Source organism: Agrobacterium sp. M50-1, from assembly GCF_049843495.1.
Classification (GTDB): Bacteria; Pseudomonadota; Alphaproteobacteria; order Rhizobiales; family Rhizobiaceae; genus Agrobacterium; species Agrobacterium radiobacter.
Map to the genome: position 1 here is coordinate 1 of NZ_JBBHZH010000006.1, position 230,686 is coordinate 230,686.

At 59.2% G+C, this 230,686-nt stretch carries 202 protein-coding genes and 3 riboswitches (1 of these 205 cut by a window edge); of the genes, 118 read left to right on the forward strand and 84 right to left on the reverse strand.

Translation table 11 applies throughout. The annotated features are described in order from the left end of the window. Positions 1 to 224 precede the first annotated feature (224 nt). The 3 genes from hrpB to WDZ78_RS15180 all read left to right on the forward strand — a co-directional run bounded on the left by hrpB (position 225) and on the right by WDZ78_RS15180 (position 4,688). Positions 225 to 2,690, forward strand: coding sequence for an ATP-dependent helicase HrpB (gene hrpB / locus WDZ78_RS15170; protein ID WP_020010661.1), 2,466 nt, complete (start codon positions 225 to 227; stop codon positions 2,688 to 2,690). A 29-nt stretch (positions 2,691 to 2,719) separates the two neighbouring features. Beyond that, a complete protein-coding gene (actS, locus tag WDZ78_RS15175; RefSeq protein ID WP_081629558.1) occupies positions 2,720 to 4,027 on the forward strand; it encodes a two-component system sensor histidine kinase ActS in 1,308 nt (435 codons plus the stop codon). Between the two features lie 73 nt (positions 4,028 to 4,100). After that, a complete protein-coding gene (locus WDZ78_RS15180) occupies positions 4,101 to 4,688 on the forward strand; it encodes an ActR/PrrA/RegA family redox response regulator transcription factor (protein WP_020010663.1) in 588 nt (195 codons plus the stop codon). Between the two features lie 5 nt (positions 4,689 to 4,693). On the opposite strand, the gene WDZ78_RS15185 is transcribed toward WDZ78_RS15180, so the two are convergent. Further along, entirely contained in the window at positions 4,694 to 5,179 is a 486-nt protein-coding gene (locus tag WDZ78_RS15185) for an MmcB family DNA repair protein (protein ID WP_020010664.1), read from the reverse strand. Positions 5,180 to 5,362: 183 nt separating this feature from the next. Here WDZ78_RS15185 and WDZ78_RS15190 point away from each other — a divergent pair, with 183 nt between their 5' ends. Next, the gene (locus WDZ78_RS15190) at positions 5,363 to 6,076 is read left to right on the forward strand and encodes a L,D-transpeptidase (RefSeq protein ID WP_020010665.1); all 714 of its coding nucleotides are present in this window, start codon (positions 5,363 to 5,365) and stop codon (positions 6,074 to 6,076) included. A gap of 78 nt (positions 6,077 to 6,154) precedes the next feature. Here WDZ78_RS15190 and WDZ78_RS15195 read toward each other — a convergent pair whose 3' ends face one another. The 4 genes from WDZ78_RS15195 to hslV all read right to left on the reverse strand — a co-directional run bounded on the left by WDZ78_RS15195 (position 6,155) and on the right by hslV (position 11,515). Further along, positions 6,155 to 8,323, reverse strand: coding sequence for a malate synthase G (locus tag WDZ78_RS15195; protein WP_425673485.1), 2,169 nt, complete (start codon positions 8,321 to 8,323; stop codon positions 6,155 to 6,157). A gap of 119 nt (positions 8,324 to 8,442) precedes the next feature. After that, a complete protein-coding gene (locus WDZ78_RS15200) occupies positions 8,443 to 9,408 on the reverse strand; it encodes a DUF1402 family protein (protein WP_425673486.1) in 966 nt (321 codons plus the stop codon). A 199-nt stretch (positions 9,409 to 9,607) separates the two neighbouring features. Further along, positions 9,608 to 10,915 carry an ATP-dependent protease ATPase subunit HslU gene (hslU, locus tag WDZ78_RS15205; protein ID WP_425673487.1) on the reverse strand — a complete coding sequence of 436 codons (1,308 nt, stop codon included), beginning with the start codon at positions 10,913 to 10,915 and terminating at the stop codon, positions 9,608 to 9,610. Positions 10,916 to 10,990: 75 nt separating this feature from the next. Beyond that, entirely contained in the window at positions 10,991 to 11,515 is a 525-nt protein-coding gene (gene hslV, locus WDZ78_RS15210) for an ATP-dependent protease subunit HslV (protein ID WP_003505389.1), read from the reverse strand. Positions 11,516 to 11,715: 200 nt separating this feature from the next. Between hslV and hisB the strand changes: the two genes are divergently transcribed. The 7 genes from hisB to coaA are packed head-to-tail and all read left to right on the forward strand — an operon-like array spanning position 11,716 to position 16,336. Then, the gene (gene hisB / locus WDZ78_RS15215) at positions 11,716 to 12,312 is read left to right on the forward strand and encodes an imidazoleglycerol-phosphate dehydratase HisB (protein WP_020010670.1); all 597 of its coding nucleotides are present in this window, start codon (positions 11,716 to 11,718) and stop codon (positions 12,310 to 12,312) included. Between the two features lie 22 nt (positions 12,313 to 12,334). Beyond that, positions 12,335 to 12,829, forward strand: coding sequence for a DUF2628 domain-containing protein (locus WDZ78_RS15220; protein WP_425673488.1), 495 nt, complete (start codon positions 12,335 to 12,337; stop codon positions 12,827 to 12,829). Position 12,830: 1 nt separating this feature from the next. Continuing rightward, positions 12,831 to 13,481: an imidazole glycerol phosphate synthase subunit HisH gene (gene hisH, locus WDZ78_RS15225; RefSeq protein ID WP_425673489.1), complete on the forward strand. Its 651-nt coding sequence runs from the start codon at positions 12,831 to 12,833 to the stop codon at positions 13,479 to 13,481. Position 13,482: 1 nt separating this feature from the next. After that, positions 13,483 to 14,226: a 1-(5-phosphoribosyl)-5-[(5-phosphoribosylamino)methylideneamino]imidazole-4-carboxamide isomerase gene (gene hisA / locus WDZ78_RS15230; protein ID WP_425673490.1), complete on the forward strand. Its 744-nt coding sequence runs from the start codon at positions 13,483 to 13,485 to the stop codon at positions 14,224 to 14,226. Beyond that, entirely contained in the window at positions 14,223 to 14,999 is a 777-nt protein-coding gene (gene hisF, locus WDZ78_RS15235) for an imidazole glycerol phosphate synthase subunit HisF (RefSeq protein ID WP_425673491.1), read from the forward strand. The genes hisA and hisF overlap by 4 nt, the downstream gene beginning before the upstream one ends. A gap of 15 nt (positions 15,000 to 15,014) precedes the next feature. Then, positions 15,015 to 15,338, forward strand: a complete 324-nt coding sequence (locus WDZ78_RS15240) for a phosphoribosyl-ATP diphosphatase (protein ID WP_425673492.1) — start codon at positions 15,015 to 15,017, stop codon at positions 15,336 to 15,338. Next, positions 15,335 to 16,336 (forward strand): type I pantothenate kinase, encoded by a 1,002-nt coding sequence (gene coaA, locus WDZ78_RS15245; protein WP_020010676.1) that lies wholly within the window; start codon positions 15,335 to 15,337, stop codon positions 16,334 to 16,336. Before WDZ78_RS15240 ends, coaA begins: the two co-directional genes overlap by 4 nt. A gap of 49 nt (positions 16,337 to 16,385) precedes the next feature. Here the strand turns inward: coaA and lysM are convergent, their stop codons facing one another. The 3 genes from lysM to WDZ78_RS15260 form a co-directional block, all read right to left on the reverse strand. Further along, positions 16,386 to 16,835 (reverse strand): peptidoglycan-binding protein LysM, encoded by a 450-nt coding sequence (lysM, locus tag WDZ78_RS15250; RefSeq protein ID WP_020010677.1) that lies wholly within the window; start codon positions 16,833 to 16,835, stop codon positions 16,386 to 16,388. A gap of 75 nt (positions 16,836 to 16,910) precedes the next feature. Further along, the gene (gene arfB / locus WDZ78_RS15255) at positions 16,911 to 17,345 is read right to left on the reverse strand and encodes an alternative ribosome rescue aminoacyl-tRNA hydrolase ArfB (protein WP_020808742.1); all 435 of its coding nucleotides are present in this window, start codon (positions 17,343 to 17,345) and stop codon (positions 16,911 to 16,913) included. 112 nt (positions 17,346 to 17,457) lie between these two features. Further along, the gene (locus tag WDZ78_RS15260; protein ID WP_425673493.1) at positions 17,458 to 19,068 is read right to left on the reverse strand and encodes a phosphoenolpyruvate carboxykinase; all 1,611 of its coding nucleotides are present in this window, start codon (positions 19,066 to 19,068) and stop codon (positions 17,458 to 17,460) included. 339 nt (positions 19,069 to 19,407) lie between these two features. On the opposite strand from WDZ78_RS15260, the gene chvI reads away from it, so the two are divergent. The 12 genes from chvI (at position 19,408) to trxA (ending at position 36,957) form a co-directional block, all read left to right on the forward strand. Further along, on the forward strand, positions 19,408 to 20,133 hold the full coding sequence (gene chvI, locus WDZ78_RS15265; protein ID WP_003505377.1) for a two-component system response regulator ChvI: 726 nt from the start codon (positions 19,408 to 19,410) through the stop codon (positions 20,131 to 20,133). 56 nt (positions 20,134 to 20,189) lie between these two features. Beyond that, entirely contained in the window at positions 20,190 to 21,980 is a 1,791-nt protein-coding gene (gene chvG / locus WDZ78_RS15270) for a two-component system sensor histidine kinase ChvG (protein ID WP_026363717.1), read from the forward strand. After that, on the forward strand, positions 21,970 to 22,434 hold the full coding sequence (locus WDZ78_RS15275; protein ID WP_020010682.1) for an HPr kinase/phosphorylase: 465 nt from the start codon (positions 21,970 to 21,972) through the stop codon (positions 22,432 to 22,434). The genes chvG and WDZ78_RS15275 overlap by 11 nt, the downstream gene beginning before the upstream one ends. Positions 22,435 to 22,559: 125 nt before the next feature. After that, positions 22,560 to 22,961 carry a PTS sugar transporter subunit IIA gene (locus tag WDZ78_RS15280; protein WP_003505374.1) on the forward strand — a complete coding sequence of 134 codons (402 nt, stop codon included), beginning with the start codon at positions 22,560 to 22,562 and terminating at the stop codon, positions 22,959 to 22,961. Positions 22,962 to 22,972: 11 nt separating this feature from the next. Beyond that, positions 22,973 to 23,248, forward strand: coding sequence for an HPr family phosphocarrier protein (locus WDZ78_RS15285; RefSeq protein WP_020010683.1), 276 nt, complete (start codon positions 22,973 to 22,975; stop codon positions 23,246 to 23,248). A 128-nt stretch (positions 23,249 to 23,376) separates the two neighbouring features. Continuing rightward, positions 23,377 to 24,777: an adenosylhomocysteinase gene (gene ahcY, locus WDZ78_RS15290; RefSeq protein WP_020010684.1), complete on the forward strand. Its 1,401-nt coding sequence runs from the start codon at positions 23,377 to 23,379 to the stop codon at positions 24,775 to 24,777. 208 nt (positions 24,778 to 24,985) lie between these two features. After that, positions 24,986 to 27,568 carry an ATP-binding protein gene (locus WDZ78_RS15295; protein WP_425673494.1) on the forward strand — a complete coding sequence of 861 codons (2,583 nt, stop codon included), beginning with the start codon at positions 24,986 to 24,988 and terminating at the stop codon, positions 27,566 to 27,568. Beyond that, the gene (gene tsaE, locus WDZ78_RS15300; RefSeq protein ID WP_425673495.1) at positions 27,565 to 29,076 is read left to right on the forward strand and encodes a tRNA (adenosine(37)-N6)-threonylcarbamoyltransferase complex ATPase subunit type 1 TsaE; all 1,512 of its coding nucleotides are present in this window, start codon (positions 27,565 to 27,567) and stop codon (positions 29,074 to 29,076) included. Before WDZ78_RS15295 ends, tsaE begins: the two co-directional genes overlap by 4 nt. Positions 29,077 to 29,092: 16 nt before the next feature. After that, positions 29,093 to 29,830, forward strand: a complete 738-nt coding sequence (locus tag WDZ78_RS15305) for a nucleotidyltransferase family protein (protein WP_020010687.1) — start codon at positions 29,093 to 29,095, stop codon at positions 29,828 to 29,830. Beyond that, a complete protein-coding gene (gene addB / locus WDZ78_RS15310) occupies positions 29,827 to 33,012 on the forward strand; it encodes a double-strand break repair protein AddB (RefSeq protein ID WP_425673496.1) in 3,186 nt (1,061 codons plus the stop codon). Before WDZ78_RS15305 ends, addB begins: the two co-directional genes overlap by 4 nt. Continuing rightward, positions 33,002 to 36,559, forward strand: coding sequence for a double-strand break repair helicase AddA (addA, locus tag WDZ78_RS15315; protein WP_425673497.1), 3,558 nt, complete (start codon positions 33,002 to 33,004; stop codon positions 36,557 to 36,559). The genes addB and addA overlap by 11 nt, the downstream gene beginning before the upstream one ends. Positions 36,560 to 36,636: 77 nt before the next feature. Then, the gene (gene trxA, locus WDZ78_RS15320; RefSeq protein WP_003505361.1) at positions 36,637 to 36,957 is read left to right on the forward strand and encodes a thioredoxin; all 321 of its coding nucleotides are present in this window, start codon (positions 36,637 to 36,639) and stop codon (positions 36,955 to 36,957) included. A gap of 47 nt (positions 36,958 to 37,004) precedes the next feature. On the opposite strand, the gene WDZ78_RS15325 is transcribed toward trxA, so the two are convergent. The 8 genes from WDZ78_RS15325 to WDZ78_RS15360 form a co-directional block, all read right to left on the reverse strand. Then, positions 37,005 to 38,384 (reverse strand): bifunctional folylpolyglutamate synthase/dihydrofolate synthase, encoded by a 1,380-nt coding sequence (locus tag WDZ78_RS15325; protein ID WP_425673498.1) that lies wholly within the window; start codon positions 38,382 to 38,384, stop codon positions 37,005 to 37,007. Positions 38,385 to 38,471: 87 nt separating this feature from the next. Next, positions 38,472 to 39,368, reverse strand: coding sequence for an acetyl-CoA carboxylase, carboxyltransferase subunit beta (gene accD, locus WDZ78_RS15330; RefSeq protein ID WP_425673499.1), 897 nt, complete (start codon positions 39,366 to 39,368; stop codon positions 38,472 to 38,474). A gap of 27 nt (positions 39,369 to 39,395) precedes the next feature. Next, complete coding sequence (trpA, locus tag WDZ78_RS15335) at positions 39,396 to 40,235, reverse strand: tryptophan synthase subunit alpha (RefSeq protein ID WP_425673500.1); 840 nt, start codon at positions 40,233 to 40,235, stop codon at positions 39,396 to 39,398. A 4-nt stretch (positions 40,236 to 40,239) separates the two neighbouring features. Beyond that, the gene (trpB, locus tag WDZ78_RS15340; RefSeq protein ID WP_425673501.1) at positions 40,240 to 41,460 is read right to left on the reverse strand and encodes a tryptophan synthase subunit beta; all 1,221 of its coding nucleotides are present in this window, start codon (positions 41,458 to 41,460) and stop codon (positions 40,240 to 40,242) included. A gap of 1 nt (position 41,461) precedes the next feature. Continuing rightward, entirely contained in the window at positions 41,462 to 42,124 is a 663-nt protein-coding gene (locus WDZ78_RS15345; protein ID WP_003505352.1) for a phosphoribosylanthranilate isomerase, read from the reverse strand. A 102-nt stretch (positions 42,125 to 42,226) separates the two neighbouring features. Next, positions 42,227 to 42,994 (reverse strand): M48 family metallopeptidase, encoded by a 768-nt coding sequence (locus WDZ78_RS15350; RefSeq protein ID WP_003505351.1) that lies wholly within the window; start codon positions 42,992 to 42,994, stop codon positions 42,227 to 42,229. Between the two features lie 68 nt (positions 42,995 to 43,062). Continuing rightward, positions 43,063 to 44,295 (reverse strand): polyhydroxyalkanoate depolymerase, encoded by a 1,233-nt coding sequence (locus WDZ78_RS15355; protein WP_425673656.1) that lies wholly within the window; start codon positions 44,293 to 44,295, stop codon positions 43,063 to 43,065. Between the two features lie 124 nt (positions 44,296 to 44,419). Next, entirely contained in the window at positions 44,420 to 45,262 is an 843-nt protein-coding gene (locus WDZ78_RS15360; protein WP_020010697.1) for a fumarylacetoacetate hydrolase family protein, read from the reverse strand. A 128-nt stretch (positions 45,263 to 45,390) separates the two neighbouring features. Between WDZ78_RS15360 and WDZ78_RS15365 the strand changes: the two genes are divergently transcribed. Beyond that, the gene (locus tag WDZ78_RS15365; RefSeq protein WP_020010698.1) at positions 45,391 to 45,993 is read left to right on the forward strand and encodes a nitroreductase family protein; all 603 of its coding nucleotides are present in this window, start codon (positions 45,391 to 45,393) and stop codon (positions 45,991 to 45,993) included. A gap of 105 nt (positions 45,994 to 46,098) precedes the next feature. Here WDZ78_RS15365 and gyrB read toward each other — a convergent pair whose 3' ends face one another. The 5 genes from gyrB to WDZ78_RS15390 form a co-directional block, all read right to left on the reverse strand. Further along, entirely contained in the window at positions 46,099 to 48,534 is a 2,436-nt protein-coding gene (gene gyrB / locus WDZ78_RS15370) for a DNA topoisomerase (ATP-hydrolyzing) subunit B (RefSeq protein ID WP_020010699.1), read from the reverse strand. A 156-nt stretch (positions 48,535 to 48,690) separates the two neighbouring features. Further along, positions 48,691 to 49,056: a helix-turn-helix domain-containing protein gene (locus WDZ78_RS15375; RefSeq protein WP_060725292.1), complete on the reverse strand. Its 366-nt coding sequence runs from the start codon at positions 49,054 to 49,056 to the stop codon at positions 48,691 to 48,693. Further along, a complete protein-coding gene (locus tag WDZ78_RS15380) occupies positions 49,053 to 49,622 on the reverse strand; it encodes a Smr/MutS family protein (protein ID WP_003505344.1) in 570 nt (189 codons plus the stop codon). The genes WDZ78_RS15375 and WDZ78_RS15380 overlap by 4 nt, the downstream gene beginning before the upstream one ends. Beyond that, positions 49,622 to 50,731 (reverse strand): murein transglycosylase A, encoded by a 1,110-nt coding sequence (mltA, locus tag WDZ78_RS15385; RefSeq protein ID WP_425673502.1) that lies wholly within the window; start codon positions 50,729 to 50,731, stop codon positions 49,622 to 49,624. Before mltA ends, WDZ78_RS15380 begins: the two co-directional genes overlap by 1 nt. Continuing rightward, complete coding sequence (locus WDZ78_RS15390) at positions 50,728 to 51,426, reverse strand: Tim44/TimA family putative adaptor protein (RefSeq protein WP_425673503.1); 699 nt, start codon at positions 51,424 to 51,426, stop codon at positions 50,728 to 50,730. Before WDZ78_RS15390 ends, mltA begins: the two co-directional genes overlap by 4 nt. Before the next feature lie 140 nt (positions 51,427 to 51,566). On the opposite strand from WDZ78_RS15390, the gene WDZ78_RS15395 reads away from it, so the two are divergent. Together WDZ78_RS15395 and secB are read left to right on the forward strand one after the other, a co-directional pair. After that, entirely contained in the window at positions 51,567 to 52,115 is a 549-nt protein-coding gene (locus WDZ78_RS15395) for an FxsA family protein (protein WP_020010702.1), read from the forward strand. Between the two features lie 102 nt (positions 52,116 to 52,217). Next, positions 52,218 to 52,700 (forward strand): protein-export chaperone SecB, encoded by a 483-nt coding sequence (gene secB / locus WDZ78_RS15400; protein WP_004444254.1) that lies wholly within the window; start codon positions 52,218 to 52,220, stop codon positions 52,698 to 52,700. 98 nt (positions 52,701 to 52,798) lie between these two features. On the opposite strand, the gene dnaQ is transcribed toward secB, so the two are convergent. Genes dnaQ through WDZ78_RS15425 form a run of 5 tightly spaced genes read right to left on the reverse strand, consistent with a single transcriptional unit; the run spans position 52,799 to position 56,403 of the window. Beyond that, a complete protein-coding gene (gene dnaQ / locus WDZ78_RS15405; protein WP_020010703.1) occupies positions 52,799 to 53,497 on the reverse strand; it encodes a DNA polymerase III subunit epsilon in 699 nt (232 codons plus the stop codon). Continuing rightward, positions 53,490 to 54,098, reverse strand: a complete 609-nt coding sequence (gene coaE / locus WDZ78_RS15410; protein WP_425673504.1) for a dephospho-CoA kinase — start codon at positions 54,096 to 54,098, stop codon at positions 53,490 to 53,492. Before coaE ends, dnaQ begins: the two co-directional genes overlap by 8 nt. Continuing rightward, positions 54,098 to 54,958: a shikimate dehydrogenase gene (locus WDZ78_RS15415; protein WP_425673505.1), complete on the reverse strand. Its 861-nt coding sequence runs from the start codon at positions 54,956 to 54,958 to the stop codon at positions 54,098 to 54,100. Before WDZ78_RS15415 ends, coaE begins: the two co-directional genes overlap by 1 nt. After that, positions 54,951 to 55,550, reverse strand: a complete 600-nt coding sequence (locus WDZ78_RS15420) for a Maf-like protein (RefSeq protein WP_425673506.1) — start codon at positions 55,548 to 55,550, stop codon at positions 54,951 to 54,953. The genes WDZ78_RS15415 and WDZ78_RS15420 overlap by 8 nt, the downstream gene beginning before the upstream one ends. A gap of 31 nt (positions 55,551 to 55,581) precedes the next feature. Continuing rightward, a complete protein-coding gene (locus tag WDZ78_RS15425; protein ID WP_425673507.1) occupies positions 55,582 to 56,403 on the reverse strand; it encodes a pyruvate, water dikinase regulatory protein in 822 nt (273 codons plus the stop codon). Positions 56,404 to 56,812: 409 nt separating this feature from the next. Here WDZ78_RS15425 and hemE point away from each other — a divergent pair, with 409 nt between their 5' ends. The 8 genes from hemE to WDZ78_RS15465 all read left to right on the forward strand — a co-directional run bounded on the left by hemE (position 56,813) and on the right by WDZ78_RS15465 (position 65,561). Beyond that, positions 56,813 to 57,847: a uroporphyrinogen decarboxylase gene (hemE, locus tag WDZ78_RS15430; RefSeq protein WP_425673508.1), complete on the forward strand. Its 1,035-nt coding sequence runs from the start codon at positions 56,813 to 56,815 to the stop codon at positions 57,845 to 57,847. Beyond that, entirely contained in the window at positions 57,844 to 58,389 is a 546-nt protein-coding gene (gene hemJ, locus WDZ78_RS15435) for a protoporphyrinogen oxidase HemJ (protein ID WP_425673509.1), read from the forward strand. The genes hemE and hemJ overlap by 4 nt, the downstream gene beginning before the upstream one ends. A gap of 185 nt (positions 58,390 to 58,574) precedes the next feature. Continuing rightward, positions 58,575 to 59,840, forward strand: a complete 1,266-nt coding sequence (gene rho, locus WDZ78_RS15440) for a transcription termination factor Rho (protein WP_425673510.1) — start codon at positions 58,575 to 58,577, stop codon at positions 59,838 to 59,840. 87 nt (positions 59,841 to 59,927) lie between these two features. Next, positions 59,928 to 61,259 carry a tRNA uridine-5-carboxymethylaminomethyl(34) synthesis GTPase MnmE gene (gene mnmE, locus WDZ78_RS15445; RefSeq protein ID WP_425673511.1) on the forward strand — a complete coding sequence of 444 codons (1,332 nt, stop codon included), beginning with the start codon at positions 59,928 to 59,930 and terminating at the stop codon, positions 61,257 to 61,259. A 63-nt stretch (positions 61,260 to 61,322) separates the two neighbouring features. After that, positions 61,323 to 63,206 (forward strand): tRNA uridine-5-carboxymethylaminomethyl(34) synthesis enzyme MnmG, encoded by a 1,884-nt coding sequence (mnmG, locus tag WDZ78_RS15450; RefSeq protein ID WP_425673512.1) that lies wholly within the window; start codon positions 61,323 to 61,325, stop codon positions 63,204 to 63,206. An 11-nt stretch (positions 63,207 to 63,217) separates the two neighbouring features. Then, positions 63,218 to 63,835: a 16S rRNA (guanine(527)-N(7))-methyltransferase RsmG gene (rsmG, locus tag WDZ78_RS15455; protein ID WP_425673513.1), complete on the forward strand. Its 618-nt coding sequence runs from the start codon at positions 63,218 to 63,220 to the stop codon at positions 63,833 to 63,835. Positions 63,836 to 63,854: 19 nt separating this feature from the next. Beyond that, positions 63,855 to 64,649 carry a ParA family protein gene (locus tag WDZ78_RS15460; RefSeq protein WP_003505322.1) on the forward strand — a complete coding sequence of 265 codons (795 nt, stop codon included), beginning with the start codon at positions 63,855 to 63,857 and terminating at the stop codon, positions 64,647 to 64,649. Between the two features lie 30 nt (positions 64,650 to 64,679). After that, positions 64,680 to 65,561, forward strand: coding sequence for a ParB/RepB/Spo0J family partition protein (locus tag WDZ78_RS15465; protein ID WP_003505321.1), 882 nt, complete (start codon positions 64,680 to 64,682; stop codon positions 65,559 to 65,561). A 58-nt stretch (positions 65,562 to 65,619) separates the two neighbouring features. Here WDZ78_RS15465 and WDZ78_RS15470 read toward each other — a convergent pair whose 3' ends face one another. Then, positions 65,620 to 65,832 carry a DUF1674 domain-containing protein gene (locus WDZ78_RS15470; protein ID WP_425673514.1) on the reverse strand — a complete coding sequence of 71 codons (213 nt, stop codon included), beginning with the start codon at positions 65,830 to 65,832 and terminating at the stop codon, positions 65,620 to 65,622. A 116-nt stretch (positions 65,833 to 65,948) separates the two neighbouring features. Here WDZ78_RS15470 and htpX point away from each other — a divergent pair, with 116 nt between their 5' ends. From htpX to purH, 4 genes are all read left to right on the forward strand, one after another. Then, positions 65,949 to 66,914: a zinc metalloprotease HtpX gene (gene htpX / locus WDZ78_RS15475; RefSeq protein ID WP_425673515.1), complete on the forward strand. Its 966-nt coding sequence runs from the start codon at positions 65,949 to 65,951 to the stop codon at positions 66,912 to 66,914. Further along, complete coding sequence (locus WDZ78_RS15480) at positions 66,911 to 68,296, forward strand: RsmB/NOP family class I SAM-dependent RNA methyltransferase (protein ID WP_425673516.1); 1,386 nt, start codon at positions 66,911 to 66,913, stop codon at positions 68,294 to 68,296. The genes htpX and WDZ78_RS15480 overlap by 4 nt, the downstream gene beginning before the upstream one ends. Before the next feature lie 125 nt (positions 68,297 to 68,421). After that, a complete protein-coding gene (locus WDZ78_RS15485) occupies positions 68,422 to 70,089 on the forward strand; it encodes a heparinase II/III family protein (RefSeq protein WP_425673657.1) in 1,668 nt (555 codons plus the stop codon). Between the two features lie 152 nt (positions 70,090 to 70,241). Next, entirely contained in the window at positions 70,242 to 71,858 is a 1,617-nt protein-coding gene (gene purH / locus WDZ78_RS15490) for a bifunctional phosphoribosylaminoimidazolecarboxamide formyltransferase/IMP cyclohydrolase (RefSeq protein ID WP_020010716.1), read from the forward strand. 87 nt (positions 71,859 to 71,945) lie between these two features. Here the strand turns inward: purH and WDZ78_RS15495 are convergent, their stop codons facing one another. Beyond that, complete coding sequence (locus WDZ78_RS15495; protein ID WP_425673517.1) at positions 71,946 to 73,478, reverse strand: UxaA family hydrolase; 1,533 nt, start codon at positions 73,476 to 73,478, stop codon at positions 71,946 to 71,948. 44 nt (positions 73,479 to 73,522) lie between these two features. Beyond that, on the reverse strand, positions 73,523 to 74,215 hold the full coding sequence (locus WDZ78_RS15500) for a FadR/GntR family transcriptional regulator (RefSeq protein ID WP_003505313.1): 693 nt from the start codon (positions 74,213 to 74,215) through the stop codon (positions 73,523 to 73,525). A gap of 255 nt (positions 74,216 to 74,470) precedes the next feature. Between WDZ78_RS15500 and WDZ78_RS15505 the strand changes: the two genes are divergently transcribed. From WDZ78_RS15505 to WDZ78_RS15545, 9 genes are all read left to right on the forward strand, one after another. Next, the gene (locus tag WDZ78_RS15505; protein WP_020010718.1) at positions 74,471 to 76,036 is read left to right on the forward strand and encodes a sugar ABC transporter ATP-binding protein; all 1,566 of its coding nucleotides are present in this window, start codon (positions 74,471 to 74,473) and stop codon (positions 76,034 to 76,036) included. Between the two features lie 8 nt (positions 76,037 to 76,044). Beyond that, positions 76,045 to 77,067, forward strand: coding sequence for an ABC transporter permease (locus WDZ78_RS15510; RefSeq protein ID WP_003505311.1), 1,023 nt, complete (start codon positions 76,045 to 76,047; stop codon positions 77,065 to 77,067). 75 nt (positions 77,068 to 77,142) lie between these two features. After that, a complete protein-coding gene (locus WDZ78_RS15515) occupies positions 77,143 to 78,084 on the forward strand; it encodes an ABC transporter substrate-binding protein (RefSeq protein WP_425673518.1) in 942 nt (313 codons plus the stop codon). A gap of 97 nt (positions 78,085 to 78,181) precedes the next feature. After that, entirely contained in the window at positions 78,182 to 79,195 is a 1,014-nt protein-coding gene (locus WDZ78_RS15520; protein WP_020010721.1) for an aldo/keto reductase, read from the forward strand. Between the two features lie 3 nt (positions 79,196 to 79,198). After that, positions 79,199 to 80,020, forward strand: a complete 822-nt coding sequence (locus WDZ78_RS15525; protein WP_425673519.1) for an amidohydrolase family protein — start codon at positions 79,199 to 79,201, stop codon at positions 80,018 to 80,020. Between the two features lie 3 nt (positions 80,021 to 80,023). Then, the gene (locus WDZ78_RS15530; protein ID WP_425673520.1) at positions 80,024 to 81,034 is read left to right on the forward strand and encodes a zinc-binding alcohol dehydrogenase family protein; all 1,011 of its coding nucleotides are present in this window, start codon (positions 80,024 to 80,026) and stop codon (positions 81,032 to 81,034) included. Then, positions 81,031 to 82,164, forward strand: coding sequence for a mannitol dehydrogenase family protein (locus tag WDZ78_RS15535; protein ID WP_020010724.1), 1,134 nt, complete (start codon positions 81,031 to 81,033; stop codon positions 82,162 to 82,164). The genes WDZ78_RS15530 and WDZ78_RS15535 overlap by 4 nt, the downstream gene beginning before the upstream one ends. 11 nt (positions 82,165 to 82,175) lie before the next feature. Continuing rightward, positions 82,176 to 82,505 carry an L-rhamnose mutarotase gene (locus WDZ78_RS15540; protein WP_034501189.1) on the forward strand — a complete coding sequence of 110 codons (330 nt, stop codon included), beginning with the start codon at positions 82,176 to 82,178 and terminating at the stop codon, positions 82,503 to 82,505. Positions 82,506 to 82,541: 36 nt separating this feature from the next. Next, positions 82,542 to 83,819: an L-fuconate dehydratase gene (locus tag WDZ78_RS15545; RefSeq protein ID WP_020010726.1), complete on the forward strand. Its 1,278-nt coding sequence runs from the start codon at positions 82,542 to 82,544 to the stop codon at positions 83,817 to 83,819. On the opposite strand, the gene cobD is transcribed toward WDZ78_RS15545, so the two are convergent. Then, positions 83,801 to 84,847, reverse strand: coding sequence for a threonine-phosphate decarboxylase CobD (gene cobD, locus WDZ78_RS15550; protein ID WP_020010727.1), 1,047 nt, complete (start codon positions 84,845 to 84,847; stop codon positions 83,801 to 83,803). The two genes, WDZ78_RS15545 and cobD, sit on opposite strands and share 19 nt — an antisense overlap. Between cobD and cbiB the strand changes: the two genes are divergently transcribed. Then, on the forward strand, positions 84,846 to 85,811 hold the full coding sequence (cbiB, locus tag WDZ78_RS15555) for an adenosylcobinamide-phosphate synthase CbiB (protein WP_020010728.1): 966 nt from the start codon (positions 84,846 to 84,848) through the stop codon (positions 85,809 to 85,811). The two genes, cobD and cbiB, sit on opposite strands and share 2 nt — an antisense overlap. Here the strand turns inward: cbiB and WDZ78_RS15560 are convergent. Both WDZ78_RS15560 and cobO read right to left on the reverse strand, forming a co-directional pair. Further along, positions 85,798 to 87,255, reverse strand: coding sequence for a cobyric acid synthase (locus WDZ78_RS15560; RefSeq protein ID WP_425673521.1), 1,458 nt, complete (start codon positions 87,253 to 87,255; stop codon positions 85,798 to 85,800). The two genes, cbiB and WDZ78_RS15560, sit on opposite strands and share 14 nt — an antisense overlap. A 1-nt stretch (position 87,256) precedes the next feature. Next, positions 87,257 to 87,874 carry a cob(I)yrinic acid a,c-diamide adenosyltransferase gene (gene cobO / locus WDZ78_RS15565; protein ID WP_425673522.1) on the reverse strand — a complete coding sequence of 206 codons (618 nt, stop codon included), beginning with the start codon at positions 87,872 to 87,874 and terminating at the stop codon, positions 87,257 to 87,259. A 135-nt stretch (positions 87,875 to 88,009) separates the two neighbouring features. Next, positions 88,010 to 88,225: riboswitch (cobalamin riboswitch) on the forward strand. A 158-nt stretch (positions 88,226 to 88,383) separates the two neighbouring features. Between cobO and WDZ78_RS15570 the strand changes: the two genes are divergently transcribed. The 7 genes from WDZ78_RS15570 to WDZ78_RS15600 are packed head-to-tail and all read left to right on the forward strand — an operon-like array spanning position 88,384 to position 96,663. Further along, positions 88,384 to 88,770, forward strand: coding sequence for a DUF1636 family protein (locus WDZ78_RS15570; RefSeq protein WP_425673523.1), 387 nt, complete (start codon positions 88,384 to 88,386; stop codon positions 88,768 to 88,770). After that, positions 88,767 to 89,804, forward strand: a complete 1,038-nt coding sequence (gene cobW, locus WDZ78_RS15575; RefSeq protein WP_425673524.1) for a cobalamin biosynthesis protein CobW — start codon at positions 88,767 to 88,769, stop codon at positions 89,802 to 89,804. The genes WDZ78_RS15570 and cobW overlap by 4 nt, the downstream gene beginning before the upstream one ends. Before the next feature lie 2 nt (positions 89,805 to 89,806). Then, a complete protein-coding gene (gene cobN / locus WDZ78_RS15580) occupies positions 89,807 to 93,157 on the forward strand; it encodes a cobaltochelatase subunit CobN (protein ID WP_425673525.1) in 3,351 nt (1,116 codons plus the stop codon). Next, positions 93,157 to 94,512 (forward strand): precorrin-3B synthase, encoded by a 1,356-nt coding sequence (cobG, locus tag WDZ78_RS15585; protein ID WP_425673526.1) that lies wholly within the window; start codon positions 93,157 to 93,159, stop codon positions 94,510 to 94,512. Before cobN ends, cobG begins: the two co-directional genes overlap by 1 nt. Next, positions 94,509 to 95,141 (forward strand): precorrin-8X methylmutase, encoded by a 633-nt coding sequence (locus WDZ78_RS15590; RefSeq protein ID WP_425673527.1) that lies wholly within the window; start codon positions 94,509 to 94,511, stop codon positions 95,139 to 95,141. The genes cobG and WDZ78_RS15590 overlap by 4 nt, the downstream gene beginning before the upstream one ends. Continuing rightward, on the forward strand, positions 95,138 to 95,905 hold the full coding sequence (locus WDZ78_RS15595; protein ID WP_425673528.1) for a precorrin-2 C(20)-methyltransferase: 768 nt from the start codon (positions 95,138 to 95,140) through the stop codon (positions 95,903 to 95,905). The genes WDZ78_RS15590 and WDZ78_RS15595 overlap by 4 nt, the downstream gene beginning before the upstream one ends. Next, positions 95,902 to 96,663, forward strand: a complete 762-nt coding sequence (locus tag WDZ78_RS15600) for a precorrin-3B C(17)-methyltransferase (RefSeq protein ID WP_425673529.1) — start codon at positions 95,902 to 95,904, stop codon at positions 96,661 to 96,663. Before WDZ78_RS15595 ends, WDZ78_RS15600 begins: the two co-directional genes overlap by 4 nt. Here WDZ78_RS15600 and WDZ78_RS15605 read toward each other — a convergent pair. Continuing rightward, on the reverse strand, positions 96,630 to 97,412 hold the full coding sequence (locus WDZ78_RS15605; RefSeq protein ID WP_111780614.1) for a cobalt-precorrin-6A reductase: 783 nt from the start codon (positions 97,410 to 97,412) through the stop codon (positions 96,630 to 96,632). The two genes, WDZ78_RS15600 and WDZ78_RS15605, sit on opposite strands and share 34 nt — an antisense overlap. Here WDZ78_RS15605 and cbiE point away from each other — a divergent pair. Genes cbiE through cobM form a run of 3 tightly spaced genes read left to right on the forward strand, consistent with a single transcriptional unit; the run spans position 97,411 to position 99,853 of the window. Further along, positions 97,411 to 98,670, forward strand: coding sequence for a precorrin-6y C5,15-methyltransferase (decarboxylating) subunit CbiE (gene cbiE / locus WDZ78_RS15610; protein ID WP_425673530.1), 1,260 nt, complete (start codon positions 97,411 to 97,413; stop codon positions 98,668 to 98,670). The two genes, WDZ78_RS15605 and cbiE, sit on opposite strands and share 2 nt — an antisense overlap. Next, positions 98,664 to 99,077 (forward strand): cobalamin biosynthesis protein, encoded by a 414-nt coding sequence (locus tag WDZ78_RS15615; RefSeq protein WP_425673658.1) that lies wholly within the window; start codon positions 98,664 to 98,666, stop codon positions 99,075 to 99,077. Before cbiE ends, WDZ78_RS15615 begins: the two co-directional genes overlap by 7 nt. A 2-nt stretch (positions 99,078 to 99,079) precedes the next feature. Next, positions 99,080 to 99,853, forward strand: a complete 774-nt coding sequence (gene cobM, locus WDZ78_RS15620; protein WP_425673531.1) for a precorrin-4 C(11)-methyltransferase — start codon at positions 99,080 to 99,082, stop codon at positions 99,851 to 99,853. Here the strand turns inward: cobM and WDZ78_RS15625 are convergent. Next, positions 99,808 to 100,938 carry a cobalt-precorrin-5B (C(1))-methyltransferase gene (locus tag WDZ78_RS15625; RefSeq protein WP_425673532.1) on the reverse strand — a complete coding sequence of 377 codons (1,131 nt, stop codon included), beginning with the start codon at positions 100,936 to 100,938 and terminating at the stop codon, positions 99,808 to 99,810. The two genes, cobM and WDZ78_RS15625, sit on opposite strands and share 46 nt — an antisense overlap. A 58-nt stretch (positions 100,939 to 100,996) precedes the next feature. On the opposite strand from WDZ78_RS15625, the gene cobA reads away from it, so the two are divergent. The 3 genes from cobA to WDZ78_RS15640 all read left to right on the forward strand — a co-directional run bounded on the left by cobA (position 100,997) and on the right by WDZ78_RS15640 (position 104,566). Continuing rightward, the gene (cobA, locus tag WDZ78_RS15630) at positions 100,997 to 101,785 is read left to right on the forward strand and encodes a uroporphyrinogen-III C-methyltransferase (protein WP_425673533.1); all 789 of its coding nucleotides are present in this window, start codon (positions 100,997 to 100,999) and stop codon (positions 101,783 to 101,785) included. After that, the gene (locus tag WDZ78_RS15635; protein WP_111791638.1) at positions 101,782 to 103,098 is read left to right on the forward strand and encodes a cobyrinate a,c-diamide synthase; all 1,317 of its coding nucleotides are present in this window, start codon (positions 101,782 to 101,784) and stop codon (positions 103,096 to 103,098) included. The genes cobA and WDZ78_RS15635 overlap by 4 nt, the downstream gene beginning before the upstream one ends. Positions 103,099 to 103,321: 223 nt before the next feature. Then, entirely contained in the window at positions 103,322 to 104,566 is a 1,245-nt protein-coding gene (locus tag WDZ78_RS15640) for a cytochrome-c peroxidase (RefSeq protein ID WP_425673534.1), read from the forward strand. On the opposite strand, the gene leuB is transcribed toward WDZ78_RS15640, so the two are convergent. From leuB to WDZ78_RS15655, 3 genes are all read right to left on the reverse strand, one after another. After that, positions 104,547 to 105,659: a 3-isopropylmalate dehydrogenase gene (gene leuB, locus WDZ78_RS15645; RefSeq protein WP_107677657.1), complete on the reverse strand. Its 1,113-nt coding sequence runs from the start codon at positions 105,657 to 105,659 to the stop codon at positions 104,547 to 104,549. The genes WDZ78_RS15640 and leuB overlap by 20 nt on opposite strands. A gap of 222 nt (positions 105,660 to 105,881) precedes the next feature. Continuing rightward, positions 105,882 to 106,487, reverse strand: a complete 606-nt coding sequence (leuD, locus tag WDZ78_RS15650; RefSeq protein WP_425673535.1) for a 3-isopropylmalate dehydratase small subunit — start codon at positions 106,485 to 106,487, stop codon at positions 105,882 to 105,884. A 164-nt stretch (positions 106,488 to 106,651) separates the two neighbouring features. Beyond that, positions 106,652 to 106,882 (reverse strand): hypothetical protein, encoded by a 231-nt coding sequence (locus WDZ78_RS15655; RefSeq protein ID WP_425673536.1) that lies wholly within the window; start codon positions 106,880 to 106,882, stop codon positions 106,652 to 106,654. Between the two features lie 110 nt (positions 106,883 to 106,992). Here WDZ78_RS15655 and WDZ78_RS15660 point away from each other — a divergent pair, with 110 nt between their 5' ends. After that, positions 106,993 to 107,904: an HpcH/HpaI aldolase/citrate lyase family protein gene (locus WDZ78_RS15660; protein WP_425673537.1), complete on the forward strand. Its 912-nt coding sequence runs from the start codon at positions 106,993 to 106,995 to the stop codon at positions 107,902 to 107,904. Next, complete coding sequence (locus tag WDZ78_RS15665) at positions 107,901 to 108,107, forward strand: DUF1737 domain-containing protein (RefSeq protein WP_003505258.1); 207 nt, start codon at positions 107,901 to 107,903, stop codon at positions 108,105 to 108,107. Before WDZ78_RS15660 ends, WDZ78_RS15665 begins: the two co-directional genes overlap by 4 nt. A gap of 19 nt (positions 108,108 to 108,126) precedes the next feature. Here the strand turns inward: WDZ78_RS15665 and WDZ78_RS15670 are convergent, their stop codons facing one another. Then, the gene (locus WDZ78_RS15670) at positions 108,127 to 108,567 is read right to left on the reverse strand and encodes a metallopeptidase family protein (RefSeq protein WP_003505257.1); all 441 of its coding nucleotides are present in this window, start codon (positions 108,565 to 108,567) and stop codon (positions 108,127 to 108,129) included. Positions 108,568 to 108,899: 332 nt separating this feature from the next. On the opposite strand from WDZ78_RS15670, the gene rplU reads away from it, so the two are divergent. From rplU to WDZ78_RS15740, 14 genes are all read left to right on the forward strand, one after another. Continuing rightward, positions 108,900 to 109,214 carry a 50S ribosomal protein L21 gene (gene rplU, locus WDZ78_RS15675; protein ID WP_003492690.1) on the forward strand — a complete coding sequence of 105 codons (315 nt, stop codon included), beginning with the start codon at positions 108,900 to 108,902 and terminating at the stop codon, positions 109,212 to 109,214. A gap of 40 nt (positions 109,215 to 109,254) precedes the next feature. After that, positions 109,255 to 109,524: a 50S ribosomal protein L27 gene (gene rpmA, locus WDZ78_RS15680; RefSeq protein WP_003492686.1), complete on the forward strand. Its 270-nt coding sequence runs from the start codon at positions 109,255 to 109,257 to the stop codon at positions 109,522 to 109,524. Between the two features lie 131 nt (positions 109,525 to 109,655). Then, a complete protein-coding gene (locus tag WDZ78_RS15685) occupies positions 109,656 to 110,288 on the forward strand; it encodes a GNAT family N-acetyltransferase (RefSeq protein WP_003505256.1) in 633 nt (210 codons plus the stop codon). After that, positions 110,285 to 110,875, forward strand: coding sequence for a GNAT family N-acetyltransferase (locus WDZ78_RS15690; RefSeq protein WP_425673538.1), 591 nt, complete (start codon positions 110,285 to 110,287; stop codon positions 110,873 to 110,875). The genes WDZ78_RS15685 and WDZ78_RS15690 overlap by 4 nt, the downstream gene beginning before the upstream one ends. A 169-nt stretch (positions 110,876 to 111,044) precedes the next feature. Then, positions 111,045 to 112,115 (forward strand): GTPase ObgE, encoded by a 1,071-nt coding sequence (obgE, locus tag WDZ78_RS15695; protein ID WP_020010753.1) that lies wholly within the window; start codon positions 111,045 to 111,047, stop codon positions 112,113 to 112,115. Continuing rightward, positions 112,112 to 113,281, forward strand: a complete 1,170-nt coding sequence (gene proB / locus WDZ78_RS15700) for a glutamate 5-kinase (protein ID WP_020010754.1) — start codon at positions 112,112 to 112,114, stop codon at positions 113,279 to 113,281. Before obgE ends, proB begins: the two co-directional genes overlap by 4 nt. Continuing rightward, positions 113,274 to 114,560 (forward strand): glutamate-5-semialdehyde dehydrogenase, encoded by a 1,287-nt coding sequence (locus tag WDZ78_RS15705; protein ID WP_425673539.1) that lies wholly within the window; start codon positions 113,274 to 113,276, stop codon positions 114,558 to 114,560. Before proB ends, WDZ78_RS15705 begins: the two co-directional genes overlap by 8 nt. Positions 114,561 to 114,602: 42 nt before the next feature. Beyond that, on the forward strand, positions 114,603 to 115,187 hold the full coding sequence (locus WDZ78_RS15710; protein ID WP_020010756.1) for a nicotinate-nucleotide adenylyltransferase: 585 nt from the start codon (positions 114,603 to 114,605) through the stop codon (positions 115,185 to 115,187). Positions 115,188 to 115,256: 69 nt separating this feature from the next. Next, a complete protein-coding gene (gene rsfS, locus WDZ78_RS15715; protein ID WP_081629552.1) occupies positions 115,257 to 115,745 on the forward strand; it encodes a ribosome silencing factor in 489 nt (162 codons plus the stop codon). Between the two features lie 159 nt (positions 115,746 to 115,904). Beyond that, positions 115,905 to 116,387, forward strand: coding sequence for a 23S rRNA (pseudouridine(1915)-N(3))-methyltransferase RlmH (rlmH, locus tag WDZ78_RS15720; RefSeq protein ID WP_026363732.1), 483 nt, complete (start codon positions 115,905 to 115,907; stop codon positions 116,385 to 116,387). Positions 116,388 to 116,546: 159 nt separating this feature from the next. Continuing rightward, the gene (locus WDZ78_RS15725; RefSeq protein WP_425673540.1) at positions 116,547 to 117,944 is read left to right on the forward strand and encodes a murein hydrolase activator EnvC family protein; all 1,398 of its coding nucleotides are present in this window, start codon (positions 116,547 to 116,549) and stop codon (positions 117,942 to 117,944) included. Next, positions 117,934 to 119,262, forward strand: coding sequence for a S41 family peptidase (locus tag WDZ78_RS15730; protein ID WP_003505242.1), 1,329 nt, complete (start codon positions 117,934 to 117,936; stop codon positions 119,260 to 119,262). The genes WDZ78_RS15725 and WDZ78_RS15730 overlap by 11 nt, the downstream gene beginning before the upstream one ends. Positions 119,263 to 119,324: 62 nt before the next feature. After that, entirely contained in the window at positions 119,325 to 120,524 is a 1,200-nt protein-coding gene (locus tag WDZ78_RS15735; RefSeq protein WP_425673541.1) for a divergent polysaccharide deacetylase family protein, read from the forward strand. A 46-nt stretch (positions 120,525 to 120,570) separates the two neighbouring features. Then, positions 120,571 to 121,083 carry an RNA pyrophosphohydrolase gene (locus tag WDZ78_RS15740; protein ID WP_026363735.1) on the forward strand — a complete coding sequence of 171 codons (513 nt, stop codon included), beginning with the start codon at positions 120,571 to 120,573 and terminating at the stop codon, positions 121,081 to 121,083. 42 nt (positions 121,084 to 121,125) lie between these two features. Here WDZ78_RS15740 and bfr read toward each other — a convergent pair whose 3' ends face one another. The 4 genes from bfr to WDZ78_RS15760 form a co-directional block, all read right to left on the reverse strand. Further along, the gene (gene bfr, locus WDZ78_RS15745; RefSeq protein WP_003505236.1) at positions 121,126 to 121,611 is read right to left on the reverse strand and encodes a bacterioferritin; all 486 of its coding nucleotides are present in this window, start codon (positions 121,609 to 121,611) and stop codon (positions 121,126 to 121,128) included. Next, positions 121,577 to 121,888 (reverse strand): (2Fe-2S)-binding protein, encoded by a 312-nt coding sequence (locus WDZ78_RS15750; protein ID WP_003505234.1) that lies wholly within the window; start codon positions 121,886 to 121,888, stop codon positions 121,577 to 121,579. Before WDZ78_RS15750 ends, bfr begins: the two co-directional genes overlap by 35 nt. A 264-nt stretch (positions 121,889 to 122,152) precedes the next feature. Next, the gene (phbB, locus tag WDZ78_RS15755; RefSeq protein ID WP_425673542.1) at positions 122,153 to 122,878 is read right to left on the reverse strand and encodes an acetoacetyl-CoA reductase; all 726 of its coding nucleotides are present in this window, start codon (positions 122,876 to 122,878) and stop codon (positions 122,153 to 122,155) included. Positions 122,879 to 123,049: 171 nt separating this feature from the next. After that, positions 123,050 to 124,231 carry an acetyl-CoA C-acetyltransferase gene (locus tag WDZ78_RS15760; protein ID WP_425673543.1) on the reverse strand — a complete coding sequence of 394 codons (1,182 nt, stop codon included), beginning with the start codon at positions 124,229 to 124,231 and terminating at the stop codon, positions 123,050 to 123,052. A 243-nt stretch (positions 124,232 to 124,474) separates the two neighbouring features. Here WDZ78_RS15760 and phaR point away from each other — a divergent pair, with 243 nt between their 5' ends. Next, positions 124,475 to 125,050, forward strand: a complete 576-nt coding sequence (phaR, locus tag WDZ78_RS15765) for a polyhydroxyalkanoate synthesis repressor PhaR (RefSeq protein WP_003520279.1) — start codon at positions 124,475 to 124,477, stop codon at positions 125,048 to 125,050. Between the two features lie 60 nt (positions 125,051 to 125,110). On the opposite strand, the gene WDZ78_RS15770 is transcribed toward phaR, so the two are convergent. Together WDZ78_RS15770 and WDZ78_RS15775 are read right to left on the reverse strand one after the other, a co-directional pair. Further along, positions 125,111 to 126,487, reverse strand: coding sequence for an MFS transporter (locus WDZ78_RS15770; protein ID WP_425673544.1), 1,377 nt, complete (start codon positions 126,485 to 126,487; stop codon positions 125,111 to 125,113). A gap of 108 nt (positions 126,488 to 126,595) precedes the next feature. Further along, positions 126,596 to 131,356, reverse strand: coding sequence for an NAD-glutamate dehydrogenase (locus tag WDZ78_RS15775; protein ID WP_425673545.1), 4,761 nt, complete (start codon positions 131,354 to 131,356; stop codon positions 126,596 to 126,598). Positions 131,357 to 131,898: 542 nt separating this feature from the next. Between WDZ78_RS15775 and WDZ78_RS15780 the strand changes: the two genes are divergently transcribed. Beyond that, positions 131,899 to 132,468 carry a CarD family transcriptional regulator gene (locus WDZ78_RS15780; RefSeq protein ID WP_003505223.1) on the forward strand — a complete coding sequence of 190 codons (570 nt, stop codon included), beginning with the start codon at positions 131,899 to 131,901 and terminating at the stop codon, positions 132,466 to 132,468. 72 nt (positions 132,469 to 132,540) lie between these two features. Here the strand turns inward: WDZ78_RS15780 and WDZ78_RS15785 are convergent, their stop codons facing one another. Continuing rightward, entirely contained in the window at positions 132,541 to 133,044 is a 504-nt protein-coding gene (locus WDZ78_RS15785) for a L,D-transpeptidase family protein (protein WP_026363737.1), read from the reverse strand. Positions 133,045 to 133,330: 286 nt separating this feature from the next. Between WDZ78_RS15785 and WDZ78_RS15790 the strand changes: the two genes are divergently transcribed. Next, positions 133,331 to 134,014: a response regulator transcription factor gene (locus WDZ78_RS15790; protein ID WP_003505216.1), complete on the forward strand. Its 684-nt coding sequence runs from the start codon at positions 133,331 to 133,333 to the stop codon at positions 134,012 to 134,014. 146 nt (positions 134,015 to 134,160) lie between these two features. Then, positions 134,161 to 134,616: a cyclic nucleotide-binding domain-containing protein gene (locus WDZ78_RS15795; protein ID WP_026363738.1), complete on the forward strand. Its 456-nt coding sequence runs from the start codon at positions 134,161 to 134,163 to the stop codon at positions 134,614 to 134,616. Between the two features lie 21 nt (positions 134,617 to 134,637). On the opposite strand, the gene WDZ78_RS15800 is transcribed toward WDZ78_RS15795, so the two are convergent. The 6 genes from WDZ78_RS15800 to tesB all read right to left on the reverse strand — a co-directional run bounded on the left by WDZ78_RS15800 (position 134,638) and on the right by tesB (position 142,087). Further along, complete coding sequence (locus WDZ78_RS15800; protein WP_003505210.1) at positions 134,638 to 135,441, reverse strand: exodeoxyribonuclease III; 804 nt, start codon at positions 135,439 to 135,441, stop codon at positions 134,638 to 134,640. A gap of 162 nt (positions 135,442 to 135,603) precedes the next feature. Next, the gene (locus WDZ78_RS15805) at positions 135,604 to 136,329 is read right to left on the reverse strand and encodes an outer membrane lipoprotein carrier protein LolA (RefSeq protein ID WP_020010771.1); all 726 of its coding nucleotides are present in this window, start codon (positions 136,327 to 136,329) and stop codon (positions 135,604 to 135,606) included. Positions 136,330 to 136,379: 50 nt separating this feature from the next. Continuing rightward, a complete protein-coding gene (locus WDZ78_RS15810; protein ID WP_425673546.1) occupies positions 136,380 to 139,046 on the reverse strand; it encodes a DNA translocase FtsK in 2,667 nt (888 codons plus the stop codon). Between the two features lie 217 nt (positions 139,047 to 139,263). Beyond that, complete coding sequence (locus WDZ78_RS15815; RefSeq protein WP_020010773.1) at positions 139,264 to 140,610, reverse strand: ammonium transporter; 1,347 nt, start codon at positions 140,608 to 140,610, stop codon at positions 139,264 to 139,266. A 29-nt stretch (positions 140,611 to 140,639) separates the two neighbouring features. Continuing rightward, positions 140,640 to 140,990 (reverse strand): P-II family nitrogen regulator, encoded by a 351-nt coding sequence (locus WDZ78_RS15820; protein ID WP_004444057.1) that lies wholly within the window; start codon positions 140,988 to 140,990, stop codon positions 140,640 to 140,642. Between the two features lie 212 nt (positions 140,991 to 141,202). Then, positions 141,203 to 142,087, reverse strand: a complete 885-nt coding sequence (gene tesB, locus WDZ78_RS15825) for an acyl-CoA thioesterase II (protein WP_026363740.1) — start codon at positions 142,085 to 142,087, stop codon at positions 141,203 to 141,205. Between tesB and WDZ78_RS15830 the strand changes: the two genes are divergently transcribed. Further along, positions 142,063 to 143,388 (forward strand): ubiquinone biosynthesis hydroxylase, encoded by a 1,326-nt coding sequence (locus WDZ78_RS15830; protein ID WP_371258479.1) that lies wholly within the window; start codon positions 142,063 to 142,065, stop codon positions 143,386 to 143,388. The genes tesB and WDZ78_RS15830 overlap by 25 nt on opposite strands. Positions 143,389 to 143,500: 112 nt before the next feature. Here WDZ78_RS15830 and WDZ78_RS15835 read toward each other — a convergent pair whose 3' ends face one another. Continuing rightward, a complete protein-coding gene (locus tag WDZ78_RS15835; protein ID WP_026363741.1) occupies positions 143,501 to 143,848 on the reverse strand; it encodes a hypothetical protein in 348 nt (115 codons plus the stop codon). Between WDZ78_RS15835 and WDZ78_RS15840 the strand changes: the two genes are divergently transcribed. The 3 genes from WDZ78_RS15840 to fdxA all read left to right on the forward strand — a co-directional run bounded on the left by WDZ78_RS15840 (position 143,847) and on the right by fdxA (position 147,845). Continuing rightward, positions 143,847 to 146,927, forward strand: a complete 3,081-nt coding sequence (locus WDZ78_RS15840) for a helicase-related protein (protein ID WP_020010777.1) — start codon at positions 143,847 to 143,849, stop codon at positions 146,925 to 146,927. The two genes, WDZ78_RS15835 and WDZ78_RS15840, sit on opposite strands and share 2 nt — an antisense overlap. A 4-nt stretch (positions 146,928 to 146,931) precedes the next feature. Then, a complete protein-coding gene (locus tag WDZ78_RS15845; RefSeq protein ID WP_020010778.1) occupies positions 146,932 to 147,348 on the forward strand; it encodes an RNA-binding S4 domain-containing protein in 417 nt (138 codons plus the stop codon). 158 nt (positions 147,349 to 147,506) lie between these two features. Further along, positions 147,507 to 147,845 (forward strand): ferredoxin FdxA, encoded by a 339-nt coding sequence (gene fdxA / locus WDZ78_RS15850; protein ID WP_026363742.1) that lies wholly within the window; start codon positions 147,507 to 147,509, stop codon positions 147,843 to 147,845. 71 nt (positions 147,846 to 147,916) lie between these two features. On the opposite strand, the gene holA is transcribed toward fdxA, so the two are convergent. From holA to leuS, 3 genes are read right to left on the reverse strand one after another with little or no spacing between them, the layout of a single operon-like run. Continuing rightward, positions 147,917 to 148,954, reverse strand: coding sequence for a DNA polymerase III subunit delta (gene holA / locus WDZ78_RS15855; protein ID WP_020010780.1), 1,038 nt, complete (start codon positions 148,952 to 148,954; stop codon positions 147,917 to 147,919). 11 nt (positions 148,955 to 148,965) lie between these two features. Beyond that, positions 148,966 to 149,511, reverse strand: coding sequence for an LPS assembly lipoprotein LptE (gene lptE, locus WDZ78_RS15860; RefSeq protein ID WP_051091641.1), 546 nt, complete (start codon positions 149,509 to 149,511; stop codon positions 148,966 to 148,968). Continuing rightward, complete coding sequence (gene leuS, locus WDZ78_RS15865) at positions 149,504 to 152,134, reverse strand: leucine--tRNA ligase (RefSeq protein WP_425673547.1); 2,631 nt, start codon at positions 152,132 to 152,134, stop codon at positions 149,504 to 149,506. Before leuS ends, lptE begins: the two co-directional genes overlap by 8 nt. 193 nt (positions 152,135 to 152,327) lie before the next feature. Here leuS and WDZ78_RS15870 point away from each other — a divergent pair, with 193 nt between their 5' ends. Beyond that, the gene (locus WDZ78_RS15870; protein WP_020010783.1) at positions 152,328 to 152,987 is read left to right on the forward strand and encodes a YggS family pyridoxal phosphate-dependent enzyme; all 660 of its coding nucleotides are present in this window, start codon (positions 152,328 to 152,330) and stop codon (positions 152,985 to 152,987) included. A gap of 57 nt (positions 152,988 to 153,044) precedes the next feature. Here the strand turns inward: WDZ78_RS15870 and WDZ78_RS15875 are convergent, their stop codons facing one another. Then, positions 153,045 to 153,746: a DUF1013 domain-containing protein gene (locus WDZ78_RS15875; RefSeq protein WP_026363744.1), complete on the reverse strand. Its 702-nt coding sequence runs from the start codon at positions 153,744 to 153,746 to the stop codon at positions 153,045 to 153,047. 229 nt (positions 153,747 to 153,975) lie between these two features. On the opposite strand from WDZ78_RS15875, the gene acs reads away from it, so the two are divergent. After that, on the forward strand, positions 153,976 to 155,928 hold the full coding sequence (acs, locus tag WDZ78_RS15880) for an acetate--CoA ligase (protein WP_004444026.1): 1,953 nt from the start codon (positions 153,976 to 153,978) through the stop codon (positions 155,926 to 155,928). Between the two features lie 107 nt (positions 155,929 to 156,035). Here acs and WDZ78_RS15885 read toward each other — a convergent pair whose 3' ends face one another. From WDZ78_RS15885 to WDZ78_RS15910, 6 genes are all read right to left on the reverse strand, one after another. Beyond that, the gene (locus WDZ78_RS15885) at positions 156,036 to 157,043 is read right to left on the reverse strand and encodes a TRAP transporter substrate-binding protein (RefSeq protein ID WP_425673548.1); all 1,008 of its coding nucleotides are present in this window, start codon (positions 157,041 to 157,043) and stop codon (positions 156,036 to 156,038) included. Between the two features lie 41 nt (positions 157,044 to 157,084). Beyond that, positions 157,085 to 158,362, reverse strand: coding sequence for a TRAP transporter large permease (locus WDZ78_RS15890; RefSeq protein WP_020010786.1), 1,278 nt, complete (start codon positions 158,360 to 158,362; stop codon positions 157,085 to 157,087). A 4-nt stretch (positions 158,363 to 158,366) separates the two neighbouring features. Further along, positions 158,367 to 158,897 carry a TRAP transporter small permease gene (locus WDZ78_RS15895; protein WP_003492593.1) on the reverse strand — a complete coding sequence of 177 codons (531 nt, stop codon included), beginning with the start codon at positions 158,895 to 158,897 and terminating at the stop codon, positions 158,367 to 158,369. Between the two features lie 21 nt (positions 158,898 to 158,918). Further along, on the reverse strand, positions 158,919 to 160,079 hold the full coding sequence (locus WDZ78_RS15900; protein ID WP_425673549.1) for a fumarylacetoacetate hydrolase family protein: 1,161 nt from the start codon (positions 160,077 to 160,079) through the stop codon (positions 158,919 to 158,921). Between the two features lie 201 nt (positions 160,080 to 160,280). Further along, positions 160,281 to 160,997 (reverse strand): FadR/GntR family transcriptional regulator, encoded by a 717-nt coding sequence (locus WDZ78_RS15905; RefSeq protein WP_425673550.1) that lies wholly within the window; start codon positions 160,995 to 160,997, stop codon positions 160,281 to 160,283. 117 nt (positions 160,998 to 161,114) lie between these two features. Next, a complete protein-coding gene (locus WDZ78_RS15910; protein ID WP_425673551.1) occupies positions 161,115 to 162,560 on the reverse strand; it encodes an FAD-binding oxidoreductase in 1,446 nt (481 codons plus the stop codon). 199 nt (positions 162,561 to 162,759) lie between these two features. Here WDZ78_RS15910 and denD point away from each other — a divergent pair, with 199 nt between their 5' ends. The 4 genes from denD to WDZ78_RS15930 all read left to right on the forward strand — a co-directional run bounded on the left by denD (position 162,760) and on the right by WDZ78_RS15930 (position 167,539). Continuing rightward, positions 162,760 to 163,746, forward strand: coding sequence for a D-erythronate dehydrogenase (gene denD, locus WDZ78_RS15915; RefSeq protein WP_425673552.1), 987 nt, complete (start codon positions 162,760 to 162,762; stop codon positions 163,744 to 163,746). Continuing rightward, positions 163,743 to 164,645, forward strand: coding sequence for an NAD(P)-dependent oxidoreductase (locus tag WDZ78_RS15920; protein ID WP_425673553.1), 903 nt, complete (start codon positions 163,743 to 163,745; stop codon positions 164,643 to 164,645). Before denD ends, WDZ78_RS15920 begins: the two co-directional genes overlap by 4 nt. A 9-nt stretch (positions 164,646 to 164,654) precedes the next feature. Further along, positions 164,655 to 166,439: an IlvD/Edd family dehydratase gene (locus tag WDZ78_RS15925; protein WP_425673554.1), complete on the forward strand. Its 1,785-nt coding sequence runs from the start codon at positions 164,655 to 164,657 to the stop codon at positions 166,437 to 166,439. 125 nt (positions 166,440 to 166,564) lie between these two features. Further along, entirely contained in the window at positions 166,565 to 167,539 is a 975-nt protein-coding gene (locus tag WDZ78_RS15930; RefSeq protein WP_425673555.1) for a threonine ammonia-lyase, read from the forward strand. Positions 167,540 to 167,551: 12 nt separating this feature from the next. Here WDZ78_RS15930 and WDZ78_RS15935 read toward each other — a convergent pair whose 3' ends face one another. Beyond that, entirely contained in the window at positions 167,552 to 168,655 is a 1,104-nt protein-coding gene (locus WDZ78_RS15935; RefSeq protein WP_425673556.1) for an NAD(P)/FAD-dependent oxidoreductase, read from the reverse strand. A gap of 448 nt (positions 168,656 to 169,103) precedes the next feature. Further along, on the reverse strand, positions 169,104 to 170,282 hold the full coding sequence (locus WDZ78_RS15940) for a M20 aminoacylase family protein (protein WP_425673557.1): 1,179 nt from the start codon (positions 170,280 to 170,282) through the stop codon (positions 169,104 to 169,106). A 576-nt stretch (positions 170,283 to 170,858) separates the two neighbouring features. Here WDZ78_RS15940 and WDZ78_RS15945 point away from each other — a divergent pair. Together WDZ78_RS15945 and WDZ78_RS15950 are read left to right on the forward strand one after the other, a co-directional pair. Next, positions 170,859 to 179,354: a GH36-type glycosyl hydrolase domain-containing protein gene (locus WDZ78_RS15945; protein WP_425673558.1), complete on the forward strand. Its 8,496-nt coding sequence runs from the start codon at positions 170,859 to 170,861 to the stop codon at positions 179,352 to 179,354. A 386-nt stretch (positions 179,355 to 179,740) separates the two neighbouring features. Continuing rightward, positions 179,741 to 179,986 (forward strand): hypothetical protein, encoded by a 246-nt coding sequence (locus tag WDZ78_RS15950; RefSeq protein ID WP_425673559.1) that lies wholly within the window; start codon positions 179,741 to 179,743, stop codon positions 179,984 to 179,986. A 95-nt stretch (positions 179,987 to 180,081) separates the two neighbouring features. On the opposite strand, the gene WDZ78_RS15955 is transcribed toward WDZ78_RS15950, so the two are convergent. Then, positions 180,082 to 181,848, reverse strand: coding sequence for a glucan ABC transporter ATP-binding protein/ permease (locus tag WDZ78_RS15955; RefSeq protein WP_425673560.1), 1,767 nt, complete (start codon positions 181,846 to 181,848; stop codon positions 180,082 to 180,084). Between the two features lie 336 nt (positions 181,849 to 182,184). Here WDZ78_RS15955 and WDZ78_RS15960 point away from each other — a divergent pair, with 336 nt between their 5' ends. From WDZ78_RS15960 to WDZ78_RS15985, 6 genes are all read left to right on the forward strand, one after another. Beyond that, the gene (locus WDZ78_RS15960; protein WP_020010801.1) at positions 182,185 to 182,922 is read left to right on the forward strand and encodes a helix-turn-helix transcriptional regulator; all 738 of its coding nucleotides are present in this window, start codon (positions 182,185 to 182,187) and stop codon (positions 182,920 to 182,922) included. Positions 182,923 to 183,028: 106 nt separating this feature from the next. Then, positions 183,029 to 186,490 (forward strand): pyruvate carboxylase, encoded by a 3,462-nt coding sequence (pyc, locus tag WDZ78_RS15965; protein WP_020010802.1) that lies wholly within the window; start codon positions 183,029 to 183,031, stop codon positions 186,488 to 186,490. 128 nt (positions 186,491 to 186,618) lie between these two features. After that, positions 186,619 to 187,419: a DeoR/GlpR family DNA-binding transcription regulator gene (locus WDZ78_RS15970; protein WP_425673561.1), complete on the forward strand. Its 801-nt coding sequence runs from the start codon at positions 186,619 to 186,621 to the stop codon at positions 187,417 to 187,419. Positions 187,420 to 187,431: 12 nt separating this feature from the next. Then, positions 187,432 to 188,622, forward strand: a complete 1,191-nt coding sequence (locus tag WDZ78_RS15975) for an MFS transporter (RefSeq protein WP_425673562.1) — start codon at positions 187,432 to 187,434, stop codon at positions 188,620 to 188,622. 120 nt (positions 188,623 to 188,742) lie between these two features. Then, the gene (gene ispG / locus WDZ78_RS15980) at positions 188,743 to 189,993 is read left to right on the forward strand and encodes a flavodoxin-dependent (E)-4-hydroxy-3-methylbut-2-enyl-diphosphate synthase (protein WP_020010805.1); all 1,251 of its coding nucleotides are present in this window, start codon (positions 188,743 to 188,745) and stop codon (positions 189,991 to 189,993) included. Between the two features lie 66 nt (positions 189,994 to 190,059). Continuing rightward, on the forward strand, positions 190,060 to 190,722 hold the full coding sequence (locus WDZ78_RS15985; RefSeq protein ID WP_003505133.1) for an OmpA family protein: 663 nt from the start codon (positions 190,060 to 190,062) through the stop codon (positions 190,720 to 190,722). A 32-nt stretch (positions 190,723 to 190,754) separates the two neighbouring features. On the opposite strand, the gene WDZ78_RS15990 is transcribed toward WDZ78_RS15985, so the two are convergent. Next, positions 190,755 to 191,669 (reverse strand): polyprenyl synthetase family protein, encoded by a 915-nt coding sequence (locus tag WDZ78_RS15990; RefSeq protein ID WP_425673563.1) that lies wholly within the window; start codon positions 191,667 to 191,669, stop codon positions 190,755 to 190,757. Positions 191,670 to 191,806: 137 nt separating this feature from the next. On the opposite strand from WDZ78_RS15990, the gene mtgA reads away from it, so the two are divergent. Then, positions 191,807 to 192,553 carry a monofunctional biosynthetic peptidoglycan transglycosylase gene (gene mtgA, locus WDZ78_RS15995; protein ID WP_020010807.1) on the forward strand — a complete coding sequence of 249 codons (747 nt, stop codon included), beginning with the start codon at positions 191,807 to 191,809 and terminating at the stop codon, positions 192,551 to 192,553. Positions 192,554 to 192,568: 15 nt separating this feature from the next. Here the strand turns inward: mtgA and WDZ78_RS16000 are convergent, their stop codons facing one another. Together WDZ78_RS16000 and metA are read right to left on the reverse strand one after the other, a co-directional pair. Beyond that, positions 192,569 to 193,588, reverse strand: coding sequence for an aldose epimerase family protein (locus WDZ78_RS16000; RefSeq protein WP_425673564.1), 1,020 nt, complete (start codon positions 193,586 to 193,588; stop codon positions 192,569 to 192,571). Between the two features lie 75 nt (positions 193,589 to 193,663). Next, the gene (gene metA / locus WDZ78_RS16005) at positions 193,664 to 194,590 is read right to left on the reverse strand and encodes a homoserine O-acetyltransferase MetA (protein WP_425673565.1); all 927 of its coding nucleotides are present in this window, start codon (positions 194,588 to 194,590) and stop codon (positions 193,664 to 193,666) included. Between the two features lie 83 nt (positions 194,591 to 194,673). Continuing rightward, a riboswitch (SAM riboswitch) is annotated at positions 194,674 to 194,750 on the reverse strand. Positions 194,751 to 194,840: 90 nt separating this feature from the next. Between metA and WDZ78_RS16010 the strand changes: the two genes are divergently transcribed. From WDZ78_RS16010 to WDZ78_RS16040, 7 genes are all read left to right on the forward strand, one after another. Further along, positions 194,841 to 195,494: a thiamine diphosphokinase gene (locus WDZ78_RS16010; RefSeq protein WP_020010809.1), complete on the forward strand. Its 654-nt coding sequence runs from the start codon at positions 194,841 to 194,843 to the stop codon at positions 195,492 to 195,494. A gap of 4 nt (positions 195,495 to 195,498) precedes the next feature. Then, positions 195,499 to 197,325, forward strand: coding sequence for an ABC-F family ATP-binding cassette domain-containing protein (locus WDZ78_RS16015; protein WP_026363751.1), 1,827 nt, complete (start codon positions 195,499 to 195,501; stop codon positions 197,323 to 197,325). 96 nt (positions 197,326 to 197,421) lie between these two features. Further along, positions 197,422 to 197,814 carry a VOC family protein gene (locus WDZ78_RS16020; RefSeq protein ID WP_026363752.1) on the forward strand — a complete coding sequence of 131 codons (393 nt, stop codon included), beginning with the start codon at positions 197,422 to 197,424 and terminating at the stop codon, positions 197,812 to 197,814. Between the two features lie 45 nt (positions 197,815 to 197,859). Further along, positions 197,860 to 197,970, forward strand: a riboswitch (TPP riboswitch). A 37-nt stretch (positions 197,971 to 198,007) separates the two neighbouring features. Beyond that, positions 198,008 to 199,021 carry a thiamine ABC transporter substrate binding subunit gene (thiB, locus tag WDZ78_RS16025; RefSeq protein WP_425673566.1) on the forward strand — a complete coding sequence of 338 codons (1,014 nt, stop codon included), beginning with the start codon at positions 198,008 to 198,010 and terminating at the stop codon, positions 199,019 to 199,021. Positions 199,022 to 199,040: 19 nt separating this feature from the next. Beyond that, a complete protein-coding gene (thiP, locus tag WDZ78_RS16030) occupies positions 199,041 to 200,666 on the forward strand; it encodes a thiamine/thiamine pyrophosphate ABC transporter permease ThiP (protein ID WP_425673567.1) in 1,626 nt (541 codons plus the stop codon). Beyond that, positions 200,663 to 201,379 (forward strand): ATP-binding cassette domain-containing protein, encoded by a 717-nt coding sequence (locus WDZ78_RS16035; protein WP_425673568.1) that lies wholly within the window; start codon positions 200,663 to 200,665, stop codon positions 201,377 to 201,379. The genes thiP and WDZ78_RS16035 overlap by 4 nt, the downstream gene beginning before the upstream one ends. Positions 201,380 to 201,686: 307 nt before the next feature. Next, positions 201,687 to 203,147 (forward strand): M48 family metalloprotease, encoded by a 1,461-nt coding sequence (locus WDZ78_RS16040; RefSeq protein WP_020010815.1) that lies wholly within the window; start codon positions 201,687 to 201,689, stop codon positions 203,145 to 203,147. Between the two features lie 12 nt (positions 203,148 to 203,159). Here WDZ78_RS16040 and WDZ78_RS16045 read toward each other — a convergent pair whose 3' ends face one another. Continuing rightward, positions 203,160 to 203,756 (reverse strand): TetR/AcrR family transcriptional regulator, encoded by a 597-nt coding sequence (locus WDZ78_RS16045; protein ID WP_425673659.1) that lies wholly within the window; start codon positions 203,754 to 203,756, stop codon positions 203,160 to 203,162. A gap of 97 nt (positions 203,757 to 203,853) precedes the next feature. Between WDZ78_RS16045 and WDZ78_RS16050 the strand changes: the two genes are divergently transcribed. Next, positions 203,854 to 204,360, forward strand: coding sequence for a DinB family protein (locus WDZ78_RS16050; RefSeq protein ID WP_425673569.1), 507 nt, complete (start codon positions 203,854 to 203,856; stop codon positions 204,358 to 204,360). A gap of 60 nt (positions 204,361 to 204,420) precedes the next feature. On the opposite strand, the gene leuC is transcribed toward WDZ78_RS16050, so the two are convergent. Continuing rightward, positions 204,421 to 205,830, reverse strand: coding sequence for a 3-isopropylmalate dehydratase large subunit (gene leuC / locus WDZ78_RS16055; RefSeq protein WP_020010818.1), 1,410 nt, complete (start codon positions 205,828 to 205,830; stop codon positions 204,421 to 204,423). Positions 205,831 to 206,255: 425 nt separating this feature from the next. Between leuC and WDZ78_RS16060 the strand changes: the two genes are divergently transcribed. Further along, on the forward strand, positions 206,256 to 207,533 hold the full coding sequence (locus WDZ78_RS16060; RefSeq protein WP_113083181.1) for an MFS transporter: 1,278 nt from the start codon (positions 206,256 to 206,258) through the stop codon (positions 207,531 to 207,533). Positions 207,534 to 207,655: 122 nt separating this feature from the next. On the opposite strand, the gene WDZ78_RS16065 is transcribed toward WDZ78_RS16060, so the two are convergent. From WDZ78_RS16065 to rplS, 4 genes are all read right to left on the reverse strand, one after another. Next, positions 207,656 to 208,618: a rhizobiocin gene (locus WDZ78_RS16065; RefSeq protein WP_425673570.1), complete on the reverse strand. Its 963-nt coding sequence runs from the start codon at positions 208,616 to 208,618 to the stop codon at positions 207,656 to 207,658. Between the two features lie 180 nt (positions 208,619 to 208,798). After that, a complete protein-coding gene (locus WDZ78_RS16070) occupies positions 208,799 to 210,112 on the reverse strand; it encodes an HlyD family type I secretion periplasmic adaptor subunit (protein WP_425673571.1) in 1,314 nt (437 codons plus the stop codon). After that, complete coding sequence (locus tag WDZ78_RS16075; RefSeq protein ID WP_425673572.1) at positions 210,105 to 211,838, reverse strand: type I secretion system permease/ATPase; 1,734 nt, start codon at positions 211,836 to 211,838, stop codon at positions 210,105 to 210,107. The genes WDZ78_RS16070 and WDZ78_RS16075 overlap by 8 nt, the downstream gene beginning before the upstream one ends. 336 nt (positions 211,839 to 212,174) lie before the next feature. Continuing rightward, the gene (rplS, locus tag WDZ78_RS16080) at positions 212,175 to 212,714 is read right to left on the reverse strand and encodes a 50S ribosomal protein L19 (protein ID WP_003505101.1); all 540 of its coding nucleotides are present in this window, start codon (positions 212,712 to 212,714) and stop codon (positions 212,175 to 212,177) included. 268 nt (positions 212,715 to 212,982) lie between these two features. Between rplS and WDZ78_RS16085 the strand changes: the two genes are divergently transcribed. Next, the gene (locus WDZ78_RS16085) at positions 212,983 to 213,729 is read left to right on the forward strand and encodes a sulfite exporter TauE/SafE family protein (RefSeq protein ID WP_425673573.1); all 747 of its coding nucleotides are present in this window, start codon (positions 212,983 to 212,985) and stop codon (positions 213,727 to 213,729) included. Here WDZ78_RS16085 and trmD read toward each other — a convergent pair. The 5 genes from trmD to ffh form a co-directional block, all read right to left on the reverse strand. Then, positions 213,711 to 214,409, reverse strand: coding sequence for a tRNA (guanosine(37)-N1)-methyltransferase TrmD (gene trmD, locus WDZ78_RS16090; protein ID WP_425673574.1), 699 nt, complete (start codon positions 214,407 to 214,409; stop codon positions 213,711 to 213,713). The genes WDZ78_RS16085 and trmD overlap by 19 nt on opposite strands. A gap of 3 nt (positions 214,410 to 214,412) precedes the next feature. After that, entirely contained in the window at positions 214,413 to 214,979 is a 567-nt protein-coding gene (rimM, locus tag WDZ78_RS16095) for a ribosome maturation factor RimM (protein WP_425673575.1), read from the reverse strand. Between the two features lie 120 nt (positions 214,980 to 215,099). Next, positions 215,100 to 215,477, reverse strand: a complete 378-nt coding sequence (rpsP, locus tag WDZ78_RS16100; RefSeq protein WP_003505093.1) for a 30S ribosomal protein S16 — start codon at positions 215,475 to 215,477, stop codon at positions 215,100 to 215,102. Positions 215,478 to 215,510: 33 nt separating this feature from the next. Next, complete coding sequence (locus WDZ78_RS16105) at positions 215,511 to 215,828, reverse strand: chorismate mutase (protein WP_003520511.1); 318 nt, start codon at positions 215,826 to 215,828, stop codon at positions 215,511 to 215,513. A gap of 11 nt (positions 215,829 to 215,839) precedes the next feature. Then, positions 215,840 to 217,408 (reverse strand): signal recognition particle protein, encoded by a 1,569-nt coding sequence (gene ffh, locus WDZ78_RS16110; protein WP_425673576.1) that lies wholly within the window; start codon positions 217,406 to 217,408, stop codon positions 215,840 to 215,842. 327 nt (positions 217,409 to 217,735) lie between these two features. Here ffh and WDZ78_RS16115 point away from each other — a divergent pair, with 327 nt between their 5' ends. The 7 genes from WDZ78_RS16115 to WDZ78_RS16145 all read left to right on the forward strand — a co-directional run bounded on the left by WDZ78_RS16115 (position 217,736) and on the right by WDZ78_RS16145 (position 225,114). Beyond that, on the forward strand, positions 217,736 to 218,806 hold the full coding sequence (locus WDZ78_RS16115; protein WP_425673577.1) for an MBL fold metallo-hydrolase: 1,071 nt from the start codon (positions 217,736 to 217,738) through the stop codon (positions 218,804 to 218,806). Positions 218,807 to 218,928: 122 nt separating this feature from the next. Next, the gene (dapF, locus tag WDZ78_RS16120) at positions 218,929 to 219,828 is read left to right on the forward strand and encodes a diaminopimelate epimerase (RefSeq protein WP_425673578.1); all 900 of its coding nucleotides are present in this window, start codon (positions 218,929 to 218,931) and stop codon (positions 219,826 to 219,828) included. Continuing rightward, positions 219,825 to 221,099, forward strand: coding sequence for a tRNA (N(6)-L-threonylcarbamoyladenosine(37)-C(2))-methylthiotransferase MtaB (gene mtaB, locus WDZ78_RS16125; RefSeq protein ID WP_425673579.1), 1,275 nt, complete (start codon positions 219,825 to 219,827; stop codon positions 221,097 to 221,099). The genes dapF and mtaB overlap by 4 nt, the downstream gene beginning before the upstream one ends. Before the next feature lie 32 nt (positions 221,100 to 221,131). Next, positions 221,132 to 222,568: a signal recognition particle-docking protein FtsY gene (gene ftsY, locus WDZ78_RS16130; RefSeq protein ID WP_425673580.1), complete on the forward strand. Its 1,437-nt coding sequence runs from the start codon at positions 221,132 to 221,134 to the stop codon at positions 222,566 to 222,568. A gap of 2 nt (positions 222,569 to 222,570) precedes the next feature. Then, positions 222,571 to 223,221 carry a septation protein A gene (locus tag WDZ78_RS16135; RefSeq protein ID WP_003505077.1) on the forward strand — a complete coding sequence of 217 codons (651 nt, stop codon included), beginning with the start codon at positions 222,571 to 222,573 and terminating at the stop codon, positions 223,219 to 223,221. Beyond that, entirely contained in the window at positions 223,218 to 223,814 is a 597-nt protein-coding gene (locus WDZ78_RS16140; RefSeq protein WP_425673581.1) for a DUF2585 domain-containing protein, read from the forward strand. Before WDZ78_RS16135 ends, WDZ78_RS16140 begins: the two co-directional genes overlap by 4 nt. Positions 223,815 to 223,932: 118 nt before the next feature. Next, positions 223,933 to 225,114 (forward strand): diguanylate cyclase, encoded by a 1,182-nt coding sequence (locus tag WDZ78_RS16145; RefSeq protein WP_425673582.1) that lies wholly within the window; start codon positions 223,933 to 223,935, stop codon positions 225,112 to 225,114. Positions 225,115 to 225,130: 16 nt separating this feature from the next. Here WDZ78_RS16145 and WDZ78_RS16150 read toward each other — a convergent pair whose 3' ends face one another. The 5 genes from WDZ78_RS16150 to ccmA form a co-directional block, all read right to left on the reverse strand. Continuing rightward, positions 225,131 to 225,733, reverse strand: coding sequence for a DsbE family thiol:disulfide interchange protein (locus tag WDZ78_RS16150; RefSeq protein WP_020010834.1), 603 nt, complete (start codon positions 225,731 to 225,733; stop codon positions 225,131 to 225,133). Beyond that, a complete protein-coding gene (gene ccmD, locus WDZ78_RS16155) occupies positions 225,730 to 225,903 on the reverse strand; it encodes a heme exporter protein CcmD (RefSeq protein ID WP_020010835.1) in 174 nt (57 codons plus the stop codon). The genes WDZ78_RS16150 and ccmD overlap by 4 nt, the downstream gene beginning before the upstream one ends. Before the next feature lie 4 nt (positions 225,904 to 225,907). Next, positions 225,908 to 226,669 carry a heme ABC transporter permease gene (locus tag WDZ78_RS16160; RefSeq protein ID WP_020010836.1) on the reverse strand — a complete coding sequence of 254 codons (762 nt, stop codon included), beginning with the start codon at positions 226,667 to 226,669 and terminating at the stop codon, positions 225,908 to 225,910. 60 nt (positions 226,670 to 226,729) lie between these two features. Continuing rightward, a complete protein-coding gene (ccmB, locus tag WDZ78_RS16165; RefSeq protein ID WP_020010837.1) occupies positions 226,730 to 227,389 on the reverse strand; it encodes a heme exporter protein CcmB in 660 nt (219 codons plus the stop codon). Positions 227,390 to 227,591: 202 nt separating this feature from the next. Next, complete coding sequence (gene ccmA / locus WDZ78_RS16170) at positions 227,592 to 228,233, reverse strand: heme ABC exporter ATP-binding protein CcmA (RefSeq protein ID WP_425673583.1); 642 nt, start codon at positions 228,231 to 228,233, stop codon at positions 227,592 to 227,594. Positions 228,234 to 228,501: 268 nt separating this feature from the next. Here ccmA and acnA point away from each other — a divergent pair, with 268 nt between their 5' ends. Next, a protein-coding gene (gene acnA / locus WDZ78_RS16175) for an aconitate hydratase AcnA (RefSeq protein WP_425673584.1) crosses the window boundary here: on the forward strand, positions 228,502 to 230,686 show its 5' portion. The gene runs 509 nt beyond the window's last position; the window shows 2,185 of its 2,694 coding nt (coding positions 1–2,185); its start codon is at positions 228,502 to 228,504; its stop codon lies off the right edge, out of view.

The following is a 230,686-nucleotide window of genomic DNA, read 5'->3' on the forward strand; positions in this document are numbered from 1 at the left end:
GGGGAAAGGGGCGGAATCTTCAGACGTTTCACCACAGGCCGGATGTCTCCCCTCCATGCCTCATTGCAAATAGCGCGCCGGGAACCGCAATTTTGCCGGCGGAGCATTTGCCTTATCCTTACATACGGCTGTCAAAGCGCAGGGTCGTGCATTAGAAACGGCATATAAGACACTTACCCCCAAATCGCCGCAGGCCTGTTTGCATGACCAGAACGTCCGTCCCTATGAAGACTGAATTGCCCGAACTTCCCGTCAGAGCCGTTCTGGGCGATATCGCCGAGGCCCTGGCCGGGGCGAAGCGCGCAGTTCTTTCAGCCCCTCCGGGCGCGGGTAAAACGACGCTGGTGCCGCTTCATCTTTTGCAGCAGGACTGGCGGGGTGACGGCAAGATCATTCTTCTCGAACCGCGCCGGCTTGCCGCCCGGGCCGCGGCCGGGCGCATGGCCGAGCTGCTTCACGAAGAAGTCGGGCAAACTGTCGGCTACCGCATGCGGCTCGACAATCGCATCTCCTCAAAAACCCGGATAGAGGTGGTGACCGAAGGCGTGTTTGCCCGCATGGTTCTGGACGATCCGGAACTTGCCGGCGTTTCGACAGTGATTTTCGACGAGTTTCATGAACGTTCGCTCGATGGCGATTTCGGGCTGGCGCTTGCACTCGACGTGCAGGATGGATTGCGAGACGATCTGCGCATCCTCGTCATGTCCGCCACTCTCGATGTCGAACGCATCAGCGCGCTCATGGCAGACGCCCCGGTCATTCAGAGCCTTGGGCGAACGTTTTGGATCGACGTCCGCTATGAGGATCGTTGGCAGGGCGCACCGATTGAAGAGAAAGTCACCAGGGCGATCACCGAAGCCCATACATCGGAAACCGGCTCCATCCTTGCCTTTCTGCCGGGACAGGCGGAAATTACCCGAACGGCCGCACGGCTGGAGGGGCGTTTTCCCAATGATACGGATATCATCCCGCTTTACGGCAATCTTTCGCAGAAGGAGCAGGACGCAGCGATAAAGCCGGCGCCGGCAGGACGGCGCAAGATCGTGCTGGCCACCTCGATTGCCGAAACATCCATTACCATCGATGGCGTGCGTGTCGTGATCGACAGCGGATTGCAGCGACTGTCCGTCTTCGAACCGGCAACCGGAATCACGAGGCTCGAAACGGTGCGGGTGTCGCGCGCTTCCGCCGACCAGCGGGCGGGCCGCGCCGGGCGAACGGAACCCGGTGTTGCGATCCGCCTGTGGCATCAGGGACAGACGGCGGCGCTCAACGCCTTTACGCCACCGCAAATTCTGGCGAGCGATCTTGCCGGTCTTGCGCTCGATCTCGCCCATTGGGGTGTTCAGGACCCGTCTTCTCTTGCCTTTCTGGATACGCCCCCCGAAGCCGCACTTAAAGAATCGGTGGCGCTTCTCAAAAATCTGGGCGCCCTCGACAAAGGCGGCGCGCTGACGCAGCGCGGTCGTCTGATGCGCGGCCTTTCGCTGCCGCCGCGGCTGGCAGCCATGGTGATTGCGGCGGCGAGCGAGGGTGCAGGGAAAAAGGCGGCGATGCTCGCCGTCATGCTGACGGAACAGGGGCTCGGCGGAAACGACATCGATCTCGATGAACGGCTGCGACGCTTTCTTTCCGACAGAAGCGAAAGGGCGCAGGCGGCGCGCAAGCTGGCATCGAGGCTGTTCGATGCGATCGGCGATAAAACCGCGACAGCCGAGTTGCCGGGTGAGGCCGGTGCGCTCCTGCTGCATGCCTATCCGGACAGGATCGCGCTCCAGCGTGGCGCGCGCGGACGTTATGTGATGGCCAATGGGCGGGGCGGGGAGCTTGCCGAGACCGAGCGTCTGGCGGCGAACAAGATGCTTGTCGTGGCCGATATTACCGGACGGGCGGCGCAACCGCGCATCCTTGCGGCGGCGGGCATCGAGAGGGTCGATATAGAAGAGCGGATGCCGCACCTCATCGTTCAGCAGGACCAGCTGCTTTTCGACAGGGCGAGCGGCCAGGCGCGCGCGCGAAGGGTGACGCGGCTTGGCGCCATCATCCTCGACGAAACACCCCTGCCCCGCCCCGAGGGTGAACAGGCGGCACAGGCGCTCGCCAATGGTATCAGGGAATTCGGCATCGACATTCTTCCTTTTTCGAAAGAGACGCTGCAGCTGCGCGACAGAATCGGCTTTCTGAACGCCAGTATCGGCGACCCCTGGCCTGATGTCAGCGACGAGGCTTTGCTTTCGCGGCTGGACGAATGGTTCGTCCCTTTTCAGAACGGCGCGCGCAGCCTGCAGGACATTCGGTCTGGTAGTCTCTCCGAAGGAATCCTGTCTCTGGTGCCGCGTGAGGTGGCGCGCGACCTCGGCAGGCTGGCACCCACGCATTTCGAAGCACCGACCGGCCAGCGGCACCCTATCCGTTACGATGCCAGCGAACCCACGCTTTCCATCCGTGTACAGGAGCTTTTTGGGCTGAGAGCCCACCCGTCCATTGCGCAGGGGCGGTTGCCGCTGCTCTTGGAATTGACCTCGCCGGCACACAGGCCGATACAGACGACGCGCGATCTTCCCGGCTTCTGGGCGGGGTCCTGGAAGGATGTGAGGGCGGACATGCGCGGGCGTTATCCACGCCATCCATGGCCGGAAGACCCGGCGTCGGCGCTGCCGACCAGCCGTGCAAAACCGCGCGGGACGTGATGACGCTGAATAGGGTAAAGGAGACAAAAGTGGCTGGCCATTCGATCGAAACCACGAGGCTTGGCCGCGCCAGCCGCAGGATAAGGCTGCAGACCATTGTCTGGCTGCGCTGGCTGGCGGTTGCCGGACAGACGGCGACAATCCTGCTTGTTGCCTTCGGGCTCAATTTCCCCCTGCCGCTTCTGGCCTGCGGCCTATTGATTGCGGCACTGGCGCTCGCCAACCTGTTTCTCACCGCCCGTTTTCCCTCAACTTATCGGCTGGAGCCCTGGGAAGCGACATTGCTGCTGGCCTTCGACCTGCTGCAATTGACGGCGCTTATCTACATCACGGGTGGTCTCTCCAATCCGTTCGCGCCGCTGATCTGCGTGCAGGTCATCATAGCGTTTGCCTCACAGCCGCTTCGGCACTCGCTTATTCTTCTCGCCTTTGCCGTCATCTGCTCGACAGCGATCGCTTTTTCTCCCTTTCCGGTTCCGTGGTATCCCGGCGAGGTTTTGCCGATCCAGCTTCTGCTGCATGTCGGCACCTGGGTCGCGATCATCGCCACGACCTCGTTTGCGGCCTTTTACGCCTATCGCGTTTCGCATGAGGCAAACCAGCTGGCGGATGCGCTGGCTGCAACCGAACTGGTGCTGGAGCGGGAAAAACATCTCTCACAGCTGGATGGGTTGGCGGCGGCCGCGGCACATGAGCTTGGCACGCCGCTCGCAACAATCAGCGTCGTCGCGAAGGAGATGGAGCGGGAACTTGGGCATGACGAAAAATTTGGCGAAGATATAGCGCTGCTGCGCAGCCAGAGCGAAAGATGCCGCGATATTCTGCGCCGGCTCACCTCTCTTTCCACCGACAACGAAGAACATATGCGCCGCCTGCCGCTCTCCTCGCTGATCGAGGAGGTGATGGCGCCGCACCGGGAATTCGGCATCCGCCTCGAACTCGTTGACAAGAACAATCGCGCCGACGAGCCGGTCGGTATCCGCAATGCCGGTATCATCTACGGTCTTGGCAACCTCATTGAAAACGGCGTGGATTATGCGCGGGAAAAGGTCACCGTAACGGTGGATTACGATCAGCAGAACGTCGCCGTCATCATTGAAGACGACGGGCCGGGTTATGCCCATGATGTGCTTGCCCGCATCGGCGAGCCCTATGTGACCGAACGTCACAACGACACACGGGCGGGCGGGCTCGGGCTCGGGCTTTTCATCGCCAAGACCCTGCTGGAGCGCTCCGGCGCCAGTGTCACTTTTGAAAATCGTGGCACAAGCGAAAAGGGAGCAAGGGTCACAATCGTCTGGCCTCGAGCACTTATGGACGATAAAAGAAACCGTTGACTTTACCATCCACGTTGAAGCGGCGATAAGAAGAAGAAAACAAAGCCGACGAAGTTGCCGGAAGGCCGCAAACATGAAGACAGAAGACGAGAACAACTCCATCAGCGCGCCAACGGACGACGGCGATCCGATCGGACCCGACAGGTCGTTGCTGATTGTCGATGATGACGGCCCGTTTTTGCGCCGGCTTGCCCGGGCAATGGAAACACGGGGCTTTGCCGTCGATACGGCCGAGACGGTGAGTGACGGTATTGCCCGCTCCAGGGCTGCGCCGCCGAAGTACGCGGTGGTCGATCTGAGGCTTGCGGATGGCAATGGTCTGGAAGTCATCGAGGCGATCAGGCAGAACCGGGACGATACGCAGATCGTCGTTCTGACCGGCTATGGCAATATTGCAACCGCCGTTACCGCCGTGAAACTTGGGGCGCTGGACTATCTGGCAAAGCCCGCCGATGCGGATGATGTCTTCAATGCGCTGACGCAGCGCAAGGGTGAAAAGACCGAAGTTCCCGAAAACCCCATGTCGGCAGACCGGGTTCGGTGGGAGCATATTCAGCGCGTTTACGAAATGTGCGAGCGCAACGTTTCGGAAACGGCGCGCCGGCTCAATATGCACCGGCGCACCCTGCAGCGCATTCTCGCGAAACGCGCCCCAAAGTAACGGTATTATTCGCCGAAGCTGCGCCCGGTTGTCCATTCCGCCAGCATCAGCCGGGTCGCAGCGGTTCTTGAAAAATCCAGCATCACCGATTTGCGGGTCGCCGGCGGCAATTTATGTTCCGGCGCATCGCGCAGCATGTGGGCACCATACCCATCCGACAGGATCAGCCCGCATTCCTCCGGGAATATATCGGTCGGAACCTCCGAATGGGTGGCGAAGAACAGCCGGTCGCAATGCAGGCGATATTCAGGCCATTTGCGATCGACACGGAAATCCTCGATGGAGGATTTGATTTCGATGATCCAGATTTCACCCTTGACCGACAGACTGATGAGATCGGCCCGTCGCCCGCTTGCAAGCGGCAACTCCGGCAACACCGAATGGCGCATTTCGTGCAGAAGCACCTGAACGCCGCGGCGCACCAGCATCGCCTTGTCCGACTGGCGTCCGTCGATTAACGGATTATTGTTGGTAACGGAAAGAATAGTCATGGATAAAGGCTGCTGAAGCGTTTGGCCTATTGTTGCAAAAAGGCAATCAACCGGCAATTTTAAAGGCGCAACCGCCTCCCGGCGGCGCAACGGCTTGCCAAGAGCGGCTTAATGGAAAATAACCGATTTATCCAATTAAGCCTACTCCTTCGCACAATTTGGCGAATTTTCCGCGAGAACGACATGCGCATCCGCACTCCATTGACCTTACTCGGTCTGACGGCAGCACTGGCTCTGGCCGGCTGCGCCGAAACTACCTCCCAATCCTCCGTTCCGACATCCGGCAAGATCGCAGCGTCAGTACCGGTTGCTGACCCCGTTCCGGCGAAGGTTGAGACCGTCCAGATCTTCAACGATGTTTACGGTCCCGTGACCGATGCGGGCTATGCGCTGCCGGCCATTCCGATCAACCGCGTTAACGAGAAGTACCGCCGTCAGATCGTCGAATTCCAGACATCCGAGCGCGCCGGCACCATCATCGTCAACACGCGCGAGCGTTACCTCTATTACATCCTCTCCGGCAACCGTGCGGTTCGTTACGGCATCGGCGTCGGCAAGGCGGGCTTCGCCTGGGCCGGTGAAGCCTATGTCGCCTGGAAGCAGGAATGGCCGATGTGGCATCCGCCGAAGGAAATGGCGGACCGCAAGCCGGAAGTGGCCAAGTATGTCGAGGCCGGCATGGGCCCGGGCCTTTCCAACCCGCTCGGCGCGCGCGCCATGTATCTCTTCAACGAAAAGGGACAGGATACGCTGTTCCGCATCCATGGTTCGCCCGAATGGGCCTCGATCGGCACCGCCGCCTCCTCCGGCTGCATCCGCATGATCAACCAGGACGTCATCGACCTCTACAGCCGCGTCCGCCCTGGCCGCAGCACGAAAGTCGTCGTGATCCAGTAAGGATCAGATAACGGATAAGAAAAGGCCGCCGTGGATATCCCCCGGCGGCTTTTTTGTTTCTCAGGACTGCTGACGGTTTCAGGCCGCCTGTTTGGCCTTCAGTTCCAGACGACGACGGTGCAGAACCGGTTCGGTGTAACCATTCGGCTGTTCGCGGCCCTTCAGCACCAGTTCGACAGCCGCCTGAAATGCCACCGATCCGTCGAAATCGGATGCCATCGGCAGATAGGCCGGATCACCCGCATTCTGTGTATCGACCACGGCGGCCATGCGCTTCATGGTCTCGACGATCTGTTCCTCTGTCACCACGCCATGGCGCAGCCAGTTCGCCATGTGCTGCGCGGAAATGCGAAGCGTGGCGCGGTCCTCCATCAGCCCGATATTGTTGATATCGGGCACCTTGGAGCAGCCGACGCCCTGATCGACCCAGCGCACGACATATCCGAGAATACCCTGCGCATTGTTGTCGAGTTCACGCTGGATTTCTTCCGGCGTCCAGTTGGGACGCGGCGCGACCGGCACCGACAGAATATCGGAAAGCTTTGCACGGCCGCGGCTTTTCAATCCTTCCTGCACCGAAGCGACATCGACCTTGTGATAATGCGTGGCATGCAGCGTCGCCGCCGTCGGCGAAGGCACCCAGGCCGTGTTGGCGCCAGCCTTGGGGTGCGCGATCTTCTGCTCCAGCATCGCCGCCATCAGATCCGGCATGGCCCACATGCCCTTGCCGATCTGCGCATGACCGGAAAGGCCACATTCGAGGCCGATATCAACGTTCCAGTTCTCGTAAGCAGCGATCCACGCCGCCTGCTTCATATCGCCCTTGCGGATCATCGGACCTGCTTCCATCGAGGTGTGGATTTCGTCGCCCGTGCGGTCGAGGAAGCCAGTATTGATGAAAACGACGCGATCCTTCGCAGCGCGAATGCTCTCCTTGAGGTTGATCGTGGTACGGCGCTCCTCATCCATGATGCCCATTTTCATGGTGTTCGGCGTCATGCCTACAAGCTTTTCGACCTGACTGAAGGTTTCATTGGCGAAGGCCACTTCCTCCGGCCCGTGCATCTTCGGCTTGACCACATACATCGAACCGGCACGGGAATTCTGACGACGCCCGGACGGGCCAACATCATAAAGAGCGATCAGCGCCGTGACGACGGCATCCATGATGCCCTCAGGCACCTCGCGGCCGTCCCTGTCGAGGATCGCCGGATTGGTCATGAGATGACCGACATTGCGCACCAGCATCAGGGAACGGCCCGGCAGCGTCAGCGCCGCGCCATTGGGAGCCGTGTAATAGCGATCCGGATTGAGGCTGCGGGTGAAGGTCTTGCCGCCCTTCGAAACCTCCTCCGTCAGGTCGCCGCGCATCAGGCCAAGCCAGTTGCCATAAACCAGCACCTTATCCTCGGCGTCGACGGCAGCAACCGAATCCTCACAATCCATGATGGTCGTCAGCGCCGATTCAAGAATGACATCGGAGATGCCCGCCTTGTCGCCCTTGCCGATTTCGGTCGAGGGATCGATGACGATTTCGGTGTGCAAACCGTTCTTGCCAAGCAGGATCGTTGCAGGCTTTACCGCCTCGCCGCTGAAACCCTTGAACTGGGCTGCATCCGTGAGGCCAGTCTTGGCGTCGCCGGTGGCGAGCTGCAACAGGCCATCCTCGATCTTGAAACCGGTCACATCGGACCAGCTTCCCGTCTCCAGCGGCGCGGATTCATCGAGGAAGTTGCGAGCCCAGGCGATGACCTTCTCGCCGCGCCTTGGGTTATAGCCCCTGCCCTTTTCTGCATCGTCAGCATCGGAAATGGCGTCCGTGCCATAAAGCGCATCGTAAAGTGAACCCCAGCGGGCATTCGCGGCATTCAGTGCATAACGTGCATTCATAACGGGAACGACGAGCTGCGGGCCGGCAACGGCAGCAATTTCAGGGTCGACATTGCTGGTTTCCACCTTGAAGTCTGGGCCTTCCGGCAGCAGATAGCCGATTTCCTTCAGAAAGCTCTCATAGGCGTCAAAATCTACCGGAGCACCATTCTGCCGATACCAACCATCCAGTTTTTCCTGCAGGGCGTCGCGTTTTGCCAACAATTCACGGTTCTTCGGAGAAAGCTCGTGAACAATGGTCGAAAAACCTTCGAAGAACGCCTCACTGTCCAGACCCCTGCCCGGCAGGACGTCGTCAGTCAAAAAGGCATAAAGCCTGTCATCGATGGAAAGACCGAATTTATTCGTGCGGCTCACATGCGCCTCCTCTATTCTGGAAGCACAGATTGGACGCGGAGACGGGCGCTCGTCAATTGCGGCAGGCAGCCAAATATTATTTCCGTTTTGGAAATAATGCGGGTGATAGTCGCCTTTTTCTATAAAAGAGCCTGCAGGTCCTTGATGCGGTCGTTCACCAGCCAGCCGTAATAATTTTCCTCTGGCAACAGGGGCTGCTCCCCGCCCGAGGCGCGCTGGCGGTTCTTCTGGGCAAGCGCGGCAGCACGCTGCTGCGACCCGCCGACATTATAAAGCGTGGAGGTCACGCCCGGATTTTTCGAAATATCCATATCGGCAATCGACCGGTAATCATCGATAGACTTGCGGATGGAGGCGGCCATGAAGGCGAGTGACCGGTCCGGGTCCATGATCGCCGTATAGACCGCTGTGGCGTCGTTTTCATCCAGCTTCTCGTAACCGGAGGTTCTCGACACCATGTCGGACAACATCAGCGCCGTCAGCGGATTGATCTGGCCGAGGCCAAAGGTCTGGCCGGCATAAAAGGGCTGGAAGAATACGGCGCTGAAACGGTTGTTCGGATAGGCAACGCCATCAACGGTCTTGCCACGGAAACTATCGTCCCAGACGTCTTCACGGCAATTCCAGAGGCCGTAGGAATCCTTTTTCGACTGGCATTTGGCAAATTGCGAATGCGTCAGAAACTGCGCGATGGTTTCGTCCTTGTAGCCGAAACGGAAGCTGCCGCCGGCATAGGAGGCGGCCTTGACGTAATAGGACTGCAGCCGGTCATAAGCGTCGACATTATAGGTATGCTCGCCTACGATCGCGCCGATCATATGGATCGGATCGATGCCATAGCGCCCGGCCGTCGACTTGATCTTGGTAATCAGGGCCTTGTCGGAGGACAAAAGCTCGATGACCTTCTGGTATTTGCGCTCGAAAGAGGTGTTAGACGCCTTGGTTCTTTTTGCGGAAGCACCGGGCACGCCCGGCTGTTCGGCATTGCGATTGCCCGGCGGAACGACCGTCGCGGCTTCGACGTAAGAAGACGCGGCGACGGTAAACGTCAAAGCAGCGGCAAATGCCAGAAGAGTTTTGCGCACGAGCGAATGCCTTTTCTCAAGCCTGCGGCTTCTGCCAGCGAAATACGCTGGAAAAACCGGATCATTCCACTAAAGCGGTTCCAACCGGAATGCAGCCCTTCCCATAAACAAAATGCGGGCTGAATGCGAGACAAGGCGGATAAAATAAAAGAGTGCGGCAAATATGGCCGCACTCTTCTTTCTCGGATCCCCGAAGTCTTCAGAGAATGTAGCGCGACAAATCCGTGTCGGCGGCGAGATCGCCCACATGTTTTTTGACATATTCCTGGTCGATCTTGATGGCGGAGCCGCCGCGATCCGGCGCGTTGAAGGAAATCTCGTCCAGAACGCGCTCCATCACCGTCTGCAGGCGACGCGCACCGATGTTCTCGACCGACGAATTGAGATGAACGGCCACATCGGCCAGAGCATCGATTGCGTCATCGGTGAAATCGAGATTCAGTTCTTCCGTCGCCATCAGCGCCTTGTACTGGCGGATAAGGCTTGCTTCCGTTTCCGTCAGGATACGGCGGAAATCCTCCTTCGTCAGCGGCTTCAGCTCGACGCGGATCGGCAGGCGACCCTGAAGTTCCGGCAGAAGATCCGAAGGCTTCGCCACATGGAACGCGCCCGATGCGATGAACAGGACGTGGTCGGTTTTGACAGGGCCATATTTCGTCGAGACTGTGGTGCCTTCGACCAGCGGCAGCAGGTCGCGCTGCACGCCTTCACGCGAGACGCCCGCGCCCATGCCGCCATCGCGGGCGGCGATCTTGTCGATCTCGTCGAGGAAAACGATGCCGTCATTTTCGACCGATTTCACCGCTTCGCGCTGGATCATTTCATTGTCGAGCAGCTTGTCGGATTCGTCGCGGATGAGATCGGCATAGGATTTTGATACCGTCGTGCGCACCTTCTTGGTGCGTCCGCCCATGGCCTTGCCGAACATTTCCGACAGGTTGAGAACGCCGATATTGGCGCCCGGCATGCCAGGAATTTCGAAACCGGGCATGCCCGAGCCGCTATCCGCCACCTCGATGTCGATTTCCTTGTCGTCCAGCTCGCCATCACGCAACTTCTTGCGGAAGCTTTCACGCGTGCCGGGCGATGCCGTGGATCCCACCAGCGCATCGAGCACCCGTTCCTCGGCGCTCTGATGCGCCTTGGCCTGCACTTCTGCGCGTTTCTTTTCACGCACGAGGCCAATGCCGATCTCGACCAGATCGCGGATGATCTGTTCGACATCGCGGCCAACATAGCCGACTTCGGTGAACTTCGTGGCTTCGACCTTGATAAAGGGGGCGCCGGCAAGCTTGGCGAGACGGCGCGAAATCTCCGTCTTGCCGACACCTGTCGGTCCGATCATCAGAATATTCTTGGGCATGACTTCGTCGCGCAGGCTCTCATCGAGCTGCTGGCGGCGCCAGCGATTACGCAGCGCAATCGCGACCGCACGCTTGGCTTCATGCTGGCCGATGATGAAGCGGTCGAGTTCCGAGACGATTTCCCGGGGAGAAAAAGTTGTCATTCTATCCTCTCGGCTTTCCTGCTCCGGCCGGCCATCCAGGCCCGGCCCACAGGACCCATTGGTGAGAAATTGAGCTTACTCAGCGTCGAGGGTTTCGACGACGAGATTGTGGTTAGTATAAACGCAGATATCGGCTGCAATATCGAGCGACTGGCGCGCCACCTCTTCGGCGGACTTGTCTGTGTCCATCATGGCGCGGGCCGCCGCAAAGGCGTAATTGCCGCCGGAACCGATGGCGATCGCGCCGTGTTCCGGTTCCAGCACATCGCCATTACCGGTGATGGCAAGCGTGGTGGTTTTATCGGCCACCAGCATCATCGCTTCAAGATTGCGCAGATATTTATCCGTGCGCCAGTCCTTCGCGAGCTCGACGGCGGCGCGCATGAGCTGGCCCGGATATTGCTCGAGTTTCTTCTCAAGACGGTCGAGCAGCGTGAAGGCATCCGCCGTCGCACCGGCAAAACCGGCAATCACTTCACCTTTGCCGATACGGCGAACCTTACGGGCATTGCCCTTCATGACCGTCTGGCCAAGGCTCACCTGGCCATCGCCAGCCATGACGACCTTGCCGCCCTTTCTGACTGTAATAATTGTTGTCATCAAACACCTGTCTGCCCTGCCGGGCCTGGGGTTAACGGGCCGGATGCGGCCCTTCTCGGTTTCTATGTAAGTTTGCTTTTCACGATTGCAATCTTCGCGGCGACGCACCGTTTTCGGCGTGTCATGCAAGACGATGGAACAACTGGATATTTGTGTCCCGTGCTGATAAGGAACGGCAACATTTTCACGGAGCGGCCAAAATGGCAGAACGTAAAGGCGAGATTATCCGCAAGACCAACGAAACCGCGGTTTCGGTGCGCGTGGATATCGACGGCACCGGCAAGTCGACAATTTCCACCGGTGTGGGATTTTTCGACCATATGCTGGACCAGCTGAGCCGCCATTCCCTGATAGACATGGAGATCGAGGTCAAGGGCGACCTGCATATCGATGACCACCACACCGTGGAAGATACCGGTATTGCCATCGGCCAGGCGATTGCCAAGGCGCTGGGCGACCGGCGCGGCATTACCCGTTATGCCTCGCTCGATCTTGCCATGGACGAGACGATGACCAAGGCCGCCGTCGATATTTCCGGCCGGCCCTTTCTCGTCTGGAACGTCAATTTTTCCGCACCGAAGATCGGCACCTTCGATACCGAGCTGGTGCGCGAATTCTTTCAGGCGCTCGCCCAGAATGCCGGCATCACGCTGCATATCCTGAACCATTACGGCGCCAACAACCATCATATCGCCGAAACATGCTTTAAGGCCGTTGCCCGCGTTCTTCGCACGGCAACCGAGATCGACCCCCGGCAGGCAGGCCGCGTTCCCTCGACAAAGGGCATGCTGGCCTGACGCCAAAGCTGTCAGGAAGCCCATGACAAGCTATCTCGTTCTGGAAGCCCCCAACGGGCCGGACAGGGACCACAAGACGACCCGCTTCATTGCCGACCGTTTCGTCTGGCTGGCCCTGATTGCGCCCTGGCTTTGGCTCGCCATCAACCGGCTCTGGCTGGCGACGGCCGTCGTCATCATCGCGCTCATCCTGGCCGGCCAGATCTCGATATTAGCCGGATTCGAACCAGTTGGCCTTCTCTGCGGTTTCGCTATCGGGATCATCACGGCGCTGGAGGGACGCAATTTTCTCGTCCGGCACCTGATCCGCAAAGGCTGGAAGCTGACGTCAGTCGTTTCCGCCCCTGATCTTTCGAGCGCCGAAGACATATATTTCTCCGGTCTCTCCGAAGACGCCGAAACGGCGGAACAGCTGTCCCAGCCGGTCTGGTCTCCTTCGCCGCAAAAGAGCGGCGACAAAAATTTCGTCAACGATCCCGCAGGATCGTTTCTTTTCGACTTGAATGGAAGGCGCTGACATGCGCGTCGCGATCATCGACTACGGTTCGGGCAATCTGCGTTCGGCCACCAAAGCTTTCGAGCGTGCCGCCCGCGAAGCCGGCATCAATGCAACAATCGACCTGACCGACAAGCCGGATCACGTCGCCTCGGCGGACCGCATCGTCCTGCCGGGTGTCGGCGCCTATGCGGATTGCCGCGCGGGCCTCGACGCCGTGCCCGACATGCATGACGCACTCATCGAAGCCGTCGAGAAAAAAGCGCACCCCTTCCTCGGCATCTGCGTCGGCATGCAGCTCATGTCCTCGCGCGGGCTGGAAAAGACTGTCAGCACCGGGCTCGGCTGGATTGAGGGCGATGTCGTTGAAATGACGCCGTCCGATCCCAGCCTGAAGATCCCGCAGATCGGTTGGAACACGCTGGAAATTCGCCACGCTCACCCGCTTTTCGACGGTATCAAGACCGGCGCGGACGGCCTGCACGCCTATTTCGTGCATTCCTATCATTTGTCGGCCAAGCACTCGACGGATGTCATCGCCACCACCAATTATGGTGGCGCGATGACGGCTTTCGTCGGTCGTGACAATATGGCGGGCGCGCAGTTCCATCCGGAAAAAAGCCAGACGCTCGGCCTCGCCCTGATTTCCAATTTCCTGCGCTGGAAGCCCTGACATGATTCTTTTCCCCGCAATCGATCTTAAAGACGGCCAATGCGTTCGCCTGAAACTCGGCGATATGGAGCAGGCCACCGTCTACAATACGGACCCCGGCGCACAGGCGAAGGCCTTCGAGGATCAGGGTTTCGAATGGCTGCATGTCGTCGATCTCAACGGCGCTTTCGCCGGTGAGACCGTCAATGGCGAGGCGGTCGACGCCATTCTGAAAGCCACGAAAAACCCGGTGCAGCTCGGCGGCGGCATCCGCACGCTCGATCATATCGAAGCGTGGCTGAGCCGTGGGCTTGCGCGCGTCATTCTCGGCACCGTGGCGGTGCGTGATCCGGTTCTCGTTCTGGAAGCCTGTAAGCGTTTTCCCGGGCAGGTCGCCGTCGGCATCGACGCCAAGGGCGGTAAGGTTGCCGTGGAAGGCTGGGCGGAAGCCTCCGAACTCGGCGTCATCGAACTCGCCAAACGTTTCGAAGGCGCAGGTGTGGCGGCCATCATCTATACCGATATCGATCGTGACGGCATTCTGGCAGGCATCAACTGGGCCTCGACGCTGGAACTGGCGGATGCCGTGTCGATCCCGGTCATCGCCTCCGGCGGCCTTGCCTCTATCGAAGACATCAAACGCATGTTGCAGCCGGATGCCGCAAAGCTCGAGGGTGCGATTTCGGGCCGCGCGCTTTATGATGGGCGCATCGATCCTGCCGAGGCGCTTGCCCTCATCAAGGCCGCTAAGGAGGTAAACGCATGACCCTCAAAGCCCGTGTTATTCCCTGCCTTGATGTGAAAGACGGCCGTGTCGTCAAGGGCGTGAACTTCATCGACCTGATCGATGCCGGTGACCCCGTCGAGGCGGCGAAAGCCTATGATGCGGCGGGAGCGGACGAACTCTGCTTTCTAGACATTACCGCCTCCTCAGACAATCGCGACACGATCTTTGACGTGGTATCGCGCACGGCCGATCATTGCTTCATGCCGCTGACTGTCGGCGGTGGTGTCCGCGCCGTGGCTGACATCCGCAAGCTGCTTCTCTGCGGTGCCGACAAGGTCTCGATCAATTCCGCAGCGGTGAAGGATCCTGATTTCGTCGCGCAGGCCGCCGACAAGTTCGGAAACCAGTGCATCGTCGTCTCCATCGACGCCAAGCGGGTTTCGAAGGACGGGGAAGCCGGCCGCTGGGAAATCTTTACCCATGGCGGGCGCCAGCCGACCGGTATCGACGCCGTTGAATTCGCCATCAAAATGGTCGAACGCGGCGCGGGTGAATTGCTCGTCACCTCGATGGACCGTGACGGCACCAAAAGCGGGTATGATATTGGTCTGACCCGCAGCATTGCCGATCAGGTTCGCGTCCCCGTCATCGCCTCTGGCGGCGTCGGAACGCTTGATGATCTGGTGGCAGGCGTTCGGGATGGCCATGCGACCGCAGTGCTTGCCGCTTCCATTTTCCATTTCGGCACCTATTCGATCGGCGAAGCCAAGAGCTACATGGCCGAGCATGGCATCGCCATGCGTCTCGACTGATTGCAGGAACTTCTCATGAGCGCATTTTCCCTCTCCGATCTGGAACGCATCGTCGCGACCCGTGCCGCTGCCTCTCCTGACGAATCCTGGACGGCCAAGCTGGTTGCTGCCGGCCAGGAACGTGCGGCGAAAAAACTCGGCGAAGAGGCGGTGGAAGCCGTCATCGCAGCCATCGCGAAAGACCACGACGGGCTGAAGAACGAAGCCGCCGATCTGCTTTACCATCTGCTGGTGGTACTGAAGATCGCCGACATTCCTTTAAGCGACGTTTTTGCCGAGCTGGAGCGCCGGACCGGACAAACCGGCCTTGCGGAAAAGGCGGCGAGGCCGACACCATGAATGTCGAGGCAGGCAGCGGGGAGAGAGGCATGCCGAGCACACTCGATCATTTCCGGCCGGATGAATATTCACCCTACCATTTCTACAGTTCGGAAGAATGGGCGAAGTTTCGCGCCGACACGCCACTGACGCTTTCCGCCGACGAGGTCAAACGGCTGCGTTCGCTGGACGACCCTATCGATTTGGACGAAGTGCGGCGCATCTATCTGTCGCTGTCGCGCCTTTTATCCTCGCATGTTGAGGCGTCACAGCTGCTGTTCGAACAGCGCAACCGCTTTCTCAATATGGCTGACGTCAACAAGACGCCCTTTGTCATCGGCATTGCCGGCTCTGTGGCGGTTGGCAAATCGACGACGGCGCGTATCCTGAAGGAGCTTCTGGCGCGCTGGCCTTCCAGCCCGAAGGTTGATCTCATCACGACAGACGGATTTCTTTATCCGAATGAGGTTCTGCGGCGCGAAAACCTGATGGAGCGCAAGGGCTTTCCCGAAAGCTACGATATCGGCGCGCTCCTGCGTTTCCTGTCGGCGATCAAGGCGGGCCAACCGAATGTGAAAGCACCGCGCTATTCACACCTGACCTATGACGTTCTGCCGAACGAGTTCACTGTCATCGACCAGCCGGATATTCTGATCTTCGAAGGCATCAATGTGCTGCAATCGCGCGACCTGCCGGCGGGCGGGCGGATTGTGCCGATCGTTTCCGACTTTTTCGATTTCTCGATCTATATCGACGCGGATGAGGATCTCATTCACAACTGGTATGTGAACCGATTCATGAATCTGCGAAAAACCGCCTTCCGCGATCCCAATTCGTTCTTCAACCGTTATGCGTCCATCAGTGAAGAAGCGGCGCTCAGCATTGCCGAAGGCCTCTGGCAGAACATCAACCTGAAAAACCTGCGCCAGAACATCGTGCCGACGCGCCCGCGCGCCGACCTTATCCTACGCAAAGGCAAGAACCACCTGATCGATACGGTGGCGCTTCGCAAATTGTGAAAGATGCCGCACAAGGCGGCATCTCCATTGCGACGGTTAAAAACCGTTATTACGCAAGGTCGGGAATACGCAGGACCTGGCCGGGATAAATCTTGTCGGGATGGGTCAGCATCGGCTTGTTGGCTTCGAAGATGATGTTGTTCTTCGCGCCATTGGCCTTGCCATATTGCGCCTCCGCGATCTTCCAGAGATTGTCGCCCTTCTTGACGGTGTAGAAGACGGGTTCTTTCGCCGGCGCTTCGGCCACTTTCAGCTCGCCGGCCTCGACCTTGGAAATGCCGAGCGTATTGCCGACCGCGATGACCGCCTTCTCAAAAACCGACTGATCGGCCACTTCGCCCTTCAGAACGACCTTGTCGTCCACCACTTCGACCTGAACCTTGTCCGTGCCGAGATCGTGGGAAGCGAGTTCCTTTTTGACCGCTTCGACATCGGGCGCATCATCGCCGCCGATACCGAGCTTCTTTCCCGCTTCCTTGATGAAATTGAACAGACCCATAGCACCCTCCTTGGTTGTAGGGAGGCTTACCAGACGATATTTGAAGCTCTATGACAAGCGCGAAACATTTGGCCCCTATTCGCCCGAGGGCTTGCCGCGCATTTTCTTGATATCGGAGCGGCCGGACTTCGCCTTCAGGCGGCGCTCGACCGAGCCCTTGGTCGGCTTGGTGGCCTTACGCACCGGCGGCGGCGGGGCGGCGGCTTCGAGGATCAGCTCCTTCAGCCGTTCGCGCGCATCTTCGCGATTGCGCTCCTGGCTGCGAAACCGGCTCGCCTCGATCATCAGCACGCCTTCTTTCGACACACGCCTGCCACCGAGGCGCAGGGCATTCACCTTCACCCGCTCCGACAGGGAGGGCGAATTGGCAATGTCGAAAAACAGCTGAACCGCCGTCGAGACCTTGTTGACGTTCTGGCCGCCCGGCCCGCCGGCCAGCACAAATTGCTCCGTCAGCTCCCAGCCGGCGATGGTGATACGGTTGCTGATGTAAAGCGGGTCGCTGGCCATGATCTTTCTCCGCGCCGGTGATGCCACAGATCGCAAAAAATGAAAACAGCGGAGAAAACGAAAGAACCCGGCACAAGGCCGGGTCCCCTCCTCCTCACGAATGAGGCTCTATTTATTCAGCCGCAAGCAGCAGGCCCGGTGCAGCATCGCGAACCTTGCTATCGACGTGATCTTCGAACTTGGTGAAGTTCGTGACGAACATGGAGACCAGCTTCTTCGCCTGCGCGTCATAGGCTGCGCCATCGGCCCAGGTCGAACGCGGATCGAGGATCGCGCTATCGACGCCATCAAGCGACAGCGGCACCGCGAAACCGAAATTCGCGTCCGTGCGGAATTCCGCATTCTTCAGGTCGCCGGTCAGCGCTGCCGTCAGAAGCGCGCGGGTCGCCTTGATGGGCATGCGCTTGCCGATGCCGTAGGCACCGCCGGTCCAGCCGGTATTGACCAGCCAGCAATCCACGCCGTGCTTGCCGATGAGCTCGCGCAGCAGGTTGCCATATTCCGCCGGGTGGCGTGGCATGAAGGGTGCGCCGAAGCAGGTTGAGAACGTCGCTTCCGGCTCCGTCACGCCCTTTTCCGTGCCTGCAACCTTCGCAGTGTAACCGGAGAGGAAGTGGTACATGGCCTGTTCCGGCGTCAGACGGGCGATCGGCGGCAACACGCCGAAGGCATCCGCCGTCAGCATGATGATCGTCTTCGGATGGTCGGCAATGCCCGTTTCCGATGCATTCGGAATGAAGTGCAGCGGATAGGCGCTGCGGGTGTTTTCCGTCAGCGAGTTATCGTTGAAATCAGGAACCCGGTTTTCGTCCAGCACTACGTTTTCGAGAACCGTGCCGAAACGGCGGGTCGCGGCGTAGATTTCCGGCTCGGCTTCAGCCGAAAGCTTGATCGCCTTGGCGTAGCAGCCACCTTCGAAGTTGAAGATGCCGTGCTCGCCCCAGCCATGCTCGTCATCGCCGATCAGCGTGCGCGACGGATCAGCCGACAGCGTGGTCTTGCCGGTGCCGGAAAGGCCGAAGAACACGGCAGAATCGCCTTCTGGACCAACATTGGCCGAGCAATGCATGGGCATGACGCCCTTGGCCGGCAGCAGATAGTTCAGCACCGTGAAGACCGACTTCTTGTTTTCACCGGCATAGGAGGTGCCGCCGATGAGGACGAGACCGTTGGTGAGATCGCAGGCGATGACGGTTTCCGAACGCACGCCGTGACGGGCGGGATCGGCCTTGAAGCTCGGCAGGTTGATGATGGTGAGCTTCTGTTTGAAGCCCGAAAGCTTTTCCTGCTTCGGACGGATCAGCAGATTGCGGATGAACAGCGAATGCCAGGCAAGCTCTGTGACGACACGGGTCGGCAGAGCGTTTTCCTCATCGGCGCCGCCGATCAGGTCCTGAACATAGAGGGTCTTTCCAGCGGCATGGGCCAGCATGTCCTGGCGCAGCAGCTCGAAGTTTTCCGGCGACAGCGGCTTGTTGTTATCCCACCAGATGGTGTCTTCGGTGGAGGCGTCGCGGACCACGAACTTGTCCTTCGGCGAACGGCCCGTATGCTGGCCGGTGACGGCGCGAAGCGCACCATCGATGGTCAGTTCGGCCTCACCGTTGCGGATCGCCTCTTCGTATAATTCGCTCTCATTGAGGTTATAAAAGACGCGGGAGGCCTCGCCCAGTCCGAGTTCTGCAACTCCATTGGCAGGATTATGAACCCCAAGCTCGTTCATGACGCGTTCCTTGTTAATGACGATAAGGCCGTTGAAATTTCCACGGAAAATACGTGGCGGTTTTTGGAAACGCAAGAGCCAGACTTTAAAAAACTTAGTGATTTCAATATATTAATCGATTTAAAAGATTTTATTTCTTTTTAAATCGGTTGAAGACGCATTAAAATCCAACGGCGGCCTTTCCGCAAAATCCCCTCACTCCTGCCGGGCGATTTGGCAGCGAGTTTTCCTTTGCCACAATTTGTTCCACCTTTATACTCAAGAGAGTGGCTCGCGGCGCGCAACCTTGGCTGGGTGAATGTCGGGAGTTACGAGAAAATGACGATGGAGACCAACTACATGCAGACGATCGCGCTTGTCGACGACGACCGGAATATTCTGACTTCGGTATCGATCGCGCTCGAAGCCGAAGGCTACCGGGTCGAAACGTATACCGACGGCGCCTCCGCGCTCGACGGGTTGATCGCCCGTCCGCCGCAGCTCGCCATTTTCGATATAAAGATGCCACGCATGGACGGTATGGAGCTTTTGCGGCGCCTTCGCCAGAAGTCGGATCTGCCGGTTATCTTCCTCACCTCCAAGGATGAAGAGATAGACGAACTGTTCGGCCTGAAGATGGGTGCGGACGACTTCATCACCAAGCCCTTCTCGCAACGCCTTCTGGTGGAACGCGTGAAAGCCATCCTGCGCCGCGCCAGCAGCCGCGAGGCTTCCGCCGCAACCGGCAGCGTGCTGAAGCCGACCGCCGACCAGCAAGCACGCACGCTGGAGCGCGGGCAGCTCGCCATGGATCAGGAACGCCACACCTGCACCTGGAAGGGTGAGCCGGTGACGCTGACCGTCACCGAATTCCTCATCCTGCATTCGCTGGCGCAGCGGCCCGGCGTGGTGAAAAGCCGCGACGCGCTGATGGATGCCGCCTATGACGAACAGGTCTATGTGGACGACCGCACCATCGACAGCCACATCAAGCGCCTTCGCAAGAAGTTCAAACTGGTCGATGGCGACTTCGATATGATTGAAACGCTTTATGGCGTAGGATATCGCTTCCGCGAAGCGGCCTGAACCGGCGCGCAAATCGGAAGAGACCACCCGAAGAGTGGTGGCGAGGACTAGAATACGTGTTGAAGAAAACGCCGGAAACCGTCTCGGATAGTGACGATGCCGAAGAACGCGGCAGCGAGCGCCGCCATCGTATCCATCCGCTGACGATCATCCGGCGCATTTTCGGTAATGCGGTGTTTTCCAGCCTCACGCGCCGCATTCTTTTCTTCAACGTTGCGGCAACGGTTGTTCTGGTCGGCGGTATTCTCTATCTCAACCAGTTCCGCGAAGGGCTGATCGACGCGCGCGTGGAGAGCCTGTTGACGCAGGGCGAAATCATCGCCGGTGCGGTCTCGGCTTCCGCCTCGGTTGACACCAACTCGATCACCATCAATCCGGAAAAGCTGCTCGAATTGCAGGCGGGGCAGAGCATTACCCCTGCCCCCAATGACGAGGACTTAAGTTTCCCGATCAATCCGGAACGGGTGGCGCCGGTGCTGCGGCGGCTGATTTCACCGACACGCACCCGCGCACGGCTGTTCGATGCCGATGCCAACCTGCTGCTCGATTCCCGCCATCTTTATTCGCGCGGCCAGGTGCTGCGCTTCGATCTGCCGCCGGTGACGCCGGAAACCCAGACCTGGGGCGACTGGTTTACCAGCATGTTCAACCGCATGCTGCAGCCGAGCAGCCTGCCGCAATACAAAGAAGCGCCGGGCGGTGACGGCTCGATCTATCCGGAAGTGATGAATGCGTTGACCGGCGTGCGTGGTGCCGTTGTGCGCGTGACCGAAAAGGGCGAGCTGATCGTTTCTGTGGCTGTGCCGGTACAGCGCTTCCGGGCCGTGCTCGGCGTTCTGCTTCTGTCGACGCAGGCGGGCGATATCGACAAGATCGTGCATGCGGAGCGCCTCGCGATCATGCGCGTCTTCGGCATTGCCACACTCGTCAATATCGTGCTGTCGCTGCTCCTGTCCTCCACCATCGCCACGCCCCTGCGGCGCCTTTCGGCCGCCGCGATCCGCGTGCGCCGTGGGGCAAGGACCCGTGAGGAGATACCGGATTTCTCGGCGCGCCAGGATGAGATCGGCAATCTCTCGATTGCGCTGCGTGAAATGACGACGGCGCTCTACGACCGTATCGATGCCATCGAAAGTTTCGCCGCCGATGTCAGCCATGAACTCAAGAACCCGCTGACCTCTCTGCGCAGCGCCGTTGAAACCCTGCCGCGCGCCAAGACCGAAGAGTCCAAGCAGCGCCTGACCGAAATCATCTTCCACGATGTGCGCCGTCTCGACCGCCTGATCAGCGACATTTCGGATGCCTCGCGGCTCGATGCCGAGCTGGCGCGTGCTGACGCCTCGCCGCTTGATCTCGATGTGCTGATGAAGGGTCTGGTGGACATATCCCGCCAGATCAGCACCAAAAAGAAAAGCGTGACGATTGACTATTCTGTCGACCGGAAAGCGGGCGCAAAGACCTCGTTCGTGGTGAACGGTCACGATCTCCGCATCGGCCAGATCGTCACCAACCTCATCGAGAATGCGCGCTCCTTCGTTGCCGAGGAAAGTGGCCGCATCACCGTGCGCCTTTCCCGTCACAAGGATCGCTGCATCGTGCAGGTGGAGGACAACGGGCCCGGCATTCAGGCGGAAGATATCGACCGGATCTTCGAGCGCTTTTACACCGACCGGCCGGCGAGCGAAGGGTTCGGCCAGAATTCCGGCCTTGGCCTTTCCATCAGCCGCCAGATCGCCGAAGCCCATGGCGGCAGTCTCCGGGCGGAAAATGTCGTTGATAAATATGGCGTGATTTCCGGCGCGCGCTTCACCCTGTCGCTGCCGGCGGCCGAAACCCATGAACGCTGACCGCTTCAACCTGCATGCGACCGCCATCGTCGTTCAAAACACCGGCATCCTCTTTACCGGACCGTCGGGCAGCGGCAAAAGCGAGCTTGCCTTCAGCTTCCTGACGGAGGCTGAACGCTGCGGATTGCAGGCGGCTCTGATCGCGGACGATCAGATTTTCGTGTATCGCGATGGCGAAACCATCATCGCCGAGCGGCCGGAAACAATCGCCGGGCTGCTGGAATTGCGCGGCAGCGGCATTGTTTCGTTGAAAAGCATTGCGCGCGCGCCACTACATTTCGCCGTCACGACAGTTCTTTCACCCGAAAACCCAAGACTTCCAGAAGATGACGAGGTGTTGTTGCTGCCCTGCGGCGGGCATCTTCCGCTCTTACGTATTCCGCTTTCCAGTCTTACGCCCTATGGAAAATTTGCTGCACTTGCTCAGAATCTTTTTAAAACGAATGTGAAGTGACCATGATTCAGGCGATTTTAGGCTTGCGATTCGCATTTTCCTCATCAAGATGAAATCCCACCGATGGACAGGATTGCCGCGTTGCGATAGTCGGCAATGAGAGTGCGTGTGCAAGGGAGCATTTCATGATCGGACTAGTGCTTGTCACCCATGGCAAGCTGGCTGAGGAGTTTCGCCATGCGTTGGAGCATGTCGTCGGTCCCCAGAAATTGATCGAGACGGTCTGTATCGGTCCCGAAGACGACATGGATCAGCGCCGGCAGGATATCATCGACGCCGTTGCGCGCGCCAATGACGGCAATGGCGTCATCATCCTGACTGATATGTTCGGCGGCACGCCCTCCAATCTCGCGATTTCCGTCATGAATAATGGCAATGTCGAAGTCATCGCAGGGGTCAATCTTCCCATGCTGATCAAGCTTGCCGGCGTTCGCAGCGAAGATAATATGGACAAGGCCCTTCAGGATGCATCCGATGCCGGCCGCAAATATATCAACGTCGCCAGCCGCGTTTTAAGCGGCAAGTGAGAAGTCAGCCCATGTCGCCATTCACCCGGGAACTACCGATCATCAATAAACGCGGTCTCCACGCCCGGGCATCCGCCAAATTCGTGCAGATGGTCGAAGGGTTCGACGCGACGATCACGGTTTCCAAGGATGGTATGACCGTTGGCGGCACCTCCATCATGGGTCTCATGATGCTGGCCGCAAGCCCCGGATGCAGCGTCTATGTCGAGGCAAGCGGCAATCAGGCGAAAGAAGCGCTCGAGGCGCTAGAGGCGCTGGTCGCCGACCGCTTCGGCGAAGAAGCCTGAATCAGCACCATATAAAGACATAAAGACTTCTTTATATCATCATTGCCAGATCGTTCGTGGCCTGCTAAACCGCAGCTACGTTTAAAAGCCGGGCCGCAAGGCGCGGCGTTTCTGATCTGGAGAACTTCATGAGCCTTGAGAAGGACTACATCGTCGCCGATATCAACCTTGCCGCATTCGGCCGCAAGGAGCTGGACATTGCCGAAACCGAAATGCCGGGCCTGATGTCCTGCCGCAAGGAATTCGGCGAAAGCAAGCCCCTGAAGGGCGCTCGTATCACCGGCTCTCTTCACATGACGATCCAGACCGGCGTTCTCATCGAGACGCTGAAGGAACTGGGCGCGGATGTTCGCTGGGCCTCCTGCAACATCTTCTCGACGCAGGATCATGCGGCGGCGGCAATTGCAGCAGCCGGCATTCCGGTCTTCGCCGTCAAGGGTGAAAGCCTGACGGAATATTGGGAATATACCGACAGGATCTTCCAGTGGGCCGATGGCGGCCTCTCCAACATGATCCTTGACGATGGCGGCGACGCCACCATGTACATCCTGCTCGGCGCACGCGCTGAAGCCGGCGAGGACGTTCTGTCCAATCCCGGTTCGGAAGAAGAGGAAATCCTCTTCGCGCAGATCAACAAGCGCCTCAAGGCTTCCCCTGGCTGGTTCACCAAGCAGCGCGACGCGCTGAAGGGTGTCACCGAAGAAACGACGACAGGCGTTCACCGTCTTTACGACCTCAGCAAGAAGGGCCTGCTGCCCTTCCCGGCGATCAACGTCAACGACAGCGTCACCAAGTCGAAGTTCGACAACAAATACGGCTGCAAGGAATCGCTGGTGGACGGCATTCGCCGCGCAACCGACGTGATGATGGCCGGCAAGGTTGCCGTGGTCTGCGGTTACGGCGACGTGGGCAAGGGTTCGGCCGCTTCCCTGCAGGGCGCCGGCGCCCGCGTGAAGGTCACCGAAATCGACCCGATCTGCGCGCTTCAGGCCGCCATGGACGGTTTCGAAGTCGTTCGTCTGGAAGATGTCATCTCTTCCGCTGATATCTTCATCACCACCACCGGCAACAAGGACGTGATCCGCATCGAGCATATGCGCGAGATGAAGGACATGGCCATCGTCGGCAATATCGGCCATTTCGATAATGAAATTCAGGTCGCATCACTGCGTAACCTCAAGTGGACGAACATCAAGCCGCAGGTCGACATGATCGAGTTCCCGAAGGGCAATCGCATCATCCTTCTGTCCGAAGGCCGCCTGCTGAACCTCGGTAACGCCACCGGTCACCCGTCCTTCGTGATGTCGGCTTCCTTCACCAATCAGGTGCTGGGCCAGATCGAGCTCTTCACCAAGCAGGGCGAATACAAGAACGAGGTTTACGTGCTGCCGAAGCACCTCGACGAGAAGGTTGCGCGCCTTCATCTCGAGAAGCTTGGCGTGCGCCTGACCGAACTTTCCGACCTTCAGGCAGATTATATCGGCATCTCGAAGGAAGGTCCGTTCAAGGCGGAACACTACAGATATTAATTTCATAGTTAATATCCACTGAAATTACACAATATCTAGATGCCGTGCGCTTGACAAAGCGCACGGCATCTTTTTTGCGCGCTCCCTTCCCGCAGATTTATGAAGACGGTATTGTCATCAGACTTGATTCGGACACGCCAAAGGGCGGCGGGGACGAAATGGGATGTCTTGTCGAAGATGCGGCACATAGGACGGAGACAGACCGGGGATGACGGTTCACAATTCGGATCTGCGCAAGCAGACAGTTCAACGCGTTGAAAACACGCATGCGGGCGTGGCATTGAGCGCGGCTCTTGCGCGTTGCCGGCTGGTATTCAGTGCGGTTCGGACAGGCTTTGCGAGGCTTCCCGTTCTGATGTCGGGCACGTTTCTGGCCGGCTCGGCAAGCATGGCGCTGGCGCAGGACGGGCTTGTGGCAAAGACCGGCGCACGGCTGTTTTCATCCGGAGAAACCATCACCTATTCGCTTTTCGTCGGCATGCTTTCGGCAACGCTGTTTTCCGTTGTCTGGCTGGTGCGCCAGCGCGGCAATATCGAGGCGGAGAGCAGCGAATACCGTCAGGCGCTTGCCCAGTCCCACCACAAGATCGCGAAATACGAGGCGCTGATTTCCGACAAGAGCCGCCGCATCGTTATCTGGGACGGCGCAGACAAGCGGCCCGAATTTCTGGGGCAGCTGCCGGCCGAAACGGGTGTGCCGCAGGCGGATCACGATTTTCTGGCCTTTGGCCGCTGGCTGAAACCGGCATCCGCGAGCCAGCTTGAAAAATCCATCGAAAAACTCCGCAGCCACGCGCAGAGTTTCGATCTGACCATTGAAACGCAGCGCGGCGAAGTCATTGAAGTTCAAGGCCGGGTTTCCGGCGGCAATGCCTTTGCGCGTTTCATCGCGCTCAACAATCTGCGCGCGGAACTGGCTGAATTGCAGGTGGAGCGCGAGCGCCTGATCGCTTCGGTTTCCACATTTCAGGAGCTTCTGGATTCCATCGAACAACCCGTCTGGCGGCGCAATGGCGAAGGCGAACTCACCTGGGTCAACCACGCTTATGCGCATGCCGTGGATGCACGTGACGCCGACCAGGCCGTTCATGAAAAACGCGAGCTGCTGAACACGGTTACCCGGCAGAAGATACGCGCGGCCGCAACACCCGAATCACCCTATCACGACCGTATTTCGACGGTTGTTTCCGGAAACCGCACCTTCTTTGACGTCGTTGACATCAAGACAGCTGGCGGCTCGGCTGGCATCGCTATCGACGCAACGGAAGCCGAAACCATCAGCGAGGAACTCAAGCGGGTTCTCAAAAGCCACGCTGAAACGCTCGATCATCTGGCAACACCCGTCGCCATTTTCGACGGCCGGCAGCGGCTGCAATTCTACAATCAGGCTTTCGCGGCTCTCTGGGGTTTCGACCTCGTTTTCCTCGAATCCAGTCCTGATAATTCCGAGCTTCTGGACAGGCTGCGCACCGCCGGCAAATTGCCGGAACAGCTGAACTGGAAGAACTGGAAGGAGACAGCGCTCTCCGTCTATCGTTCGCTGGATACCAAGACCGATCTCTGGCACCTGCCGAACGGCCAGACCCTGCGGGTTATCGCAACCGCCCATCCGCAGGGCGGCGCGACCTGGGTTTTCGAGAACCTGACCGAGCAGGTCGACCTGCAGATGCGTTACAACACATTGGTGAAGGTGCAGGGCGAAACCATCGACCATCTGGCCGAAGGTGTCGCCGTATTCGGTGCGGATGGACGCATTCGCCTCTCCAACCCGGCATTCCGGGCGCTCTGGGGCGTGACCGCGGAACAGGCCGAGACCGGCACCCATATCCGCGCTATCGAAACCGCCTGCGCGCCATCCTATGACAGGCCGGACGGCTGGCGCGCCTTCAGCCAGTTCATCACCAGCTTCGATGATGAGCGGCCCTCGCGGCAGGGGACGCTGGAACTGCTTTCAGGCCTTGTGCTCGATTATGCCATCATCCCGCTGCCGGATGCACAAACCATGCTGACCTTCGTCAATATGACCGACAGCGTGCGGGCCGAGCGGGCGCTCAAGGAAAAGAACGACGCGCTTTTGAAGGCCGACGAGCTGAAGAACGATTTCGTGCAGCATGTTTCCTACGAGCTGCGCTCGCCGCTGACGAACATCATCGGCTTCACCGATCTACTGAAAACACCGGGCATCGGACAATTGACGGACCGGCAGGCGGAGTATCTCGATCATATCTCCACCTCATCCTCCGTACTACTGACCATCGTCAACGACATTCTCGATCTCGCGACCGTGGATGCCGGCATCATGCAGCTTAATTATTCGGACAATGATCTGAACGAATTGCTTGAAGACGTTTCTGTACAGATCGCCGACCGGCTGCAGGAGAGCGGCATTTCGCTCGAGATCATCGCGCCGACCCATCTCGGCAGTCTCGTGGCTGATCACCAGCGCCTGAAGCAGATACTCATCAAGCTGCTGACCAACGCGATCAATTTCGCCCCGGAAGGGTCTTCGGTTCAGCTCTCCTGCCAGCGCAGCGAAGGTGACTTCGTGTTCTCGGTGGCGGACAAGGGTCCCGGCATTCCTGAAGACATGTTGAAGAGCGTGTTCGACCGCTTCGCGACGCGCGGTAATGGCGGGCGGCGAACCGGTGCGGGGCTTGGCCTCTCCATCGTGGAAAGCTTTGTCAGCCTGCACCATGGCACGGTCAGCATCGACAGCCGGCCCGGCAACGGCACCATCGTCACCTGCCGCATTCCTTCCGGCACACGGCCGCATTCCATCGCCGCAGAATGAGCGAAGACATCTTGCCGATCACCATTCCTCTCGAGGGAGAAAAGGACACCATCAGGCTCGGTGAAGACCTCGCACTGGCTTTGAAACCCGGCGATTGCCTCGCACTCATCGGTGATCTCGGCGCCGGCAAATCGACGCTCGCCCGAGCCTTCATCCGCGCGATGGCGGATGAGCCCGATCTCGAAGTGCCGAGCCCCACCTTCACGATCATCCAGACTTATGACGCCCGCATTCCGGTCGCCCATCTTGATCTTTATCGGCTTTCGGATGTTTCCGAGCTGGACGAACTCGGCATCGATGAGATGCTGGAGGACGGCATCTGCCTGATCGAGTGGCCGGATATCGCCGCCGAGATTCTACCGCCGGAACAGACCGTAACACTTACGCTGACACATTCCGGCGAAGGGCGGCTCGCCTCCATCGAGGCTCCGGCAAAACTGAAAGCACGGCTTGAACGCGTTTTCGCCATCCGCGCATTTCTCGCAAAAACGGGCAGGGGCGACGCGGCCCGGCGCTTTCTGAGCGGTGACGCCTCTACACGCGCCTATGAGACCGTTTCAACTGGTGGCCGGCATCTTATCCTGATGGACTGGCGACGCCCCATGCGGGGAGCGATCGTCGCTGATGGCAAAACCTATGCGGAAATCGCCCATCTTGCCCAGGATGCTCGTTCCTTCGTGGCTATTGGCAATTATCTGAGAAATAGCGGCTTTTGCGCGCCGGAGATTCTGGCGGCGGATACCGATCAGGGCATTCTCCTGCTGGAAAACCTCGGGCAGGAGGGCGTGCTGGCGCCTGACGGGACGCCGATAGAGGACCGCTATCTGCAAAGCGTCGCCTGTCTCGCGGCGCTTCACCAGACCCCGCGGCCCGACCTGCTGCCAGTGGGTGACGGCAGCGCCTATGAGGTCCCCCTCTTCGACCGGCAGGCGATGAAGATCGAGGTTTCGCTGCTGGCGGAATGGTATCTGCCGCATAAACGCGGCAAACCCCTCACCGATAGTGAAAAAAGCGACTATTACGCTTTATGGGACCGGCTGGTCGACCAGCTAGCCGACTGTGAGACGGGACTTGTGCTGCGCGATTTCCATTCACCCAACCTTATTTGGCAGCCGCAGAACAGCGGCATACGGCAAGTCGGCCTGATCGATTTTCAGGATGCGATGATCGGCCCGACTGCCTATGATGTCGCTTCCATCGTGCAGGATGCCCGCGTTACCATCGAACCCGGGCTGCAAGCGCGCCTGCTTTCGCACTATATCGAGAGCAGAAGAAACACGGCTTCTTTCGATGAGGCCGCTTTCCTCAAGGCTTTCGCCATCATGTCGGCACAGCGCAACTGCAAGCTTGCCGGTATCTGGGTGAGGCTGTTGGAACGGGATCGAAAACCCGGTTATATGAAACATATGCCGAGAACGTTCCGCTATCTCAGTGCAGCGCTTTCGCATCCGCAACTTGGACTTCTCCGAGACTGGTGCCTGCGCATGGGCATGGAATTTAACGACTGAAAGACGGTTGACCACGATGACGATCAAAAACGCGATGGTGCTGGCCGCCGGGCTTGGCACGCGGATGCGCCCGATCACGGATACAATCCCGAAGCCGCTCGTGAAAATCGCCGGCAAGCCGATGATCGACTATGCGCTCGATGCCCTTGTCGAAGCCGGTGTCGAGACAATCGTCGTCAATGTGCATCACCACGCCGAACAGATGATTGCCCATCTCGAAAACCGCACCGACGCCAAAATGCTGATTTCCGACGAGCAGTCGCAGCTGATGAATTCCGGTGGCGGGCTTGCCAAGGGCCTGAAGTTTCTGGAACCTGGGCCGGTCTTCGTCATGAATGCCGATCTTTTCTGGATCGGCGAGCAGCTGAATGCGGTCAGCAACTTGCGCAAGCTTGCGCAATTCTTCGATCCCGCCCGCATGGATATGGCCCTGCTCTGCGTCGACATGGATCGCACCACCGGACACAATGGGAAGAGGGATTTCAACCTGGCGGATGACGGGAAACTGTCGCGTTATCGCGACGGTGATCCGACCCCGGTGGTTTATGCCGGCGCCATCGCCATGGATTCGCGCCTGCTGGACGATGCGCCGACGGATGCCTTCAATCTCAATATCTATTTCGATCGCGCCATCGAAAAGGACCGGCTTTTCGGGCTTTCTCTGGATGGCCACTGGATTACCGTCGGCACGCCTGACGCAATAGAAGACGCCGAAAGCATTATACGGCAATTCAGGGAAAAACGCTCTGCATGACCCTTACTCACCACGCAAAGCGCGTCCTGACGATCGCTGCGGGAACACCGTTCCTCAAGACGCTCGCGGAAACGCTGTGTGATGGGACACTGACATCAGGCTATAAATACGATCCGGCCGATCCGCTATCGCTCGCCAAGGTGACAATCTATGTGCCGACGCGGCGCTCCGCCCGCGTGCTGCGCTCCGAATTCGTCGATCTTCTGGGCGGCCGATCCGCCATTCTACCGCTGATCCGGCCTCTGGGTGAGACGGATGACGATAGCGGCTTCTTCGAGATCGAAAACCCTGAGATCATGGATCTGGCGCCGCCGATTTCCGGCACCGGCCGGCTCATCGAACTGGCGCGTCTCATTCTCGCCTGGCGCAACAGCCTGCCGGACGCTATCCGGGCCATCCATTCCGATTCGCCGCTTGTCGCCCCCGCCAGCCCCGCCGACGCCATATGGCTGGCGCGTGCGCTTGGCGAGGTGATCGATGCCATGGATACGGAAGAAAAGGACTGGGAAGCGCTTCAGCATCTCGATACCGGCGATCACGCGCAATGGTGGCAACTGACCGCGGATTTCCTGCGGATCGCCAGCGTCTTCTGGCCAGCGCGGCTTGCCGAACTCAACCGTTCGTCCGCCGGCCGGCATCGCAACGCCATTCTGCGGGCGGAAGCTAACCGGCTTGCCGATCTGCCGGATACGGGACCGATCATCGTCGCAGGGTCGACCGGCTCCATTCCTGCGGCAGCCGATCTCATCGCCGCCGTTGCCGCCCTGCCGCAGGGCACCGTTGTGCTTCCGGGCCTCGACCTCGCCATGCCGGAGGAACAATGGCACGCGATTGCCGAGGACCCGACCGATCCTTCGAGCCGCACCCATTCGCAATACGGGCTTTATATGCTGCTGCAGAAGCTTGGCATCCTGCGCGATGACGTGGATCAGATTGGCGCCATTGACGGCGATCTGGAAAAGCGCGCAGCGGTGTTTTCGGCCGCACTCGCACCGGCCAAATCCACCAGCGACTGGAATCGCTGGCGCGAAGACAGGCAACCCGGCTTTTTCGACGATGCTTTCGCAGCCGCCACGCTTATTGAAGCCGCCAATGAGCGCGAGGAGGCAACGGCCATCGCAGTGGCTTTGCGGCTGGCCCTTGAAGCGCCGGGGGCTGGTCGCCCGTCGCAAGCGGCCCTGATTACACCGGACCGCGGACTGGCGCGACGCGTGGCGACGGAGTTACAGCGCTTCGGCATCGAAGCCGACGATTCGGCCGGCACGCCGCTTTCCGCCACCCCGCAAGCCGGGCTGACGCAGCTGGCGCTAGAAGCCATTCTGAGGCCCGGCGACCCGGTGCCGATTATTTCCCTTCTGAAACACCCGCTCAGCCGTTTCGGGCTTTCCGACGAAGCTTTCGCGAAAGCCTCGAAAGCGCTGGAACTGATCGCGCTGCGCGGCGGCCGTGTCGAAACCGAAATCGGCAATCTGAAAGCGGTTCTGGATGCGCAGCTTGCGGCGCAGCGCGATGACCGGCACCCGCCCGCCTGGCGGCTGGCGCTGCCGGAGGCAAGCGCGGAGGCCGCGCGCGATCTGGCACGTCGGATTGACATTGCGACAGAACCGCTCGGATCTGCCTTTGTCCGCAAAGATAGATCCGGCCGCGCCTTCACCGATAAATTGCCGCTGTCCGTCTGGGCGGAGCGGACGGGCCGCGTGGTCGAAGCCATCTGTGCGGATGAAAACAACGATCTTGCTGCGCTCTGGTCCGGTGAAGCGGGAGACAAGCTTTCCGAACTGTTCGGCGAACTGATGGAAAGCGGCGAAATCCTCGATGCTGACGGGCCGCAATGGATCGATATTTTTGCGGCACTGGTGGCCGGTGAATCGATCAAGCCACGATCGATGCGCCATCCACGCATTTTCATCTTCGGCGCGCTCGAGGCACGGCTGCAAAGTGTCGACACCGTCGTCATCGGCGGCCTCAATGAAGGGCTCTGGCCCGGCCAGACGGCGAATAATCCGTTTCTGTCCCGCACCATGAAGACCGCGATTGGGCTGGAGCCGCCGGAACGGCGCATCGGCCAGCTGGCCCATGATTTCGAGATGGCAAATGGCACCCGGCAGATTTTTTACACCCGCGCGCTGAGGCAGGGCTCGACACCCGCCGTCGCCTCACGCTGGCTGCAGCGTCTACTGGCGCTGGGCGGCGAGAAATTTGCCGGCAGCCTGAAGAAGCGGGGCGAGACCTATCGCCATTGGGCGGGATTGATGGATGAAAGCATCGATCAGGAAGCAGCAAAGCGCCCTGCCCCGAAGCCGCCGGCCGAGTTGCAGCCGACGCGCTATTCCTTCAGCGAAGTCGGCCGCCTGCGCCGGGACCCCTATTCGATCTATGCGCGACGCATCTTGAAACTGGACCCGCTTGCCCCCTTCAACCGTGACCCGAACGCCGCCGATCGCGGCACGCTCTATCACGCGATCATCGAGCGTTATTCCCGCGAAGGGCATATTCCCGGCACGCCGGCCTCGCTTTCGGCCATGCAGCGCATTCTCGATGCGTGTTTCGATGCGGAAAACCTGCCTCCCCATGTGGATGTCATCTGGCGGCCGCGTTTTGCAGCGGTGGCGCGCGCCTTTATCGAGTGGGAAAAAGAAAGGTATCCATCCATCCGCCACAGCTTTTTCGAGGCACGCGCCGGGCAGGAAATCGCCGAGGCGGGCATAAGGCTGACCGGGATCGCAGACCGCATCGACATCAAGACAAACGGCCACGCGGATATTATCGATTACAAGACAGGGCTTGCGCCGTCCGTCAATCAGGCGCGCGCGCTGCTTGATCCGCAGCTTGCGCTGGAAGCGGCGGCGCTGATGCGCGGCGCCTTCCGCGAAGCCGGTTCGCCCACGCCTGACAATCTCATTTATGTTCGCCTGCGGCCGGGCGAGCGCTTCTTTGCCGATCAGGTCAATAACGAACATTCCAGCCGAAGCGGCAAAAGACCGCCGAAATCGGCGATTGAGCTTGCGACGGATTCAATCGAACAGCTCACCAAATTCGTTCATTCTCTGCGCGAAGGCGAAAACGGCTTCGCCTCCCGCCTCGTGCCGGAAGAGCAACAATCCTATGGTGGGGAATATGACCACCTCGCCCGCGTTTCGGAATGGTCGACGACAGAACCGGGAGACGGCGATGACGATTGATCCCTTCGATGCCGGCCCCGCCGCCGACACGCCTGAAAGCTGGATTGACTGGACCAGCGCCCGGCAGCGGCTTGCCTCCGATCCCGCCAGTTCCGCATGGGTGTCGGCCAATGCCGGCTCAGGCAAGACCCATGTCCTGACCCAGCGCGTCATCCGCCTGCTTCTGGCCGGCTGCCGGCCCTCGGCGATTTTGTGCCTCACCTATACCAAGGCCGCGGCATCTGAAATGTCGAGCCGTGTTTTCGACCGCCTGGCGGAATGGGCTACTTTGCCGGATTCCGATCTTAAGGATCGCATCGCCGTCATCGAAGGCAGGGTGCCGGATCGCATCAAGCTTGCCGAAGCGCGCAGGCTGTTTGCCAAGGCGCTGGAAACACCGGGCGGGCTGAAAATCCAGACGATCCACGCATTCTGCGAGGCATTGCTGCACCAGTTTCCGCTGGAAGCCAATGTCGCCGGCCATTTCTCCGTTCTCGATGACCGCGCAGCGACCACGTTACTGGCCGAGGCGCGCCGCTCACTTCTGACGGCGGTTTCAACGGAGCGCGACGCGGAACTGGCGCAGGCGCTAGCCTATGTGCTCGATCTCGCCGATGAAAGCGGGCTGGAAGCGCTGCTCTCCGCCATCATCGCCAATCGCAGCGCCCTTCGTGGTTTTCTGCTCGACGCCAAACAATTTGGCGGCATCGATGCCCGGTTGCGGCACGCGATGCAGATCGCAGATGGGGAAACCGAAGAAACCGCGGCAGCCGCCTTCTGGCCTCTGCCCGGCCTCTCCGGCCTCGCGCTCGATACCTATCTGGCCCTTGCCGACGAGGTAGGCGGATCACGCGTCATCGATGTCGCTTATGCGCTCAGGGAGGCAAAACGCCACCCGGACCCCGTCCAGCGGATGCAATTCATCGAAGCGGCGCTGCTGACAGCCAAGGGGGAAAAGAAATCGGATGCCTATGTCATCAACAAGGGCATGCAGAAATCCGCCCCCGAACTTCTCGATGCCCTGACGCTGGCGCGTGACCATGCTGTTTCCTGCCGCAACCGTTATCGTCTGGTGCGGATGCTGGCGGCGACAAAATGCGCCCTTGTTCTGGCCGAAAGGCTGATCGGCGATTTTGAAGACCTGAAGAAACAGCGAAGCCAGCTCGATTTTGAAGACCTGATCGAGCGCGCGGCCAACCTTCTCAACCGCGATACGGCGGGCGCCTGGGTACACTACAAGCTGGATCAGGGCATCGACCACATTCTCGTTGACGAGGCGCAGGATACGAGCCCGGTGCAATGGTCGATCATCCAGTCGCTGGCGGCGGATTTCTTCACGGGCGAGAGCGCCCGCCTGGGGCGGCGCACGCTGTTTGCCGTGGGGGATGAAAAACAGTCGATCTATTCATTCCAGGGCGCCCGGCCGGAACGGTTTTCGCAGGAGCGCGAAGAGACCAAAAGGCGCGTCGATTCTGTGGAGCAGGCCTTTCACCGCATCCGCCTGCCGCTATCCTTCCGGTCCACGCAGGATGTGCTGGCCGCTGTCGACCAGGTGTTTTCAGACCCGAATAACGCCAGCGGTCTCAGCGCCGATAACGAACCGGTGGAACACCGATCCAACCGGGCCGGCCATCCGGGCACCGTGGAGGTTTGGGACATGGTGGCGCCGGAAACCACTGAAGACGAAGAGGATTGGACGGCCCCCTTCGATGCGCTGCGGGAAAGCGCGCCAGCCACCATCGTTGCCCGCCGTATCGCGGCGCGTATCGCCGACATGATCGGAAGCGAGACCATCATCGAAAAAGGCGTCGCGCGCACCGTCGAGCCCGGTGATATTCTGGTGCTTGTCAGAAAACGCCATGCCTTCGTCAATGCGCTGACCCGGGAGTTGAAACGGCGCAAGAACATTCCCGTTGCCGGTGCCGACCGCCTTCGCCTGACCGACCACATTGCCGTGCAGGACCTTCTGGCGCTCGGCCATTTCGTTGTCCTGCCCGAAGATGACCTTTCACTCGCTGCACTTTTGAAAAGCCCGCTCTTCAACCTGACGGAAGATGACGTTTTCGACATTGCAGCCACGCGATCGGAAACGGAGAGCGTCTGGAAACGGCTGCAAATCCTTTCGAAGGAAGAGAATAGCCATCTTTCCATCGTTGCCGCCAAGCTGGAAGGCTTCATCGCGCTTTCGAAAACGGCCACGGTGCATGATTTCTTTGCAGCGGTCCTCACCCTGCATGACGGACGCAAGAAATTCCTCGGCCGGCTTGGCAACGAGGCGAGCGACGTTCTGGATGAGTTCCTCTCCTTCGCGCTGGATCACGAGAGAACCGGCCTGCCAGGCCTGCAGGCCTTTTTGTCCGTTCTGGAAACCGATTCTCCTGAAGTGAAGCGCGAGCAGGACAAGGATCGCGGCGAAGTGCGCATCATGACCGTGCACGCCTCCAAGGGCCTGGAAGCGCCGGTCGTTTTTGTCGTCGATGGCGGTTCGAAGGCCTTCAACCACAGCCATGTGCCGAAACTGCGCTTCGTCGAAGCGGGTGAGGACGCCTTCCCGGTGTGGCTGCCCGGCAGCGGTTTTTCCAATCATCTCATCCGCTCGGACGAAGAACGACTGAAGACGGCCGCCGAGGACGAATATCGACGGCTGCTTTATGTGGCGATGACGCGCGCTGCCGATCACCTTGTCGTCTGCGGTTATCGCGGCCAGAAGGAAAATCCCGAATGCTGGCATGCCATCGTCAAGGCGGCGCTTGCCAACAATGAAGACCATTGCAAACCGCAGCTTTTCATGGCGGATGGCGAGGAATGGCAGGGGCTTGTCTGGCGCAAATCCGAGGCTCGCACGACATCCGTCCCGCAAAAACTACCGGAAACGCAGCAGCAGGAAGATTACGCCCTTCCGGCCGGGCTTCTCGCTCCCTTGCCGGTGCTGCCCTCCTTGCCGAGGCCGCTCAGCCCATCCGGTGCGGGCACCATCATTGATGATGGTGCGGATGATCTCGCCGTGCGTTCGCCGCTTTTCGGCGAGAAAACCGATGCCTCCTCGCTGGCGCTGCAGCGCGGCCGGCTAGTGCATCGCATGCTGCAAGCCCTGCCGGATTTTACAGAGTTGGAGCGGGAAGCAGCTGCCCGCCGTTATGCGGAGCGTGCGGCCCGTTTCTGGCCTGCCGCCGAGCGCGAACATTTGATAAAGGCGGTTCTGCGCGTTATGTCCGAGCCGGCGGTGCAACCGGCCTTCTCAGCTAACAGCCGCGCGGAAGTGTCGATCATGGGCACGATGACGATTGGCAGGCAGCAATACGCCGTCTCCGGCCGCGTCGACCGGCTGGCGGTTGAAGGGGATCGCGTCATTCTGGTCGATTACAAGACCAACCGCGTGCCGCCGCGCGAAGCGCGTGAAATACCTTTCTCCCACACGGCGCAGCTTGCCATCTATCGCGAAATTCTAGCACCGCTCTACCCCGGCAAAGAATTTGTCTGCGCGCTGATCTATACGGAAAATGCTGCCTTTATAGCGGTTGGTGACGATGCGATGAGAGAGGCTCTTGCCGCAATAAAGACAAAGTGAGATACCGGGGCATTGAAATTCCGACGCGCCCGCATCACATCGATAGCGGAAAAGATTAGCTGAAAGGAGAGCCAGATATGGCTACCGTAAAAGTCGATGCCGCCAACTTCCAGTCCGAAGTCCTGGAATCCGCCGAACCAGTCGTGGTGGATTTCTGGGCCGAATGGTGCGGCCCGTGCAAGATGATCGCGCCAAGCCTTGAGGAAATTTCGTCCGAGCTGGCCGGCAAGGTCAAGGTCGCAAAGCTGAACATCGACGAAAACCCGGAACTGGCGGCCCAGTTCGGCGTGCGCTCAATCCCGACCCTTGCCATGTTCAAGGGCGGCGAAGTGGCTGATATCAAGGTTGGCGCTGCTCCCAAGACAGCGCTTTCCGCCTGGATTTCCGGCGCCGCATAAAAATATCAATGGAATGAAAAAAGGCCCGGCAGAGATGCCGGGCTTTTTTATTGGGGAACCGTGCCGTTCAGGGCAAGCGCATTGCCCGCAAGGTAAAGCGAGCCGCCGATCAGGATGCGCGGCGCTGGTCCCTCGGGATCGAAGCGGCGCGACAGCTCCTCCAAGGCATGCGTGAGAGACGATGTTGGCGCTGCCACGAGGCCAGCATCGAAGGCGGCATGGGCAAGTACCACGGGGTCGATCGCCGCATCCGTGCCGCCAATCGGCACGGTGAAGACATATTCGGCGATATCTGCGAAGGCCTTGAAGTAACCTACCGGATCCTTGGTGTTGATCATACCTGCAATGATGAACAGCGGGCGTGCCGTCTTTTCCTCAAAGCCAGCCATGGCCTCGGCGATGACCTCGCCCGCACCGGGGTTATGACCGCCGTCGACCCAGATTTCCGCATCTTTCGGGGCCATTTCAGCAATTTTGCCGGACAGGATACGCTGCAGACGACCTGGCCATTCCACCGTGGTCATGGCCTTTTCGATCATCCGTTCCGTCACCTCGAAACCGGCGGCCTTGACGGCGCGGATCGCGGCGGCGGCATTGGCAAGCTGGTGACGGCCGGGAAGCCGCGGCAGCGGCGCATCGGCCAGACCGAATTCATCCTGATAGACCATGCGGCCGAATTCTTCATGGGCGGAAAAATCCTGCCCGTAGACGGATACCGGGCAACCGAGCCGTTCCGCCGTGGCGACCAGCGTTTCGAGCGCCGCATCATATTCCTGATGACCGATGACGACGGGCGAACCCTTTTTCATGATGCCGGCCTTTTCGGCGGCGATCAGCTCCACGCGGTCACCGAGATAGGCCTCGTGATCGAGCGATATCGGCATGATGACAGAGACAGCAGGATTGTTGATCACATTGGTTGCATCGAAGCGCCCACCCAGACCAACCTCCACGATCGCCGCATCGGCTGGATGTTCCGAAAAAAGAAGGAACATCACTGCCGTCAGAATTTCGAAAACGGTGATCTTTTGGCCTTCATTGGCGATTTCGATGCGACGCAGCGCGTCCGCGAAAACAGCGTCGTCAACGAAGCGGCCTCTCTCACCGGCGACGCCGATGCGATAGCGTTCATGCCAGTTCACTAGGTGCGGCTTTGTATGGACATGAACAGGAAGTCCTGCCGATTCGAGCAAGGCCCGGCAAAAGGCGCTGACAGAGCCCTTGCCATTGGTGCCGGCCACATGGATCACCGGCGGCATTCTGTTCTGGGGATTGCCGAGTTTTTCAAGAAGACGGGAAATTCTGTCGAGTGAAAGATCAAACCCCTTGGGGTGGAGCTGCATCAGCTCTTCAATGATCTTTTCGGCCTCACCGATCGCGGGCTTCGTCATGTCTTCCGTTCGCCTTTCAGGCGTTTTGCTTGCCATTTGTCCGCCGCACCAAAAAATGAAATCATGCAACGTATAGCATCATCCCGAAGGCAGTTTATGCCTCCGGGCGACATATTTTTTTCCTCAGGCCGAAGCGGCCAGCAGTACGACAGCGTTTGCGTTGTCAGCGGGCGCCTTGGTCATGATCTTGAGCAGATTGGCCAAGGTGTCCGGGATTTCGCGGCGGTCGACGACCATATCCACCATGCCGTGTTCCAGCAGGTATTCCGAGGTCTGGAAGCCTTCCGGCAGCTTTTCACGGATGGTCTGCTCGATGACACGCTTGCCTGCAAAGCAGATTTCGGCGCCCGGCTCGGCAATATGCACGTCACCCAGCATGGCATAGGACGCCGTAACACCGCCCGTCGTCGGGTTCGTCAGAACCACGATGTAGGGCATGCCGGCCTCTTTCAGCATGTTCACTGCAACGGTGGTGCGCGGCAGCTGCATCAGCGAAAGAATGCCTTCCTGCATGCGCGCGCCGCCGGAGGCCGGGAACATGACGAGCGGGCAACGCTCGGAAATCGCACGCTCGAAGGCCTTGACGATGGCTTCGCCGGCAGCAATGCCGAGCGAACCGCCCATGAACTGGAATTCATGCACGACGGCAACGATCTTCAGGCCCTTCAAGTGGCCGACACCTGCAAGGATCGTGTCTTCCTGCTCGGTCTTCGTGCGGCTGTCACGCAAACGGTCGGTGTATTTCTTGGAATCGCGGAATTTCAGAGGGTCCTGCGCCACCTTCGGCTGCGGAAGCGCCTCGTAGACGCCGCCGTCGAAAAGATCGGCAAGGCGCGCCTTGGCCGGCATCTTCATATGGTAACCCGAAGCCGGGATGACCCACTTGTTGTCTTCCAGATCCTTGTGGAAGACCATTTCGCCCGTTTCCGGGCACTTGATCCACAGGTTCTCCGGAACCTCCGGGCGGCGGCCAAGCATGGAATTGATCCGCGGCCGAACGTAATTAGTGATCCAGTTCAACTGTCTACTCCTGACTGGGCCGCGCGCTTATTCCGCAGCGGCAAGGCGCGACGCACGCACGCCCGTTGAAAGTCCTTTTACCAGCGTCGTAACGGCCGGCACGGTATCGGCGGTCGCCTGCCCGTCCCTGGTCAGGCTGCCCGCAATCTGGTTGACAATGGCCGAACCGACCACGACGCCATCTGCCACCGCACCGATCGCTTTTGCATGATCGGCCGTCTTGACACCAAAACCGACACAGACCGGCAGTTCCGTATGCGCCTTGATACGACCGACAGCGCCGGAGATCAACGAGGGATCGGGAAGCGCCGAACCGGTAATGCCGTTCATCGAGACGTAATAAACGAAACCTGAGGTATTTTTAAGGACAGTCGGCAGACGCTTGCCATCCGTAGTCGGCGTCGCCAGACGGATGAAGTTGATGCCGCGCGCAAGCGCCGGTATGCAGAGTTCATCGTCCATTTCCGGCGGAAGATCGACCACGATCAGGCCATCAATGCCAGCCGCCAGCGCGTCTTCCAGAAACTTTTCGACGCCATAGATATAGATCGGATTATAATAGCCCATCATCACGATCGGCGTTGCATCGTCTTGCCTGCGGAACTCGCGGGCGAGATCGAGCGTGGTCTTCAGGGTCTGGCCACCCTTCAGCGCGCGCTGGCCTGCCAGCTGGATCGCCGGACCATCCGCCATTGGGTCAGAAAAAGGCATGCCGAGTTCGATGATGTCAGCACCGGCTTCCGGCAGCGCTTTCATGATGCCGAGCGAGGTCTGGAAATCCGGGTCGCCGCCCATGAAATAGGTAATCAGGGCCGGGCGATTTTCAGCGCGCAGATCGGCGAAGCGCTTGTCCATACGTGCAGTCATGATCTTATACATCCATTCCAAGGAACTTGCTGACGGTGTGGACATCCTTGTCGCCACGGCCGGAAAGGTTCATCAGGATGATTTCATCCTTGCCCATCTCCGGGGCGCGCTTGATGACCTCGGCCAAAGCATGGCTCGGCTCCAGAGCCGGAATGATGCCTTCAAGGCGGGTGAGCATCTGGAAGGCGTCCAGCGCCTCATGGTCCATGATCGGCACATATTCCACGCGGCCGATATCGTTCAGCCAGGAATGTTCAGGCCCGATGCCGGGATAGTCGAGACCTGCGGAAATGGAATGGCCTTCCTTGATCTGGCCGTCGTCATCCTGCAGCAGATAGGTGCGGTTGCCGTGCAGCACGCCCGGCGAACCGGCGGTGATGGAAGCGCAATGCTCGTCACCCGAAAGACCCTTGCCGCCGGCTTCAACACCGACGATGCGGACATTCTTGTCATCGAGGAAAGGATGGAAGATGCCGATGGCGTTCGATCCACCGCCCACGGCCGCCACGACCAGATCCGGCAGACGGCCTTCCGCCTCCAGCATCTGCGCCTTGGCTTCCTCACCGATGACCGCCTGAAAATCGCGAACCATTTCCGGATAGGGATGCGGGCCAGCCGCGGTGCCGATCAGATAATAGGTATCCTCGACATTGGTGACCCAGTCACGCAGAGCCTCGTTCATGGCGTCCTTGAGCGTGCCATGACCGGCCGTGACCGGCTTCACCTCAGCGCCCAGAAGCTTCATGCGGAAGACGTTTGGGGCCTGACGGGCAACATCCGTCGCGCCCATGTAAACGACGCAGGGCAGGCCGAAGCGCGCAGCAACCGTGGCGGAGGCAACGCCGTGCTGGCCGGCGCCGGTTTCCGCGATGATACGGGTCTTACCCATGCGCTTGGCAAGCAGAATCTGGCCGAGACAATTGTTGATCTTGTGCGAGCCGGTGTGGTTCAGCTCTTCGCGCTTGAAATAGATCTTCGCGCCACCGAGTTCCGCCGTCAGGCGCTCGGCGAAATAAAGCGGGCTCGGGCGACCGGTATAGTGCGCGCCGAGATGCTTGAGTTCCGCCTGAAACGCGGGATCGGTCTTGGCCTTGTCCCATTCCGCCTGCAAATCCAGAATGAGTGGCATCAGCGTTTCGGCAACGAAGCGACCTCCGTAAATGCCGAAACGGCCGTCCTCATCGGGACCAGCACGAAAAGAATTGGGTGTTGGCGCGTCGTTCACTTCAAGCTCCCTTTGGGCCTTTCGACCAATCATTCACCACATCAAAAAATGCATCGATCATGGACAGATCCTTGATGCCCGGCGCGCTTTCGACACCGGACGACAAATCTAGTCCGCTTGCCTTGGTTTCCGCCAGAGCCTCAGCGACATTGTCCTTGTTCAACCCTCCGGAAAGCATGTAATCGATGCTTCCGTCAAGTGATCGCAGGATGGTCCAGTCGAACGAGACGCCATTACCACCCGGCAGGTCGGAGCCCGCCGGCGCCTTGGCATCCAGCAGAAAACGATCGGCTATTCCAATATAAGGGTCGATTTTGGCAAGATCAGCGGCGTCGCGAATGGAAATCGCCTTCATGACGGGCAGGCCATAAAGCGCCTTGATGTTCAGCAACCGTTCCGGGCTTTCATTGCCATGCAGCTGCAGGATATCCGGTTTTACGAGATCAACGATTTCATCGAGATAATCATTATCGGCATCGACGGTGACCGCGACCACCTTGGCGGCGCCACGGGCGGCTTCCGCCAGCCTGCCGGCAATATCGGGCTCGATGTTGCGCGGGCTTTTTTCAAAGAAAATAAAACCGACATGGGACGCACCGCGCCTGACGGCACGCTCCAGCGCTTCCGGTGTCTTCAATCCGCAAATCTTGATATCCGGTTTCATACCCGCGACCTGACATGAAATGCGACAAGAGTCGAGCCAAATCGCACCCATTCCCGATGGAATGTTTCACGTGAATCCAGATGGCGATCCGTGCCGCAGGTTTCAATCGAAATCGATGGCGTGAAGTTTGGAGCCGTGGCGTTTCAGCCAGTCCTTGGCCTCATTGGTGTGCGGGCACAGCTTTTCACACAAGGCCCAGAATTTCGGACCGTGGTTCATTTCGCTCAGATGCGCGACCTCATGGGCGGCAAGATAATCGATGACCTTTTCCGGGGCCATGACGATACGCCAGGAAAAGCTCAAGTTTCCATCATGGGAACAGGAGCCCCAGCGGCTGCGTGTATCCTTCATGCTGATGGACCGCACCGGCCGGCCGGCAGCGCTGGCATGAACGGCGACGAGCCGTTCCAGATCGGCCTTCGCTTCCTTTTTCAGGAATGTCGCGATCCGTCGTCTCAGATGTTCCGGCGCGCCGCTGACTTTCAGAACGTCGACGCCATCGGCGTCTTTCGCGATATGTGTCAGCCCTCGCAGGCTGCCGGTATGGTCAATGCGGTGGGATATGCCTCTGATATCGATGGTAGCGCCCGGACGCAAACCGTCATCGAGGCTGAATTTCAGAAGCTTGCCTTCCAGCCAGCCCTGATGCCTCTCGAGAAAATCATCCACCTGGCGGTGATGCAGGCCCATGGGGATCGTCAGTTTCAGCGCCCGACCGCCCGGTTCGATGCGCAAGGTGATGCGCGTGGCCCGCGGATTTTCCCTGACCGTGATCGGCACCTGCCGGCCCGCCACTGCGACGGTGCGCTGGCTCGGAGCAACCTTCTTTGGCGCCGGTGACTTCAGGGATTTTCTGAGGAGCGAAAACATGAACCCTTCATAGCCGATTCGTCCGTCCGTTGGCCACGCAAATGCGCGGCACCACCCGCCATCTTACCCTAGGCAGTCTGATGCTTGCGGATGAAATCCAGCATGCGCGGCACGATTTCCTTGCGGAAACGCGAACCGTTGAAGACGCCATAGTGGCCAACATCCGGCTGCATGTAGTGGGCGCGCTTGCTTTCGGAGAGGTTACTGCAGAGATCATGGGCGGCCTTTGTCTGGCCGACGCCCGAAATATCGTCATTCTCCCCTTCCACAGTGAACAATGCAACATTGCGAATGGCGGCGGGATCGACCGCCCTGCCCCGATGCTGCATCTTTCCTGTCGGGAGCGCATGGTCGATGAAGACCGTTTCCACCGTCTGCAGATAGAACTCCGCCGTCAGATCCATGACAGCAAGATATTCATCGTAAAATTCGCGGTGCTTTTCGGCGGAATCGCCGTCATTCTTGACGAGGTTGAGGTAAAAATCCTTATGCGCCGTCATGTGCTTGTCGAGGTTCATCGACATGAAACCGGAGAGTTGCAGAAAGCCGGGATAGACATTGCGGCCGAAGGCGGGCTGCGGCCACGGCACCTGCATGACGACATTGTCGCGGAACCATTCGATTGGCTTCGCCGTGGCGAGACCATTGACGGCTGTGGGATTGATGCGCGTATCGATCGGACCGCCCATCAGCGTCATGGATGCCGGTGCAAATTTATCGCCATCGGCCTCCATAAGCGAAACGGCGGCCAGAACAGGCACGGACGGTTGACAGACGGCGACCACATGCGCCCCCGGACCTATCTCGCGCAGCATCTCGGTGACATAACTGATGTAATCGTCGAGATCGAAGGTCCCATCACTCACCGGCACCATGCGGGCATCGACCCAATCGGTAATGTAAATATCTGCCGAAGGCAGCAAGGCCTCCACGGTGCCGCGCAGCAATGTGGCATAATGGCCGGACATCGGCGCAACCAGCAGCACCTTCGGCTCGGGCCGGCGGGCAGGATCGATTTCTTTTTTGAAATGAACGAGATTGCAGAACGGACGCGACCAGACGGTCTCTGCGGCAACGGCGACGGTCTCGCCATCGACAATAGTCGTGGCAAGGCCGAATTCCGGCTTGACATAACGGCGCGTCAGGCGTTCGAAAACCTCGAAGCTGGCATCGAGGCTTCTTCCGAAAGCCGTGCTGGAAAGCGGGTTCATAGGATTGTTGCAGGCCTGGCGCATCATATCGGCACCGGCACGCAGCGGCGCCATGGCCGCATGGTTCATTTCATAGAGGTGGTAGAACACTGATGACGCCTCCCTCGCGATCACGCTCTTTTTTTCAACCATAGCAGCTTTTCGCAGGTGCACAAAATCGAAGGCGCCGGCGGTTTCCCGCCAGCGCCTCACTTTCCGTTGAACGCTGTGGCGATCAGATGTCGGCGACGAAGGTCTGCTTCTGGGAACCGAGACCCTCGATACCGAGTTCCACGACATCACCAGCCTTCAGGTAACGCGGCGGCTTCAGGCCCATGCCGACGCCGGGAGGGGTGCCGGTGGAAATGACATCGCCGGGATGCAGCGACATGAACTGGCTGAGATAGGAGACAACGTGGGCAACGCCGTACACCATGGTCTTGCTGGAGCCGTTCTGCATGGTCTGGCCGTTCACCTTCAGCCACATGCCGAGGTTCTGCGGGTCAGTAATTTCCTCTTTCGTTACCAGCCAGGGGCCGATGGGGCCAAAGGTGTCGCAGGACTTGCCCTTGGTCCACTGGCCGGCACGCTCCGTCTGGAAGGCGCGTTCGGAAACATCGTGCGAAACGCAATAGCCGGCAACGTAGTCGAGAGCATCGGCTTCCGAGACATATTTGGCGGTCTTGCCGATAACAACGCCGAGCTCGACTTCCCAGTCGGTCTTTTCAGAACCGCGCGGAATAGTGACGTTGTCATTCGGACCGACGATGGCCGAGGTCGCCTTCATGAAAATGACCGGTTCCGGCGGTACGGTGGCACCCGTTTCGGCGGCATGGTCGGAGAAATTGAGACCGATGCAGATGAATTTTCCGGTTCCCGCAACGCAGGCGCCGATGCGATCTTCATTCAGGACCGGAAGCGTGCTCAGATCGATCGCGGCGATCTTTTTGAGGCCCTCGGGAGAAATGGCGTCGCCGCCGATATCTTTCACATGGGCGGACAGATCGCGGACTTTTCCTTCCGCGTCGAGGATTGCAGGTTTTTCCTGGCCGGGCTGGCCAACACGCATCAATTTCATGGAACTCTCTCCCGGTTGTCAGACAAGGTGATGCATATATGAACGATGCATTCATACTTGTCACCCCTTGACTACGCCAAGTTTCGAAAAATACCTTTTCCCTCCCGGCAATCAAAAGGACATAGCCCGTGACGAACAGCAATTCCCGGCAATCCGAATATCCCGTCGATCCCCTCTTTCTCGATCGCTGGTCTCCGCGCGCCTTCGACGGCGGCGCCATGCCGCATGAGCATCTGCTAACCATTCTGGATGCGGCGCACTGGGCGCCTTCCGCCTCCAACTATCAGCCATGGCGGTTTGTCTATGCGCACAAGGACAGCGAAGACTGGCCGCTTTTCGTGGAACTGCTGGTGGAGGGAAACCAGCGCTGGGCTAAAAACGCCTCTGTGCTGCTCTTCGTCATTTCCCGCGACCATAACATCTCGCGCGACGGTGAGAAAAAACCATCCGCGACCCATTCCTTCGATGCCGGTGCGGCCTGGTTTTCGCTTGCCATGCAGGCGCATCTGCTCGGTTACCACGCTCACGGCATGGCCGGCATCTTGAAAGACCAGATCGTTGAGAGGTTGAATATTCCAGAAGGCTACAAGGTGGAGGCCGGGGTCGCCATCGGCACGTTGACCGACAAGTCCGTTCTTCCTGACGATCTGGCGGAACGGGAAGTACCGAGCAAGCGTCTGCCGCTTTCAGACGTGGCTTTTGAAGGACGCTTCACGGGCAAGACCGACTGATTTCAGCTTGTCCGCACAGAACAAAAGGCCCGGCGGTCAATTTCCGCCGGGCCTTTTGTTAAAGTTTCGTTTCACGTGAATCGTTACGCGAAACGCTCCACAAGGTTAAATGTCGAGGTTTGCAACGCTCAGCGCATTTTCCTGGATAAAGTCGCGGCGCGGCTCCACTTCGTCACCCATCAGGCGGGCAAACAGGCCGTCGGCATCGGTCGCATCGTTGACCTTGACCTGCAGAAGCGAGCGGACGTTGGCATCAAGCGTCGTTTCCCAAAGCTGCTCGGCATTCATTTCGCCGAGGCCCTTGTAACGCTGCATGGAAAGACCCTTGCGGCCGGCGGCGAAAATCGCATCCAGAAGCGCACGGGGGCCTGGCAGTTCCATGGTGCCGTCCTTGCGTTGCAGAACCGGCGGCGTCACGTAGATGTCGCGCGTGCGGGCTGCGAGCTGATCGATATGACGGGCATCGGCCGAACCGATGAGACCCATATCCAGCGTCGAAACTTCCTTGACGCCGCGAACCATACGCTCGAAGCGCAGGCCGCCATCATCCAGCACCGTGCCGGACCAGCCGCGTTCGGTCTCTTCCGCAATCATGTCGAGACGCCGCGCCACTTCGGCAACGGTTTCTTCAGCCCGGGCGGCATTGGCCGAAAGCTCGGGGTTCAGCGCGCCGGCAATGGCGGCCTGTTCCACGATCGAGCGGCTGTAACGCGAATGCAGCCCGTCGATCAGGGAGCGCATGCGCACCGCATCCAGAATGACTTCGCGAAGATCGGCGCCGACACGCACTTCGCCAGAGCCGAGGGTCAGCGATGCTTCCTCGATACCCATGGAGATGAGGTACTCTTCCAGCGCCTTTTCATCCTTGAGGTACTGCACGGATTTGCCACGCGTGACCTTATAAAGCGGCGGCTGGGCGATATAGAGATGGCCGCGCTCGATCAGTTCCGGCATCTGGCGGAAGAAGAAGGTCAACAGCAGGGTACGGATGTGAGCGCCGTCGACGTCAGCATCCGTCATGATGATGATCTTGTGGTAACGCAGCTTGTCGGCGTTGAACTCGTCCTTGCCGATGGACGTGCCAAGTGCCGTGATCAGCGTGCCGATTTCCTGGCTGGACAGCATCTTGTCAAAACGGGCGCGTTCGACATTGAGGATCTTGCCTCGCAGCGGCAGGATCGCCTGCGTTTCGCGCGAGCGGCCCTGCTTGGCCGAACCGCCAGCGGAGTCACCCTCAACGAGGAAAAGTTCGGATTTCGCCGGATCGCGCTCGGAGCAGTCGGCAAGCTTGCCGGGCAGAGAGGCAATATCGAGCGCACCCTTGCGGCGCGTCAGTTCCCGCGCCTTGCGGGCGGCTTCGCGGGCAACCGCCGCTTCCACAACCTTGCCGACGAGGATTCTCGCGTCGGACGGATGTTCTTCCAGCCAGGTGGAGAGCGCTTCGTTGACGAGGCTTTCCACGACCGGACGCACTTCGGACGAAACGAGCTTGTCCTTCGTCTGCGATGAAAACTTGGGGTCGGGAACCTTGACGGAAAGAATGGCCGTCAGACCTTCGCGGCAGTCCTCACCCTGCAGGCTTACCTTTTCCTTTTTCAGGATGCCGGAGGTTTCGGCATAGGAGGTCACCTGACGGGTCAGCGCCGCGCGGAAACCGGCCATATGGGTGCCGCCGTCGCGCTGGGGAATGTTGTTGGTAAAGCAGAGCACGTTCTCGTGGTAGCTGTCGTTCCACCAGAGCGCGACCTCAACCGTAATGCCATCCTTTTCGCCCTTGATGGCGACAGGCTTGTCCACCAGCGGCTTCTTGGCACGGTCGAGATAACGGACGAAGGCTTCGAGGCCGCCATCATACAGCAGCTCTTCCTGCTTGATATCAGAATGGCGCTTGTCGGTGAGCAGGATGCGCACGCCGGAATTCAGGAATGCGAGCTCGCGCAGGCGATGCTCCAGCGTTCCATAATCATAGTCCGTCATGGTGAAGGTTTGCGGGCTTGCAAGGAATGTGACTTCCGTGCCCGAACGGCCTTCATATTCGCCAATGACGGAAAGCGGCGCATCAGCAACGCCATGGGTGAAGCCGATTTCATGCAGCTTGCCATTGCGGCGGATTCTGAGCTTCAGCCAGACCGAGAGCGCATTGACCACCGACACGCCCACGCCATGCAGGCCGCCGGACACCTTGTAGGAATTCTGGTCGAATTTACCGCCAGCATGCAGCTGGGTCATGATGACTTCGGCGGCGGAAACGCCTTCGGAAGAATGGATGTCGGTCGGAATGCCGCGTCCGTTATCCGTCACCGTCACGGAGCCATCGGCGTTCAGCGTCACCGTCACCAGATCGGCATGACCGGCGAGAGCCTCATCGATGGCGTTGTCGACGACTTCATAGACCATGTGATGCAGGCCGGAACCGTCATCGGTATCGCCGATATACATGCCGGGCCGTTTGCGCACGGCATCAAGGCCCTTGAGAACCTTGATCGAATCGGCTCCATATTCCGCATTCGCGCCGACTTCGCTTGACGATGTTTCGGTCATAAGTACTCTTTCCAAAGTTTTCCTGGCCAGGTTTCCAGTGAGAAGGCCTGAAGCCAGCGAATCACTCAAATCCGACATGCGACTATAGAAATTCTACACCCAATCCCAAAGGCCGCATGCTTCAGGATGCTGAATAAAGCAGGGGATAGAGGGGTTTCAATCGCAAGAACGGCTTTTTTGCAGCAAGGCTGACAGTTCCTCTACCACACTCGGCGGCAGCTTGCGAATATCCCGTGCGAGACGGTTGGCGAAAGCCGTATATTGCGGCGGCAGGCCGATGGTGTCGATCACCACTTTCGGGTCGGACGAGCCGGCCAGAAAGAACAATTCCTCCGCCTCATCCCAGATGATGTTGAAATATCCGGCGATACGCTGCAGCAGATCGAAGCTCGGCTTTCCACGCTTGCCATGCTCGAGCGCCGAAAGATAAGCCGGCGACACGCCGATAGCGGCGGCCATTTGTTTCTGCGTCACGCCCTTGCGTTCACGAAGCTGCCGCACTGCCTCCGCAAAGGGCGTCATGACTTTTCACCCCGCCGACGCGCCAGTCGCACATAAAGAGCGCCGTCGCCGCCGTGATTGGCGGATGCATCCTCATAGGATGAAATCAGGTGGCGGTATTCCGGTTTGGAAAACCACATGGGCACCGCCCTTTTCAACGCACCATCGCTGCCAATGGAACGCCCCTTGCCCGTTATGACGAGCACATGCCTGAGACCACGTTCATGCGCGCGCAACAGAAAATCAAGCAGCACCGCATGGGCTTCGCTCTGGAACATACCGTGCAGATCGATCCGCCCTTCCAGCGGTAGCCGGCCACGGGTGAGCTTGCGCTTGACGGGTTTTTCCATCGGCTGATGAATTTTCGGCTTTTTGTCCGGAGCCGCTGATGGCGGCTCGGCCGGCTCCGCAAGCATGCGCGGAAAGCTGCTTTTGCCGGTCTGGGAAACCTCGGGTTCAACCAGAGGCTCCTCCATGTCCTCGAAAGCCAGCAAATCTTCCAGTCTGCCGGAGATCGGCCGCGTGGTTTTTGCGACCTTTCCCCATAGAATGCGTTCTTCCTTGCCGAGCTTGCGACTGCTCTTCATCACCGATACCTCTCCGCAGCAACCCGCGGTATCAGTATATAAAAGTCGGCCTCGTTGCGCACCGTACCGGCAAGCTCTCCTGCTTCGAAACCGGAGCCGGTGAAGATGTCGCCACGGGCCGGGCCGACAATGGCTGAACCCGTATCCAGCGCCAGCATAAGCCGCGCAAAAGGTTTTCCGTCATCGAGATGAGTTAGCGACGGTGAATGGATGAAGAAGGGAAGCCCGAACGTGTGGATGAGCCTGTCCACCGCAAGCGCGCGCCCGGCGACAAGCGGCACCTTTGCGGCGGCGATCGGCCCCATATCCTGATCAGCGACATCCGCCTCCCGGAAAAAAATATAGGAGCGGTTATGCCATAGCACCCCATCCACCTTGTCGGGATGGTCAGCGAGCCATTTGCGGATCGTCTGCATTGACACGGTTTTCGGATCAAGTTCTCCGCGATCGAGAAGCAGACGGCCAATCGGGGAAAACGCATGCCCGGCCTTGGCCGCATAGGTAATGCGCTTTACCGCGCCGTCAGGAAAAACCAGACGTGCCGCACCCTGCACATGGACGAAAAACAGGTCGACCTTCGATCTCGCCCAGGCAATCTCAAGGCCCCTGCCCTCCAGATGCCCTTCATCGATCGCCTGGCGGTCGGGATAATAGGAGATACCGTCCTTACCCGCCCTGCCGAAAGCATAGGAAGGATCGAAACCGGCAGGCCGATTGGTATCGTCGATATCCACCAGTTCGGGCGGCCGGCGGTAAATCGGATAACGCCAAATGTCGTCGTGTTCAGATGACACTTCCAGTTCGGGTTCGTAAAAGGCGGTTACGAAACCGCTTTTTCCCGGAGCCGAAGAAATCCTGAAAGGCACGCAATTGGTTTCGAAAAACCGGCGCGCCTGCTCCGGACTGTTTGCTGGGTTTTTCTCAGCACTATCCAGAAGCGAAACCAGTTCCGCTGCCGTGATCCCGAGCGCGCCGGTCCTGTAGGGTTTTGCGTTCCTAAGGTGCGACAGGATTGTCGCCATCGCCGGAAAAAGCTTGCCCGGATCGTCTTGCCGCCATCCGGGCAGGTCGCTGAAAGAAACTTCCTCGATCGAAAAAGGTGCGGTCATTGCTCGGATTCGGTGGCGATCAGCTTCCAGTTCGGATCACGCGAGCGGATATCGCGCGAGAAGGTCCAGATATCATCCACCTCCGCTACCGCATCCGGATCGCCATCCACCAGCTTGCCATCCTTGTCATAGGTCGCCGAAATCAGCTGGCTGATGATCCTCAAGGTGATCTGCACTTCGGAATCGCGCACACCGGCCTGGGTAATATCTGCTTTCTCGATGCCCACGAAGGTGGACTTCACCACCTCGCCACGACCTTCCCGCTCGGAAATCGCCGCTTCGAAACCATCGAAAACCTCCTTCGACAGAAGGTTCTTGAGCGTCTTTCGATCGCCATCGGCAAAACCCATGACGATCATTTCATAAGCCATGCGAGCGCCGTTCAGGAATTCCTTGGGACCGAAAGACGGGTCCCTGGTCATCACCTCACGCAATGATGCGTTGAGCGGCGTATCGACGGGCGCTAGCGCATCCGCCTCGGCGAAGCGGTTCTCATCCTCTGCCTCGCTGCGTTTCGGCAAGGTCACGACCTTGTTATCGTCTGCAACGGGCCCCTTTGCCACATCTCGCGGGCTATAGGGGTCGAATGGCGGCTTCTCATTGCCCGTGCGGCGGCCAAGGACACTGCGCAACTGAAAGAAGATCAGCACCGCTGCAACGAGAAAAAACAATGTGATAAAGTCGCTAAAGCCCATCTTTTACCAAAACCGCCATTTAAATTCGAAAACCTCACCATCATATAGTCTGCATCTTATCATCATTCAAATGTGCAGATTCAATCATCGGTGTCCCGGGAACCGGCAATCTGCCAGAGATGCACACGCAAGGCTAGAAGATGCGTTTTTCCTTTCTCCCCATCGTCATCCTGATGATGCCCATTCTCGAAATTGCCGGCTTCATTATCGTCGGTAAAGCGATCGGCTTGTGGCTGACATTGGCGCTTGTCCTGTTCACGTCGTTTCTGGGGCTCCTGATCCTGCGTCTCGGCGGCATCGGCATGGTGAGAAACCTTCAGGATGCGGGCCGTACCGGCGCGCAGCCGGCGGATGAGCTGGTGAATGGAGCCATGCGCGTCGTTGCCGGGATCCTGCTTATCATTCCCGGCTTCATTACCGACATTCTCGGCCTTCTGCTTCTGTCGCCGGTCGTACGGCGTTTTTTCTGGAAAGCCTTCGGACCGCGGGTCGTCGTTGCGGGTTCGTTTAGGCGGCCCGGCCAGCAAGCCGGTCCTCAGCCCGGTGATTTTTCCGGCTTTCGCAATGGTCCGGGACATGCGGGCAATTCGAAGGTGGTGGATCTTGATGAAGAGGAGTTTCACCGCGAGGAGCCAAAGGGTTCCCCATGGTCGCGCAAACCTGATGATCGCGACCTGCCCAAACCCTGATCCCGGGCGGAATGGATCACCATGACCCGATCACGAAGGGTTGTAAGCCCCCGGTCGAAATGATAGACCGCCTTCCACGAATTCACGCCGTGAGGAAACGTAATGACCGCTGAAAATGGTGCACAGGGCGCAGTAAGTCCTTCCCTCAACATTCTTGCCCAGTACATCAAGGATCTTTCCTTCGAAAATCCGGGTGCTCCCCGTTCGCTTCAGGCCCGTGAGAATGCGCCTTCGATCAACATCAATGTCAACGTCAACGCAAACCCGATCTCCGGCTCGGATTTCGACGTTGTCCTGACACTGAATGCGGAAGCCAAGGATGGCGACAAGGTCCTGTTTGCGGCCGAGCTGGTTTATGGCGGCGTGTTCCGCATTGCCGGCTTCCCGCAGGAACATATGCTGCCGGTACTCTTCATCGAGTGCCCGCGCCTGCTGTTCCCCTTCGCCCGCCAGATCATCGCCGACGTCACCCGCAATGGCGGCTTCCCGCCGCTGATGATCGACCCGATCGATTTCGCGCAGATGTTTGCGCAGCGCGTTGCCGAAGAACAGGCCAAGGCCCAGGTTCAGGCTGTACCGAACTAAGCGGCGCCCACCGCGCGGCATTGCAGATAAAACAAAACCCGGGTTCTTCGCCCGGGTTTTTCTTTGGCCAGAGTACCATTTCAACGCCTCAGCAGGCGTCAATTCTGGTAGCGGTTCCAGATTGCCTTGTCGCCCATGCCGAGAACGAGCTTGCCATGGGCCGCGACCGTTTCCGCATCCAGTCTTGAGGGCAAGGGGCTCGGCCGTTGCAGCGGCTCAAGCGGCACATCGTCCTCGATGACAATAGTTTCCTGCTTGGCGGCGGAACCGAAACCGAGCGCCGTCTGACGCCCGCCGATCATCTCAATATAGACTTCGGCCAGCAGTTCGGAGTCGAGAAGCGCGCCGTGCTTGGTACGGTGGGAATTATCGATACCGTAACGCCGGCAAAGCGCATCCAGCGAGTTCGGCCCCATAGGATGCTTGCGGCGGGCAAGCGAAAGCGTGTCCGTCACCAGCTCGGCGGACACCGGTTCGATGCCGAGGCGTGCGAATTCCGCGTTGATGAAGCCCATGTCGAATGTGGCATTGTGCGCCACCCAGCGCGCACCATCGAAGAAGTCGCGAATCTGGTCGACGACTTCGGCGAATTTCGGTTTGTCTTTCAGAAACTCGTCGGTAATGCCGTGAACGGCAAGCGCGTCGGGATGAACCTTGCGATCTTCCGGGCTGATATAAAGATGCAGCGTGCGGCCGGTAGGAAAGTGGTTGATTAGCTCGATACCGCCGATTTCAATCACACGGTCCAGCTTCGATTCAAGGCCCGTGGTTTCCGTATCGAAAATGATCTCACGCATTCATCTCTCCGCGGCGCGACTCAGCGGCCAGTTTCTGCAATATCTCTCTTACCTGATCCCGTGCTGCTTCGACACCACTTCCGGAATCGACGATAAAATCGGCGCGCCGGCGCTTCTCCGCATCGGGCGTCTGTCGCGCGAGTATCATTTCGAATTTCTCTTCCGTCATGCCGGGTCGGGACAAAACCCGCTCTCGCTGAATCTCCGGCGCACAACTTACCACCACGACTTTATTGACGCGGCTTTCCGCACCGGTTTCGAACAGCAGGGGAATATCGAGGAGGGCGAATTGCCGATCGTCTTTCCTTGCCGCAGCCAGAAAAGCGTCCTGCCTCTTGCGCACCAGCGGATGCACGATTTCCTCTAACCTGCCAAAATTAGCCGGATTCTTCCGTAAGACATCGCCGAGTTTCTGCCTGTCCACCACACCGGAAACGGTGGTACCGGGAAAGGCTGCCTCGATCAGCGGAACTGCTTCGGTCCGGTATAGCCCATGCACGACCTCATCCGAATCGAGAACTGGGACCCCTTCCCCGGCAAACAGCTTGGCGGTCGTCGTTTTTCCCATTCCAATCGAGCCGGTAAGACCGATGACGATCATCAATGTTTCTCCATGTCCTCGATGATGAGAGAACGCAGGGTTTCATCGACCTCAGGCATTTTGCCGAACCATCGCCTGAAACCGGGTTTTGCCTGATGAAGCAACATGCCTAATCCGTCGACTGTCGCAATGCCCTGCTCTTGCGCCATTTTCAGGATCGGGGTCTTTAAAGGCACATAGACGATATCGGTCACGACGGCCTGGGCGGCCAGCGGCGAAAAATCGAGATGCGGCGCTTCTGTTCCATCCATGCCGAGCGATGTCGTGTTCACGAAAAGCCCGGCGCCCTGCATGACCTCATGAAGCGCTGCCTGGGGGTGGGAAAAGACCCGCGGCCCAAAACGGTCAGCCAGTTCGCGCGCACGCTCGACGGTACGGTTCAGGACATGGATCTCGGCAATACCACGATCACGCAGGGACTGAATAACCGCCCGGCTTGCGCCACCGGCACCCAAAATCACGGCCCGCTCGGTCTTGTCCCAGCCCGGGTGCCGCTCATCGAGATTGGCGACGAAACCGTAACCATCCGTATTGGTGGCGCGAAGACTGCCCTCCTCCATCCAGACAGTGTTGGCGGCGCCGAGTTCTTCCGCCAGAGCGTCGGGTTTATCTGCCAGCCGATAGGCCGCTTCCTTATGGGGAATAGTGACATTGCCGCCTACAGGCGTGCCCGGTTTGCCTTCCTTCAGCGCTGCAATGAAATTTGCGAAATCATCGGGAGAGACTTCAACGGCCTTATAGGAACCGGCAATCCCGAATTTCTTCAACCAGTAAGAATGGATGATAGGTGATCGGGAATGCTTGATGGGGTAACCGACAACGAAGGCGTTTATGGTTAATGTTTCACGTGAATCAGCCATCGATGACATCCATGTCGCGCAGTTTCGATAAAAGCGGCAGAAGCGGCAGGCCGAGAATGGTAAAATAATCACCGTCGATCGAGGTGAATAGCTGGATTCCCTCGCCCTCGAGCTGATAAGCACCGACACTGCTCAAGGCCTTGTCGCCCACCCGTTGAAGATGACGGGCGACAAATTCCGCGCTTAATGTTCGGACGGCTAGCTCGGCGCTGGAAATGGTCTGCCACACCACCTCCCCATGTCGGACAAGAACGGCAGCGCTGTTAAGGCGATGCACCTTGCCGGATAATGAGAGCAGATGCGCCTTGGCCTCCGTCATGGTTTTTGGCTTGTGATAGACACGGGCACCAAGCGCCATGGTCTGGTCGCAGCCGAGAACCAGTGCTTCCGGATGGAGCGCGCCGACCGCAAGAGCCTTGGCCTTGGCAAGTTCCAGTGCAACCTCTTCCGGGCTGGCGCCGTCTCGTTCCAGCTGTTCATCGAGCGCACGCTCGTCAATATCGGCCGGAATTGCCGAAAATGTCAGCCCCGCATTGCGCATCAGCATCTGACGGGATGCGCTGGACGAGGCGAGGATCAACTCTTGTTTCATCGACTGTCTGCTCCGAATGGTGCGATCCGGATTATCGCGTCCTCGAGCGGAGTGCAAGGATCGCGGCGGCCGTTTCCTCGATGGAGCGGCGTGTGACATCGATCAGCGGCCAATTATTGCGGGCGCAGAGCGCGCGCGCATATTTCAGCTCTTCCATGATGGTGGCGCGATCCGTGTAACGCCCGCTGTCAAATCCGCCCGTCGCGCCCAGCTCCCGATTTTCACGCACCTGCGATATGCGATCCGATGTCGCGACCAGGCCCACAATCAGCGGCCGGGTGGCGGCATAGAGGCTTTCGGGCAGCGGTACATTGGGAACAACAGGAATATTGGCGGTCTTTATTCCCCTGTTGGCGAGATAGATGCTGGTTGGTGTTTTCGATGTGCGGCTGATGCCGATGATGACAATATCAGCCTCGTCATAGGTCTCCGGCATTTGCCCATCATCATGATCCATGGCGAAATTAAGCGCCTCGATCCGGGCAAAATAGTCCGCGTTCAACGCGTGCTGCGCGCCAACGCGCCGTCTGGAGGGCGCACCGAGATAGGTCTGGAAGATGCCTATGATCGGTTCCAGGACATTGACGCACGGCACACCGATCGTATGGCACCGCAGATCCAGAAACTCCGCCAGTTGTTGATCGACGATTGTGTAGAGAACGATGCCCGGTTCCTTGTCGATGAGGTCGACCACCTGCGCGAGCTGTTTCTGGTTGCGGATCATCGGATAAACATGTTCCACCGGCATTGAGGCGTGGAACTGGGCCGAAACGGCGCGACCGGCCGACATCAGAGTCTCTCCCGTTGAGTCCGAAATCAGGTGCAGATGGAAGAAGCTTTTTTTGTTCTCCACGCTGTTTTTCTCCCGCTGTTGATAAACCGGGACAAATCCCCGAATTGCCCTGCGGGCCGAACCGCGCCGTGAATAAAGTGGTGTTTTTCCACAATCCGCAAGTGGCTTCAATCATCGCCGGCGCACCTGTGAATTATTTGAAGAATGTGGAGTTGTTCAATAACTCTCCCCAGATTATCCACAGACATGCGGTTTTCTGTCTCAGCTATAACTAAATGAAACAATTCAATAAATTTTGGTTTTCCGGATTATTTTAAAACCATCACATCGACGATATCCTCAGTAATCAGACAGACACTGCGACTGCGGCATTTCGACTGGAATGATTTTAATCCTTGCTACCCACAGACTCTAAGAAATAGAAAATCTTTTAAATCTCTTTGATTTTATTTTTTAGAAGCTGGGTGTGATGAGCGAACGCAAGGTTATGACAGTGTTGAACGGGCAGACGGTCACACCGCCGCCCATTTGGCTGATGCGACAGGCAGGGCGCTATCTTCCCGAGTATCGGGAAACGCGGAAGAGTGCCGGAAGTTTTCTCGATCTCTGTTATAATCCCGAGTTGGCGACGGAGGTTACTCTCCAGCCCATTCGCCGGTTCGGGCTGGATGCCGCAATTCTCTTTTCCGATATTCTGGTGATACCCGACGCGCTTCACCGCAACGTCTCCTTCAGCGAAGGCAAAGGTCCTGCCATGGACCCAATCGATGTCAGTGGTATCGAGAAGCTGGATGCCGCAAATGTCATGGCGCATCTTTCGCCTGTTTTCGAAACCGTCTCCCGTTTGCGTAAGACCTTGCCGGAGGAAACGACGCTTCTCGGCTTTTGCGGCGCGCCCTGGACGGTTGCGACCTACATGATCGCGGGACATGGAACACCGGATCAGGCTCCGGCGCGGCTGTTCGGTTATCAGGAGCCGGCCGCTATGGAAAAGCTGCTGGCTTTTCTTGCCGATGTTTCCGCCGATTATCTGGTGGCGCAGATCGACGCCGGCGCCGATGCGGTTCAGATTTTCGATTCCTGGGCCGGTGTGCTCGGTGAAAAGGAATTCGAGGACTATGCGATAAAGCCGGTCGCCCGCATTATCGCATCGGTGCGCGCCCGCCGGCCCTCGGCAAAGATCATCGCCTTCGCCAAAGGAGCTGGTTATCTTCTCAAAGATTATCGCCGCAAGACGGGCGCCGACGCCATCGGGCTCGATTGGTCTGTGCCGCTCGGTTTCGCCAGAGACTTGCAGAAGGAAGGCCCTGTGCAGGGCAATCTGGACCCCATGCTGATGGTGGCCGGCGGCAAGGCCTTGCAGGATGGCATCGATGCCGTGCTGCAGGCGCTGGGACAGGGTCCGCTGATCTTCAATCTGGGCCATGGCATTACCCCCCAGGCCGACCCGGAAAACGTGACCCGGCTGGTGCAGCGCGTGCGCGGCGGCGGAGCCGGGGCATGAGCGACGAAAAACAAACCTCCGCCCCTTCCGGCAACCGGGCGGCTGCGCGCGCCGGCATCGCGCTTGGCGTCTTTGCCGCTTTCGTCGCCCTGTTATTTTATGCCGATCCGGCCGATCTTTATCTCTGGATCAAGGCGCTGCATATCATCGCCGTGATTTCCTGGATGGCGGCAATTTTTTACCTGCCGCGGCTTTTCATCTACCACACCGATGCGCCCGCCGGTTCGCAGCAATCCGAAACCTTCAAGGTCATGGAGCAGCGGCTGATCAAGGTCATCATGAACCCGGCAATGATGATATCCTGGACGTTGGGGCTTTATCTCGCATGGTCGGTTTATGGTTTTTCCGGCGGCTGGCTGCATGCGAAAATCGGGCTGGTGGTGCTTTTGACCGCGACGCATGTTTATTTCACCCGCAGCGCGAAGCGTTTTGCGCGGGATGAAAATACAAGACCTGCCCGTCACTGGCGGTTGATGAACGAAGTTCCGACCGTACTGATGATCCTGATTGTCATACTTGTGGTTGTGAAACCCTTCGGTTAAGACGATGCGACGATAAATTTCGCGGAATTCGTGCTTTCCTCTTGCAGCGGCCGTGTTCAATCGCTATTTTCGGACCACTCATCTTCGTGGCATGTGAATTATTCAGTCATCTGCGGTATCTCCCACAGCATCTGATTCGCGAACACGCCCTCCCCCAAATTACATTATCAAACGGTCTTTCCTTCATGGCTGAAATGAAGCTTCAGGAACTTAAGAGCAAATCGCCTACCGACTTGCTGACTTTTGCTGAATCCCTGGAAGTTGAAAATGCGAGCACCATGCGCAAGCAGGAGCTTATGTTCGCAATCCTCAGGGTTCTCGCGAGCCAGGACATCGAAATAATCGGCGAAGGCGTCGTTGAAGTCCTGCAGGACGGTTTCGGGTTCCTGCGGTCCGCAAATGCAAACTATCTGCCCGGTCCGGACGATATCTATATTTCGCCTTCGCAGATCCGCCGGTTCTCGCTGAAGACCGGTGATACCGTCGAAGGCCCGATCCGCGGCCCCAAGGAAGGCGAGCGTTATTTCGCACTTCTCAAGGTCAACACGATCAATTTCGACGATCCCGAAAAGATCCGCCACAAGGTTCACTTCGACAATCTGACGCCGCTCTACCCGAATGAGCGCTTCAAGATGGAACTGGATGTTCCGACCTCCAAGGACCTATCGTCGCGTGTGATCGACCTCGTCGCACCGCTCGGCAAGGGCCAGCGCGGCTTGATCGTGGCGCCGCCGCGCACGGGTAAGACTGTTCTGCTGCAGAACATCGCCCATTCCATCACGGCAAACCATCCGGAATGCTATCTGATCGTTCTCCTGATCGATGAGCGTCCGGAAGAAGTGACCGACATGCAGCGTTCCGTGAAGGGTGAGGTTGTTTCCTCCACCTTTGACGAGCCGGCAGTCCGTCACGTCCAAGTCGCTGAGATGGTCATCGAAAAGGCGAAGCGTCTGGTCGAACACGGCCGCGACGTTGTCATCCTGCTCGATTCCATCACCCGTCTTGGCCGGGCCTACAACACGGTCGTTCCCTCCTCCGGCAAGGTCCTGACCGGTGGTGTGGACGCCAATGCCCTGCAGCGCCCGAAGCGTTTCTTCGGTGCTGCCCGTAATATCGAGGAAGGCGGCTCGCTGACGATTATAGCCACGGCGCTGATCGATACCGGTAGCCGTATGGACGAAGTCATCTTCGAAGAATTCAAGGGTACCGGTAACTCGGAAATCGTGCTAGACCGCAAGGTTGCCGACAAGCGTATCTTCCCGGCGCTGGATATTCTCAAATCCGGTACGCGTAAGGAAGACCTGCTGGTGCCGCGCCAGGATCTGCAGAAGATTTTCGTTCTTCGCCGTATTCTCGCGCCGATGGGAACGATGGACGCCATCGAATTCCTGATCGACAAGCTGAAGCAGACAAAGACCAATTCCGATTTCTTCGAATCGATGAATACCTGATCCGAACTTTTAGCCGGATTCATCACAAAATCTGTAGAGCCGTATCCGTTCACTCGGATGCGGCTTGACTGTTTTAGACAGAGGTAAATGATGGCAGCTTCCGCCGATACGATCTATGCGCTTTCCAGCGGTGCCTTGCCGGCTGGCGTCGCTGTTCTCAGGATCAGCGGGCCAGGGGCTTTTGATGCCTTGAAAATGCTGACGGGTCGGGAGCTTCCATCACCACGAAAGGCCACCCTCTGCTCGATTCGGAATCGAAATAATGAGGTGATCGACCAGGCGCTGGTAATCACCTTTCCAGCGCCTAATTCTTTTACCAGCGAGGATTGCGTCGAAATTCATAGCCACGGCAGTCGCGCGGTTATGGCTTCGATTTTTACCGAACTCGAAAACCTTGAGGGATTTCGAACTGCCGACGCTGGCGAATTTTCCCGTAGAGCCCTCGATAACGGGAAGATGGACCTCCTTGAGGTCGAAGGTCTGGCAGACCTGTTGCAGGCCGAGACGGAAATGCAGCGGCGGCTGGCGGTGGAACAGAGCACCGGTAAATTATCGGCGCTCTATGATGGCTGGGCCAGTCGCCTGACACGGGCTCGCGCCCTTATAGAAGCGGAACTGGACTTTGCAGACGAAGAGGATGTTCCGGATTCGGTGGCTGCACAGGTCTGGGACGCAGTGGCGCAGTTGCGCGGGGAAATCCAGGATCATCTCCAGGGAGGCGGAAGTGGCGAAATCATTCGTGACGGGTTCAAGGTTGCGCTCGTTGGCGAACCGAACGCGGGCAAATCCACCCTCTTGAATGCCCTCAGCGGCCGAGACGTTGCGATCGTCACCGACATTGCCGGCACGACGAGAGATGTCTTGAGTGTCGACATCAATCTGGAAGGTTATCTGGTCCGGATCTTCGATACGGCAGGAATACGGGAAACACAGGATGTCGTGGAACTGGAAGGCGTTCGGCGTGCGGTTCTGACGGCGGAAACGGCGGATCTTATTCTACTGCTGCAGGATAATGATTCGACCCCGAAACAATCTCTCGAATCATTCAAAAATCGGAGCTATCTCCGGGTTAGAACAAAAGCCGCACTTCATCCCACTACATTGGACGATCAATATGATTTGTCTATCTCAGCCAAAGAAGGAATAGGCCTGAACGAATTGCGTTCGGTGCTCAAGCAGGAGATAGAAAAGCGTGTCGGCGCCGGCCAGACTTTGGTTCCCGCCCGTGCCCGTCATAAAAAACGACTTGAAGAGACGCTGAACTATGTTAGTGATGCGCTCGATTCCGCGACCCCTGACCTTGCTATAAGGTCGGAATATTTAAGGCTCGCCGCGACATCGCTCGGACGGATCACTGGCTGTGTTGATGTGGAAGATTTGCTGGGCGTGATCTTCTCGGAATTCTGCATAGGAAAATGATTCACGTGAAACATCGGCGGCTGAGACCGTGATGTTGATGCTGACGGAACAGGGCGCAAGGATATGCACCAGTCATTCGATGTCATTGTAATTGGTGGTGGTCACGCGGGCAGCGAAGCCGCAGCCGCGGCTGCGAGGCATGGCGCGAAAACCGCCCTTGTGACCCACAAGCGCGAGACGATTGGCGTGATGTCCTGTAACCCCGCTATTGGCGGCCTCGGCAAGGGGCATCTCGTCCGTGAGATCGATGCGCTGGATGGTTTAATGGGCCGCGTTGCCGACGCGGCAGGTATTCAGTTCCGCATGCTCAATCGCAAGAAAGGTCCCGCTGTTCGCGGGCCGCGTACACAGGCCGATCGACGGCTTTATCGCGAGGCGATGCAGCGTGAGATCGATGCGATTGGAAATCTGACCGTTATTGAGGGCGATGCTTTCGATATTGAAATGGCCGATGATCGGGTCGCAGCGGTCATCATGAAAAACGGTAGCCGGATTCCCTGCGGCGCCGTTGTGCTCACGAGTGGCACCTTCCTACGTGGTCTCATTCATATCGGTTCCGAAAAGATTCCGGCGGGCCGCGTAGGAGAAATGCCGTCTCTAGGTCTCTCGGACACGCTCTCGCGGCTCGGTCTTGTTATGGGTCGTCTGAAAACAGGGACCCCTGCCCGACTGGACGGGCGTACGATTGACTGGAATGCGGTGGATCGTCAGGCGGCTGATGAGGATCCTGTCCCGTTTTCCTTCATGACCGATCATATTGTTAATCCCCAGATCGAATGTGGCGTCACTCGCACCACGCCTGCAGGTCACAAGATCATTCAGGAGAATATTCATCTATCGGCGATGTATTCCGGACAGATCGAAGGGGTTGGTCCACGTTATTGCCCATCAATCGAGGACAAAATCACCCGTTTCGGTGAGCGGGACGGTCACCAGATATTTCTTGAGCCGGAAGGTCTCGATGACCATACGATCTATCCCAACGGCATATCGACTTCCCTGCCCGCTTCCGTGCAGAAGCAATTTATCCGGACGATACCTGGGCTTGAACAGGTTACGATTCTCCAGCCGGGTTATGCGATCGAATATGACTATGTCGATCCGCGCGAGCTGAAGCCATCTCTGGAATGCCGCAAGATTCCGGGGCTGTTTCTTGCTGGCCAGATCAACGGCACGACGGGTTATGAAGAGGCGGGTGCTCAAGGTCTTGTGGCCGGTCTGAATGCTTCGCTTTATGCGGGCGATACCGATCCGGTTTATTTCAGCCGCACCGAGTCCTATATCGGTGTCATGATCGATGATCTGACCTCGAAGGGCGTCAGTGAACCATACCGCATGTTTACATCAAGAGCGGAGTATCGCCTTTCTCTGCGCGTGGACAATGCGGATCTGCGACTTACACCGGTCGGCCAGATGGCGGGTATCATTGGTCTTGAGCGGCGGGAACGCTTCGCGAAGTTCATTTCCGATCTGGATCGTGGTCGGGAATTGATGAAGGCAATCTCCATCAGCCCCTCTCAAGCGGCAAAACAGGGTTTGAAACTCAATCAGGATGGCCAGCGCCGTTCCGTTTATGAATTGCTCGCCTATCCCGATATGACGTTGGAGGCCCTCACCGAACATTGGCCGGAATTAGGAGCGCTGGACAGAAAAGTTGCCGATGTCTTGCACATCGAGGCGAGCTATGCGGTCTATATGCAGAGGCAGAGCGCTGACATCGTTGATATAAAACGGGATGAAGATAGAAAAATACCCGATGACTTCGACTTCAAGGATCTCTCCGGCCTCTCCAATGAGCTTAAACAAAAGCTGGAAAAAGCCCGTCCTGAGAATATTGCGCAGGCCGCTCGTGTTGACGGCATGACACCGGCTGCGATATCGCTGCTGCTCGCACTTTTGCGGAAGGACTCCGCAACGCGAAATGAAAAAATACGCATGCACCAATAGCGAGTCGGATTATGAAGATAAACGGCCAGAGTGTTTCACGTGAAACACAGGAAAGACTCGAACATTTTGTCGAGTTTTTTAAGAAGTGGAACAGAACCACAAATCTGGTCGCGCCCTCTACTCTCACCGAGCTCTGGAGCCGGCATGTCGCCGATAGCGCGCAGATATTTCAGCTCTCCCCTCACCCGAAAAACTGGATCGATCTTGGAAGCGGCGGCGGATTCCCAGGCATCGTCACTGCAATTTTCCTAGCTGAGCTTGGCGATGGCTGGGTCGATCTCGTTGAAAGCAACAATAAAAAAGCGGCATTCCTGCGAATTGCACTGAAGGAAACCGGCGCAAGAGGTGCGGTACATCCGGTCCGAATCGAAACGGCGCCTGAAGTCATCGAGAATTGCGACGCCGTTTCAGCGCGTGCGCTCGCCGAACTGGATCTGCTTTTCGACTATATTCATCCCTGGGCGCAGAATAATCCAAATCTCAAGGCCTATTTTAATAAAGGCCGGGATTATGATTCCGAAGTGCAGAAAGCACATGGTCGCTGGGAGTTTGATCTGGTAAAACATCAGAGTGCCATTGAGGCAGATTCTGTTGTTCTTGAAATCAGCAACCTCACTTTGAGGCGCTGACGAACTGGCCAGGTGCGGTATGACTTTTGAAAAAAACCGGATTATCGCAGTTGCTAACCAGAAAGGTGGCGTTGGTAAAACAACCACCGCCATCAATCTGGCTACCGCGCTGGCGGCTATTGGTGAGCGGGTGCTGATCGTAGATCTGGACCCGCAGGGGAATGCGAGTACCGGCCTTGGAATCGATCGCAAGGAGCGCAAGCTTTCGTCCTATGATCTTCTGGTGGGGGATCATGGCGTTGCGGAAGTCGCTGTTCCCACGGCGGTTCCTAATCTCGATATAGTGCCTTCCACGATGGATTTGCTCGGTTTCGAGATGCAGGTCGCGAATGTTTCCAACCGCGTTTTTCTATTGCGCGCAGCCATGGAAACACAGGAAGCCAGAGGTTACTCCTATATTCTCGTTGACTGCCCCCCTTCTTTCAATCTTCTGACCATGAATGCCATGACGGCGGCGCATTCTGTATTAGTGCCGTTGCAATGCGAGTTCTTCGCGCTGGAAGGCCTTAGCCAGCTGCTGGACACGGTCAGTCAGATTCGCGGGTCGGTCAACCCGCAGCTCGATATACAGGGCATCGTTCTGACGATGTTCGACGCGCGAAACAATCTTGCACAACAGGTTGTGTCCGATGTGCGTACGCATCTCGGAGAAAAGGTTTACCACACGCTCATTCCACGCAACGTGCGTGTTTCCGAGGCGCCTTCTTATGGTAAACCGGCAATTCTTTACGATCTGAAATGCGCCGGTAGCCAGGCCTATTTGCAGCTGGCGTCCGAAGTGATCCAGAGAGAGCGTCTGCGTAAAGCCGCCTGACGTTTGCCGGAATGTATGGAGTAATATCTTATGAGTGATGATCTTTCCAAGCGTCGGCTAGGGCGCGGTCTTGCTGCATTGATCGGAGAAATGGATCAACCAGTGCCGGTGGGTGAGCCTCAGCGCGCTGTTAATGCTGACCGTACCATTCCGATCGAATTCATCGCTCGCAGCCAAAGAAACCCCCGTCGTCATTTCGATGAGAATGAGTTGCAGGACCTTGCAGCTTCGATTCGGCAGCACGGAATCGTTCAGCCTGTGGTCGTGAGAACGGTTGGAGTCAACCGTTACGAGATTATTGCGGGTGAAAGACGCTGGCGCGCAGCGCAGCTGGCAGGCTTTACCGACGTTCCCGTCATTGTTCGTGATGTGGATGACCGCACGGCGCTGGAACTGGCGATTGTCGAAAACGTACAGCGTTCAGACCTTAATCCGCTCGAAGAAGCGATGGGATATGAACAGCTGATCGCCGAACACGGCTATACGCAGAATGATCTCGGCGAAATTATCGGCAAGAGCAGAAGCCACGTTGCCAACAGCCTTAGGCTTCTCAAGCTTCCCGATCCGGTACGTGATATGCTGGCGGATGGTTCGCTTTCCGCAGGTCACGCGCGTGCGCTTGTTTCCACATCCGATCCGGCGACGCTTGCGAAAACAATCGTGTCCAAGGGACTTTCGGTGCGTGATGCCGAGCGCCTGGCGCAGAATGATATCAAGTCGCAGGGTGATGTCGCGGAGAAGCGACCTGCTGCGGAAAAGGATTCCGACACGATCGCGCTTGAACGCAGCTTATCCGATGCTCTCGGACTCGATGTGAAGATCAGCCACAAAGGTGGATCCGGGCAGATCCGTATCGGTTACCGGACATTGGAACAGCTTGAAGCGGTATGCCGTCTTCTTGAGCAAAAGTAGTAACTAATTGTTTTAATTATAAAATACCCGCCTTTGGCGGGTATTTTTGTTTGTGGTCTCAAAAATCGATGGCCCGGCCCTTTATTTCGTAATCACCGAAACGTACGGGTTCAGCGCCGCCGCGACCGCCGGTTTCCGGCGGCAACTGGAGATCCGCCTGTTGTCTGCGGCGTTCTTCCGCTTCCTTCAAAGCCCGTTGAGCCGCCGGCGACAGCTGCTTGGCCCTTTCCAGGCTGCCGTCCGTGGCATTGTCATTGTCCGCATTTTGCATGAAATCCTCCCTATGACGGGATATTGAAATACGTTTTCCGCTTACCAGATTATATAATCTGATTGGCTTTATAAACCCCGGAATATTCCCGGTGAGTGAGAAGGAGAGTTTAACGGATGAACATGATGCGCACGGCAATGCTTCTGGCCTTCATGACCGCATTGTTCATGGGTGTCGGTTTTCTGATTGGCGGCAAGGGCGGCATGATGATTGCGCTGCTTATTGCGGCCGGTATGAATCTTTTCTCCTACTGGAATTCTGACAAAATGGTCCTCTCCGCCTATCATGCGCGGGAGATTGATGAGGCCAATGCGCCCGAGTTTTTTCATATGATCCGCGATCTGTCGCAGAATGCCGGCCTGCCAATGCCGAAGGTCTATATCTACGACAGCCCGCAGCCCAACGCCTTCGCGACTGGACGAAATCCGCAGAACGCCGCTGTTGCGGCTTCCACCGGGTTGCTGGAGCGTCTGACCCCTGAGGAAGTGGCCGGTGTCATGGCGCATGAACTCGCGCATGTGCAGAACCGGGATACGCTGACAATGACAATCACCGCCACGCTGGCTGGCGCGATCTCCATGCTCGGCAATTTTGCCTTCTTCTTTGGCGGTAATCGGGAGAACAACAACAATCCACTGGGATTTATCGGTGTGCTGGTTGCGATGATCGTCGCGCCGCTGGCGGCAATGCTGGTGCAGATGGCGATCAGTCGCACGCGGGAATATTCCGCAGACCGACGCGGCGCGGAAATCTGTGGTAACCCGCTCTGGCTTGCCTCCGCCCTGCAGAAGATTTCGGGCATGGCGCAGCGCATTCACAATGACGATGCGGAGCGTAACCCGGCAACGGCGCATATGTTCATCATCAATCCGCTTTCCGGCGAGCGTATGGACAATCTCTTTTCCACGCATCCGAACACGGAAAACCGCGTGGCGGCGCTGCAGGCCATGGCGCAGGAGTTTTCTCCGCGAGGATCGACGCCGCAGCCCTCGGGTGATAGACCTCTGCGCAAATCAGGCTCTGTTCCCAAAACAGGCTGGGGACAAGCCAATGAAAACGAGCGCAAGGGGCCGTGGTCTTGACATCCGATATTCAGAATAAGCCGGCGCGGTCCAGAAAACCGAGACCGGCAAATGGGAGGGGCCGTGAAGACGGCCCTTCGTCTTTCCAGGATAAGCCGGGCCTTGCCGCGCGCATTGCCGCCACCCGCATTCTGGCGGCCGTTCTGGAAAAGAAGACCTCGCTGGATGGGATGCTTGATAGCGAGAACGGCAATCCCGTCTATCGAGCCCTATCGCTTGCCGACCGGGCGCTGGTAAGGGCCATCGTCAACAGCGCGCTTCGCCACCTGCCCCGGATTGAAACGGCATTATCGATATTGCTCGATGGGCCGCTGCCGCAGGGCGCGCGATCGCTGCATCACGTCCTTGTCGTCGGTGCGGCCCAGATACTTTACCTCGACGTGCCTGATCATTCCGCTGTCGATCTCGCCGTGGAGCAAGCTCACCGCGATCCGCGTAACCGGCGTTTCGTGAAGCTGGTGAATGCCGTTCTCAGAAGGCTCGGTCGTGAAAAAGCGGAGATCGAAAAGGCTGTCGCCGATGTTCCCGTGCTGCCGGACTGGTTCTACGCGCGGCTGGTTTCGGCTTACGGGAATGAGGTAGCTCAAAGGATTTCCCAGGCGCAGCTGACGCCCTCCTCCATTGATCTCACGATCAAGGCGTATCCCGCTCTTTGGGCGGAGAAACTGGGCGGTACGCTGATGCCGAATGGCAGCGTGCGACTAGGTGAATTTGAGGGGCAGATTCCATCGCTCGAAGGTTTCGCCGAGGGTGCATGGTGGGTTCAGGATCTTGCGGCGAGCATGCCTGTCAGGCTGCTGGGCGATATCTCAGGCAAGCGTGTCGCCGATCTGTGCGCGGCCCCGGGCGGCAAGACTGCCCAGCTTGCGCTGGCGGGCGCCAGGGTGACGGCGCTGGATCAGTCCGGCAACCGTCTTCGTCGCCTTAGGGAAAATCTCGATCGACTTGGCTTAAATGCCGAGACGGTGGAGGCGAATATGCTGAAGTATCAGCCAGAACAGCTATTTGACGCGGTTCTCCTTGATGCGCCCTGTTCTTCCACCGGGACACTTCGCAAACATCCTGATGTCTGCTGGACCAAGGATGAGAACGATATCGCCAAATTGGCCGCTCTTCAGGGCCAGATGCTGCGGCAGGCGTTGACCCTTGTTGTTCCCGGCGGTCTCGTGGTCTTCTCCAATTGCTCCCTTGATCCTTCCGAAGGGGAGGAGATGATTGCTCAGGTTCTGGCGGAAAATCCCGGCGTGGAGCGCGTTGCCGTGCGCCGCGAGGATTGGCCCGGAATGGAAGCGGCTATCAACGCCGATGGCGATCTTCGCACGACGCCTGATATGTTCGGCGGCGTCGATGGGTTTTTTAGCAGTGTCTTGCGTAAGAAGTAGAAAAAAGCCAAGCTCTCGCGAATCATTAGATATTTATCGAAAACGTTCCGGTCGTCGCGGTTCACTGATAAAAACAAAACATGTGAAACGGGAAACACAGCTTGTTAGGGTCCTTTGCAGGCAGCATGAATGCCGCCGGTCTTCTGTCGCGGATGGCGTATCGTCATCTGTGTGTCGGCCTTACGCCTTTGCGCCTGCATGTGTCGCGATTTGCCAATCGTGTACCCGACGGTCTGGTGGCGGCGCCGACCGATCTCAGAGCCATCGATCCCTATTTCGCCGAGGAATTGTTGCGGGGCCGTATCGCGCTGGCCGGGCGTGTCGTCGAAACCGGCGGCGCTTCGCCTTTTCAAGTGGACTACCCTTCGGCAGTTTTTGAAGAACGGCTGCATGCATTCACCTGGCTGCGGCATATTCGTTCCGATAAATCGAGCGAGGCGTGCAAGCGGGCTCGCCGCATCGTCGCCGAATGGATGGTGCTTCATGGCAAACGGCTTGCGGGTATCGCCTGGTCGCCGGAAATCGCGGCGCAGAGGCTGATAGCCTGGCTCTCGCACTCTCCGGTGGTTTTATACGAGGCCGATGCCGGTTTTTATCGCCGTTTCCTGAAAAGCCTTGCCTTTCATGTGCGGTATCTCGAAAGAATCGTCAAACATGCGCCTGACGGTGAAGCGCGGTTGAGGATAAGAATCGCGCTTGCCATGGCCTCCATCGCCATGCCTACGCGCCAGTCGCGGATTACCCGGAACGGAATGAAGCTGGCTCAGGAAATGGAACGCCAGATTCTGCCCGATGGCGGGCATGTTTCCCGCAACCCACGGGTCATGCTGGATTTGCTGCTCGATCTCCTGCCGCTGCGACAAAGTTATATCAATCTCGGCCATGATCTGCCCTCAGGTCTGGTGCCGGCGATAGACCGCATGTTTCCGGCGATCCGGTTCTTCCGGCATCAGGGCGGCGATCTCGCGCTGTTCAACGGCGCCACAGCCACACTGGCCAATGAGCTTGTTTCCGTGCTGCGCTATGATGAAACCGCCGGCCGGCCTTCCAAAGTCCTGCCGGATGTGAACTACCACCGGCTTGCGACGGACGATACGGTCATCATCGTCGATACGGGGTATCCCGCTTCTGCGGAGCTTTCACGTAATGCCCATTCGGGTTGCCTGTCTTTTGAAATGTCCTGCGGCAAGAACCGCTTCATCGTCAATTCAGGCTTTCCGCGAAATGCCGCGCCGGAATATCAGCGGGCCAGCCGTTCCACGGCCGCGCATTCCGCCGTCACGCTTGCGGATACATCATCCTGCAGACTGTCGCGCTCGCGGCTGCTTGGTCCGATCATGGTATCTGGCGTCAGCCATGTCGACAGCCGGCGTGGAACGGATGCAAATGGCAATGACATCCTGTGGGCGTCTCATGACGGTTATTTGCAGAATTTCGGCTGCTATCACGAGCGGAAAATAGAATTGAATGCGGCCGGTACCAAGATAAAGGGACGGGATCTGCTTCGGGCTGATGAGAACGCGGCAAAAACGCAATTGCAGTCGATCTCGGCTGTTTCGCGTTTCCACATTCATCCTCACATTCAGCTGCATCAGCGGGACGAAGAGGCGGTCTACCTGGAGGCGGCGGATGGAACCGTCTGGCTGTTTTCGGCGCCCGGGCTGGAGCTTTTTGTCACCGAGGATGTCTTCATGGCCGATGCGTCCGGCATGCGGCCGTCGCAGCAGATCGAGCTCCCCTTCAATCTTGCGAATACGCGGGAAATCCGCTGGCTGATCGAACGCCAGGCCTAGGAAATTTCCAGCGGTGCGGGGCAAAAACCGCCATAGTTTACGCCGTTCGGCATCCCCGCTGTTTATTAATCCGGTAAGCTGTGTTAACGCGGCGGCAATTGCTGGATCAATCCCATTCCAGCCTGTCCTCCCTGTTAAACGGAGTATGCCTGATGGCCGTCGTGTCCAAAAAAATCCCCGCCCCCGATAAGGTCAAAATCCGCACGGCGCTTCTTTCCGTGTCCGACAAGACTGACATTATCGAGCTGGCGACGGTTCTGTCGAAGCTTGGCGTCAAGCTCCTGTCGACCGGTGGTACGGCGAAAGCCATTGCGGAAGCAGGCCTGCCGGTAACGGATGTCTCCGACGTGACGAATTTTCCTGAGATCATGGATGGCCGCGTCAAGACGCTGCACCCCAATGTCCATGGCGGCCTGTTGGCCATTCGCGATGACGCGGAGCATATTGAAGCGATGAAGGCGCACGGTATAGAGGCGATCGATCTCTCGGTCATCAATCTCTATCCCTTCGAGGAAGTTCGCGCCAAGGGCGGCGATTATCCGACGACGGTCGAAAACATCGATATTGGTGGTCCGGCGATGATCCGGGCTTCCGCCAAGAACCATGCCTATGTCACTGTTGTCACCGATCCGTCCGACTACCCTGACCTGGTTGAAGCCTTGCAGGCTGATGACGGCCAGACATCCTATGCGCTGCGCCAGCGTTTCGCCGCCAAGGCCTATGCCCGCACTGCTGCCTATGATGCGGTGATTTCCAACTGGTTCGCTGAGGCGCTCGCGATCGAGACGCCGGATTACCGCGCCATCGGCGGCGTGCTGAAGGAAAAGATGCGCTATGGCGAAAACCCGCATCAGAGCGCCGGTTTCTACCTGACGGGCGAAAAGCGCCCTGGCGTGGCGACCGCCACTCTGCTTCAGGGCAAGCAGCTTTCCTACAACAACATCAATGATACGGACGCAGCTTACGAGCTCGTGGCGGAATTCCTGCCGGAAAACGCGCCGGCCGTGGCCATCATCAAGCACGCCAATCCCTGTGGTGTGGCGACGGGCCCGACACTTGCCGAAGCCTATCGGCGCGCGCTGGCATGTGATTCCGTGTCAGCCTTTGGCGGCGTCATCGCCTTGAACCGCACGCTGGATGCGGAAACGGCAGAAGAGATCGTCAAGCTTTTCACGGAAGTCATCATCGCACCCGACGTGACGGAAGAAGCCAAGTCCATCGTCGCCCGCAAGCCCAACCTGCGCCTGCTGACCGCCGGCGGCCTGCCTGATCCGCGCGCAGCCGGGATTACGGCCAAGACCGTTTCGGGCGGCCTTCTGGTGCAGAGCCGTGACAATGGCATGGTTGAAGATCTGGACCTTCAGGTCGTTACCAAGCGTGCGCCGACGCCGCAGGAACTTGAAGATATGAAATTTGCCTTCAAGATCGCCAAGCATGTGAAGTCTAATGCCGTCATTTACGCCAAGGACGGGCAGACCGCGGGTATCGGCGCAGGCCAGATGAGCCGTGTGGATTCCGCCCGTATCGCTGCCCAGAAGGCGGAAGATGCCGCCAAGGCTCTTGGCCTTGCCGAACCGTTGACACGCGGCTCCGCCGTCGCTTCGGAGGCATTTTATCCCTTTGCCGACGGCTTGCTCGCTGCGATTGCCGCAGGCGCCACCGCTGTCATCCAGCCGGGCGGCTCCATGCGCGATCAGGAAGTGATCGACGCCGCGAATGAGCATAATGTGGCGATGGTCTTTACCGGCATGCGCCACTTCCGCCACTAAGCGCGGAAACAACCAGGAATAACGAAGGCCCGGAAACTGATTTCCGGGCCTTTTGTTTCACGTGGGACAATCTTGGCGCCACAGGGTTCAGGTCACGGCCCCAACCTGCCACGGCACAAATTCATTGTCGCCGTAGTCGTAGATCTCGCTGACGGTCTTGTCGCCGGAAGCCACCGCCAGAATATGCTCAAAAATTCGTTTGCCGGATTCTTCGATGGTTTCAGCGCCGGTAACGATCTCGCCGCAATTGATATCCATGTCTTCCTTCATGTGTTCATACATTTCGGAGTTGGTGGCGATCTTGATGCAGGGAGCCGGCTTGAAGCCCGAAACCGAGCCGCGGCCGGTGGTGAAACAGATGACGTTGCAGCCGCCGGCAACCTGGCCGGTGACGGCAACGGGATCGTAGCCTGGCGTATCCATGAAGACGAAACCCTGCTCCGTCACGGTCTCGGCGAATTCATAAACAGCCTTCAGCGGCATGGAGCCGCCCTTGGCGACTGCGCCCAGCGATTTTTCGAGAATGGTGGTCAGGCCGCCGAGCTTGTTGCCGTGGGAGGGGTTGTTGTTGAGTTCATCGCCGTTACGGGCGGTATAATCCCGCCACCAGTCGATACGCTGCAAGAGCTTCTCGGCGACGGCAGGGGTGACGGCGCGCTTCGTTAACAGGTGTTCGGCGCCGTAAATCTCTGGCGTTTCGGAGAGGACTGTGGTGCCGCCGTTACGGACGATGAGGTCGGAGGCATAACCCAGGGCCGGGTTGGCGGAAATGCCGGAATAACCATCCGAACCACCGCATTCCAGCGCCACCTTCAGCTTGGAGAGTGGCTGCTCGGTGCGGCTGGCGGCGTTGACCATCGGCAGCATGGCCTTGATCTCTGCAATCGCGGCGTCGATCGTCTTGCGGGTGCCGCCATGCTGCTGGATCGTCATGGTGCGCAGTCGCTCACCCTCTTCCATCTTGTAATGTTCGAGGATGGGGGCGATCTGGTTGGTTTCACAGCCGAGGCCGATCAGCAGAATGCCGCCGAAGTTGGGATGACGGGCATAACCCTGAATGGTGCGGATCAGCAGGCGATAACCTTCCGATTTCGTATTCAGCGCACAGCCGCCGCCATGGGTCAGCGCCACGACGCCATCGACATTGTCGAAACCATCTAGGCCGCCCTGCTTGTTAAAATAATCGGCGATGTAACGCGACACCGTGGCGGAACAGTTCACCGAAGCGATGACGCCGATATAGTTTCGTGTTCCGACGCCGCCGAGGCCGCGGTCAAACCCCTTGAAGGTCCGGCGCTCGGCTTCCGGCAGCATACCCTTTTCTTCAATGTCGACACTGAACTGATGCGCGTGCTCGGAAGGCACCATGGCGAGATTGTGCAGGTGAACATGTCGGCCGGGCTCGATATCCTGCGTGGCGATACCGATCACCTGTCCGTATTTCAGCACCTCGTCTCCGGATTTGATGAGTTTGAGGGCGACCTTGTGCCCGCGCCCGATCAGCTCGAGCGCCGCCAGATCTCCCCTGCCCGTTGCGCCGCCGGCCGGAATGGACCGACGCGCCACCGCGACATTGTCATTGGCGTTCAGCAAAATGGTCGCCTCGGAATTCTCACTCACGGGTTATCCTCCTCCCGGTATATATTGCCTGCTATGTTTCAAAATCAGCTTTCCACCCAGCGCCTCTTCGAACCTTCCAGATGGGTATGCATGGCCGCCTGCGCCAGCAGCGGGTCTTTAAGCTCAAGCGCCGCCAGAATGGCTTCATGTTCCTGAAGCGCATGTGTCCAGGTATCGCGGTCTTCAAATTTTACGCGAAGCTGGGCCGAAATGGGGCTGTGGCGTTCATCGAAGAGGTTCGCCACCATTCGGGCCAGAACGCTGTTACCGGATTGTTCGGCTATGGTGACGTGAAATAGCCGGTCCTGATCTAGAGGTTTGCGACCGGCCTCGATTTCCCTTTGCATGGTGTTGAGTATCTGGCGGAGGGTAGCGATCGTCTCATCGGTCATCCGGCTTGCCGCCAGCACGATGGTCGCGCCCTCCAGCGCGGCCCGTGCCTGCATCAGTTCGGAGGGGCTGTCGCCAAGGGATTTTGTATGATGGGTTGTCTGCAGAGCTTCCGCCGATACATAGACGCCGGACCCCATGCGAATTTCGACGGTGTTGTCGATTTCAAGCGCAATCAGCGCCTCGCGCAACGAAGGCCTTGATACGCCGAGCTTCTGGGCCAGTTCCCGTTCGGCGGGAAGCCGCGTACCGGGTAGGAATTCACCCATATCGATGAGTTCACGTATCTGGTCCGCAATCTGCTGATAAAGCCTGCGCGGTTCCGCTATTTTGGCCTGACCACTCATGTGTTTTCCGACGAGCCCTCTCTTCAATCCGTATTTGGCCTTACCGTAACGCCAAGCGTATCAATGCGCAAGGAATTACTTAATTATATGAAAATAAATGACTATTATCGATATAGTTTCGATATGCTGTTTCCGTTTCGAATGTGGGTTCGCAAATTTTGGCCTAATTGGCTTGACCATTCTGAAAAACCGGCCTAACCATTTGACCTGTTCATGAACCCCGGTGGAGCGGGGATACGGGTGGGAGGTTTCCAGATGTCGCAGGGCGCATCGACAGTTCGGGGCGATTTTTCGCCTGAGGAGATGGCGCGCGCGGAGCGTTCGACCCTTCTGCGTCTCGACAATATCAGCAAGGAATTTCCGGGCGTCAAAGCGCTGTCCAACGTGCATTTTGATTTGCGCGGCGGTGAAGTGCATGCCGTCTGCGGTGAGAATGGTGCGGGAAAATCGACGCTGATGAAAATCATCAGCGGCGTTTATCAGCCGAGCGACGGCACGATCCTGCACAAGGGCGTGAAGGTGCAATATGCATCGCCGCTCGAATCCGAAGCCGCCGGCATCGCCATCATTCACCAGGAACTCAACCTCGTTCCGCATCTTTCCGTCGCCGAGAACATCTATCTTGCGCGCGAACCGCGTCGCGGTTTCCTCGTTGACCGCAAGAAGCTGCGTCTCGATGCCAAGCGCTGTCTCGACCGGCTGGGTGTTGATATCAACCCCGACCAGATCGTCCGCGGCCTTTCGGTCGCCCAATGTCAGATGGTGGAGATTGCCAAGGCGCTGTCGCTCGATGCGGAAGTGCTCATCATGGATGAGCCGACCTCTTCGCTGACCGAGCAGGAAACCCGCCTTCTCTTCAAGGTTATCCGGGACCTGAAGGCCTCCGGCGTCGGCATCGTTTACATTTCCCATCGTCTCGATGAAATGGCCGAGATCGTCGACCGTGTGACGGTGCTGCGTGACGGACGTTATATTTCGACCGACGATTTCGCCTCGATTACCGTCGATGACATCGTCACCCGCATGGTCGGGCGTTCGCTGGAAGATAAATTCCCCGAGCGCACCTCGCGCCCAACGGAAGACATCATCTTCTCCGTTGAAGGTCTGACCCGCAATGGCGTGTTCAGCGATGTGAGCTTTTCGCTGCGACGTGGTGAAATCCTCGGTTTTGCCGGACTTATGGGCGCGGGACGAACGGAAGTCGCGCGGGCGATCTTCGGGGCCGATTCGCTTGATGCCGGCAAGATCACCTTCAATGGGCGCGAGCTTTCGATCAGCTCGCCGCAGGACGCAATCGAAGAAGGTATTGCCTATCTCTCGGAAGACCGCAAAAGCGATGGGCTTGCCATCAAGATGTCGGTGGCGGCCAATACGACGCTTGCCAATCTCGGCGAGGTTTCCAACCGTTTCGGGCTGATCGACTTCAAGAAGCACGACGATGTCGCCAGGCGCTACGTCGACCTTCTGAATATCCGCACCCCTTCGATCGCGCAGACGGTGCGGCTGCTTTCGGGCGGCAATCAGCAGAAAATCATCATCGGCAAATGGCTGTTTCGCCAGTCGCGCGTGCTGTTCTTCGATGAGCCGACACGCGGCATCGATGTCGGCGCCAAATTCGCGATCTACAAGATCATGGACGAGCTGGCCGCACAGGGCATCGGCGTTGTTCTCATCAGTTCGGAACTGCCGGAAATTCTGGGGCTGACGGATCGCATCGCGGTCTTCCATCAGGGCCGCATCACGGGCGTACTCGAAACCGCCAAGACCAATCAGGAAGAAATCATGCGGTATGCGTCCGGTTACGGCCGGGCCGCGCAGTGAGGAACGACATGGCCAATATTGCAGAACCCAAGAAGAGCTTTGCTGTCAGCGACCGCCAGAAGGACATCATCCAGAAGTTTGCTGCGCTCGGCAGCCTGTTCGCTCTCGTCGCGGTCTTCTCCGCCACCAGCAGCGCCTTCTTCACCGTCAATAACGGCATGACGATTGCGTTGCAGGTCACCTCCATTGCTCTGCTCGGCATTGGTGCAACCTGTGTTATCATCACCGGTGGCATCGATCTTTCGGTCGGTTCGGTGCTGGCGCTCGCCGGTGTGGTCGCCGCCCTTGCGGTGAAGGAACTCGGCATGCCGGTGCCGATCGGCATGCTGCTCGGCATTCTGACGGGATCGCTCTGTGGTTTCATCAACGGGCTGCTGGTCACGCGTTTCAAGCTACCGCCCTTCATCGCCACCCTCGGCATGATGCTGATCGCCCGTGGCGTGGCGCTGCAGATCACCGGTGCGCGCGCCGTTTCAGGCCTTGGCGAATCCTTCGGCGAACTTGGCAACGGCGCCCTCTTCCGCATCGTTAATATCGGTGACGACGGCTTTCCGAATGTCGTTTTCCCCGGCATTCCTTATCCCGTCATCCTGATGGTTGTGATTGCGCTTGCGGTTTCCTTCATGCTCAACCGCTCGATCCTCGGCCGCCACATCTATGCCGTGGGCTCCAATGCGGATGCTGCACGCCTTTCCGGTGTCAACGTCGCCCGCGTTACCAATTTCACCTACATTCTGTCCGGCACGCTCGCCGGGTTGACGGGCTGCGTGCTGATGTCTCGCCTCGTCACCGCCCAGCCGAATGAGGGCGTGATGTATGAGCTGGATGCGATTGCCAGCGCCGTTATCGGCGGCACATCGCTGATCGGCGGCGTGGGCACGATTTCCGGTACGGCCATCGGCGCCTTCGTCATCGGCATCCTGCGCAATGGTCTCAATATGAATGGCGTTTCCGCCTTCACGCAACAGATCATCATCGGCCTCGTCATTCTGGTCACCGTCTGGATCGACCAGCTGCGCAACCGCCGCTGATCAAAGGGCTGCGGACCCTTTCCGCAAAAAAGATCGGCAGGGGAGGCCCGGTATGCCGACATCACGGAGGAAGAAATGAAGAAAATTGCGACTGCCCTTCTGACATCCGCAATCGCGCTGTGGAGCGTTTCCACCGTGCAGGCCGGTGAAATCGCCGTCATCGTCAAGACCGTCAACTCCACCTTCTGGCAGAACGTCCAGAAGGGCGCCGACGCGGCGATGAAGAACTCTTCCGGCAATACCATGACCTTCCAGGGTCCGGCTGCTGAATCGGCGATTGCCGACCAGGTCAACATGGTGGAAAACGCTATCAACCGTAAGGTTGCGGGCATTGTTCTGGCACCTTCCGATCCGGATGCGCTGGTGCCTGCCGTCAAGAAGGCCTGGGAAGCCCGTATTCCCGTCGTCCTGATCGACTCGCAGCTCGCCAAGGGCTCGGAGCAATATTACCAGTCGTTCCTGGCGACCGATAACAAGAAAGCCGGCGAACTGGCAGCGCAGGCCTTGATCGACAAGGTGGGCAAAGAAGGCAAGATCGCCGTCATGTCCTATGTCGCCGGCGCCGGTTCCGAAATCGGCCGTGTCGGCGGTTTCACCGACTATATCCAGATGAACTCCAATCTGAAGATTGTCGGACCGTTCTACTCGCAGTCGCAGATGGCCACCGCGCTGAACCAGACGACCGACGTTCTGGCCGCCAATTCCGACCTCAAGGGTATTTTCGGCGCTAACGAGCCGACGGCAATCGGCGTTGGCCGCGCTCTCGCCCAGAGCGGCAAGGCCGGCAAGGTCGTCGCCATCGGCTTCGACGGCAATCAAGACCTTCAGAGCTTCGTCAAGGATGGCACGCTGGCCGGTATCGTGGTGCAGGGTTCCTATCAGATGGGTGAAAAGGGCGTAGAGACCATTTCCAAGCTCATCAACAAGGAGAAGGTTGAGAAGTTCGTCGATACCGGCGTCGTTGTTGTCACCAAGGACAATATCGAAAAGCCGGAAGCCAAGAACGTTCTTTACTGATGCATGACGGCGCGCCGCCCAGTGGCGGCGCGCCTCACCTGTTTGAGATGCGGTTTTCAACATCCCGCTCTAGCTAAAAATTCAGGAAGTCCCTACGATGAAAGTCTCCGATACACGTAAATTGCCGCGCCGCGCCGTAGACGTCACGGTCATGGGCCTTGGTTGCGCCCAGATGGGTAATCTCTACCGCGTCACGCCCTATGAAGAGTCCAAGGGTGCGTTCGACAAGGCATGGGAAAGCGGCATGCGTTATTTCGATACCGCGCCGTTTTATGGCTATACGCGGTCGGAGCGTCGCCTGGGCACCATGGTGACGGAGCATGACCGGAGCGAATATACGCTCAGCACCAAGGTCGGCCGTGTGATGGTTCCTGACGAGACCGTCGGTCCGGAGGCGGATGCCTATATTGCGCCCCTGCCGTTCCGCCCGGTCTATGATTATTCCTATGACGGTATCCTGCGCTCTTTTGAGGCAAGCCAGCAGCGGCTGGGGGTTCTGAAGCCGGATATTCTTTATGTTCATGATATCGGTTCCTACACCCATGGCGAAAAGCATCAGCATTATTGGGAGCAGCTGACCACGGGCGGCGGCTTCCGGGCGCTTGGAAAGTTGCGCGAGGAAGGATCGACCGGGGCCATCGGCCTTGGCGTAAACGAGTGGGAAATTGTCAGTGACGCGATGGATGTCTTCGACATCGACGTCGCCATGCTCGCCGGCCGTTATACGCTGCTGGAGCAACAGAGCCTTGCTTTCATGAACCGCTGCGCTGAAAGCGGCGTTGGCATCGTTGTCGCTGGTGCATTCAATTCAGGCATTCTGGCTGGCAACCGCAAATTCAATTATGCTGACGCGCCTGCCGATATTCTCACGCGTGTCGATGCGCTGCAGGATGTTTGCGAGGAACTCGGCGTATCGCTGCAGGCCGCCGCATTGCAGTTTCCGCTTGCCCATCCGGCTTCCGTCACTGTTGTTTCGGGTGCGCGCAATGCGCAGCAGCTCGCTTCGAATATTGAATGGTTCGAACAGTCGATCCCGGATGAATTCTGGTCCGAGCTGCACAGGCGTGGCCTGATTGCCGAAGGTGCGCCTACGCCTGTCGGGAAGGCTTGAGGTATGATTATCGACGCCCACCAGCATTTCTGGCTGATGAAGGATCGTGCCGGGCAATGGCCGCCGCCGTCGCTCGCCGCCATCTACCGGGATTTTCTCCCCGCCGATCTGTCGTCTTTGCTAGCTGCTGCCGGAGTTTCGGGCACCGTGCTGGTTCAGACGATGGAGACGGCGGCCGACACGGATTTCATGCTGGAACTGGCGGAAAAGACCGATTTCATCAAGGGCGTGGTCGGCTGGGTGGACATGAAGTCCGCCGACGCGGCGAGCGAAATCGCTCGCCGGGCAAAACATCCGGCGTTCAAAGCTGTGCGTCCGATGTTGCAGGGCATGGAGGATGTTGCCTGGATTGATGACCCGGCGCTCGATCCCGCTGTGGCGGCTTTGGTAAAGCACGGTCTGGCGTTCGATGCGCTGGTCCTGCCGCCCAATCTGCCGCATCTGCTGTCCTTCGCCCGTCGCCATCCGCAGTTGCCCATCGTCATCGACCATGGCGCGAAGCCGCTGATTGCTACCGGTCACTACAGCGACTGGCGTAAGGATATGGCCGCTCTGGCGGCTCTTCCCAATGTCCATTGCAAGCTCTCCGGTCTGCTGACCGAGCGCGGTGAGCAGCGGCCGGAAGCTGTGCGGCCTTATGCCGAGACCATTCTTGAACTCTTTGGTGGCAACCGCGTGATTTTCGGCAGTGACTGGCCGGTGTTGCGGCTGGCCGGCGATTATCAGGCATGGCTGGATTTCTGCCGCGATATCGTGCCGGCAGAGGACCATGCGGCAGTCTTTGGCGGTAACGCCATTCGTTTTTATTCCCTTTCCCACAGGTGATGCATGCTGGCGATTTTCTGCGAAACCCCAGGTCAACTCGTCCCCAAGGAACTGCCGAAACCAGCGCGTGGCGAAGGTGAAGTTCTAGTGCGCATTCGCCGCATTGGTGTTTGCGGCACAGATCTGCACATCTTCACGGGCAACCAGCCTTATCTTTCCTATCCGCGTATCATGGGTCATGAGCTTTCCGGCACAGTGGAAGAGGCGCCGCAAGGCAGCCATCTGTCCGCGGGCGATGTGGTCACCGTCATTCCCTATATCTCGTGCGGCAAATGCAGCGCCTGCCTGAAGGGCAAGAGCAATTGCTGCCGCGATATCGGTGTGCTCGGCGTTCATCGTGATGGCGGCATGGTCGAATATCTAAGCGTGCCGCAGCAATTCGTGCTGAAGGCGGAGGGGCTGAGCCTCGACCAGGCGGCGATGACCGAATTTCTGGCTATCGGTGCGCATGCGGTGCGCCGGGGGGCAGTCGAGAAGGGGCAGAAGGTCCTGATCGTCGGCGCCGGGCCGATCGGCATGGCCGTTGCGGTTTTCGCCGTTCTCGATGGCGGCGAAGTGACGATGATCGATGGACGTACCGACCGATTGGATTTCTGCAAGGAGCATCTTGGCGTTGCGCATACGGTGACACTTGGCGACGATGACAAGGATCGTCTTTCCGAAATCACCGACGGCGATTTCTTCGATGTGGTCTTTGATGCGACCGGCAATCCGAAAGCCATGGAGCGCGGCTTTTCCTTTGTCGGCCATGGTGGTTCCTATGTGCTGGTCTCCATCGTCGCCAGCGATATCAGCTTCAACGATCCGGAGTTCCACAAGCGTGAGACGACACTGCTCGGCAGCCGCAATGCCACGCCTCAGGATTTCGAGCGCGTCCTGCGGGCGCTGCGGGAAGGCAAGGTGCCGGAGGCACTGATCACCCATCGCATGACGCTTGCCGATGTGCCCTCCAGATTCGCCGACCTGACCGATCCGAAGGCCGGAGTGATCAAAGGCATGGTGGAGGTCGCATGACGTCCGATACGCCCATCCTGCAATTCGGCACCAGCCGCTTTCTCCTGGCGCATGCGGATCTCTTTGTTTCGCAGGCGCTGGACAAGGGTGAAGCGCTCGGGCGCATCGCGATTGTCCAGACGACCGGCAATGCGGAGAGCCTGAAGCGTGTTGCGGCGCTGAACAGCGGCGCGCCCTACCCCGTGCGTATTCGCGGTATCCGTGATGGGCACGAAGTGGATGAGGAAATTCAAGGCAGGGCTGTCGCGCGGGCGCTGACCGCTGCGACCGACTGGGCCGATGTGCGCCGTCTTGCCTGCGGGGCCGATGTCATTCTGTCCAATACGGGCGATCGCGGTTATGAGTTGGATTCAGCCGATAATGCCCGGCTTGCTGGCGATTTCACGATCGTACCGAAAAGCTTTCCGGCGAAACTCTGCATGTTGCTGCTGGAGCGTTTTCAGAGCAATCCGGAAGCGCCTGTGTCCATCTTCCCCTGTGAGCTTGTACCGCGTAACGGCGAAAGGCTGAAAGAGGTTATTCGCCGGCTTGCCGACGAATGGCAATTGCCGGCAGGTTTTGCCTTTTATCTGAATGAGAAGTGCCGTTTCGCCAATAGTCTGGTGGACCGCATCGTCTCCGAGCCCATCGACCCGGTCGGCGCTGTGGCGGAACCCTATGCGCTCTGGGCGATAGAGAGCCAGGATGGTCTTGTCCTCCCCTGCACTCACCCTGCCGTGGTGCTGACCGACGATCTCGATCACTATGAAAAGCTGAAGCTTTTCCTGCTCAATCTCGGCCATTCCTATCTGGCGGAACGCTGGACGCAGGATGCGCGCGGGAAGGATGAGACGGTGCGTCAGGCAATGGCCGACGATGCTCTCGTTGCAGATCTGGAGACGCTATGGCGGGACGAGGTTCTGCCGGTTTTTGCAGCCGAAGGCATGGGAGACGAAGCGCAGACCTATATCGGTCAATTGCGGGAACGTTTGCGCAATCCCTTTCTCGCGCATCGGCTGGCTGATATCGCCGGCAACCACGACGAAAAGAGGCGTCGCCGCTTCGCTCCGGTCATTGCCGCGGCGGAACGGCTGGGACTAGGCCTGCCGCAGACAAAGCTGCGCGCTGCGCTCGCCACCATCAAGCAATAACGGAGTTTTTCATGCAGCGTATGGGCATGGTCATAGGCGTCAAACCTGACATGATCGCGGAATATAAAAGGCTGCACGCCGCCGTCTGGCCTGAAATTCTGGCGCTCATCAGCGATTGCAATATCCGCAATTATACGATCTTCCTGCGCGAGCCGGAAAATCTGCTCTTCGGCTATTGGGAATATTACGGCACCGATATCAGCGCCGACATGGCGAAGATGGCTGCAAGCCCCAAGAACCAGGAATGGTGGTCCTTCACGATTCCCTGCCAGCAACCACTCGATAGCCGCAAGGAAGGCGAGTGGTGGGCGATGATGGAAGAGACCTTCCACCACGATTGAACGATTTCCTTTGACACTGATCGCGAGTGAACGGCCATGACCAAAATTACTGATCTGCGTGTTTTCGACCTGCGTTTTCCGACGTCCCAAAGTCTCGACGGTTCGGATGCGATGAACCCCGACCCGGATTATTCGGCGGCTTATGTTATTCTCGATACCGATGAGGCGGGTCTCAAAGGCCACGGGCTGACCTTCACCATCGGCCGCGGCAATGACATCTGCTGCATGGCCATCGAAGCGATGCGTCATCTGGTGGTCGGCACCGATCTTGCCACCGTCACCGAGAACCCCGGCAAATATTGGCGGCATCTGACCAGCGACAGCCAGCTGCGCTGGATCGGCCCGGACAAGGGCGCGATGCATCTCGCCACCGGCGCCGTTGTCAACGCGGTTTGGGATTTGCTGGCCAAGAAGGCGGGCAAGCCAGTGTGGCAGCTTGTCGCCGATATGAGCCCGGAAGAAATCGCCGATATCGTCGATTACCGCTATCTGACCGACGTGCTGACCCGTGATGATGCGCTCGCGATCCTCAAAAAAGCCGAAAGCGGCAAGAAGGAACGTATCGAGACGCTGAAGAACGAAGGTTACGCCTGCTATACCACGTCGGCCGGCTGGCTTGGCTATGACGACGCCAAGCTACGCCGTCTTTGCCAGGAAGCCATCGATGCCGGTTTCAACCATGTGAAGATGAAGGTCGGCCGCGATCTGGAGGACGATATCCGTCGTCTCACTATTGCTCGTGAGGTGATCGGGCCCGACCGTTACCTGATGATCGATGCCAATCAGGTGTGGGAAGTTGATCAGGCAATCGAGTGGGTGAATAAGCTCGCCTTTTCCAAGCCCTTCTTCATCGAAGAACCGACCAGCCCGGATGATGTTGCCGGCCATCGCAAGATCCGCGCTGCCATCGGCTCGGTGAAGGTGGCGACGGGCGAAATGTGCCAGAACCGCATCATGTTCAAGCAGTTCATCGCCGGAGGCGCAATTGACGTGGTGCAGATCGACAGCTGCCGCATGGGCGGCCTGAACGAGGTGCTGGCGGTTCTCCTGATTGCCGCCAAATACAATTTGCCGGTCTGGCCTCATGCCGGCGGCGTCGGCCTTTGCGAGTATGTGCAGCATCTGTCGATGATCGACTATCTGGCGGTATCAGGCACGAAGGAAGGTCGTGTGATCGAGTATGTCGACCACCTGCACGAGCACTTCATCGAACCCTGCGATATCAGAAACGCCGCTTACATGCCGCCGAAACTACCGGGCTTCTCCATCGAAATGAAGCCGGAGTCGATTGAGACCTACACCTTCGAGGAATAACCGGGGGATGACAGCGCCTCCTTAAGGCGCTGCCACTCCGTTTCGCTCCCGGGAAGGCCGAAACGCACGTCGTTCGGCCTTTCATCAAAAATGCGGACCAGAATGCCGTGTTGGCCAAGATGGCTGAACAGTTCGGTGGCGCGGGGGGTGCGCACCAGAGTAAAAAGGGACGTGCCGCCGGCAATCGCCAGTCCTGCTTTTTCCAGCAGGTCATTCATGCGCCGGGAGTCTTCGGCAAGGCGCAGACGCATGGAAGATTGCCATTTCTTATCCGCCAGAGCCTGCGTCGCGATATGAAGCGCCGGGCCGGAAACCGCCCAGGGGCCGAGCCTTGCTTCAAGTTCAGCGGCGATATCGGGCTGTGCAATGGCGAAACCCAGCCGAACGCCCGCCATGCCGTAAAATTTGCCGAAAGAGCGCAGGACCACCAGCGCTTCCTGACCGGTGGCATTCGCGAGGCTTTCGGCAAGTCCCGTCTCGATGAAGGCTTCGTCCACGACGAGCAATCCGTCCTTGAGGCGCATGGCTTCGGCTAGCGAGAGCAACGCCGCGCGATCCGTGATGCGGCCATCGGGATTATTGGGATTGATCACCACGGCATAATCGTGAGCCGATAGCTCCCGGGTGTTTTCCACCTCGGTCACGGCAAGTCCGGCCATGCGTGCGGTCCGGGCATGTTCCGCATAAGCGGGTGAAAGCACGGCGCCGCTCCTGGCCCCACGGGCGATAGCGATCTGAGCCAGCAATGGCATCAGCATCTGGGTGCCGGGTGAAAGCACCACATGCCGGGCGGAAGGCGCGTCGAAATGGGCTGCAGCCAGCTGTTTCAATTCTTCGGCGGCATCCGGTTCCGGCAGGCGGGCGAATGCGCTGGCGGGGATCGGGGAATGCGGGTAGGAGTGCGGATTGATCCCGGTCGATAGGTCGATCCACGGTTCCGGCGCTTCAGGAAACATCAGACGCGCCCTGCCGAGATTGCCGCCGTGACGGATCGCAGCCTGCGCCTTTTCTGGTACTGTTTCGCCCATGTTCTTTGCTCTCGCTTTCCTGTCGCTCTTGATCGAACGCCTGACCGGCTATCCGGACTGGCTGTTCAAACGCATCGGCCATCCCGTTACCTGGATCGGTTCGCTTATCGCGCTGCTGGACAAAAAATGGAACCGGGAGAACGCGTCATTTTCACAGCGCAAGGCGGCAGGTGTGGCGGCTCTGGCCGGTTTCGTCGGGCTGACGCTGCTTGTTGCGTGGTTTGCGCAATCCGCCCTGCTTTTTCTGCCCTTCGGCATTTTGCTGGTTGCCGTGCTGGGCGCCTCGCTTCCGGCGCAGAAAAGTCTTGAGCAGCATGTGGAGGCTGTCGCCATTGCTCTGGAGCGCGAGGGTGTGGAAGGCGGCCGCAAGGCGGTATCGATGATCGTCGGACGCGATCCGCAAAAGCTGGACGAAGCGGCGATCTGCCGGGCGGCGGTTGAAAGCCTGGCCGAGAATTTTTCCGACGGCATCGTCGCTCCTGCCCTCTGGCTTGGGCTATTGGGCCTGCCGGGCGGCGCGGCCTACAAGGCGATCAACACGGCTGACAGCATGATCGGCCATCGCTCACCCCGCCATGAGGCCTTCGGCTGGGCCTCGGCCCGGCTGGACGATCTGGTCAATCTGCCGGCGTCGAGACTGAGCGGCGGTCTTTTCGTAATGTCTGCGTTCTTCGTGAAAGGCGCATCACCCGGCGGGGCCATTGCCGCGATACGTCGCGATGCCCGTCATCACCGTTCCCCCAACGCCGGTTGGCCGGAGGCGGCGCTGGCCGGCGCTCTGGGCTTCGCGCTTGCAGGCCCACGCTCCTATGGCGGGCAGATGATCGAGGCGCGCTTCATGGGTGAAGGCGGGAGGGCGACGCTTGTTGCGGAGGATATTCGCAGGGCGCTGCGACTGGCGCGGGTGGCCGATCTGCTGTTGATCGGCCTGTTCGGACTTCTGGCGATCCTTATCGCGCTATAGCCAGCAGACGGTCGAGGTCGAGGTGCTGCTCCATATGGACCGCAAGATGATCGAGGACAGTCTCCACCTGCGCATCATAGTTCAGACCCGCGGCCTGCCCGCCGAGACGCTCCAGCCACGCGCCGCGTTGGCGATCATCCGCGAAAAGACCGTGAATATAGGTGCCAAAGACGCGGCCAGAGGGCGAGACGGCGCCATCATTGTGCCCATCGAGCGTCGAGAACGGCAGATAGGCCGTTGTGGCTGTGGTTTCGCCGACATGCATTTCGTAGCCGGATAAATCAACGCCGTCGAAACTCGTGCCGCGAACGGAAATCAGCCGCTTGTCACCTGTCAGAACTGTGCCGACATCCAGCAGGCCCATTCCCTCGACCGTCGCTGGCGGTCCTTCGATACCGTCGGGATCGGCAACTGTTTTTCCAAGCATCTGGTATCCGCCGCAGAGACCCAGAACATAGCCGCCGCGTCTCACATGCGCCTTGATATCAATGTCCAGGCCGGCATTCTTCAGAACGGCGAGGTCGGCGATGGTGGATTTCGAGCCGCAAAGCAATACCAGCCGGCAATCGGTTGGAATTGTTTCGCCCGGACGCACTCGGATCAGTTCGACATCCGGTTCCATGTCCAGGGGATCAAGATCATCGAAATTGGAAATATGCGGCAGGATCGGCACTGCGATGCGGATTTTCGCACCCGGCTTTCGCTCAGCCGGGCCGGAAAGCCCGAGAGCATCCTCCGCCGGCAATTTTGCGGCGCTGGCAAAATGCGGCAGAAGCCCGATGGAGGCCCAGCCGGTCTTTTCCGCAATTATCCACATGCCGTCGGAAAACAGGGCCGGATCACCGCGAAAGCGGTTGACGATAAAACCTTCGATCATCGCCGCGTCTTCAGCTTCGAGTACGGCTTTGGTGCCGACGAGGCTGGCGATGACGCCGCCCCGGTCGATATCGCCGATAAGGATCACAGGCGCGTCCGCAGCTCTCGCAAATCCCATATTGGCGATGTCATTGGCGCGCAGGTTGATTTCGGAGGCACTGCCTGCCCCTTCCACCAGCACCAGATCGGCCTGCTGTTTCAGGTGCTCGAAACTTTCCAGCACGCGCGGCATCAGTCCGGCCTTCATGTGCTGGTAATCGGCCGCTTTGGCATTGCCGGCGATCTTGCCCTGCACCACCACCTGTGCGCCGGTTTCGCTCTGCGGCTTCAGGAGCACTGGGTTCATGTGCACGGAAAGCGGCACGCCCGCCGCCCGCGCCTGCAGCGCCTGTGCGCGGCCGATCTCGCCGCCATCGGCGGTCACGGCTGCATTGTTCGACATGTTCTGCGGCTTGAACGGCATGACGGACAGGCCGCGCCTGACGAACGCCCGGGCAAGGCCGGCCACCATCAGCGATTTGCCGACATCCGAGCCGGTTCCCTGAAACATCAGCACGCGTGCAGCCATGTCAGAATTCTATCCCCGCCTGCGCCTTCACGCCCGCCTTGAAGTGATGTTTGACGAGCGTCATTTCCGTCACCATGTCGGCGGCGTCAATGAGCGGTTGCTTGGCGTTGCGGCCGGTAACGATGACATGCAGATCGGGCCTGCGGCTGGAAAGCGTTTCGACCACCTCCTCCAGCGGCAGGTAATCGTAACGGAGCGCGATGTTCAGCTCATCGAGGATCAGCAGGCCGATGGTGTCGTCGGTCATCAGGACCTTGGCTTCTTCCCAGGCCTTTGCCGCCGCTGCGACATCGCGTTTCAGATCCTGCGTGTCCCAGGTAAACCCCTCGCCCATAGTGCGCCACACGACCTTGTCGCCGAAGAGCGTCAGCGCCTGCTGTTCGCCCGTCGACCATGCACCCTTGATGAATTGCACCACGCCGACCCTGCGCCCGGTACCGAGCATGCGCAGGGCAAGGCCGAAAGCGGCCGTGGATTTGCCCTTGCCGGGGCCGGTATTGATCATCAGCAAACCTTTTTCTATGGTCTTTTCCGCAACTTCGGCATCCTGCACCGTTTTGCGGTTGACCATTTTCTGCCGGTGGCGCTCGGCTTCGCTGTCGCTGATGTCGCGTGTCATTGCAGTTTCCTTTTCATCCAGCTGTGCGGGATCCGGTGCCCCCGCCATTCGGAGCGGCGACTATACCCAATTTGCCGCACCCGGCAATGTGCCGGCCGCAGGGCCCGCAGCATTGACCCTCACGCCCGTTCAGCCTAAGGGTAACGGACTGACGGTCTTTCCCCGGCAACGGGAAAAGCTAAGAGGGAACACGGTTCCAACCCGATTATCGGGTCATTCCGTGGCTGCCCCCGCAACTGTAAGCGGTAAGCCCGCACCGTAAAGCCACTGGACCTTTGAAGATGGTTCGGGAAGGCGGTGTCAGGGTGCAAAGCCGCGAGCCAGGAGACCTGCCGTTTCAGGAAAAACGTCTGCCGGGCGGGGTGCTCCGGTCAGTCGGTTAGATCGAACATCCGGTTTGCGCCTGTCCGCATGCCGTTTTCGACATCCGCACCCCGAGATTTTTTGCAAGGCGCGGGAAACGATACGGTTTGGATATTTCAGCGACATCTTCTTCTACGGGTGGAAACATGCAGGACGAAACGGCGTCCGGCGTGACCGTCTTCATTTGCAGAAGCTGTCGCGATGAAGCCGATCCTAATGCCGAACCGCGCCCCGGTTCGCGTCTTGCCGATGCCGTCATGGCAAAAGCGGAGGAAACGGGTGTTACTGTTCGTTCCGTCAATTGCCTTGCCAATTGCAAGCGCGGCCTCAGCGCCGTGCTGCGCAGCGCCAATGGCTGGTCCTATGTATTCGGCGGGCTGACGACCGGTGATGCCGAAGATTTGTTGACCGGCGCGCGGCTGCTGGCCGCCGCCCCCGATGGCCTGATGCCCTGGCGCGGCCGCCCCGAACCATTAAAGCGCGGCATGGTGGCGCGCATTCCCCCATTCGATTTTACCGAGGAGAGATCATGAGCACCCTTCTGGACCGCGTTCCCTGCACCATCGTTACCGGTTTTCTGGGGGCCGGCAAAACCACGCTGCTGCGCGGTCTTCTCGAAAAGCTTGACGGCAAGCGGCTGGCGATCATCGTCAATGAATTCGGCGATATCGGCATCGACGGCGAGATTCTGAAAGGCTGCGGTATTGAAAGCTGCCCGGAAGAAAACATCGTCGAACTGGCCAATGGCTGCATCTGCTGCACGGTGGCGGATGATTTCCAGCCCGCCATCGAACAGATTCTGAGCCGCCAGCCGAAGGTGGAGCATATCCTCATCGAGACCTCGGGCCTTGCCTTGCCGAAGCCCCTTGTGCAGGCCTTCCAGTGGCCGGCCATCAAGAGCCGTGTGACGGTAGATGCCGTCGTGGCCGTGGTGGATGGCGCTGCCCTTGCCGAGGGGCAGGTGGCGCACGACATGGAAGCGCTGGCCGCCCAGCGGGCCAATGACGAGGCGCTCGATCATGATGACCCGGTCGAAGAGGTTTTCGAGGATCAGGTCGCCTGCGCCGATCTTATCGTGCTGACCAAGGCCGATCTTCTTGACGATGCCGGCCTGGGCAAAGCCAAGGCGCATATTCTCGAACATCTGCCAAAGGCGGCAAAGATAGTCGTGGCCTCCAATGGCGCTATCGATCCCGCCGTGCTGATCGGTCTTGGCCTTGCGGTGGAAGAGGATATCGAAAACCGCCGCACCCACCATGATGGCGAGCTTGATCACGAGCACGATGATTTCGACAGCTTCGTCATCGATCTGCCGGCCGTCACCGACCCGGAAGCGCTGGCGATCCGTATCGCCGAGACGGCTGCTGCGGAAAATGTCCTGCGGATCAAGGGCTTCATCGAAGTTTCCGCAAAGCCGATGCGCTTGCAGGTGCAGGCCGTCGGTAGCCGCGTCAACCACTATTACGATCGGCCCTGGGCCGCAGGTGAGGAGCGCCGCAGCCGCCTCGTCGTCATCGGCGAAAAGGGCCTGAACCGCGAAAAGATCGAACAGATGCTGGCCGCCTGACGATGCACATCCTCGCCACCACATCCTCGTCTCTGGACGACCTGATCGAGCCGGTTGATCTTAACCAGCCCCGGTCCGATGTGGTGATGCTGTCTTTTTCGGCAAGCGATCTGGCCGGGCTGGAACAGGCCTGGCGGCGAACGGAGGGTGCACCACACTCCCTGTCAGCCGCCAACCTGTCCGAGCTTCGGCACCCCATGTCGGTCGATCTGTGGATCGAAAAGACGGCGGAACATGCCAGCGTTATTATTATCCGGATTCTCGGCGGTGCGGAACGATGGCGCTACGGTGTCGATCAGCTTTCCGTTTTGGCGCGCAGGCGCGGCATAAGGCTGCTGCTCCTGCCGGGAGAATGCAGCGACCGAGATGAAAAGCTCGAGGCGGCATCAACCGTCGACCGGCGGACTTTGGCCTCCGCCCTCTCCTTCTTCCGTGAAGGTGGGCAGGAAAATATGGGCCGGCTTGCCGTTGGTCTAACCGCTCTTGCAAAGGGTGAGGCATGGCCGGATACCGAGGCCGAACCGCTGCCGAAAGCCGGTTTCTACCGACCCGGCAGGGGCGTCGTGGATTGGACGGAAGCCTGCGCGGGTTTTCCAGCCGGTGCGCCCCTTTTGCCCATCCTCTTCTACCGTTCCATGCTTCTGGCGGCAGACGCCGCACCCGTGGATACGCTTTTCGAGGCGCTTTCGCAGCGCGGTTTTGCACCCCTGCCGATTTTTGTCAGCGGCCTGAAGGATGGTGAGGCGATCCGCTTCCTCGAAACCGTGCTGCCCGATCTCAAGGCCGCCGCCATCATTGCTGCCACCGCCTTCGCCAGCCAGATGGATGATGAGGGCACAACCCTGTTCGACCGGCTCGGCGTGCCGGTGTTTCAGGTGGTGATGGCGACGACGCGACGGGACGGCTGGGCGGAAAATGCGCGCGGTCTCAATCCTTCCGATCTTGCCATGCATGTCGTTCTGCCGGAACTGGATGGCCGGATTCTTGCCGGTGCGATTTCGTTCAAACAGGCGCGAATGGATGGTGGCGCGAGCTTGTTCAATGTGCCCGAGGCCGATCGCGTCGAGCAGGTGGCAAATCGCATCGCCGCTTTTCTGCGGCTGCGGAATGCCGCTCCACGGGATCGCCGGATCGTCATTCTGATGCCGGATTATCCCGGTGCGGCACCCGGGCGAACCGGTTATGCCGTCGGTCTCGATGTGCCGCAAAGCGTTCTCGAAATGCTGCGCGATCTCGCTGGTGCCGGTTATATGGTCGAGGATATTCCCGACACCGCGCGGGCGCTGCTCGACCGCATCGAACAGCAGGAAGCGATAATTGAACTTCCTACCTATGAGGCTTTTTTTTCCGCCTTACCACCGGTGGCTGCCGCCTCTGTAAATGTGACATGGGGTGCGGCAACTGATGACGACGCATTGGTTGATGGTGCGTTCCGGTTCCGCGTCGCCCGTTTCGGAGAGGTTTTCGTGGCACTAGCGCCCGATCGCGGCCGCAACGAGGATCGCCGGGTGGATTACCACGACCCTGCCCTGCCGCCGCGTCATGCGTTAGTCGCTTTCGGTGCGTGGATGCAGCGGGTCGCAGATGCGCATGCCATCGTGCATGTGGGCGCGCATGGAACGCTGGAATGGCTGCCGGGCAAAACGGTCGCGCTTTCCCGTGATTGTTTTCCCGAAATCGTCACCGGCTCGCTGCCCGTAGTCTATCCGTTCATCGTTTCTAATCCAGGGGAAGCGGCGGTCGCCAAGCGGCGTATCGCGGCCGTGACCATCGGCCATGTTCCACCGGTGCTGGTCAATGCCGGGCTTTCGCCGGAACAGTCAGCGCTGGAACAGCTCGTTGATGAATATGCACAGGCGGATGGGCTGGATCGCCGCCGGCGTGACCGGCTGGCGAAACTGATTGTCGAAAAGGCGCTGGAGACCGGTCTTGCAGCTGAGGCGGGCGTGGGTGTGAAGGATGATGCCGATGCGGCCCTGTCGCGCATCGACGCGTTTCTCTGCGACCTCAAGGATTTCGCCATTAAGGACGGCCAGCATGTTTTTGGCCGCTGCGCCGAAGGCGAGACCGATCTTCTGAGGCTTGAAAGCGCAAAATCGGAAAAAGCTGCTCTGCTGGCTGCGCTTGATGGCCGGCATATCCCCCCCGGCCCTTCCGGCGCACCTGCGCGCGGACGGCTCGATGTGCTGCCCACGGGTCGTAATCTCTATGCCGCAGATCCGCGCACCATGCCGACGCCGACGGCGTTCGAGCTTGGTCGCATGGCGGGCGAAGAGGTGCTGCGCCATCATCTGCAGTCCCACGGCGACTGGCCGAAACATCTGGTTTTCGATCTGTGGGGCAGCGCCAGCCTGCGCAATGGCGGTGAGGATGTGGCCCAGGCGTTGCACCTGATGGGGGCGAGACCGATCCACGATCCCGCCACCGGCCGGGTCACTGGCATTGAGGTTTTGCCGCCGGCGAGCCTGGGGCGGCCACGTGTCGACGTTACCTTTCGCATATCCGGCCTGTTCCGCGATATGTTTCCGGCGCTGATCGCGCTTCTCGACGCTGCCGCCAAGGCCGTTGCGCGACGGGAGGAAGCGCCGGGCGACAATCCTCTCGCGGAAGAGGCCGCCGCGCTTGGGCATATTCCGGCGCGCATTTTCGGCTCCGCGCCCGGCACCTATGGTGCGGGCATCGAAGAAAAGCTTGCGAGCGGGAAATGGGACGAACGCGAGGAGTTGGGGCAGGCTTATCTCGAGGCGGCGAGCCACGCTTTCGGCGGTGCGGACGGATTGGAGATTTTCGAAGATACCGGTTTTGTGGAACTCGTCAGGCGGGCCGACCTTCTGGTCCATACCGGTGACGATCCGGGCCGCGACCTCCTCGATGGTTCTTCCGATGTCGCCTTTATCGGCGGCTTCTCCGCTGCTAAGGATGTACTGGGCGGGGTCGCTGACATTGTTGCGCTGGATACGACCGATCCGGCGCGCCCGCGTGCTAGGTCGATGACGCAGGCGCTGACGCGGGTAGTGCGCGCGCGCGCCGTCAACCCACGCTTCATTGCCGGCCAGATGCGGCATGGTCCGCGCGGGGCGGCGGAGTTCGCCGAGACCGTGGACCGGCTGGTCGGCTTTGCCGAAACCACCCATGCGGTGTCCTCCTCCTTGATCGAGGCGCTCTACGACGCTTATTTCGGCAATGAGGACGTGCGCGATTTCATCCTGCGGGAAAATCCGAAAGCGGCGCAGGTGATGGCCGAACGCTTTTTATCCGCCCGCCGTCGCGGGCTGTGGCACAGCCGCCGCAACGCGGTGGATGCGGAACTTGAAATGCTGATCCTGCCGCGCGCCCAAAGGGTGGAGGCGTGATGATGGCCGCTGCCGATCCCGTTCAGCCCTTTGGCCGCCGTGGCCTCTGCCCGGCCCTCTCCGCTCCCATGCGCACCGGCGACGGTTTTTTGTCGCGGATCGCTATCGAGGCGGATATTGCCCCGCATGACATGGCGGCGCTTTGCCATTTTGCCGAGCTGCATGGCAACGGATTGATCGACATTACCGCACGCGGCAGCCTGCAATTTCGCGGCCTGACGCCGGAAAGTGCCCGCGCCCTGGAAAAAGATGTTCTTGCGCTGGATTTGCCGCTGCGTCAGGGGCTGGCAGTTGAGACCTCGCCTCTCGCCGGTCGGGACGACGCGGAAATTGCCGATGGCCGCCCTCTCGCGGCGGAGATTCGAAAAGAGGCTGACAGGCTCGTTCTCCATGAGAAACTTGCCGCTAAAATGTCTGTGATCATTGATGGCGGCGGGCGCCTCGCCATGGGAGATTTACTGGCCGATATCCGCCTGAAGGCAATGTCGCTTGATGGTCGGACTTTCTGGCGATTGCTCGTTGGCGGGCCGGAAAGCAGGGCGCTGAATGCGGGACTGGTCGAGACCGGCGCGGCGGCGGACATCGTCGTGTTGCTGCTCGCCTTTCTGGCCGGCAAGGGACCGCTTGCCCGTGGCCGCGATCTGGACCACTCGACGATAAAGGCGGTCTGTGGTGATCGCCTGCTGGATCGGATGGTTGTGGACGATGCCAAGGCGGCTTCTGCGCCTCTCGGACTGATGAGGATGGGAAAGGATTGCTTCGCAGTTGCTGTCGCGCCTGCTTTCGGGCAAATCCGGGCCTGCAATTTGTCGTATCTCTGCGAACGGGCCGGTACGCTAGACATCAAGGCTTTACGGCCATCCCCAAACCATAGCCTGCTATTTTTTGGATCGTCATCCGCTTGCAACGCCCTGCTTGAGATTGCAGGGGCGTCCGGTTTCATAACGACAGCAGGTGACGCGCGCTCTTCCATCGCCGTCTGTCCCGGCGCGCCGGGCTGCGCTTCGGCTTTTCTTCCCACCCGTGAATTGGCCGCCTTTGCGTCGGAGGAATGCGCTTCGTTACTAGATGGCTCCTTCACGCTGCATATTTCCGGCTGTGGCAAGGGTTGCGCACACCCAGTGCCGTCGCTTCTCACTTTTTCCGGCACCGACGATGGCCTGGCCTTTTCTATTGCAGGTCGCGCCGGCGACGTGCCGGATGGCATTTTACCTTTCCCGCATCAGAGGACGGCGCTTTCGCGGCTTGCCCGTCTTTACGAAAAAGAACATAAGCCCGGGGAAACCGCCGCTACCCTGTTTGCCCGGCTGGGCAAACGGGCGATCGGTGCGGCGCTTCGACAGGATGACCGATGACTGACTATGACTATATTCGCGATGGCAATGCGATCTATGAGCGCTCCTTCGCCATCATTCGCGAGGAAGCGGATTTATCCGCCTTTACCGAAGAGCAGGCGGATATCGCCATTCGCATGATCCACGCCTGCGGGCAGGTGGAGGCGGCCAGCCATTTCCGGTTTTCGCCTGAATTCGTCGCTGCTGCACGCGGTGCCCTGTTTGCCGGTAAGCCCGTTCTCTGTGATGCTGAAATGGTGGCCCACGGCGTGACGCGCGCCCGTCTCCCGGCTGATAATGATGTGATCTGCACCCTTCGCGATCCGCGCACGCCGGAGATAGCGCAAAAGATCGGCAATACCCGTTCCGCCGCCGCACTTGATCTCTGGGCCGAGAAGCTGGATGGCGCGCTGGTCGCCATCGGCAATGCGCCGACGGCCCTGTTCTATCTTCTGGAAATGCTGGAAAAAGGCGCGGCGAGCCCCGCCGCCATCATAGGCATGCCCGTTGGTTTTGTCGGTGCGGCGGAATCGAAAGACGCGCTGGAGGCAAGTTCGCTCGGCATTCCCTATGCCATCGTCAAGGGACGCATGGGGGGCTCGGCGATGACGGCTGCCGCAATCAACGCGGTTGCGAGGGCCGGCCTGTGAGCGCTGCTCTTTTTGAAAATCCCAGGGGTAAACTCGTTGGCGTCGGTACTGGCCCCGGCGATCCCGAGCTCCTTACGCTGAAAGCCGTACGCGCCATCGAAAATGCCGATGTGCTCGCCTTCTTCTGCAAAAAGGGTGGCAGCGGCAATGGTCGCGGCATTGTCGAAGCCTTCATCCGCCCCGGTACGCTGGAAATGCCGCTGGTCTATCCGGTAACCGTCGAAAGCGACAAAAACGGCAGCGATTACCGTGATGCGATCGCCGCCTTTTTTGATCAGTCGGCGAAGGATATTGCTGTGCATCTCGAAGCTGGGCGCAATGTTGCCGTGCTGTCGGAAGGTGATCCGCTGTTTTACGGTTCCTACATGCACCTTCATTTGCGGCTTGCCCCGTCCTACCCGGCGGAGGTTGTTGCTGGCGTCACGGCCATGTCCGGCTGCTGGTCCATGGCCGGTCTGCCGCTGGTGCAAGGCGATGATATCTTGAGCGTCCTTCCCGGCACGCTTGGCGAAGATGTTCTGACGGAACGTCTGTCCGGCACGGACGGTGCGGTGATCATGAAGGTGGGGCGCAACCTGCTAAAGATTCGCCGGGCGCTGGAAAAGGCCGGTAAGCTTGAAGAAGCGCTTTATGTCGAGCGCGGCACGATGGCCAACAGTCATGCGGTGCGGCTCATCGAACGTGATGCATCGCCTGCGCCCTATTTTTCACTGGTTCTGGTGCCGGGCTGGAAAACGAGGCCCTCCGCAGGTGAAAAGCCATGACCGGCAGGCTCGTCGTTGTCGGCCTCGGCCCCGGCAGTGCGGCGCAGGTGACGCCGGAGGCGCTTGCCGCTGTCGAGGCCTCGGAGGATTTCTTCGGTTATATTCCCTATCTCGACCGCCTGTCGCTTGGGCCGCACCAGCGTCGCCATGCGTCCGACAATCGCGAGGAGATTTCCCGCGCTGAGCAGGCTTTGCGGCTTGCGGCTTCCGGCGGCAAGGTCTGCGTGGTGTCCGGCGGTGATCCCGGCGTTTTCGCCATGGCGGCGGCAGTTTGCGAGGCGATCGAAAGCGGTCCTTCCGAGTGGCGCGAGATCGATTTTTCCGTCGTGCCCGGCGTGACCGCCATGCTGGCGGTCGCTGCGAGGGCCGGCGCGCCGCTTGGCCATGATTTCTGCGCCATTTCGCTGTCGGACAATCTGAAGCCCTGGAGCATCATTGAAAAACGGCTGATTGCGGCGGCGGAAGCAGGGTTTGTCATGGCTTTCTACAATCCCGTCAGCAAGGCGCGTCCGCACCAGCTCGGTACCGCTTTTGATCTGTTGCGGGCGCATTTGCCCGGTTCTGTGCCGGTGATCTTCGGTCGGGCAGCAGGCCGGGCGGATGAGTGTATCCGGGTGGTACCTCTTTCGGAAGCCTCGAGCGACATGGCTGACATGGCCACCTGCATCATCGTCGGTTCGGTTGAAACCCGATTGATTGAACGATCCGGCATAGAACCGCTGGTTTATTCGCCGCGTTTTTCGAGAAGAGAGAGCTGATGTTGGATGGCGGTGAGCGCAGCTGCAATATCCGGCACCGTCACATCATTCATGGACGCGTCGTTTCGCTTTCGCGGCCGCTCGATCATGATGACCGGCAGGCGGAGCCGTCTTGCGGCCTCGATCTTTCCATAGCTGGCGCTGCCACCGGAATTTTTCGAGACCAATGTCTCGATGCGGTTTTCTTCCAGCATGCGGATTTCATCATCCAGCGCAAAAGGACCACGCGCGGTGATGTAGCGCGCATGCGGCAGTTTCAGTGGCGGCTCCACGGGGTCAACGCTGCGGATGAGATAGCTGTGCTGGGGCGCGGCTTCGAAAGGAAGCAGCTCCTGCCGTCCCAAAGCCAGAAACACGCTCCGGCCTTCGCTGCCGAGCGCAATAACAGCCTGCTCGACGCTGTCGACACCATGCCATGTGTCATCCGGCTGGCGCTGCCAGGCGGAACGCGAAAGCGCCACAAGCGGGACCTTGGCAAGCCGCGCCGCCTCAACGGCATTGGTGGAAATCTTCGCCGCATAGGGATGCGTGGCGTCCACCAGAATATCGAAACCCCCGGTGCGAATGAAATCCGCAAGACCTACGGCACCGCCAAAACCGCCACTGCGCATCGGCACCGGCTGTTCGACCGGCGAGAGTGTGCGACCGGCCATGGAAAGCAGAATTCGGTAGCCGGAGTCTTCTGCCAGCCTGCCGGCCAGAATGCGGGCATCCGCCGTGCCGCCAAGGATGAGTATGGAGCGTGTCATGGCGTCTGAATATTCCGGAACGGGCGATGCTTCCACAGAAAAGAAAGAGAAGCCGTGGCTTTCCATCGTCGGTATTGGCGAAGATGGGCTCGAGGGGCTGGGCCGGAACGCGATCAAGGCGATAGAGGCGGCCGAGATCGTTTTCGGCGGTAAGCGCCATCTGGAACTGGCGGCTGCGGCCATTCGTGGTGAAGCACGGCGCTGGCCGGTGCCGTTCGACACGGATATGAGTGATGTCCTGGCGCTGCGTGGCAAGCGGGTTTGTGTGCTCGCCTCCGGCGATCCGTTCTTTTATGGCGTCGGCGTCACGCTTCTGCGGCATGTCGAGGCCGATGAGACGGTTTGTCATCCCTCGCCTTCCGCCTTTTCCCTGGCGGCGGCGCGGCTTGGCTGGGGGCTGCAATCGGTCGAATGCGTTTCGCTACACGGCCGTTCCATCGATCTCTTGCGGCCGTATCTCCATGCCGGTGCGCGCATCATTGCGCTTACCTCGGATGCTCACGCCCCGGCTTTGATTGCGGAATTGTTGTCCGATTTGGATTTCGGTCAGTCGGAATTCGTTTTGCTCGAAGCCCTAGGCGGAGAGCGGGAACAGCAGCGGCAGGTCAGGGCGGCTGATTTCGCCTTTGAAGACATCGACCCGCTGAATGTGGTGGCGATTGATGTCGTCGCGGCTGAGGGCGCCCGTATCCTGCCTTTTGCACAGGGACTGGATGACAGCCTGTTCGAACATGACGGGCAGATCACCAAACGCGAGATCCGCGCCGTGACACTGTCTTCTCTTGCCCCACGGCGGGGCGAATTGTTGTGGGATATCGGTGCCGGTTCGGGTTCGATCGGTATCGAATGGATGCTGTCGCACTCTTCGCTTCGCGCCATCGCCATAGAGCAGCATCCAGAAAGGGCGGAGCGTATCGCCCGCAATGCCGAAGCTTTCGGTGTACCGGGGCTTGAGGTCATGATCGGCGCGGCTCCCGCAGCTTTTGAAGGCTTGCCTCCGCCGGATGTGATTTTCATTGGCGGCGGCGGCAGTGAAACGGGCGTGCTGGAGGGGGCCATGGAGGTCCTGAAACCGGGTGGGCGGCTGGTCGCCAATGCGGTGACGCTGGAAATGGAGGCGGTACTGCTTGCCGCCCATGCGCGGCTTGGCGGTTCGATGATCCGTCTGGATGTGTCGCGGGTGGTGGCTGTCGGCTCCATGTCGGGCTGGCGTCCGGCAATGCCGGTGACGCAGTGGAACTGGGTCAAGCCATGGTGACAGTGGCTGGCATAGGCTGTCGCAAGGGCGCGGGTCCGGATGCTGTCATGGCCGCCGTGCGTGCTGCAGAACATGCTTTTGGCATGACCGCAGAATGCCTGGCGACTGCGCCGCTCAAAGCCGGTGAAGCCGGTCTTGCGGCAGCGGCAAAAAGCCTGTCGCTGTCGTTGGAAATCGTATCGCAGGAGCGGCTCGATGCGGTCGCTTCGAAAACAATGACATTTTCACAGGCAAGCCTTGATCATGCCGGCTCGCCAAGTGTCAGTGAAGCGGCGGCGCTTGCCGCCGCCGGAGAGAATGCAAGGCTGGTCGCGCCGCGTCTTGTGGTTGGCGATGTGACGGTGGCCATCGCAACGACTGACGATGCCCCACGAGATAGCGGCTGCGCCATCGAACATGGAGAATAACAATGACGGTTCATTTTATCGGCGCCGGTCCGGGTGCCGCCGATCTCATTACGGTGCGCGGGCGCGATCTTATCGCCGCCTGCCCCGTGTGCCTTTATGCGGGTTCACTGGTTCCGAAGGCGCTCATCGATTATTGTCCGCCCGGCGCACGCATCGTTGATACGGCAGCGCTTTCGCTTGATGAGATCGAGGCGGAATTTGTGGCCGCAGCGGAGGCCGGCAAGGATGTGGCGCGGCTGCATTCCGGCGACCTTTCCGTCTGGAGCGCCATGGGCGAACAGGTTCGCCGTCTGGAGCGACTGGGTCTCGATTATACAGTCACGCCCGGCGTGCCCTCCTTTGCCGCTGCTGCCGCCACTTTGCAGCGGGAACTGACGGTGCCGGAAGTGGCGCAGAGCCTTGTACTGACCCGCATTTCCGGTCGCGCATCGAAGATGCCTGACGGTGAGACGCTGAAGGCTTTCGGTGCGACGGGTACGACGCTCGCCATCCATCTCGCCATTCATGCCATCGGCAAGGTGGTGGAAGAGCTGACGCCGCTTTACGGCTCCGATTGCCCGGTTGCCATCGTGGTTCGCGCCTCCTGGCCGGATGAGCGGGTTATCAGGGGAACGCTGTTCGACATTGAAAGAAAGCTCGCAGCCGAACCGGTGGAGCGGACGGCCCTGATCTTCGTCGGACGTGGACTTGCCTCGACGGATTTTCGTGAAAGCGCGCTTTATAGCACCGACTATGTCCGGCGGTTCCGATCTCCGAAAGAAGATGCGAAGGGCTGATGCGACGGCGTGGAGGCGGTGCGCCCCTTGAGCGTGCCCTGACGATCGAACACCAGAATATCAAGCGCAATGGCGGGCGTCTTCAGCGCCGCCGCTGCGGTCACCCAGGCTTTTTCCGCCACGATCGCACCGAGGTCTATCCCTGCGCGTTCGGCCAGCTCAAAGGCGTGGGCCACCATGTTGGCCTGACGGATCGCAATGGCGAGGCTTTCGTCTCCCCCCGCTTCCGTCGCCAATGCCGCCAGCGCATCAAGATCGGCCAGTCCCTTCTTGGAGTGCACGTCGAGCATTCCCTGCGCGAGCTTGGTCATCTTGGCGACGCCACCGGCGATCGTCACCCGCTCGACCGGATGGCTGCGCAGGTATTTCAGCATGCCGCCGATAAAATCGCCCATGTCGATCAGCGCGGTTTCCGGCAGATCGTAAAGCGCCTGTCCGGCTTTTTCGGAGGTGTTGCCGGTCGCGCCCAGCACATGGGCGCAGCCGGTCGCGCGCGCCACGTCAATGCCGCGCCAGATGGAGTGGATCCAGGCGGAGCAGGAAAAGGGAATAACGATGCCTGTTGTGCCGAGGATGGAAATACCGCCAACGATGCCGAGCCTGCCGTTCAGGGTTTTCTCCGCCAGTTTCTCGCCGTCGCGGACGGAAATCTCGACTTCGAAATCGGCACTTTCCCCGGCCACCTCTCGAATCGCTGTTTCGATCATCTTGCGCGGTATGGGGTTGATGGCGGGTTCTCCCGGCGGCAGGGGCAGGCCTGGCCTTGTGATGATGCCTACGCCCTTGCCGGCCTTGAAAATGATACCGCTTCCCGGTTGACCTCGTCGCACCGTGCTTTCGATCAGCGCGCCGTGGGTGACGTCGGGATCGTCACCCGCATCCTTGACGACACCGGCGCGGGCGAAATTTTCACCCTTTTCCTCGGTGGCGAGGGAAAATGCCGGCCTCGCGCCGCTTGGAAGTTCGACCTCGACAGGGTAAGGAAATTCGCCGGTCAAAAGGGCAGCGCAGGCCGCCTTCGTGGCGGCCGCCGCGCAGGTGCCCGTGGTCCAGCCGCGGCGAAGGGTCTTTCCATCCGTATCCATATGAATTTCTATAGCCGGGACGGCTTTTTCCGTCATCGTTAAAAAGCAGCCAAGAAGAATGTCGATACCGCAGATTTTGAACAGCATCGCCGCAAAAGGTCCGGTCTTCGAGGCCGGTCACGTCTGGCTCGCAGGGGCCGGGCCGGGCGACGTGCGTTATCTGACGCTGGAAGTGGCGCTGGCGCTGTCTCAGGCCGATGTCATCGTGCGCGATGCTTTGGTGAGCGACGATGTTGTTGCTCTGGGTCCGCAGGCAGAGATTGTTTTTGCGGGCAAAAGGGGCGGCAAGCCCTCCGCAACGCAGGATGACATCACCGCTTCGCTGATCGATTTTGCCGGCCAAGGCAAAAAGGTGTTGCGGCTGAAGGGCGGTGATCCCTTTATTTTCGGGCGTGGCGGGGAAGAGGCCGAGGCGCTTGTCCATGCCGGCATTCCGTTTCGCATATTGCCTGGCATGACCTCGTCGTTCACCGCGCTTGCTTCAGCCCGCATTCCCGCCACCATGCGCGGCATCAGCCGCGCCGTGACTCTCGCCACGGGCCACGCAGCGGGCACGGAAGAGGATATTGACTGGCTGGCGCTGGCGAAAACACGGGAACCCATCGTCGTTTACATGGGACTGAAGAATATTGGCACGATCGCCGGTCTTCTGATGCAGGGCGGTCGCTCCGGCGAAACGCCCGTCGCCGTCATCATGTCGGCAACGACTGCGCAGGAGCGGATTTTCATCAGTAGGTTGAAAAGCATAGCTGACGATGCAATCAGGGAAAATTTCGAAGCGCCGGCTTTGATCGTTATCGGCGAGATTGTTTCGATGCGCGCGCGTCTTGGAGTTTCCGGTTCATGACGGTGCGGGCGATCATCATTGGCGCGCCACGCTCGGGCTCCGGCAAGACCAGCGTGACCATCGGCCTGCTCCGGGCCTTTGCCCGACGCGGTATCAAGGTGCGCGGCATCAAGACGGGGCCGGATTACATCGATCCCGGTTTCCACACCTTCGCCGCGGGTACACCGGGTCTTAATCTGGATAGCTGGGCCATGCGGCCGGACTTGCTGCGGCATCTATTTTCGCAACAGACCGATGGCGCGGAGCTTGTTCTGATCGAAAGCGCGATGGGCCTGTTCGACGGCATTCCGGTTGCGGAAAATCGCACGGGTTCGGCGGCGGATCTGGCGCGGCTGTTCGGCATTCCCGTGCTGCTGGTGCTGGATGTGTCCGGCCAGTCGCAGACGGCCGCTGCCGTCGCCCATGGTTTTGCTCACTACGATCCGGCCGTTACCATGGCGGCCGTTGTGCTGAACCGGGCGGGCAGCGAAAGACACCGGACGCTGTGCACGGAAGCGATCGAAAAAATCGGCCTTCCCGTTGCCGGCTGTGTGCTGCGTGATCCTTCGCTCATCCTGCCCGAAAGGCATCTCGGGCTGGTGCAGGCCAGCGAACATCCGGAGATCGATGCGCATATAGAACGGCTGGCCGATGCGATGGAAAAATCCATCGATCTCGATGCCCTTCTTTCACTCGCCACGCCGGTGGAGGTGCCTCCAGGCTCGGTGGATGCGGCGATTGCACCGCCCGGTCAGCGTATCGCGCTGGCGCAGGATGCGGCGTTCACCTTCCTGTACCCGCATCTTAGGAAACATTGGCAGGCGGCCGGGGCCGAGATCGTGCCGTTCTCACCGCTCGCGGATGAGGCGCCCGACGACAGCTGTGATATATGCTGGCTGCCCGGCGGGTATCCCGAGCTTTTTGCCGGGAAGCTTGCGGATGCGGCTGGTTTCAAGGCAGGCATTGCCCGCTTTGCCACGACAAAGCCTGTTCATGGCGAGTGCGGCGGCTACATGGTGCTCGGCGAGGCATTGGAAGATGCGGATGGGGTGACCCATGCAATGACCGGGCTTCTGTCGCACGCCACCAGCTTTGCGACGCGCAAGATGAATCTCGGCTACCGGCAGGCAACAATTGCGGCAAGCGGCCCGCTCGGCACGGCGGGGGATGTTCTGCGCGGCCATGAATTCCATTATGCGCGGGTTACTGATGCCGGCAGCGATGAGCCCTTTGCCCAGATTGCTGACGGGCAGGGTCGTCCGCTGGGGCCATCGGGCGGCAGGAGAGGATTTGTCTCAGGCACCTTTTTCCATGCCATCGCCAGAGGCGGTTGACCGTTAAGGGCTTTGGTCCATGAGACCTGCGGCAAAGTGGAGCAAGCTGCGAAAGTTTGTAGGCTTGGATCACGGGAAAGTGCTATAGATCATTTTATAGGGCATGGAAGAGCGGAGTTGTCTGCCGTGATCCATGTTCGGTGAAGCGCAGCCGGACCGAAAGCCGCTTCATATTGCCCGGTCCGAACCTGCCCTCGCGCATTTATATCGAGCGTGCCTACCGATGATGAAACCCGGATTTTTTGTCTCTGCCGCTCTCGCTGCGACCATTTTGATGGCCCCTTTGGGCACAAACGGCGCGGCTGCCCATGGCGGTGAAGATTACGCAACGCTGGAAAAGCTCGGCGCGGCGCTGTTCGACGATCCCAACCTTTCGATGAACCGCACCATGGCCTGTTCCACCTGCCATATGCAGGCTGCCGGTTTTTCCGATGCTCGGGAGAGCGAAAAGGTCGGGCGGGACGTCTCTCTCGGCGACGATGGGATTTCGCTGGGCGACCGCAACGCGCCGACTGCAGCTTATGCCCGTTTCACGCCGCCTTTCGGCAGGAATGCGGCGGGAGAGTATGTCGGCGGGCAATTCTGGGATGGCCGCGCCTCTCTGCTCGAAGATCAGGCGGGCGGTCCGCCGCTTAATCCCCTCGAAATGGGCATGCCGGACAAGGCGTCGGTCGTCAAACGGCTCAGGGAAAACCCGGACTATGTCGCGGCTTTCGGCACGCAGTTCGGCAAGGATGTTTTTGCGAGCGACGACACTGCCTATGCAGCGATGACGAAGGCGCTGGCGAGCTTCGAGCGCTCCGATGAATTTTCCACCTTCGATTCCAAATATGATCGTTTCCTGCGCGGTGAGGAGAAGCTGACCGATCAGGAAGAGCTGGGTCGGGTCCTGATCTCCTCGACGCAATTTACCAATTGCAATACCTGCCACGAAATCCGCGGCGCCAAGGGGCTGGAAGACGGCCTCTTCACCAACCACAAATATTTCAACATCGGCGTTCCAGCCAACACGGCGGTGAGAGCCGCCAACGGCTCGAAGCCGGATGCGGTCGATCTCGGGCTCGCGCAGAATCCTGTTGTGGCCGGCGATCCCGCTGAGCGCGGCAAGTTCAAGGTGCCGACATTGCGCAACGTCGCCGTTACCGGTCCCTACATGCACAACGGGGTGTTCAGAGACCTGCGCACGGTGGTGCTGTTTTATGCAAAATACAAAAGCAAGAAGCCCAGCCGGCAGATCAATCCGGAAACAGGCAAGACATGGGATGCACCGGAAGTGCCTGAAAATATCGCCATGACGGAACTGACATCCGCGCCGGCGCTGGACGACAAGCGTGTGGACGCCATTGTCGCCTTTCTGAAGACGCTGACTGACAAAAGATATGAGCATCTTCTGCCAAAGGAAGATGGGCAGGTGAACGTGCCGCCTGCCCAACCGGTTTCGTCAGGCGTTACGCCGAAAGCGCCTTGAATTCGGCGAGAACCGCATCGCCCATTTCGGAGGTGCCGACCTGGCGGCTGCCCTCGGCCATGATGTCGGCGGTGCGGATGCCCTTGTCGAGCACGTTTGCGATTGCGGTTTCGAGCTTTGTCGCCTCATCCACCATGTTGAACGAATAACGCAGGCACATGGCGAATGACGCGATCATGGCGATGGGGTTGGCGATGCCCTTGCCGGCAATATCAGGGGCCGAACCGTGGACCGGCTCATACATGGCCTTGCGCTTGCCGGTCTTGGCGTCAGGTGCGCCGAGAGAGGCCGACGGCAGCATGCCGAGCGAACCGGTCAGCATGGCGGCGACGTCGGAGAGCATGTCGCCGAAGAGGTTGTCGGTGACGATCACGTCGAACTGCTTGGGCTTGCGCACCAGCTGCATGCCGCCGGCATCAGCCAGCATATGTTCCAGCTGAACATCCCTAAACTTGGCGGCGTGGGTTTCGGTGACGACCTGGTTCCACAAAACGCCTGATTTCATGACGTTGCGCTTTTCCATCGAGCAGACGCGGTTGTCACGGGTGCGGGCCAGTTCGAAAGCGACGCTGGCAATGCGCTCGATTTCGAACGTATCGTAGATCTGCGTGTCGATGCCGCGCTTCTGGCCGTTGCCGAGATCGATGATTTGCTTCGGTTCGCCGAAATAAACGCCGCCCGTCAGTTCACGGACGATGAGGATATCGAGACCTTCGACCAGCTCCGGCTTCAGCGAGGAGGCGGCGGCGAGCGCCGGATAGCAGATGGCGGGACGCAGATTTGCGAAAAGTTCGAGATCCTTGCGCAGGCGCAGCAAGCCGGCTTCCGGGCGGTGCTCGTAGGGCACGCCATCCCATTTCGGGCCGCCGACGGCGCCGAACAGGATCGCATCGGCGGCAAGCGCCTTTTCCATATCCGCATCGGAAATAGCGACGCCATGGGCGTCATAGGCAGAGCCGCCGACGAGGCCTTCCGAGACAGTGAAGCCGGCATTGTGCGCGCTGTTCATATAATCGATCAGCTTGCGGACCTCGGCCATGGCTTCGGGGCCGATACCGTCACCGGGCAGCAGGAAAAGCGAACGGACTGTCATGAGAACCCTCCTTGGGCGGCGCGCCGGAAAACATCACGAAGGGTTTTCGGTTGCGGCGAGCGCGGCGTCAAACTCGTTTCCGTCCTGCAGATGCAAAGTCTTGTCACAGCCGGACGGGATCGGGGGCTTCATATCTCCGCCTCAACGGCTTTTCAAGCAAAGCAAAAGCCGATCCGGTACTGTTTGGTACGGGATCGGCTTTTTTGAAGAGCGGAAATGTGGTCAGGCCCAGGGACGGGCCGAGGCGTTCGCCTTTTCAAACGTGTCGATGGCGCCGGAATGTTCCAGCGTCAGGCCGATATCATCAAGCCCGTTCAGCATGCAGTGACGCTTGAACTCATCGATCTCGAAGGTAATCGTGCCGCCATCGGGGCCGCTGATTTCCTGACGCTCCAGATCGATCGAAAGAACGGCGTTCGATCCGCGCGACGCATCGTCCAGCAGCTTTTCGAGGTTCTCGGGGCTGACGACGACAGGCAGAATGCCGTTCTTGAAACAGTTATTGTAGAAGATGTCGGCGAAGCTGGTGGAGATCACGCAGCGGATGCCGAAATCGAGAAGCGCCCATGGCGCATGTTCGCGCGAGGAGCCGCAACCGAAATTGTCGCCGGCGACAAGGATCTGGGCGTTCTGGTAGGCGGGTTTGTTCAGCACGAAATCCGGATTGGGCGAGCCATCCTCGAGATAACGAGACTCTGCAAAGAGGCCCTTGCCGAGGCCGGTGCGCTTGATGGTCTTCAGATAGTCTTTCGGAATGATCATATCGGTGTCGATATTGACAACCGGCATGGGCGCGGCGACGCCCGTCAGCTTCGTGAACTTTTCCATCTGTCGCTTCCCGTTTTCCCTTCAACAAAATCCGGCGCGGGGCAAAGCTCGCCGGATGTGTTCTGCCGGGAAATACTGCAAAACGGATCGCTTTAGAAGCGCAAACCCGCGTTCTTCGGTACGCCTTCTGCGGCGTCCTCGTATTTTGACCGGATTAAACGATCTCAGAGATCGATAATCGTGCCCTTGCCGTCGTTCCAGACGCGCATATCGCGCTGGTTACGCGGCTTGACCGGAATGGGGGCCGGCTTCAAACGCTCAGAAAGCAGGCGGGCAGCGCTGAGAACCGCGAGCACGCCGATGAAAGCGACCGTAAGCGACGCCGTGAAAAGGGCGACTATCGCCAGAACTGCAATGCCGGATGCGGCAATGAAAAACGAACGTATGCCTTGCATGATCCAAACCTTTCTATCCAGACGAATGTGGGCCTTCTTCTTCCGGCTTGCAAGAGGATTCAGTGGATTGTCAGCTTGCAGATGTCACAAAAGCTTGACACAAGTGCGGCATGGTCAACTTTTCCGAAAATATTCTTGTGAGGCCGCGCCGTTCGCTGCTGTCGGTTCCGGCCATCAATGTCAGGGCACTGGAAAAAATCCGCGATCTCGATTGTGACGGGGTGATTCTCGATCTGGAGGATTCCGTCGCACCCGATATGAAGGGCAAGGCGCGGGACAATCTGGAAAAACTGTTTTTGGGGCAGTCTTTCAGCGGGCGGGAAACCGTTATCCGCATCAATCCGCTCTCGACGCCAGATGGAAAGGCGGATCTGCAGCTCGTGCTTTCCTGCCGGCCGGATGCGGTTCTTTTGCCGAAGGTGGAACAGCCGGCCGATATCAATGAAGTGGCCGATCTTCTGGCTGAGGCGGATGCGCCGGAGCGCCTGAAAATCTGGGCGATGATCGAAACGCCGCTTGGTGTGCTGAATGCCGCCTCGATTGCTGACGCGGCCCATACGCCGGATGCGCGGCTTGAGGCTTTCGTCATCGGGCTCAACGACCTGCGCAAGGAAACGCGGGTTCCGGCCCTCCCAGGACGCGCCTATCTCGTACCGTGGATGATGCAGGTTGTGCTTCCCGCCCGCGCCTACGGGCTCGACGTCATCGACAGCGTCTCGAACGACTTTCGCGATATCGCCGCTTTCGAAGCCGAATGTGAGCAGGGTCGCGCCATGGGGTTCGATGGTAAGATGCTGATTCATCCGGCCCAGATCGAGCCGGCCAACGCGTGCTTCGCGCCGGACGAGACGGCGGTTGCGGAGGCGCGCGAAATCATTGCCGCTTTCGCAAAGCCGGAATCTGTGGAATTGAACGTCATCAACATGAACGGTCGCATGATCGAGCGCCTGCATGTCGTTGAGGCCGAGAGGCTGGTCGCCATGGCCGATATCATCGCAAAAGGAAAGGCAAAAAAGACGTGAAGGTCTATCGTTTCATAACCGGTCCCGACGACGCGAAATTCTGTCACCGGGTGACCGAGGCGCTGAACAAGGGCTGGGAACTTGCGGGTTCACCGAGCTATGCCTTCAACGCCGCAAGCGGCGTCATGCATTGCGGCCAGGCCGTGACCAAGGTGGTCGAGGGCAAGGAATACCATCCGGACATGAAGCTCGGCGAGCAGTGAGCGGCGATAGCCGCCCCGATCAGCGATCGGCGGCGGCCTCGTCTGCGCTTTCTTCGATCCGTTCCATGTCGTCATCCGACAGGCCGAAGTGATGGCCGATCTCGTGGATGAGGACATGGGTGATGATATCGCCCAGCGTTTCCTCGTTCTCGGCCCAGTAGTCGAGAATGGGGCGGCGATAAAGCGTGATGCGGTTCACCATTTCGCCCGTTTCCATGGTGAAACGTTCGGAGATGCCGCGCCCTTCGAATAGTCCGAGAAGGTCGAAAGGCGTTTCGAGCGCCATGTCCTCGAACACGTCATCGGTCGGAAAATCGGCGATCTCGATGATGAGATCCTTCGTTAATGCGCGAAATTCTTCCGGCAGGTGGCCATATGCCTCGATCGCAAGCGACTCGAAGGCGGAAATTGTCGGCGCATGGCGGTCCCGCCAATCGTCGGTCTGGTCTATGCGGGCCATTTCTGCTCCTTGTTGGAAGGCCCATATAAACACTTGCTGGGCAAATTTCGAGACCTGACTGCTTCACCCGCCGAAAAAGCATGAAATTCTTGGCGTTACAGTTACTTTTCGGGCCGTCGTCATCTTGACATAAACCGACGTCTCGCGTAATCGGCACCCAAATTGATGGCGTAATGCGCCTTCCGTTTATTCCGCCCCTTAAAAGGCGGCTTCACCGGCAGACATTCAAAGGGACATTCTGTTCCCAAGGGTTTCTACCAAATTCCGACTGATAAAAAGACGGCCAGCTTGCATATGCGGGCAGAGCCGGAACGAACATGAAAGGATAAAAAATGTTCGCAGTCATCAAGACCGGCGGTAAGCAGTACCGCGTAGCGGCCGACGCCGTGCTGACCATCGAAAAGCTGGAAGCAGAGGCGGGCGCAACTGTAGAATTCACCGAAGTTCTCGTTGTTGGCGAAGGCGCCGACGCCAAGTTCGGTGCTCCCTTCGTCAAGGGCGCCATCGTCAAGGCTGAAGTTGTCGAGCACAATCGCGGCAAGAAGGTCATCGCCTTCAAGAAGCGTCGTCGTCAGAACTCCAAGCGTTCGCGCGGCCATCGTCAGCATCACACTGTCGTCCGCATCACGGACATCGTTGCTGCCTGATCGGCGCGACACGGGAAACAAGGTTTAAAGGAGAACTCCAATGGCACACAAAAAAGCTGGCGGTTCCTCGCGTAACGGTCGCGATTCCGAATCCAAGCGCCTTGGCGTAAAGAAGTTCGGCGGCGAAGCTGTCATTCCAGGCAACATTATTCTGCGTCAGCGTGGCACGCAGTGGCATCCGGGCGCCAATGTTGGCATCGGCAAGGACCACACGATTTTCGCACTGACTGCAGGTAACGTGAACTTCCGTACGAAGGCCAACGGCCGCGTATTCGTATCCGTGGCTCCGAAAGCGGAAGCCGCAGAATAAGCCGGTAAGCGTCATATGCAGCCGGTGTCCCATCGACCCGGCTGAGACGTATCAGGTTCAGTCAAGAAAACAGGGGAGATGGGGCACCACCCAACTCCCCTTTTTCTTTAACCTCATGGAGGGACTGAACCATGCAAGCTGAATTGTTGAGGGTTGACCAATCACGGTCACCCGAAGAGCGGCCGAGGCCCGATCGGTCAAGGAGCGATTGCCCCGTTTTACTGTCGCAGAGGCTGGTTTTACGCAAGCCCCACGAAGAAGACATCGACGCCCTTGCCCATCTTGCCAACAATGCCAATATCGCGACCATGGTGTCGCGTATGCCGCACCCCTACACGGCCAAAGACGCCGCGGATTTTGTGCGACGCTCCAAAGCTGGCGAGATTGGCAAGTGCGTCTATGCGATTACCCGTATGGACAATGGCGAGTTTCTGGGCTGCTGCGCGCTCGAACCCCAGGAAGACGAAAAGACGCTGGAGATCGGTTACTGGCTGGGGGAACCCTACTGGAACCGCGGCTACATGACCGAAGCGGCGCATGCGCTGATCGACATGGCCTTCCGCACGCGTGAGATCGACCAGATCGATGCGCGTTGCCGCGTCACCAACATCGCTTCGCGCCGCGTCATCCAGAAATGCGGTTTCCAGTTTCAGGGTTCCGGCATGGTCGGTTCGCTGGCGCTTGGCGGCATGGTGCCGGTCGAATGGTACAGGCTGGACCGCAAGACCTGGGTTTCGCTGAAGAGCTGGGGGGACATGGGATGAGCGCGCTCGAACTGACCCGCCGCCGGGCTGCCACGTCAGTGGCGCCGCCCGGCCCCTGCCCCGTCATTGAGACGCGGCGACTGGTGCTGCGGCCGCAGCGGCTTTCCGATGCCGGCAGCATTGCGGAATCGCTGGGCGATTTCGCCGTGACCAAGATGCTCGCCCGCGTTCCGGCGCCCTATCACAAGCAGGATGCGCTGGAATGGCTGGTCTTGCGCACCTCCGGCACCCTGCCCGACTGGGATTTCGCCATCACAAGTGGCGACGATACCCTGATCGGCGTCGTCTCGGTGGAGTTGCGGCACGGCGAGTGGCATCTCGGCTACTGGCTCAACCGCTTCTACTGGGGCAAGGGTTACATGACCGAGGCGGTGGCCGGCGTGGTCGAGCGGTTCTTTCGCCGCATGCCGGGCGTGACCCTTCATTCCGGCGTGTTTGCGGATAATCCCGCTTCGCTGCGGGTGCAGGAAAAACTCGGCTTCCGGGTGACCGGCTGCCACCAGATCTACGCCACGGCGCGCGCCGCCATGGTGGCGCATATCGACACGATGATCACGGCTGAGGATTTTGTCCTGCCGCATCGCTGACAATCAAAACAAGGCCGGTTTGCACCAAACCGGCCTTGTCTCGCACAGGGGCTTCCCGCACGATAGTCTTTGACCTTGTGAAGAAGCGCTTGTATTCGAAACGACGATATTTTTGTTTGGCGCAACGCGATTGGCGGCCGCGCCCGCAAACCGATAGAACGGCAGTCCGATGAAATTTCTCGATGAAGCAAAAGTCTATATCAAGTCCGGTGATGGCGGTGCTGGCGCCGTGTCTTTCCGGCGCGAAAAATTCATCGAATTTGGTGGTCCTGACGGTGGTGATGGCGGACGCGGCGGTGATGTCTGGATTGAGGTCGTCAACGGTCTCAACACGCTGATCGACTTCCGTTTTCAGCAGCATTTCAAGGCCTCGATCGGGCAGCACGGCATGGGCAAGACCCGAAACGGCGCCAAGGGCGCGGATGTGGTGCTGAAGGTGCCGGTTGGTACCCAGATATTTGAGGAAGACAATGAGACGCTGATCGTCGACCTCACAAAGGAAGGCCAGCGCTTTCGTCTTGCCGCCGGCGGTAATGGCGGTTTCGGCAATGCCTATTTCAAGTCTTCCACCAATCAGGCCCCAACCCATGCCAATCCGGGCCTTGCAGGCGAAGAAAAGACGGTCTGGCTTCGCCTGAAGCTGATCGCCGATGCCGGTCTCGTCGGTCTGCCCAATGCGGGTAAATCCACCTTCCTTGCGACCGTGACCCGCGCGCGGCCGAAGATCGCCAATTACCCCTTTACCACCCTCCATCCGAACCTCGGCGTGGCGACCATCGACGGACGTGAATTCGTGCTGGCCGATATTCCCGGCCTCATCGAAGGTGCGCATGAGGGCGTGGGCATCGGTGACCGCTTCCTCGGCCATGTGGAGCGCACTCGCGTGCTTCTGCATCTGGTTTCCGCGCAGGAAGAAAAGGTCGGCAAGGCCTATAAGACGGTCAAGGCCGAGCTGGACGCCTATGGTGGCGGGCTGACCGACAAGCCGGAAATCGTGGCGCTGTCGCAGATCGACGTGCTGGACGAAAAAGAACTGAAAAAGAAGGCGAAGGAGCTGGAAAAGGCCTGCGGCCGTCCGCCGCTTCTTCTGTCTGCCGCCGCGCATATCGGCATGACGGAAGCGCTGCGCGCGCTTCGCGACATCATCGTTTCGGCAAGCGGGGGCGGGGAGACCGCCCTGCCCGACCGGTCGATGCCGCATGAGGATAGCGAGGCCGAAGAAGAGGACGACCGCCTATGAGCCTGACGCGCAAGCCGCTGGCGAGCCACCATCGGATCGTGATCAAGATCGGGTCGGCGCTTCTGGTGGACCGAAAGACTGGTCTGAAGAAAGACTGGCTGGATGCCATCTGCGAAGATATCGCTGCGCTTAAGAAAAACGGTGCGGATGTCCAGGTCGTATCTTCGGGCGCCATCGCGCTTGGGCGCACCGTGCTTGGTTTGCCTTCGGGCGCATTGAAGCTGGAGGAAAGCCAGGCGGCGGCAGCGGTTGGTCAGATCGCGCTGGCGCGGGCATGGTCCGAAAGCCTGTCGCGGCATGAAATCGTCGCAGGTCAGATTCTGCTGACGCTCTCCGATACTGAGGAGCGCCGCCGTTATCTCAACGCGCGCGCCACCATCAACCAGTTGCTGAAGATCGGCGCGATCCCGATCATCAATGAAAACGACACGGTTGCGACCACCGAAATCCGTTATGGCGACAATGACCGTCTGGCGGCGCGTGTGGCGACCATGACGGGTGCCGATCTCCTGGTGCTGCTATCGGATATTGACGGACTTTATACGGCTCCGCCGCATCTCGATCCGGACGCGAAATTCCTTGAAACGATCGCTGACATCACCCCCGAGATTGAAGCCATGGCAGGTGGTGCGGCCTCCGAGCTGTCGCGTGGCGGCATGCGCACCAAAATCGATGCGGGCAAGATTGCAACCGCTGCGGGCTGCGGCATGATCATCGCGTCAGGCAAGACGCTCAATCCGCTGAAGGCCATCGAAAACGGCGCGCGCTCTTCATGGTTTGCACCATCAGGCACACCGGTGACGGCGCGTAAGACCTGGATTGCCGGGCAATTGCAGCCGGCCGGTGAAATCCATGTGGATGCCGGCGCGGAAAAGGCCCTCTATGCCGGAAAAAGCCTGCTTCCCGCAGGCGTGCGACTGGTGAAGGGCAATTTCGGCCGTGGTGATGCAATCGCCATTATCGGTGCGGAAGGTCGTGAAGTTGCTCGTGGTCTTGCGGGCTACGATGCGGAAGAGGCGCGCCTTATCATCGGTCACAAGTCCAACGAGATCGAGGCGATCCTCGGTTATGTCGGGCGCGCGGCCATGATCCATCGCGACGACCTCGTAATGACCGGCGCCGCCGTCAAAGTTAAACATGCAAAGAAGGATGAGGTCCATGCCTGAACAGGCCGTGAAGCAGAGCCATGACATCGACGCGCTGATGATCACCATCGGCGCTCAGGCGAAAGCTGCTTCACGACCGTTGTCCATCGCCGGTACGGACCAGAAGAACCGTGCGCTGCTCGCCATGGCCTCCGCCATCGAGGCGTCGAGGGAGGCGATCCTTGCCGCCAACAGGAAGGATCTGACCGCAGCCGAGAGCGCCGGTCTTGCTGCTTCTTTCGTTGACAGGCTCACGCTCAACGATGCCCGCATCGCCGGCATTGCCGAAGGTATTCGCTCGGTTGCGGCGCTGTCCGATCCGGTCGGCGAAGTCATTGCCGCCTGGGATCGCCCCAACGGGTTGAAGATCGAGCGCGTGCGCACGCCGCTTGGCGTCATCGGCGTGATCTACGAAAGCCGCCCGAACGTGACGGCGGATGCCGGTGCTTTGTGCCTCAAGGCGGGCAATGCCGTCATCCTGCGTGGCGGTTCGGATTCGCAACATTCATCGCGTGCTATCCATGCCTGCCTCGTGGAAGGTCTGAAGATCGCCGGTCTTCCCGAGCATGCCGTTCAGCTGGTGCCGGTGACCGACCGTGCGGCGGTCGGCGCGCTTCTCAGCGGCCTGAATGGCACGGTTGATGTCATCGTGCCGCGCGGCGGCAAAAGCCTCGTGGCCCGGGTGCAGTTGGAAGCCCGCGTTCCGGTCTTTGCGCATCTGGAAGGCATCTGCCACATCTATGTCGACAAATCCGCCGATCTCGACATGGCGAAACGTATCGTCGTCAACGCTAAGATGCGCCGCACCGGCATTTGCGGTGCGGCTGAGACATTGCTGGTGGATGCCGCTGCCGTTTCCACGCATCTGGAGCCGCTCGTCAAAGCCTTGATCGAAGCTGGCTGCGAAGTGCGCGGTTCGCAAGCCGTTCGCGATGTGGTGACGGGTCTGGTGCCGGCAACGGAAGAGGACTGGCGCACCGAATATCTCGATTCGATCATTTCGGTCGCCGTGGTGGATGGCATTTCCGGCGCGATCGACCATATCGGCACCTATTCGTCCAACCATACCGAGGCGGTGATCGCCGAGGATACTGATGTGGTCGAGCGGTTCTTCAACGAACTCGATTCGGCCATTCTGCTGCATAATGCCTCGACGCAATTTGCCGATGGCGGCGAATTCGGCATGGGCGCGGAAATCGGCATTGCGACCGGCAAGATGCATGCGCGGGGCCCGGTCGGCGTCGAGCAGCTCACCTCGTTCAAATACCGGGTGCATGGCACCGGCCAGACACGGACGTGATATTTGCCGGCTGATAAGCGCCTCGACAGACGTTATCTCACCATGCCGCATGTGGAACGCGGCATGGTCGTCGGGCTTTTCGGCGGCTCATTCAACCCCCCGCATGCAGGACACGCGCTTGTGGCCGAGATTGCGCTGCGCAGGCTGGGTCTCGATCAGCTCTGGTGGATCGTCACGCCGGGCAATCCGCTGAAAAGCCGTTCTGAGCTGGCGTCCCTCGAAGATCGCATCGCGGCCTGCGAAAAGCTGGTCCACGATCCGCGCATCAAGGTCACGGCTTTCGAGAAATCACTGGGGATGAGCTATACGGCCAATACGCTCGCCAAAGTGAAGGCAAAAAATCCCCACGTCCGTTTCATCTGGGTCATGGGCGCCGACAATCTGAAGAGTTTTCACCATTGGCAGAAATGGCGTACCATAGCCGAGACTTTTCCAATCGCGGTGATCGATCGACCGGGCTCGACCCTGTCCTATCTCTCCTCCACCATGGCGCAGGCCTTCAGCCAGGCGCGGATAGATGAGGACGATGCCGGGGTTCTGTGGAAAAAACGCGCCCCCGCCTGGGTCTTCATTCACGGACCGCGTTCCACGCTCAGCTCCACGGCGCTGCGCAATGGCCGAAAATGACAGCTCCGATCACAAACGATGTATGCGGCTGATGTTGAGGGCCCCATATCTTGAAAAGTTAATGCTTTGATGCCACCTTCATTGTGTGACGCAGAGAATCGCGTCGCGCAGTGCCTGTTTTGTCATTCTTGGAAAGGAAAACCTCTGACAACAGTACACGCCAAGGGAAAAGCATTTGTTGCTATCCCGAAGGGTCAGGACAGTGGCGCCGATGCCGCCGGCCATGCCCTCGAAACCGTCCTCGCGAGCCTCGAGGACTCCAAGGCTGAAGATATCGTATCTCTCGACATTGCCGGAAAATCGGCGCTTGCAGACTACATGGTCGTGGTCTCCGGGCGGTCGAACAGGCATGTCTCGGCAATTTGCGAGCATCTTCTGAAAGACATGAAGGATGAAGGGTTCGGAAACGCCCGCGTCGAAGGTCTCGAGACCGGAGACTGGGTGCTGATCGATACCGGCGACATCATCGTTCATGTGTTCCGCCCGGAAATCCGCGCCTTCTACAACATTGAAAAAATGTGGGCGACGCCGGATATGCCGGAAGAGACGCTGCATTGATGCGGTGAGCCTTTGAGCGAGTGCATCGTTTCTGCCGAAGATCATATCTGACTTCGGAAACGGCGCCTCTGGCCGGAAATCAGACCGGCCGCATAGGAATCCGCAGGCTATGCTGTTAAGAGCGTGACCCTGTTGGGTCACGACGAATGCAGGTTTGCGATGCGGATTTCAATTTTTGCGGTGGGACGGTTGAAATCCGGCCCCGAAAAGGATCTTGCGGCCCGTTATATCGAGCGTCTGGCAAAGACTGGCCCGGCGATCGGGCTGGAGTTTTCGCGGGTGATCGAAGTCGCGGAAAGCCGTGCTTCCAATGCGGAGACCCGCAAACGCGAAGAAGCCGCGATGCTGGAGAAACATCTGGCCGATGGTGCTGTTCTCGTCCTGTTGGACGAGCGCGGAAAGGCACTTGATAGTCCCGCCTTTGCTTCATTTTTTGGCGATCTGCGTGATAGCGGCAAACGTGACCTTGTGATCGCCATAGGCGGGGCAGATGGGCTTGACCCCGCGCTTTACGACAGGGCGACGGCTGTTCTTAATCTCGGCAAGCTGACATGGCCGCATCAGATCGTTCGTATCCTGATTGCCGAGCAGCTCTACCGGGCCGTCACGATCCTCTCCGGCCACCCCTATCACCGCGTTTGAACGGGTTTCCTTTCGGGGAGTTGTCTCAATTTCAACATGAAGCTTCGCGACACCGCTGGCTACGGACGACTTTGGCGGCGGCCTCTCTCAGGCCTCTTGGAAGATCGCGGCAAAATCCCTAATATCGGCGCTCCTGCTTCGGCATCAAAGAAAGCTCACATGGACACCACGCGTCAACGAAAACAGCACGCTGCCCTTGCAGGCGCGGTTATTGCTGCTTTCGTCATGGGGAGCGGTGCGGCCCATTCGCGTGACGATGCGGGCGCCGCCCCGGCGGCCAGCGATGATTCCTCGCCGGATGCGCTGCGGACGCTGGAAAAGCGCCGCGACCAGAACCGGCAGGATCTGGAGGAGCTGGTCGACAGCATCGGCCTTTCGGAAGACAAGACAAGGACGCTCGAAGAAAGCATCGCCTCGCTCAATCAGGACAGCGCGCGCATCCGCGAGGAGCTGATCGCATCGGCTGCCCGGCGCAAGGCGCTGGAAGCCAAGATCAGCGACGGCGAGGATCGCCTGGCCAAGCTTTCGGTCCGCGAGGATGGCGTCAAGGCATCGTTGAGGGAAAGGCGCGGCGTGCTGGCGGAGGTTCTGGCCGCATTGCAACGCATGGGCAGAAATCCGCCACCGGCTCTCCTCGTTTCGCCTGAAGATGCACTGGCTTCCGTGCGCAGCGCCATTCTTCTCGGCGCCGTTGTGCCCGGCATTCGTGGCGAAACCGACAAGCTCGTCGCCGCTCTCAAAGAATTGACCGACGTCAGGCAGGCAATCGCTCGCGAAAAGGGTGATCTTACGGGTATGATGACGGCAAGTCTGGAAGAGGAAAAACGCCTCGACCTTCTGATTGCCGAAAATGACCGAAAGAATTCCCAGACGGCGGCCGAACTGGAGGCGGAACGCAAGCGATCTGAAGAGCTTGCGGGCAAGGCGACGAGCCTTGAGGGGCTGGTCAGTTCGCTCGAAGGCGAGATTACCTCGGTGCGTGAGGCGATGGAAAAGGCGCGGGCGGAGGAGCAGCGCCTGGCCCGTCTTTCGGAGGCGGAACGCGAAAAGGAACGCGCCGCGGCCGAGGCTGGAATGCCCGATAAAAACCGCATTGCGCCCGCATATCCCTTCGCGAGTTTGAAGGGAAAGCTGGAGTTGCCGGTGACCGGCGAGGTGCTGCGGCGCTTCGGCGATGCGGACGGAACGGGCCACTTTTCCAAGGGAATTGTTGTCGCGAGCGGACCGGAAGCGATCGTGACGGCGCCTGCAGACGGCTTCGTGGTATTTGCCGGAGATTTTCGCAGTTACGGCCGGATGATAATCCTCAATACGGGTAACGGATATCATGTGGTGATGACGGGCATGGACAATGTGAGGACGCGGCAGGGCATGTTCGTGTTCTCCGGAGAGCCCATCGCCTCCATGGGTGCAAAAAGAGTAGCGAGTGCAGCAGCATTGGCGCTGGAAACCGACAGGCCAACGCTCTACATTGAGTTCAGGAAAGATGGTGTACCGGTTGATTCCCAACCGTGGTGGACCACAAAAAATACCGGAAGGGCGCACAATGATTCGTAAGGTTTCGCTTCTCCTTATCGGTGGGCTTATGGGCGCCACGGCGATGAGTGTGATTTATTCGGCGAGCATGCCGGCACAGGCGGCCGGGCCTTCGACCTATAAGGAACTGTCGATCTTTGGCGACGTGTTCGAGCGCGTGCGCGCACAATATGTGACGCCGCCGGATGACGAGAAGCTGGTGGAAAATGCCATCAACGGCATGCTCAGCTCGCTCGATCCGCATTCGAGCTTCATGAATGCCAAAGATGCCAACGACATGCGCACCCAGACAAAGGGTGAATTCGGCGGTCTCGGCATCGAAGTGACCATGGAGAACGAGCTGGTCAAGGTCATCACGCCGATCGACGATACGCCGGCTTCCCGCGCAGGCATTCTCGCCGGCGACTTCATTTCGGAAATCGACGGTACGCCGGTTCGCGGCCTGAAGCTGGAGCAGGCGGTCGAGAAGATGCGCGGCGCGGTCAAGACGCCGATCAAGCTGACGATCATCCGTCAGGGCGCCGACAAGCCGCTCGAATTCACCGTCATGCGCGATGTCATTGCCGTGCGGGCCGTCAAGTCCCGCGTCGAGGGTGACAATGTCGGTTATCTGCGCGTCATCTCCTTTACCGAGAAGACCTATGACGACCTCGAAAAGGCGATCAAGAAGATCAAGGCGGATGTGCCTGCTGACAAGCTGAAGGGCTACGTGCTCGATCTGCGCCTCAACCCGGGTGGTCTGCTTGATCAGGCGATCAATGTTTCCGATGCCTTCCTCGAGCGCGGCGAGGTCGTTTCGACCCGTGGCCGCAATCCCGACGAGACCCGCCGCTTCAACGCGACGGCTGGCGATCTGACCGATGGCAAGCCGGTAATCGTGCTCGTCAACGGCGGTTCGGCTTCGGCTTCGGAAATCGTCGCCGGCGCCCTGCAGGATCTGCGTCGCGCGACCGTCGTCGGCACGCGTTCCTTCGGCAAGGGTTCTGTCCAGACGATCATTCCGCTCGGCGAGGCCGGTGCGCTGCGTCTCACCACGGCGCTTTATTACACGCCGTCGGGCAAATCGATCCAGGGCACGGGCATTACGCCTGACATCAAGGTTGAGCAGCCTTTGCCGCCGGAATTGCAGGGTCGCGTCACGACGGAAGGCGAATCCAGTCTGACCGGCCATATCAAGGGCCAGAGCGAAACGGATGAAGGTTCGGGTTCCTCCGCCTACGTGCCGCCGGAAGCAAAGGACGACATTCAGCTCAACTACGCGCTGGACCTGTTGCGCGGCGCCAAGACGGATCCGTCCTTCCCGCCGAACCCGGACAAGGCTGTGGTCAACAAGCAGTAAGATAGTGCGCCGGCCAGCCGGCGCATTGTTTCTATTGCCCAACCGTTTGGACGGATCGTTCATTGCCTTCGGACCTGCGAAAACCGCTTTTGGGTCGTCAGAAAAAAAGCGCCGGTATTAACCGGCGCTTTTCCGTCATTATGGCTGTATCGGTGCTTGCGGTTTTTTCGATCGGCGGCCTGTCCGTCTATACGGCGCTTTCGCCCGGCAATTTGCAGAAGACGGGGAGCGGGCCGGATGCACAGCCTCAGCTTGCCGAAAAGACACCTGAAACCGCACCGGCCGAGGTAACTGCTCCCGGTGATGCTGCCGCTCTGCAGCCGCAAAGCGGGCGCTCCGGCGCCAATATCAATCGCGAGACAATGCCCGATGGCAATGTCGTATCGGTGTACTCCCCCCGCCCCCGCGAGGGCGACGGGCCGGTGCTGATGAGCGGCCAGACCTATGGTCAGGATCCGCGTATGGCGACGCGGCCCAATGAGGAGCTGCTGGAAGAAACCGCATTCGGCAGATTGCCGGTCGTTGGTGCGGACGGTTTGCGGCCGATGGAGCAATATGCGCGGCCCTGGTCTGGCGCACGGGGCACCCGGGTGGCGATCGTGGTCGGCGGGCTGGGTCTCAGCCAGACGGGTTCGCAAAAAGCGATCCGGGAACTGCCGCCAGAGGTCACGCTTGGTTTTGCAGCCAGCGGCAACAGCCTGCAGCGCTGGATGCAGGAGGCGCGCCGGCAAGGACACGAAATTCTTCTTCAGATACCGCTGGAACCCTTCGGTTATCCGGGTACCAATCCCGGCCCGGACACGCTGCTGGCGGGTGATCCCGCCAAGGTCAATATAGACCGGCTGCATCGCTCCATGGCGAAAATTACCAACTACACCGGCGTCATGAATTATCTCGGCGGGCGCTTTCTTGCCGAGCAGGCTGCCTTGGAGCCTGTCATGCGCGACGTCGGCAAGCGTGGCCTGCTGTTTCTGGATGATGGCTCCTCGGCGCAGTCGCTGAGCGGGGGGATCGCGAAGGCCATTTCCGCGCCGCAGGGCTTTGCCGATGTTCTGCTCGACGGCGAAGTCACCGAAGCTTCCATTCTGCGCAAGCTGGACGAGCTGGAGCGGATTGCGCGCCGTAATGGCCAGGCGATCGGCGTTGCGTCGGCCTTCAATGAAAGCGTTGCGGCGATCTCGAAATGGTCGCGTGAGGCCGGCGGGCGCGGTATTGAGATCGTCGGTGTTTCCGCGCTTGTTTCCGGGCAGGCGGGGCAGTAAACCTTGCCTGCGACCATTTCCGGCGTTGAGACAGTGCGGGTTTCCCATGACAATCAAAGCAGAAGATTTGCCTTACCGCCCCTGTGCGGGAATAATGGTTCTGAACGCTGAAGGCCTCGTCTGGGCCGGCCGGCGTATCAAGGAAGGCAATTCCGAATATGACGGGTCGCCGCAATTGTGGCAGATGCCGCAGGGCGGCATCGATGACGGCGAACGGCCTTTGACGGCAGCCATTCGCGAACTCTACGAAGAGACGGGCATGAAAACGGTGAGCCTGCTTGCAGAGGCGAGCGACTGGATTCACTACGATCTGCCGCCCGAATTGATCGGTATCGGCCTCAGGGGCAAATATCGCGGGCAGGCGCAGCGCTGGTTTGCGTTCCGTTTCGAGGGCGACGAAAGCGAAATCCAGATCGATCCGCCGCCGACAGGGCACACGGCTGAATTCGACGCATGGGACTGGAAGCCAATGGAAAGCCTGCCGGAACTCATCGTTCCATTCAAGCGGGCGGTATACGAAAAGGTCGTGGCGGAGTTTCAGCACCTTTCCGGCAAATAAAAAAGGCGGCCGAGGCCGCCTTTTCTGTCCTGTCGCCAGTGCTTATTCCGCTTCGTTGGCGGAATCGGCATTGAGCTGGCCGTATTTCTCTTCGCCGATCTTGCCCAGCAGTTCGAGCTGGGTTTCGAGAAAGTCGATATGGCCTTCCTCGTCGATCAGCAGTTCTTCGAAAAGCTTCATGGAGACGTAGTCCCCAGCCTCATAACAGATATCACGTGATTTCTTGTAGGAGGTGCGGGCGTCATATTCGCCGGCAAGGTCAGCTTCCAGAACTTCCTTGACGTTCTGGCCGATGCGCAGGGGCGAAACCGTCTGAAGGTTGGGATGGCCTTCAAGGAAGATGATGCGTGCGACCAGCTTGTCGGCGTGCTGCATTTCCTCGATGGATTCAGCACGTTCCTTTTTGGCGAGCTTCGTGTAGCCCCAGTCTTCCAGCAAACGATAGTGAAGCCAGTACTGGTTTACCGCACCGAGTTCGAGAAAAAGGGCCTCGTTAAGCCGCTCGATGACTTTTTTGTCGCCTTTCAATGTCCGCTCTCCTGTTCTCTTCATGGAATTGTTTCAGGCGGGACATAAAATCAAAAACATCGGCCTCAGTCGAGTGGCGACGGGCATGATATTCTTCAGTGGTTTTGATGATCAGGTCGACAACGGTCGGGAAACAGCCGCAACAGCGGCCGCGTTTTTCCATCGCGTGATACACTTTTGCAGGGACGATAAGCTGCCAACAGTCCTCGTCGAGGAGCTCGTTAATGACGTCCCGGATATCGTGATCGGTGATGTAATTGCAGCTGCAAACCAGCATGATGGACTGCCTGTATGACGCAACACGTTGTTTTCATTCTTAAACCAAAACAGGACAGCAAATGTCAAGAAAAACCTCTTAAGGAGTCGCCAAGAGTTTCCTAGACTCATTCTAAACTATACAAAAACTATCGTATTTTCATTGGTTTAGGCGGCCTGTCTTTCCTGTATTTCATCTTCAAGTTTTTGTGCGCAGCAAAATTATCGAAGCCGAGATCACGGAAAGTTTACTGAGTTCAGGCAGCCGGCAGGGCGGGGATGGGCCTCAGGCGAAATATTGTCCGCCATTGGCCGTCATGGTCGAGCCGGTGATGAAGCCGGCCTCGTCGGAAACCAGAAACAGAACGCAGCGCGCGATTTCTTCCGGTTCACCCAGCCGCCCTACGGGAATTTGCGGCACGATCCGCTCAGTCAGAACCTTCTCCGGTATAGCTCTCACCATTTCCGTGCCGATATAGCCGGGGCAGATGGCGTTGACGGTGATGTTGCGGCTGGCGCCCTCCTGGGCGAGCGCCTTGGTGAAGCCGATATCGCCCGCCTTCGAGGCGGAGTAATTGGCCTGCCCCGCCTGCCCTTTCTGGCCATTGATGGAGGAAATATTGACGATGCGACCGAAGCCGCGGTCGCGCATGCCCGGCCAGACGGGGTGCGTCATGTTGAACACGCCGGTGAGGTTGGTGTCGATCACCTCGCGCCATTGCTGCGGTGTCATCTTGTGGAACATCGCATCGCGGGTGATGCCCGCATTGTTGACGAGGACTTCGACAGGACCCAAAGTCTCTTCCACCTTCGCAATGCCATTGACGCAGGCATCATAGTCGCGCACATCCCACTGAAACGCAGGGATGCCGGTTTCTTTCTGGAATGCTTCCGCCCTGTCCGTTGTGAAAGCGTAATTGACGGCCACGCGGTAGCCGGCCGCCTGCAGGGCGCGGGCGATTGCGGCGCCTATGCCGCTCGTCCCGCCGGAAATCAAAGCAACCCGGCTCATATCGGCCTCCATGACCTGTCATTGAAGCGCCTGCATATGCGAGGATGCTTCCATATCTTGCAGAAGTTTTTCGTCGCGCTTACCGGCCACAGAAATGCGGCCAATGGGAGGCCGCTTCTAACCTATTGTACGTCGAACCGGAATTGCTTTCTGACAAGTCAGGTGGTGGTTTCAGAGTGCTTCGATACACATGGCGACACCCATGCCGCCGCCGATGCAGAGCGTTGCGAGACCCTTCGACACGTTGCGGCGGCGCATTTCGAAAATCAGGGTGTTCAGGACGCGCGCACCGGAGGCGCCGATCGGATGGCCGATGGCAATCGCCCCGCCGTTGACGTTAACGATATCAGGATCAAGGCCAAGTTCACGCACCACCGCGCATGACTGGGCTGCGAAGGCTTCGTTGGCTTCCACAAGGCCAATATCGCTGATCGACCAGCCGGCCTTGGCCAGCGCCTTGCGGGAGGCGGGAATGGGACCGGTGCCCATGATCTGTGGGTCGACACCTGCGGTCGCCCAGGAGGCGATGCGGGCGAGCGGCTTGATACCGCGCTTTCCCGCTTCCTGTTCCGTCATCAAAAGCGTGGCGGCGGCCCCATCATTCAGACCGGAGGCGTTGCCCGCCGTCACGGTGCCGTCCTTGTCGAAAGCGGGGCGGAGCTTCGCCATCGTTTCCAGGGAAGCACCAGTGCGGATATGTTCATCCGCGTCAATGACGATATCGGCCTTGCGGCCTTTGACTGTGAAAGCAACGATCTCATCAGTGAAACGACCGGCATTTTGCGCGGCTTCGGCCTTGTTTTGCGATGCGACCGCAAACTGGTCCTGTTCATCGCGGGAAAGCTGCCATTGGCGAGCGATGTTTTCAGCTGTTATGCCCATGTGGTAGCCGTAAAAGGCGTCGGTGAGGCCGTCTTTCAGCATGGTGTCGATCATTTTGAAATCACCCATCTTCACGCCGCCGCGCAAATGGGCGCAGTGGGGCGCCATGGACATGGATTCCTGGCCGCCGGCAATAACGATGGCCGCATCGCCGGTAACGATCTGCTGCATGCCGAGGGCCACGGCGCGCAGGCCGGAACCACAGAGCTGATTAAGACCGAATGCGGTCGCCTCCTGGGGAATGCCCGCCTTCATCGCCGCCTGTCGCGCCGGGTTCTGCCCTTCGCCCGCCGTCAGGACCTGACCGAGAATGACCTCATCGATTTCGCCCGCCGCCACGCCGGCACGCTCCAGCACGGCACTGATAATGGTCGCCCCGAGTTCATGGGCTGGCGTATTGGCAAAGTGGCCGTTGAAAGAGCCGACGGCGGTGCGTGCGGCGCTGGCAATCACGATTGAAGGCAGGGTCATCAGTTTTCTCCTCACTTGCGGGCGGAGACTGGCAAAGCTTTCAATACAAGTCAAATGCCGAAAGTTGCTTTAAAAGATGTTGCTAAATCACGCTGGAATCTTGCGAAAAATTGCTGCGCAAAAAACAAACTGTTGCGATGCACAAAACATTTGTCAGAGGGCTTGTTTTGCGCATACACTTTGCGGTGGGAAGAGCAATAACACCAAAAAACAAGAAAATACCATCATCGCGAGGAGGCGGGCATGGCGAAACACGACGGCGAAACAATCATTAAAAAATACGCTAACAGGCGGCTCTATAATACCGGCACCAGTACCTATGTGACGCTTGATGATCTGGCGCAGATGGTCAAACGCGGCGAGGACTTCAAGGTTCAGGATGCCAAATCATCAGAGGATATCACCCACGCGGTCCTGACGCAGATCATCGTCGAACAGGAGGCCAAAACCGGTAATACGCTGCTACCGACGGCGTTTCTGCGGCAATTGATCTCCTATTACGGCGACCAGATGCAGATGGTGGTGCCGACATTTCTCGAACATTCGATGAAGACCTTCTCCGATCAGCAGAGCCAGATGCAGGAGCATATGGCCAAGGCCTTCGGCGACGGTTCGCTGGCCCGCAATTTCCAGGCGCCGCTGCAGATGATGGAAGAGCAGATCCGCCGCAACACGGAACTCTTCCGCCAGGCGATGCAGGGCTTCACACCTTTTGCAATGCCGCAGGCGCCGAAAGAAACCCGCAAACCGAATGCATCTGAAATCGATGAGTTGAAGGCGCAGTTGCGCGCATTGCAGCAAAAACTCGACCAGCTCTGATTCTACCTCATTCTGGCCGATGCTGGATTTGACTACCGCATCGGCTGCTGCTTCGGACTTTCAGCCCGCCGCTCTTTCCGGAACGCGCAACAGCAGCAGGAAGCCTGCCCCCAGAAATACGATGAGCGTGGCCATGCCGATATGGGCGGAGCCGCTTATATAGGTGGCTATGGAAAATGACAGCGTCGCCATGAAACTCGTGGCGCGCCCGGAAAGCGCATAGATGCCGAAATAGCGGCCCGCTTCTGCGACAGTGATGTTGCGGGCGAGATAAGAGCGCGACGAGGCCTGGACCGGGCCAAAGGCAAGGCCGATTAAAACGCCATAAAGGAGATAGGCCTTTTCCGCACCGGTGGCGAAGATGCCGCCATTGTCAGCGGTTGATAGTTGTACCCAGCCGAACAGGGTGGAGCCCTTTTCCGTGGAGACGATGCCCAGCGTGGCGAGCAGCAACAGCACCAGGCTGATGAGGATGGTGACTCGTGACCCCAGTCTCTGGTCGACGCGCCCGGCGACAAAGCAGCCCGCGATGGCGACGACATTGAGCAGAATGCCAAAAAGGCCGATTTCCATCGTCGCCCAGCCGAACATGCCAGCGGCGAAGGCGCCGCCCAGAATGAGAACGCCATTAACGCCATCCTGATAGAGCATGCGCGCGATCAGAAACCGCAACAGCATGGGGCGGTAACGCAGTTCGCGCAGCGTAATCTTCAACTCCCCCAATCCCGAGCGGATCGCGGCTGCGAAGGGCAGACCCTTTTCAGCATCGGGGGTCAGCACAAACATCGGCAGAATGAAGATGAGATACCAGACCGCGGCGAGCGGACCTGTTATTCTGGCATCTTCGCCGGTTGCAGGATCGAGGCCGAAAAGCGGCTTGATACCGGCAATGGTCACCCCGGTCTGCGGGTTGGCGGCCAGAAGCGTCACCACGGCAATCAATACCACCATGCCGCCGAGATAACCGAGCCCCCAGGCGAGATTGGAAATGCGCCCGACATTTTGCGGATTGGTCAGCCGCGGCATCATGGAATCGTTAAAAACGATGGAAAATTCCGCCGCGATGGAGGCGAGGATCATACAGACGATCGGCAGGATGAGCGGTGAACCCGGTGCGGCAAACCAGAGGAAAAAGAGGCTGGTAATCTTGATGACGGCAAAAAAGGCGATCCAGGGTTTGCGTGCGCCCGACTGGTCGGCGATGGAACCGAGAATGGGTGAAAAGAGAGCGATGATGATCGACGACACCGTCGCCATGTTGCTCCATGTCGCCTGCGCCGAAATCGGATCATCGGTGAGCCGGGCGACGAAATAAGGCCCGAAAACGAAGGTTGTGACAACAGTGAAAAACGGCTGTGCCGCCCAGTCGAACATCACCCAGCCCCAGATGCCGCGTTTGGTAATCACTGTTTCCGCATTGGGGGAAGGGACAGTCATTCATCGTCCTATCGGAAAATCGGGAAATAAAAGGCGCGATGCCGGTGCATTCATCTTGCCTGCGCCATCCGGGCCGGTGACCCGGATGGCGTTTTTTAAGGTTGTCGCTCAGCGTGCCTGAACGATATCGCCAAGCAGCCCCGCCGCGACCGTCAGACGGGCAAGATTGGTATCGCCGCTGTCGCTGAGCGCGCCGAGTTCGGAGACGATACGATTGACGCGCACGCGGTCTGCCGCATACCAGGCCTGAACCGAATCCTTTTCCTTGGCATATTCCGTCAGCGCGGAGATGACGATCCGTCGTCTCGACGAGGAGATCTGATCCTGGCTGCGCAGGAGAGCCAGACTCTCGTAATGATCCGCCGGCGTGATGCGCTGGCTGGCATCCAGCAGACGCGCGACACGGAAAGTCGAGGAGACGGTGGCATAGCTTTCGGCGGCGCGGGCGAGCGTCGTGCCCGCACTTTCGGCGATGCGCATGATTTCAGGCACATAGACCAGCAGCGAAAGCGTATCGAGTTCCTCCAAAAGAGCTTGGGGAACGCCGTCGATTTCCGTGACGCCAAGCTCCCGGCGATATTTCGCTGCCGCTGGCGACAGCGTCTTGATCGCGGTTTTCAGACGCTCGATCTCGGTCGCCATGTCGCCCGTCGCCGCGCCCGCACTCCCGGTTTGCAGGTAAAGTCTGCTCGCATCCGAGAAGATACGTGTGATCGTCGCATAAAGCCCGTTCTGGACTTCACCTCCGATCTTGCCGTCAAGCGCGTCGACTTCGCTCCAAAGACGTTTGAGACCAAAACCGTCCTCGACGATCACCGCCGCCTTGACGACATCAGCGGCCAGAAGACCGCTCGCATCGGCAAGTTTTTGCACGAAGCCCGGGCCGCCGCGATTAACCACGGCATTGGCGAGTGCGGTCGCGACGATTTCGCGGTGCAGACGATGCGTCTTGATATCGTCGGCATAGTTCTTCTGCATCTTGGCGGGGAAATAATCGACCAGCAGATGCTGGAGATAGGGTTCGTCCGGAAGCGGGCTTGCCACCAAGGCATCGAACAGGGTCAACTTGGCATAGGAGAGAAGCACGCCGATTTCCGGCCGGGTCAGCGGTTTGCCGGAGGCATATCTTTCGCTGAGTTCGGCGTTGTTCGGCAGGGTTTCTACCTTGCGGTTCAGCTGTCCGGTGGCCTCCAATGCGCTCATCAGGCGGCCGAGTTCTTCCCGGTTGGCGAGGCCCAGCCGCTCCGTGAGCGAGATCGCCAGGGATTGCAGGTAGTTGTTGCGCAGCACCAGCTGCGCCACCTCCGGCGTCATGGAGGCGAGAAGCTGATTGCGCTTCGGCATCGTCAGGCGGCCGCTATTAACGGCGGAGGCGAGCGCGATCTTGATGTTGACCTCGACGTCGGAGGAATTCACGCCCGCCGAATTGTCGATGGCGTCGGAATTGCAACGCCCGCCCGAGAGCGAATAGGCGATGCGGCCCTTCTGGGTAATGCCCAGATTGGCGCCTTCGCCGATGACTTTCGCGCGCAGCTCTGTTGCATTGACGCGGATGGGGTCGTTCGCCCTGTCACCCACCTCGGCATTGGTTTCCACCGCCGCCTTGATGTAGGTGCCGATGCCGCCGAACCAGAGAAGATCGGTTGGCGCCTTCAGGATGGCGGTCATGATCTCGAAAGGCGTGGCGACCGATTTGTCGATGCCGATGGCAGCCACGGCTTCCGGCGTCAGCGTCACCGATTTTTCGGAGCGCGAAATGATCATCGCGCCGCCGGAGAGGGCCGAACGATCATAATCCTGCCAGCTGGAGCGCGGCAGCTCGAAAAGCCGCTTGCGCTCGGCAAAGGACTTGTCGGTATCCGGATCCGGGTCGATGAAGATGTCGCGGTGATCGAAGGCCGCAATCAGCCTGATCTTTTCCGACAGCAGCATGCCGTTGCCGAAAACGTCGCCGGACATATCGCCCACGCCCGCCACGGTGAATGGCGTGGTCTGGATGTCGGTGCCCATTTCACGGAAATGGCGTTTTACCGTTTCCCATGCGCCGCGCGCGGTGATGCCCATCTTCTTGTGGTCGTAACCGGCCGAGCCACCCGATGCGAAGGCATCGTCCAGCCAGAAGCCGGCGTCGTGGGCAAGGCCGTTCGCCGTATCGGAGAAGGTGGCGGTTCCCTTGTCGGCGGCGACAACGAAATAAGGATCGTCGCCATCGAGCCGCAGTGTGTCGGCCGGCGGCACGATGGCGTCCTCAACGATATTGTCGGTGATGGACAGCAGGGTGCGGATATAGGTCTTATAGGCCTCGCGGCCGGCATTGAAGACCTCGTCGCGGGAGCCGCCGGCGGGCAGGCTCTTCGGGAAGAAGCCGCCCTTGGCGCCAACGGGAACGATCACTGCGTTCTTGACCTGCTGCGCCTTGACGAGACCGAGCACTTCCGTGCGGTAATCCTGGCCCCGATCCGACCAGCGCAGACCGCCACGTGCGACCTTGCCGAAGCGCAGATGCACACCTTCGACCTCGGTTCCGTAAACGAAGATTTCGCGGAAGGGGCGGGGGTCGGGCAGGCCATCAAGATGTTTGGGATCGAACTTGAACGCCAGAATGTCACGCGGCGTGCCATCGGGATTCTTCTGGAAGTAGTTGGTGCGCAGCGTCGCGTCGATGGCGTTGACGTAACGTCGGAGGGTGCGGTCCTCATCGAGATTGGGAACGCCGCTCAGTGCCGCTTCGATTGCCCTGTGTATCTCGGCGAGTTTCTTCACCCGCTTCTTTTCCTCAACAGAAGGATCGAAGCCGGCCTTGAACAGCGCGAAGATATTCCGCGAAATATCAGGATATTTATAGAGCGTTTCGGAAATATGCTCCTGCGAATAAACGATGCCGGTCTGCCGCAGATAACGGGCATAGGCGCGCAGGACGGAAACTTCGCGCACTGTCAAACCGTTGGTGAGGATCAGGCGGTTGAAATTGTCGTTGTCGACCTTGCCGGAGAAGGCGGCAAGGAAGGCTTCTTCGAGCTTCGGTCCGTAATGCGGCAGATCGAGCGTCGTGCCGGCTGCGACGGAGAGTTCCATATCGTGCAGAACGATATCGCGCCTCTCGCCATCTGAAACCACGCCGATGTCGAAGGTGCGCTCACTGATGACGTTGAAGCCGAGATTCTCGAGCAGCGGTACGCGGCGCGAAAGCGGCAGGTGACCGTCGCGGTGGAAGATTTTCAAGGACAGCGTGTCGGCCGACTGGCCTTCCTGCTGGTAAAATTCGATGCGGACCGGCTCACCCTTCGCGGCACCCAGAATATCGGGCATGTCGCCGATCGCCTCTTCCGGCGTGAAGGCCTCCTGATAGGCCTGATCCACCTCCAGCACCGGCGCACCGGGCTCCGACAGGGCAATGAAGTGGTCTATCCAGCGCGCTGCAATATCGCTGACGGCGTCTTCGAGCTTGTCCTGGGCAATGCGTGGGGTTTTACCTTCCGTGCGGCCGACGATGAAGTGCACGCGGGCGACGGCGCCTTCGGGGAAGGCGGGGTAATAGGCGGAAATATGCCCGTCATAGACCCTGCTCAGATAATCGCCGATCTTCTCACGCACATAGGAATTATATTCCTCACGCGGAACGAAGATAATGGCGGAAACGAAGCGGTCGAAACGGTCGATACGCGCAAGCACGCGCACGCGCGGCCGGTCGCTCAGTTCCATGATCTGCTCAACGAAGCGGATCAGAAGATCCGTTTCGATCTGGAAGAGATCGTCGCGGGGGTAGGCTTCCAGCGTGTTCTGCAGGATGCGGCCGGAGTGGCTGTTCGGATCGAAGCCGAAATGGCGTTCGACTTCCGCGACCTTGGCGCGCAGCAAGGGTATCTGCTTGACCGAGCGCGTGTAGGCGGTGGCGGTGAAGAGGCCGACGATGCGCAATTCGCCGATGACATTGCCGTCCTCGTCGAAGCGTTTGATGCCGATATAATCCATATAGGCGCGGCGGTGCACAATGGATTTCACGTTGGCCTTGGTGACGATGAGGAAATCCGGGCCGTCGAGGAAGGCAAGGATTTCCGGGGTCGTCGTCACGGCATTCTTGCCGAGACGCAGCACGCGCACATCCGGATCGCTGAGACTGCCGAGGCCAACGCCGTCGCCGCGTTCGATCTTCGCGTTCTTTCCCTTGCCGGAATAGGTGTAGTCACGCATGCCGAGGAAGGTGAAATTGTCATTGCGAAGCCAGTTGAGGAATTCAACCGCTTCTGTCCGTTCCGTTTTGCGCCTCGACGAGCCGCGCTTGGACAATTCGTCCAGCGCCTCGTCAAGTTTCGCCAGCATGGGCCGCCAGTCGCGATAGGCCGACTGGACCTGCGTCAGGACGAAGCGCAGCTTCTCTTCCAGTGCGGCGGCGGCCTGCTGCGTGAGTGGGGCGATATGCAACTGGATGAGGCTGATATTTTCAGCGGGATCATCCTCCGGTTCCGCAAGACGATAGCCTGCCTGCGCGCTTTCGTCGCGCACCAGTATTGGGTGCACGGCGAGGTAAAGGCCGCGATAGCTGCTGGTGACCTCGCCCATGACGGAATCGTAAAGGAAAGGCATATTGCGGCCGATGATGGTCAGAACCGTTACCGGAACGTCCCGCGGCGAAACGCCCTCCACCTGGGAGATGCCGATGTACGGAACTTCTCCCGTCCAGCGCGAAAGCGCCTGGAAACTGTGGGCCGCGCTTGCCGCCAGCATCTCTGCGGAATAATATTCTATATCGTCCGCACTTGCCCTTCCATAAAGAATACCTGGATCAAGAAATTGGACATTTTCGGCAATTGCCTGCTGGCGCGCTTTTTCGATCTGTTTTTCGCGTTTTGGATTGTTTCTGTAGCCCATTTGACGTGGATTCCTCCAAAAATCACACTTTAATTTAAAAAAAGCATCGCCAATTTGCGGATTTTGCCTTTTCAGTCGAATCGGATATTGGCGTGTAATTACGAAGAGTTTAAGAGGCTTTCGTGTTTCTGCAGTTTGGAAACGAAATTTTTTTGCTCCCTTTGCCATGAGGCCTGTCACGAAGCATTTTGACAGTATTTCTGCGGCTAATTTTTAGGCGGTTCTTTGGCCGCCATGTGATGTTGCGGCCACGGTCGAAGCAAATTATTGATTTGCGCCTATTTTTGTGGTACACCAACGACACTGATCCACAGCGTGGCATTTGTGTGCCCAAAAACACCACGAAAGCAACACCTCTTTTGCACGCGGTTTCCGTGACATATCGAGCGTTTACGTTATCGAACCCCGCAAGACGGGAAGGTGTGTTTTTGCGTGCACGGCTGGACCAGTGCGGAGTCACCTGACGGTTCCCCCGTCTCATCAGGGCCTGACCGACCCAACCCCGGCATCCCCGGGTATGTAACAGGGAGTTTTTAGAACGAATGACGACCCAGCAGAAGAAATCTCCAGCACATCACGGTTTCAAGACCGGTGAAGCGATTGTGTATCCCGCTCATGGTGTCGGTACCATCTCTGCAATCGAGGAACAAGAAGTCGCCGGCATGAAGCTTGAGCTTTTTGTCATTGATTTCGAAAAAGACAAGATGCGTCTTAAAGTTCCCGTCGCCAAAGCCGTCAGCATCGGCATGCGCAAGCTTTCCGAAGGCGATTTTGTCGAGCGGGCGCTGAAAGTGGTGCAGGGCAAGGCGCGTGTGAAGCGTACCATGTGGTCGCGCCGTGCGCAGGAATATGATGCGAAGATCAATTCCGGCGATCTCATCGCGATTGCGGAAGTTGTGCGCGATCTCTACCGTGCGGAAAACCAGCCGGAGCAGTCCTATTCCGAGCGTCAGCTTTACGAAGCTGCTCTCGATCGCATGGCGCGCGAAATTGCCGCCGTCAACAAGATGTCCGAAACCGAGGCTGTTCGCCTGGTGGAGGTCAACCTTGCCAAGGGCCCCAAGCGTGGCAAGACTGTTGAAGAGGACGATTCTCAGGACGAAGCCGCTTAATATCAGGCTTTTTCCTTCTAAAAAAACCCGCCTTAATGGCGGGTTTTTTGTTGGCTGCCTGTAGGCTCGACGTTACAGGATCCGGATCTTTGTGTCCTTGCGCAGATGCGGTAGAATGCGGTGCATGTCTCGGGGGTGCAGGGCGACGCAGCCTGCGGTCGGTTCATATCCCGGCCGGATCAGATGCATGAAGATCGCCGAGCCGCGGTTGCGGCTTCTCGCGGTGATGTTCCAGTCAAGCACCAGGCACACGTCGTAGAGGCCATCCTTGCGCATCATCTCTTCATGGCTCGGGGTGAAGGGCGCCTTGACCAGCCTGTTATAATTGGCGTTGCGTGGCTCGTCGCACCATAGCATGGACTTCCGTGTTCGCTGCATCGGCAATGCCGTGGTGATGCCGGGAAGACGGTCGCCGCGATAGAACCCGTGAAGCAGGCGCATAGTGGAAATGGGGGATTTTCCGTCTCCCTCACGTTTCAGCACGGTGCGGCCATTACGACCGATCGCGGCTGGAAAAGTGAGGTGTCCGAGCTGGACGATGGCGCGGCTGATTTTCGAAGGGGCTGGCCGAACCATGAGCGTCGATGCGCGTTTACGTTGTCTTGCAGGCTGTATGCTCATGTTTTTCACGAGATTTTGCTTTGCAGGTTATTTAACGTGAAGTCATAGCACTTCGTTATATCAAGGCAATGGGTTGACCTTTTATCGGCAAACCGCTGAATTGGCTGATAATTAGAGCGCCAGGCGTCTTTTCGGACGCCCAAGGGACGCTCTAACTCTTTTAAACTACGTATCGTGCCTCTCGAAAATCGAACCTGATTTTTGGGCTGATGCGCTAAAGTAAGAAAGGCTGAGAATCCGAATGACGGCTCGCACTATCCTTCTGGTGGACGATGACGACGATCTTCGGGAGACGCTGACCGAGCAATTGTCTCCCTATGAGGAATTCTCGCTTTTGAGCGGCGCAAACGCCGCACAGGCGATGCAGACCGCCAAGACCGCCCAGGTCGATCTTTTGATCATGGATGTCGGCCTTCCGGACATGGACGGCCGCGAGGCGGTAAAGCTGTTGCGCAAGGGCGGCTTCAAGGCGCCGATCATCATGCTGACCGGGCACGACACCGATTCCGATACCATCCTTGGGTTGGAAGCTGGCGCTAATGACTATGTGACGAAACCTTTCCGTTTCGCCGTGCTTCTGGCGCGTATCCGAGCGCAGCTTCGCCAATACGAGCAGAGCGAGGATGCGGTTTTCACCGTCGGGCCCTATCAGTTCAAGCCCAGCCAGAAGCTGCTGACGACGGAGGACGGCAAGAAAATCCGGCTGACGGAAAAGGAGGCGGCGATCATCCGTTATCTCTACCGTGCCGGCAGCACTGTCGTGACACGCGACGTCCTGCTGGAGGAGGTCTGGGGTTACAATTCCGGGGTGACGACACACACGCTCGAAACGCATGTCTATCGTCTGCGCCAGAAGATCGAACGCGACCCGTCCAACGCTGAAATTCTGGTCACCGAGAACGGCGGATACAAGATCGTTCCCTGAGCAGGGACCTCGTTGCGACTTTCATCTCGTCGTTTAAAGCTCACGCCGCGCGTCAGAAAGGCGCGGCGTTCTAACATCTTGTATTTTGAGGGCTGATATTGGAAAACCGCTATAGTGTGCAGGCGTTTTCCGGAGTAACGATCAATATGGCCTTGACGGACGATATCATGCTGCTGGGGCAAGTGCCGTTGTTTGCTGGGTTCAGCGATGACCAGCTGCGGCTCATCGCCTTCGGTGCGGAACGCCGCCGTGTATCCGCCGGACAGACATTGTTCCGGGAACACTCACCGGCAGAATGCGCCTTTGCGGTGACATCGGGCCAGTTCGAGCTTTTCACGGCCGGGCGGGATGGCAAGCCCGTGCTGCAGGCGACGCCGGGCAAAGGGGCGCTGCTTTCGGAGCTGGCGCTTTTCACGCTTTGCGAAAGAAAGTTCACTGCCGTCGCGGCTGAGGATTCCGAAGTCATCCGCATAACGCGCATCCTCTTTCACCGGCTGGTGGAGGAGTTTCCGGAAGTGGCCGATATCGTATCGGCGCGTATTCGCGACAATATCGCGTCTTTGGCGGCGGGTGCGGCCCGGTTGCAGAACCGCTTCGTCTGACGTCAAGTCAAACGCGCCGGCTCAAAACCGGAACTGGGCGGTGACCGGAACGTGGTCCGATGGCCGGTTCCAGCCACGGGCCTCGCGCAATATGTCGATTTTTTCAAGCGAGGGGCCGAGATCCTGTGAAGACCAGATATGGTCAAGACGGCGGCCGCGATCAGCCGCCTCCCAATCCTTGGCGCGGTAGCTCCACCAGGTATAGATCTTTTCAGTCTCAGGCACGTTCAGACGCATCAGATCAAGCCAGTTGCCCTGCTTCATGATGTCAAGCATCCCCTCGGTTTCGACAGGCGTGTGGCTGACGATCTTCAGAAGCTGCTTGTGGGACCAGACGTCATTTTCGAGCGGTGCGATGTTGAGATCGCCGACGAGAATGGACGAGGTGCCGGGCACGCCATCGGCACGCAGCGCCTTCATTTCCTCGATGAAATCGAGCTTGTGGCCGAATTTCGGATTGATTGAGCGATCCGGCTCGTCACCGCCCGCCGGCACATAAAAATTATGCAGCCGCACACGGCGCGACCCAACCTGGAAAATCGCGGAAATGTGCCGCGCGTCACCGATTCCGCAATAGTCCTGTCGATGATCTTCGGTCAGCGGAATCTTCGAGGCGATGGCGACGCCGTGATAGCCCTTCTGGCCATGGATGATGACGTGCTCATACCCCAGCGCCTTCAGCGGCTTCATCGGAAACTCGCCATTCGGGCATTTCGTTTCCTGAAGGCAGAGAATGTCGGGCTTGTAACGCACCAGAAACTGCTCAACGATCGGCATTCTGAGCCTGACCGAGTTGATGTTCCAGGTGGTTATCGAAAACGACATGAATGTGCTCCGCTTTTATCGCCGCGAACCGCATGGCCCGTGACATGTTTCCGGGGCGCAGGCTTATAACATCGCGATGAAAACGGGAATGTATTTTAGCGGTAAAACGCAAAAGGCGACCACAGGGCCGCCTTTCGAAGATTTTCCCCAAGGCTTGACGCCTCAGCCGCCTTTGCGGACTTCCTCGTAATTGATGCTGAAGACGCGTTCATCGAGGTTTACGCCGGTCTGGACGTTGAAGATCATGACGGTCGTGTCCTTGTTCTGGGCATCGGTCGTCGTCCATTGCCTCAGGTCGAAGGTCTTCGGATCGAACATCAGGGTAATGGTGGAATCGCCGAAAACGCTCTTGTCACCCAGTACGATGGTCGTCAGGTCCGATTCTTCCTTCACGTTCCGAACCTTCTGGTTACCGAGATCGATCTTGTCGGACAGAAGCAGGCTGAGCGGCGTCTTGGAGAGGGGATAAAGATCCCATGTCTTCAGCTTCATATTGCCGATGACGACGTTCTTGCCGTCGGCAATGACGCGCATGGGCGAAGGGTCCTCGTAGTTGAAACGAAGTTTGCCCGGCCGTTCGATGTAAAACTTGCCGCCGGTCTGCTCACCGCGCGGGCCGAACTGGACGAACTCCCCCATCATGGTTTTGACCGACGAGAAGTGATTGGCGATTTTCTGTGCGGTCGCGCTATTGCCGGCCGCCTGGGCAAAGGCGTCAAGCGGCGACAGGCCGGCGATCACCGCAGCCATGGAAAATGCCGTCAGCACGCCACGTCGCGTCACGCCATTTTGCGTTGCGTTTGCGTTGGCCGTTTCGCCGGTGGTGAGGTCGTTCATTCTATTCTCCTTCATCGCAGCGATTGTCCGCATAAAAGGCGGCGGCTTCATGACGTTGAAAGCGTGGAATAACGCTTCTCCGCCCCGCTTGGTTGCGGACGTTACCGCTCGATGATGTCTGCTTCCGTTGGCACGAGGATTTCGCGTTTTCCGGCATGATTGGCGGGACCGATGATGCCTTCCTGCTCCATGCGTTCAATCAGCGAGGCGGCGCGGTTGTAACCGATGCCGAGACGCCGCTGCACGTAGGAGGTGGAGGCTTTGCCATCGCGAAGCACGACGGCCACGGCCTGATCGTAGGGATCCTCGGAATCGGAGAAATTGCCGGCGCCGGCCGTGCCGCCGCCATTGCCTTCCTCGTCGTCTTCCTCGGTAATCGCTTCCAGATATTCCGGCGACCCTTGTGTCTTCAGATAGGCGACGATTTCTTCGACTTCATTGTCGGAAACGAAGGGGCCGTGTACGCGCTGGATGCGACCGCCGCCCGCCATATAGAGCATGTCACCCATGCCGAGCAGCTGTTCGGCGCCCTGTTCACCAAGGATGGTGCGGCTGTCGATCTTCGACGTCACCTGGAAGGAGATGCGGGTCGGGAAGTTGGCCTTGATCGTGCCGGTGATGACGTCGACCGATGGCCGCTGGGTGGCCATGATGACATGGATGCCGGCGGCGCGCGCCATCTGCGCCAGGCGCTGCACGGCGCCTTCGATGTCCTTGCCGGCAACCATCATCAGGTCGGCCATCTCGTCAATGATGACGACGATATAGGGCAGGGGCTTCAGGTCGAATTCTTCCGTTTCGTAGATCGCCTCACCGGTCTGGCGGTCGAAACCGGTCTGGACAGTGCGGGTAAGGATTTCACCCTTGTCGAGCGCCTGCTGCACGCGGCTGTTGAAGCCGTCAATGTTGCGCACGCCGATCTTCGACATTTTCTTGTAGCGCTCTTCCATCTCGCGCACCGTCCACTTCAAAGCCACTACGGCCTTTTTGGGATCGGTAACGACCGGGGAAAGCAGATGCGGAATGCCGTCATAGATCGACAGTTCGAGCATTTTCGGATCGATCATGATCAGGCGGCACTGTTCCGGCGACATGCGGTAGAGCAGCGAAAGGATCATGGTGTTGATGGCGACGGACTTGCCCGAACCGGTGGTGCCGGCGACCAGCAGATGCGGCATCTTGGCAAGATCGGCGATGACGGGTTCGCCGCCGATGGTCTTGCCGAGCGCCATGGCGAGCTTGGCCTTGCTGTTTTCGAAATCGCGGCTGCCGATCAGTTCGCGCAGGAACACGGTTTCGCGCGTCTGGTTCGGCAGTTCGATGCCGATGGCGTTGCGGCCGGGGACGACGGCGACGCGGGCGGCAATCGCGCTCATGGAGCGGGCAATGTCATCAGCAAGACCGATGACGCGCGAGGATTTGATGCCGGGCGCCGGTTCCAGTTCGTAAAGCGTGACGACCGGGCCGGGGCGGACATGGATGATTTCGCCCTTGACCCCGAAATCCTCGAGAACGCCTTCCAGAAGGCGGGCGTTCTGTTCCAGCACTTCCTCGCTCAGCATATTGTCGCGCACGACATTTTTCGGCTCCGCCAGAAGGTGAACGGTTGGCAGCTGGAAACCGTCGGCGGCGATGAAGGAGGCCTGCGCCTCCCTTGCCACGCGTTCGCTGGGCTTCGGGCGCGCGGAAGGCGCTGTTATTCTGGGCTGTCCGCGTCCCGTCGCCTGTCTGGCGGTGAATTTCTGGTCGGCCTCGTCGTCGGAGAGAATGCCGTCCGGCAGGCGGCGTCCGTCCGCGTCGAAGGGCGGTTCGTCATCCATGTCCTCGTCATGATCGAGCGCGATGGATGGAGGTGACATCTGGCGACGCGATGCGGCGCGTTCTTCGAAAGACGGCTCTGCGCGCTGGTCGAGGCGGTTGATTGCGGTCTTGAGGCGAGAGGGTTCGTTCAGCGTGCCGAATTCATATTCGTTGAAGTCATAGGGATGTTCGAATTCATCGTGCAGGGACTTCGACTTCAGGCCGAACAGGCGGCGCAAGCGCGCCTGGGTGATGTACCAGTAATGCGTAAGCGCGCCGAAGGCGAGCATATTGGCGAAAAAGCCTTCGCCGTCGTCTTCGTCATCCTCTTCGGCCTCACGGGCTGCGCGGGCCTTGCTGGTGGCGACAGGAGCAGCTTCTTCCCGCTCCAGTTCATCGTCCAGGCCGCCCACAATGCCGGCGGCAAACAACATAAGCCAGGCAGCCGGTGCCGCGAATATGACACCCAGTACCGTGGCGATCGTGCCGGTGGGGTAAGCGCCGATGAAAAGGGCCGGAAAACGAAGGATCATGTCACCGATGACGCCGCCGATGCCGTTCGGAAGCGGCCAGGTGACGGGAGCAGGAAAACAGCCCAGCGAGGCGGCGCAGACAATGGCGCCAGCGATCCAGGCCACAAGGCGGACGGGTATGCGGTGGAATTTTCGACCGGCGATCAGTGCGATCGCCCAAGCGATAACCGGCAGGAGTGAGATGATTGCGGAAAGCCCGAGGAACTGCATCACAATATCGGCGAAAATCGCACCACCGTAACCCAGAAGATTGGTAGGCTGGTTTCCTGTCGCATAGGAGAGGCTCGGATCCGCCACATTCCATGTGGCGAGTGCGGCAATGCCCAGCGCGATCGTGGCCAGCAGAGCGAAACCGGCCAGAGCCATGATCTGACGCACGAAAAACGCCGTCAGCACGAAGCGTGTGTGACGACCATCGAATGTCGGAGAATGCATTCTGCCCATGTCCCTGAACCCGTCGCTTTTCTTGGTTTCGGCAAGATTCGGCTGGTGACCAAATCCCGGATTGACAGGGAAAACTAACCGCTTGCTGGTTAATGTCGTATTAACCATGCGGTTTTTTGAGCGTTTACGGGGTTGCCTCAAAGAAAAAAGGCCCGCCGAAGCGGGCCTTCTTTCGGGAGCGGGGATGGAGAACCCCTTTTCCCTGATATCAGGAGTGGTAGGCGGCTTCGCCGTGGGTTGCGAGGTCGAGACCTTCGCGCTCGGCTTCGACCGGAACCCTGAGACCAACGATCACGTCGACGATCTTGTAGAGGATCGCCGAGACGACGGCGCACCAGACGATGGTGATGGCGACGGCGACGAACTGCGTCCAGACCTGCGAAGCGATGGAGAAATCGGCCTTGCCCGTGCCGCCGAGCAGCGGCGAGGTGAAGATGCCGGTGCCGAGCGCGCCGATGATGCCGCCAATGCCGTGGACGCCGAAGACGTCGGCAGTGTCGTCATAACCGAACTTGTTCTTCACCACGGAGACGAAGAAGTAGCAGATCGGCGAGACGACGAGGCCGAGAACGATCGCGCCCATCGGTCCGACAGAACCGGCCGCAGGTGTTACGGCGACGAGGCCGGCGATCATGCCCGAAGCGGCGCCCAGCATGGAAGCCTTGCCGCGGGTGAAGCTTTCAACCAGCGACCAGGAAACGATGGCGGCTGCTGTTGCGAGGAAGGTGTTCATGGTTGCGAGAACCGCGCCACCCGATGCCTCGAGGTTGGAGCCGGCGTTGAAGCCGAACCAGCCGAACCACAGCATGGCTGCGCCGACGAGCGTCAGCGTCATGGAGTGCGGAGCCATCATGTCCTTGCCGAAGCCGGTACGCTTGCCGACCATGATCGCGCCGATCAGGCCCGCAACACCGGCATTGATGTGAACGACCGTGCCGCCGGCGAAGTCGAGAGCGCCCATGCCGAAGATCAGGCCGTTCGCATCCCAGACCATGTGAGCGATCGGGAAATAAACGAAGGTGGCCCACAGGATGGTGAAGAGAATGACGGCGGAGAACTTCACGCGTTCTGCGAAGGCGCCGATGATCAGCGCAGGCGTGATGGCCGCAAAGGTCATCTGGAAGGCGATGAAGGTGTATTCGTAGATCACGACGCCCTCAGAGAAGGTTGCCGAGGTGCTGTCAAGCGAAACGCCCGACAGGAACAGCTTGCCGAAACCGCCGAAATAGGGGCCGGTGCCGCCACCAAAGGCAAAAGAGTAGCCGTAGATGACCCAGATGAGCATCATGACCGCGGTGATGACGGTGCACTGCATGAGAACGGAGAGCATGTTCTTCGTGCGGACGAGGCCGCCGTAAAACAGCGCCAGACCCGGAAGGATCATGAACAGCACGAGGATTGTCGCGACATACATGAATGCGGTGTCGGCTTTTTCAGGAACGGGCGCTGCGGCTGCTGCCGGCGCGGCATCCTGGGCAAAGGCGATGGCCGGGGCCATCAGGGCCGCCGCTGCGGCGCCCAGCTTGCCGAGCGTTGAAAACTTGTTGAGTTGCATAGTTGGAAAACTCCCCTGTCAGCCGTGCTTCAAAGCGCTTCTGTGTTGGTTTCGCCGGTACGGATGCGCACGGCCTGTTCGATAGAGTAGACGAAGATCTTGCCGTCACCGATCTGCCCGGTCTTTGCCGCAGACGCGATCGCCTCGACGGCCTTGTCGACGACGTCGGATGGAACTGCGATCTCGATCTTCAGCTTGGGAAGGAAGCTCACCGCATATTCCGTGCCGCGATAAATCTCGGTATGCCCCTTCTGGCGTCCGTAACCCTTTACCTCGGTCACGGTCAGGCCCTGGATGCCGACGCCGGTGAGCGCTTCGCGCACTTCATCCAGCTTGAACGGCTTGATAATGGCCATCACAATTTTCATCTGGTTTCCCATCCTTTGTTTTGTCCTCGGCACGGAGCCGACTCTCCTGCCGCTGGCAGATCAGTAACAGCGACTGAGGACATACATTCAAAGGGCGTGCCAGTTTTGAGTGTGTATCTAACGTATTGAAATATAAAACTTATATGAAAGGCGTCTGAAAAAGGGGCATTTGTCGCCAAAATTTGCGTCTATTAAATGTGCGATTTTCAGAAAAAGCACATTATTTAATCATTTGCCCTTTTGCGGATCAAACCCTCCTGCGCCACTGACGCGACCAGTTCACCCTGTCTGGTGAAAATATTGCCACGGGTCAAACCGCGCGCGCCTGATGCGCTGGGGCTATCCTGTGTGTAGAGCAGCCAGTCGTCCAGCCGGCATGGGCGGTGGAACCACATGGCGTGATCAAGGCTCGCCACCTGAATGGAGGGATCGAAGATCGTCGTTCCATGAGCATAGAGCGAGGTGTCGAGCAGGGTCATATCTGAGAGATAAGCGAGAATGGCCGATTGCAGGCGCGGATCATCCGGCACGTCGCCGACGGCGCGGACCCAGATATCCTGCTGCGGTTCCAGCTTTTCTTTCGAGATATAGTGGGTCAGCGAAGCAGGCCTTATCTCGATTGGGCGCTTGTTGCTCCAGTATTTGCGAATTGAAGCGGGCGCCTTGGCGAGGAAGGCCGCCTGCATCTGCTCTTCGCTCATCAGCTTTTCGGGCTGCGTCACATCCGGCATCTTGATCTGATGGTCGAAACCATCCTCAAAAATCTGAAACGAAGCCGACATGGAAAAAATCGCTTTGCCATGCTGAATGGCGACGACACGGCGGGTGCAGAAACTCGCGCCGTCACGAATGCGTTCTACCTGGTATACGATGGGCACCAGCGGATCGCCCGGGCGCATGAAATAGGCATGCAGCGAGTGCACGAAACGGTCGTCATCCACGGTCCTTTGGGCGGCAATCAGGGCCTGCGCGATGACCTGACCGCCAAAAACCCGCTGCCAGCCGATTTGCGGGCTTTCGCCCCGGAACAGGTTCTCCTCCAGCTTCTCGAGATCGAGCGTGGCGATGAGATTGGCCATCGGGTCTGACGTTTGCGAGGGATGCGACATTTTTTCGGCCTGCTCCGGCTGTAGGAAGACGTCACATGGTCTATAGTGCGCCGATGATGCGTGCACAAGATTTGAGGAGAAGCGTGATGCTGGACGTAGTGGTGGCAGGCGGCGGATATGTCGGTCTTTCCGTTGCTGTTGCAATCAAGCAGGCGGCCCGGCATCTGAATGTGCAGGTGGTCGAGGCCGCTCCCGAGGATGTCTGGGTAAAGGATGTGCGTGCGTCTGCCATCATCGCCGCGGCCACCCGGATGCTCGATGTTTTCGGCATATGGACCGAGATCGAGCCGGAAGCCCAGCCGATCCACAAGATGATCGTCACCGATTCGAAGACCGCCGATCCGGTGCGTCCCGTGTTCCTGACGTTCGACGGTGCCGTAGAGGAGGGCAGGCCGTTTGCCCATATGGTTCCGAATGTCGCTCTGGTGGGTGCGTTGCGGGGCCTGTGCGAACGCCTTGGCATAGAAATCCGCCACGGTCTCAGTGTTTCCGATTTCGCCGCGGGGCCGCAATCGACGGCCATCAGCCTTTCCGACGGGTCGACGCTCGAATCGCGATTGCTGATTGCCTGTGACGGGGTTCGCTCGGCACTCAGGGACATGGCTGGTATCAAGACCGTGCACTGGGCTTATGATCAGTCCGGTATCGTGACGACCGTTGAACATGAGCGACCGCATGAGGGCTGCGCCGAGGAGCATTTCCTGCCATCGGGCCCCTTCGCCATCCTGCCCTTGAAAGGAAACCGGTCTTCGCTCGTCTGGACCGAACGCACGGCCGATGCCGACAGGCTGGTGGCCTCCGACGATCTGGTGTTTGAAGAAGAGCTGGAGCGCCGGTTCGGTCACAAGCTTGGTCCTCTGCGTCCCGTCGGTCCCCGCCGCGCCTTCCCGTTGGGTCTGACGCTGGCGCGCTCCTTCGTCGCGCCACGGTTTGCGCTTGCGGGTGACGCGGCGCATGGCATTCACCCGATTTCCGGGCAGGGCCTCAATCTTGGCTTCAAGGATGTGGCGGCGCTCGCGGAAACGGTCGTCGAGGCAGACCGTCTGGGCCTCGATATTGGCTCTCTCAATGTTCTGGAGCGTTACCAGTCCTGGCGGCGTTTCGATACATTGCGGATGGGCGTGACGACCGATGTGCTGAACCGGCTTTTTTCCAATGATATTGGTCCTATCCGCGTCATGCGTGATTTCGGTCTCGGCGTCGTGGATCGTTTGCCGGGTCTGAAATCCTATTTCATCGGTCAGGCCGCCGGCACGACGGATGCGAATGCCCCGCGTCTGCTTGCCGGCGAGGCGCTTTGATCCGGCCCTTCGCATATGCTTCGGATCGGCTTTTCCGGGATTGTCGCTTGACAGCCTATCCCGGTATTTTCTGGCCCGACGCCCTGCCGTAAAGATGAATCCGGGCAAGGACTTATCCGGATTCATAATCTGGTATGGGCCGCGCGCTCGCCAACCAGATATTGCGGAGAACAAAAGCTGAATCTTGCGGAGTCAGCGATTCGTATTCGATTCGTTCGCAGACTGTTCCGCAGCCGAATCGATTCCATTTTCGCCGGATTCTTTTTGTTTCTTCAACCTGCTGAATCTGCACGGAAAATTCCGTCGATCGGTCGCCTTGCGCCACTTTGCGGGCAAGGCCTATTGCCTTTGTCAGCGGGCGTTGCCATGTGTGGTGCGTGCGGCCAGCATCAGCAATGGTGAGCGGCACGGCAAGCAGTTGAAGTCGATTCGCGGATAGTACGTTGAATTTTCGCCCCATGATCCTGAGCGGCCGCGGTGTCACGGCCGTTCTCGGCCCCACCAATACCGGCAAGACCCACTACGCGATCGAGCGGATGGTCGCGCATGGCAGCGGTGTCATCGGCCTGCCGCTGCGTCTTCTGGCGCGGGAGGTCTATACCCGCCTCGTTGAAAAGGTGGGTGCGCCGAATGTGGCGCTGATTACCGGCGAAGAAAAGATTTCACCTCCCAAAGCCAAATATTCCGTCTGCACGGTTGAAGCCATGCCGCGCGAGACGACGGCCGCCTTCGTCGCGATCGACGAGGTGCAGCTGGCGGGCGATCTTGAGCGCGGGCATATCTTCACCGACCGGGTGCTGCATCTGCGCGGGCGGGAGGAAACGCTGCTGCTCGGCGCGGGCACGATGCGCCCTATCCTCGAAAAGCTGCTGCCCGGAATTACCGTGGTGGAACGTCCGCGCCTGTCGCAGCTTTTCTACGCGGGTCAGAAGAAGATAACACGCTTGCCACAGCGCACGGCGATCGTCGCTTTTTCCGCCGATGAGGTCTATGCCATTGCCGAACTGGTGCGCCGCCAGCGCGGTGGTGCTGCCGTGGTGCTGGGTGCGCTTTCGCCACGCACGCGCAATGCGCAGGTGGGTCTCTACCAGTCCGGTGATGTCGAATATCTTGTCGCGACGGACGCCATCGGCATGGGTCTCAACCTCGATGTCGATCATGTCGCCTTCGCGCAGGATCGCAAATTCGACGGTTATCAGTTCCGCAATCTCAATCCGGGCGAGATCGGCCAAATTGCCGGCCGCGCCGGCCGCCATCTTCGCGATGGCACATTCGGCGTGACAGGGCGTGTCGATCCGTTCGATGACGAACTGGTGGAGCGGATCGAAACCCATCAGTTCGACGCGGTGAAGGTGCTGCAGTGGCGGACGAAAAATTTTGATTTTTCCTCAATCGCCAATCTTCGCCTGAGCCTTGATGCCGCGCCGGCGATCCAGGGACTTTCGCGCGCCCTGCCGGCAATCGACCAGCAGGCGCTGGAATATCTGTCGCGTTATCCCGAGATCATCGATGTGACGACCACCGATTCGCGGGTGGAAAAACTCTGGGAAGCCTGCGCGCTGCCCGACTATCGCCGCATCGCTCCCGCACAGCATGCCGACCTGATCTCCACGCTCTATTTCGACCTCGTCAAACGCGGGGCGGTGAACGAGGATTTCATGGCCGAGCAGGTGCGTCGCGCCGACCGGACGGATGGAGAAATCGATACCTTGTCTGCGAGGATTGCGCAGATCAGAACATGGACTTATGTATCGAACCGCCCAGGATGGCTTGCCGATCCGACACACTGGCAAGAAAAGACTCGGGAAATCGAGGATCGATTGTCCGATGCGCTACATGAAAGGTTGACGAAACGCTTTGTTGATCGCAGGACATCTGTGCTCATGAGGCGCCTGAGAGAGAATGCGATGCTTGAAGCTGAAATCAGTGTAAATGGTGATGTCTTTGTAGAAGGACATCACGTCGGCCAGTTGGCCGGGTTCCGGTTCACGCCGGTGCCGGGAATGGAAGGGCCGGATCAGAAGGCCGTGCAGGCTGCGGCGCAGAAGGCGCTCGCGCTCGAATACGAGGCGCGTGCCGCGCGTCTGCACGCCAGTGGAAACGGCGATCTCGCTTTGAGCTCCGATGGTCTGGTTCGCTGGTTGGGCGAGCCGGTAGCCCGCCTTTCGGCCGGCGACAACATCATGAAGCCGCGGGTGATCCTGCTTGCCGACGAGCAGTTGAGCGGCAATGCCCGTGATCACGCGCTGGCGCGCGTCGAGCGTTTCGTCAATCATCAGATTGCGACCGTGCTGAAGCCGCTGGACGATATTTCCCGCGCCGAAGACCTTCAGGGTCTGGCGAAGGGCCTGGCGTTCCAGCTGGTCGAAAATCTTGGCGTGCTGTTCCGCCGCGACGTTGCCGAAGACGTGAAGTCGCTGGATCAGGACGCGCGCGCCTCCATGCGCCGTTACGGCGTGCGTTTCGGCGCCTACCATGTTTTCCTGCCCGCGCTTCTCAAGCCCGCTCCGGCGGAGCTTGTCACGCTGCTCTGGGCTTTGAAGAATGATGGCCTCGGCAAGCCGGGTTACGGAGATCTCATTCCGGTGCTTGCCGCCGGCCGCACCTCGGTCGTCACCGATGCCAGCTTCGAGCGCATGTTCTATAAGCTCGCCGGTTTCCGTTTCCTCGGAAAGCGCGCCGTGCGTATCGACATTCTCGAGCGCCTGGCCGATCTCATCCGCCCGTTGTTGCAGTGGAAGCCCGGCCAGCAGCCGCGTCCGGAAGGCGCCTATGACGGTCGCCGTTTCACGACAACGACGGCCATGCTTTCCATCCTCGGCGCAACGCTCGACGACATGGAAGAAATTCTGAAGGGCCTTGGTTACCGCGCCGATCAGGTGACGGCGGAAGAGGCGCAGGCCTTCCTCGCCAGCCACGCCGGTGCCTCTGCCCCGGTTGCCGCAGAAGCGGCTGCTACTGAAGAGGAAAGCGTCGAGACCGAGGAGCACGAGCCGGCTTCCGAAGAACAGGTGTCCGAAACGGCGGCTGTTGCGGAAGGCGAAGCTGCCGAGGCGCCGGTTGCGGAAGCTGCCAGCGAAGAGGCTGCCACAGCCGAGGCCGCGCCGGAAAACGCCGAAGCCGCCGAGCCCAAGCCCGTCCTTCTGTGGCGTCCGGGTGGTCGCAACGAAAATCAGCGTGGCGAAAACCGTCGTCCCGGCAATCGCGGTCAAGGCCGTGGTGAGGGAGCCCGCGAACAGGGTGAGCGTCGCGGTGAAGGCCGTCCCGGCAATCGTGACGGTGGAAACCGAGAAGCTGCCAATCGCAGTGGCGACGGCGAGCGCAAGCGTGATGGCGGACGTCCCGACCGTGGCAACAACCGCAACAATGATCGTCATGATCGCGGGGAGCGCAAGGATCGGCCGGAACGCAATGACCGTGGCGGAAAGCCGCAGGGTCAGCAGCGTTTCGAAGCCAAGCCGCCGCGCAAGGAGAAGCCGCTCGATCCGGATTCACCTTTCGCAAAGCTCGCTGCTCTCAAGGAGCAGCTGAAGAAGTAAGCCTATGGGAAGCAGCGAACAGCCACTGGAAAGCACGCGACAGCGTCTGGACAAGTGGCTGTTCTTTGCCCGTATGGCCAAGTCCCGTTCGCTGGCTCAGGGCTACATTCAGTCGGGCCACGTCAAGGTCAATGGGGTTACCATCCGCCAGCCCAGCCATGCGGTGAAGGCGGGTGACAAGCTCGATATCGGTTTTGAGCGCATGGACAAGGTGCTCGTCGTCAAGTCCGGCGGAACACGGCGTGGGCCCTATGAGGAAGCCAGACTTCTCTATGACGACCAAACACCGCCACGGGAACCTTCAGACAGGCTGACGCCTCTCGAGCAGGCGTTGCGCCAGCCAGGCAGCGGGCGTCCCACCAAAAAGGAGCGCAGGGCGCTCGACAGGTTTCTGTCTGACAGTGACGGAAGCAAAGATTAGAATAAACCTCCAAGTCACACCCGTTTTTCAGAATTGTTTATCCTTGCTATCTGTAGTCAAAGGCATTACGTCACTTGCGAAATTGCCCTGTCTGAATTCCGGGCGACGGCTTGTGTTCCGAAGCCCAAAGACCCGGCCTGCATATTCTGGAGTTCATCATGACATATGTCGTGACCGACAATTGCATCCGCTGCAAATATACCGATTGCGTTGAGGTCTGCCCCGTCGACTGCTTTTACGAGGGTGAAAATTTCCTCGCGATCAATCCCGATGAATGCATCGATTGTGGTGTGTGCGAACCGGAATGTCCCGCCGAGGCTATCAAGCCCGATACGGAGCCGGGTCTCGACAAGTGGCTGACGCTCAATGCCGAATATGCGGCAATCTGGCCGAACATCACAATCAAGCGGGATCCGATGCCGGAAGCCAAGGAAATGGACGGCGTTGAAGGCAAGCTGGAGCTTTATTTCTCTGCTGAGCCCGGCAAGGGCGACTGAACTCAGATTTACGAAGATCCTGTACAAATATTTGAAAAGCCCTCGTTGCACCCAGCACGAGGGCTTTTTGTTTATCCGCCGCGGCCGGACTGCAGCGTGGTGGAGAGCAATGTCAGAAGGGCCACGCTTTCCTCCAGGCTTTGCCGCTGACGGCTTTGCAGGATGGCTGCCTGCAAACGGTTCATCTCGCGGGCGATCGCCGCTGGCTGCCATGTTCGCAGCGCTCTTTCGATGATGGGTTTTCTGCGGAAGTGGATGTGGCGTCCAAGCGTCTGCATGACCTGACCGGCCTGCAGTTTTTTCTCATCCATTTCGGCCCGCATCTGGTCAAGCAGCTGGAATTGCTTGAGGCATCCCTGGAGCACAAGGAAGATTGGCGTTTTCGAAGAAACGATCTTCTGGGTCGCGTGGAAAAAGGCGTTTCTGTCGCCTTTCAGGATGGCGTCGACAGCATCGTCAGCGGAAACCGTGCTGGCATCGCCGATAATGGAGAGAACGTCGTCTTCTTCGATCACGTCTGCGCCACGGCAATAGAGCGCGAGCTTACGGATTTCGTTGCGCGAAGCGATACGGTCGCCGCCGAGCGATTCTATCAGTCTCTGCCGGGCAGCAGGCGCGATGCGCAGATTGTCTGCGGATAGTTCCTGATCGATCAGCGCATTCAGCGAGCGGGCATCGTCGGCATAACAGGGGATCGCGGCGATGGAGCGTGCCGGCTCCGCGATCTTGCGCAGTCCGGTACCTTTTTTGACATCGCCCGCTTCGATGATCAGGAAACTCGCTTCCGGCGGCGTTTCCGCCAGAATCTGGAGGGCGTCCACCAGCGCCTTTTCGGCCGAGGCGCCCTTGATCCAGACAAGTTTTTCACCACCGAAAAGACCGATGGCGTTTACTTCATCGAGCAGGCGGCCAGGGTCGCCCTGCAGATCGGATGCGGTCAGCTTCAGCGATGCGAAAGCGTCGTCGGGATCGATACCGGTCTTTTTGGCGATAAGGGTCGCCCGTTCCGATACGAGACCGCGATCCGGGCCGTAGAGTACGAAAACGCGAAAGCGCTCCGCCGGATTTTCGGCGAAGCGCTCGAATTCATGGGACTTTATCTCCGTCACGGCCGCCGCTCTCAGCGGCCGAGTGTGGCGGCGATATCGGTGCGGATGATTTCAGCCAGTTCCCGGGCGGCACGGTTCTCGGCGTCGCGAGTTGCACGGATCTTGGCGAATTCCTGCTGCGGCAGGTCCACCTGCGCCGTCACGCTGCGGCGTGCGGAGCGCAGGATCTGACCGTCGGAAATGCGCGTCAGCACATATTGACCGCTCATCACGACACGGCCGGGATAGGGGCCATCGTAATTGTTGTTCGCGCGGGTCGTCAGGTCGTAATTCTGCACTTCCGTTGACGTGGCGCTCGAGCTTACAAAAACTTTGACGTTATATTGCGCCGTGGCTGGTTGGCCCGCGCCGCCGGCCATCAGAAAGATCAGCTGATTGCGGACTTCCTGCCCGACCCTGCCACCGGTCTCGGAGACGCTGACGGCCGCCAGCCTCTCCTTGGTTCCGGAGGCCTCGCCATAAAGCGGGCGCACCTGGCAGCCTGCCAGAAGACCAGCCATCGTCACGACGGAAATCGCTGCCGCGGCGCGGCTCCATCTTGAAAAAACGTCAGACAACAATGTTCACAATCCTCTGCGGAACCACGATGACTTTTTTGGGCTCGCCACCGGCAAGAATGGATTTGACGGCGTCCAGCGCAAGGGCGGCCGTTCGGACCGCATCTTGATCCGCATCGCGCGCGATTGTCAATTCGCCACGCTTCTTGCCATTGACCTGCACGGGCATGACCACGTCGTTTTCCTCCACCAGCGAAGCGACGAAGCTTGGCCACGGCGTCTGGGCCACGAGGCCGGTATTACCCAGCGCCGACCAGCATTCTTCCGCCAGATGCGGCGTCATCGGGGCGATGATGCGGATGAGGATTTCGACGGCGTCGCGCGCTGCTGCCTTGACGTCGTCAGACTTACCGCCGGAAGCGACATCGGCGAGCGGACCGGCCAGCGCATTGACCAGTTCGTAGATGCGGGCGATGGCCTTGTTGAAGGCGAGCTTGTCCAGATCTTCCTGGACAGCCTTCAGTGTCTTGTGGGCCGCCTTGGAGGCCGCCAGCCCTTCGCCTTCGGTTGCCGGCTTCGGCTTCACGCCCTTCAGCTGTTCGGCTGCTTCGCCGATGATGCGCCAGACGCGCTGGACGAATCGGTTTGCACCTTCCACGCCGGCTTCAGACCAGATGACGTCGCGATCAGGTGGCGAATCCGAGAGAACGAAGAAGCGCGCGGTATCCGCCCCGTAGGATGCGATGATATCGTCAGGGTCGACCACGTTCTTCTTCGACTTCGACATCTTCTCGATGGAGCCGATCTTCACTTCTTCGCCGGAAGAAAGCAGGAAGGCGCGGCGCGCGCCGTCGTTTTCCTCGATCCTCAGTTCGGCAGGCGGCACCCATTCACGCGTTGTGCCTTCACCGCGGCTGTAGGTCTCGTGGACCACCATGCCCTGGGTGAACAGGCCCTTGAAGGGTTCCTTGACGTCCACATGGCCTGTTTCGCGCATCGCACGGGTGAAGAAGCGCGAATAGAGCAGGTGCAGGATGGCATGCTCGATGCCGCCGATATATTGATCCACCGGTAGCCAGTGATTGGCGACCTTCGGGTCGGTCGGTGCGTCTTCCCACGGCGCGGTGAAGCGCGTGTAATACCAGCTGGAATCGACGAATGTATCCATCGTATCCGTTTCGCGGCGTGCGTCATGGCCGCATTGCGGGCAGGAGACATGGCGCCATGTGGGGTGCCGGTCCAACGGGTTGCCGGGCACATCGAAAGTCACGTCGTCGGGCAGCTTGACCGGCAGGTCCTTTTTCGGAACCGGCACCACACCGCAGACTTCGCAATGGATGACCGGGATCGGGCAGCCCCAGTAACGCTGGCGGGAAATGCCCCAGTCGCGCAGGCGGAAATTGACCTTGCGCTCGGCCTGCGGCGTATTGCCCAGCGTCTGCGCGGAAAGCTTCTGCACGACGGCCTCGAAGGCGTCTGCCGTATTCATGCCGTTCAGGAAGCCGGAATTGATCATCACGCCGTCATCGGTGAAGGCGGTGTCGCCGATGGCGAAGTTCGCGGCATCGGGACCTTCGGGGGCAACGACGGCCACGACCGGCAGATCGTATTTGCGGGCGAAATCCAGATCGCGCTGGTCACCTGACGGGCAGCCGAAAATCGCGCCCGTGCCATAATCCATCAACACGAAATTGGCAACATAGACCGGCAATTCCCAGCTGGGGTCCAGCGGATGCACAACCTTGACGCCGGTGTCGATACCCTTCTTTTCAGCGGTTTCCAGCGCGGCCAAAGAGGTGCCGTGGCGGCGGCATTCGTCGCAGAACTCGGCGATATCAGGGTTGTTCGCGGACAGTTCCCTGGCCAGCGGGTGGTCGGCGGCGATCGCCAGGAAGGAAGCGCCGAACAGCGTGTCCGGGCGCGTCGTATAGACGGTGATATCGGAGAAACCTTCCGGCGCCGTTTCAGCGACGGTCTGCCAGCGCAGCGACAGGCCTTCGGAGCGGCCGATCCAGTTCTTCTGCATCAGGCGCACTTTTTCAGGCCATTGGTCCAGCGTGTCCAGCTCGTCCAGCAGGTCCTGGCTGAAATCGGTGATGCGGAAGAACCATTGCGTCAGTTCGCGCTGCTCGACCAGCGCGCCGGAGCGCCAGCCGCGGCCGTCGATAACCTGCTCATTGGCCAGAACGGTATGGTCGACCGGGTCCCAGTTGACCTTGGACTGCTTGCGGTAAACCAGCCCCTTTTCCATGAAGTCGACGAACAGAGCCTGCTGGCGGTGGTAATATTCCACGTCGCAGGTCGCGAACTCACGGGTCCAGTCCAGCGACAGGCCCATGGATTTCAGCTGGCCGCGCATGGTGGCGATGTTCTGGTAGGTCCAGTCCTTCGGGTGAACCTTGTTCTGCATGGCCGCGTTTTCCGCAGGCATGCCGAAGGCGTCCCAGCCCATCGGATGCAGGACGTTGAAGCCGCGCGCACGCTTGTAGCGGGCGACGACGTCGCCCATGGCGTAGTTGCGGACATGGCCCATATGGATGCGTCCCGACGGATAGGGAAACATCTCTAGAACGTAATACTTCTCACGCGGATCGCTGTTGTCGGTGACGAAAACCTTGTCTTCGTTCCATTTCTGCTGCCAGCGCGGCTCGGCGTCGCGAGGATTGTAACGTTCGATGGCCATTGTTTAGAATTCCGGGTATCGAGGGGAAAAATTTGCGCTGACCTTCACCATGAAACGACCGGGGCGTCAAGTTTGGCGGGGCATTCGGGCGTTCAATCTTGGCCAGCGCGCCTCAAATGGTGCTAAACCCGCTTGGCATCAAGGCAATCGGCGTCTAGTTAGCGTTGCGAATGGTTCAAATGAAGGTCTTGTGATGGAAATCGAAGCACGTCTTGAGGATGTCAGGCAGCGCATTGGTGATGTCGCGGAAAAATCCGGCCGCAAGCCTGCGGATGTTGCCCTTGTCGCGGTCTCGAAGACCTTCGATGCGGAGGCGATCCAGCCGGTCATCGATGCCGGCCAGCGCGTATTCGGCGAGAACCGCGTGCAGGAAGCGCAGGGCAAGTGGCCGAAACTCAAAGAGAAGACTGACGGCATAGAGTTGCGTCTGATCGGCCCGTTGCAATCCAACAAGGCGGCGGATGCCGTGGCGCTGTTTGATGTCGTCGAGAGCGTCGACCGCGAAAAGATCGCCCGCGCGCTTGCCGAGGAATGCGCCAAACAGGGCCGCGGCCTTCGGTTTTATGTTCAGGTCAATACCGGGCTTGAGCCGCAAAAGGCGGGCATCGATCCGCGTGAGACAGTTGCTTTCGTGGCCTTTTGCCGGGATGAGCTGAAATTGCAGGTCGAGGGATTGATGTGCATTCCGCCGGCCGATGAAAATCCCGGCCCGCATTTTGCGCTGCTGGCGAAGCTTGCCAGGGAGTGCGGCCTTGAGAAGCTTTCCATGGGCATGTCCGGGGATTTCGAAACGGCCGTCGAATTCGGCGCGACCAGTGTGCGTGTGGGGTCGGCCATCTTCGGTACGCGATAAGGCCATAAACAAAAAACCCGGCGCTGAGGCCGGGTTTCAAGCATTCGAAAACGACGATCAGTACTGATCGTCCTCGTCTTCGTCCTTCTGCGTGGATTTCAGCGAGGAGAGCTTCTTGAAGACCGCATCGGCGTCGATCTGCTCGTCTTCTTCGCGCTGGAAGTTGTAATCCAGACCTTCCGTCACGGTTGCCGGCTGCAGCGTGTTGTCCAGCTCTTCGGCTGTCGGCAGCGGGCGGCCGCGCGAGGCGCGTTCGACTTCAAGGTCGAGATCGATCTGGCTGCAGAGGCCGAGCGTTACCGGGTCCATCGGCGTCAGGTTGGCCGAGTTCCAGTGGGTGCGGTCGCGAATCTGCTCAATCGTCGATTTCGTGGTGCCGACGAGACGCGAAATCTGCGCATCCTTCAGCTCCGGATGGTTGCGAACGAGCCAGAGAATGGCGTTCGGACGGTCCTGACGCTTGGAAACCGGCGTGTAGCGCGGGCCGCGACGCTTGGATTCCGGCACGCGGACCTTCGGCTCGGAAAGCTTCAGCTTATGGTTCGGATTGGCTTCGGCGCGGGCGATTTCGTCGCGGGAAAGCTGTCCGGTTGCGATCGGATCGAGGCCCTTGATGCCCTGCGCGGCTTCACCGTCGGCAATTGCCTTGACTTCAAGCGGATGCAGTTTGCAGAACGTGGCGATCTGATCGAACGACAGCGCGGTGTTGTCAACCAGCCATACAGCCGTAGCTTTTGGCATGAGCAATTGTTGAGCCATAGATACAGTCCTTCTGTCCGTCCGCGCCGGTGTCGCGGGCGTGGTATCAACCACTGATTTCCGGGATATTGGCGCTCTATAACCGGATTGCATCATAATTGCAATTCTTTGCGAAACAAATGACCTTTGTCTAATTGCCGTGTGCATTTGAACTGCTATGAATTCAACACATGCCTGAGGTGGGAGTCTCGGGCCACGTCAGAAGCCATATCGGTTCCAGGAGGAGTTCATGTCTGCCAAAATCTACCCGGTTCTCAAATCGGCGAAGGCCCGCACGCTCATCGACAATGAGCGTTACCAGAAATGGTATCAGGAGAGCGTCGAGGATCCGGAAAAGTTCTGGGACAAGCACGGCCGCCGGATCGACTGGTTCAAGCCCTATACCAAGGTCAAGAACACATCCTTCAAGGGCAGGGTGCCGATCAAGTGGTTCGAGGATGGCCTCACCAACGTCTCCTATAACTGTATCGACCGTCACCTGAAGACGCATGGCGAGCGCACGGCGATCATATGGGAAGGCGACAATCCCTATATCGACAAGAAGATCACCTATAACCAGCTCTATGATTACGTCTGCCGTCTGGCGAATGTCCTGAAGAAGCATGGCGTCAAGAAGGGCGACCGCGTCACCATCTATATGCCGATGATACCCGAAGCGGCCTATGCGATGCTCGCCTGCGCTCGCATCGGGGCGATCCATTCGGTCGTGTTCGGCGGCTTCTCGCCGGAAGCGCTGGCCGGCCGCATCGTCGATTGCCAGTCGACCTTCGTCATCACCTGCGATGAAGGCGTGCGCGGCGGCAAGCCGATCCCGCTCAAGGAAAACACCGACAAGGCGATCGATATTGCCGCCAAGCAATATGTCATCGTCAACAAGGTTCTGGTGGTGCGTCGCACCGGCGGCAAGACCGGCTGGGCCCCCGGCCGCGACATCTGGTACCATCAGGAAATCGCCACCGTGAAACCGGATTGCCCGCCCGTGAAGATGCGCGCGGAAGATCCGCTGTTCATCCTTTATACGTCGGGCTCCACCGGCAAGCCGAAGGGCGTGCTGCACACCACGGGTGGTTACCTCGTCTATACGTCGATGACGCATGAATATGTGTTCGATTACAAGGATGGTGAGGTTTATTGGTGTACCGCCGATGTCGGCTGGGTCACCGGCCATTCCTACATCGTCTATGGGCCGCTTGCGAACTGCGCGACGACGCTGATGTTCGAGGGCGTGCCCAACTTCCCGGATCAGGGTCGCTTCTGGGAAGTCATCGACAAGCACAAGGTCAATATCTTCTACACCGCACCGACGGCGCTCCGATCGCTGATGGGGGCGGGTGACCAGTTCGTTCAGCGCTCGTCGCGCTCCAGCATCCGTCTACTCGGCACGGTGGGTGAGCCGATCAACCCGGAAGCATGGGAGTGGTATTACCATGTGGTCGGCGAAGACAAGAGCCCGATCGTCGACACCTGGTGGCAGACGGAGACCGGCGGCATTTTGATCTCGCCGCTGCCCGGTGCGACCGATCTGAAACCCGGCTCGGCGACGAGGCCGTTCTTCGGCGTGCAGCCACAGCTTGTCGATGCCGAAGGCAATGTGCTGGAAGGACCCGCTGACGGTAATCTCTGCATCATCGACAGCTGGCCGGGCCAGTCGCGCTCCGTCTACGGCGATCATCAGCGCTTCATCGATACGTATTTCTCGACCTACAAGGGCAAATACTTCACCGGTGACGGCTGCCGTCGTGATGAGGACGGTTATTACTGGATCACCGGCCGCGTCGATGACGTGCTGAACGTTTCCGGCCACCGTCTTGGCACGGCCGAAGTGGAATCGGCGCTGGTGTCGCATCACCAGGTTTCGGAAGCGGCCGTGGTCGGTTATCCGCATCCCATCAAGGGACAGGGCATTTATTGTTATGTCACGTTGATGGCGGGGCAGAATGGCGATTATGCGCTGCGCGAGGAGCTGGTAAAACACGTGCGCAACGAGATCGGACCGGTTGCGACACCCGACAAGATCCAGTTCGCGCCGGGCTTGCCCAAGACCCGCTCCGGCAAGATCATGCGTCGTATCCTGCGCAAGATCGCCGAGGACGATTTTGGTGCGCTGGGGGATACATCGACGCTCGCCGATCCGGCGGTGGTCGAAGACCTCATCGCCAACCGACAGAACCGCACGGCGTGATCTTTTGAAAAGGCTGCTTCGGCAGCCTTTTTTCTGTCGGCCATTTTCACAAACAAAAACACCCGGAGGCGGAACCTCCGGGTGTTTTCAATTTTATGCAGACAGGATTATTGGCCGCGGATCTTCTTCAGGTCCGCCAGAACGGCGTCGACTACATCAGCGCCGATTTCAGCCTTGTGCTTTTCGTACACGACCATCGACTTTTCGCGAATACGGGTCTGCTCTTCCGGAGACAGCGTGTTCACTTCGAGACCGGCAGCCTTGATCTTTTCCAGCGACTTCTGGTTCAGTTCGCGGATAACCTTACGCTCTTCGTCGCGGCCGACGACTGCGCATTCACGCAGGGCCGTCTGTTCTTCGGGCGTGTAGCTGTCGAAGATCGGCTTGGAGAAGAGGAAGAGGAACGGCGTGTAGGCGTGGTTCGTCTCGGTGATGTACTTCTGCACCTCGTAGAACTTGGAGGTGTCGATCGTCACATAGGGATTTTCCTGCGCGTCGATCGCGTTGGTTTCAAGCGCCGAGAAGACTTCGCCGAAAGCCATCGGCGTCGCATTGGCGCCGAGGTTCTGGAAGGTGTCGAGGAATATGTTGTTCTGCATCACGCGAACCTTGAGGCCGGAGAAGTCTTCCCACTTCTTGACGGCATGCTTGGAGTTCGAGAGGTTGCGGAAACCGTTTTCCCAGTAAGCAAGGTTTACGAGGCCCTGCTCTTCCAGCTTCTTGTTCATCATGTCGCCGAAGGCGCCGTCCATAACGGCATCGGCTTCCTTGTCATTGGCGAACAGGAACGGCAGGTCGAAAACACCAAGCGACGGGATGAGGCCGACGAGGGGCGAAGAGGACGTCACGACGGCTTCCTGAACGCCGGAACGCAGGGCCTGCGTCGCCTGAAGGTCACCGCCGAGAGCGCCGCCCCAGAATGCCGTCAGCTTCAGCTTGCCGCCCGACTTGTCGTCGAGGCAGGCCTGCATGGCCTTGATGCCGTTGCCGACCGGGTGGTCCTGGTTGATGCCGTTCGAAACGCGGATGTTGCGGCTGTTGAATTCGGCCATTGCCGGCGCTGCGGCGCCAACGGCGAAAGCGATGGCGGTGGTGGTCAGAAGAAGCTTTCTCATAATATCCTCCCTTGGATTGTGTTCGAGAAACAGGTTGTGGATTAACGGAGATATTGCAGCGGTACGAGGACGATGTCCGGGAAAATCACGAGCAGCGCCAGGACGATGGTTTCGGCAACGAGGAACGGCCAGACGCCGACCGTAACCTTTCCGAGCGGGATGCGGCCGACGCCGCTGACAACGTTCAGAACGACGCCAACCGGAGGGGTAATCAGGCCGATGGCGTTGTTGATGATGAAGAGGACACCGAAATAGACCGGGTCGATGCCCGCCTGCTTGACGATTGGCATCAGAACAGGCGTCAGGATCAGGATGGTCGGCGTCAGGTCGAGTGCGGTGCCGACGATGAAAACCAGCACCATCATGGCGGCCATCAGCAGCATCGGGCGATCGATCAGCGGCTCGATATAGCCTGCCACTTCGTTCGGAATATTCGCAGCCGTGATGAGCCATGCGGAGACGAGTGCTGCGCAGACGAGGAACATGATGATCGAGGTGCTCTTGGCGGCACGCAGGAGCACGTGAAACAGGTCCGCCGGCTTCAATTCGCGATAGATCACCATGCCGACAAACAGCGCATAGGCGGCGGCAACGACGGCGGCTTCCGTCGGTGTCATGATGCCGGCCTTGATGCCGCCGAGAATGATGACAGGCATGCCGAGCGCCCAGCCGGCACGAGCAGTCACGAGCAGACGTTCCTTGCCCGAAGTCTTGGGCAGGGGCTTTACGTTGTCCTTACGCACCACGATCAGCCAGGCGATGATGAGCGATGTGCCCATCAGAATACCAGGAACGATGCCGGCGAGGAAAAGCTGGGTGATTGAGACGTTGGCGGCAACACCGAAGACGATGAAGGCCATGGACGGCGGAATGACCGGAGCGATGATGCCGCCTGCGGCGATGAGGCCACCGGAGCGCGGAATGTTGTAACCGGCCTTCGCCATCATGGGGATCAGGATTGCGGCAAGGGCTGCGGTATCGGCTGCGGCCGAGCCGGAGATGCTGGCCATGATGATGGCCGCCACGATTGCCACGATGCCGAGGCCGCCACGGATGTGACCGACGAGCGCGATCGCGAAGTCGATGATGCGGCGGGAAAGACCACCGGAATTCATCAGTTCGCCGGCCAGAATGAAGAAGGGGATGGCAAGCAGCGTGAACGTGTCTGCGCCCGAGATCATGTTCTGGGCGATGATCGCGGTGTTGAACATGCCCATGTACCACATGAGCACGACGCCGCAGAACATCAGCGAGAAAGCGACGGGAACGCCAATAGCCATGGCTCCCAGCAGAGAGCCGACAAAAACGAGAAGTGTCATGGTATCAGCGCTCCGAAAGCTGTTCGATCGTGAGGTTCTCGCCCGCGAACTGGGCGATTTCGTCCTCTGTCACGCGACCGGTCACATAACGGTACAGGCGTTCCAGTGCGATGATGAACATCAGGCCGCCGGTGAACATGCCAATGCCATAGACCCAGATCATCGAAAGCTTGGTGACGGGCGCATGCATGCTGGCATTGATGGCGGACTGCTTCCACGTTCCCCAGAAGAAGATGGCGGAACAGGCCAGAATGATGATGTTCGACGCAATCATGCAGACGATGCGGGCGCGGCGCGACAGGAACATCACGAGCGTTTCGATGCCCATGTGACTATTCTCACGGAAGGTCAACACGGCGCCGATGAAGGTCAGCCACACGAAGAAATAACGCGACAGTTCTTCAGAGATGTTGATGCCGGAATTCATCGTATAACGCATGACGACGTTGACGAAGACCATGATCGACATGCCGGCAAGCAGCAGGACGAGAATGATTTCGAGAATCCGGTAAAAGAGATTGATGGTCTTTTGCATTTTCCCCTCCCGAAGAAATATCTAGAGCAGCCCTCGTTTCGCCAGGTTGCGCATCAGGGCCGCGGTGCCGAATGTCCATTCCGGGCATTCGTCGGTCGTGGCGACCCAGTTGATCAGCTTACCGAGCTTGGGCGTGGAGATTTCGACACGGTCACCCTTGGAATGGGTGAAACCGAGGCCTGGGCCGTGGCGATCCTTCACCGGCGCGAACATCGTTCCGAGGAAAAAGACGGCGCCGTCTGGATATTGATGGTTACGGTTCAAGAGCTGCGAAGCGAGGTTTTCCGGTGTGCGGCTGATTGCTTCCATGGGGCTGACGCCCGTCATGGTGAAGCCGTCTTCGCCTTCGACCAGAAGCGAAATCTGTGACTTCTTCACATCTTCAATGGTGAAGTTGCCGTCGAACAGGCGGATGAAAGGACCGATCGCGCAGGATGCGTTGTTGTCCTTGGCCTTGCTGAGCAGCAGGGCGGAACGGCCTTCGAAATCGCGCAGGTTGACGTCGTTGCCAAGCGTTGCGCCGATGATGCGGCCATCGGAGGTGATGGCGAGCACCACTTCCGGTTCCGGGTTGTTCCACTGCGATTTCGGGTGAACGCCGATCAGGGCGCCGCAGCCTACCGAGGCCATGGCCTGCGCCTTGGAGAAGATCTCCGCATCCGGGCCGATACCCACTTCCAGATATTGTGACCAGAGGCCCATTTCCTGGAGCAGTTTCTTGACTTCGGCGGCTTTTTCCGAGCCGGCCTCAAGTCCCTTGAGATTGTCGCCGAGAACCGGGGCCAGCCGCCCACGAATTTCCTGCGCGCGAAGCGGGTCACCCTTGGCCTGCTCTTCGATCACGCGTTCCAGCATGCTGTCGGCGAAGGTGACGCCTGCGGCCTTGACGGCCTGAATGTCATTGGGGGCAAGAAGTTCGCCGGCGGAACCGTCCAGAAACGCCTCCAGCGCGCCGAGTGCGACGAATGTGCCGGTGTCGGCGAGCCGCTCCACCAGATCCTTCTTTTCCAGAAGTTCGGACATGGTCGGGGAAAGCGAAGTGAGGTCATAAAGCACGCCGCCCTTGAGCAGGACGGGGCAGGGGCCGCCTTCACTTTTCGACCAGACGCGGCCGACGAGCAGCGCGTTTTCGAAATCTTCAGGCAAAATTGCAGTAGCGTCGATAGACCTTGTGCCGGTCATGTAGTCCTCCCCTTCAGCATCCGACAGGCCGCCTCCTGCGGTCTTATTGTCTGGATGTCTGACAACTTAATCCCATTCTTCTTAGTATGACTTTTGCTACGAGTCTAGCGGCCTTGCCGACAAATTTGTCGTCTTTCGCCTCTCAATTCCCGGAAAGCCGTAAACCTGTCCTATAGCTTTGCCGGCGTGCTCTTTCGCTGCTCAGAAGATATCCAGTTCGAGATTGACCCGGCTTGCTGCGCCGATCAGATGCTTGCGCATGGCGTTCTTGGCGGCAGCGGCATCCGCTTTCTCGACCGCCGCATAGATTGCCACATGTTCGGCGATCGTCACCTCGAGAATTTCGCCAAAAACCGCGCGGGAGAATGCTATGTTGATCGCGGAACTGATGCGCTCCGCGATGAAGCCAAGGAACATCAGGAAATATTCGTTCTGCGTCGCTTCCGCCAGAATGCGGTGAAAATCGAGATCCGCCGCAACGCCTTCCGTTGACCAGTCATCGGCGGTTTTCATCTTTTCCAAAGCCGCCGCCAGCCGTGTCAGTTGCTGTGGCCTGCGATGCAGTGCGGCCAGACCCGCCGCCTCTATTTCCAGCGGCATGCGAAGCTGGAAGAGATCGCGGAAATTCTCCGGGTCGTTCAGTCGGGAACGTTCGATGCGGATGGATAGTCTCTGCCGGGGATCGGTGACAAATGCGCCCACGCCCTGCCGGGTTTCGACAAAACCCTCGTTGCGCAATTGCGCGATCGCCTCGCGAATGACCGAGCGGCTAACGCCGAAAGTTTTCGCCAGAACATGTTCCGTCGGCAGCCTGTCGCCCGGGCCGAGCTTCGAATCATTGATTTCGCGCGCAATCTCCGCGGCGATCCGGCCGGGCAGATGGTCGTTGCGATGTATCTGATTGAACTCCAGCGTCATGGTTGCTCCCGTTCCACAGAAACGATTGGTTCTTTTCCCTGCGGCAGGCGACTTCCTCCTTCGCCTTCAGCGGGTTTTTCAAAGGCGGCGTTTTCAGCCGCCTTTGCCGTTCCTCGATTAGCTATCCGGTTGCAGGGTTATCTGGCAACCGGGATTCATCCGCAAATCGGGGTCGAAGGTGTTTTTCAAACCCGTGATCATCCGGCGCTGCACATCGGATAGCCGGCTTTCGAAATCGGAGCGCTTCAGACGGCCGATGCCGTGCTCGGCGCTGATGCTGCCGACGTAGCGGTCGAGCACCTCGTTGACCAGTGTCTTCGACTTGTAGATGAAGGCGTCGCGCTCTTCCGGCGTCGAACCATTGGGCGGCAGGACGTTGAGGTGGACGTTGCCGTCTCCGACATGGCCGTAGGAAACCGCGAGGCACTCCGGCAGTTTTTCCGCCAGTTCCGCCTCGGCTTCAGCCACGAAGGCCGCGAGTTTCGACAGCGGCACGGAAATATCGGTGCGCATATGGCTGCCGCGCAGCGCTTGGCCTTCGTTCATGCCCTCGCGGAAAAGCCACAGCGATTGCGCCTGTGCGCGTGAGGAGGCGATGACGCCGTCCAGCACCAGCCCGTCTTCCATGACGCCTTCGAGGAAACGCCCCATCAGGTCGGCGGTATCCACCAGGCCGGAGCCGGAAATTTCCATCAGCACATAGGCCGGGTAATCGCCGGCGATCGGCATTTTGAGGTCGGGTATCGCCTCGATCGCCAGCGTGAAGGCGACGGGCGGCATGAATTCGAAGGCGGACATCAGGTCACAGCATTCGCGGCGGGCGCGGCGGTAAAGCTTGATGGCATCGTCAAGCGAATTGAGGCCGAGCAGCGCCGTCTCGACATGTTCGGGATTAGGATAAAGCTTGACGGCAACCGCCGTGATGATGCCGAGCGTTCCTTCCGCGCCGATGAAAAGCTGCTTCAGATCAATACCGCGATTATCCTTGCGCAGTGTCGACAGGCCATTCCAGATGGTGCCATCAGGCAGGACCACTTCCAGACCCAGCACCAGTTCGCGGGTCATGCCGTAACGCAGGACATTGATACCGCCGGCATTGGTGGAGACATTGCCGCCGATACGGCAGCTGCCCTGCGCGCCGAGCGACAGCGGGAAGAACATGCCCTTGTCCTGAACCGCATCCTTGAATTCCGACAGAATGCATCCGGCTTCCACGACGGCGGAAAAATCGTCGCTGTCTATGGTGCGAATGGCGGTCATGCGCTCGAGGCTCAGCACAACCTGACGCTTCGGCGCATCGGGAATGCCGCCGAGCACCAGCCCGGTATTGCCGCCCTGAGGAATGATCGAGAGACCGAGCTCGGCGCAGGCGCGAACCGTGTCGGAGACTTCCTTGGTTGACCGGGGGCGGATCACGGCCACGGCTGAACTTGTGACGTCGCCGTGCCAGTCGCGGCAATAGCGCAGCATGTCTTCCTGCGATGTCAGCAGCAGAGCCTCGCCGAGCCTGTTTTTCAACGAGACCCGCAATTCCTCGATATCGTGTTCGCTCACGATCGTCATTCCACCCTCTCCGTCCAATCCGCCCTAAATTTCCGGACAGGGCTCTTTCGCCCTTGCTTTTGCCGGTTTGTGAAAAAATACTATTTTCAACTCGATCATATAAGGTTATCAGACAACCTTACAAGCTAATTTATCGGTCGACTGGCCGATGATGTTTTTTCGGTCTCGGGAGAATGACCGGGACAAAGAGGAGGAAGACATGCATATCGCAATCATCGGCGCCGCAGGTATGGTTGGCCGCAAGCTGACGCAGCGTCTCGTCAAGGACGGGTCGCTCGGCGGCAAGCCGATCGACAAGTTCACGCTTATCGACGTTTTCCAGCCTGAAGCGCCCGCCGGTTTTTCGGGTGTGGTCGATGCTCGCGCGGCGGATCTGTCTGCGCCGGGCGAAGCCGAAAAGCTGGTTGAAGCCCGCCCCGATGTCATCTTCCACCTTGCCGCGATTGTTTCCGGCGAAGCCGAACTCGATTTCGAAAAGGGCTACCGCATCAATCTCGATGGCACGCGTTATCTCTTCGACGCCATCCGCATTGCCAACGGCAAGGATGGTTACAAGCCGCGCGTGGTCTTCACCTCGTCGATCGCCGTCTTCGGTGCGCCGCTTCCCTATCCGATCCCGGATGAATTCCACACCACGCCGCTCACCAGCTACGGTACGCAGAAGGCGATCTGCGAACTGCTGCTTTCCGATTACAGCCGTCGCGGTTTCTTCGACGGTATCGGCATTCGCCTGCCGACCATCTGCATTCGTCCCGGCAAGCCGAACGCAGCTGCCTCCGGCTTCTTCTCCAATATCCTGCGCGAGCCGCTGGTCGGCCAGGAAGCGGTTCTGCCGGTGCCGGAAAGCATTCGCCACTGGCACGCCTCGCCGCGTTCCGCCGTCGGTTTCTTGATCCATGGCGCAACGATCGACGTCGAAAAGGTCGGTCCGCGCCGCAACCTGTCCATGCCCGGCCTCAGCGCCACAGTTGGCGAACAGATCGAAGCTCTGCGCAAGGTCGCAGGCGAAAAGGCTGTCGCCCTCATCCGCCGCGAGCCGAACGAGATGATCATGCGCATGTGCGAGGGCTGGGCTCCCGGTTTCGAGGCCAAGCGCGCTCGGGAGCTGGGCTTCACGGCTGAAAGCTCCTTTGAGGAAATCATTCAGGTTCATATCGAGGATGAGCTGGGAGGTTCACTGAAATGAGTATCAGTGGGGAGGAGAAAAAGCGGTCGGTCGCCTTTATCGGCACAGGCCTGATGGGCGGGCCGATGGCCCGGCGTCTTCTGGGCGCCGGCTTTTCGGTCACGGTCTGGAACCGCAGCGTTGATAAGGCCGAGGCTTTGGTTGCCGATGGTGCCGTTCTCGCGGCATCTCCGGCGGAAGCCGCCAAGGGCGCCGATATCGTCATCACCATGCTGAGCGATGGCAAGGCCGTTGGCGAAGTACTGTTCGAGGCCGGGGTGGCCGAAGCGCTGAAAAAGGGCGCTGTTGTCATCGACAGCAGCTCGATTGCGCCGCCGATCGCGCGCGAGCATTCCTCCCGGCTTGAGGCGCTCGGCATTCATCACGTTGATGCGCCGGTTTCCGGCGGTGTGCCGGGCGCGACGGCCGGTACGCTCGCCATCATGGCCGGCGGGGACGAGGCCCTGATCTCGGGTCTTGCGGATGTCTTTGCGCCGATGGGCCGGCTTACCTATGTCGGTCCCTCGGGCGCCGGCCAGCTTTGCAAGCTCGCCAACCAGCAGATCGTCGCCATCACGATCGGCGCGGTTGCCGAGGCGATGATGCTGGTGGAAGCGGGCGGAGCCTCCCGTGAAGGTTTCCGAAATGCCATACGCGGCGGTTTTGCCGAAAGCCGAATTCTGGAACTGCATGGCGAACGTATGGTGAAGCGAAACTTCGTGCCGGGCGGTCCGTCCAAATTCCAGCTCAAGGATCTGAATGGCGTGCTGGCAACGGCGAAGGATTTGTCCCTGACGCTGCCGCTCACCCAGCAGGTGACGCGGGAATTCGATGATTTCGTTAGCGATGGCGGGGCCGATATCGACCATAGCGGCATCCTGCTTTACCTCGAAAAACTCAACAACCGCGACAAGGGCTGAAGCGATCTCATGAGCGACGACAAGACATCCATGCGCCGCCTGCGATCCCAGGACTGGTTCGATAACCCTGACCATCTCGACATGACGGCGCTCTATCTGGAGCGCTTCATGAATTACGGCGTGACGCCGGAAGAACTGCGCTCCGGCAAGCCGGTCATCGGCATCGCTCAAAGCGGCAGTGACCTGACGCCCTGCAACCGCGTCCATGTGGAACTGGTCAAGCGGGTGCGCGACGGTATTCGCGATGCGGGCGGCGTTCCCATCGAGTTCCCGACGCATCCGATGTTCGAAAACTGCAAGCGTCCGACAGCGGCGCTTGACCGCAATCTCGCTTATCTCAGCCTCGTGGAAGTGCTTTACGGTTATCCGCTCGACGGCGTCGTTCTGACAACCGGTTGCGACAAGACCACACCTTCGGCGCTGATGGCAGCAAGCACGGTCGATATTCCGGCCATCGTGCTTTCCGGCGGGCCGATGCTCGACGGATATCATGACGGTGATCTGGTCGGTTCCGGCACCGTCATCTGGCGCATGCGCCGCAAATATGGTGCGGGCGAAATCACCCGGGAGGAGTTCCTGCAGGCGGCGCTGGAATCGGCCCCGTCGGTTGGTCACTGCAACACGATGGGTACGGCCTCCACCATGAATGCCATGGCGGAAGCGCTCGGCATGTCGCTGACCGGTTGCGGCGCGATCCCTGCCGCTTACCGCGAACGCGGTCAGATGGCCTATCGCACCGGCCGCCGCGCCGTCGAACTGGTTGTCGAGAATATCAAGCCCTCCGACATCATGACGCGCGAGGCGTTTTTGAACGCGATCCGCGTCAATTCGGCAATCGGCGGATCGACCAATGCCCAGCCGCATCTGGCGGCCATGGCCAAACACGCAGGCCTCGAGCTTCGCGAAGAGGACTGGCAGGTCCATGGTTACGACATTCCGCTGCTGGCCAACATCCAGCCGGCCGGCAAATGGCTGGGTGAGAAATATCACCGCGCCGGCGGCACGCCCGCCATCATGTGGGAGCTTCTGCAGGCGGGCAAGCTTGATGGAAACTGTCCGACCGTGACCGGCAAGACCATGGCGGAAAATCTGGACGGGCGGGAATCGACCGACCGCGACGTGATCCTGCCCTATGACAAGCCGCTCAAGGAACGGGCCGGTTTCCTTGTCCTCAAGGGCAATCTGTTCGATTTCGCCATCATGAAGACCAGTGTGATTTCGGCGGAATTCCGGCAGCGTTATCTGAGCGAGCCGGGCCGCGAGGGCATTTTCGAGGGCAAATGCGTGGTGTTCGATGGTTCGGAAGACTATCACGCCCGCATCAACGATCCCTCTCTTGATATCGATGAGCGCACCATTCTCGTCATTCGCGGGGCGGGGCCGCTCGGCTGGCCGGGTTCGGCCGAGGTCGTGAACATGCAGCCGCCGGACGCGCTGTTGAAAAAGGGCATCACCAGCCTGCCGACGATCGGCGATGGCCGGCAGTCGGGAACGGCTGACAGTCCGTCTATCCTCAACGCCTCGCCGGAAAGTGCGGCAGGCGGCGGGCTGGCATGGCTCCGCACCGGCGATGTGATCCGCATCGACTTCAACAAGGGCGAGTGCAATGCGCTGGTGCCGGATGAGGAGCTTGCGGCCCGCAAGGCTGACGGTATACCCGCTGTTCCCGCGGACGCGACGCCTTGGCAGCGCATTTATCGTCAGTCGGTAACCCAGCTTTCGGACGGCGCGGTTCTGGAAGGAGCCGCGGATTTCCGCCGGATCGCAGAGAAGATGCCCCGGCACAATCATTGATCGCACCTGATAAAAATCCCCGGCCATGTCCGGGGATTTTTCTTTTCCGGGCGGTTTCGCAATTCATCGCGACCTCCTAATGTACCCGCGAATCCGCGTTACATCCGCATTATCGGGGGCAGGGCATGACAGATATTTCGATGATAGAGGCCGCGCGCAAGCGTATCGGCAACCATGCGGTGCGGACGCCTTTGCTGTCGTCCCCTTTTCTGGACGACATCGCCGGACGAAAGCTGTTCGTAAAGGCCGAATGCCTGCAGAGGACGGGTTCCTTCAAGTTTCGCGGCGGCTGGTCGGCCGTCTCTGGCCTGCCGGCGCAGGTGCGCGCCAAGGGCGTGATCGCCTTTTCCTCCGGCAACCATGCGCAGGGCGTGGCCCTTGCCGCCCGCCTGCACGGCGTTCCGGCCATCATCATCATGCCGTCGGATGCGCCGAAGATCAAAATCGACAATACCCGCGCCTATGGCGCGGAGGTGGTGCTTTATGACCGGGCGAACGAAGATCGCGACGCCATCGGAGATCGCATTTCGGGCGAGCGTGGGCTGACGCTGATCAGGCCCTATGACGAACCGCTGGTCATTGCCGGGCAGGGGACGGTGGGGCTGGAGATTGCTGAACAGGGCGCGGAACTGGGTATCGATGCAGCCGAGGTTCTGGTGCCCTGCGGTGGCGGTGGCCTCACCTCCGGCATCTCCCTGGCACTCGCAGCGAAAGCACCGAACTACAAGGTCAGGACGTCGGAACCGGAGCGGTTCGACGATGTGGCGCGCTCCCTTGCCTCGGGCAAGATCGAGCGTAACGCCACGGCCTCGGGTTCGATCTGCGACGCGATCGTCACGCCGCAGCCCGGAAACATTACTTTCCCCATCATGGCCGGGCTTTGCGGGAAAGGCGTCGCCGTCACCGAGGAGGAAGCGCTGCGGGCCATGGTCCTCGCCTTCAACCGGCTGAAGATCGTCATCGAGCCCGGTGGTGCTGTGGCGCTGGCGGCGGCCCTCTTTCACGGCGATGAGCTGGAGAGCGAAACAGTGATTGCGGTGGCTTCCGGCGGCAATGTCGATCCTGACATCATGGCGGGCGCGCTGTCCCGTTTCGGTTGAGTAAGGTTGATATCAGACCTCGAGCCGTGCCGCGACCTCGTTGGCGATCGCCAGCGAGGCGGTCAAGCCGGGGCTTTCTATGCCGAAGAGATTGACGAGGCCGGCAACGCCGTGGCTTTCCGGCCCGTCAATGCGGAAATCCATGGCCGGTTCGTCCGGACCGGAAATCTTCGGCCGAATTCCGGAATAGGCCGGAATGAGCGCATGGTCGGGAAGGCCCGGCCAATAACGCCGTATCGCATCGCCAAAACCCTCCATACGGCGGGGATCAACGGCGTAATCGATGGTGTCCACCCATTCCACATCCGGCCCGAAACGGGCCTGGCCGGCAAGATCGAGAGTGAGATGCACGCCAAGGCCATGGGCGTGAGGTGCGGGATAGATCAGCCGTGAAAAAGGCGACTTGCCGACCAGCGAAAAATAGCTGCCTTTGGCAAATCGCGCCTGGGGGACCAAATCTTCCGACAATCCTTCGATCTTTTTCGCCACCATCGGCGCAACAAGTCCGGCGGAATTGACGAGCAGCCGGCATGTCAGGCTGGTGGGCTCCGCGCCGCCGACGTGAATCCGGAAACCATCGCGGATCACTTCCGCCTTTTCGAAGGGTGCGTTCAGGGCAAGGGCAGCGCCGTGATCCTGCGCGTCTCCAAGGAGCGCCAGCATATAACCATGGCTGTCGATGATACCGGTCGAGGGCGATATCAGGGCTGCGACGCAGGTGAGCGCGGGTTCGAGCGAGAGTGCCTGTCGCTCATCGATCAGTTCAAGGTCGTCGCAACCGTTGGCTTTGCCTTTTTCGCTGAGGGAGGCGAGCATGGCCGTCTCTTCATCGCTCGCGGCGACGATGAGTTTGCCGCAGCGGCGATATGAGACGCCGTGGCTTTGACAGAAAGCATAGAGCCGCACCTTACCTTCCACGCAAAGCCGGGCCTTGAGGCTTTCGGCCGGATAATAGAGCCCAGCGTGAATGACTTCGCTGTTGCGGGAGGAAGTGGCTGAGCCGAATTCCTTTTCGCTTTCGAGGATGATGACGGAGAGGCCGCGCATCGCCAGCTCGCGCGCTGTCGCCAGTCCGATCACCCCGGCTCCGATGATGATGGCGTCGATATCCGTCATGGTCTTTTCCGTGCCCGCCACTGGTTTTGAACGGAAATGCCCTCCAGCGCGTTGATCCCGGGCAATGGGTAGATTGATGCTTACCTGTGGGCAAGTCGCAATCCGTATTTTTCCCGATGCGCCAATCTTATGGAATTTTATCTCTACTGAAACAGTGGGGAATAAAGCTATTCTCTACGTGAAGTAAGCAATGCCCGCTTTGAAGGGCCGAGCAGGAAGGGAGTGCACAATGTCTTATTCCAAGGCAGGAAAAGTAAAAGACTTTGTCTCGCAGCCCCAGTCGCCGCGTAACTGGAAAGATTCGGTTCATGCGGCTCTTGTCGGCGTCTGCGTGGCGTTTGTCGCTGCCGTCATATTCGGTCTCGTTCCCTGATCCTCCCGATTTTCTCATCAGGGTATTTGAGAACAAAAGGCCGGTCGTTCCTCCGACCGGCCTTTTTCATGTCCTTCATGCCTTCAGGTAGTCCTCGGCCAGATCAACCCAGAAAGCGGTTCCGATCGGCAGGATGTCGTCGTTGAAGTCGAATTTCGGGTGGTGCAGCGGCGGGTCGTTGTCGGTGCGGGCGGTGCCGAGGAAGAAATAGCAGCCGGGCCGCTTCTCCAGCATATAGGCGAAGTCTTCCGCACCCATCGACGGGCGCTGCATCTCGGCCACCTTGTCAGGTCCTGCAAAACGGCGGGCGAGATCGGCGACATAGTCGGTTTCCGCCTTGTGGTTGACGGTGGCGTTATACCCGCGCTCGTAGTCGATGGTGACGCTTATGCCGTAGCTGGCCGCCTGGCCTTGCGCTATCGCCCGGATGCGCTTTTCCAGCTCGTCGCGCACGCCCGGATCGAAGGAGCGGATGGTCAGCAGCATTTCCGCCGTTTCGGGAATGACGTTGCTGGCAGCACCCGCATGGAACGCGCCAACGGTGACGACCGCCGACAATTGCGGATGGATATTGCGGGATACCACCGTCTGCAAGGCCATGATGATGCTCGCGCCGGCAACGATGGGGTCGGCGGCATCCTGCGGTTCGGCGCCGTGGCCGCCGTAACCGTTGACGGTGATCTTGCACTCATCGACAGCGGCAAGGATCGGCCCATCGCGCAGCACGAATTGCCCGAATGGCAGGCCGGGATCGTTATGCAGGGCAAAAACCGCGTCGCAGGGGAAGCGTTCGAACAGCCCGTCCTCGATCATGATTCGGGCGCCGCCGAAATTTTCTTCGGCCGGCTGGAAGATCAGATGCAGGGTCCCGTCGAAATTCCTGCGCTCAGCGATGATCTTTGCCGCGCCGAGCAGCATGGCGGTGTGGCCGTCATGGCCGCAGGCATGCATCACGCCCTGATTGGCGCTTGCATAATCCGCACCCGTCTCCTCATGGATCGGCAGGGCGTCGATATCGGCGCGGATGCCGAGCGTGCGCGTGCCGTCGCCATTGCTGAGCGTGGCGACGATGCCGGTTCCGGCCAGCCCCCGCGTGACCTTGTAACCCATTGCTACCAGCTGTTCGGCAATAAAATCCGACGTCTTGAACTCCGAAAGGCCTATTTCGGGATTGCGGTGCAGGTGGCGGCGAATGGCCACCACGTCCGGCATGTGGTTGGCAAAGGATGCGAGATTTGCTGTCTGTCTGGTCATTTTTAAAGTCCCGGGTTCGGCCGTTTTTTCCGGCGCCTTTTGCAAATGACATAGCAGCATATGCAGACAGGCGTAAGGGGCGTGGCCTGCCCGCAAATGCCCTGAAATTCAGCGCTTGCATCGTGCCGCGACAGGTGGCATGGAACTATTGACGTCCTGGGGCATTAGCTCCTTTCGGATGTAGCGCGGGCCCTCTTGGTCCGTGTTGCCCTTCAGGTTGTCAGCGGGGGATCATCGGACGTTGCGCGAACAATTTTCGCCGTCGGGGAGGATGCGAAATCCGGTCGGAACGGCATTGCCGGGCCGCAGGACGCGATTTTCTTCCCCCAATCGAAAATACCCTGTCCGCACCGATCGCCAGCCTCGCAAACATCCTGGAATCACGACGCTGCAGGATGCCATGTCTGCGGATATCCTGCGCTTGATGAGCCGTTCCGCACAGCGTTCGGTCCGGTTCACCGAAGGTTCAGGATAAGTCATAAATATAGCGTGGCCTGATTTTCGTGTGTGTTCCCGCCATGGACGAAATGCCGGTCAAGTCGAACAAGTTTCCCTAAAGTTCAGAATACGAGCCCGATGTCATTTCATATTACCCCGACCGCCGCCGCCCGTGATTCCGAGACGAAGCAGATCGATCACAACGATTCGATCCGAGCGTCCTATATGACGGTCGAGGAACTGCATGATGCGGGCGCCGCGCTTTCGCGCGACGGCGCCGACAGCCTTCCCGGCTTCATGGAGTTCGATTTCTTCGAGCGTCATCGCGAGAACGAGAAAGAAATTCTGCGGGTCTACCGCACAACGGCGGTCGACGCGGAAAATGGTGCGACGATAACGCCGGCGGCGGAATGGTTGCTCGACAATCACTACGTCATCGAAGAGGCGATCCAGGAAGTCCGTCGCGATTTTCCGCGCAAGTTCTATCGCCAGCTGCCGACGATGACGGTGGGCGGGGTGACTATCCCGCGGGTCATGGCGCTCGGCTGGCTGTATGTCGCCCACACCCACAGCACGGTTTCGCGCGAGAACATGACGGCGCTGGTGGATGGTTACCAGACCTCGAAGACGCTGCAGATCGGCGAATTGTGGGCGCTGCCGTCGATCATCCGTTTTGTCCTTATCGAAAATCTTCGCCGAATCTCCATCCGCGTGGAACGTTCGCGCCGCATGCGCCAGAAGGCGAACGAGGTCGTTGACGAGATCATTCGCCTGAACGATGCGGAAGCCTCCGCGGCCCTTTTGAAGCAGGTCGATACGCTGGTCGACGACCCGACTTTCGCAACGCAGTTCCTCTATCGCCTCCGTAACGGCTCACAGACATCGGGTTTCGCTGTCGCCTGGCTCGAGGAACGCCTGCATGCTGCCGGCACCGACGCCGAAAACGTCATGATGTCGGAACATAACCGTCTTGCATCCGGCAACGTGACGATGGGCAACATCGTCAAGAGCCTGCGCGAAATCGACGATACCGAATGGTCGGTGTGGTTCGAGGAAGTCAGCCATATCGACAAGGTTCTGCGCGAAGAGACCGATTACGAAACGCTCGATTTCGGTTCGCGAAACACCTACCGTAATACCATCGAACTTCTGGCGCGCCGTTCTCCCAAGACTGAAGTTGAGGTTGCGCGTGCCGCTGTCGAAATGGCGCGCGCCGATACGCCTGCGGAGGCGGACGAGACGCATCCCGTCAATGTCGGCTCCGTGCTCGTGGGCCAGCGTCGTTTCGAACTCGAAAGGGCGCTGGGTTACCGGCCTTTGGTGTCGCAGCATATCGTCCGGGCGATGCGCAAGTTCAACTGGCTTGCGATTGCGGCGCCGGTGTTTCTGATCACCGCGCTCGCCATGCTCGCCGTCGGCTGGTTTCTGGCGCAGGCGGGCATGCCGTGGTATGTGGTGACAGCCTTCCTGCTGATGTTCGCATTGCCGGCATCCGAAGGCGCGACTGGCCTGTTCAACACGCTCGTCACCTTTTTCGTGAAACCCTTCCGGCTGGTCGGATACGAGTTCAAGAACGGCATTCCGCAGGATGCCCGCACCTTGGTCGCCGTGCCCTGCATGTTGACCAGTCGCGACAGTGTCGATGAGATGATGCGCAATATCGAGGTGCATTATCTCGCCAATCCGCATGGCGAGATCTATTTCTCGCTGGTGAGCGACTGGCGCGATGCGCAGTATGAACAGTCCGACGATGACCTCGAGATTCTCGACTACGCCAAGCGCGAGCTTGCGGCGCTGAACAGCCGTTATGCCTTTGACGGCAAGACGCGCTTTTACCTTCTGCACCGTCGCCGCATCTACAATTCGGCCGAAGGCTGCTGGATGGGCTGGGAGCGCAAGCGCGGCAAGCTGCATGAGTTGAACATGCTGCTGCGCGGCGACAAGGATACGACGTTCCTCGGCGGCGCCAATGTCGTGCCGGAGGGCGTGAAATACGTCATGACGCTGGATGCCGATACGCGCCTGATGCGCGATGCGGTGACCAAGCTCGTCGGCAAGATGCACCACCCGATCAATCGTCCGGTGATCGACCCGGTGTCCGGACGGGTTGTCGAAGGTTACGGTCTGCTGCAGCCGCGCGTTACGCCCTCGCTCACCACCGGCAAGGACGCATCCGTTTTCCAGCGCGTCTTCTCGATCAACCGCGGTATCGACCCTTACGTCTTCACCGTTTCTGACGTTTATCAGGACTTGACCTCCGAAGGCACCTTCACCGGCAAGGGGCTTTACGATGTGGATGCCTTTGAGGCGGCGCTGAAGGGCCGGATCGAGGAAAACTCCATTCTCAGTCATGATCTGCTTGAAGGCTCCTTCGCGCGCTGCGCGCTGGTGACCGACGTGGAGCTGGTCGAGGATTTCCCGACCCGCTATGAGGTGGAAGTCTCGCGCCAGCATCGCTGGGCGCGTGGCGACTGGCAGCTTCTGCCCTTCATCCTTGATCGTGCCCGTGGCGTTACCGCCATCGGCCGCTGGAAGATGGTAGACAATCTGCGTCGCTCGCTGACGCCGATCGCCTGGTTCTTCGCCTCGATCCTCGGCTGGTATTTCATGGACCCCCTCGGTGCGCTGATCTGGCAGATCCTGCTGATCTTCTCGCTGTTCGTAGCCCCCACGCTTTCCCTGCTCTCCGGCCTCGTGCCGCGCTCCACCGATATCGTGCCGCAGGCGCATTTCCACACCATCTGGTCGGAAATCCGCGCGACTAACGCACAGGTGGCGCTGCGCATCGTCTTCATCGCCGATGCCGCCTGCATGATGACGGATGCGATTGCGCGCTCGCTTTACCGTCTGCTTGTCAGCCATAAGCTGATGCTGGAATGGCGTACCGCCGCCAGCATGCAGTCGAGCGCGCAGGGCAGCATCGTCGATTATTATCGACAGATGTGGCATGCGCCCGTGGTGGCGATGCTCGGCCTGCTGTTTGCGGCGCTGCCGGGCGACAACGCCTTCCTGATCGGCATTCCCTTCACGCTTCTATGGGTTCTGTCTCCCGCCGTTGCCTGGTATGTCAGCCAGTCGGCTGAAACCGAAGACCGGCTTTTCGTTTCGGAACACGTCTCCTTCGAGCTTCGCAAGATCGCGCGCCGCACATGGCGTTATTACGAAGCCTTCGTGACGCCGCAGGAAAACCACCTGCCGCCTGATAACTTCCAGGAAACGCCGGAGCCGATCGTCGCTTCGCGCACGTCGCCCACCAATATCGGCGTCTACCTGCTTTCTATCATTTCGGCGCGTCAGTTCGGCTGGATCAGCTTTGCCGATACTCTCGAGCGGATCGAAAACACGATCCAGACCGTCGAGAAGATGGAGAAGCATCGCGGCCATCTCTACAACTGGTACCATACGGACACGTTGCAGACGCTCGGCCCCCGCTATGTTTCGGCGGTGGACAGCGGTAACCTCGCTGGCCACCTGATTGCGGTCTCGTCGGCCTGCCGCCAGTGGGCGGAGGCGCCTTCCGCGCATCTTCAGGGCAATCTGGATGGTATCGGCGATCTCGCCGGCATCCTGCGCGAAACGCTGAAAGCGCTGCCCGACGACCGCAAGAACTTGCGTCCGCTGCATCGCCGCCTCGAAGAGCGTATCATCGGCTTCTCGAACGCTCTGGCGTCCGTCAAGCGCGAGCATGAATTCGCATCGATCCGCGTCATCAATCTCGCTGTGCTTGCGCGTGACATCCAGAAACTCGCGACCAATGTTGATCATGAAGTGAAGTCTGCGCAGAGCGCGGAAGTGACCCGTTGGGCGCAATTGCTGGTGGATTGCTGTGAAGCGCATATTTCCGACAGCGCCATCGATCTCACCAATATGGAACCGTTGCGCCAGCGTCTCGCATCGCTGCGAGACCGCAGCCGCAACCTCGCCTTCTCGATGGATTTCACGTTCCTTTACCGCAAGGATCGCCGTCTTCTGTCGATCGGCTACCGCGTCGAAAGCAAGGAGCTGGACGAGGCCTGCTATGACCTTCTGGCTTCCGAATGCCGCCTGACCAGCCTGTTTGCCATCGCCAAGGGTGATCTACCGACAGAGCACTGGTACCGTCTCGGCCGTCAGGTCGTGCCGATCGGCGCGCAGGGCGCGCTGGTCTCCTGGTCGGGTTCGATGTTCGAATATCTGATGCCGCCGCTCGTCATGCAGGAGCGTCAGGGTGGCATTCTCAACCAGACCAACAATCTGATCGTCAAGGAACAGATGAACCATGGCCGCCGCCTTGGCACGCCATGGGGCATTTCTGAAGCGGCGTTCAACGCCCGCGATCACAACATGAACTACCAGTACACCAACTTCGGCGTGCCGACGCTTGGCCTCAAGCGCGGCCTTGGCCAGAATGCGGTGATCGCGCCTTATGCGTCGATCCTCGCCAGCCAGTACGATCCGGATGGTGCGCTCGAAAACCTCGACAAGCTGCGCAAGCTTGGTGCGCTTGGCCAGTACGGTTTCCATGATGCGGTGGACTTCACACCGACGCGTGTGCCTGATGGCAAGGTCTGCGCGGTGGTCTACAACTATTATGCCCACCACCACGGCATGTCGATTGCGGCCGTCGCGAACGTCGCTTTTGATGGCGTGCTGCGCGAACTCTTCCATTCCGATCCGGTGATTGAAGCGGCCGAACTGCTGCTGCAGGAAAAGGCGCCGCGCGAAGTGCCGGTCATGAGTGCGAAATACGAGCCGGAAACGCCCGGCAAGGAACAGGCGGACCTATTGCGCGCGGAAGTGCGCTCCATTGCCGATCCCGCCGTGCGCGACCGTGAAGTGGTGTTCCTGTCGAACGGTCATTATTCGACGATGCTCACCTCCACGGGTGCAGGTTATTCCAAGTGGAACGGCCAGGCGATTTCCCGCTGGAAGGCCGATCCGACCGAGGACCGGTGGGGCACCTTCATCTTCCTGCGCGACACCACCAATGGACAATGGTGGAGTGCGACAGCCGAGCCGCGCGTCATCGAAGGCGAAAAGACCAAGACGGTCTTCACCGACGACAAAGCCGAGTTCCACAAGACCACCGGGGATTTGCAGAGCGTTGTCGAATGCATTGTCGCCACCGAGCACGATGCTGAAGGCCGCCGTGTCACCCTGCTCAATGTCGGTTCCGAGGATCGCTATATCGAAGTGACCTCCTATATGGAGCCGGTCATTGCGTCTGAAGATGACGACAACGCCCATCCGCTGTTCTCGCGCATGTTCGTGCAGACCGAGATCGGCCGCCGCGGCGACGTCATCCGCGCCTGGCGCAACCGCCGCAGCCCGAACGAGCCTGGCACCGTCATCGCGCATCTGGCTGCCGACAATGCCGGCCCGTCGCGCCCGACGGAATTCGAGACCGATCGCGCCAAGTTCATCGGCCGTGGCCGCTCGCTGCGTGAAGCGGCGGCTTTCGATGCCGGTGCGACGCTTTCCAGCACCGACGGCTTCACGCTCGATCCGATCCTGTCGCTGCGCCGTACCGTGCGCGTGCCGGCGGGCAAGAAGGTGAGCGTGATTTTCTGGACGATTGCCGCACCGAGCCGTGAGGAAGTCGACAAGGCGATTGACCGTTATCGTCATCCGGACGCGTTTGCCCATGAACTCGTGCATGCCTGGACACGCACGCAGGTGCAGATGCGCCATGTGGGCGTCACCTCGCAGCAGGCGGCGGCCTTCCAGCATCTTGGCCGTTATCTGACCTACCCGGACATGCATCTGCGTGCGGATTCGGAAACGCTGAAAACGGGCCTCGCCTCGCAGCGCGCACTGTGGCCGCTTGCGATTTCGGGCGATTTCCCGATCTTCAGTCTGCGCATCAATGACGATATGGATATGGATATCGCCCGCGAAGCGCTGAGCGCCCATGAATATCTGCGCTCACGCGGCGTGATCTTCGATCTCGTCATCGTCAACGAACGGGCTGCATCCTATGCGCAGGACATGCAGCATGCGCTGGATCATATTTCTGAGGCGCAGCGTCGCATTAACCCCGCCGATGGCGGTCGTCCGCACGTCTTCTCCGTGCGCCGCGACTTGATGGACGAAGAGACGTGGAGTGCGCTTCTCGCCGCTTCCCGCGTCGTGTTGCATGTGCGGAACGGCAAGATCGTCGACCAGATCAACCGTGCGGTATCGCTGTTTGCGGCCCATCGAGGCCCCGATGGCACGAGCGATGCTGCGCAGGCCCGTCTGCCGGTGCCTGTCTTCCCGGTTGCAGAACCGGTGGAGGATGCGGGTGATCTTGATTTATGGAACGGTTTCGGCGGCTTCGCCAGGAGCGGCCAGGAATATGTCGTGCGCCTCAATGGCGGCCAGTCGACGCCGCATCCGTGGATAAACGTTATCTCGAACGAGAGTTTCGGCTTCCATATTTCGGCCGAAGGCGCCGGTTTCAGCTGGAGCCGCAATTCGCGCGACTATCAGCTGACGCCCTGGAGCAACGATCCGGTCGTCAACCGGCCGGGCGAGGCCTTCTATGTCGCCGATGTGGAGACAGGAAAGCTCTATACGCCCTGCGCCGCGCTGTCGCGCGATCCGGAAGCCATGTTCGAAACCCGCCATGGCCTGGGTTACTCCGTGCTGACAGGCGTGGCAGATACACTTGAAGTCGAAGTGACGCAGACCGTCGATCGCGAAAAACCGGTCAAGTTCTCGCAGGTCATCGTTCGCAACAAGGGTTCAAAAAGCCGGCGCCTGAAGGTCTATGCCTATGTGGAGTGGGTGCTGGGCAACAATGCCCAGAAATCCGCGCCGTTCATTCTGAGCAGGCACGATGCCGGCAGTAATGCGATCTTCGCGTCGAACCCCTACAGCATCGACTATAGCGCCCGCACGGCGTTCCTGACGCTTGACAGCGAGGCGAGCGGCTTCACCACCAGCCGCCGGGAATTCATCGGCCGCTTCGGTTCGGCACAGGCCCCGCAAGGTATCGTATCCGGTGCCGCACTCAGCGGCAGCACAGAGGTCGATGGCGATCCCTGCGCGGCGCTGATGCAGGAAATCCATCTGAAGCCCGGCGAAGAACGGCATATGACCTTCATTCTCGGCGATGCCGACAATGCGGAAGAAGCCGAAACGCTGGTGAAGGACGTTCGACAAGCGGACTTCCAGACGGTGCTGGACGAGAGCAAGGCATTCTGGACTGGCTTTACCGGCCAATTGCAGGTTTCCACGCCCGATGCCGGCTTCAACCACATGGTCAACAACTGGCTGCCCTATCAGGCGCTGGCGTGCCGTATTCTGGCGCGCACGGCCTTTTACCAGTCGAGCGGCGCCTTTGGTTTCCGCGACCAGCTTCAGGATACGCTGGCCTTCCTGCTCTATCAGCCGGATCTCGCCCGCAAGCAGATCCTGCGCGCAGCCGGTCGCCAGTTCCCGGAAGGCGATGTGCAGCACTGGTGGTTGCCTCTGACGGGCGCCGGTGTTCGCACGACCATCTCGGATGACGTGGTCTGGCTCGCATATGCGATCAACCAATATGTCTCGGCCACGGGTGATGTCGCGATCCTCGATGAAAGCATCCCCTTCCTGAAGGGGGCGGCATTGATGCCCGGCCAGCATGATGCTTTCTTCCAGCCGGAGACCAGCGACAGATCCGCCACGCTTTACGAACATGCGGCGCTGGCGCTTGATCTCGCCATTCATCGCACCGGCGAAAATGGTCTGCCGCTGATCCTCGGCGGCGATTGGAACGACGGCATGAACCGCGTCGGTGTCGGCGGCAAGGGCACCAGCGTCTGGCTCGGCTGGTTCCTTTCCGGGGCGTTGCGCGATTTCATCGAGATTGCGGAAAAGCGTGGCGATACCGACCGCGTCGGCAAATGGGCGGCGCACCGGGAAAGGCTGCGCAATGCGCTGGAAACGGCCGGTTGGGATGGCAGCTATTACCGGCGCGGTTATTTCGATGACGGCACGCCGCTCGGTTCGGCCGAAAGCGAGGAATGCCGGATCGATTCTCTTGGCCAGAGCTGGAGTGTTCTCTCCGGCGAAGGCGAAGAGGGCAGGTCGCGGCAGGCCATGGACGCCGTCATGGAGCATCTGGTCGATGAGCAGACCGGCATTATCAGGCTGTTTACGCCGCCCTTCTCGCGTGCGCCGCATGATCCGGGCTACATCAAGGGATATCCGCCGGGCGTCCGTGAAAACGGCGGGCAATATACCCATGCCGCAACCTGGGTGGTTCTTGCCCTCGCCAAGCAGGGTAGGGCGCAGGAGGCATGGAAATGCTTCAAGCTGCTCAACCCGGTCAATCACGCGCTCGATGCGGCATCGTCAGAAACCTATCGGGTCGAACCCTATGTGGTGACCGCGGATGTTTACGGTGAAGGTGCTTATGCGGGCCGTGGCGGCTGGAGCTGGTATACGGGTTCGGCCGGCTGGCTCTACCGTGCCGCTGTCGAGGGCATTCTCGGCATCACGCGCACCGACGGCAAGCTGCATATTTCGCCGTCGCTGCCAGAGGACTGGAGCGGTTTCTCGGTCAAGATCACGCTCGACGGGAAGGCAAAGGACATCGTCGTCAGCCGCAAGGCTGGTGCGGCGGAAGTCTCCGTATCCGTCGATGGCAAGGCTTTGTCGGCAGGCGACAGGGTGATCCCCTTCGACTGAGACGATCAGGTCTCCGTTCGCTTTTAAATTCAGGCTCCTGTGGTGACGCAGGGGCCTGAATTTTTTTGTGGGCTAGCTTGGCTTGCGACTTTGCATATCGGCCGGATCATGGCCTGGAAGCCCGGTTTCCTTCGCAGCCATCGGCCGAAAGGTCCCGTGGCACCAAGACAGGTCGTGCAGGCGAAGGCCTTCACGGCGCAGTGCCTGGTTGTCCGGTCCGACCCGTCGTCAATCTTTTCAGGCAGCAGTTGCGAGTGATCAATTACTAAAAACAGGCAACGGCAGGAATCCGTCGTGTATGGTCGGTTTCAGGAATAGCACGCAGGAATCTTGATTGGTCTCCGCGTGTTTCGCGATATTCCCGGTCGATCGGAAAGGGAGTTACCTTGCAATTCACCACCTCTTTCACAGAATCTGCGCTGGCGGTGTTGTTCGCCATTCTTTCCCTGGCGTTGTCGTGTTGGTTGGCGCGCTACCCACGGAAGACGAGCGTCGGAATAATGCTTGGCGTGGTGCTCGGAGTTTTCCTGACTAATCTCGCAGCAGCTATGGTTGCCTTTCTGGGAAATGTCATCCCATTCAGGCAGATCGATTTTTGGCTGGCAGGTTCCTTGACCGAAATTCTCCGATAGGAGACCCGTGATCTGGCGCCGCCGTCGGGAAGCGGGCAAAGAAAAAGGGCGGACAACATGCTGTCCGCCCCGTCTTCATTCTGTCAGCCAAACACTCAGGAAGCTATGGCCTTTGGCCGGGGTTGCTGGCCTTCATCTTCCGTCAGCAGGCCGCTGGTGCGCAGCAGCGAGGTGAAGCGTCCGCCGCGCTGGCTCAGCTCATCGAAAGTACCCTTTTCGATGATCCGGCCCTGATCGAGGAAGAGGACGAGATCGGCATCGCGAACCGTGGAAAGGCGGTGGGCGATGATGAAGGTCGTACGGTTCTTTCTCAGCGCGTCGACAGCGGCCTTCACGCGGGCTTCCGTTTCCACGTCCAGCGCACTGGTCGCTTCGTCCAGAACCAGAATGGGAGCGTTCTTCAGGATGGCGCGCGCAATGGCGATGCGCTGGCGCTCACCGCCGGACAGGCGGTTGCCGCGTTCACCGACCTGGGTCAGATAGCCATTGATGCGGCTGTCGATGAAATCCGTTGCCGCCGCTGCCGCCGCTGCTTCCATCACTTCCGCATCGGTTGCCGATTCACGGCCGAGGCGGATGTTTTCGCGGATGGAGCGGTTCAGCAGCCCGGCGTCCTGAAATACTGTGGCGATGGAATTGCGGAGCGAATTTTTCGTCACCGTCGAAATATCGGTGCCATCGATCAGGATCTGGCCGGAATCGGGATCGTAGACGCGCTGCAGAAGGTTGATGAGCGTTGTCTTGCCGGCGCCCGTCGGACCGACGATCGCAACGGTCTCGCCGGCCTTCGCCGTGAACGAGACGTCATGAACGCCCTGCTTGGTGTTGGCGAAACCGAAATTGATGTGGCGGAATTCCACGGTGCCGGAGACATTCGACAATTCGCGGGCGTCGCCCGGCTCTTCCCGTTCCTTGACGGAATCCTCCAGAACGAAGAAATCCTCGAGCTTGGCGCGGGCTTCGAAAATTTGCGTCACGAATTGCCGCATCTGATCCAGACGGCCAATCAGGAGATTGGCAAAACCGATGAAGGCGATGACGTCGCCGACGCGCAATTCGCCGTTCTTGACCAGAACGGTACCGATGACGAGGATGATCATCATCGAAACAGTGGAGGCCGTGCGGTTCAGAGCACTCGCGAAAGCCCACCAGTCAAGCACCGGATATTGTGCGCTCAAGAGCTTTTCGGTGAAGGATTTCAGCGCCTTCGTTTCAGCCTCGATGCGGTTGTAGCTGTGCAGCACCGACACGTTGCTGATGGAATCGCTGACATGGGCAAAAACGCTGTGATAGTGCTCCTCTACCGAAGCCTGGCCATCCTTGGTGCGGCCCATCACCCACTTGCCGATGAACCAGTAGACGATGCCGAGGCCAATCAGAACGAAACTGAGGCGCAGGTCCATGGACATGGCGGTCGGCACAAGCAGCACCAGTGCGACGAAGGTAGCCAGATGCGTGCGCATGAATTCGAGCCACAGGCCAAACAGCGTTTCGCTGGCGCGCAGGAGCGTGTGCAGGGCGTTCGACGTGCCGCGCTGATGGTGCCAGGAGAGCGGCATGGAGATGATGCGCCCGAAGGCTTCCGTCAGCAGCGAAGCGCGCCGGCCATGGGCCAGCCGGTCGGCCTCGCGGGCGACCGCGACATAAGCGACGGTGTTGAAGACGCCAAAACCCGCCCACAGAATGAGAATGGGCGTGACATTGGTGCCGGAAGAGATGGCGTCAATGATCCGGCCGAACAGTACGGGTTCGGCGATGGTGATCGCTGCAAGAATGACGTTGGCAATGACGACAACCGTCACGCGCCATTTATGAACGGTCAGATAGCGCAGAGCGCGTGTGTAAACCTGAAACAAGGTCAAATTTTCAATCCAGTCCGGGCGTCTTTTCAAGCGGTTTATTGTTCGGCCTCAACGCCATGCTACTTTAGCAAGGTTGCATGAGACGGCGAATTTTGTGTAATTATCGCTCTTTCTGTCTGAATGGCGGCTTAACAGATTGCCCGCCCGTGCGAACCGAAAAACAAACCCGATGTTTCCCGGGGCCTGCCGTCACAAGATTTCGCATCTTCGTTTCAGGGATTGCTAACGACGATATGTTCAATCTCAACCGACCGGCGCCCGAGTAACATGACGTCATCGCGGGACCATGTCCTTCGTGTCATTCCCTTCAAGCCAAGCTCCGGACCCCGTGTCTTTATGCATGATATTCTTCACTTCATCTCAGCGTGTTACCAGGCGGGAAGCGCCGACCGCGTTCGTTCCGAATTTGCTACGCTCATTCGCGAATACGGTTTCGAATATTTTCTCGTCAGCAGGCGAATGACCGGGGAGATCGCCTCCAGTGGACACATTCTCGCGCAGCATCTGCCCGAAGGCTGGCTGGAGGTCTACAGGGCCAAGAAATACAATCTCGTCGATCCCGTCCGCAAGGTGATCGGCATGGTGCACAAGCCGTTTCAATGGAAGGAAGCGCTTGAGGGCCTGCCGCGTGCGATGCATCGCAAAAGGGCGAGCGTCTTTTTTCACGATGCCGGACGTTACGGTCTCAAGGGCGGTTATGCCTTTCCCGTGCACGGTCGCGCCGGATTCATCGGTGCGGTCTTCATTGGTGGCCAGGATCGGCAATTGCCCTCCCTGCAGGTGGAGCTGCTTGATGCCGCCACGCGTGCCGTGTTCTGGCGCCTGCTCGATCTTTCCGGGCAGGCTCAGGGCTTCAGCAATGCCCCTGACGTTTCCGCTCTCGAGCTTACGAGGCGCGAAATGGAGGTGCTGACGCTGATGGCAGACGGCATGACGTCAACGGAAATCGGACGTCAGCTATCGATCTCCAACCACACGGTTGACTGGTATATCAACGGGATCCAGCGCCGTTTCAGCGCCAAGAACCGGCAGCACACCGTAGCGCTTGCTTTTCGTCATGGATTGCTGAGCTAGCGCAAACAGGACAGTTCTCGCCGGAATTGCCCTTTCCAAGACCGGGTTTTGCTGCTTAATTCCGCAGTGCAGCAGAAATTTTGTTTTGGCGTGTGGGGAGACCGTCTTGAAGATATCGAAAATACTTGTTGCCAACCGTTCCGAAATTGCGATCCGCGTTTTCCGGGCAGCGAATGAGCTTGGGATTAAAACCGTTGCGATTTGGGCGGAAGAGGACAAGCTGTCTTTGCACCGCTTCAAGGCGGACGAATCCTATCAGGTTGGCCGAGGGCCGCATCTCGCCAAGGACATGGGGCCGATCGAGAGCTATCTTTCGATCGAGGAGGTTATCCGCGTGGCCAAGCTCTCCGGAGCAGACGCGATCCATCCCGGTTACGGTCTCCTGTCTGAAAGTCCCGAATTCGTGGAGGCCTGCAACAAGGCCGGCATCACCTTCATCGGACCGACGGCGGATACGATGCGCCAGCTCGGCAACAAGGTCGCCGCCCGCAATCTGGCGATCTCGGTTGATGTCCCCGTTGTTCCCGCCACCAATCCACTGCCTGACGATATAGCGGAAGTGGAGCGCATGGCCGAAGAAATCGGCTATCCCGTGATGCTCAAGGCCTCCTGGGGAGGCGGGGGTCGCGGCATGCGCGCCATCCGCAAGAAGGAGGACCTCGCCCGCGAGGTGACGGAAGCCAAGCGCGAGGCGAAAGCCGCCTTCGGCAAGGACGAAGTCTATCTCGAAAAGCTGGTCGAGCGTGCGCGTCACGTCGAAAGCCAGATTCTCGGTGATACGCATGGCAATGTCGTGCATCTGTTCGAACGTGATTGTTCGATCCAGCGGCGCAATCAAAAAGTCGTCGAGCGTGCGCCTGCGCCCTATCTGTCTGAAGCGCAGCGCCAGGAACTGGCCGCCTATTCCCTGAAGATCGCCGCCGCGACCAATTATATCGGCGCCGGCACGGTTGAATATCTGATGGATGCCGATACCGGCAAATTTTACTTCATCGAGGTCAATCCGCGTATTCAGGTGGAGCATACCGTCACCGAAGTCGTGACCGGTATCGATATCGTCAAGGCGCAGATTCATATTCTCGAAGGCGCTGCCATCGGGACGGCGGAATCCGGCGTTCCGCGCCAGGAGGACATCCGCCTCAATGGCCACGCGCTGCAGTGCCGCATCACGACCGAAGACCCGGAACATAATTTCATTCCGGACTATGGCCGTATCACCGCCTACCGCTCCGCTTCGGGCTTCGGCATTCGCTTGGACGGCGGCACTTCCTATACCGGCGCCGTCATCACCCGCTATTACGATCCACTGCTTGTGAAGGTGACGGCCTGGGCGCCGCGACCGGATGAGGCGATCAACCGCATGGATCGCGCGTTGCGCGAATTCCGTATCCGCGGCGTTGCCACCAACCTCACTTTCCTCGAAGCCATCATCGGTCACGACAGTTTCCGCAACAATACCTATACGACCCGCTTCATTGATTCGACGCCGGAGCTCTTCGCACAGGTCAAGCGTCAGGACCGCGCCACCAAGCTCCTGACCTATCTCGCCGACGTGACCGTTAACGGCCACCCGGAAACCAAGGGTCGTGCCAAGCCTTCCGAAAAGGCGGCAAAGCCCATCGTGCCTTACATCGATGCGCCGACGCCTGATGGCACAAAGCAGCTGCTGGACAAGCTTGGCCCCAAGGGCTTTGCGGACTGGATGCGCAATGAAAAGCGCGTGCTGGTCACCGATACGACCATGCGCGACGGACACCAGTCGCTTCTCGCTACTCGCGTTCGCACCCATGACATCGCCCATGTCGCAAGTGTTTACGCCAAGGCGCTGCCGCAGCTTCTATCGCTGGAATGCTGGGGTGGTGCGACGTTCGACGTTTCCATGCGCTTCCTCACCGAAGATCCGTGGGAGCGTCTGGCTCTTATCCGCGAAGGCGCGCCGAACTTGCTGCTGCAGATGCTGCTGCGTGGCGCAAACGGCGTCGGATACAAGAATTACCCTGATAATGTCGTGAAATATTTCGTCCGTCAGGCAGCAAAGGGCGGGGTTGATCTTTTCCGCGTCTTCGACTGCCTGAACTGGGTGGAGAATATGCGCGTCTCGATGGATGCGATTGCCGAGGAGAACAAGCTCTGCGAGGCGACCATCTGCTATACGGGCGATATTCTGAATTCGGCGCGTCCGAAATACGACCTGAAATATTACACCAATCTTGCAAAGGAACTGGAGCAGGCCGGCGCGCATATCATTGCCGTCAAGGACATGGCGGGCCTCCTGAAGCCGGCTGCCGCCAAGGTTCTCTTCAAGGCGCTGCGCGAAGAAACGGGTCTGCCCATCCATTTTCACACCCACGATACCTCGGGCATTTCCGCCGCGACGGTTCTTGCAGCCGTTGATGCCGGCGTCGACGCCGTGGATGCTGCGATGGATGCTTTTTCCGGCAATACGTCGCAGCCTTGCCTCGGCTCGATCGTGGAGGCGCTGGCCGGGTCTGAACGCGATACGGGTCTCGATACCGAATGGATTCGCCGCATTTCCTTCTATTGGGAGGCCGTGCGTAACCAGTATGCGGCTTTCGAAAGTGATCTCAAGGGGCCGGCTTCGGAAGTCTATCTGCACGAGATGCCGGGCGGCCAGTTCACCAATCTCAAGGAACAGGCGCGGTCGCTGGGTCTGGAGAGCCGCTGGCACGAGGTGGCGCAGGCCTATGCCGACGCCAACCGCATGTTTGGTGATATCGTCAAGGTAACGCCGTCCTCCAAGGTCGTCGGTGACATGGCGCTGATGATGGTCAGTCAGGATCTGACGGTGGCTGACGTCGAAAACCCCGATCGTGAAGTGTCTTTCCCGGAATCGGTTGTTTCGATGCTGAAGGGCGATCTCGGACAGTCGCCAGGCGGCTGGCCGGCAGCCCTGCAGAAAAAGGCGCTGAAGGGTGAAGCACCCTATACGGTTCGTCCGGGTTCGCTGTTGGCGGATGCCGATCTCGATGCGGAGCGGAAGGTGATCGAGACCAAGCTGGAGCGCAAGGTCGACGACTTCGAATTTGCATCCTATCTGATGTATCCGAAGGTGTTCACCGATTTTGCGCTCACCGCCGAGACATACGGCCCCGTTTCCGTGTTGCCCACCCATGCCTATTTCTACGGCATGGAGGATGGCGAGGAGCTGTTTGCCGATATCGAGCGCGGCAAGACGCTTGTCATCGTCAATCAGGCCTCGTCCGGCATCGATGACAAGGGCATGGTGACGGTGTTCTTCGAGATCAACGGCCAGCCGCGCCGCATCAAGGTGCCGGATCGCGCCCATGGCGCTTCAGGCTCCGCCGTGCGCCGCAAGGCCGAACCGGGCAATGCTGTCCATATCGGCGCACCGATGCCGGGGGTGATCAGCCGGGTCTTCGTCAATCAGGGTCAGGAGGTCAAGGCCGGTGACGTGCTGCTCTCCATTGAAGCCATGAAGATGGAAACCGCGCTTCACGCCGAACGCGACGGCAAGATCGCGGAAGTTCTGGTGCGCCCTGGCGACCAGATCGACGCGAAGGATCTGCTGATCGCTTACGCCGAATAAAAGCCGTTCGAATCTCTCATTACACAGTCAGACGCCCGCCTTTTTGGCGGGCGTTTTTTATTGCGCTTCGATTGAAACTCGAATATGCATGTTCATGCACGTTTATTCCTGTTTATGCATGAGTCTCCATGAGTGATCATTTCGTCAGCGAGCGGCAGGCGCTTATCCTCGCGCAGCTACGGCAAAGCGGCCGTGTGCTGGCGCAGGATCTTGCGCAGAATTTCGGCGTTTCCGAAGACACGGTGCGTCGCGACCTGCGTGAGATGGCGGCCCGCGGGGAATGCCTGCGGGTTTATGGCGGGGCTCTGCTTTCCGACAGCAAGACGGTGCCGCTGAAGACGCGCATTGCCGAGGATGCGGACCGCAAGGCCATGCTGGCGCGCGCCGCTGTCCCGCTGCTTGAACCGGGCATGGTCGTCTTCATCGATGCCGGCTCCACCAATCTCGCTATCGCGCGCGCTATCCCTGCCGGTCTCAACCTGACAGTGGTGACGAATACGCCGGCCATTGCCGCCGAACTGACGGGGCGGGCCGATATCGATCTGGTGCTGATCGGTGGCAAGGTCGATCCGGCCGTTGGTGCTGCGATCGACGCCATGGCGCTTCGGCAGCTCGAACTGATGCGGCCCGATCTTTGCGTTCTCGGTGTCTGCGGTGTTGCGGCCGAGGCGGGTCTGTCAGCGGATGTCTTCGAAGATGCGGTGTTCAAACGGCTTGCCTGCAGCGCCAGCCAGCGGATCGTCGCAGCGATTACCACGGAAAAGCTCGGCCATAGGGCTGCTTTTCACGTGCATGATTTTTCCCCGCCTCTTTCCCTCTTGCTGGAACAGGATGCCGACCGCGCATTGGTCGAGGCGCTGTCGGCAAAGGGCGTACAGGTTCATTGCGGCGACGATGACGCCGCTCAATTTTCTCATGGTCAAGTCTGAAGGATATTGCCGATGAATGGCCCAACGTCATTTTCGCCGACGGCTGTACGCTCGTCCTATCTGACCCGGCACAGGTTGGGCGTTTCCCTGCTGTTCTTGATGAACGGCTTCATGATGGGATCATGGGCGCCCAAGATTCCGGAGTTTGCAGCGCGCCTGTCCCTCAGTGAGAGCGCGCTTGGCCTCATCATTCTGGTCTTCGGCATCGGCTCGCTGGTTTTCATGCCCATTGCCGGTTCGCAGATCGCCCGTTTCGGCTCGCGTACGGTCAGCCTCGTCACCGCCGCTATATTTTTGCCGACGCTGCTTTTCATTTCCTGGGCCGGCACGGTGTGGGCGGGGGTGATCGCGGTATTTCTGTTCGGCGGGCTGACGGGGGCGATGGATGTCGCCATGAACGCCAATGCCGTGGCGGTGGAACGGGATATGCGCCGCGCCATCATGTCGTCGTGCCATGCCTTCTGGAGCCTCGGAGGCCTGATCGGAGCCGGACTTGGCGGTTACCTCATCACCGCAATCGGCGTGCAGGGGCATGCCATCGCGCTGACGGTCATCGCGTTCGTATTGCTGGTCATTGCATGGCCGCGCGTCCTTGCTGATCGTCCGCATCCTGAAGAGGAACGCCCGAAAGGCGGTCTACCGCTGACGCCGCTGCCGTGGATCATCGGCCTGATGGCGCTGTTCTCGATGATTCCGGAAGGCGCGATCCTCGATTGGGGCGCACTTTATCTGCGCAATGAGCTCGGAGCCTCCGTGTCCCAATCCGGTTTTGCCTTTGCGGCCTTCTCCATGACCATGGCCGTCATGCGTTTTGCCGGCGATCTGGTGCGTGACCGCTTCGGCGCCGTGACGACCCTGCGCTTTTGCTCAGCCATGTCGATTATCGGTCTTCTCATTGCCGGTCTGGCGGAAAATTCCACTATTGCGATTATCGGTTTTGCGATTGCCGGTATCGGTATCTCCAACATGGTGCCGATTGCCTTTTCCGCCGCCGGCAACATGCCGGGACTGGCGCCTGGCATCGGCCTTTCGGTCGTCACCACCATGGGTTATTCCGGCATTCTGGTAGCGCCCTCGGCGATCGGCTTCATCGCTGAACATACCGGTCTTGCCAGCGTGTTTCTCGCTCTGCCGCTGCTGCATGTGGTCGTTCTGCTACTTTCACGGCTCGCCCGGCATGCTGATGGTGCGGGCAAGGAATAGGCGTCTCGAATTTTGCCATGATTGCGGTAAAGTAGAAGCTCCAACGCGTTGGGTGTTGACAAGCAGGCCCCCTTGTTTCACCTCAATTGCCAGACCTTGCCGCAAGCTCCAGAGACCGCCATGACGTCACATGCCGATTACGATCCGAAGCCCCGCCGCGCATCCGTCGCCGTAGACGTGGGCGGCGTCATCGTCGGTGGCGGTGCGCCCGTCGTCGTACAGTCGATGACCAACACAGATACGGCTGACATCGACGCCACCGTGCAGCAGGTGGCGGCGCTCTTCCGTGCCGGTTCGGAAATCGTGCGCATCACCGTCGACCGTGATGAGAGTGCGGCCGCCGTACCGAAAATCCGCGAACGATTGCTGCGCCTTGGGCTTGATGTGCCGCTTGTGGGCGATTTCCACTATATCGGTCACAAGCTTCTCGCCGATCACCCTGCCTGTGCCGAGGCGCTGGCCAAATACCGCATCAATCCAGGCAATGTCGGCTTCAAGGACAAGAAGGACAAGCAGTTCGGCGAGATCGTGGAAATGGCGATCCGTTACGACAAGCCGGTGCGAATCGGCGTCAACTGGGGATCGCTCGATCAGGAATTGCTGACGACCCTGATGGACAAGAACAAGGAGCAGGGCTTCCCTCTTTCCGCCCGTCAGGTTACGCGAGAGGCGATCGTTCAGTCGGCACTGATTTCCGCCGAGCTTGCTGAAGAAATCGGCCTGCCACGCAACCGCATCATCCTGTCGGCCAAGGTCAGTCAGGTGCAGGACCTCATCGCTGTTTATTCCATGCTGTCGGAGCGCTCCGACCACGCCCTGCATCTCGGTCTCACCGAAGCAGGCATGGGCTCGAAGGGCATCGTCGCTTCGTCCGCCGCCATGGGTTATGTGCTGCAGCACGGCATCGGCGATACGATCCGCGTTTCGCTGACACCGGAGCCGAATGGCGACCGCACCCGCGAAGTGCAGGTGGCGCAGGAACTGCTGCAGGTCATGGGTTTCCGTCAGTTCATTCCGGTCGTTGCGGCATGTCCCGGCTGCGGGCGCACCACGTCCACCGTCTTTCAGGAACTTGCCCAGAATATCCAGAACGATATTCGCAAGAACATGCCGATCTGGCGGGAGAAATATCCTGGCGTCGAGGCGCTCAATGTCGCCGTCATGGGCTGCATTGTTAACGGCCCCGGTGAAAGCAAACATGCCGATATCGGCATTTCCCTGCCCGGGACCGGCGAAAGCCCGGCAGCGCCCGTCTTTATCGATGGCGAAAAGGCGCTGACCCTGCGTGGTCCCAATATCGCCGCCGATTTTGAAGCGCTTGTGATCGATTACATCGAAAAGCGTTTTGGCCGGAAAGATGCGGCGGAGTAAAGAGTACCGTGAAAAGGCCGGAATTCCACTGTCATACCTCCTGAACCTCTCGGAGCATCAAAACACATGATCAAAAAAATCGCGATCGTCGCCCTTTGCGGGACCTATCTTTCCGCCTGCACCACCACCGATCCCTATACGGGTGAGCAGAAGATGTCGAACACGGCCGGCGGCGCCGGCATCGGCGCCGTGGTTGGTGCTCTGGGTGGTCTGGCTGTCGGCGGATCGCCGACCGGTCGCCGCAATGCCGCGCTTATCGGTGCGGGTATTGGCGCGCTCGCCGGCGGCGCCATCGGCAACTACATGGATGGTCAGGAAGCCGAGCTTCGCGCCCAGCTTCAGGGAACGGGTGTTTCGGTTACCCGCCGCGGCGACAGCATCGTTCTCAACATGCCGTCGAACATCACCTTCGCGACGGACCAGGATCAGGTCATTCCGCCCTTCTACCCGACGCTCGATTCTGTCGCCATCGTGCTGAACAAGTTCAACCGCACGCTGATCGACATCAACGGCCACACCGATTCCACCGGCAGCCTGCAGCATAACCAGGCGCTTTCCGAGCGTCGCGCCGCATCGGTTGCGAATTATATCGGCGCGCGGGGCGTCGACCAGCGCCGTATTTCGACGCTCGGCTTCGGCCCGTCGCAGCCGATCGCCTCGAATGCAACGTCTGACGGTCGCGCCCAGAACCGTCGCGTCGAAGTGCTGATTTCGCCGCTCAAGGGCTGATTGGATGATGGGAAGCTGAGAGGGAAACCGGCTCAGCTTTTCCGTTCAGCGATGAACCTTGCGGCCGCGATGAGAATCGCGGCCTTTTCACCATAGGGAGCCAATAGTTCCGCGGCTTCCGCCACCTGCTCCTGCAGCTTGCGGCGCGCCCAGTCTTCACCGCGCAATGCTACAAGCGTTCCCTTGCCGCGCGCGGCGTCCTTGCCGGTTGCCTTGCCCATGGTGGCGGCGTCGGCCGTCAAATCCAGAAGATCGTCGGCAAGCTGAAAGGCGAGGCCGATCTTTTCGCCGAAGTGACGCAGTCTTTGCCTTTCGGAAACATCGCTGCCGGCGATGATTGCGCCCGCTTCGCAGGCAAAACGCAGCAGTGCGCCAGTTTTCATAGCCTGCAATGTAATGATGCCGGCTTCATTCGGCGCTGTCTTTTCAGCAGCGAGATCAAGGGCCTGGCCACCTGCCATGCCGCCGATGCCCGCTGCGCGGGCAAGCGAAAGCACGAGCGCGGCCTTGCGTTCGGCCGCGAGCGGATTTTCGTCCGAGGCGATTATATCGAAGGCAAGCGTCAGCAGGCTGTCACCGGCGAGAATAGCGGTTGCCTCATCGAATTTGCGATGCACCGTCGGCTGGCCGCGGCGCAGGTCGTCGTCGTCCATGGCCGGCAGATCGTCATGAACCAGCGAATAACAATGGAGGCATTCCAGCGCGGCGCCGACATAAAGGGCGGCTTCGGCATTTCCCTCCGCAAGGGCGGCGCTTTCGATGACGAGAAAGGGCCGCAGGCGTTTGCCGCCGTTCAGCACGCCATGGCGCATGGCGTCGAGCAGGTTTTGCGGGCGCGTGATCTCGTCTGCGCGGGCTTCGCCGGAAAGCAGGCGGCCAAGCAGGGCTTCGGTTTTTGCCGCGTTTTCGCGCAGCTTCGTTTCGAAATTTGTCATCGCAGCGTCCATGTCGCGCTCTTTGGCATGCCGCGCGAATGCAGGCAAACCTTTTCGTGATTCCAGAGGCGCAACTATTTGACCGGACTCGCCTTGAAGGCGGCAATGGACTATGAAAGGCTTCAATTGGTGCGGGGCTTTGACGAATATTGAGCAGTACGCCTGAAAGCGACGCAGATTACGCCGTGCTGGCGGAAGACCGGAGCAGTCCGAAGGTGGATTTTCGCACGTTGGCAAAGCGCATCATCATGACCTTGCTGGCTTTGCTGATCCTGCCCTATCTGCTGATCCCAGTCTATGCGCTGCCGTTTTTCCGTCCGGTCTCGACGCTGATGCTCGCCGATCTGGTGACCTTTCAGGGTTATGACCGGCGCTGGGTGCCGCTCGAGGATATTTCGCCGCGCCTTGTTCAATCCGTGATGATGTCAGAGGACGGGCAGTTCTGTTTTCATGGCGGCGTGGACTGGAACCAGATGCAGTCCGTGGTCAGCAATGCGCTCGACGGGGCGTCCACCCGTGGCGCAAGCACCATTCCGATGCAGACGGCCAAGAACCTGTTTTTATGGAACGGCCGTTCGTTCTTGCGCAAGGGGTTGGAATTGCCGCTGGCGATTGCCGCCGATTTCGTCTGGTCCAAAAAACGGATGATGGAGATTTATCTCAACGTTGCCGAATGGGGACCTGGCATCTACGGCATCGAGGCCGCAGCACAGCACCACTTCAAGGTGCCGGCCGCAAAGCTCAGTTCCCGCCAGGCAGCGCTGCTGGCTGTATCATTGCCTAATCCCATCGACCGCGTCGCCAGCAAGCCGGGACGCGGGTTGCAACGGCTTGCCGGCCTTATCGAACGGCGCGCCCGCGCCTCCGGCGGCTATGTCGGCTGCGTGCTGGATTGACCCCAGCGCGCTGCTTCAGCCTTTCCTAAAGATATAGTCCGTTTCCTGACGCAGTGTTTCGCCCGGCCGCAGGATTGCATGCGGAAAATCCGGGTGATTGACGGCATCTGGCCAAATCTGCGTTTCCAGGCAGAAACCTGCAAAGGGGCCGTAGTGACGGCCATCGAGGCCCGGAACCGGGACATCCAGTTTGAAGGCCGAATAAAATTGCACACCGGGTTCGGTGGTGTGAACCTCAAGGGCGATATCGGAGGCCGGTGAATAGGCGCGGGCGACCTTGCGCTTGGCGCGACGCTCGGGCGAGAGGCAGAAATTATGGTCGTAAAGGACCTGCTCGCCATTCTCCTTGCGCCGCATCGGTGTCGGCTGGCGCAGATCGAAGACGGTGCCCTCGACGGAGCGGATTTCGCCCGTCGGTATCTGCTTGTCGTTGGTGGGTAGATAAAAGTCAGCCGCGATGCTGATCTCATGCCCCAATGCGGTATCTGCCCCATCGAGATTGAAATAGGAATGCTGGCAGACATTGGCGATGGTCGGCTTGTCGGTCACCGTTTCATAGACCACCGAAAGCACACCGCCGTCGAAGATCGTATAGGTGGCCGTGACCGTGCAATTGCCAGGATAACCAGCGCGGCCATCGGGATCGATGATCTGCAGAACCGCATGGCTCTCGCCATGTTCCATCAGCATCCAGTTGCGTTTGCCCATGCCGTCGCTGCCGCCATGCAGATGGGTTACGCCCTTTTCGTTCAGCTCCAGCTGGTATTCGTGCCCGTCGATCGAGAACCGGCCGTCACCGATACGGTTGGCGTTGCGGCCGGGGGTGGCGCCGAAATAGGAGGAATATTTGTAATCCTCGAACTTGTCGAAGCCGAGCACGAGTGCCGGCTGGTGGCCCTCAAGGCGCAGATCCTGGATGACGGCGCCCCAGGTGATGACCTTGGCCGTCAGCCCGCCTTTCGAGATGGTGACGCGTTCGACTTTTTCGCCGGTCGCCGTGAAACCGAAATTCTCCCGTGCCGCCGTGTCGCTCATCTCTTCATTCTCCCTGGTGTCGCGAATTGCCGGGCGGACGTTGCGTCATTTTCCGGCAATTCGCAATCCCGCAATTTACGCGGCCAGTTGCCCGATGGCTTCGAGATCATAGGGTGTCGTCTGGTATATCTCGTTGATCCAGTTGCCGAAAAACAGATGGGCATGGCTGCGCCAGCGGTTGAGCGGGGCAAGTTCCGGGTCATTGTGCGGAAAATAATCATGCGGCAGCTTGATTGGCACGCCGGCATTCGCGTCCCGGAAATACTCATCCGAAAGCGACGTTGAATCATATTCGACATGGTTGAACATGTAGAGCCTGTTGCCCTCTTTCTCATGCACCAGGCAAACGCCCATTTCCTCTGACTCCATCAGGATTTCGAGTCTCGGATGTTTTTCGATATCGGCGCGGCGTACTTCCGTCCAGCGTGAGACCGGAACCTGGAAATCATCCGAAAAGCCGTTCAGATAGATCGACGAGGGGCAAAGATTGCGGTGACGATAAACCCCGAAAGCCTTTTCCTTCAGTTCGTGCTTCGGCACGCCGTGGAAATGATAGATAGCGGCCATCGCTCCCCAGCAGACATTCAGCGTCGAATGGACGTTGGTCCGCGTCCATTCGAAAATTTGTCGCATTTCATTCCAGTAGGTCACATCTTCATAGGCCAGCGTCTCCACGGGCGCGCCGGTGATGATGAAACCGTCAAACTTGCGGTGGCGCACTTCTTCCCACGTCTCGTAGAAGGACAGGAGATGTTCTTCCGGCGTGTTCTTGGCTCTATGGCCGCCGATCCGCACCAGCGACAGCTCCACCTGCAGCGGCGAGGCGCCGACAAGGCGCGCCATCTGGATTTCCGTCTTGATCTTGTTCGGCATGAGGTTGAGAAGCCCGATCTGGAGCGGGCGGATATCCTGCCGGATGGCCGCCGTTTCGGTCATGACCCGCACGCCCTCATGAACGAGGGTCTCAAAGGCGGGAAGCGTATCGGGAATCTTGATCGGCATGTCGAACTCTCTTTTCCGGATCACGTAAAGAACGTTGCGAAAACAAAAAAACCGGCAGCGAAATCGCGACCGGTCCCAGGAAATTGCCTTTTTCCTCGACCCTTTAGCGACTTCTTTAAAGTGGCTGCAAGCCGGTCGGCAAATCACCACTGAGGCGTTTCATAATCCCGAAGCCGGCGAAAATCAATATAGGCTGATTTCATCGGGGTTTCGGCTTTCCATTTTCGACCGAGGTGCGGTAAGGCAGGGCATGGATAAAGAGCGTTTCACCATTCTGCTTGGCGGCGATGTCACGGTGACCGATCGTCTGAAGTCAGCGGTCGCGGATAGCCGTGTGATTGCGGCCGATGGCGGCATGCGCCATGCCGTGCCGCTTGGCCTCAAGCCGGAGCTGTGGGTCGGGGATTTCGATTCCGCCAGCAAAGAGTTGCTGGATGCCTGGCCTGATGTGGTGCGGCAGCCTTACCCTGCCGCAAAGGCGGTGACGGATGGCGAGATCGCGGTATCGGAAGCTCTCTCCCGTGGAGCGCATTCGCTGGTGCTTGTCGGTGCGCTTGGAGGCGAGAGAAGCGACCATGCACTGCAGCACCTTCTTTACGCGGTGGCGCTGGCCGAACGTGGTATCGACGTTACGCTGACGTCAGGTGAAGAAGAGGCCCGGCCGCTGCTTCCCGGTTTGCTGGATGTCGATCTGCCGCCCGCTTCGCTGTTTTCTGTTGCCGGATTTACCGCCCTTGCGGGGCTTGATATCGGCAATGTGCGTTATCCGCTGAAGGATTTCGCGCTTGCTTTCGGCTCCTCCCGCACTATTTCCAATGTCGCGAATGGCGGCCCCGTGCATTTCTCGCTGAAAAGCGGAAAAGCCATCGTGCTCGCCCGCCCTTATGATCTGACCGGAGCCTGACGCCTTGGCACCCCCAATTTTGAAACTCGATGACATCAAGCTGACCTTCGGTGTGACCCCGCTGCTCGATGGCGCCAATCTCCAGGTAGAGCCGGGCGATCGCATCTGCCTTGTCGGGCGCAACGGTTCGGGCAAGTCGACGCTGATGAAGATCGCTGCGGGTCTCGTTGAAGCGCAGTCGGGTGAGGTTTTCCGGCATCCGTCCGCGACCATCCGTTATCTGGAACAGGCGCCGGATTTCAACGGTTACGACACCGTGCAGGCCTATGCCGAGGCTGGGCTTGGACCCGGCGACGATCCCTATCGCGTCACCTATCTTCTTGAGCATCTCGGCCTCACGGGGCAGGAACATCCGGCAAGCCTTTCCGGCGGTGAGGCGCGACGTGCGGCCCTTGCCCGCGTGATGGCGCCGGAACCTGATATCCTGATGCTGGACGAACCCACCAACCATCTGGATCTGCCGACCATCGAATGGCTTGAGAGCGAGTTGCAGCAGACGCGCAGCGCGCTGGTGCTGATTTCGCACGACCGCCGTTTTCTCGAAAAAGTCTCGACTTCGACCGTCTGGCTCGATCGTGGCCAGTCCCGCCGTCTCAATCGCGGCTTTGCCCATTTCGAGGAATGGCGCGACAAGGTGCTGGAAGAGGAAGAGCTGGAGCAGCACAAGCTCGGCAAGGCCATCGAACGCGAAGAACACTGGATGCGCTATGGCGTGACCGCGAGGCGCAAGCGCAACATGCGCCGCGTTGGTGAGCTTCAGGCCATGCGTGCGGAATATCGCGGCCACAAGGGGCCGCAGGGCACGGTGCAGGCGACCGTGACCGAGGGGCGTGAATCCGGCAAGCTGGTCATCGAGGCCGAGGCCATCACCAAGGCCTACGGCGAGCGCGTGATCGTCGCGCCGTTTTCGCTGCGTGTCCATCGCGGGGATTGCATCGGTTTCGTCGGTCCAAATGGCGCCGGTAAAACCACACTTCTGAAGATGCTTACCGGCCAGCTTGAGCCTGATAGCGGTACGGTGAAGCTCGGCACCAATCTGGAGATCGCGACGCTCGACCAGAAACGCGAGGATCTCAATCCCAACGATACGCTCGCGCATTATCTGACCGATGGCCGCGGCGAAAACCTGCTGGTCAACGGCGAATTGAAGCATGTGACGGGCTACATGAAAGATTTCCTGTTCCAGCCGGAACAGGCCCGCACGCCGATCCGCAATCTTTCCGGCGGCGAGCGCGCGCGCCTTATTCTGGCGCGCATTCTGGCGCGGCCGACCAATCTTCTGATCCTCGACGAGCCGACCAACGATCTCGATATCGAAACGCTTGATCTTTTGCAGGAAATCGTCGCTGGCTTTTCCGGCACGGTCATTCTCGTCAGCCACGACCGTGATTTTCTCGATCGCACCGTCACCTCCACCATCGCCCCCGTCAATCCGGACCAGCCGGATGGACGATGGATCGAATATGCCGGTGGCTATTCGGACATGATGGCGCAGCGCAAGGGAGCTGCGGAAGAAAAACGCAAGGCTGAGAAGCAGGAAAAAGCGAAGGCCGCACCTTCGGCCTCCACGTCGCAGGATCCTTCAAAGGCCAAGGGCAAGCTTTCCTTCAAGCAGAAATTCGCGCTTGAAAATCTTCCCAAGGAGATGGAAAAGGCGCAAAGCGAAATCGCAAAACGCGAGCAGCGCATGGCTGACCCTCAACTCTTCACCAAGGATCCGGCCGCCTTCAATACGCTGGCGCAGGAAATGACGAAGCTGCGCGAAAAGCTGGAGACCATGGAAGAGGAATGGCTGGAGCTGGAGATGTTGCGCGAGGAACTGGAGGGCTGAAGGCGGTAGGCCCCTCGTTTGATCGACCTTCCTTCGGTCTTTGACAGAAAAGCGGAATTGCCGTTCTATGCCGGTTCGTTTGGAGGAGTTGTGAAAATGCGCATGATTTTCGTCAATCTGCCGGTCAAGAATATCGAGACATCAAGAAGCTTCTTCACGGCTCTCGGTTTCAGCTTCAATCCGGAATATTCCGATGACCGCACGCTCTGCATGATCGTGGAAGAAAACATCTTCGTGATGCTTCTTCAGGAAGGGCGTTTCCGCGATTTCATCAATGGCGACATCGCCGATGCGACGCGCACCACCGAGGTTCTGACCTGTCTCACGGCGGGAAGCCGCGACGAAATCGACCGGATGATTGCAACCGCACTCGCGTCAGGTGGCAGTGGCTGGAAACCGGTTCAGGACCATGGCTTCATGTATGCCGGCAGCTTTCAGGATCCCGACGGGCATGTCTGGGAACTGGTGCATATGACGGCGCAGGGTTGATCCCGGCCATCTTGCCAAGCAGGGACGACGGGACTACACCATCATCTTGATCTAACGGGGTGTCTTTTGTGCTTGCGCGCAAAAGGCTGAGAGGCTTGCCAACCCGAAGAACCTGATCCGGTTCATACCGGCGGAGGGATTAGACGGCTTCAAGGCAGGCGGCTATTTCCCTTTTTGTTTTGAGGAGATACCCGTGCGCCGTCGTCTTTTCCTGAATTCCCTTGTTGTCGCTTCCCTGTTCCTGCCCGGTCTTGCCGCCGCGCAGGACAAACAGGAACTGACCGTCTACACCTATGAGAGTTTCGTTTCCGAATGGGGTCCCGGTCCCAAGGTAAAAGAAGCCTTCGAGAAGGTCTGTGGATGCACGCTGAATTTCGTTGGCGTGGCCGATGGTGTCGCACTTCTCAACCGTCTGAAGCTCGAAGGCGCGGGGTCTAAGGCGGATGTGGTCGTTGGTCTCGACACCAATCTTGTCGCAGAGGCGAAACAGACCGGTCTTTTTGATGTCAGCGGCATCGATGCCTCGGCGGCCAAGGTGCCGGGAGGTTACGGGGACGATGTTTTCGTGCCTTACGACTACGGGCATTTCGCCGTCATCTATGACACACAGACGGTGAAGCACCCACCGGCGAGCCTGAAAGAGTTGGTGGAAGGTGACCCCTCGCAGAAGATCGCCATTCAGGACCCGCGCACGTCCACGCCGGGGCTCGGCCTGCTGCTGTGGGTAAAATCGGTTTACGGTGACAAGGCGCCGGAAGCCTGGGAAAAGCTCAGGAAGCGCATCCTCACCGTCACGCCGGGCTGGTCGGAATCCTATGGCCTTTTCACCAAGGGGGAGGTGCCGATGGTGCTCTCCTACACCACCTCGCCCGCTTATCACATGGTCTCGGAAAAGACGGACCGTTATCAGGCCGCAGCTTTTTCTGAAGGGCACTATATCCAGATCGAAGTGTCCGGCCTTCTCAAAAACGCGCCGCACAAGGAGCTGGCAAAGCAGTTCCTTGCTTTCACGCTGACATCAGGATTTCAGGACGCCATTCCGGAAAACAACTGGATGATGCCGGTTGCGGCAACCTCCAATCCCCTGCCGGAGGCGTTTTCCAAACTCGTGGTGCCGCAGAAGACTTTCCTGATGGACCCGGAAGAGGTGGCGAAGAACCGCAAGGCGTGGATTGACGAATGGCTTGCGGCCATGAGCATGAATTGAGGAAGAGGCACGCCCGCGCATGATGCTGCGTCGCGATTATCGGCGGTCGATCATTTTCGGAACGGCGGCTTTTGCCGCCGTTTTCCTGTTCATGGCGCTCGCCGTTGCAGCTCTCCTTTCTTTTGATGCGGGCGCGTCCGCTGCCGGTATCATGGATGCCTATACGCTACGCATCCTGCGTTTCACGCTTTATCAGGCGACGCTTTCCACCCTTCTTTCCATTGTTCTCGGCCTGCCGGTGGCGCTGGCGCTTTGCCGGCGACGCGAGTTTCCGGGAAGGATCTGGATCGTCAGGCTGATGGCGGTGCCGATGGGCTTGCCCGTCATCGTTGGCGCTTTCGGCATCATCACCATTTGGGGCAGGCAGGGTGTTTTGAATACGGCCCTCGTTTTTGCCGGTGCGGATGAACCTTTCAGCATTTACGGCCTTTCCGGCATTCTCATCGCCCATGTGTTTTTCAATCTGCCGCTTTCGGTCCGGCTGATGCTGGCCGGGCTTGAACGTATTCCGGGCGAATATTGGCGCATGGCGGCAAGCCTCGGCATGGGGCCAGTCTCGATTTTCCGTTTTATCGAGTGGCCGGCGGTTGCGCGGCTCGTTCCCGGCATTGCCGGGCTTGTCTTCATGCTGTGCGCCACCAGCTTCACGCTCGTGCTTCTTTTAGGCGGCGGGCCGGCAGCCACGACACTGGAGGTGGCGATTTATCAGGCGCTGCGGTTCGATTTCGATCCGCAGCGGGCGATTGCGCTTTCGGTTTTGCAGATTGCCCTCACCGCAATTCTGCTTGGCCTTCTCGCCTTTTTGCCGTCGCCCGAAGCGGAAATCCCTTCGCTTGGTCGTTCCCTTCGCCGTTTCGATGGCAAGGGGATAGGCGCGCGTCTGTGGGATGGGGCGGCAATTGTTTTCGCGATTCTGCTGATCGGCCTGCCGCTTGTCGCCATAGCTGTCTCGGGTTTGAGTGCCGATCTGCCGCGCCTTCTGTCCGCGCCGATTTTCCTGCGCGCGGCGGCGACCAGCCTTGCAATCGCCGCGCTCTCCGCAGCCCTCGTCGTGTTCTGCTGCATGGCGATCATCGGTGCAAGGCAGGCGGTGGGCTCCAGACGGCAGGCGGGGCAGCCCCTGCGCTTCCTCTCCGCCATGCTTGGGGCGGGGTCTTCGCTGGTGCTTTTGGTGCCGCCTGTCGTGTTGGGAAGCGGGTGGTTCCTGTTATTGCGGATTTTCGGCAATGTCAGCTTCTATGCGCCCGTTCTCGTGGCGCTTATCAACATGCTGATGGGTTTGCCGCTTGCCATGCGGGTACTGGAGCCGGCCTTCACCAGTCATTTTTTGCGCACCGGCCGGCTTTCCGCCAGTCTCGGGCTTCAGGGCTTGACGCGGTTGTGGTTTGCCGATCTTCCGGTTCTGTGGCGGCCTCTGGCTATGGCGTTTTCCTTCGCCATGGCCCTGTCGCTCGGCGATTTAGGCGCGGTTGCCCTGTTCGGCTCGGAGAATTTCGTCACCCTGCCATGGCTGGTTTATAGCAATATGGGCAGCTATCGCACCAATGATGCCGCTGGTTATGCCTTTCTTCTCGGCATCGTCTGCCTGCTGCTTGCCGCAGGCGGCGTTTCACGGCAATCCCAATCAGCAAGGGCGAGCATATGACAGGCAATGATTTTGCCGTTGAACTGGACAAGGTCGGGCTGCGGCTGGGAACACAGGATTTCGAGCTTGATTGCACATTCCCGCAAGGCCGAATAACCGCTGTCGTCGGAGCCTCGGGTTCGGGGAAGTCGACACTTCTCAATCTCGTCGCGGGTTTCGAGGCGCCGGATTCCGGCCGCGTGATGATCGGCGGGCAGGACATGACGACGCTCGATCCTTCGGAAAGACCGGTCTCATCAATCTTCCAGGATAATAATCTTTTCGCTCATCTCGATATCTTCACCAATATCGCTCTCGGTGTGAGCCCGGGGCTGAAATTGCGGGTGGAAGACCGGCAAGAGATTGAGATGGCCCTCGTCCGCGTCGGTCTTGCGGGTTTCGACAAACGTTTGCCGGGCACGCTTTCCGGCGGAGAAAGGCAGAGGGCGGCGCTGGCGCGCGCGCTGGTGAGGAAAAAACCTGTCATGCTGCTTGATGAACCTTTCGCGGCACTCGATCCGGGATTGCGGGCGGGCATGACCTCCCTGCTTCTCGACTTGCACGCCGAAACAAAAAATACGGTGATTATTGTCACCCATCATCCCGAAGACATAAAAAAGCTGGCGCAGCGGGTGGTGTTTCTTGAACGCGGCCGGGTTGTCTACACCGGTCCGACCGCAGATTTCTTCGCCACACAAAATGTGAAGGCCGTCGACAGTTTTCTGAACGGGTGATCGCCTTATTTTCGACGCGCGCCGCTGGCAATCGCTTTAGATGACTTCAATGGCGCTAATTTGCACTTGCCAGTTTCAAGTTGTTGCCCGAGAAAAGATGGGAATTATTGCGTTCTTCAGGAATATTCCGGACTTGATGGATCGTTTTTACCGTTTTGGCATTCATCGCCCGTTGGGGCGAATCTGTTATTCTGGTCTGCAATTAACGGATGATCAGGAACGTTAGGGGCAGGCATAGAGAATGAGAAATAGCATGACTGCACAGTGGAGGCTCTTCTCCCGTTCAGGCCTTCGCCGTTCGGGCAGGATGGCTGCCGCCTGTTCCGTGCTGACGGCGTCTGCCGTGTTCCTGTCGTCGTGCCAGTCCCTCTTCAGCCCGGCCTACCAGTCCACCCTGCGCCCCTCGGATAATCCGCAGACCGTGGAAGAGGTGCAGAAGAATGATCCCCGCGCGCAGATGGGTGCGCGCGAGCATCCGCGCATCGTGGCGAGTTATGGCGGCGAATACCGTGACGCCAAGACGGAAAGGCTTGTCGCCCGCATCGCCGGCGCGCTGACGGCCGTTTCGGAAAATCCGCAACAGTCCTACCGCATCACAATCCTCAACTCGCCGGCCATCAACGCCTTTGCGCTGCCGGGCGGATATCTTTACGTGACGCGCGGGCTTCTGGCGCTTGCCAACGATGCTTCGGAAGTGGCTGCAGTACTTTCGCATGAGATGGGCCATGTCACCGCCAACCACGGCATAGAACGCCAGCGCCGGGAAGAGGCGGAGGTGATTGCCAGCCGCGTGGTTGCCGAAGTGCTGTCGAGCGATCTCGCCGGCAAGCAGGCGCTTGCGCGCGGCAAGCTGCGGCTCGCGGCCTTTTCGCGTCAGCAGGAATTGCAGGCGGATGTGATCGGCGTGCGGATGTTGGGCGAGGCTGGCTACGACCCCTTTGCCTCGCCGCGTTTTCTGGATTCCATGGCGGCCTATGCGCGGTTTTCCTCGGCCGATCCTGAAAATGACCAGAGCCTCGACTTCCTTTCAAGCCACCCCAACACGCCGCAGCGTATCGAGCTTGCGCGCCGTCATGCCCGTGCCTTCGGCCAGGATGGCCAGGTCGGAGATCGTGGTCGCGATTGGTTTCTGGATGGCATAGACGGCCTGCTTTATGGCGACAGCCCGCAGGAAGGGTATGTTCGCGGCCAGACATTCCTGCACGGAACGCTCGGCATCCGCTTCGACGTGCCGGAAGGTTTCGTCATCGACAACAAGGTCGAGGCCGTTCTGGCGACGGGGCCGGGCGATATGGCCATCCGTTTCGACGGCGTGGCCGATCCGAAACAGACGAGCCTTGCCAATTATCTGACCAGCGGCTGGGTTGCGGGCCTGTTGCCGGAAACCGTCAAGGAAACCCAGATCAACGGTCTGGAGGCTGCGACGGCGCGGGCAAGCGCGGATAAATGGGATTTCGACGTGACCGTCATTCGTGTCGGCCAGCAGATATTCCGTTTCCTGACGGCTGTACCGAAGGGCAATACCCAGCTCGATTCCATCGCCAATACATTGCGCACCAGCTTCCGCAAGATGACGCCACAGGAAATCGCCTCGCTGAAGCCGCTGAGGGTGCGGGTGGTGACGGTGAAGCCTGGTGAAACCGTGGCGACGATGGCGGCGCGGATGATGGGAACCGACCGTAAGCTCGACATGTTCCGCATGATCAACGCCATGAGCGCCACGGCCACCATTCAGCCGGGCCAGCGGGTGAAGATCATTTCGGAATGAGTTGATGGCCTCTCATTCACCGGTTGCCTGCGACAGGTAGGCGTGAACGAGTGCGATCATTTCCCGCCTGACTTTGGGCGATTGCAGCTCTCCGCGGCGGGCGGCATTATGAATGATGCCGTCAATGGCATCCGATACGATCAGCGCCGTGGTTCCGCTTTCGACCTTTGAACCGGCTGGCATATGTGCCGCGATCGCTGCCGCGTAGAGACCGAGATATTCCTGTTCGAAAGCGCTGTTGGGATCGTTCATCCCTTTGTGGCTGGGCGCATCATCCAGAAGGACCTTATGAAGGCCGGGGTGCATGCTGTGGACCGCGATCATGCCGGTCACGAGTTCTTCCACGAATCTAGCGAGCGATTGCCGCTTTTGCGCGACGCTCTTCATGATGGAGAGACAGTCCTCGAGATGACGGTGGCGCACCGCTTCCACGATCGAAACCTTGTCCGGGAAATATTGATAGAGCGAGCCGATACTGACGCCGGCCGTTTCTGCGACCATGTTTGTGGTAAAGCCCGCCCAGCCCTGATCGCTTAAAATGCGAGCCGCCGCATGGATAACGGCATCGACCGTGGCCCGGGAACGCTGCTGACGCGGCTCCTTGCGCATCTCGGTCTTCCGCTTTGCAATGCGAGTAGACAAGGCATCCTCCATGGCGAAAATATAAACATAGTGCTCACATTTTTAAGATGTAAAGGATATTGTCATGAGGGATTTGCTCAGGAGCCTGCTTGGCTATCACCAATGGGCGAACAGGGATTTATTCGAGAAACTCAGCTACCTCGATCCCGTTAAGAACGCGCACGAACGGCACACCGGAATCCGGCTGATCAATCACTATCATGTCGTCGCGAAGATTTTTTCGGGTCATCTCACCGGCACGGCGCATGGTTTTCTCTCCGATAATACCGAGGCAACGCCGCAACTGGACGATCTTGCGAAGGATGTTGCTGCTCTCGATCGCTGGTATCTCGATTATATCGGGAAAACATCACCGGCATCGCTTGGCGAATTTGTCGCCTTCACCTTTACGGATGGTGACAGGGGTTACATGTCCCGCGCGGAGATGATCTCGCACATGGTCCTTCACGCCGGTATTCACAGAGGAGAGGTCGCGCGTATCTTGAGCCAGCTTTCCATCACGCCGCCCTGGGATACTTTTGCCGTGTTTCTGCACGGCACGCAGCCGCAACGGCGTTCGCAGGGGGCATAATAAGAAGCCACCCGCCCCGGCGGGGTCGGGTGGCTTTCCTGAAACGATGGTCTCAGGAACCTATTGCCACTCGCGCACGTCGACGAAATGACCGGCGATCGCCGCCGCCGCTGCCATGGCAGGGGAGACGAGGTGGGTGCGGCTCTTATAGCCCTGACGGCCCTCGAAATTGCGGTTGGAGGTGGAGGCGCAGCGTTCGCCGGGCTTCAGGCGGTCGTCATTCATGGCAAGGCACATGGAACATCCCGGTTCGCGCCATTCGAAACCGGCTTCGAGGAAAATCTTGTCCAGACCTTCCTTTTCCGCCTGTTCCTTCACGAGACCGGAGCCGGGCACGATCATTGCCGAGACCGTGGGGGCGACCTTGCGGCCGTCGACGATTTTCGCCGCCGCACGCAAATCCTCGATGCGGCCATTGGTGCACGAGCCGATGAAGACACGGTCGATGGCGATATCGGTGATGCGCGTTCCGGGCTTCAGGCCCATGTATTCCAGCGCACGCCATTTGGAGGTACGCTTGTTTTCTTCCTCGATATCATCCGGATTGGGAACGATCCCTTCAACGGAGGTCACGTCTTCGGGAGACGAGCCCCAGGAGACGATGGGCGGCAGGTTGGCCGCATCCAGCACCACGACCTTGTCGTAATGGGCGCCTTCGTCGGACTTCAGCGTTTTCCAATAGGCAATGGCCTGTTCCAGCGTTTCGCCCTTCGGCGAGCGCGGCTTGTCCTTGATGTAGTCAAAGGTTGTTTCGTCAGGTGCGATAAGACCTGCGCGGGCGCCGCCCTCAATGGTCATGTTGCAGACCGTCATGCGGCCTTCCATGGAGAGTGAGCGGATCGCCTCGCCGGCAAATTCGATCACGTGACCGGTGCCGCCAGCTGTGCCGATCTCGCCGATAATGGCGAGGATGATGTCCTTGGCGGTAACACCATCCGGGATTTTGCCGTCAACACGCACCAGCATGTTCTTGGCTTTTTTCTGGATCAGCGTCTGGGTCGCCAGAACGTGCTCCACTTCCGAGGTGCCGATGCCATGCGCCAGTGCGCCAAAGGCGCCGTGGGTCGAGGTATGGCTGTCGCCGCAGACGATCGTCATGCCGGGCAGGGTGAAACCCTGTTCGGGGCCGACGATGTGAACGATGCCCTGGCGCTTGTCGCGCTCGGAATAATATTCGACGCCGAAATCCCTGGCGTTCTGCGCGAGCGCTTCCACCTGGATGCGGCTTTCCTCGTTCTTGATACCTTCCAGCCGGTCGGCCGTGGTCGGAACGTTATGGTCAACGACGGCCAGCGTGCGGGACGGTGAATGCACGGGGCGACCGGCCATGCGCAGGCCTTCGAAGGCCTGCGGGCTCGTCACCTCATGGACGAGGTGACGGTCGATGTAGAGAAGACAGGTTCCGTCCGGATCACGATTGACGACGTGGTCGTCCCAGATCTTGTCATACAGGGTGCGGGGTGCGCTCATGGCTCTGTGCCTTGTCATATAAAAGGGTAATGAGGGTTCAGTAAGGCGTTGGACAGCGTGCTGCTGTCAGGCGAGCCTAAGTCGGCTGGTGAGCGCCCCGGAAACGCGCGCAAAGAACCGTGCCGGCAGACGCTTGTGGTCCTGCAGCACATAAACATTCTGCGCGAGACATCCGAATTTAGATCCCATGGCAGCGTTCATAGCAGATCGCCGGTTTTACGGCAATATGAATGCGTACAGCCCTGAACGCGACGGCTCGGCATTTTTATATGCGCTGCATCATGGCCGAAGCCCCTGACGGGCCTGCCTTATAGTGGTCGCCGCTGGTTATGATGCAGTGCAACTTGCGTATTTTGCAATGCACATATAGATGGGTTCCCTTATCATTTGCATTTCGACGAGCAATCGAAGGGAGGGAAAAGCATATGGTATCCGAAAAAGCCCTTATCTCGAAGATCACCTGGCGGCTGATGCCGTTTCTTGGCCTTCTTTATCTCATTGCCTATATCGACCGCCAGAATGTCAGCTATGCCAAGCTGCAGATGGTCGATGCGCTGAGCCTCAGCGAGTATGCCTACGGCCTTGGCGCTTCGCTGTTCTTTATAGGCTATTTCCTCTTCGAGGTGCCGAGCAACCTGTTCCTCAACCGTTTCGGCGCCAGCAAATGGTTCGCCCGCATTCTGGTTTCCTGGGGCGCCGTCACCATCGCGCTTGCCTATACGCAGAACGCCACGATGTTCTACATCCTGCGCTTCCTGCTCGGGCTCTGCGAGGCGGGTTTCTTCCCCGGCGTCTTGTTCCTGATGACGCTCTGGTTCCCGCGCGATTATCGCGGCCGCATGATCGGCCTGTTCATGATCTTCAGTGCGCTTGCCAATGCGATCGGCGCGCCGCTTGGCGGCATGCTGCTCGATCTGGATGGTTTCCTCGGTTATGCCGGTTGGGAATGGGTGTTCCTTGCGACGGGTATTCCCGCTGTCATCGCCGGTATCGCCACCTTCTTTTATCTTGATGATACGCCGGAAAAGGCGAAGTTTCTGTCGCAGGATGAGAAAACCTGGCTGAAGAACCGCTTGGCCGAAGAAAACAAGGGCATGGAAGAGCATGCGGAGGATGGCTTCAAGGCGCTGGTCAATCCGCGCGTTCTGTTCATGGCGCTTTGCTATGTCGGATTCCCGCTGGCCGCGTATGGTCTCAGCTACTGGCTTCCGACCATCGTGAAGAGCTTCGGCGTTTCCAACACCGCTAACGGCTTCATCAACATCATCCCCTGGGTGATCGTCGCCGTTGCCCTGTTCGTCGTGCCTTTGGCAGCCGACAAGGCAAAGAACAAGACGCCCTATATCGTCGGTCCTGCCTTCATCGGTGCATTTTGCCTGTTGATGTCGGCATTGCTCAGTGATCCGGTGCTGCAGTTCGCTTTCCTCTGCATTGCCGCCGCCGGCATCTTTGCAGGCCAGCCGGTGTTCTGGAGCCTGCCCGGCCGCTTCCTCAAGGGAGCAGGTGCGGCTGCGGGCATCGCCGCGATCAATTCCGTCGGCAATCTGGGGGGCTTCGTGGCGCAGAATGTGGTGCCATGGATCAAGGATCAGACCGGCAGCACCATTGCGCCGATGTTCTTCCTTGCCTTTTGCCTGGCGCTTGCCGGGGTACTGGTCATCATCGCAACACGCAGAATGGGCAATCAGATCAAGGCGGCCTGAGTTTGGAAGATTGCGACAGCTGGCACGATTGCAGGCCGTCGCACATGTAAAAATCGTGGCCCGGATGTTTCCGGGCCACGATCATTTTAAGCGGCGAATAATGAAAATTCTCTTCGAGAGAATTATGCGGTGAACCAATCGCTACCGGTCAGGTGAACACCGGCAACAATGATCTTTTCGCCCTTGTGCTCGCCAGTGACGTTGTAGCTGAGAATGGTGTCGTTATCGATCGTCGATACCGCCCAGTTATCGATTACCGTACCGACCAGCTTGAGCTTGTCCATGGCGGCGTTGAAGCCTTCGATGGTATCAGTCGCAAAGCTCTTGGCCATGTCGCCGAGATTAAAGACGAAGGTATCGGTGCCACCGCTTGCGATGATGTGATCAATACCCTTACCGCCGGTCACCAGCGAGGAAGCAAGTTTCACGCCGCTCAGGTCGATCGTATCGTTACCGGCACCCGCATCGATCTTGACAGAGGTGAAGCTGCCGTCCGTGATTCCAGCGCCGCCGTTCACAGCACCGGTGTTGGCGGCAAGACCGCCCGTGCCAGCCGCAGATGCGTCGTTGAATGCAGCGCCAGCCTTGACGATGATCGTGTCGTTGCCTGCGCCGGTATCGATGTTGAAATTGTTTACCCAGGTCTTTTCATTCGAAACGACAGAAACGGTGACCGTGTCATTGCCAGCGCCGGTCGAGATGTTGCCACGCTTGGCATTGAGAACTTCCACGGTGGACGAACCGGTGCCGCCAAGATGAACGTCGACCTGAACGAAATCCTTGAAGATAAGGTTTTCGGAGGTGTCGGACTGGGCGAGAGCGTTCTTTACCGAATTCCATGCAGACGAGACGTCAAATTTGAAGCCGTTCGAGCTGGGGTCATAACCAACATCGACTGTGCCACCCGCGCCGGTGCCGGCAACAGATACGGCGCCGACATTGACGCTGCCGGCATCCATCGAGGAACCGTTTTTGACCTGAGCGGTCGATTCCGTGAGGAGCTTATAAGCTTCCTGGTCGATCAGGCTGGTAAGCGAGGAAACCGAAGCGGCGCCGCCATTACCGAAAGTTACTTTTAACGCCATTTTAAACTCCTATAAATCTTTGAGAAATTGATGAATTGAAATTAAATTAATAGTAATTATTGCGGGTGATATTTAATACATAAAAAACGATAATACAATATAAGAAATCGGTTTTTCCGAAAAATCGCGTATTTGGTGTATTGAGAAATTTTCTCTCAAAGTCACTTTTGCCGAAATAAATCATTCCTGAACGAAGGTTTTTCTGAGTCTGTCTTGGAATGGTTTTACAAAATATGAAAGAACGCTCCTCTCGCTGGTCTGGATAAACACTTCGGCCGGCATGCCAGGATACAACTTCCCGCCAGGTAGGTGCGCCATGCCGGCCTTGTCGGGTTTGATGCGCAGCGCGTAATAAGATGCGCCAGTTCGGGAATCCGTCTGCAGATCGGGGGCAACGACGGCAACCTGCGCGCTCAAATCCGGCGTCGTACTTTGGTTGAACGCCGTGAAGCGAACGGTGACCGGCTGCCCGACGTAAATCTGATCGATATCACGCGGGGTTATATTGGCCTCGATGGCAAGCTCATCCCGCTCCGGCACCACCAGCATCAGCACTTCGCCGGGTTGAATGACGCCATTTATATTGTGCACCGAAAGCTGGTAGATACGACCGGCAATCGGCGAGCGGATGTCGAGGCGATCCAGCTGGTCGCGCGTTGCCGCCAGCCGCTCCTCATATTCCGCAACGGTCGCTTCGATCGATGTCAGATCTTTCGTGACTTCCGATTTGCGGTCTTCGTCGAGCTGGAGCAGTTGCAGATCCAGTTCGCTCAGCTTGCCCACCGTTTGCGCACGAGCGGCGATATATTGGCCCTGCTGGCCTTCGAGATTGGACAGCTGACGCTTGAGGAGGTTGAGGCGCTGGAGCGTCACGAGCCCTTTTTTGAAAAGCTCGTCCGTCTTGGCAACATCTTCCTTTACGATGGCAAGCTCACTGTCCGTCGCCTCCACCTGCACCTCGAGGCCGCGTGCCTCGTCACCGAGCTGGTCCTTGCGTGTTCCCAACTGCTTTTTCATGCCGATCAGTGCGCTGCGGCGGCTGTTGAAAAGGTTCTGTTCGCTGTCGATGAAGGTCTTGGCCGCCTTTGAACTCGTCAGTGCCGCCAGGTCTTCCGTCACGGTGAAAGAGGGTGCTTCGGCAATCTCTGCGCGGAGACGGGCCCGACGCGAGTAAAGCTGTGCAAGCGTATTCTCGATGATGGAGAGGTTCGCCTGAACGACGGTGGCGCTCAGCCGCAGCAGGATCTGGCCGGCCTCCACCCTGTCACCTTCGGCGACATTGATCTCGCTGACGATGCCACCGGAAAGATGCTGGATTTTTTTGGAATTGCCTTCAACGACCACCCGGCCGGTGGCGACTACCGCACCTGCAAGCTTTGCGAAAGCCGCCCAGCCGCCCAATCCGACCAGCAGACCAAGGGCTAGAACGACCACTGCGGTCGAGTGTCGGAGAATAGACGCATTCGTCATGCCGGGTTTTTCTGCCTCAACCATTTTCGCTCACCCGGTTTTCTAGTCTGCGCGTTTCTTCCTCCTCAGGCACCTGGCGGATATTCTGTCGCAGGATTTGCGCGAGCACTTCTTCCTTCGTGCCAAAGCGGAGCATCCGTCCGTTGCTCATCACCATCACCAGATTGACGCTTTCGATGGCGCTGGGGCGATGGGCAATGACGACGACGATGCCGCCACGCGCCCTGATGTCGCCAATCGCATTACGTAGGGCCCCTTCGCCTTCACTGTCCAGATTGGAGTTCGGCTCATCGAGAAGGACGAAGAAGGGTTCGCCAAACAGCGCGCGGGCGAGGCCGATGCGCTGTTTTTGCCCACCCGACAAAGCCTCACCGCGGTCGCCAATATAGGTATCGTAACCGTTGGGCAGGTTCAGGATCAGTTCATGCACCTGCGCGGCCTTTGCTGCGGCGACGATTGCTTCTGCAGTCGCATTGCGGTCGAAGCGCGCAATGTTCTGCGCCACCGTCCCCGGCATCAGTTCCACCTGCTGGGGCATGTAGCCGATGGACTTGCCGAGAAATTCGAAATCCCACTGGTTGAGCGCGGCCCCATCGAAGCGGACGGAACCACGCTCATAGGGCCAGATGCCGGTCATCAGGCGTGCCAGCGTCGACTTGCCGGACGCGCTTGGGCCAATGATGCCGAGCCCGTCGCCTGCGTTCAGCGTGAAGGAAATATCGGCGACCGTGTCGCGCGCGCCATTGGGCGGCCCACCCGTTACACGATCGACCGCGACGGTAAATTGCGGGCGCGGCAGGGAGAGCGGCGGTGTGGGTTCCGGCACCAGCTCCAGGAATTCGTTGACGCGTTTCCAGCCCTGTCTTGCGGTCATGAAGCTGCGCCAGTTTGCGATCGCATGCTCGACAGGACCGAGCGCCTTTGCAGAGAGGATCGAGCCTGCGATGATGCTGCCCGCCGATGCATGGCCGTCAATGACGAGCACGGCGCCGATCGCCATGACGCCGGACTGCAGCAACAGGCGGAAGGTTCGCGACATGGCGCCGAGCATGCCGGCCGTATCTGAAGTCGACAGGGTGACAGAGCGATATCTGGAGTGCAACTCGTCCCACATGGACGTCACTGCATCCATCATGCCCATGGTCTTGATGGATTCAATGTTGCGCTGACTGCTGCCGACGAGGACGTTTCTCTGCCCTCGTGCGGTATAAGCCTGCTTTGTCGCCCTTTCAGTCAGCCAATTGGTCAGAAGCGTCAGCACGATGAGAACCACGGCTCCGCCGAGTACGGCGAACCCGATCCACGGATGCAGGGCAAAACAGATCAGGAGATAGATGGGCAACCAGGGAATATCGAAAAAGGCCGCCGGGCCCGGCCCGGAGAGAAACTGGCGGATCTGATCGAGATCACCGACGATCTGCAGCCCATCGATCTTACCGGAAGCAAGGAGCGGGGCGCTGATCGACGCCCTGAAAAGCTTCTGATTGAGCGCGTCGTCCATATTGTCCGAGATGCGCGCCAATATACGGCCTCGCAGCGCGTCGAACCCCATGAGAAACGCGTAGAGAACGATCAGCAGAACGACCAGCGCCACAAGAGAGGGAATGCTCTTGCTGGGTAAAATGCGGTCGTAAACTTCCAGCATGAAAAGTGAGCCGGAAAGATTAAGGATGTTCATCAACGCGCTGGCGAGGCCAACTGCCAGGAAAGCGGACTTATTTCTTGTTAAAAAAGAATTAAAGAAAAACATAATAACACCTAAAACAGCAAGAAAATTGCACAATAAAGGGAATTAGGCAATGCTATTCGAGGATGGGCTAAAACACCCACACGAAAAAATGAAGTAAGTATCTGTAGTTGATTGGAATATTTCTGCACCCTTTCATGAAAAATGACTGAAAGGGCGCGCGGCAGATGAGCAGTATGGCGAGTTTTCTTTCGATTTTCCAAGCTGCCTAAAAGCGCTCCTGCGGCATAGTTCCAGGTCGCTTGCGAATTCTCAGTCTGCGGCTTTGGGTTTGCAGCGGGACACCACAAAAAAGGCGGCCAGAGGCCGCCTTTTCTTTAATCCATCGAAATGGAAATCTTATTCGGCTGCGGTTTCAGCAGCCTTTGCTGCTTCTTCTGCTGCCTTGGCTTCTGCGGCTTCGGCTGCTGCCTTCTCGGCGGCGAGGGCCTGTGCTGCTGCTACCTTTTCGGCTTCCAGACGTGCCTTTTCTTCGGCTGCTGCCTGGCGCTCGGATTCGTTCAGCTTGCGGGCGCGCGTACCGGTGTTTTCAACGATACGGGCAGCCTTGCCGCGACGGTCGCGCAGGTAGTAGAGCTTCGCGCGGCGAACCTTACCGCGGCGAACGATTTCAACGCCTTCGACCAGCGGGGAGTAGATCGGGAATACGCGCTCGACGCCTTCGCCGTAGGAGATCTTGCGAACGGTGAAGCTTTCGGAAAGGCCACCGCCGGAACGGGCGATGCAAACGCCTTCGTAAGCCTGAACGCGGGTACGGTTACCTTCGGTAACTCGCACGTTGACGCGCAGGGTGTCGCCCGGAGAAAACTCGGGCAGGGTGCGCTTTGCTTCGATCTTGGCGGCCTGTTCGGCTTCCAGCTGCTGAATGATATTGGTCATGTTAACCTCTGATTTCTTCTGAAACAGCCAGAGCGCTCAACAGTTCGTCCTTCGGTCAGAGCCTTGGGATCATGCCTTGCGGCAGGAGCGGGTTCGCCATTCTTTGCTTGCGGTTAAAGGGGTAAACCCCAATTCCACGCGGGCACATACACGAGGCAGCGCCGTTTGTCATCCCTTTCATGACAATATTTTATCAATTGCGCTCCGCATTCCGGCAGTTGCGAAGCGGCTTTCTGCCGGATATGGCATGAAAACCTTGGGAGGGGCCATGTCCATATTTATCGTTCTCATGCTGTTTGCGACCGGTTTTCTGTCTGGTGTCGTCAATGCCATTGCCGGCGGCGGCACCTTCCTGACCTTCGGAGCGATGACGCTCGCCGGCCTGCCGCCCATTGTTGCCAATGCCACCTCGGCTATCGTGCAGTTTCCGGGCTACATCACCTCCGTCATCGCCTATGGGCCGGAAATCCGTGCGCATTGGCGTGAGGCGATCCTGCTGTCGGCCGTTTCCGTCGTCGGCGGGCTGGCCGGCTCGCTGCTTCTGCTGTCGCTTGACAATCCTTCCTTTCGCCAGCTTGTTCCATGGTTGCTTCTGTCTGCCACCGCTGTCTTCGCAGCCGGCCCTTGGCTCAGGCCGAAGGCGAGTGCCGAGCGGTCACCCGGAAACGTGCCGAGCCTCGTCTTTCAGGGGCTCGCTTCCATCTATGGCGGTTTTTTCGGCGCCGGTATGGGTATCATGATGCTCGCCATCCTCGGGATAACCTCAGGCGGCAGCTATCATCATCTGAATGCGCTGAAGAACCTGCTGTCGGTGGTGATCGCCATCATCGCGATTACGATCTTCGTCAGCGGCGGCGTCGTATCCTGGTGGGCGGCGCTTATCATGTTCCCGGCAGCCGCACTTGGCGGCTATGCTGGCGTGCACACGGCAAGGCGTGTGCCGCAATGGATCATTCGCTGGCTGGTCATTGCGGTCGGCCTGATCTTGACGGCCTATTATTTCGTCTCGGCCTGAGCCTTTTTAAGAAGGTCTGGCCGTCTTTCCTTCGTCAGCGCCAGCGCCTGTTCGTGCCGCCATTTGTCGATGGCAGCGTGGTTGCCTGACGTGAGGATGGCGGGAATATCGCGGCCCTCCCAGTTCTGCGGGCGGGTATAATGCGGATGTTCCAGCAGACCGCCCTCAAAGCTTTCATGCACACCGGAAAGATCGTTGCCCATGACGCCCGGCAGGATGCGGACGATGGCGTCCAGAAGCGTCAGCGCGGCCGGCTCGCCGCCTGAGAGGATGTAGTCGCCGATCGACACTTCCTCCAGCCCGCGCGCTTCGATGACCCGCTGATCGACGCCTTCGAAACGGCCGCATACGATGATAGCACCGTCGCCCGCCGCCAGTTCGCGCACACGGTCCTGCGATAGTGGTTTGCCGCGTGGGCTCATCAGCAGGCGCGGTCGCGTATCGCCATCCGAAACATGGTCGATGGCTGCAGCAAGAATGTCGGGTTTCAGCACCATGCCCGCTCCACCGCCTGCGGGCGTATCATCGACGCTTCTGTGCTTGTCGGTGGCGAATTCGCGGATCTGCACGGCCTCAAGCGACCATTGTTCGCGCTCCAGCGCCTTGCCCGCCAGCGAATATTGGAGATGCCCCGGGAACATTTCCGGGTAGAGAGTCAGCACCGTAGCCTTGAAAGTCATTGCTTATTTCTCGCCGAAAGGCGACGAGCCGGTTTCGTCTTTGTCGTCCGGATTGTCGATCAGTCCGGCGGCCATGGGATCGATGAGAATACGGCCGCCTTCCAGATCGATTTCAAGTACGGCAGATTCGGAAAACGGAATGAGCGCGGGTCGGCGGCCCGCACCTTTCAGTTCCAGCAGATCACCCGCACCGAAATCGTAGACGGCGCTGACGGCGCCGTAGCTTTTGCCTTCGGCATCAACGGCTTCCAGCCCTTCGAGATCGGCATAATAAAACTCGTCATCGTCAAGCTCGTCGTCGGGCAGATTATCGCGGTCGATGAACAGTTCCAGCCCGTTCAGGCTTTCGGCCGCATTACGGTCGTTGATGCCCCTGAAACGAACGACGACAACGTTCTTGCCCTCGCGCACCTCGAGAATTTCGAAGACGCGGCCATCGGCGGTGACAAGATTGCCATAATCGCCGAGCGCCATCGGATCGGCCGTATAGGTGCTGACACGGACTTCGCCGCGCAGGCCCTGCGCGCCGCCGATCTTTGCCATGAGTACCGGGTTTTCCAGCTTTGCCATCGGGCCGTCCGTCTTCTGGTGGTGGTTGCGTCAGCTTTAAGGTTTGTTGACGCCAAAATAAACAAAAAACGGGCGGCATGGAAAACCACGCCACCCGTTCTTCAAAAGATTCTGCGCAGATTATTCTGCGGCAGAGGCTTCCGCAGCAGCAGCGGCTGCATCTTCAGCCTTCTGCTTCTTTTCAGCAACGCGTTCCAGAGCGCGCTTGCCCGGCTTTGCCTTTTCCGGGTTGCTGCGAGCGGCGCGCTCGGCAAGGCCGGCTTCTGCGAGGAAGCGCAGAACGCGGTCGGTCGGCTGTGCGCCCTTGGCGATCCATTCCTTGATGAGGTCAGCCTTCAGCTCGATGCGCTGCGGGTTGTCCTTGGCAAGCATCGGGTTCCAGGAACCGACCTTCTCGAGGAAACGGCCGTCGCGGGGCGAACGGGCGTCAGCAACGACGATCTGGTAGTACGGGCGCTTCTTGGAACCACCGCGTGCGAGACGAATTTTAAGTGCCATGTCATTTACTCCTTAGGATGGCTTGTCCGCCTTTCAGGCGGTCTTTTCGGTGCCGCCATGTTCGGCGGCGATTGCTTCATGATGCCGGATGACTTCCTTGATGATGAAGTTCAGGAACTTCTCGGCGAAATCCGGATCCAGATTGGCATCCTTCGCCAGGTGGCGAAGGCGTTCAATCTGGTATTCCTCGCGCGCCGGGTCGGCCGGCGGCAAATTGTATTTTGCCTTCAGCACGCCCACCGCCTTGGTACAGCGGAAACGTTCGGCAAGAATGTGAACCAGTGCGGCATCGATATTGTCGATCGACTGGCGGTATTCGGAAAGCTGGGCTTTCACCTCTGCATTGTTCACTGGTGTCCCCCTCACTTCTTTTTCGGAAAGCCGGGCAGGCCCGGCATGCCGCCAAGACCTGGCAGCTTGGCGCCGCCAAGGCCCGGCAATCCGCCCGGCATGCCGCCGAGGCCGGGCATCCCGCCCGGCTTGCCGAGACCGGCGGCTTCTGCCTGCTTCTGGAGCGCTTCAAGCTGCTTCGGATCGATGTTCGACAGATCAGGCATGCCGCCGCCAAGACCACCGAGGCCCATCTTGCCGGCAAGGCCGCCCATCATCTGCTTCATGATGCCGCCTTTGCCCTTGCCGCCCATGGCCTTCATCATGTCGGCCATGCCGCGATGCATCTTCAGAAGCTTGTTGATTTCAGCGGCATCGGTGCCGGAACCGGCGGCGATGCGCTTCTTGCGGCTGTGCTTCAGAATATCGGGATTGGCGCGTTCCGCCTTGGTCATCGACGAGATGATGGCGATCTGGCGGTCGAACATCTTGTCGTTGAGGCCAGCGGAAGCCATCTTGTCCTTCATGCCGGCCATGCCGGGCATCAGCCCCATGATACCGCCCATGCCGCCCATCTTCTTCATCTGGGCAAGCTGGTCGGAGAGATCATTGAGGTCGAATTTGCCCTTGGCCATCTTCTCGGCCATGGCACGGGCTTTTTCCGCATCGATGTTTTCGGCAGCCTTCTCGACCAGCGAGACGATGTCGCCCATGCCGAGAATACGGTCGGCGATACGGCGCGGATGGAACTCGTCGAGTTCGTTCATGCGCTCGCCAATACCGATCAGCTTGATCGGCTTGCCGGTGACGGCGCGCATGGAAAGGGCCGCACCGCCGCGTCCGTCGCCGTCCATACGGGTCAGTACGAGGCCGGTGATGCCGACGCGCTCATCGAAGTTGCGCGCAAGGTTGACGGCGTCCTGACCGGTCAGCGAATCCGCGACCAGCAGGATTTCATGCGGGTTGGACTTCTTCTTGATGTCGGCCATTTCCAGCATCAAGGGTTCGTCGATATGGGTGCGGCCTGCGGTGTCGAGAATGACGACGTCATGGCCGCCGAGCTTGGCAGCCTGCACGGCGCGCGCGGCGATATCGGTCGGCGACTGGCCGGCGATGATCGGCAGCGTGTCCACACCAGTCTGCACGCCGAGCTGGCGAAGCTGTTCCTGCGCGGCCGGACGGCGCGTGTCGAGAGATGCCATCAGCACCTTCTTCTTGTCGCGGTCGGTCAGGCGCTTGGCGATCTTGCCTGTGGTCGTGGTCTTGCCCGAACCCTGCAGACCCACCATCATGATGACGACGGGGGCGGCCGCATGCAGGTCGATCGAGACGCCTTCGGTGCCGAGCATCTCGACAAGTTCGTCATGCACGATCTTGACGACCATCTGGCCGGGCTTGATGGATTTCAGAACGGCTGCGCCGACAGCCTTTTCACGCACCTTGTCGGTGAAGGAACGCACGACTTCCAGCGCAACGTCCGCTTCCAGAAGCGCACGGCGAACCTCGCGCAGGGCGGCGGCAACATCGGCTTCCGTCAGCGCGCCACGGCCGGTCAGTCCATTCAGAATGGAACCAAGGCGGTCCTGGAGGTTTTCAAACATCGTTTCTTCCTTCTTCGTTCCGGGGTCTCCGAAACGTCGGTGCTTTCGCTGCCAAAAACAAGACGCAAAGCCAAAAAGCACCCGAGGGCGCATCGCGCTGTCGGGTGTTGACCTCCGGGATCTCTTTATACCTTTGCGGGTCCCGGTCGGCGGCTTGGAGTCATGAAACTGCCAGCTGATTGGCGGCGATAAACAGGAAAGCGCTGCAAAAGTCAAGGCGGCGCCGGTTTTCAGGCGCGAAAGCCTGTATTTCATCTTTGCGTGATTGGCCGTTGGCCGCCATTGACGGTGCTTGAACGACCCTCTTTCGCTCCCTATACATTTGTCATGAACCGTCGAAAATTTTTTCGTTTTTCCGCTCTTGGCCTGCTCGCTCTGGCGGGCGGCGGGCTTTACGCCCGCCGTTCGAGCGCCAGCGCCTATTATAGCGGCCCGATCTCCGATCATTTCGACGGGGTGCGCTTCTTTAACCCCGGCGGTTCGCCGCCCGGCAATTTCATGGGTCTGCTGAAATGGCGCTTCAATGGCGAGCGCGCCAGATGGCCGGAAAGCTATCCGAGCCCATTTCCCTTCGCAAAACCGGAAGCCCGGATCGACGGCAGGGACATGCGCGTCACCTTCATCGGCCATGCTTCGTTTCTCATCCAGACGGCGGGTTTGAATATTCTCGTCGATCCGGTGTGGTCGCAGCGCACCAGCCCTTTCAGTTTCGCCGGTCCCAAACGGGTCAATCCGCCAGGCATCCGCTTCGAGGATCTGCCGCCCATCGATCTGGTGCTGGTGACGCATAATCACTACGACCATCTGGATATGGAAACGTTGAAGCGCCTGCATGTGGCGCACAAGCCGCTTTTCATCACGCCGCTTGGTAATGACGCGATTATTCGCACCAGTGTCGAGGCGGCGCGTATCAAGGTGGGTGATTGGGGCGATGTGGTGGAGACAGGTTCGGTGAAAATTCATTTCGAACCGTGCCACCACTGGTCGGCCCGCGGTCTTAACGACCGACGCATGGCGCTCTGGGCCGCCTTCGTCATCGAAACGCCAGGCGGTAAAATCTACCATATCGGCGATACCGGCTTCCACGAGGGCCTCAATTATCACGCCGCGCGCAAGAAGCACGGTGAGTTCCGTCTCGCCAACCTGCCTTTCGGCGCTTATGAGCCCCGCTGGTTCATGAAGGGCCAGCACCAGAACCCGGCGGAAGCCGTGGAAGGAATGAAGCTTTGCGGCGCGGCGCATGTTTGCGGGCACCATTGGGGGACAGTACAGTTGACGGACGAGGCCGTGGATGCGCCGCTTGCGGCCCTCAAGGTTGCGTTGACGGAGCAGGGGGTCGACGAAAGCCGTTTCCGGCCAATGCGTCCCGGTGAAGTTTTCGACGTGCCTTCCGTCTGACCGCGGCCCCGTTTGCGCCGCAACAGTCTGGTAATTTGCCGGTCTTTCCGCCATATAGGGCGAAAGCGCGGGGCAAATCCCGAATGCAAACCGGTTTTCAGACAGTTTTCAGGTTTAAGGCGATGGCGGATACGGTCGAATTTGCGAAGATGAACGGGCTTGGCAACAAGATCCTCGTTATCGACATGCGCGGCCGTAAAGATATGGTCACGCCGGAGGCGGCGATTGCGCTGAACGCCGATGCTGCCACACAGTTCGACCAGATCATGGCGATCCACGATCCGCGTGTTGGCGGCACGGATGCCTTCATCGACATTCTCAATTGCGACGGCACGAAGGCGCAGGCCTGCGGCAATGGCACGCGCTGCGTGGTGCAGGCGCTGTCTTCCGAAACGGGCAAGAGCAGCTTCACCTTCCAGACGGTGGCGGGCATTCTGAACGCCGTCGAGCATGAAGATGGCATGATATCAGTCGATATGGGCCTGCCGCGGTTCCGCTGGAGCGACATTCCGCTTTCGGAGGAATTTCACGATACCAGCCGCATCGAATTGCAGATTGGCCCGATCGATGCGCCGATCCTGCATTCGCCTGCTGTGATGTCCATGGGCAATCCGCACGCGATCTTCTGGGTGGATCGTGATCCAATGGAATTCGATCTCGAACGTTTCGGGCCGCTGCTCGAAAACCATCCGATATTTCCGGAGAAGGCCAATATCACGCTGGCGCAGGTGATTTCCGACAGCGCGCTTCGCACCCGCACATGGGAACGCGGCGCAGGGCTGACACTCGCCTGCGGTTCGGCCGCCTGCGCATCAGCCGTTTCCGCCGCCCGCACCGGCCGTACCGGCCGAAAGGTCACCATCGATGTCGCCTCCAGCCCCATCCGCGTGCCGCTGACCATCGAATGGCGTGAGGACAATCACGTCATCATGACCGGTCCGGCCGAATGGGAATGGTCCGGTTCCGTCGATCCTACCACCGGCGCCTGGGCGCGCGATGCGGTGGAGCGAGGGGCTGTATGAGCGGCGTCGAGGTCATAACCTTCGGCTGTCGTCTCAACACCTATGAATCGGAAGTGATGCGGGCGGAGGCCGAAAAAGCCGGGCTCAACAATGCCGTGCTGGTCAATACCTGTGCGGTGACGGGCGAAGCGGTGCGTCAGGCGCGCCAAGCCATCCGCCGCGCACGGCGCGACAATCCGCATGCACGCATCATTGTTACCGGCTGTGCCGCACAGACGGAAAAACAGACCTTTGCCGAAATGCCCGAGGTGGATGCGGTGCTGGGTAATGAGGAAAAGCTGAAAAGCGCCTCCTATCGCGCGCTGCCGGATTTCGGCGTTTCGGCGGAAGAAAAGCTGCGCGTCAACGATATCATGAGCATCAAGGCGACAGCGCCGCAGATGGTCAAGCACATAGACGGGCATGTGCGTGCCTTCATTCAGGTACAGAATGGCTGCGATCATCGATGCACCTTCTGCATCATTCCTTATGGGCGCGGCAATTCGCGCTCCGTGCCCATGGGTGCGGTGGTGGATCAGGCGCGCAGGCTGACGGAAAGCGGCTATTGCGAAATCGTGCTGACCGGGGTGGATGCGACCAGCTATGGCGCTGACCTGCCCGGCGAGCCGTCGCTTGGTTATCTTGCCAAGACATTGCTGAAGCAGGTGCCGGATATTCTGCGCCTGCGTCTTTCCTCCATCGATAGTATCGAGGCCGATCATCATCTCATGGATCTGATTGCCGATGAGCCGCGTTTCATGCCGCATCTGCACCTGTCCCTCCAGCATGGCGACGACATGATCCTGAAACGCATGAAACGCCGCCATTCACGGGCCGATGCCGTTCGTTTCTGTCACGAAGTGCGGGCGCTGCGGCCGGAGATCGCCTTCGGCGCGGATATGATCGCCGGTTTTCCGACCGAGACGGAAGAGATGTTTGAAAATGCCGCGACGCTGGCGGAAGAATGCGGCATTTCCAGCCTGCATGTATTTCCCTACAGCCCCCGTGCCGGCACGCCGGCGGCTCGTATGCCGCAGCTCGACCGCGCGCTGGTGAAGGAGCGGGCGGCGAGGCTTCGTGAACGCGGAGAAGCGCTGCGGCTCACGCATCTGCAAGGTATGGTCGGTTCGATGCAGACGATCCTCGTCGAAAACAACGGTTTTGCCCATACCGACAATTTCACGCTGGTCGCGGCGCCTGATCTTCTTGCGCGTACTCTTGCGCAGGTTGCGATTACCGGCCACAACGGCAAACATCTGAACATGAAGCTTCTGGCGGCGGATGCGGCCTGAGGCGGCTAAAGAGAAAAGACACGGGAACGACCATGGCCCTCGGCTTCATCAAAAAAGTCTTTTCGTTCGGCAGGGACAAGGCCGAAACGGACGACCGGCCGCAAGAGGATGCCGCGCCCGAACGCGGCAATGAAAATGCCTCCTTCGAAGCGGCGCTGAGCGACGCGCAAGCGCATGACCCTGTCGACAAGGACCCGGTTTCCGATCTGGAGATGGAGACGGCCGGCGGCCCGGCTCCGGACGATGTTGTGGATGCGGTCCCTTCCGAAGAGGATGAAGAAGAGGACGCGCCGCTGCTGCCCGGCGCCGAGCTTTCCGGCGATATGGGCATCGTGCCGCTGTCGCTGCTGCAGGCGGAAGCCGCTGCCGAAGAGCAGGCCGAACCTTTGCCGGAAGCCGTGGATGCCGTGCTCGATGCGGATGCGATGGATGCGCTTCTCGAAGAGGCCGAGGCTGCGAGCGCGGTCGAACCCTCCGCCGTTCCGCCCGCTTTGCCCAAGGGTTTTTCGTCGGCCAGCGAACGGCAGGAGCCTGCCCCTGCCGCACCTCAGGTAAAACTGACATGGTTTCAGCGTCTGCGCGCCGGGCTTGCGCGCACATCATCCCAGCTTACCACGCAGATTTCGGCGCTCTTCACCAAACGCAAGCTGGATGAGGATACGCTCGACGAGCTGGAAGACCTTCTCATCCAGTCGGATCTGGGTGTCGAGACCGCCATGCGCATCACCGGCGCCCTGTCTTCAGAGCGTTACGGCAAGGATGTCAGCGGCGAAGATGTGGCGCGCATCATGGCGGGTGAGATCACCAAGGTCCTGAAGCCTGTCGCCAAACCGCTTGAACTCGATCTTTCGCACAAGCCGCATGTCATTCTTGTCGTCGGCGTGAACGGCACGGGCAAGACGACGACCATCGGCAAGCTTGCCGCCAAGCTCTCTGGATCAGGCCTCAAGGTCATGCTTGCGGCAGGCGATACCTTCCGCGCAGCGGCTATCGAACAGCTCAAGATCTGGGCCGATCGCACCGGGTCGCAATTCATCGGCACCAAGCTCGGCGCGGATGCGGCGGGGCTTGCCTATGATGCCTATGAGCAGGCGCGGGCGCAGAAAAGCGATGTGCTCATCATCGATACGGCCGGCCGTCTGCAAAACAAAACGGAACTGATGGCGGAGCTGGAAAAGATCGTGCGGGTGCTCGGCAAGCTCGATCCGGATGCGCCGCACACCGTGCTTCAGACGCTGGATGCGACGACCGGCCAGAACGCCCTGAACCAGGTGGAAATATTCCGCAATGTCGCGGGTGTTTCGGGCCTGATTATGACAAAATTGGATGGCACGGCGCGGGGCGGTATCCTCGTTGCCATTGCCGCCAAACACAAGCTGCCGGTTTATTTCATCGGTGTGGGTGAAGGTGTGGACGATCTGGAGCCCTTCGAGGCGGAAGATTTCGCCAAGGCCATTGCGGGAGTTTGAGTATGGATATCGAAAGCAATTCCAAGGAAAGCGAAAAGATGGTGGCGGAAATCAGCCCGCTCCTGAAATTCGTGCTCGAGCTTGGCCCGCTTATGGTGTTCTTTTTCGCCAACTCCCGCGGCGAGTGGTTGGCGTCGACTTTCCCCGTGCTGACCGAATTCGGCGGGCCGATCTTCATCGCCACCGGCCTGTTCATGATCGCAACGGCGCTCGCGCTTTCGGTTTCATGGGTGCTGACGCGGAAACTGCCGATCATGCCGCTGATATCAGGCATCGTGGTGTTCGTCTTCGGCGCGCTGACCTTGTGGCTGCAGAACGACACCTTCATCAAGATGAAGCCGACCATCGTCAACACGCTGTTCGGCGTCATTCTGCTGGGCGGCCTGTTCTTCGGGCAATCGCTGCTGGGTTACGTCTTCAATTCGGCCTTCAGGCTGACGGATGAGGGCTGGCGCAAGCTGACGCTGCGCTGGGGCGTGTTTTTCCTCTTCCTCGCGGTGATGAACGAGGTTGTGTGGCGCATGTTCACCACCGACACCTGGGTCGCCTTCAAGGTGTGGGGCACGATGCCGATCACCATCATCTTCACCATGGCGCAAATGCCGCTCGTCATGCGTCACTCGCTGGAACCGCTCAACAAGGACGAAAAATGACAATTGCAGAGATGTCGGCTTCCCGTTCACGCTCGCTTAAATGGTTCGGCGTGGCCGCCGGCCTGCTTCTTCTGCAGATCGTCATCCTCTACGCCATGGGCCGCATTCCGATCTGCGAATGCGGTTATGTGAAGTTGTTCGAGCCGGGCGTGAACACACCGGGCAATTCCCAGCATCTGGCCGACTGGTATACGCCCTCGCATATCATTCACGGCTTCCTGTTCTACTGGTTCGCCTGGCTGCTCTTTCGCAACCAACCGCTTTCCATGCGGCTGTCACTTGCGGTTCTGGTGGAAGCGGCATGGGAAATCCTTGAAAACTCGCCCCTCATCATCGATCGTTACCGCACCGCGACCATGGCCCTGGGTTACACCGGCGACAGCATCCTGAACTCGGCGATGGACACGGTTTTTATGGTGCTGGGTTTCCTCTTCGCCGCCCGCGTGCCGGTGTGGCTGACGGTTGTGATCGCCATCTTCTTCGAAATCTTCACCGGCTGGCTGATCCGCGATAATCTGACGCTGAACGTCGTCATGCTGGTCTGGCCCGTGGAGGCAATCAAGGAATGGCAGAACGCGCTCCCGCAAATGTGAACGCAGCTGCCGGGATTTTGGCCGGGATGGGCTGAAACTGCGCGAGACATGCAGGCTTTCTTAAGGGCATTGCGGTATCGTTAGGGTTCAAAGACCCGTCTCTTCCTGGCAGAACCCGTTGCAAGATAATTTCGCCTATCTTCTCCCCTTCATCATGCTGACATTCGGCGTGGTGTTCCTGTTCCTGCAGAGGATCGGTCACGCTTCTGCCCGCTATTGGGGTATCGGATATCTTTCGGCGGCCTTTGGTTTTGCGACGCCTCTGGTGCTCGGTGGCCTGCCTTTCGAAGTCCAGGCGATCCTTTCGAACCTGTTGTTCTTCTCCGCCTTCTTCCTCTATGGGCACGCGCTGCTTACCCATTTTGACCGGCCGCTTTATACCGTGGCCCGATTGTCGATCGTCGTGGTTGCGGTGTTGCTGGTCTCTTTCCATGTTTTCATCACGCCGGATCTGAAGCGCGAGCTCGTCATCGGTGATCTCGTCTGCGCCCTTTTGCTCGCGATCCCGGTCTGGCTCGTGCGAAAGCGCCCCGTCGCGCTCGCCGACAGGCTGATGGTGGGAATTGCCTGTCTTGTGGTAATGGAAACGCTGGTGCGCATCGGCATGCTGCTGGTGATGACGCCGGGGGGCTCAATGATAGAGCTCAGCGAATTCTTCGAGTCGGATTATGCCTTCTACATGCAGCTCGCCGCGAGCATTTTCGGCTTCCTGCTTGCGCTTTCCGTGCTCGCGAGCCAGATTTCCGTCACCGTCGACCGTCATCTGCATGCGGCGGAACATGACCCTTTGACTGACGTGCTGAACCGCCGCGGCTTCGACCGGCGTGTTCCCGATTTTCGCAACGATACGCCTGAGGGTGCGGTCATCGCCTGCGACATAGATCATTTCAAGCGCATCAACGACGTCTATGGCCATGCGGCCGGTGATATCGTGCTCATCGGCCTTTCCGATCTTCTCAGACGAAACGCACCCGGGGATGCGCTGGTGGCGCGCTTTGGCGGTGAGGAATTCGTTGTCTTCCTGCCCGGCCAGACAGCCGCCGCAGCCGGCCAGTTGGCCAATGGCATGCGGACAGGTCTTTCGTCGCTCGATTGGCGCAACCGGGGTGTAACCAGCCAGATCACCGCGAGTTTCGGTGTCTCGGCCGTCGCAAGGGGGGATCATTCCATCCACGACGCCATCAAGCGTGCCGATGACAGTCTTTATGCCGCAAAACATGGCGGTCGCGACCAAGTCGTGCTGGAAGGTATGCGTCTGCCGGCTGAAGGCCCGTCGCTGAGGGTCGTTACCAAGGGGTGATACCTTGCGGAGCGGGTTATTTCCCCGCTGCGGCCGCGATCGCTGGCAGCAGGTCCCGTTCGACGCTGCGGGCATCGAAGGGGCCGACCTTTTTATAGAGGATCGTGCCGTCCGCCCCGACCAGATAACTTTCGGGAATGCCATAGACACCCCAGTCAATCGCAGCCTTGCCGTTCGGATCGACGCCTATCGCAGCAAAGGGATTACCGAGTTCACCGAGGAAGCGCAGCGCATTATCCTGCTTGTCCTTGTAATTGATGCCGACGACGGTGATGCGGTCGTCCTTCGCCAACTCCTGAAGCAGCGGATGCTCCTGCCGGCAGGGAATGCACCAGGAAGCGAAGACGTTGACCAGCGTCAGCTTGCCTTTGATGGCGGTATCGGTCAGCGCCGGAAGGTTCGAGCCCTCCAGCGGCGGCAGTGACAGGGCGGGTGCCTTAGTGCCGATAAGCGCCGAGGGAATGGCGCTGATGTCAAGTCCGTTCACATCCTGATCGTAAAGCATCTTGCCAGCGATGAGGGCGAAACCGCCAAACAGCAGCAACGGGAGAAGCGCCAGCGCATAACGTGCGCGGCCCGTCGTTTTGGCTTTGGTGTCGTCGTGGTTGGCCTGCGTCATTGCGCGTCACCTGCGGAACCGGCTCTTACCCTGCGGCGCACACCGGAGGCCTCCAGTTCCTTCAGTTCCCGTTTGCGCGCCTGACCGTCCACGACGACCCAGGCGATGAGACAGAGAACGACAAGGCCCGTCGCCGCATAGGACATTCCGATATAAAAGGCGTGTGTCATTCCCTCAGCCCTCCCGGTTCGCCATGCGGGCGGCAAGCCGCCGTTGCGCGGCGACACGCCGGCGCCAGATTTCATTACGCATGGCGGCGATATGCAGGGTGAAGAACAGCAGCGTGAACCCGATGGCCATCGTCAGAAGCGGCCAGAGAAATTCCGCATCGATGGCGGAACCGCCCATGCGGATGACGCTTGCCGGCTGGTGAAGCGTATTCCACCACTCGACCGAAAATTTGATGATGGGGATATTCACGAAACCGACGAGGATCAGCACGGCGCTGACACGGGCGGCTCTGGAGGGGTCGTCCATGGCCCGATTGAGTGCGATGAGCCCGAGATACATCAGGAAAAGCACGAAGACGGAGGTCAGCCGAGCGTCCCATACCCACCAGGTTCCCCACATGGGTTTGCCCCAGAGCGAGCCGGTGATGAGTGCGATGAGCGTGAAGGCGGCGCCGATGGGGGCGGCGGCCTTATGGCTGACATCCGCGAGCGGGTGACGCCAGACGAGGGTGCCGATCGCGGAGATCGCCATGACCGTATAACACATCATGGCCAGCCACGCCGAGGGGACGTGCACATACATGATGCGCACGGTGTAACCCTGCTGATAATCGCCCTCGGTCGTAAAGGACAGATAGAGGCCTATGGCCAGCACCAGCGCTGTCAGAACAGCGAGCCAGGGCAGAATGCGTGCCGCCAGCGCCAGGAACCGCGTGGGGTTGGCGAGATCACTGAATTTGGTGATGGTGAAGGTCTGCTCGTTCATGCCGTTTGTGTAACCCGAGAATGGCCGTCCCGCAATTGATCCCTGTCAATCGGTGCTTCATCAATCCATAACATTGCGCAATGCCAAAGCGGCAAAGAAAGGGCCGGTCACGGCTGAAAATAACGTGATCGCGCCAAGAATAAGGAATGGCGGCATAAAGGGCGCCGGGTCCTGCACGGCTGCATAGGAAGCGCTGACGCCGAAGATCAGGACGGGAATGGCGAGCGGCAGGACGAGGATGGAGACCAGAAGGCCACCGCGTGGCAGGGCAACGGCAACCGCCGCGCCCACCGCGCCGATGAAGGTGATGGCGGGTGAGCCAACGAGAAGGGTCAGCATGACGGCGCCGATCGCCACCTCGTCCATGTTCATGAACAGGCCGAGCAGCGGCGAGGCAAGCACCAGCGGCAGGCCGGTCGTGACCCAGTGCGCCAGGCATTTCACGAAGACGGTCAGGACAAGCGGGTTTTCCTGCATCAGGATCAGATCGAGGGAGCCGTCATCCCGTTCGGCCTGAAACAGCCGGTCGAGGCCGAGAAGGGCTGATAGCAGCGCGCCGATCCAGACGATGGCGGGGCCGATGCGGGCAAGCAGGTTGAGATCTGGGCCGACGCCGAAGGGGATAACGGCAACCACCGTCATGAAGAACAGCACGCCGATCAGCGCGCCGCCGCCGGCGCGGATGGAGAGTTTTATATCGCGGAGGAAGAGGGCGGTCATTGGTAGGGCCTCGTGTTCGCGGGGTTACCCCCCTCTGCCCTGCCGGTCATCTCCCCCTCAAGGGGGGAGATCGGCAGGAGGCACTTTCGCCGCTCCATCCGCAAACTTCGAGATGGGCGAAACCTGGCCGCAGATCGATCTCCCCCCTTGAGGGGGAGATGCCCGGCAGGGCAGAGGGGGGTATGCCACGCGTACATCACCCTCATGCCCAAGCCTCCACCCCAGCAAACCCCGTCATCTGCAATTCCCGCGCATTTTCCAACCCAAGGGATTGATGAGTCGCCGCCAGGACGATCCCGCCTTTCCCCAGATGGTTTTTCACGAGAGCGGTAAACATCCCGTCCGCAGCCTTATCAAGCGCCGCGGTCGGCTCATCGAGAATCCACACCGGTCGCCATGCAATCAAAAGCTTCGCCATGGCAAACCGCCGCTGCTGGCCGGCGGAGAGATAACCGAAGGGCAGGTGGGTAATGCCGGCAAGGCCGACGATCTCCGCTGCCTCATCAATCGCCATGCTCGTACCGCCGGCAAAGTCGCCGAGGAAATCCTTCCAGAAGCGCAGGTTTTCCGAAACGGTCAGTTCGGTTTTCATGGCATTGCGATGGCCGAGATAATGGCAGGCCTCCGAAGGACGCATATCCGGCTCAATTCCTTCGCCGGCTATCCTCATCCGTCCCTGCTCGGGCCGCAGAAGACCGGCCACCGTGCGCAGCAGCGTGGATTTTCCCGAGCCGTTGCGCCCGGTCAGCACCAGCGCCTGTCCGTCGCTTAACTTGAAGGAAATATTCATGAATATGAAATCTTCGCCGCGTCGCACGCCAAGATTTTCCGCCGTCAAATCCATGCTGCGGTTCCGTTTCAGATTTCGTCGTCTCGATAAAAAAATCGATTAGCTTGGTTGAATGGTCTGGCACGTTTGTCTGAAATTATCTATATGGGTGTCAACACGCCAGCGGCCGGCGTGAACATCATCTTGCGCCGGACTTGACGATTGCGAGGAGCAATTTTCACGTGCGGACAGCGGAAATGGTCGTACCCGCATCCTGATGTGCATGAGTGCATAGGTGTCCGCACGAACGTGTTGGCTATCAGTGTAAGCGGGGTTTTTATCCATGCCCAAATCACTCGACAGTTTCAAATGTCGTTCCGTCCTTACCGTTGACGGTAAGGATTACGTCTATTTCAGCCTTCCCAAGGCTGAAGCCAATGGCCTGAGGGGCGTTTCCAAGCTGCCCTATTCCATGAAGGTTCTGCTCGAAAACCTGCTGCGTTTCGAGGACGGCCAGTCCGTCACCAAGGAACATATCCTTGCGGTTTCCGAATGGCTTGGTAACAAGGGCCTGACCGAAACCGAAATCGCCTACCGCCCCGCCCGCGTTCTCATGCAGGACTTCACCGGTGTTCCCGCCGTGGTTGACCTTGCCGCCATGCGCGACGGTATCAAGGCTCTTGGCGGCGATCCGGAAAAGATCAACCCGCTGGTTCCCGTCGATCTCGTCATTGACCACTCTGTTATCGTCGATGAATTCGGCACGCCGAGCGCCTTCGCCCGCAACGTTGAACTGGAATATGAACGCAACGGCGAGCGTTACCGCTTCCTGAAGTGGGGCCAGCAGGCGTTCAAGAACTTCCGCGTGGTTCCGCCCGGCACCGGCATCTGTCACCAGGTCAACCTCGAATATCTTGGCCAGACCGTCTGGACGAAGGAAGAGGATGGCGAGACGATCGCTTATCCGGATACCTGCGTCGGTACGGATTCGCATACAACGATGATCAATGGTCTCGGTGTTCTCGGCTGGGGTGTCGGTGGTATCGAGGCTGAAGCTGCCATGCTCGGCCAGCCGGTTTCCATGCTTCTGCCTGAGGTCATCGGCTTCAAGCTGACCGGCAAGGTGAAGGAAGGCGTCACCGCGACCGACCTCGTTCTGACCGTTGTGCAGATGCTGCGCAAGAAGGGCGTGGTTTCGAAGTTCGTCGAATTCTTCGGCCCCGGCCTTGATTCGATGTCTCTGGCCGACCGTGCGACCATCGGCAATATGGGCCCGGAATATGGCGCGACCTGCGGCTTCTTCCCGGTTGACGGTGAGACCATCAACTACCTGACCATGTCCGGCCGCACCAAGGATCGTATCGCGCTCGTCGAAGCCTATTCCAAGGCGCAGGACATGTGGCGCACCGGCGATGGTTCCGACCTCGTCTTCACCGACACGCTGGAACTCGATCTCGGCGACGTCGTGCCCTCCATGGCCGGTCCGAAGCGCCCGGAAGGCCGCCTGCCGCTCGAAACCATCGCACCGAATTTCGCGACGGCTCTCGAGAACGACTACAAGAAGCCCGGCCAACTCACCAGCCGCTATGCTGTCGAAGGCGAAGCTTTTGATCTCGGTCACGGCGATGTGGCGATTGCCGCCATCACCTCCTGCACGAACACCTCCAACCCCTCGGTTCTCATCGCCGCCGGCCTTCTCGCCCGCAACGCTGTCGCCAAGGGGCTGAAGTCCAAGCCGTGGGTGAAGACCTCGCTGGCACCGGGATCGCAGGTTGTTGCCGAATATCTCGACAAGTCCGGTCTGCAGAAGGATCTCGATGCGATCGGCTTCAACCTCGTCGGCTTCGGCTGCACGACCTGCATCGGTAACTCCGGTCCGCTGCCGCCTGCGATCTCCAAGACGATCAACGACAAGGGCCTGATCACATCAGGCGTTCTCTCTGGTAACCGCAACTTCGAAGGCCGCATCTCGCCTGACGTGCAGGCGAACTATCTGGCCTCGCCGCCGCTCGTCGTGGCCTATGCGCTTGCCGGCACGGTCCAGAAGGATCTGACCAAGGAGCCGATCGGCGACGACCAGAACGGCAACCCGGTCTATCTCAAGGATATCTGGCCGACCTCCAAGGAAATCCAGGAATTCATCCTGAAATACGTCACCCGTGAGCTCTACGAAACCAAGTATGCTGACGTGTTCAAGGGTGACGCGAACTGGCAGGCCGTTCAGGTTCCGCCGGGCCAGACTTATGCCTGGGACGACAAGTCTACCTATGTTCAAAACCCGCCCTATTTCGTCGGCATGGGCAAAAAGGGCACCGGCCTCAAGAACATCAAGGGCGCGCGAGTCCTCGGTCTCTTCGGCGACAAGATCACCACCGACCATATTTCTCCGGCCGGTTCGATCAAGGCTGCTTCGCCTGCTGGCGCCTATCTGACGGAGCACGGCGTTGCCGTGGCCGACTTCAACCAGTACGGCACGCGCCGTGGCAACCATGAAGTGATGATGCGCGGCACCTTCGCCAATATCCGCA

Bases quoted from the DNA above. Each gene is read 5' to 3' on its own strand.
- hrpB (WP_020010661.1), top strand. From the start codon at position 225: ATGAAGACTGAATTGCCCGAACTTCCCGTCAGAGCCGTTCTGGGCGAT.
- WDZ78_RS15180 (WP_020010663.1), top strand. From the start codon at position 4,101: ATGAAGACAGAAGACGAGAACAACTCCATCAGCGCGCCAACGGACGAC.
- WDZ78_RS15185 (WP_020010664.1), bottom strand. From the start codon at position 5,179: ATGACTATTCTTTCCGTTACCAACAATAATCCGTTAATCGACGGACGC.
- WDZ78_RS15190 (WP_020010665.1), top strand. From the start codon at position 5,363: ATGCGCATCCGCACTCCATTGACCTTACTCGGTCTGACGGCAGCACTG.
- hslU (WP_425673487.1), bottom strand. From the start codon at position 10,915: ATGACAACTTTTTCTCCCCGGGAAATCGTCTCGGAACTCGACCGCTTC.
- hslV (WP_003505389.1), bottom strand. From the start codon at position 11,515: ATGACAACAATTATTACAGTCAGAAAGGGCGGCAAGGTCGTCATGGCT.
- hisB (WP_020010670.1), top strand. From the start codon at position 11,716: ATGGCAGAACGTAAAGGCGAGATTATCCGCAAGACCAACGAAACCGCG.
- WDZ78_RS15220 (WP_425673488.1), top strand. From the start codon at position 12,335: ATGACAAGCTATCTCGTTCTGGAAGCCCCCAACGGGCCGGACAGGGAC.
- hisH (WP_425673489.1), top strand. From the start codon at position 12,831: ATGCGCGTCGCGATCATCGACTACGGTTCGGGCAATCTGCGTTCGGCC.
- hisA (WP_425673490.1), top strand. From the start codon at position 13,483: ATGATTCTTTTCCCCGCAATCGATCTTAAAGACGGCCAATGCGTTCGC.
- hisF (WP_425673491.1), top strand. From the start codon at position 14,223: ATGACCCTCAAAGCCCGTGTTATTCCCTGCCTTGATGTGAAAGACGGC.
- WDZ78_RS15240 (WP_425673492.1), top strand. From the start codon at position 15,015: ATGAGCGCATTTTCCCTCTCCGATCTGGAACGCATCGTCGCGACCCGT.
- coaA (WP_020010676.1), top strand. From the start codon at position 15,335: ATGAATGTCGAGGCAGGCAGCGGGGAGAGAGGCATGCCGAGCACACTC.
- lysM (WP_020010677.1), bottom strand. From the start codon at position 16,835: ATGGGTCTGTTCAATTTCATCAAGGAAGCGGGAAAGAAGCTCGGTATC.
- arfB (WP_020808742.1), bottom strand. From the start codon at position 17,345: ATGGCCAGCGACCCGCTTTACATCAGCAACCGTATCACCATCGCCGGC.
- WDZ78_RS15260 (WP_425673493.1), bottom strand. From the start codon at position 19,068: ATGAACGAGCTTGGGGTTCATAATCCTGCCAATGGAGTTGCAGAACTC.
- chvI (WP_003505377.1), top strand. From the start codon at position 19,408: ATGCAGACGATCGCGCTTGTCGACGACGACCGGAATATTCTGACTTCG.
- WDZ78_RS15275 (WP_020010682.1), top strand. From the start codon at position 21,970: ATGAACGCTGACCGCTTCAACCTGCATGCGACCGCCATCGTCGTTCAA.
- WDZ78_RS15280 (WP_003505374.1), top strand. From the start codon at position 22,560: ATGATCGGACTAGTGCTTGTCACCCATGGCAAGCTGGCTGAGGAGTTT.
- WDZ78_RS15285 (WP_020010683.1), top strand. From the start codon at position 22,973: ATGTCGCCATTCACCCGGGAACTACCGATCATCAATAAACGCGGTCTC.
- ahcY (WP_020010684.1), top strand. From the start codon at position 23,377: ATGAGCCTTGAGAAGGACTACATCGTCGCCGATATCAACCTTGCCGCA.
- WDZ78_RS15295 (WP_425673494.1), top strand. From the start codon at position 24,986: ATGACGGTTCACAATTCGGATCTGCGCAAGCAGACAGTTCAACGCGTT.
- tsaE (WP_425673495.1), top strand. From the start codon at position 27,565: ATGAGCGAAGACATCTTGCCGATCACCATTCCTCTCGAGGGAGAAAAG.
- WDZ78_RS15305 (WP_020010687.1), top strand. From the start codon at position 29,093: ATGACGATCAAAAACGCGATGGTGCTGGCCGCCGGGCTTGGCACGCGG.
- addB (WP_425673496.1), top strand. From the start codon at position 29,827: ATGACCCTTACTCACCACGCAAAGCGCGTCCTGACGATCGCTGCGGGA.
- addA (WP_425673497.1), top strand. From the start codon at position 33,002: ATGACGATTGATCCCTTCGATGCCGGCCCCGCCGCCGACACGCCTGAA.
- trxA (WP_003505361.1), top strand. From the start codon at position 36,637: ATGGCTACCGTAAAAGTCGATGCCGCCAACTTCCAGTCCGAAGTCCTG.
- WDZ78_RS15325 (WP_425673498.1), bottom strand. From the start codon at position 38,384: ATGGCAAGCAAAACGCCTGAAAGGCGAACGGAAGACATGACGAAGCCC.
- trpA (WP_425673500.1), bottom strand. From the start codon at position 40,235: ATGACTGCACGTATGGACAAGCGCTTCGCCGATCTGCGCGCTGAAAAT.
- WDZ78_RS15345 (WP_003505352.1), bottom strand. From the start codon at position 42,124: ATGAAACCGGATATCAAGATTTGCGGATTGAAGACACCGGAAGCGCTG.
- WDZ78_RS15350 (WP_003505351.1), bottom strand. From the start codon at position 42,994: ATGTTTTCGCTCCTCAGAAAATCCCTGAAGTCACCGGCGCCAAAGAAG.
- WDZ78_RS15360 (WP_020010697.1), bottom strand. From the start codon at position 45,262: ATGAAATTGATGCGTGTTGGCCAGCCCGGCCAGGAAAAACCTGCAATC.
- gyrB (WP_020010699.1), bottom strand. From the start codon at position 48,534: ATGACCGAAACATCGTCAAGCGAAGTCGGCGCGAATGCGGAATATGGA.
- WDZ78_RS15375 (WP_060725292.1), bottom strand. From the start codon at position 49,056: ATGACGCCCTTTGCGGAGGCAGTGCGGCAGCTTCGTGAACGCAAGGGC.
- WDZ78_RS15380 (WP_003505344.1), bottom strand. From the start codon at position 49,622: ATGAAGAGCAGTCGCAAGCTCGGCAAGGAAGAACGCATTCTATGGGGA.
- mltA (WP_425673502.1), bottom strand. From the start codon at position 50,731: ATGACCGCACCTTTTTCGATCGAGGAAGTTTCTTTCAGCGACCTGCCC.
- WDZ78_RS15390 (WP_425673503.1), bottom strand. From the start codon at position 51,426: ATGGGCTTTAGCGACTTTATCACATTGTTTTTTCTCGTTGCAGCGGTG.
- WDZ78_RS15395 (WP_020010702.1), top strand. From the start codon at position 51,567: ATGCGTTTTTCCTTTCTCCCCATCGTCATCCTGATGATGCCCATTCTC.
- secB (WP_004444254.1), top strand. From the start codon at position 52,218: ATGACCGCTGAAAATGGTGCACAGGGCGCAGTAAGTCCTTCCCTCAAC.
- dnaQ (WP_020010703.1), bottom strand. From the start codon at position 53,497: ATGCGTGAGATCATTTTCGATACGGAAACCACGGGCCTTGAATCGAAG.
- coaE (WP_425673504.1), bottom strand. From the start codon at position 54,098: ATGATCGTCATCGGTCTTACCGGCTCGATTGGAATGGGAAAAACGACG.
- WDZ78_RS15415 (WP_425673505.1), bottom strand. From the start codon at position 54,958: ATGGCTGATTCACGTGAAACATTAACCATAAACGCCTTCGTTGTCGGT.
- WDZ78_RS15420 (WP_425673506.1), bottom strand. From the start codon at position 55,550: ATGAAACAAGAGTTGATCCTCGCCTCGTCCAGCGCATCCCGTCAGATG.
- hemE (WP_425673508.1), top strand. From the start codon at position 56,813: ATGAGCGAACGCAAGGTTATGACAGTGTTGAACGGGCAGACGGTCACA.
- hemJ (WP_425673509.1), top strand. From the start codon at position 57,844: ATGAGCGACGAAAAACAAACCTCCGCCCCTTCCGGCAACCGGGCGGCT.
- rho (WP_425673510.1), top strand. From the start codon at position 58,575: ATGGCTGAAATGAAGCTTCAGGAACTTAAGAGCAAATCGCCTACCGAC.
- mnmE (WP_425673511.1), top strand. From the start codon at position 59,928: ATGATGGCAGCTTCCGCCGATACGATCTATGCGCTTTCCAGCGGTGCC.
- mnmG (WP_425673512.1), top strand. From the start codon at position 61,323: ATGCACCAGTCATTCGATGTCATTGTAATTGGTGGTGGTCACGCGGGC.
- rsmG (WP_425673513.1), top strand. From the start codon at position 63,218: ATGAAGATAAACGGCCAGAGTGTTTCACGTGAAACACAGGAAAGACTC.
- WDZ78_RS15460 (WP_003505322.1), top strand. From the start codon at position 63,855: ATGACTTTTGAAAAAAACCGGATTATCGCAGTTGCTAACCAGAAAGGT.
- WDZ78_RS15465 (WP_003505321.1), top strand. From the start codon at position 64,680: ATGAGTGATGATCTTTCCAAGCGTCGGCTAGGGCGCGGTCTTGCTGCA.
- WDZ78_RS15470 (WP_425673514.1), bottom strand. From the start codon at position 65,832: ATGCAAAATGCGGACAATGACAATGCCACGGACGGCAGCCTGGAAAGG.
- htpX (WP_425673515.1), top strand. From the start codon at position 65,949: ATGAACATGATGCGCACGGCAATGCTTCTGGCCTTCATGACCGCATTG.
- WDZ78_RS15485 (WP_425673657.1), top strand. From the start codon at position 68,422: ATGAATGCCGCCGGTCTTCTGTCGCGGATGGCGTATCGTCATCTGTGT.
- purH (WP_020010716.1), top strand. From the start codon at position 70,242: ATGGCCGTCGTGTCCAAAAAAATCCCCGCCCCCGATAAGGTCAAAATC.
- WDZ78_RS15500 (WP_003505313.1), bottom strand. From the start codon at position 74,215: ATGAGTGGTCAGGCCAAAATAGCGGAACCGCGCAGGCTTTATCAGCAG.
- WDZ78_RS15505 (WP_020010718.1), top strand. From the start codon at position 74,471: ATGTCGCAGGGCGCATCGACAGTTCGGGGCGATTTTTCGCCTGAGGAG.
- WDZ78_RS15510 (WP_003505311.1), top strand. From the start codon at position 76,045: ATGGCCAATATTGCAGAACCCAAGAAGAGCTTTGCTGTCAGCGACCGC.
- WDZ78_RS15515 (WP_425673518.1), top strand. From the start codon at position 77,143: ATGAAGAAAATTGCGACTGCCCTTCTGACATCCGCAATCGCGCTGTGG.
- WDZ78_RS15520 (WP_020010721.1), top strand. From the start codon at position 78,182: ATGAAAGTCTCCGATACACGTAAATTGCCGCGCCGCGCCGTAGACGTC.
- WDZ78_RS15525 (WP_425673519.1), top strand. From the start codon at position 79,199: ATGATTATCGACGCCCACCAGCATTTCTGGCTGATGAAGGATCGTGCC.
- WDZ78_RS15530 (WP_425673520.1), top strand. From the start codon at position 80,024: ATGCTGGCGATTTTCTGCGAAACCCCAGGTCAACTCGTCCCCAAGGAA.
- WDZ78_RS15535 (WP_020010724.1), top strand. From the start codon at position 81,031: ATGACGTCCGATACGCCCATCCTGCAATTCGGCACCAGCCGCTTTCTC.
- WDZ78_RS15540 (WP_034501189.1), top strand. From the start codon at position 82,176: ATGCAGCGTATGGGCATGGTCATAGGCGTCAAACCTGACATGATCGCG.
- WDZ78_RS15545 (WP_020010726.1), top strand. From the start codon at position 82,542: ATGACCAAAATTACTGATCTGCGTGTTTTCGACCTGCGTTTTCCGACG.
- cbiB (WP_020010728.1), top strand. From the start codon at position 84,846: ATGTTCTTTGCTCTCGCTTTCCTGTCGCTCTTGATCGAACGCCTGACC.
- cobD (WP_020010727.1), bottom strand. From the start codon at position 84,847: ATGGGCGAAACAGTACCAGAAAAGGCGCAGGCTGCGATCCGTCACGGC.
- WDZ78_RS15560 (WP_425673521.1), bottom strand. From the start codon at position 87,255: ATGGCTGCACGCGTGCTGATGTTTCAGGGAACCGGCTCGGATGTCGGC.
- cobO (WP_425673522.1), bottom strand. From the start codon at position 87,874: ATGACACGCGACATCAGCGACAGCGAAGCCGAGCGCCACCGGCAGAAA.
- WDZ78_RS15570 (WP_425673523.1), top strand. From the start codon at position 88,384: ATGCAGGACGAAACGGCGTCCGGCGTGACCGTCTTCATTTGCAGAAGC.
- cobW (WP_425673524.1), top strand. From the start codon at position 88,767: ATGAGCACCCTTCTGGACCGCGTTCCCTGCACCATCGTTACCGGTTTT.
- cobN (WP_425673525.1), top strand. From the start codon at position 89,807: ATGCACATCCTCGCCACCACATCCTCGTCTCTGGACGACCTGATCGAG.
- cobG (WP_425673526.1), top strand. From the start codon at position 93,157: ATGATGGCCGCTGCCGATCCCGTTCAGCCCTTTGGCCGCCGTGGCCTC.
- WDZ78_RS15590 (WP_425673527.1), top strand. From the start codon at position 94,509: ATGACTGACTATGACTATATTCGCGATGGCAATGCGATCTATGAGCGC.
- WDZ78_RS15600 (WP_425673529.1), top strand. From the start codon at position 95,902: ATGACCGGCAGGCTCGTCGTTGTCGGCCTCGGCCCCGGCAGTGCGGCG.
- cbiE (WP_425673530.1), top strand. From the start codon at position 97,411: ATGGCGTCTGAATATTCCGGAACGGGCGATGCTTCCACAGAAAAGAAA.
- WDZ78_RS15605 (WP_111780614.1), bottom strand. From the start codon at position 97,412: ATGACACGCTCCATACTCATCCTTGGCGGCACGGCGGATGCCCGCATT.
- WDZ78_RS15615 (WP_425673658.1), top strand. From the start codon at position 98,664: ATGGTGACAGTGGCTGGCATAGGCTGTCGCAAGGGCGCGGGTCCGGAT.
- cobM (WP_425673531.1), top strand. From the start codon at position 99,080: ATGACGGTTCATTTTATCGGCGCCGGTCCGGGTGCCGCCGATCTCATT.
- WDZ78_RS15625 (WP_425673532.1), bottom strand. From the start codon at position 100,938: ATGGATACGGATGGAAAGACCCTTCGCCGCGGCTGGACCACGGGCACC.
- cobA (WP_425673533.1), top strand. From the start codon at position 100,997: ATGTCGATACCGCAGATTTTGAACAGCATCGCCGCAAAAGGTCCGGTC.
- WDZ78_RS15635 (WP_111791638.1), top strand. From the start codon at position 101,782: ATGACGGTGCGGGCGATCATCATTGGCGCGCCACGCTCGGGCTCCGGC.
- WDZ78_RS15640 (WP_425673534.1), top strand. From the start codon at position 103,322: ATGATGAAACCCGGATTTTTTGTCTCTGCCGCTCTCGCTGCGACCATT.
- leuB (WP_107677657.1), bottom strand. From the start codon at position 105,659: ATGACAGTCCGTTCGCTTTTCCTGCTGCCCGGTGACGGTATCGGCCCC.
- leuD (WP_425673535.1), bottom strand. From the start codon at position 106,487: ATGGAAAAGTTCACGAAGCTGACGGGCGTCGCCGCGCCCATGCCGGTT.
- WDZ78_RS15655 (WP_425673536.1), bottom strand. From the start codon at position 106,882: ATGCAAGGCATACGTTCGTTTTTCATTGCCGCATCCGGCATTGCAGTT.
- WDZ78_RS15660 (WP_425673537.1), top strand. From the start codon at position 106,993: ATGGTCAACTTTTCCGAAAATATTCTTGTGAGGCCGCGCCGTTCGCTG.
- WDZ78_RS15670 (WP_003505257.1), bottom strand. From the start codon at position 108,567: ATGGCCCGCATAGACCAGACCGACGATTGGCGGGACCGCCATGCGCCG.
- rplU (WP_003492690.1), top strand. From the start codon at position 108,900: ATGTTCGCAGTCATCAAGACCGGCGGTAAGCAGTACCGCGTAGCGGCC.
- rpmA (WP_003492686.1), top strand. From the start codon at position 109,255: ATGGCACACAAAAAAGCTGGCGGTTCCTCGCGTAACGGTCGCGATTCC.
- WDZ78_RS15685 (WP_003505256.1), top strand. From the start codon at position 109,656: ATGCAAGCTGAATTGTTGAGGGTTGACCAATCACGGTCACCCGAAGAG.
- WDZ78_RS15690 (WP_425673538.1), top strand. From the start codon at position 110,285: ATGAGCGCGCTCGAACTGACCCGCCGCCGGGCTGCCACGTCAGTGGCG.
- obgE (WP_020010753.1), top strand. From the start codon at position 111,045: ATGAAATTTCTCGATGAAGCAAAAGTCTATATCAAGTCCGGTGATGGC.
- proB (WP_020010754.1), top strand. From the start codon at position 112,112: ATGAGCCTGACGCGCAAGCCGCTGGCGAGCCACCATCGGATCGTGATC.
- WDZ78_RS15705 (WP_425673539.1), top strand. From the start codon at position 113,274: ATGCCTGAACAGGCCGTGAAGCAGAGCCATGACATCGACGCGCTGATG.
- WDZ78_RS15710 (WP_020010756.1), top strand. From the start codon at position 114,603: ATGCCGCATGTGGAACGCGGCATGGTCGTCGGGCTTTTCGGCGGCTCA.
- rsfS (WP_081629552.1), top strand. From the start codon at position 115,257: ATGCCACCTTCATTGTGTGACGCAGAGAATCGCGTCGCGCAGTGCCTG.
- rlmH (WP_026363732.1), top strand. From the start codon at position 115,905: ATGCGGATTTCAATTTTTGCGGTGGGACGGTTGAAATCCGGCCCCGAA.
- WDZ78_RS15725 (WP_425673540.1), top strand. From the start codon at position 116,547: ATGGACACCACGCGTCAACGAAAACAGCACGCTGCCCTTGCAGGCGCG.
- WDZ78_RS15730 (WP_003505242.1), top strand. From the start codon at position 117,934: ATGATTCGTAAGGTTTCGCTTCTCCTTATCGGTGGGCTTATGGGCGCC.
- WDZ78_RS15740 (WP_026363735.1), top strand. From the start codon at position 120,571: ATGACAATCAAAGCAGAAGATTTGCCTTACCGCCCCTGTGCGGGAATA.
- WDZ78_RS15750 (WP_003505234.1), bottom strand. From the start codon at position 121,888: ATGCTGGTTTGCAGCTGCAATTACATCACCGATCACGATATCCGGGAC.
- phbB (WP_425673542.1), bottom strand. From the start codon at position 122,878: ATGAGCCGGGTTGCTTTGATTTCCGGCGGGACGAGCGGCATAGGCGCC.
- WDZ78_RS15760 (WP_425673543.1), bottom strand. From the start codon at position 124,231: ATGACCCTGCCTTCAATCGTGATTGCCAGCGCCGCACGCACCGCCGTC.
- phaR (WP_003520279.1), top strand. From the start codon at position 124,475: ATGGCGAAACACGACGGCGAAACAATCATTAAAAAATACGCTAACAGG.
- WDZ78_RS15770 (WP_425673544.1), bottom strand. From the start codon at position 126,487: ATGACTGTCCCTTCCCCCAATGCGGAAACAGTGATTACCAAACGCGGC.
- WDZ78_RS15775 (WP_425673545.1), bottom strand. From the start codon at position 131,356: ATGGGCTACAGAAACAATCCAAAACGCGAAAAACAGATCGAAAAAGCG.
- WDZ78_RS15780 (WP_003505223.1), top strand. From the start codon at position 131,899: ATGACGACCCAGCAGAAGAAATCTCCAGCACATCACGGTTTCAAGACC.
- WDZ78_RS15785 (WP_026363737.1), bottom strand. From the start codon at position 133,044: ATGGTTCGGCCAGCCCCTTCGAAAATCAGCCGCGCCATCGTCCAGCTC.
- WDZ78_RS15790 (WP_003505216.1), top strand. From the start codon at position 133,331: ATGACGGCTCGCACTATCCTTCTGGTGGACGATGACGACGATCTTCGG.
- WDZ78_RS15795 (WP_026363738.1), top strand. From the start codon at position 134,161: ATGGCCTTGACGGACGATATCATGCTGCTGGGGCAAGTGCCGTTGTTT.
- WDZ78_RS15800 (WP_003505210.1), bottom strand. From the start codon at position 135,441: ATGTCGTTTTCGATAACCACCTGGAACATCAACTCGGTCAGGCTCAGA.
- WDZ78_RS15805 (WP_020010771.1), bottom strand. From the start codon at position 136,329: ATGAAGCCGCCGCCTTTTATGCGGACAATCGCTGCGATGAAGGAGAAT.
- WDZ78_RS15810 (WP_425673546.1), bottom strand. From the start codon at position 139,046: ATGCATTCTCCGACATTCGATGGTCGTCACACACGCTTCGTGCTGACG.
- WDZ78_RS15815 (WP_020010773.1), bottom strand. From the start codon at position 140,610: ATGCAACTCAACAAGTTTTCAACGCTCGGCAAGCTGGGCGCCGCAGCG.
- WDZ78_RS15820 (WP_004444057.1), bottom strand. From the start codon at position 140,990: ATGGGAAACCAGATGAAAATTGTGATGGCCATTATCAAGCCGTTCAAG.
- tesB (WP_026363740.1), bottom strand. From the start codon at position 142,087: ATGTCGCATCCCTCGCAAACGTCAGACCCGATGGCCAATCTCATCGCC.
- WDZ78_RS15840 (WP_020010777.1), top strand. From the start codon at position 143,847: ATGATCCTGAGCGGCCGCGGTGTCACGGCCGTTCTCGGCCCCACCAAT.
- WDZ78_RS15835 (WP_026363741.1), bottom strand. From the start codon at position 143,848: ATGGGGCGAAAATTCAACGTACTATCCGCGAATCGACTTCAACTGCTT.
- WDZ78_RS15845 (WP_020010778.1), top strand. From the start codon at position 146,932: ATGGGAAGCAGCGAACAGCCACTGGAAAGCACGCGACAGCGTCTGGAC.
- fdxA (WP_026363742.1), top strand. From the start codon at position 147,507: ATGACATATGTCGTGACCGACAATTGCATCCGCTGCAAATATACCGAT.
- leuS (WP_425673547.1), bottom strand. From the start codon at position 152,134: ATGGCCATCGAACGTTACAATCCTCGCGACGCCGAGCCGCGCTGGCAG.
- WDZ78_RS15870 (WP_020010783.1), top strand. From the start codon at position 152,328: ATGGAAATCGAAGCACGTCTTGAGGATGTCAGGCAGCGCATTGGTGAT.
- WDZ78_RS15875 (WP_026363744.1), bottom strand. From the start codon at position 153,746: ATGGCTCAACAATTGCTCATGCCAAAAGCTACGGCTGTATGGCTGGTT.
- acs (WP_004444026.1), top strand. From the start codon at position 153,976: ATGTCTGCCAAAATCTACCCGGTTCTCAAATCGGCGAAGGCCCGCACG.
- WDZ78_RS15885 (WP_425673548.1), bottom strand. From the start codon at position 157,043: ATGAGAAAGCTTCTTCTGACCACCACCGCCATCGCTTTCGCCGTTGGC.
- WDZ78_RS15890 (WP_020010786.1), bottom strand. From the start codon at position 158,362: ATGACACTTCTCGTTTTTGTCGGCTCTCTGCTGGGAGCCATGGCTATT.
- WDZ78_RS15895 (WP_003492593.1), bottom strand. From the start codon at position 158,897: ATGCAAAAGACCATCAATCTCTTTTACCGGATTCTCGAAATCATTCTC.
- WDZ78_RS15900 (WP_425673549.1), bottom strand. From the start codon at position 160,079: ATGACCGGCACAAGGTCTATCGACGCTACTGCAATTTTGCCTGAAGAT.
- WDZ78_RS15905 (WP_425673550.1), bottom strand. From the start codon at position 160,997: ATGACGCTGGAGTTCAATCAGATACATCGCAACGACCATCTGCCCGGC.
- WDZ78_RS15910 (WP_425673551.1), bottom strand. From the start codon at position 162,560: ATGACGATCGTGAGCGAACACGATATCGAGGAATTGCGGGTCTCGTTG.
- denD (WP_425673552.1), top strand. From the start codon at position 162,760: ATGCATATCGCAATCATCGGCGCCGCAGGTATGGTTGGCCGCAAGCTG.
- WDZ78_RS15920 (WP_425673553.1), top strand. From the start codon at position 163,743: ATGAGTATCAGTGGGGAGGAGAAAAAGCGGTCGGTCGCCTTTATCGGC.
- WDZ78_RS15925 (WP_425673554.1), top strand. From the start codon at position 164,655: ATGAGCGACGACAAGACATCCATGCGCCGCCTGCGATCCCAGGACTGG.
- WDZ78_RS15930 (WP_425673555.1), top strand. From the start codon at position 166,565: ATGACAGATATTTCGATGATAGAGGCCGCGCGCAAGCGTATCGGCAAC.
- WDZ78_RS15935 (WP_425673556.1), bottom strand. From the start codon at position 168,655: ATGACGGATATCGACGCCATCATCATCGGAGCCGGGGTGATCGGACTG.
- WDZ78_RS15940 (WP_425673557.1), bottom strand. From the start codon at position 170,282: ATGACCAGACAGACAGCAAATCTCGCATCCTTTGCCAACCACATGCCG.
- WDZ78_RS15945 (WP_425673558.1), top strand. From the start codon at position 170,859: ATGTCATTTCATATTACCCCGACCGCCGCCGCCCGTGATTCCGAGACG.
- WDZ78_RS15960 (WP_020010801.1), top strand. From the start codon at position 182,185: ATGCATGATATTCTTCACTTCATCTCAGCGTGTTACCAGGCGGGAAGC.
- WDZ78_RS15970 (WP_425673561.1), top strand. From the start codon at position 186,619: ATGAGTGATCATTTCGTCAGCGAGCGGCAGGCGCTTATCCTCGCGCAG.
- WDZ78_RS15975 (WP_425673562.1), top strand. From the start codon at position 187,432: ATGAATGGCCCAACGTCATTTTCGCCGACGGCTGTACGCTCGTCCTAT.
- ispG (WP_020010805.1), top strand. From the start codon at position 188,743: ATGACGTCACATGCCGATTACGATCCGAAGCCCCGCCGCGCATCCGTC.
- WDZ78_RS15985 (WP_003505133.1), top strand. From the start codon at position 190,060: ATGATCAAAAAAATCGCGATCGTCGCCCTTTGCGGGACCTATCTTTCC.
- WDZ78_RS15990 (WP_425673563.1), bottom strand. From the start codon at position 191,669: ATGGACGCTGCGATGACAAATTTCGAAACGAAGCTGCGCGAAAACGCG.
- WDZ78_RS16000 (WP_425673564.1), bottom strand. From the start codon at position 193,588: ATGAGCGACACGGCGGCACGGGAGAATTTCGGTTTCACGGCGACCGGC.
- metA (WP_425673565.1), bottom strand. From the start codon at position 194,590: ATGCCGATCAAGATTCCCGATACGCTTCCCGCCTTTGAGACCCTCGTT.
- WDZ78_RS16010 (WP_020010809.1), top strand. From the start codon at position 194,841: ATGGATAAAGAGCGTTTCACCATTCTGCTTGGCGGCGATGTCACGGTG.
- WDZ78_RS16020 (WP_026363752.1), top strand. From the start codon at position 197,422: ATGCGCATGATTTTCGTCAATCTGCCGGTCAAGAATATCGAGACATCA.
- thiP (WP_425673567.1), top strand. From the start codon at position 199,041: ATGATGCTGCGTCGCGATTATCGGCGGTCGATCATTTTCGGAACGGCG.
- WDZ78_RS16035 (WP_425673568.1), top strand. From the start codon at position 200,663: ATGACAGGCAATGATTTTGCCGTTGAACTGGACAAGGTCGGGCTGCGG.
- WDZ78_RS16040 (WP_020010815.1), top strand. From the start codon at position 201,687: ATGGCTGCCGCCTGTTCCGTGCTGACGGCGTCTGCCGTGTTCCTGTCG.
- WDZ78_RS16045 (WP_425673659.1), bottom strand. From the start codon at position 203,756: ATGCGCAAGGAGCCGCGTCAGCAGCGTTCCCGGGCCACGGTCGATGCC.
- WDZ78_RS16050 (WP_425673569.1), top strand. From the start codon at position 203,854: ATGAGGGATTTGCTCAGGAGCCTGCTTGGCTATCACCAATGGGCGAAC.
- leuC (WP_020010818.1), bottom strand. From the start codon at position 205,830: ATGAGCGCACCCCGCACCCTGTATGACAAGATCTGGGACGACCACGTC.
- WDZ78_RS16060 (WP_113083181.1), top strand. From the start codon at position 206,256: ATGGTATCCGAAAAAGCCCTTATCTCGAAGATCACCTGGCGGCTGATG.
- WDZ78_RS16065 (WP_425673570.1), bottom strand. From the start codon at position 208,618: ATGGCGTTAAAAGTAACTTTCGGTAATGGCGGCGCCGCTTCGGTTTCC.
- WDZ78_RS16070 (WP_425673571.1), bottom strand. From the start codon at position 210,112: ATGGTTGAGGCAGAAAAACCCGGCATGACGAATGCGTCTATTCTCCGA.
- WDZ78_RS16075 (WP_425673572.1), bottom strand. From the start codon at position 211,838: ATGTTTTTCTTTAATTCTTTTTTAACAAGAAATAAGTCCGCTTTCCTG.
- rplS (WP_003505101.1), bottom strand. From the start codon at position 212,714: ATGACCAATATCATTCAGCAGCTGGAAGCCGAACAGGCCGCCAAGATC.
- WDZ78_RS16085 (WP_425673573.1), top strand. From the start codon at position 212,983: ATGTCCATATTTATCGTTCTCATGCTGTTTGCGACCGGTTTTCTGTCT.
- trmD (WP_425673574.1), bottom strand. From the start codon at position 214,409: ATGACTTTCAAGGCTACGGTGCTGACTCTCTACCCGGAAATGTTCCCG.
- rimM (WP_425673575.1), bottom strand. From the start codon at position 214,979: ATGGCAAAGCTGGAAAACCCGGTACTCATGGCAAAGATCGGCGGCGCG.
- rpsP (WP_003505093.1), bottom strand. From the start codon at position 215,477: ATGGCACTTAAAATTCGTCTCGCACGCGGTGGTTCCAAGAAGCGCCCG.
- ffh (WP_425673576.1), bottom strand. From the start codon at position 217,408: ATGTTTGAAAACCTCCAGGACCGCCTTGGTTCCATTCTGAATGGACTG.
- WDZ78_RS16115 (WP_425673577.1), top strand. From the start codon at position 217,736: ATGAACCGTCGAAAATTTTTTCGTTTTTCCGCTCTTGGCCTGCTCGCT.
- dapF (WP_425673578.1), top strand. From the start codon at position 218,929: ATGGCGGATACGGTCGAATTTGCGAAGATGAACGGGCTTGGCAACAAG.
- mtaB (WP_425673579.1), top strand. From the start codon at position 219,825: ATGAGCGGCGTCGAGGTCATAACCTTCGGCTGTCGTCTCAACACCTAT.
- ftsY (WP_425673580.1), top strand. From the start codon at position 221,132: ATGGCCCTCGGCTTCATCAAAAAAGTCTTTTCGTTCGGCAGGGACAAG.
- WDZ78_RS16135 (WP_003505077.1), top strand. From the start codon at position 222,571: ATGGATATCGAAAGCAATTCCAAGGAAAGCGAAAAGATGGTGGCGGAA.
- WDZ78_RS16140 (WP_425673581.1), top strand. From the start codon at position 223,218: ATGACAATTGCAGAGATGTCGGCTTCCCGTTCACGCTCGCTTAAATGG.
- WDZ78_RS16150 (WP_020010834.1), bottom strand. From the start codon at position 225,733: ATGACGCAGGCCAACCACGACGACACCAAAGCCAAAACGACGGGCCGC.
- ccmD (WP_020010835.1), bottom strand. From the start codon at position 225,903: ATGACACACGCCTTTTATATCGGAATGTCCTATGCGGCGACGGGCCTT.
- WDZ78_RS16160 (WP_020010836.1), bottom strand. From the start codon at position 226,669: ATGAACGAGCAGACCTTCACCATCACCAAATTCAGTGATCTCGCCAAC.
- ccmB (WP_020010837.1), bottom strand. From the start codon at position 227,389: ATGACCGCCCTCTTCCTCCGCGATATAAAACTCTCCATCCGCGCCGGC.
- ccmA (WP_425673583.1), bottom strand. From the start codon at position 228,233: ATGGATTTGACGGCGGAAAATCTTGGCGTGCGACGCGGCGAAGATTTC.